This is a genomic window from Streptomyces sp. NBC_01591 (assembly GCF_035918155.1).
In the GTDB taxonomy this organism is placed as follows: domain Bacteria; phylum Actinomycetota; class Actinomycetes; order Streptomycetales; family Streptomycetaceae; genus Streptomyces.
The window spans coordinates 3,272,761-3,503,446 of the sequence record NZ_CP109327.1 but is presented as its reverse complement, the minus strand read 5'-3'; the positions used below and the strand labels follow the sequence as shown (position 1 = coordinate 3,503,446).

At 69.0% G+C, this 230,686-nt stretch carries 198 protein-coding genes, 4 tRNA genes, 3 rRNA genes, 1 other RNA gene, 9 pseudogenes and 1 riboswitch (2 of these 216 running past the window's edge); of the genes and pseudogenes, 130 read left to right on the top strand and 85 right to left on the bottom strand.

The annotated features are described in order from the left end of the window. The 4 genes from manA to OG978_RS16230 all read left to right on the top strand — a co-directional run. Positions 1-203: the 3' end of a mannose-6-phosphate isomerase, class I gene (manA, locus tag OG978_RS16245; RefSeq protein ID WP_326765912.1), read on the top strand. Its footprint begins 1,003 nt before the window's first position; the window shows 203 of its 1,206 coding nt (coding positions 1,004-1,206); its start codon lies off the left edge, out of view; the stop codon is at positions 201-203. Between the two features lie 87 nt (positions 204-290). Further along, a complete protein-coding gene (locus OG978_RS16240) occupies positions 291-1,313 on the top strand; it encodes a cation diffusion facilitator family transporter (protein WP_326765911.1) in 1,023 nt (340 codons plus the stop codon). A gap of 345 nt (positions 1,314-1,658) precedes the next feature. Continuing rightward, entirely contained in the window at positions 1,659-3,116 is a 1,458-nt protein-coding gene (ahcY, locus tag OG978_RS16235) for an adenosylhomocysteinase (protein ID WP_326765910.1), read from the top strand. Positions 3,117-3,281: 165 nt separating this feature from the next. Then, a complete protein-coding gene (locus tag OG978_RS16230) occupies positions 3,282-3,893 on the top strand; it encodes a hypothetical protein (RefSeq protein WP_326765909.1) in 612 nt (203 codons plus the stop codon). Here the strand turns inward: OG978_RS16230 and OG978_RS16225 are convergent. Then, positions 3,890-4,843 carry an RDD family protein gene (locus OG978_RS16225; RefSeq protein WP_326765908.1) on the bottom strand — a complete coding sequence of 318 codons (954 nt, stop codon included), beginning with the start codon at positions 4,841-4,843 and terminating at the stop codon, positions 3,890-3,892. The two genes, OG978_RS16230 and OG978_RS16225, sit on opposite strands and share 4 nt — an antisense overlap. A 120-nt stretch (positions 4,844-4,963) precedes the next feature. Here OG978_RS16225 and OG978_RS16220 point away from each other — a divergent pair, with 120 nt between their 5' ends. The 4 genes from OG978_RS16220 to rrf all read left to right on the top strand — a co-directional run bounded on the left by OG978_RS16220 (position 4,964) and on the right by rrf (position 11,803). Beyond that, a complete protein-coding gene (locus tag OG978_RS16220; protein WP_326765907.1) occupies positions 4,964-5,971 on the top strand; it encodes a stage II sporulation protein M in 1,008 nt (335 codons plus the stop codon). 691 nt (positions 5,972-6,662) lie between these two features. Then, a 16S ribosomal RNA gene (locus OG978_RS16215) occupies positions 6,663-8,188 on the top strand. 295 nt (positions 8,189-8,483) lie between these two features. Further along, a 23S ribosomal RNA gene (locus OG978_RS16210) occupies positions 8,484-11,609 on the top strand. Positions 11,610-11,686: 77 nt separating this feature from the next. Beyond that, positions 11,687-11,803, top strand: a 5S ribosomal RNA gene (gene rrf, locus OG978_RS16205). The 16S, 23S and 5S rRNA genes sit together here, the layout of an rRNA operon. A gap of 111 nt (positions 11,804-11,914) precedes the next feature. Here the strand turns inward: rrf and OG978_RS16200 are convergent. Genes OG978_RS16200 through OG978_RS16180 form a run of 5 tightly spaced genes read right to left on the bottom strand, consistent with a single transcriptional unit; the run spans position 11,915 to position 17,338 of the window. Beyond that, on the bottom strand, positions 11,915-13,225 hold the full coding sequence (locus OG978_RS16200; RefSeq protein ID WP_326770046.1) for a DUF58 domain-containing protein: 1,311 nt from the start codon (positions 13,223-13,225) through the stop codon (positions 11,915-11,917). A gap of 10 nt (positions 13,226-13,235) precedes the next feature. Then, a complete protein-coding gene (locus OG978_RS16195) occupies positions 13,236-14,237 on the bottom strand; it encodes an AAA family ATPase (protein ID WP_326765906.1) in 1,002 nt (333 codons plus the stop codon). Continuing rightward, on the bottom strand, positions 14,234-15,445 hold the full coding sequence (locus OG978_RS16190) for a DUF4350 domain-containing protein (RefSeq protein WP_326765905.1): 1,212 nt from the start codon (positions 15,443-15,445) through the stop codon (positions 14,234-14,236). The genes OG978_RS16195 and OG978_RS16190 overlap by 4 nt, the downstream gene beginning before the upstream one ends. Further along, the gene (locus tag OG978_RS16185) at positions 15,442-16,131 is read right to left on the bottom strand and encodes a DUF4129 domain-containing protein (protein WP_326765904.1); all 690 of its coding nucleotides are present in this window, start codon (positions 16,129-16,131) and stop codon (positions 15,442-15,444) included. Before OG978_RS16185 ends, OG978_RS16190 begins: the two co-directional genes overlap by 4 nt. Positions 16,132-16,135: 4 nt before the next feature. Then, complete coding sequence (locus tag OG978_RS16180; protein ID WP_326765903.1) at positions 16,136-17,338, bottom strand: DUF7544 domain-containing protein; 1,203 nt, start codon at positions 17,336-17,338, stop codon at positions 16,136-16,138. A 140-nt stretch (positions 17,339-17,478) separates the two neighbouring features. On the opposite strand from OG978_RS16180, the gene mtnA reads away from it, so the two are divergent. From mtnA to OG978_RS16145, 7 genes are all read left to right on the top strand, one after another. After that, entirely contained in the window at positions 17,479-18,627 is a 1,149-nt protein-coding gene (mtnA, locus tag OG978_RS16175) for an S-methyl-5-thioribose-1-phosphate isomerase (protein WP_326765902.1), read from the top strand. Between the two features lie 4 nt (positions 18,628-18,631). Continuing rightward, positions 18,632-19,321: a two-component system response regulator MtrA gene (mtrA, locus tag OG978_RS16170; protein ID WP_326765901.1), complete on the top strand. Its 690-nt coding sequence runs from the start codon at positions 18,632-18,634 to the stop codon at positions 19,319-19,321. 1 nt (position 19,322) lies between these two features. Further along, positions 19,323-21,347 (top strand): MtrAB system histidine kinase MtrB, encoded by a 2,025-nt coding sequence (mtrB, locus tag OG978_RS16165; RefSeq protein ID WP_326765900.1) that lies wholly within the window; start codon positions 19,323-19,325, stop codon positions 21,345-21,347. Continuing rightward, the gene (locus OG978_RS16160; protein ID WP_326765899.1) at positions 21,337-23,202 is read left to right on the top strand and encodes an LpqB family beta-propeller domain-containing protein; all 1,866 of its coding nucleotides are present in this window, start codon (positions 21,337-21,339) and stop codon (positions 23,200-23,202) included. Before mtrB ends, OG978_RS16160 begins: the two co-directional genes overlap by 11 nt. Before the next feature lie 70 nt (positions 23,203-23,272). Beyond that, a complete protein-coding gene (locus tag OG978_RS16155; protein WP_326765898.1) occupies positions 23,273-24,001 on the top strand; it encodes a ComF family protein in 729 nt (242 codons plus the stop codon). A 322-nt stretch (positions 24,002-24,323) separates the two neighbouring features. Beyond that, positions 24,324-25,013, top strand: coding sequence for a ribosome hibernation-promoting factor, HPF/YfiA family (hpf, locus tag OG978_RS16150; protein WP_072489204.1), 690 nt, complete (start codon positions 24,324-24,326; stop codon positions 25,011-25,013). Positions 25,014-25,198: 185 nt separating this feature from the next. After that, positions 25,199-25,948: a response regulator transcription factor gene (locus tag OG978_RS16145; RefSeq protein WP_326765897.1), complete on the top strand. Its 750-nt coding sequence runs from the start codon at positions 25,199-25,201 to the stop codon at positions 25,946-25,948. A 40-nt stretch (positions 25,949-25,988) separates the two neighbouring features. Here the strand turns inward: OG978_RS16145 and OG978_RS16140 are convergent, their stop codons facing one another. Both OG978_RS16140 and OG978_RS16135 read right to left on the bottom strand, forming a co-directional pair. Further along, entirely contained in the window at positions 25,989-27,164 is a 1,176-nt protein-coding gene (locus tag OG978_RS16140; RefSeq protein WP_326765896.1) for a winged helix-turn-helix domain-containing protein, read from the bottom strand. 67 nt (positions 27,165-27,231) lie between these two features. Further along, complete coding sequence (locus OG978_RS16135; RefSeq protein ID WP_326765895.1) at positions 27,232-27,804, bottom strand: GNAT family N-acetyltransferase; 573 nt, start codon at positions 27,802-27,804, stop codon at positions 27,232-27,234. Positions 27,805-28,043: 239 nt separating this feature from the next. Here OG978_RS16135 and secA point away from each other — a divergent pair, with 239 nt between their 5' ends. Next, positions 28,044-30,863, top strand: a complete 2,820-nt coding sequence (gene secA, locus OG978_RS16130; protein WP_326765894.1) for a preprotein translocase subunit SecA — start codon at positions 28,044-28,046, stop codon at positions 30,861-30,863. Between the two features lie 645 nt (positions 30,864-31,508). Here secA and OG978_RS16125 read toward each other — a convergent pair. Both OG978_RS16125 and OG978_RS16120 read right to left on the bottom strand, forming a co-directional pair. Then, entirely contained in the window at positions 31,509-32,744 is a 1,236-nt protein-coding gene (locus OG978_RS16125; protein WP_326763311.1) for an IS110 family transposase, read from the bottom strand. A gap of 1,020 nt (positions 32,745-33,764) precedes the next feature. Beyond that, on the bottom strand, positions 33,765-34,193 hold the full coding sequence (locus tag OG978_RS16120; protein ID WP_326765893.1) for an Rv3235 family protein: 429 nt from the start codon (positions 34,191-34,193) through the stop codon (positions 33,765-33,767). Between the two features lie 291 nt (positions 34,194-34,484). Here OG978_RS16120 and OG978_RS16115 point away from each other — a divergent pair, with 291 nt between their 5' ends. Both OG978_RS16115 and OG978_RS16110 read left to right on the top strand, forming a co-directional pair. Further along, positions 34,485-34,991 carry a DUF6912 family protein gene (locus OG978_RS16115; RefSeq protein ID WP_326765892.1) on the top strand — a complete coding sequence of 169 codons (507 nt, stop codon included), beginning with the start codon at positions 34,485-34,487 and terminating at the stop codon, positions 34,989-34,991. 77 nt (positions 34,992-35,068) lie between these two features. Then, on the top strand, positions 35,069-35,740 hold the full coding sequence (locus tag OG978_RS16110) for an HAD family hydrolase (protein ID WP_326765891.1): 672 nt from the start codon (positions 35,069-35,071) through the stop codon (positions 35,738-35,740). Positions 35,741-35,804: 64 nt separating this feature from the next. Here the strand turns inward: OG978_RS16110 and OG978_RS16105 are convergent, their stop codons facing one another. Continuing rightward, entirely contained in the window at positions 35,805-36,374 is a 570-nt protein-coding gene (locus OG978_RS16105) for a DJ-1/PfpI family protein (RefSeq protein ID WP_326765890.1), read from the bottom strand. Positions 36,375-36,763: 389 nt separating this feature from the next. Between OG978_RS16105 and OG978_RS16100 the strand changes: the two genes are divergently transcribed. Further along, entirely contained in the window at positions 36,764-41,776 is a 5,013-nt protein-coding gene (locus OG978_RS16100) for an NAD-glutamate dehydrogenase (RefSeq protein ID WP_326765889.1), read from the top strand. A gap of 65 nt (positions 41,777-41,841) precedes the next feature. Here the strand turns inward: OG978_RS16100 and OG978_RS16095 are convergent, their stop codons facing one another. After that, positions 41,842-42,621, bottom strand: a complete 780-nt coding sequence (locus tag OG978_RS16095; RefSeq protein ID WP_326770045.1) for an ABC transporter ATP-binding protein — start codon at positions 42,619-42,621, stop codon at positions 41,842-41,844. 4 nt (positions 42,622-42,625) lie between these two features. After that, on the bottom strand, positions 42,626-43,567 hold the full coding sequence (locus OG978_RS16090; RefSeq protein ID WP_326765888.1) for an ABC transporter permease: 942 nt from the start codon (positions 43,565-43,567) through the stop codon (positions 42,626-42,628). 141 nt (positions 43,568-43,708) lie between these two features. Here OG978_RS16090 and OG978_RS16085 point away from each other — a divergent pair, with 141 nt between their 5' ends. Continuing rightward, on the top strand, positions 43,709-44,314 hold the full coding sequence (locus OG978_RS16085) for a TetR/AcrR family transcriptional regulator (protein WP_326765887.1): 606 nt from the start codon (positions 43,709-43,711) through the stop codon (positions 44,312-44,314). A 7-nt stretch (positions 44,315-44,321) separates the two neighbouring features. Here the strand turns inward: OG978_RS16085 and OG978_RS16080 are convergent, their stop codons facing one another. After that, positions 44,322-47,858, bottom strand: a complete 3,537-nt coding sequence (locus OG978_RS16080; protein ID WP_326765886.1) for a bifunctional glycosyltransferase/CDP-glycerol:glycerophosphate glycerophosphotransferase — start codon at positions 47,856-47,858, stop codon at positions 44,322-44,324. 227 nt (positions 47,859-48,085) lie between these two features. Here OG978_RS16080 and OG978_RS16075 point away from each other — a divergent pair, with 227 nt between their 5' ends. The 4 genes from OG978_RS16075 (at position 48,086) to OG978_RS16060 (ending at position 55,178) form a co-directional block, all read left to right on the top strand. After that, positions 48,086-51,691 carry a bifunctional glycosyltransferase/CDP-glycerol:glycerophosphate glycerophosphotransferase gene (locus OG978_RS16075; protein ID WP_442817695.1) on the top strand — a complete coding sequence of 1,202 codons (3,606 nt, stop codon included), beginning with the start codon at positions 48,086-48,088 and terminating at the stop codon, positions 51,689-51,691. Positions 51,692-51,914: 223 nt separating this feature from the next. Beyond that, a complete protein-coding gene (locus tag OG978_RS16070) occupies positions 51,915-53,123 on the top strand; it encodes a hypothetical protein (protein ID WP_326765885.1) in 1,209 nt (402 codons plus the stop codon). Positions 53,124-53,218: 95 nt separating this feature from the next. Continuing rightward, complete coding sequence (locus OG978_RS16065) at positions 53,219-54,733, top strand: bifunctional glycosyltransferase/class I SAM-dependent methyltransferase (RefSeq protein WP_326765884.1); 1,515 nt, start codon at positions 53,219-53,221, stop codon at positions 54,731-54,733. A 70-nt stretch (positions 54,734-54,803) separates the two neighbouring features. Then, positions 54,804-55,178: a hypothetical protein gene (locus OG978_RS16060; RefSeq protein WP_256260352.1), complete on the top strand. Its 375-nt coding sequence runs from the start codon at positions 54,804-54,806 to the stop codon at positions 55,176-55,178. A 59-nt stretch (positions 55,179-55,237) separates the two neighbouring features. On the opposite strand, the gene OG978_RS16055 is transcribed toward OG978_RS16060, so the two are convergent. The 4 genes from OG978_RS16055 to OG978_RS16040 form a co-directional block, all read right to left on the bottom strand. After that, the gene (locus OG978_RS16055; protein WP_326765883.1) at positions 55,238-56,143 is read right to left on the bottom strand and encodes a carbohydrate ABC transporter permease; all 906 of its coding nucleotides are present in this window, start codon (positions 56,141-56,143) and stop codon (positions 55,238-55,240) included. Then, positions 56,140-57,558, bottom strand: a complete 1,419-nt coding sequence (locus OG978_RS16050) for a carbohydrate ABC transporter permease (RefSeq protein ID WP_326765882.1) — start codon at positions 57,556-57,558, stop codon at positions 56,140-56,142. Before OG978_RS16050 ends, OG978_RS16055 begins: the two co-directional genes overlap by 4 nt. Positions 57,559-57,562: 4 nt before the next feature. After that, positions 57,563-58,924: an ABC transporter substrate-binding protein gene (locus OG978_RS16045; RefSeq protein ID WP_326765881.1), complete on the bottom strand. Its 1,362-nt coding sequence runs from the start codon at positions 58,922-58,924 to the stop codon at positions 57,563-57,565. 141 nt (positions 58,925-59,065) lie between these two features. After that, on the bottom strand, positions 59,066-62,764 hold the full coding sequence (locus OG978_RS16040) for an FHA domain-containing protein (protein WP_326765880.1): 3,699 nt from the start codon (positions 62,762-62,764) through the stop codon (positions 59,066-59,068). A 502-nt stretch (positions 62,765-63,266) separates the two neighbouring features. Here OG978_RS16040 and OG978_RS16035 point away from each other — a divergent pair. From OG978_RS16035 to OG978_RS16020, 4 genes are all read left to right on the top strand, one after another. Next, positions 63,267-64,958, top strand: coding sequence for a serine/threonine-protein kinase (locus OG978_RS16035; RefSeq protein ID WP_326765879.1), 1,692 nt, complete (start codon positions 63,267-63,269; stop codon positions 64,956-64,958). Between the two features lie 181 nt (positions 64,959-65,139). Beyond that, positions 65,140-66,378: a serine/threonine-protein kinase gene (locus tag OG978_RS16030; RefSeq protein WP_326765878.1), complete on the top strand. Its 1,239-nt coding sequence runs from the start codon at positions 65,140-65,142 to the stop codon at positions 66,376-66,378. A 94-nt stretch (positions 66,379-66,472) separates the two neighbouring features. Further along, the gene (gene prfB / locus OG978_RS16025; protein WP_326765877.1) at positions 66,473-67,579 is read left to right on the top strand and encodes a peptide chain release factor 2; all 1,107 of its coding nucleotides are present in this window, start codon (positions 66,473-66,475) and stop codon (positions 67,577-67,579) included. 409 nt (positions 67,580-67,988) lie between these two features. Beyond that, complete coding sequence (locus tag OG978_RS16020) at positions 67,989-68,960, top strand: hypothetical protein (RefSeq protein WP_326765876.1); 972 nt, start codon at positions 67,989-67,991, stop codon at positions 68,958-68,960. Between the two features lie 112 nt (positions 68,961-69,072). On the opposite strand, the gene OG978_RS16015 is transcribed toward OG978_RS16020, so the two are convergent. After that, positions 69,073-69,273, bottom strand: a complete 201-nt coding sequence (locus OG978_RS16015) for a hypothetical protein (RefSeq protein ID WP_326765875.1) — start codon at positions 69,271-69,273, stop codon at positions 69,073-69,075. Between the two features lie 270 nt (positions 69,274-69,543). On the opposite strand from OG978_RS16015, the gene ftsE reads away from it, so the two are divergent. The 5 genes from ftsE (at position 69,544) to ssrA (ending at position 73,443) form a co-directional block, all read left to right on the top strand. After that, the gene (gene ftsE, locus OG978_RS16010) at positions 69,544-70,233 is read left to right on the top strand and encodes a cell division ATP-binding protein FtsE (RefSeq protein ID WP_124723233.1); all 690 of its coding nucleotides are present in this window, start codon (positions 69,544-69,546) and stop codon (positions 70,231-70,233) included. Positions 70,234-70,256: 23 nt separating this feature from the next. After that, complete coding sequence (ftsX, locus tag OG978_RS16005) at positions 70,257-71,174, top strand: permease-like cell division protein FtsX (RefSeq protein WP_326765874.1); 918 nt, start codon at positions 70,257-70,259, stop codon at positions 71,172-71,174. 67 nt (positions 71,175-71,241) lie between these two features. After that, a complete protein-coding gene (locus OG978_RS16000; protein WP_326765873.1) occupies positions 71,242-72,447 on the top strand; it encodes a S41 family peptidase in 1,206 nt (401 codons plus the stop codon). 18 nt (positions 72,448-72,465) lie between these two features. Continuing rightward, positions 72,466-72,954 (top strand): SsrA-binding protein SmpB, encoded by a 489-nt coding sequence (smpB, locus tag OG978_RS15995; RefSeq protein ID WP_124723236.1) that lies wholly within the window; start codon positions 72,466-72,468, stop codon positions 72,952-72,954. Positions 72,955-73,073: 119 nt separating this feature from the next. Beyond that, positions 73,074-73,443, top strand: a transfer-messenger RNA (tmRNA) gene (ssrA, locus tag OG978_RS15990). Between the two features lie 60 nt (positions 73,444-73,503). Here ssrA and OG978_RS15985 read toward each other — a convergent pair. Beyond that, positions 73,504-74,763: an MFS transporter gene (locus OG978_RS15985; RefSeq protein ID WP_326765872.1), complete on the bottom strand. Its 1,260-nt coding sequence runs from the start codon at positions 74,761-74,763 to the stop codon at positions 73,504-73,506. Positions 74,764-74,845: 82 nt separating this feature from the next. Between OG978_RS15985 and OG978_RS15980 the strand changes: the two genes are divergently transcribed. The 4 genes from OG978_RS15980 (at position 74,846) to OG978_RS15965 (ending at position 78,390) form a co-directional block, all read left to right on the top strand. After that, the gene (locus tag OG978_RS15980) at positions 74,846-75,856 is read left to right on the top strand and encodes a LysR family transcriptional regulator (RefSeq protein ID WP_326765871.1); all 1,011 of its coding nucleotides are present in this window, start codon (positions 74,846-74,848) and stop codon (positions 75,854-75,856) included. A gap of 254 nt (positions 75,857-76,110) precedes the next feature. Further along, positions 76,111-77,247, top strand: coding sequence for a uroporphyrinogen-III synthase (locus OG978_RS15975; RefSeq protein WP_326765870.1), 1,137 nt, complete (start codon positions 76,111-76,113; stop codon positions 77,245-77,247). 114 nt (positions 77,248-77,361) lie between these two features. Then, positions 77,362-77,742 carry a DUF4259 domain-containing protein gene (locus OG978_RS15970; RefSeq protein ID WP_326765869.1) on the top strand — a complete coding sequence of 127 codons (381 nt, stop codon included), beginning with the start codon at positions 77,362-77,364 and terminating at the stop codon, positions 77,740-77,742. 84 nt (positions 77,743-77,826) lie between these two features. Continuing rightward, on the top strand, positions 77,827-78,390 hold the full coding sequence (locus OG978_RS15965; protein ID WP_326765868.1) for a GNAT family N-acetyltransferase: 564 nt from the start codon (positions 77,827-77,829) through the stop codon (positions 78,388-78,390). A gap of 66 nt (positions 78,391-78,456) precedes the next feature. On the opposite strand, the pseudogene OG978_RS15960 reads toward OG978_RS15965, so the two are convergent. Then, positions 78,457-78,738 (bottom strand): annotated as a pseudogene (locus OG978_RS15960) (GNAT family N-acetyltransferase); the annotation flags it as partial. 135 nt (positions 78,739-78,873) lie between these two features. Between OG978_RS15960 and OG978_RS15955 the strand changes: the two are divergent. The 6 genes from OG978_RS15955 to OG978_RS15930 all read left to right on the top strand — a co-directional run bounded on the left by OG978_RS15955 (position 78,874) and on the right by OG978_RS15930 (position 86,976). Continuing rightward, positions 78,874-79,506: a CGNR zinc finger domain-containing protein gene (locus tag OG978_RS15955; protein ID WP_326770043.1), complete on the top strand. Its 633-nt coding sequence runs from the start codon at positions 78,874-78,876 to the stop codon at positions 79,504-79,506. Positions 79,507-79,588: 82 nt separating this feature from the next. After that, a complete protein-coding gene (locus OG978_RS15950) occupies positions 79,589-80,206 on the top strand; it encodes a sigma-70 family RNA polymerase sigma factor (protein WP_326765867.1) in 618 nt (205 codons plus the stop codon). After that, positions 80,203-81,834 carry an anti-sigma factor family protein gene (locus OG978_RS48305; RefSeq protein ID WP_442817694.1) on the top strand — a complete coding sequence of 544 codons (1,632 nt, stop codon included), beginning with the start codon at positions 80,203-80,205 and terminating at the stop codon, positions 81,832-81,834. Before OG978_RS15950 ends, OG978_RS48305 begins: the two co-directional genes overlap by 4 nt. A gap of 104 nt (positions 81,835-81,938) precedes the next feature. Continuing rightward, the gene (locus OG978_RS15940) at positions 81,939-84,362 is read left to right on the top strand and encodes a HelD family protein (RefSeq protein ID WP_326765866.1); all 2,424 of its coding nucleotides are present in this window, start codon (positions 81,939-81,941) and stop codon (positions 84,360-84,362) included. Positions 84,363-84,869: 507 nt separating this feature from the next. Beyond that, the gene (locus OG978_RS15935) at positions 84,870-86,306 is read left to right on the top strand and encodes an NAD-dependent malic enzyme (protein ID WP_326765865.1); all 1,437 of its coding nucleotides are present in this window, start codon (positions 84,870-84,872) and stop codon (positions 86,304-86,306) included. 388 nt (positions 86,307-86,694) lie between these two features. Beyond that, positions 86,695-86,976, top strand: coding sequence for an HU family DNA-binding protein (locus tag OG978_RS15930; protein WP_003968811.1), 282 nt, complete (start codon positions 86,695-86,697; stop codon positions 86,974-86,976). A gap of 238 nt (positions 86,977-87,214) precedes the next feature. Here the strand turns inward: OG978_RS15930 and murA are convergent, their stop codons facing one another. Beyond that, the gene (murA, locus tag OG978_RS15925) at positions 87,215-88,555 is read right to left on the bottom strand and encodes a UDP-N-acetylglucosamine 1-carboxyvinyltransferase (RefSeq protein ID WP_326765864.1); all 1,341 of its coding nucleotides are present in this window, start codon (positions 88,553-88,555) and stop codon (positions 87,215-87,217) included. 276 nt (positions 88,556-88,831) lie between these two features. On the opposite strand from murA, the gene OG978_RS15920 reads away from it, so the two are divergent. The 12 genes and pseudogenes from OG978_RS15920 (at position 88,832) to OG978_RS15865 (ending at position 102,987) form a co-directional block, all read left to right on the top strand. Beyond that, on the top strand, positions 88,832-89,392 hold the full coding sequence (locus tag OG978_RS15920) for a YqgE/AlgH family protein (protein ID WP_326765863.1): 561 nt from the start codon (positions 88,832-88,834) through the stop codon (positions 89,390-89,392). Positions 89,393-89,422: 30 nt separating this feature from the next. Then, positions 89,423-89,716 (top strand): DUF3039 domain-containing protein, encoded by a 294-nt coding sequence (locus tag OG978_RS15915; protein ID WP_072484142.1) that lies wholly within the window; start codon positions 89,423-89,425, stop codon positions 89,714-89,716. 213 nt (positions 89,717-89,929) lie between these two features. Next, a pseudogene (locus OG978_RS15910) lies at positions 89,930-90,268 on the top strand (ABC transporter substrate-binding protein); the annotation flags it as partial. 7 nt (positions 90,269-90,275) lie between these two features. Continuing rightward, positions 90,276-91,014: pseudogene (locus OG978_RS15905) on the top strand (carbohydrate ABC transporter permease); the annotation flags it as partial. A gap of 5 nt (positions 91,015-91,019) precedes the next feature. Continuing rightward, positions 91,020-92,693: a beta-N-acetylhexosaminidase gene (locus tag OG978_RS15900; RefSeq protein WP_326765862.1), complete on the top strand. Its 1,674-nt coding sequence runs from the start codon at positions 91,020-91,022 to the stop codon at positions 92,691-92,693. A 374-nt stretch (positions 92,694-93,067) separates the two neighbouring features. After that, positions 93,068-93,964: an FAD binding domain-containing protein gene (locus OG978_RS15895; protein ID WP_326765861.1), complete on the top strand. Its 897-nt coding sequence runs from the start codon at positions 93,068-93,070 to the stop codon at positions 93,962-93,964. Next, positions 93,961-95,841, top strand: coding sequence for a 2Fe-2S iron-sulfur cluster-binding protein (locus tag OG978_RS15890; RefSeq protein ID WP_326765860.1), 1,881 nt, complete (start codon positions 93,961-93,963; stop codon positions 95,839-95,841). The genes OG978_RS15895 and OG978_RS15890 overlap by 4 nt, the downstream gene beginning before the upstream one ends. Continuing rightward, positions 95,838-98,174: a xanthine dehydrogenase family protein molybdopterin-binding subunit gene (locus tag OG978_RS15885; protein ID WP_326765859.1), complete on the top strand. Its 2,337-nt coding sequence runs from the start codon at positions 95,838-95,840 to the stop codon at positions 98,172-98,174. Before OG978_RS15890 ends, OG978_RS15885 begins: the two co-directional genes overlap by 4 nt. Positions 98,175-98,258: 84 nt before the next feature. Beyond that, positions 98,259-98,843 carry a hypothetical protein gene (locus OG978_RS15880; protein WP_326765858.1) on the top strand — a complete coding sequence of 195 codons (585 nt, stop codon included), beginning with the start codon at positions 98,259-98,261 and terminating at the stop codon, positions 98,841-98,843. Positions 98,844-98,891: 48 nt separating this feature from the next. Further along, a complete protein-coding gene (locus OG978_RS15875) occupies positions 98,892-100,325 on the top strand; it encodes a WXG100 family type VII secretion target (protein ID WP_326765857.1) in 1,434 nt (477 codons plus the stop codon). Positions 100,326-100,354: 29 nt separating this feature from the next. Next, positions 100,355-101,752, top strand: coding sequence for a type VII secretion-associated serine protease mycosin (mycP, locus tag OG978_RS15870; protein WP_326765856.1), 1,398 nt, complete (start codon positions 100,355-100,357; stop codon positions 101,750-101,752). A gap of 197 nt (positions 101,753-101,949) precedes the next feature. Continuing rightward, a complete protein-coding gene (locus tag OG978_RS15865; RefSeq protein WP_326765855.1) occupies positions 101,950-102,987 on the top strand; it encodes a S8 family serine peptidase in 1,038 nt (345 codons plus the stop codon). 4 nt (positions 102,988-102,991) lie between these two features. On the opposite strand, the pseudogene OG978_RS15860 reads toward OG978_RS15865, so the two are convergent. The 7 genes and pseudogenes from OG978_RS15860 to OG978_RS15830 all read right to left on the bottom strand — a co-directional run. Next, positions 102,992-103,981: pseudogene (locus OG978_RS15860) on the bottom strand (serine/threonine-protein kinase); the annotation flags it as partial. Between the two features lie 45 nt (positions 103,982-104,026). Next, positions 104,027-106,222: a protein kinase domain-containing protein gene (locus OG978_RS15855; protein ID WP_326765854.1), complete on the bottom strand. Its 2,196-nt coding sequence runs from the start codon at positions 106,220-106,222 to the stop codon at positions 104,027-104,029. A gap of 2 nt (positions 106,223-106,224) precedes the next feature. Next, positions 106,225-107,121: a serine/threonine protein kinase gene (locus OG978_RS15850; protein WP_326765853.1), complete on the bottom strand. Its 897-nt coding sequence runs from the start codon at positions 107,119-107,121 to the stop codon at positions 106,225-106,227. A gap of 443 nt (positions 107,122-107,564) precedes the next feature. After that, positions 107,565-108,218, bottom strand: a complete 654-nt coding sequence (locus OG978_RS15845) for a hypothetical protein (RefSeq protein WP_326765852.1) — start codon at positions 108,216-108,218, stop codon at positions 107,565-107,567. Then, the gene (locus OG978_RS15840; protein ID WP_326765851.1) at positions 108,215-110,533 is read right to left on the bottom strand and encodes a hypothetical protein; all 2,319 of its coding nucleotides are present in this window, start codon (positions 110,531-110,533) and stop codon (positions 108,215-108,217) included. Before OG978_RS15840 ends, OG978_RS15845 begins: the two co-directional genes overlap by 4 nt. A gap of 19 nt (positions 110,534-110,552) precedes the next feature. Beyond that, positions 110,553-110,987: a hypothetical protein gene (locus tag OG978_RS15835; protein WP_326770042.1), complete on the bottom strand. Its 435-nt coding sequence runs from the start codon at positions 110,985-110,987 to the stop codon at positions 110,553-110,555. A 586-nt stretch (positions 110,988-111,573) separates the two neighbouring features. Next, complete coding sequence (locus tag OG978_RS15830; RefSeq protein ID WP_326765850.1) at positions 111,574-111,981, bottom strand: hypothetical protein; 408 nt, start codon at positions 111,979-111,981, stop codon at positions 111,574-111,576. 123 nt (positions 111,982-112,104) lie between these two features. On the opposite strand from OG978_RS15830, the gene OG978_RS15825 reads away from it, so the two are divergent. From OG978_RS15825 to OG978_RS15810, 4 genes are all read left to right on the top strand, one after another. Next, a complete protein-coding gene (locus OG978_RS15825) occupies positions 112,105-112,881 on the top strand; it encodes a helix-turn-helix domain-containing protein (RefSeq protein WP_326765849.1) in 777 nt (258 codons plus the stop codon). Continuing rightward, positions 112,878-113,126, top strand: coding sequence for a DUF397 domain-containing protein (locus tag OG978_RS15820; RefSeq protein ID WP_326765848.1), 249 nt, complete (start codon positions 112,878-112,880; stop codon positions 113,124-113,126). The genes OG978_RS15825 and OG978_RS15820 overlap by 4 nt, the downstream gene beginning before the upstream one ends. After that, entirely contained in the window at positions 113,123-113,704 is a 582-nt protein-coding gene (locus tag OG978_RS15815) for an AAA family ATPase (RefSeq protein WP_326765847.1), read from the top strand. The genes OG978_RS15820 and OG978_RS15815 overlap by 4 nt, the downstream gene beginning before the upstream one ends. 144 nt (positions 113,705-113,848) lie before the next feature. After that, positions 113,849-114,028: a hypothetical protein gene (locus tag OG978_RS15810; RefSeq protein ID WP_326765846.1), complete on the top strand. Its 180-nt coding sequence runs from the start codon at positions 113,849-113,851 to the stop codon at positions 114,026-114,028. A gap of 8 nt (positions 114,029-114,036) precedes the next feature. Here the strand turns inward: OG978_RS15810 and OG978_RS15805 are convergent, their stop codons facing one another. From OG978_RS15805 to OG978_RS48300, 3 genes are read right to left on the bottom strand one after another with little or no spacing between them, the layout of a single operon-like run. Beyond that, entirely contained in the window at positions 114,037-114,609 is a 573-nt protein-coding gene (locus tag OG978_RS15805; protein WP_326765845.1) for a hypothetical protein, read from the bottom strand. Positions 114,610-114,612: 3 nt separating this feature from the next. After that, positions 114,613-115,026: a hypothetical protein gene (locus OG978_RS15800; RefSeq protein WP_326765844.1), complete on the bottom strand. Its 414-nt coding sequence runs from the start codon at positions 115,024-115,026 to the stop codon at positions 114,613-114,615. Between the two features lie 9 nt (positions 115,027-115,035). Then, positions 115,036-115,839, bottom strand: a complete 804-nt coding sequence (locus tag OG978_RS48300; RefSeq protein WP_442817839.1) for a DUF6571 family protein — start codon at positions 115,837-115,839, stop codon at positions 115,036-115,038. A 684-nt stretch (positions 115,840-116,523) separates the two neighbouring features. On the opposite strand from OG978_RS48300, the gene OG978_RS48295 reads away from it, so the two are divergent. Together OG978_RS48295 and OG978_RS15785 are read left to right on the top strand one after the other, a co-directional pair. Then, positions 116,524-117,045 (top strand): phosphotransferase, encoded by a 522-nt coding sequence (locus OG978_RS48295; protein ID WP_442817838.1) that lies wholly within the window; start codon positions 116,524-116,526, stop codon positions 117,043-117,045. A gap of 98 nt (positions 117,046-117,143) precedes the next feature. After that, positions 117,144-117,659: a DUF1269 domain-containing protein gene (locus tag OG978_RS15785; RefSeq protein ID WP_326765842.1), complete on the top strand. Its 516-nt coding sequence runs from the start codon at positions 117,144-117,146 to the stop codon at positions 117,657-117,659. Between the two features lie 286 nt (positions 117,660-117,945). Here OG978_RS15785 and OG978_RS15780 read toward each other — a convergent pair. Continuing rightward, a tRNA-Cys gene (locus tag OG978_RS15780) sits at positions 117,946-118,020 on the bottom strand. Positions 118,021-118,996: 976 nt separating this feature from the next. Here OG978_RS15780 and OG978_RS15775 point away from each other — a divergent pair. The 4 genes and pseudogenes from OG978_RS15775 (at position 118,997) to OG978_RS15760 (ending at position 124,543) form a co-directional block, all read left to right on the top strand. After that, entirely contained in the window at positions 118,997-120,376 is a 1,380-nt protein-coding gene (locus OG978_RS15775; RefSeq protein WP_326763650.1) for an IS1380 family transposase, read from the top strand. 507 nt (positions 120,377-120,883) lie between these two features. Continuing rightward, positions 120,884-121,319 (top strand): annotated as a pseudogene (locus OG978_RS15770) (hypothetical protein). A 19-nt stretch (positions 121,320-121,338) separates the two neighbouring features. After that, the gene (locus OG978_RS15765; RefSeq protein ID WP_326765841.1) at positions 121,339-123,738 is read left to right on the top strand and encodes a hypothetical protein; all 2,400 of its coding nucleotides are present in this window, start codon (positions 121,339-121,341) and stop codon (positions 123,736-123,738) included. 46 nt (positions 123,739-123,784) lie between these two features. Then, positions 123,785-124,543 carry a hypothetical protein gene (locus OG978_RS15760; RefSeq protein ID WP_326765840.1) on the top strand — a complete coding sequence of 253 codons (759 nt, stop codon included), beginning with the start codon at positions 123,785-123,787 and terminating at the stop codon, positions 124,541-124,543. Positions 124,544-124,653: 110 nt separating this feature from the next. Here OG978_RS15760 and OG978_RS15755 read toward each other — a convergent pair. Continuing rightward, a tRNA-Cys gene (locus OG978_RS15755) sits at positions 124,654-124,725 on the bottom strand. 208 nt (positions 124,726-124,933) lie between these two features. Here OG978_RS15755 and OG978_RS15750 point away from each other — a divergent pair. The 4 genes from OG978_RS15750 to OG978_RS15735 all read left to right on the top strand — a co-directional run bounded on the left by OG978_RS15750 (position 124,934) and on the right by OG978_RS15735 (position 128,986). Further along, positions 124,934-126,427 carry an MFS transporter gene (locus OG978_RS15750; RefSeq protein WP_326765839.1) on the top strand — a complete coding sequence of 498 codons (1,494 nt, stop codon included), beginning with the start codon at positions 124,934-124,936 and terminating at the stop codon, positions 126,425-126,427. 40 nt (positions 126,428-126,467) lie between these two features. Beyond that, complete coding sequence (locus tag OG978_RS15745; protein ID WP_073738190.1) at positions 126,468-126,668, top strand: ribbon-helix-helix protein, CopG family; 201 nt, start codon at positions 126,468-126,470, stop codon at positions 126,666-126,668. Further along, on the top strand, positions 126,665-127,054 hold the full coding sequence (locus tag OG978_RS15740; RefSeq protein ID WP_326765838.1) for a type II toxin-antitoxin system death-on-curing family toxin: 390 nt from the start codon (positions 126,665-126,667) through the stop codon (positions 127,052-127,054). Before OG978_RS15745 ends, OG978_RS15740 begins: the two co-directional genes overlap by 4 nt. A 150-nt stretch (positions 127,055-127,204) precedes the next feature. Next, positions 127,205-128,986 (top strand): DEAD/DEAH box helicase, encoded by a 1,782-nt coding sequence (locus OG978_RS15735; protein WP_326765837.1) that lies wholly within the window; start codon positions 127,205-127,207, stop codon positions 128,984-128,986. A gap of 124 nt (positions 128,987-129,110) precedes the next feature. Here OG978_RS15735 and OG978_RS15730 read toward each other — a convergent pair whose 3' ends face one another. After that, positions 129,111-129,641 (bottom strand): hypothetical protein, encoded by a 531-nt coding sequence (locus OG978_RS15730; RefSeq protein ID WP_326765836.1) that lies wholly within the window; start codon positions 129,639-129,641, stop codon positions 129,111-129,113. A 292-nt stretch (positions 129,642-129,933) separates the two neighbouring features. Here OG978_RS15730 and OG978_RS15725 point away from each other — a divergent pair, with 292 nt between their 5' ends. The 4 genes from OG978_RS15725 to OG978_RS15710 all read left to right on the top strand — a co-directional run bounded on the left by OG978_RS15725 (position 129,934) and on the right by OG978_RS15710 (position 135,653). Next, positions 129,934-131,550 carry a hypothetical protein gene (locus OG978_RS15725; protein WP_326765835.1) on the top strand — a complete coding sequence of 539 codons (1,617 nt, stop codon included), beginning with the start codon at positions 129,934-129,936 and terminating at the stop codon, positions 131,548-131,550. A 161-nt stretch (positions 131,551-131,711) separates the two neighbouring features. After that, a complete protein-coding gene (locus tag OG978_RS15720) occupies positions 131,712-133,682 on the top strand; it encodes a hypothetical protein (protein ID WP_326765834.1) in 1,971 nt (656 codons plus the stop codon). 335 nt (positions 133,683-134,017) lie between these two features. Beyond that, on the top strand, positions 134,018-134,659 hold the full coding sequence (locus tag OG978_RS15715) for an IclR family transcriptional regulator (RefSeq protein WP_124723277.1): 642 nt from the start codon (positions 134,018-134,020) through the stop codon (positions 134,657-134,659). A gap of 205 nt (positions 134,660-134,864) precedes the next feature. Then, entirely contained in the window at positions 134,865-135,653 is a 789-nt protein-coding gene (locus tag OG978_RS15710; RefSeq protein WP_326765833.1) for a YlbL family protein, read from the top strand. On the opposite strand, the gene OG978_RS15705 is transcribed toward OG978_RS15710, so the two are convergent. The 8 genes from OG978_RS15705 to OG978_RS15670 form a co-directional block, all read right to left on the bottom strand. Continuing rightward, positions 135,583-136,935: an MFS transporter gene (locus OG978_RS15705; RefSeq protein ID WP_326765832.1), complete on the bottom strand. Its 1,353-nt coding sequence runs from the start codon at positions 136,933-136,935 to the stop codon at positions 135,583-135,585. The genes OG978_RS15710 and OG978_RS15705 overlap by 71 nt on opposite strands. Further along, positions 136,932-137,129 (bottom strand): hypothetical protein, encoded by a 198-nt coding sequence (locus OG978_RS15700; protein ID WP_326765831.1) that lies wholly within the window; start codon positions 137,127-137,129, stop codon positions 136,932-136,934. The genes OG978_RS15705 and OG978_RS15700 overlap by 4 nt, the downstream gene beginning before the upstream one ends. 46 nt (positions 137,130-137,175) lie before the next feature. Next, positions 137,176-137,784: a winged helix-turn-helix domain-containing protein gene (locus OG978_RS15695; RefSeq protein ID WP_326765830.1), complete on the bottom strand. Its 609-nt coding sequence runs from the start codon at positions 137,782-137,784 to the stop codon at positions 137,176-137,178. An 89-nt stretch (positions 137,785-137,873) separates the two neighbouring features. Then, the gene (locus tag OG978_RS15690) at positions 137,874-138,854 is read right to left on the bottom strand and encodes a glycine betaine ABC transporter substrate-binding protein (RefSeq protein WP_326765829.1); all 981 of its coding nucleotides are present in this window, start codon (positions 138,852-138,854) and stop codon (positions 137,874-137,876) included. Next, the gene (locus OG978_RS15685; RefSeq protein WP_326765828.1) at positions 138,854-139,753 is read right to left on the bottom strand and encodes an ABC transporter permease; all 900 of its coding nucleotides are present in this window, start codon (positions 139,751-139,753) and stop codon (positions 138,854-138,856) included. The genes OG978_RS15690 and OG978_RS15685 overlap by 1 nt, the downstream gene beginning before the upstream one ends. Next, entirely contained in the window at positions 139,750-141,021 is a 1,272-nt protein-coding gene (locus OG978_RS15680; protein WP_326765827.1) for an ABC transporter ATP-binding protein, read from the bottom strand. Before OG978_RS15680 ends, OG978_RS15685 begins: the two co-directional genes overlap by 4 nt. Next, on the bottom strand, positions 141,014-141,661 hold the full coding sequence (locus tag OG978_RS15675; RefSeq protein ID WP_326765826.1) for an ABC transporter permease: 648 nt from the start codon (positions 141,659-141,661) through the stop codon (positions 141,014-141,016). The genes OG978_RS15680 and OG978_RS15675 overlap by 8 nt, the downstream gene beginning before the upstream one ends. Before the next feature lie 15 nt (positions 141,662-141,676). Continuing rightward, on the bottom strand, positions 141,677-142,150 hold the full coding sequence (locus OG978_RS15670; protein WP_189545155.1) for an Lrp/AsnC family transcriptional regulator: 474 nt from the start codon (positions 142,148-142,150) through the stop codon (positions 141,677-141,679). A 134-nt stretch (positions 142,151-142,284) separates the two neighbouring features. Here OG978_RS15670 and hppD point away from each other — a divergent pair, with 134 nt between their 5' ends. Then, positions 142,285-143,430, top strand: coding sequence for a 4-hydroxyphenylpyruvate dioxygenase (gene hppD / locus OG978_RS15665; protein WP_326765825.1), 1,146 nt, complete (start codon positions 142,285-142,287; stop codon positions 143,428-143,430). A 38-nt stretch (positions 143,431-143,468) separates the two neighbouring features. Here hppD and OG978_RS15660 read toward each other — a convergent pair whose 3' ends face one another. Then, on the bottom strand, positions 143,469-145,202 hold the full coding sequence (locus OG978_RS15660; protein WP_326765824.1) for a tetratricopeptide repeat protein: 1,734 nt from the start codon (positions 145,200-145,202) through the stop codon (positions 143,469-143,471). 97 nt (positions 145,203-145,299) lie between these two features. Between OG978_RS15660 and OG978_RS15655 the strand changes: the two genes are divergently transcribed. Next, positions 145,300-146,667 (top strand): FAD-binding oxidoreductase, encoded by a 1,368-nt coding sequence (locus tag OG978_RS15655; protein ID WP_326765823.1) that lies wholly within the window; start codon positions 145,300-145,302, stop codon positions 146,665-146,667. A gap of 37 nt (positions 146,668-146,704) precedes the next feature. Here OG978_RS15655 and OG978_RS15650 read toward each other — a convergent pair whose 3' ends face one another. After that, positions 146,705-147,181, bottom strand: coding sequence for an SsgA family sporulation/cell division regulator (locus tag OG978_RS15650; protein ID WP_326765822.1), 477 nt, complete (start codon positions 147,179-147,181; stop codon positions 146,705-146,707). 212 nt (positions 147,182-147,393) lie between these two features. On the opposite strand from OG978_RS15650, the gene OG978_RS15645 reads away from it, so the two are divergent. Together OG978_RS15645 and OG978_RS15640 are read left to right on the top strand one after the other, a co-directional pair. Next, positions 147,394-149,217 carry an RDD family protein gene (locus OG978_RS15645; protein ID WP_326765821.1) on the top strand — a complete coding sequence of 608 codons (1,824 nt, stop codon included), beginning with the start codon at positions 147,394-147,396 and terminating at the stop codon, positions 149,215-149,217. Positions 149,218-149,329: 112 nt separating this feature from the next. Next, entirely contained in the window at positions 149,330-149,992 is a 663-nt protein-coding gene (locus OG978_RS15640) for an RDD family protein (protein WP_326765820.1), read from the top strand. On the opposite strand, the gene OG978_RS15635 is transcribed toward OG978_RS15640, so the two are convergent. Continuing rightward, positions 149,989-150,354 (bottom strand): hypothetical protein, encoded by a 366-nt coding sequence (locus tag OG978_RS15635; RefSeq protein WP_326765819.1) that lies wholly within the window; start codon positions 150,352-150,354, stop codon positions 149,989-149,991. The genes OG978_RS15640 and OG978_RS15635 overlap by 4 nt on opposite strands. Before the next feature lie 372 nt (positions 150,355-150,726). Between OG978_RS15635 and OG978_RS15630 the strand changes: the two genes are divergently transcribed. Together OG978_RS15630 and OG978_RS15625 are read left to right on the top strand one after the other, a co-directional pair. Beyond that, positions 150,727-153,126, top strand: a complete 2,400-nt coding sequence (locus OG978_RS15630; RefSeq protein WP_326765818.1) for an immune inhibitor A domain-containing protein — start codon at positions 150,727-150,729, stop codon at positions 153,124-153,126. A gap of 124 nt (positions 153,127-153,250) precedes the next feature. Then, the gene (locus tag OG978_RS15625) at positions 153,251-153,586 is read left to right on the top strand and encodes a hypothetical protein (protein ID WP_326765817.1); all 336 of its coding nucleotides are present in this window, start codon (positions 153,251-153,253) and stop codon (positions 153,584-153,586) included. Positions 153,587-153,676: 90 nt separating this feature from the next. Here OG978_RS15625 and OG978_RS15620 read toward each other — a convergent pair whose 3' ends face one another. Together OG978_RS15620 and OG978_RS15615 are read right to left on the bottom strand one after the other, a co-directional pair. Further along, positions 153,677-154,261: an isochorismatase family protein gene (locus tag OG978_RS15620; protein ID WP_326765816.1), complete on the bottom strand. Its 585-nt coding sequence runs from the start codon at positions 154,259-154,261 to the stop codon at positions 153,677-153,679. A gap of 184 nt (positions 154,262-154,445) precedes the next feature. Then, entirely contained in the window at positions 154,446-155,774 is a 1,329-nt protein-coding gene (locus OG978_RS15615; protein ID WP_326765815.1) for a nicotinate phosphoribosyltransferase, read from the bottom strand. A 78-nt stretch (positions 155,775-155,852) separates the two neighbouring features. On the opposite strand from OG978_RS15615, the gene clpS reads away from it, so the two are divergent. The 7 genes from clpS to OG978_RS15580 all read left to right on the top strand — a co-directional run bounded on the left by clpS (position 155,853) and on the right by OG978_RS15580 (position 160,760). Continuing rightward, positions 155,853-156,167: an ATP-dependent Clp protease adapter ClpS gene (gene clpS, locus OG978_RS15610; RefSeq protein WP_124723297.1), complete on the top strand. Its 315-nt coding sequence runs from the start codon at positions 155,853-155,855 to the stop codon at positions 156,165-156,167. Positions 156,168-156,228: 61 nt separating this feature from the next. Further along, positions 156,229-156,813: a DUF2017 domain-containing protein gene (locus tag OG978_RS15605; protein WP_326765814.1), complete on the top strand. Its 585-nt coding sequence runs from the start codon at positions 156,229-156,231 to the stop codon at positions 156,811-156,813. A 347-nt stretch (positions 156,814-157,160) separates the two neighbouring features. Continuing rightward, on the top strand, positions 157,161-158,600 hold the full coding sequence (locus OG978_RS15600) for an amino acid permease (RefSeq protein WP_326765813.1): 1,440 nt from the start codon (positions 157,161-157,163) through the stop codon (positions 158,598-158,600). 95 nt (positions 158,601-158,695) lie between these two features. Further along, a complete protein-coding gene (locus OG978_RS15595) occupies positions 158,696-159,127 on the top strand; it encodes a Mov34/MPN/PAD-1 family protein (RefSeq protein ID WP_093540555.1) in 432 nt (143 codons plus the stop codon). A 165-nt stretch (positions 159,128-159,292) separates the two neighbouring features. Next, entirely contained in the window at positions 159,293-159,418 is a 126-nt protein-coding gene (locus OG978_RS15590; RefSeq protein WP_256088703.1) for a putative leader peptide, read from the top strand. A 113-nt stretch (positions 159,419-159,531) separates the two neighbouring features. Next, positions 159,532-159,810: a MoaD family protein gene (locus OG978_RS15585; RefSeq protein ID WP_326765812.1), complete on the top strand. Its 279-nt coding sequence runs from the start codon at positions 159,532-159,534 to the stop codon at positions 159,808-159,810. After that, on the top strand, positions 159,810-160,760 hold the full coding sequence (locus OG978_RS15580; protein ID WP_326765811.1) for a PLP-dependent cysteine synthase family protein: 951 nt from the start codon (positions 159,810-159,812) through the stop codon (positions 160,758-160,760). The genes OG978_RS15585 and OG978_RS15580 overlap by 1 nt, the downstream gene beginning before the upstream one ends. Before the next feature lie 41 nt (positions 160,761-160,801). Here OG978_RS15580 and OG978_RS15575 read toward each other — a convergent pair whose 3' ends face one another. Then, the gene (locus OG978_RS15575; RefSeq protein ID WP_326765810.1) at positions 160,802-161,317 is read right to left on the bottom strand and encodes a type II toxin-antitoxin system PemK/MazF family toxin; all 516 of its coding nucleotides are present in this window, start codon (positions 161,315-161,317) and stop codon (positions 160,802-160,804) included. A 177-nt stretch (positions 161,318-161,494) separates the two neighbouring features. Between OG978_RS15575 and OG978_RS15570 the strand changes: the two genes are divergently transcribed. After that, positions 161,495-162,247, top strand: coding sequence for an MBL fold metallo-hydrolase (locus OG978_RS15570; protein ID WP_326765809.1), 753 nt, complete (start codon positions 161,495-161,497; stop codon positions 162,245-162,247). A gap of 110 nt (positions 162,248-162,357) precedes the next feature. Here the strand turns inward: OG978_RS15570 and OG978_RS15565 are convergent. Next, a pseudogene (locus OG978_RS15565) lies at positions 162,358-162,531 on the bottom strand (PTS transporter subunit EIIC); the annotation flags it as partial. Continuing rightward, entirely contained in the window at positions 162,521-163,831 is a 1,311-nt protein-coding gene (locus OG978_RS15560; RefSeq protein ID WP_326765808.1) for a PTS transporter subunit EIIC, read from the bottom strand. The pseudogene OG978_RS15565 and the gene OG978_RS15560, both read right to left, overlap by 11 nt. Before the next feature lie 222 nt (positions 163,832-164,053). Here OG978_RS15560 and OG978_RS15555 point away from each other — a divergent pair, with 222 nt between their 5' ends. The 4 genes from OG978_RS15555 to rdgB all read left to right on the top strand — a co-directional run bounded on the left by OG978_RS15555 (position 164,054) and on the right by rdgB (position 166,294). Further along, the gene (locus OG978_RS15555; protein ID WP_014156020.1) at positions 164,054-164,287 is read left to right on the top strand and encodes a glucose PTS transporter subunit EIIB; all 234 of its coding nucleotides are present in this window, start codon (positions 164,054-164,056) and stop codon (positions 164,285-164,287) included. Positions 164,288-164,437: 150 nt separating this feature from the next. Then, entirely contained in the window at positions 164,438-165,175 is a 738-nt protein-coding gene (gene rph / locus OG978_RS15550; protein ID WP_326765807.1) for a ribonuclease PH, read from the top strand. A gap of 102 nt (positions 165,176-165,277) precedes the next feature. Then, positions 165,278-165,670, top strand: a complete 393-nt coding sequence (locus OG978_RS15545; RefSeq protein WP_326765806.1) for a hypothetical protein — start codon at positions 165,278-165,280, stop codon at positions 165,668-165,670. 21 nt (positions 165,671-165,691) lie between these two features. Further along, positions 165,692-166,294, top strand: coding sequence for an RdgB/HAM1 family non-canonical purine NTP pyrophosphatase (rdgB, locus tag OG978_RS15540; protein WP_326765805.1), 603 nt, complete (start codon positions 165,692-165,694; stop codon positions 166,292-166,294). Between the two features lie 64 nt (positions 166,295-166,358). Here the strand turns inward: rdgB and OG978_RS15535 are convergent. The 4 genes from OG978_RS15535 to bcp all read right to left on the bottom strand — a co-directional run bounded on the left by OG978_RS15535 (position 166,359) and on the right by bcp (position 168,590). Further along, positions 166,359-166,442: transfer RNA gene (locus OG978_RS15535), tRNA-Leu, on the bottom strand. Positions 166,443-166,485: 43 nt separating this feature from the next. Further along, positions 166,486-167,337: an HNH endonuclease signature motif containing protein gene (locus OG978_RS15530; protein WP_326765804.1), complete on the bottom strand. Its 852-nt coding sequence runs from the start codon at positions 167,335-167,337 to the stop codon at positions 166,486-166,488. Beyond that, on the bottom strand, positions 167,334-167,960 hold the full coding sequence (locus OG978_RS15525; protein ID WP_326765803.1) for an HNH endonuclease: 627 nt from the start codon (positions 167,958-167,960) through the stop codon (positions 167,334-167,336). The genes OG978_RS15530 and OG978_RS15525 overlap by 4 nt, the downstream gene beginning before the upstream one ends. A 162-nt stretch (positions 167,961-168,122) precedes the next feature. After that, positions 168,123-168,590 (bottom strand): thioredoxin-dependent thiol peroxidase, encoded by a 468-nt coding sequence (gene bcp / locus OG978_RS15520; protein WP_326765802.1) that lies wholly within the window; start codon positions 168,588-168,590, stop codon positions 168,123-168,125. 127 nt (positions 168,591-168,717) lie between these two features. On the opposite strand from bcp, the gene OG978_RS15515 reads away from it, so the two are divergent. The 3 genes from OG978_RS15515 to OG978_RS15505 all read left to right on the top strand — a co-directional run bounded on the left by OG978_RS15515 (position 168,718) and on the right by OG978_RS15505 (position 169,932). After that, the gene (locus tag OG978_RS15515; protein ID WP_326765801.1) at positions 168,718-169,038 is read left to right on the top strand and encodes a DUF3618 domain-containing protein; all 321 of its coding nucleotides are present in this window, start codon (positions 168,718-168,720) and stop codon (positions 169,036-169,038) included. A 61-nt stretch (positions 169,039-169,099) separates the two neighbouring features. Beyond that, a complete protein-coding gene (locus tag OG978_RS15510; RefSeq protein ID WP_030923137.1) occupies positions 169,100-169,438 on the top strand; it encodes a GroES family chaperonin in 339 nt (112 codons plus the stop codon). A gap of 68 nt (positions 169,439-169,506) precedes the next feature. Next, positions 169,507-169,572: riboswitch (guanidine-III (ykkC-III) riboswitch) on the top strand. Positions 169,573-169,611: 39 nt separating this feature from the next. Further along, the gene (locus OG978_RS15505) at positions 169,612-169,932 is read left to right on the top strand and encodes a DMT family transporter (RefSeq protein WP_326765800.1); all 321 of its coding nucleotides are present in this window, start codon (positions 169,612-169,614) and stop codon (positions 169,930-169,932) included. Here OG978_RS15505 and OG978_RS15500 read toward each other — a convergent pair. After that, complete coding sequence (locus tag OG978_RS15500) at positions 169,926-172,286, bottom strand: transglycosylase domain-containing protein (protein WP_326765799.1); 2,361 nt, start codon at positions 172,284-172,286, stop codon at positions 169,926-169,928. The genes OG978_RS15505 and OG978_RS15500 overlap by 7 nt on opposite strands. A 192-nt stretch (positions 172,287-172,478) precedes the next feature. Between OG978_RS15500 and OG978_RS15495 the strand changes: the two genes are divergently transcribed. The 4 genes from OG978_RS15495 to OG978_RS15480 are packed head-to-tail and all read left to right on the top strand — an operon-like array spanning position 172,479 to position 176,027. Continuing rightward, entirely contained in the window at positions 172,479-173,279 is an 801-nt protein-coding gene (locus tag OG978_RS15495; RefSeq protein ID WP_326765798.1) for an ABC transporter permease, read from the top strand. 19 nt (positions 173,280-173,298) lie between these two features. Beyond that, entirely contained in the window at positions 173,299-174,171 is an 873-nt protein-coding gene (locus OG978_RS15490) for an ABC transporter permease (RefSeq protein WP_442817837.1), read from the top strand. A 32-nt stretch (positions 174,172-174,203) separates the two neighbouring features. Further along, positions 174,204-175,250 carry an ABC transporter ATP-binding protein gene (locus OG978_RS15485; RefSeq protein WP_326765797.1) on the top strand — a complete coding sequence of 349 codons (1,047 nt, stop codon included), beginning with the start codon at positions 174,204-174,206 and terminating at the stop codon, positions 175,248-175,250. Between the two features lie 60 nt (positions 175,251-175,310). Further along, positions 175,311-176,027: a DUF1707 SHOCT-like domain-containing protein gene (locus OG978_RS15480; RefSeq protein WP_326765796.1), complete on the top strand. Its 717-nt coding sequence runs from the start codon at positions 175,311-175,313 to the stop codon at positions 176,025-176,027. Between the two features lie 35 nt (positions 176,028-176,062). Here OG978_RS15480 and OG978_RS15475 read toward each other — a convergent pair whose 3' ends face one another. Beyond that, positions 176,063-177,313 (bottom strand): SGNH/GDSL hydrolase family protein, encoded by a 1,251-nt coding sequence (locus OG978_RS15475; protein ID WP_326765795.1) that lies wholly within the window; start codon positions 177,311-177,313, stop codon positions 176,063-176,065. A 98-nt stretch (positions 177,314-177,411) separates the two neighbouring features. On the opposite strand from OG978_RS15475, the gene OG978_RS15470 reads away from it, so the two are divergent. Beyond that, complete coding sequence (locus OG978_RS15470) at positions 177,412-178,842, top strand: DUF445 domain-containing protein (RefSeq protein WP_326765794.1); 1,431 nt, start codon at positions 177,412-177,414, stop codon at positions 178,840-178,842. 81 nt (positions 178,843-178,923) lie between these two features. Here the strand turns inward: OG978_RS15470 and OG978_RS15465 are convergent, their stop codons facing one another. Next, positions 178,924-179,226 (bottom strand): hypothetical protein, encoded by a 303-nt coding sequence (locus OG978_RS15465; RefSeq protein ID WP_259935065.1) that lies wholly within the window; start codon positions 179,224-179,226, stop codon positions 178,924-178,926. Between the two features lie 150 nt (positions 179,227-179,376). On the opposite strand from OG978_RS15465, the gene OG978_RS15460 reads away from it, so the two are divergent. After that, positions 179,377-179,868: a hypothetical protein gene (locus tag OG978_RS15460; protein WP_326765793.1), complete on the top strand. Its 492-nt coding sequence runs from the start codon at positions 179,377-179,379 to the stop codon at positions 179,866-179,868. A 13-nt stretch (positions 179,869-179,881) separates the two neighbouring features. On the opposite strand, the gene OG978_RS15455 is transcribed toward OG978_RS15460, so the two are convergent. The 3 genes from OG978_RS15455 to OG978_RS15445 form a co-directional block, all read right to left on the bottom strand. Next, positions 179,882-180,439 (bottom strand): MepB family protein, encoded by a 558-nt coding sequence (locus tag OG978_RS15455; protein ID WP_326765792.1) that lies wholly within the window; start codon positions 180,437-180,439, stop codon positions 179,882-179,884. 91 nt (positions 180,440-180,530) lie between these two features. Beyond that, a complete protein-coding gene (locus OG978_RS15450; RefSeq protein ID WP_326765791.1) occupies positions 180,531-181,088 on the bottom strand; it encodes an NADPH-dependent FMN reductase in 558 nt (185 codons plus the stop codon). A gap of 106 nt (positions 181,089-181,194) precedes the next feature. After that, positions 181,195-181,542 carry a hypothetical protein gene (locus tag OG978_RS15445; RefSeq protein ID WP_326765790.1) on the bottom strand — a complete coding sequence of 116 codons (348 nt, stop codon included), beginning with the start codon at positions 181,540-181,542 and terminating at the stop codon, positions 181,195-181,197. Between the two features lie 213 nt (positions 181,543-181,755). On the opposite strand from OG978_RS15445, the gene cpt reads away from it, so the two are divergent. Continuing rightward, positions 181,756-182,277 (top strand): chloramphenicol phosphotransferase CPT, encoded by a 522-nt coding sequence (cpt, locus tag OG978_RS15440; RefSeq protein ID WP_326770040.1) that lies wholly within the window; start codon positions 181,756-181,758, stop codon positions 182,275-182,277. Between the two features lie 97 nt (positions 182,278-182,374). Here cpt and OG978_RS15435 read toward each other — a convergent pair whose 3' ends face one another. From OG978_RS15435 to OG978_RS15420, 4 genes are all read right to left on the bottom strand, one after another. Continuing rightward, positions 182,375-182,857 (bottom strand): GNAT family N-acetyltransferase, encoded by a 483-nt coding sequence (locus OG978_RS15435; protein ID WP_326765789.1) that lies wholly within the window; start codon positions 182,855-182,857, stop codon positions 182,375-182,377. A gap of 91 nt (positions 182,858-182,948) precedes the next feature. Continuing rightward, the gene (locus OG978_RS15430) at positions 182,949-183,899 is read right to left on the bottom strand and encodes a hypothetical protein (protein WP_326765788.1); all 951 of its coding nucleotides are present in this window, start codon (positions 183,897-183,899) and stop codon (positions 182,949-182,951) included. Between the two features lie 349 nt (positions 183,900-184,248). Further along, positions 184,249-185,463 carry an MFS transporter gene (locus OG978_RS15425; protein WP_326765787.1) on the bottom strand — a complete coding sequence of 405 codons (1,215 nt, stop codon included), beginning with the start codon at positions 185,461-185,463 and terminating at the stop codon, positions 184,249-184,251. A 90-nt stretch (positions 185,464-185,553) separates the two neighbouring features. Further along, the gene (locus OG978_RS15420) at positions 185,554-185,865 is read right to left on the bottom strand and encodes an ArsR/SmtB family transcription factor (protein ID WP_326765786.1); all 312 of its coding nucleotides are present in this window, start codon (positions 185,863-185,865) and stop codon (positions 185,554-185,556) included. Positions 185,866-186,133: 268 nt separating this feature from the next. On the opposite strand from OG978_RS15420, the gene OG978_RS15415 reads away from it, so the two are divergent. Next, entirely contained in the window at positions 186,134-186,865 is a 732-nt protein-coding gene (locus tag OG978_RS15415) for an LPXTG cell wall anchor domain-containing protein (RefSeq protein WP_326765785.1), read from the top strand. A 277-nt stretch (positions 186,866-187,142) separates the two neighbouring features. Then, positions 187,143-188,162, top strand: coding sequence for a hypothetical protein (locus tag OG978_RS15410; protein WP_326765784.1), 1,020 nt, complete (start codon positions 187,143-187,145; stop codon positions 188,160-188,162). Between the two features lie 3 nt (positions 188,163-188,165). Here OG978_RS15410 and OG978_RS15405 read toward each other — a convergent pair whose 3' ends face one another. The 5 genes from OG978_RS15405 to OG978_RS15385 all read right to left on the bottom strand — a co-directional run bounded on the left by OG978_RS15405 (position 188,166) and on the right by OG978_RS15385 (position 190,859). Next, positions 188,166-188,645, bottom strand: coding sequence for a hypothetical protein (locus tag OG978_RS15405; RefSeq protein ID WP_326765783.1), 480 nt, complete (start codon positions 188,643-188,645; stop codon positions 188,166-188,168). 244 nt (positions 188,646-188,889) lie between these two features. Next, entirely contained in the window at positions 188,890-189,093 is a 204-nt protein-coding gene (locus OG978_RS15400; protein ID WP_326765782.1) for a DUF397 domain-containing protein, read from the bottom strand. 9 nt (positions 189,094-189,102) lie between these two features. Beyond that, positions 189,103-189,948, bottom strand: coding sequence for a helix-turn-helix domain-containing protein (locus tag OG978_RS15395; RefSeq protein ID WP_326765781.1), 846 nt, complete (start codon positions 189,946-189,948; stop codon positions 189,103-189,105). Positions 189,949-189,955: 7 nt separating this feature from the next. Then, entirely contained in the window at positions 189,956-190,480 is a 525-nt protein-coding gene (locus OG978_RS15390) for a DUF6879 family protein (protein ID WP_326765780.1), read from the bottom strand. After that, entirely contained in the window at positions 190,452-190,859 is a 408-nt protein-coding gene (locus OG978_RS15385; protein WP_326765779.1) for a hypothetical protein, read from the bottom strand. Before OG978_RS15385 ends, OG978_RS15390 begins: the two co-directional genes overlap by 29 nt. 599 nt (positions 190,860-191,458) lie before the next feature. Here OG978_RS15385 and OG978_RS15380 point away from each other — a divergent pair. The 4 genes from OG978_RS15380 to OG978_RS15365 all read left to right on the top strand — a co-directional run bounded on the left by OG978_RS15380 (position 191,459) and on the right by OG978_RS15365 (position 193,498). Beyond that, a complete protein-coding gene (locus OG978_RS15380; RefSeq protein WP_326765778.1) occupies positions 191,459-191,698 on the top strand; it encodes a DUF397 domain-containing protein in 240 nt (79 codons plus the stop codon). Between the two features lie 219 nt (positions 191,699-191,917). After that, a complete protein-coding gene (locus OG978_RS15375; RefSeq protein WP_326765777.1) occupies positions 191,918-192,283 on the top strand; it encodes a hypothetical protein in 366 nt (121 codons plus the stop codon). Positions 192,284-192,302: 19 nt separating this feature from the next. Then, the gene (locus OG978_RS15370; protein ID WP_326765776.1) at positions 192,303-193,208 is read left to right on the top strand and encodes a JmjC domain-containing protein; all 906 of its coding nucleotides are present in this window, start codon (positions 192,303-192,305) and stop codon (positions 193,206-193,208) included. 137 nt (positions 193,209-193,345) lie between these two features. After that, entirely contained in the window at positions 193,346-193,498 is a 153-nt protein-coding gene (locus tag OG978_RS15365) for a hypothetical protein (RefSeq protein ID WP_442817693.1), read from the top strand. 31 nt (positions 193,499-193,529) lie between these two features. On the opposite strand, the gene OG978_RS15360 is transcribed toward OG978_RS15365, so the two are convergent. The 3 genes from OG978_RS15360 to OG978_RS15350 are packed head-to-tail and all read right to left on the bottom strand — an operon-like array spanning position 193,530 to position 194,772. Beyond that, entirely contained in the window at positions 193,530-193,715 is a 186-nt protein-coding gene (locus OG978_RS15360; RefSeq protein ID WP_326765775.1) for a DUF397 domain-containing protein, read from the bottom strand. Continuing rightward, the gene (locus OG978_RS15355; RefSeq protein WP_326765774.1) at positions 193,712-193,927 is read right to left on the bottom strand and encodes a DUF397 domain-containing protein; all 216 of its coding nucleotides are present in this window, start codon (positions 193,925-193,927) and stop codon (positions 193,712-193,714) included. Before OG978_RS15355 ends, OG978_RS15360 begins: the two co-directional genes overlap by 4 nt. Then, positions 193,927-194,772 (bottom strand): helix-turn-helix domain-containing protein, encoded by an 846-nt coding sequence (locus tag OG978_RS15350; protein ID WP_326765773.1) that lies wholly within the window; start codon positions 194,770-194,772, stop codon positions 193,927-193,929. The genes OG978_RS15355 and OG978_RS15350 overlap by 1 nt, the downstream gene beginning before the upstream one ends. 215 nt (positions 194,773-194,987) lie before the next feature. On the opposite strand from OG978_RS15350, the gene OG978_RS15345 reads away from it, so the two are divergent. After that, complete coding sequence (locus OG978_RS15345; RefSeq protein ID WP_326765772.1) at positions 194,988-195,617, top strand: ATP-binding protein; 630 nt, start codon at positions 194,988-194,990, stop codon at positions 195,615-195,617. Positions 195,618-195,639: 22 nt separating this feature from the next. Here OG978_RS15345 and OG978_RS15340 read toward each other — a convergent pair whose 3' ends face one another. Beyond that, positions 195,640-196,320, bottom strand: a complete 681-nt coding sequence (locus tag OG978_RS15340) for a hypothetical protein (RefSeq protein ID WP_326765771.1) — start codon at positions 196,318-196,320, stop codon at positions 195,640-195,642. A 347-nt stretch (positions 196,321-196,667) separates the two neighbouring features. Between OG978_RS15340 and OG978_RS15335 the strand changes: the two genes are divergently transcribed. The 4 genes from OG978_RS15335 to OG978_RS48290 all read left to right on the top strand — a co-directional run bounded on the left by OG978_RS15335 (position 196,668) and on the right by OG978_RS48290 (position 201,432). Next, a complete protein-coding gene (locus OG978_RS15335; RefSeq protein ID WP_326765770.1) occupies positions 196,668-197,351 on the top strand; it encodes a hypothetical protein in 684 nt (227 codons plus the stop codon). 85 nt (positions 197,352-197,436) lie between these two features. Further along, on the top strand, positions 197,437-198,861 hold the full coding sequence (locus OG978_RS15330; RefSeq protein WP_326765769.1) for a transcriptional regulator: 1,425 nt from the start codon (positions 197,437-197,439) through the stop codon (positions 198,859-198,861). Positions 198,862-198,866: 5 nt separating this feature from the next. Continuing rightward, positions 198,867-200,690, top strand: a complete 1,824-nt coding sequence (locus OG978_RS15325; protein ID WP_326770039.1) for a DEAD/DEAH box helicase — start codon at positions 198,867-198,869, stop codon at positions 200,688-200,690. Beyond that, positions 200,671-201,432 (top strand): protein NO VEIN domain-containing protein, encoded by a 762-nt coding sequence (locus tag OG978_RS48290; RefSeq protein WP_442817692.1) that lies wholly within the window; start codon positions 200,671-200,673, stop codon positions 201,430-201,432. Before OG978_RS15325 ends, OG978_RS48290 begins: the two co-directional genes overlap by 20 nt. Here the strand turns inward: OG978_RS48290 and OG978_RS15320 are convergent. After that, the gene (locus OG978_RS15320) at positions 201,321-202,418 is read right to left on the bottom strand and encodes a DNA cytosine methyltransferase (protein ID WP_326765768.1); all 1,098 of its coding nucleotides are present in this window, start codon (positions 202,416-202,418) and stop codon (positions 201,321-201,323) included. The genes OG978_RS48290 and OG978_RS15320 overlap by 112 nt on opposite strands. A 564-nt stretch (positions 202,419-202,982) precedes the next feature. Here OG978_RS15320 and OG978_RS15315 point away from each other — a divergent pair. Then, positions 202,983-203,273 carry a hypothetical protein gene (locus OG978_RS15315; RefSeq protein WP_326765767.1) on the top strand — a complete coding sequence of 97 codons (291 nt, stop codon included), beginning with the start codon at positions 202,983-202,985 and terminating at the stop codon, positions 203,271-203,273. Positions 203,274-203,365: 92 nt separating this feature from the next. Then, complete coding sequence (locus OG978_RS15310) at positions 203,366-204,691, top strand: DNA cytosine methyltransferase (RefSeq protein WP_326765766.1); 1,326 nt, start codon at positions 203,366-203,368, stop codon at positions 204,689-204,691. Here OG978_RS15310 and OG978_RS15305 read toward each other — a convergent pair. The 5 genes from OG978_RS15305 to OG978_RS15285 form a co-directional block, all read right to left on the bottom strand. Beyond that, positions 204,626-205,102, bottom strand: coding sequence for a very short patch repair endonuclease (locus tag OG978_RS15305; RefSeq protein ID WP_442817836.1), 477 nt, complete (start codon positions 205,100-205,102; stop codon positions 204,626-204,628). The genes OG978_RS15310 and OG978_RS15305 overlap by 66 nt on opposite strands. Continuing rightward, positions 205,087-206,031: a NaeI family type II restriction endonuclease gene (locus OG978_RS15300; RefSeq protein WP_326765764.1), complete on the bottom strand. Its 945-nt coding sequence runs from the start codon at positions 206,029-206,031 to the stop codon at positions 205,087-205,089. The genes OG978_RS15305 and OG978_RS15300 overlap by 16 nt, the downstream gene beginning before the upstream one ends. 48 nt (positions 206,032-206,079) lie before the next feature. Beyond that, positions 206,080-208,995, bottom strand: a complete 2,916-nt coding sequence (locus tag OG978_RS15295) for a Z1 domain-containing protein (protein ID WP_326765763.1) — start codon at positions 208,993-208,995, stop codon at positions 206,080-206,082. A 52-nt stretch (positions 208,996-209,047) separates the two neighbouring features. Next, positions 209,048-210,577: an ATP-binding protein gene (locus OG978_RS15290; protein ID WP_326765762.1), complete on the bottom strand. Its 1,530-nt coding sequence runs from the start codon at positions 210,575-210,577 to the stop codon at positions 209,048-209,050. 153 nt (positions 210,578-210,730) lie between these two features. Then, positions 210,731-211,225, bottom strand: a complete 495-nt coding sequence (locus tag OG978_RS15285; RefSeq protein WP_326765761.1) for a GNAT family N-acetyltransferase — start codon at positions 211,223-211,225, stop codon at positions 210,731-210,733. A gap of 257 nt (positions 211,226-211,482) precedes the next feature. Between OG978_RS15285 and OG978_RS15280 the strand changes: the two genes are divergently transcribed. Then, positions 211,483-215,061 carry a hypothetical protein gene (locus OG978_RS15280; RefSeq protein WP_326765760.1) on the top strand — a complete coding sequence of 1,193 codons (3,579 nt, stop codon included), beginning with the start codon at positions 211,483-211,485 and terminating at the stop codon, positions 215,059-215,061. Positions 215,062-215,335: 274 nt separating this feature from the next. Continuing rightward, complete coding sequence (locus OG978_RS15275; RefSeq protein ID WP_326765759.1) at positions 215,336-215,482, top strand: hypothetical protein; 147 nt, start codon at positions 215,336-215,338, stop codon at positions 215,480-215,482. 46 nt (positions 215,483-215,528) lie between these two features. Here OG978_RS15275 and OG978_RS15270 read toward each other — a convergent pair whose 3' ends face one another. Then, entirely contained in the window at positions 215,529-216,536 is a 1,008-nt protein-coding gene (locus OG978_RS15270) for an SEC-C domain-containing protein (RefSeq protein WP_326765758.1), read from the bottom strand. On the opposite strand from OG978_RS15270, the gene OG978_RS15265 reads away from it, so the two are divergent. The 6 genes from OG978_RS15265 (at position 216,535) to OG978_RS15240 (ending at position 221,562) form a co-directional block, all read left to right on the top strand. Further along, the gene (locus OG978_RS15265; protein ID WP_326765757.1) at positions 216,535-217,416 is read left to right on the top strand and encodes a class E sortase; all 882 of its coding nucleotides are present in this window, start codon (positions 216,535-216,537) and stop codon (positions 217,414-217,416) included. The genes OG978_RS15270 and OG978_RS15265 overlap by 2 nt on opposite strands. 55 nt (positions 217,417-217,471) lie before the next feature. Then, positions 217,472-217,630 carry a DUF3311 domain-containing protein gene (locus OG978_RS15260; RefSeq protein ID WP_326770038.1) on the top strand — a complete coding sequence of 53 codons (159 nt, stop codon included), beginning with the start codon at positions 217,472-217,474 and terminating at the stop codon, positions 217,628-217,630. Further along, positions 217,627-219,174 carry a sodium:solute symporter family protein gene (locus OG978_RS15255; protein WP_326765756.1) on the top strand — a complete coding sequence of 516 codons (1,548 nt, stop codon included), beginning with the start codon at positions 217,627-217,629 and terminating at the stop codon, positions 219,172-219,174. Before OG978_RS15260 ends, OG978_RS15255 begins: the two co-directional genes overlap by 4 nt. A 163-nt stretch (positions 219,175-219,337) precedes the next feature. Then, positions 219,338-219,670: a DUF6412 domain-containing protein gene (locus OG978_RS15250; RefSeq protein WP_326765755.1), complete on the top strand. Its 333-nt coding sequence runs from the start codon at positions 219,338-219,340 to the stop codon at positions 219,668-219,670. 124 nt (positions 219,671-219,794) lie between these two features. Further along, positions 219,795-220,565, top strand: coding sequence for a YidC/Oxa1 family membrane protein insertase (locus OG978_RS15245; RefSeq protein ID WP_326765754.1), 771 nt, complete (start codon positions 219,795-219,797; stop codon positions 220,563-220,565). A 136-nt stretch (positions 220,566-220,701) separates the two neighbouring features. Beyond that, positions 220,702-221,562, top strand: a complete 861-nt coding sequence (locus OG978_RS15240; RefSeq protein ID WP_326765753.1) for a fumarylacetoacetate hydrolase family protein — start codon at positions 220,702-220,704, stop codon at positions 221,560-221,562. 60 nt (positions 221,563-221,622) lie between these two features. Here OG978_RS15240 and OG978_RS15235 read toward each other — a convergent pair whose 3' ends face one another. After that, positions 221,623-222,102: a heme-degrading domain-containing protein gene (locus OG978_RS15235; protein WP_326765752.1), complete on the bottom strand. Its 480-nt coding sequence runs from the start codon at positions 222,100-222,102 to the stop codon at positions 221,623-221,625. Then, on the bottom strand, positions 222,099-223,277 hold the full coding sequence (locus OG978_RS15230; protein WP_326765751.1) for a Gfo/Idh/MocA family oxidoreductase: 1,179 nt from the start codon (positions 223,275-223,277) through the stop codon (positions 222,099-222,101). The genes OG978_RS15235 and OG978_RS15230 overlap by 4 nt, the downstream gene beginning before the upstream one ends. Positions 223,278-223,333: 56 nt before the next feature. Here OG978_RS15230 and OG978_RS15225 point away from each other — a divergent pair, with 56 nt between their 5' ends. The 7 genes and pseudogenes from OG978_RS15225 to OG978_RS15195 all read left to right on the top strand — a co-directional run. Further along, complete coding sequence (locus tag OG978_RS15225; RefSeq protein ID WP_326765750.1) at positions 223,334-224,461, top strand: ROK family transcriptional regulator; 1,128 nt, start codon at positions 223,334-223,336, stop codon at positions 224,459-224,461. A gap of 219 nt (positions 224,462-224,680) precedes the next feature. Further along, positions 224,681-225,952: a hypothetical protein gene (locus tag OG978_RS15220; protein WP_326765749.1), complete on the top strand. Its 1,272-nt coding sequence runs from the start codon at positions 224,681-224,683 to the stop codon at positions 225,950-225,952. Between the two features lie 91 nt (positions 225,953-226,043). Further along, positions 226,044-226,145, top strand: a pseudogene (locus OG978_RS15215) (GntR family transcriptional regulator); the annotation flags it as partial. Between the two features lie 198 nt (positions 226,146-226,343). Next, positions 226,344-227,132 carry an HAD-IIA family hydrolase gene (locus OG978_RS15210; RefSeq protein ID WP_266690690.1) on the top strand — a complete coding sequence of 263 codons (789 nt, stop codon included), beginning with the start codon at positions 226,344-226,346 and terminating at the stop codon, positions 227,130-227,132. 127 nt (positions 227,133-227,259) lie between these two features. Continuing rightward, positions 227,260-227,829: a hypothetical protein gene (locus OG978_RS15205; RefSeq protein WP_326765748.1), complete on the top strand. Its 570-nt coding sequence runs from the start codon at positions 227,260-227,262 to the stop codon at positions 227,827-227,829. A 1-nt stretch (position 227,830) separates the two neighbouring features. Continuing rightward, positions 227,831-228,511, top strand: coding sequence for a class F sortase (locus OG978_RS15200; protein WP_326765747.1), 681 nt, complete (start codon positions 227,831-227,833; stop codon positions 228,509-228,511). Between the two features lie 50 nt (positions 228,512-228,561). Then, a pseudogene (locus tag OG978_RS15195) lies at positions 228,562-228,996 on the top strand (glycoside hydrolase family 6 protein); the annotation flags it as partial. On the opposite strand, the pseudogene OG978_RS15190 reads toward OG978_RS15195, so the two are convergent. After that, positions 228,961-229,521 (bottom strand): annotated as a pseudogene (locus OG978_RS15190) (galactose oxidase-like domain-containing protein); the annotation flags it as partial. The pseudogenes OG978_RS15195 and OG978_RS15190 overlap by 36 nt on opposite strands. A gap of 192 nt (positions 229,522-229,713) precedes the next feature. Then, positions 229,714-229,787, bottom strand: a tRNA-Lys gene (locus OG978_RS15185). Positions 229,788-229,971: 184 nt separating this feature from the next. On the opposite strand from OG978_RS15185, the gene OG978_RS15180 reads away from it, so the two are divergent. After that, a protein-coding gene (locus OG978_RS15180; RefSeq protein WP_326765746.1) for a peptidoglycan-binding protein crosses the window boundary here: on the top strand, positions 229,972-230,686 show its 5' portion. The gene runs 650 nt beyond the window's last position; the window shows 715 of its 1,365 coding nt (coding positions 1-715); it begins with the start codon at positions 229,972-229,974; the stop codon falls past the right edge of the window.

Below are 230,686 nucleotides of genomic sequence, written 5' to 3'. Positions count from 1 at the left end.
GGCTCTCGCGCTTCGACCTCTCGCCCGGCGCCGCTCCCGTCGACCTGACCAGGGACACCCCGCAGATCCTGCTCTGCACCGGGGGAGCCCCGAAGGCGGGCGAACTCGATCTTGCACCCGGCGCCTCCGTGTTCGTACCCTCCGGAGAAAAGGTCGAAGTGTCCGGTACGGGAACTCTGTTCCGCGCCACAGTGGTGGCCTGACGTACCGTCCACACCAGCGACTGCAACAATGTCCGGCCGTACCGCGGCGCCAGGGCCGCAGCACCGAAGAAGGGACACCAGGCACCCATGAGTGCGTCAGGCGGAACCAAGGCGATCGTGGCGGCACTCGCCGCCAACCTCGCGATCGCAGTGGCCAAATTCGTGGCGTTCCTGTTCAGTGGCTCGTCGTCGATGCTCGCGGAGAGTGTCCACTCGGTCGCCGACTCGGGCAACCAGGGCCTGCTGCTGCTCGGCGGCAAGAAGGCCCAGCGCGAGGCCACCCCCCAGCACCCCTTCGGCTACGGCCGCGAGCGCTACATCTACGCATTCCTCGTCTCCATCGTGCTCTTCTCGGTCGGTGGCATGTTCGCGGTGTACGAGGGCTACGAGAAGATCAAGCACCCGCACGAGATCGAGGCCTGGTACTGGCCGGTCGGCGTGCTCGTCTTCGCGATCATCGCCGAGAGCTTCTCCTTCCGTACGGCCATCAAGGAGTCCAACCAGACCCGCGGATCGCTCTCCTGGAAGGAGTTCGTCCGCCGGGCGAAGGCCCCCGAACTCCCCGTCGTCCTGCTGGAGGACCTCGGCGCGCTGATCGGTCTGGTGCTCGCCCTCGCGGGTGTCGGCCTGGCCCTCGCGACCGGCAACGGCGTCTGGGACGGCATCGGAACCCTCTGCATCGGCGCCCTGCTGATCATCATCGCGATCGTGCTCGCCGCCGAGACGAAGTCCCTCCTGCTCGGCGAGGCCGCCGGCACCGACCAGGTCGAGAAGATCAAGGCCGCGGTCGTCGACGGCGACACGGTCACCAAGGTCATCCACATGCGTACGCTCCACCTCGGCCCGGAGGAACTCCTCGTCGCCGCCAAGATCGCGGTGCAGCACGACAACACGGCCACCGAGGTCGCCAACGCCATCAACGCCGCCGAGAGCCGGATCCGCGAGGCGGTCCCGATCGCCCGGGTCATCTATCTGGAACCGGACATCTACAGCGAGACCGCCGCCGCGGCCGGCACCAACCCTGGCAAGGCCCCGGGCGGAGCCCCCGGCAACACTCCCGAGGGTCCCGGAGGCGGCACCCCGGACACCCCGACGGAATCCGCCCACTGATCACCGCCCACCGCACCACCTGGCACACACCCCCCATCCACCTGCCCATACGCCCTCCGGCACCCCTTCCGGCACTTCTCGATCCACCCTCCCCTCCGCTCCCGGTACATCCTCCGGGCCACTTCCCGGCCCGGGGCGGACTGGGAGCGACTGGGCCGATCGGTGTAGATTCGACGGCAGTGTCAGACGTCGCTGCTGATGGCGGTCGATCGGTCCGTATGCGCGGACCGGCCGAGGGAGAGAGGGCCTCCGACGGACTGCGCTGCGAGCGCCCGGGCATTCGTGTGCCCGCCGCCGCAGAGCCATCCGTGCCCCACCTCGACCCATTACGAGGAGCAGCCCGTTATGACGACGGTCGCCAATCGACAGGACTTCAAGGTCGCCGACCTCTCCCTCGCGACGTTCGGCCGCAAGGAGATCACCCTCGCCGAGCACGAGATGCCCGGCCTGATGTCGATCCGCAAGGAGTACGCCGCCACGCAGCCGCTGGCCGGCGCCCGCATCACCGGTTCGCTGCACATGACCGTGCAGACGGCCGTGCTGATCGAGACCCTGGTCGCCCTCGGCGCCGAGGTCCGCTGGGCCTCCTGCAACATCTTCTCGACCCAGGACCACGCCGCCGCGGCCATCGCCGTCGGCCCGAACGGCACCCCGGAAGCCCCGGCGGGCGTCCCGGTCTTCGCCTGGAAGGGCGAGACGCTGGAGGAGTACTGGTGGTGCACGGAGCAGGCCCTGACCTGGCCGAACACCCCCACCGGCGGCCCGAACATGATCCTCGACGACGGTGGTGACGCCACCCTCCTCGTCCACAAGGGCGTCGAGTTCGAGAAGGCCGGCGCAGCCCCGGACCCGTCGACCGCGGACAGCGAGGAGTACGCCCACATCCTCACCCTGCTGAACCGCACCCTCGGCGAGTCCCCGCAGAAGTGGACCCAGCTGGCGTCCGAGATCCGCGGCGTCACCGAAGAGACCACGACCGGTGTGCACCGGCTGTACGAGATGCACCGCGACGGCACCCTCCTCTTCCCGGCGATCAACGTCAACGACGCCGTCACCAAGTCCAAGTTCGACAACAAGTACGGCTGCCGCCACTCGTTGATCGACGGCATCAACCGCGCCACGGACGTCCTGATCGGCGGCAAGACCGCCGTCGTCTGCGGCTACGGCGACGTGGGCAAGGGCTGCGCGGAGTCCCTGCGCGGCCAGGGCGCCCGGGTGATCGTCACGGAGATCGACCCGATCTGCGCCCTGCAGGCGGCGATGGACGGCTACCAGGTCGCCACCCTCGACGACGTCGTCGGCCAGGCCGACATCTTCGTCACCACGACGGGCAACAAGGACATCATCATGGCCACCGACATGGCCAAGATGAAGCACCAGGCCATCGTCGGGAACATCGGCCACTTCGACAACGAGATCGACATGGCCGGTCTGGCGCAGATCGACGGCATCGTCAAGGACGAGGTCAAGCCGCAGGTCCACACCTGGACGTTCCCCGACGGCAAGGTCCTCATCGTGCTGTCCGAGGGCCGCCTGCTGAACCTGGGCAACGCCACCGGCCACCCCTCGTTCGTCATGTCCAACTCGTTCGCGGACCAGACCCTGGCCCAGATCGAGCTGTTCACCAAGCCCGAGGAGTACCCGACCGATGTCTACGTGCTGCCCAAGCACCTGGACGAGAAGGTCGCCCGTCTCCACCTCGACGCGCTCGGCGTGAGGCTCACGACGCTCCGCCCCGAGCAGGCCGCGTACATCGGTGTCGAGGTCGACGGCCCGTACAAGCCCGACCACTACCGCTACTGATCCGGCCCGTCAGCGACCGCGCACGTCACCACCGGTCAGTGACGACCGGCCGCTGACAGACGGAACAGCTTCAGCAGCAGCTACGAGCGCAGGCCCCCGCACCCCCGTGTCGGGGGCCTGCCCCGTACCGCGCCCCGCTCAGCCCGAGGAACCCCGAAGGACCCCATGCCCCGCGGCCGATATTCGCTCCACGATCTTCACGATCACACCCCCCTCGGCGAAGAACACTTCCAATGCGCACCCGGCCCTTCCGGCTGGCGCTACGTCTCCCGAACCACCGCCCCTTCCGGTGACCACCTCGGATCCGTCGACCTCACCCTCGACGAACTCGGCCGACCCATCCGTCTCGAACTCCATGCCGCGAGCTGGCAGGTCCGCGGCGCCGCCCTCGAAGGCGTCACCTGGGTCCGTACCGATCCGACCGGCACTCACGCCACCGAAGGCAATGTCCGCGCCCACGCCTTCACCGGCACATCCCCCGCATTCCTCATCGCGACCGCACGACTGCTGCGCCTCACCCCCGATTCCCCCGCGACCCGTGTCCGCCTGGTCGCCTTCACGGACCCGGTCCTCGCACCCCGCACCGTCGACCAGTCCTGGGCCCTGGTGAACAGTGAAACGCACGCCACTGACAACGGCCCCCTGACCGTGGACGAATACCAGGTCAGCGCCCTGGACACCGGCGAGCAGCACACCGTCCACATCTCCGGCGACGTGGTCCTCGCGGCCCCGGGCATCGAGCTCGAAGACCTGGAGTCCCCGCCCTCACCGCTCTAGGCAGGCGGCGCGAACCCCGTAGCGGCAGGCGGCACCCGACCGTCCTCCGCCCCCGCAGGCGGCACGGGCGCACCCGCCCTGGCAACCACCGCGGAAGGCACGTCCCCGACAGGCGCCCGAGCGGCAACCCCACTCACCGGAGCCCCATTCACCGGCCGGCCCGCCTGCCCCCCGGAACCACCGTGCGCAGCCCCGTCCTGAGCGGCAACGAACACCCTCCGGGAATCCCGCGCCTGCCGCTCGTTCACCACCGCCGCCAGGTACGCCCCGGCCGGCACCCCCTCCGGCACCGGGACTCCGGTCCGCTCCGCCAACTCCCCGGCCAGCCGCTCCGCCATCGACCAACCCACCTGCGCGTCGAGCTGATGCATACGGGTCAGGTACTGCCGTACGGCCAGCCACAGAGAGTCCGGCACCGCCGACAGATCCAGCCCCGCGAACCGCCCGACCAGCCATGGTGGCGGAGGCGGCACGGCAGCCGCCCGTCCCGCGGGCACCCGCTCCCGCACGACGAGCGTCCCCGCGAACACATCCCCGAGTCGCCGCCCCCGCGCCGACACCAGCGAGGCGATACAGGCGACGACTCCGAGCGTCATCAGAATCTCGACGACCCCCATGGCCCCACGCACCAGCGCATGCCGAAACCGGATCGGCCCCCCGTCGTCCCGGACCACCCGCAGCCCGCACGCCAGCTTCCCCAGCGAACGCCCGTGACTGAGCGTCTCCACCGCGATCGGGCCGCCCACCAGCACCAGCAGGAAGGCCGCCACGGAAACTGCCGCGAGCGCCGCGTCATCCAGCGTCGCCGTCGCGACGGCCAGTCCTATCGACACCAGGACGAACGCCGCCCCCACCACGGCAAGATCGATGGCCAGTGCCAGTGCCCGACTCGGCAGTTTCGCCGGCCGCAGCCCCAGCACGACCGCGTCCCCGGTCACGAGCTCACTCATCGCCGCCCCACCCTTCGCCGATCATCCCTGCCCCTCGGGGCCTCAGTCTGCCAAGCTGACCCGCAGCGCGCCGCCGTAGTACGAACCCGTACGCACCCATGCCTGGAGCAGCAGCCGATCATGGATCTCGATGTCTTCGTGACCGCCCACCGCACCGAGTGGGACCGCCTGGATCATCTCCTGCACCGCGGGCGCCGGCTCACCGGCACAGAAGTCGACGAACTCGTCGAGCTCTACCAGCGCACGGCCACCCACCTCTCGCTCGTCCAGTCCAGCGCCCCGGACCCGATGCTCACGGCGCGCCTCACCCAGCTCGTGGCCCGTGCCCGAGCCACGGTCACCGGCACCCGCCGAGCCTCCTGGCGCGACGCCACACGCTTTCTCACCGCCGGTTTCCCCGCCGCTGTCTACCGGTCCAGGCACTGGTGGATACCCACCGCGGTTCTTTCCACATTGCTGGCGGCAGTCATCGGCTGGTGGATCGGTACGCATCCGGAAGTCCAGTCGGCCATCGCGGCTCCGGACGACCTCCGCCGCCTGACCAGCCCGGGCGGGGAGTACGAGACCTATTACTCCAGCCACCCGGCCGCCTCGTTCGCCGCCCAGGTATGGACGAACAATGCCCAGGCCGCGGCCATGTGCCTGGTCCTGGGAGCGTTCCTCTGCATCCCGGTGATCTGGATCCTGTTCATCAACGTGCTCAACCTCGCGGTCGGCATCGGCCTGATGTCCTCAGCGGGCCGGCTCGACACCTTCCTGGGGCTGATCCTCCCGCACGGCCTGCTCGAACTCACCGCTGTCTTCGTCGCCGCGGGGACGGGCCTGCGCCTAGGCTGGACGGTGATCGACCCGGGCCCGCAGAGTCGGCGTTCGGCCCTCGCACAGCAGGGCCGGGCCGCGATCGGCATGGCCATCGGCCTCGCGCTGGTCCTGTTCGTCTCCGGAGCCATCGAAGGCTTCGTCACCCCCTCTGGTCTTCCGACCTGGGGGCGCATCACCATCGGCATCGCGGCCGAGCTGGCCTTCCTCGCCTACGTCTACATCCTGGGCGGCCGAGCAGCGCGAGCCGGTGATGGCGGCGACGTCGATCCCACGGAACGCAGCGCCGAGCTCCCGGTCGCCGCCTGATGTGCGCACGACCCTGCTGACCTGCTAGTCTCCTCCTCGCCCCAAGGAAGCTATTGACATGGCAGACGCGGGGAGGTAGATTTTAACGGTTGGCTCTGCCTGGACATGTCCAGGCCCAGCGGTTAGTCTCTACTTCGCTCTCACCGGAAATTGAATTTCGGTAGAGCCATTGACTCCCTCACTTTGGATCGCGAAGCCGATTTTTCGGCCGAATGTTTCTGATAAAGTCGAGTCAGCCGAAAGGCAAAGACCACTCCAACGGTCATCAGAATTCAAATTCGAACCGGAAACGGAACGAAAAAGAGTCTGGTAAGGTTGGAACCGCCGGAAAGGGAAACGCGAAAGCGAAGAACTGGAAAGCGAAGCAAAACCCCGCTTCGACCGGGAATCGGACACGAAAGAGTCTGATAGAGTCGGAAACGCAAGACCGAAGGGAAAAGCCCGGAGGAAAGCCCGAGAGGGTGAGTACAAAGGAAGCGTCCGTTCCTTGAGAACTCAACAGCGTGCCAAAAGTCAACGCCAGATATGTTGATACCCCGGCCTGCTTCGGCAGGTTGGAGGTTCCTTTGAAAGTCCTACGGGGTCACTGACCCGGTAGGCAATTTACACAGCGAGGACGCTGTGAACGACCGGTCTTATTCCGTCCGGTCGTTCCGCTCTCGTGTTGTGTTGTCCCGATCACGGGAAAACATTCACGGAGAGTTTGATCCTGGCTCAGGACGAACGCTGGCGGCGTGCTTAACACATGCAAGTCGAACGATGAAGCCCTTCGGGGTGGATTAGTGGCGAACGGGTGAGTAACACGTGGGCAATCTGCCCTTCACTCTGGGACAAGCCCTGGAAACGGGGTCTAATACCGGATAACACTCTGTCCCGCATGGGACGGGGTTGAAAGCTCCGGCGGTGAAGGATGAGCCCGCGGCCTATCAGCTTGTTGGTGGGGTGATGGCCTACCAAGGCGACGACGGGTAGCCGGCCTGAGAGGGCGACCGGCCACACTGGGACTGAGACACGGCCCAGACTCCTACGGGAGGCAGCAGTGGGGAATATTGCACAATGGGCGAAAGCCTGATGCAGCGACGCCGCGTGAGGGATGACGGCCTTCGGGTTGTAAACCTCTTTCAGCAGGGAAGAAGCGAGAGTGACGGTACCTGCAGAAGAAGCGCCGGCTAACTACGTGCCAGCAGCCGCGGTAATACGTAGGGCGCAAGCGTTGTCCGGAATTATTGGGCGTAAAGAGCTCGTAGGCGGCTTGTTGCGTCGGTTGTGAAAGCCCGGGGCTTAACCCCGGGTCTGCAGTCGATACGGGCAGGCTAGAGTGTGGTAGGGGAGATCGGAATTCCTGGTGTAGCGGTGAAATGCGCAGATATCAGGAGGAACACCGGTGGCGAAGGCGGATCTCTGGGCCATTACTGACGCTGAGGAGCGAAAGCGTGGGGAGCGAACAGGATTAGATACCCTGGTAGTCCACGCCGTAAACGTTGGGAACTAGGTGTTGGCGACATTCCACGTCGTCGGTGCCGCAGCTAACGCATTAAGTTCCCCGCCTGGGGAGTACGGCCGCAAGGCTAAAACTCAAAGGAATTGACGGGGGCCCGCACAAGCAGCGGAGCATGTGGCTTAATTCGACGCAACGCGAAGAACCTTACCAAGGCTTGACATACACCGGAAAGCATCAGAGATGGTGCCCCCCTTGTGGTCGGTGTACAGGTGGTGCATGGCTGTCGTCAGCTCGTGTCGTGAGATGTTGGGTTAAGTCCCGCAACGAGCGCAACCCTTGTTCTGTGTTGCCAGCATGCCCTTCGGGGTGATGGGGACTCACAGGAGACTGCCGGGGTCAACTCGGAGGAAGGTGGGGACGACGTCAAGTCATCATGCCCCTTATGTCTTGGGCTGCACACGTGCTACAATGGCCGGTACAATGAGCTGCGATGCCGCGAGGCGGAGCGAATCTCAAAAAGCCGGTCTCAGTTCGGATTGGGGTCTGCAACTCGACCCCATGAAGTCGGAGTTGCTAGTAATCGCAGATCAGCATTGCTGCGGTGAATACGTTCCCGGGCCTTGTACACACCGCCCGTCACGTCACGAAAGTCGGTAACACCCGAAGCCGGTGGCCCAACCCCTTGTGGGAGGGAGCTGTCGAAGGTGGGACTGGCGATTGGGACGAAGTCGTAACAAGGTAGCCGTACCGGAAGGTGCGGCTGGATCACCTCCTTTCTAAGGAGCATCTAGATTCCGCAAGGAATCCAGTGCCACTACGTCGGCAAATGTCCGACGGTGGTTGCTCATGGGTGGAACGTTGACTATTCGGCACGACAGGTTGTTTTTCACTAGTACTGCTTCGGCGTGGAACGTGGGGGACGGCAGGTCGGGTCGGGCACGTTGTTGGGTATCTGAGGGTACGGCCGTATGGTCGCCTTCAGTTGCCGGCCCCAGTGAACCTGTTCTTCGGAGCGGGGTGATGGGTGGCTGGTCGTTGTTTGAGAACTGCACAGTGGACGCGAGCATCTGTGGCCAAGTTTTTAAGGGCGCACGGTGGATGCCTTGGCACCAGGAACCGATGAAGGACGTGGGAGGCCACGATAGGCCCCGGGGAGCTGTCAACCGAGCTTTGATCCGGGGGTGTCCGAATGGGGAAACCCGGCAGTCGTCATGGGCTGTCACCCGCTGCTGAACACATAGGCAGTGTGGAGGGAACGAGGGGAAGTGAAACATCTCAGTACCCTCAGGAAGAGAAAACAACCGTGATTCCGGGAGTAGTGGCGAGCGAAACTGGATGAGGCCAAACCGTATGCGTGTGATACCCGGCAGGGGTTGCGCATGCGGGGTTGTGGGATCTCTCTTTCACGGTCTGCCGGCCGTGAGACGAGTCAGAAACCGTTGATGTAGGCGAAGGACATGCGAAAGGTCCGGCGTAGAGGGTAAGACCCCCGTAGCTGAAACATTGACGGCTCGTTTGAGAGACACCCAAGTAGCACGGGGCCCGAGAAATCCCGTGTGAATCTGGCGGGACCACCCGCTAAGCCTAAATATTCCCTGGTGACCGATAGCGGATAGTACCGTGAGGGAATGGTGAAAAGTACCGCGGGAGCGGAGTGAAATAGTACCTGAAACCGTGTGCCTACAAGCCGTGGGAGCGTCGCTGTATGTGCTTGCACATGCAGTCGTGACTGCGTGCCTTTTGAAGAATGAGCCTGCGAGTTTGCGGTGTGTTGCGAGGTTAACCCGTGTGGGGAAGCCGTAGCGAAAGCGAGTCCGAACAGGGCGTTTCAGTAGCACGCTCAAGACCCGAAGCGGAGTGATCTAGCCATGGGCAGGTTGAAGCGGAGGTAAGACTTCGTGGAGGACCGAACCCACCAGGGTTGAAAACCTGGGGGATGACCTGTGGTTAGGGGTGAAAGGCCAATCAAACTCCGTGATAGCTGGTTCTCCCCGAAATGCATTTAGGTGCAGCGTCGTGTGTTTCTTGCCGGAGGTAGAGCACTGGATAGGCGATGGGCCCTACCGGGTTACTGACCTTAGCCAAACTCCGAATGCCGGTAAGTGAGAGCACGGCAGTGAGACTGTGGGGGATAAGCTCCATGGTCGAGAGGGAAACAGCCCAGAGCATCGACTAAGGCCCCTAAGCGTACGCTAAGTGGGAAAGGATGTGGAGTCGCAGAGACAACCAGGAGGTTGGCTTAGAAGCAGCCACCCTTGAAAGAGTGCGTAATAGCTCACTGGTCAAGTGATTCCGCGCCGACAATGTAGCGGGGCTCAAGCGTACCGCCGAAGTCGTGTCATTCGTACATGTATCCCCAACGGGAGTACGGATGGGTAGGGGAGCGTCGTGTGCCGGGTGAAGCAGCCGCGGAAGCGAGTTGTGGACGGTTCACGAGTGAGAATGCAGGCATGAGTAGCGATACACACGTGAGAAACGTGTGCGCCGATTGACTAAGGGTTCCTGGGTCAAGCTGATCTGCCCAGGGTAAGTCGGGACCTAAGGCGAGGCCGACAGGCGTAGTCGATGGACAACCGGTTGATATTCCGGTACCCGCTTTGAAACGCCCAGTACTGAGCCCATTAATGCTAAGTCCGTGAAGCCGGCCCGATCTCTTCGGAGTTGAGGGTAGTGGTGGAGCCGATGAACCAAGGTGGTAGTAGGTAAGCGATGGGGTGACGCAGGAAGGTAGTCCAGCCCGGGCGGTGGTTGTCCCGGGGTAAGGGTGTAGGACGCACGGTAGGTAAATCCGTCGTGCACATAGTCTGAGACCTGATGCCGAGCCGATTGTGGTGAAGTGGATGATCCTATGCTGTCGAGAAAAGCCTCTAGCGAGTTTCATGGCGGCCCGTACCCTAAACCGACTCAGGTGGTCAGGTAGAGAATACCGAGGCGTTCGGGTGAACTATGGTTAAGGAACTCGGCAAAATGCCCCCGTAACTTCGGGAGAAGGGGGGCCATCACTGGTGAGGAGACTTGCTCTCCGAGCTGGGGGTGGCCGCAGAGACCAGCGAGAAGCGACTGTTTACTAAAAACACAGGTCCGTGCGAAGCCGTAAGGCGATGTATACGGACTGACGCCTGCCCGGTGCTGGAACGTTAAGGGGACCGGTTAGCTGACTTTCGGGTCGGCGAAGCTGAGAACTTAAGCGCCAGTAAACGGCGGTGGTAACTATAACCATCCTAAGGTAGCGAAATTCCTTGTCGGGTAAGTTCCGACCTGCACGAATGGCGTAACGACTTCTCGACTGTCTCAACCATAGGCCCGGTGAAATTGCACTACGAGTAAAGATGCTCGTTTCGCGCAGCAGGACGGAAAGACCCCGGGACCTTTACTACAGTTTGATATTGGTGTTCGGTTCGGCTTGTGTAGGATAGGTGGGAGACTTTGAAGCGGCCACGCCAGTGGTTGTGGAGTCGTCGTTGAAATACCACTCTGGTCGTGCTGGATGTCTAACCTGGGTCCGTGATCCGGATCAGGGACAGTGTCTGATGGGTAGTTTAACTGGGGCGGTTGCCTCCTAAAGAGTAACGGAGGCGCCCAAAGGTTCCCTCAGCCTGGTTGGCAATCAGGTGTTGAGTGTAAGTGCACAAGGGAGCTTGACTGTGAGACCGACGGGTCGAGCAGGGACGAAAGTCGGGACTAGTGATCCGGCAGTGGCTTGTGGAAGCGCTGTCGCTCAACGGATAAAAGGTACCCCGGGGATAACAGGCTGATCTTCCCCAAGAGTCCATATCGACGGGATGGTTTGGCACCTCGATGTCGGCTCGTCGCATCCTGGGGCTGGAGTCGGTCCCAAGGGTTGGGCTGTTCGCCCATTAAAGCGGTACGCGAGCTGGGTTTAGAACGTCGTGAGACAGTTCGGTCCCTATCCGCTGCGCGCGTAGGAATATTGAGAAGGGCTGTCCCTAGTACGAGAGGACCGGGACGGACGAACCTCTGGTGTGCCAGTTGTTCTGCCAAGGGCATGGCTGGTTGGCTACGTTCGGAAAGGATAACCGCTGAAAGCATCTAAGCGGGAAGCCTGCTTCGAGATGAGTATTCCCACCCCCTTCGAGGGGTTAAGGCTCCCAGTAGACGACTGGGTTGATAGGCCAGATGTGGAAGCCCGGTAACGGGTGGAGCTGACTGGTACTAATAGGCCGAGGGCTTGTCCTCAGTTGCTCGCGTCCACTGTGTTAGTTCTGAAATAACGAACGGCCGTGTTTTTCCGGTGTTGGTTAATTTCATAGTGTTTCGGTGGTCATTGCGTTAGGGAAACGCCCGGTTACATTCCGAACCCGGAAGCTAAGCCTTTCAGCGCCGATGGTACTGCAGGGGGGACCCTGTGGGAGAGTAGGACGCCGCCGAACAATCATTGTGGAAAGCCCCGTGCCCTTGTGGCACGGGGCTTTTCTGCGTTCCGAGCCGGCCGGGAAGGCCCTTTCTCGATGTGTGGCTCGGTTCGTGGCGGTGGGAAAGGGTCAGAGCCGCCCCGCCGCCTTGAGGGCGAGGTAGGCATCGGCGAGGGCGGGGGCGAGGTTGTCCGGCGTGGCATCGACAACCATCGCGCCGTGACGCTGAAGCTGGTCTGCGGTGCGAAGCCGCCTTGCTTGGGCCTGTGCGGCCGCTGCAGCCTCGTATATCGCGTCCACTGTGCCTCTTGCATCCGCCATCTGCTCGATATGCGGGTCCGCCACAGAGGCCACCAACACGGTATGGCGCTGCGTCAGACGACGGAGAACAGGGAGTAGACCCTCTTCTACGGGGGCCGGGTCCAGACCGGTGAGAAGCACGATCAGGGAGCGACGAGGAGCTCCTGCGAGTACAGCAGCGATGAGACCTCGGGTATCTGTTTCCACAAGTGTCGGCTCGATGGGCGCCAGGGCGTTCACCATGGCCGACAGGGCCTCTCCCGCGGACCGGCCCTGAACCTGTGCGCGGATACGGCGGTCGTAGGCGAGTAGATCCACACGGTCGCCCGCACGAGTGGCAAGCGCGGTGAGCAGCAGGGCCGCGTCCAGAGCGGCGTCGAGACGGGGCACGTCACCGACGCGCCCCGCCGAGGTACGGCCGGTGTCCAGGACGATGAGGATGTGACGGTCCCGCTCGGGACGCCACGTGCGCACAGCGACGGCGGACTGACGTGCAGTGGCCCGCCAGTCGATGGAGCGGGTGTCGTCACCGGGCACGTACGCACGCAGGCTGTCGAATTCAGTGCCCTCGCCACGGGTGAGAACACTGGTGCGGCCGTCGAGCTCGCGGAGTCTGGCGAGACGGGACGGCAGATGCTTCCGGCTGGTGAAGGGAGGCAGGACCCGTACTGTCCACGGGACCTGGTGACTCCCCTGTCGGGCGGCAAGCCCCAGAGGTCCGAACGAGCGGACGGTGATGCGTTCGGCTCGGCGGTCACCCCGCCGTGTCGGCCTCAGGAAGGTGGTCAGCCGACGGCGTTCGCCCGCCGGGACCGCAAGTGTGTGTCGCGAGGAAGTCTGCTCCGCGCCGGCGGGCCAGCTGCTGGGAGGCCAGGCGTCGCGAAGGTGTGCCCGCAGCCTGCGACGGGAAGGGTTGGTTACGGTGAGTTGCACTTCGGCGATCTCGCCAAGTCGAACGCTTGTATCACCGGATCGGGTGAACTGAAGCGTTCGCACTGGTGCAGCCAGGGCGTAGTCGCAGAGAATTGCCAAAGAGAGCGGTGCGTTGACTGCCAGCATTCCGGTCCAGCTCGGGGCCAAAATGCCTACAGGGAGTGACCCCAGGGCGGCCAGCAAGGCGGTGCGTCCGGTGAGGGCCACGGTCACCGCCTCATCGGGGTACGGGGACGTGGGCGAGGACGGCTGTGATGACGGAGTCGGGGGTGACGCCCTCCATCTCCGCCTCGGGCCGCAGTTGGATGCGATGGCGAAGTGTGGGGAGTGCCAGCGCTTTCACGTCATCCGGAATGACATAGTCACGGCCGGTAAGCCAGGCCCAGGCGCGAGCGGTCGACAACAGAGCGGTGGCACCTCGGGGAGAGACGCCGAGGGCGAGTGAGGGGGATTCACGCGTGGCACGACAGATATCGACGACATAGCCGGCGATCTCGGGAGAGACCTTGGTCCGGGCGACCGCGTTGCGGGCGGCTTCCAGATCGGCTGGGCCGGCGACGGGGCGTATGCCGGCTGACTTGAGGTCACGCGGATTGAAGCCGTCGGAATGACGCGTGAGGACGTTGATCTCATCCTCCCGCGAGGGCAGGGGCACCGTCAGCTTGAGGAGAAACCGGTCCAGTTGGGCCTCGGGGAGTGGGTAGGTGCCCTCGTATTCGACGGGATTCTGCGTGGCGGCCACGAGGAAGGGGTCGGGCAGCGGCCGAGGAGTTCCGTCGACGGTGACCTGGCGCTCCTCCATGGCTTCAAGGAGGGAGGACTGTGTCTTGGGAGGGGTTCTGTTGATCTCGTCGGCGAGAAGCAGATTGGTGAAGACGGGACCGGGCTGGAAGGAGAACTCGGCCGTGCGGGCGTCGTAGACCAGAGAGCCGGTGACGTCACTGGGCATCAGATCGGGGGTGAACTGGACACGCTTGGTGTCGAGTTCGAGTGAGGCGGCGAGAGCCCGGACCAAGAGGGTCTTGGCCACTCCGGGGACGCCTTCGAGGAGGACGTGGCCTCGGCAGAGCAGAGCGACGACGAGTCCGGTGACGGCCGGGTCCTGGCCGACAACGGCCTTGGCGATCTCTGAGCGCAGCGCTTCCAGAGATGCGCGGGCTGTGTCGCCGTTCCCGAGGGGCTCGGTGGTCTCGGCGGGCACTGGGGGCGGGGCGCTCATGACGTGCGTACCTTTCTTTCGAGGGTGTCGAGTTGGTCGGCCAGTTGGATGAGAGCGGCGTCGTCGGATGGGGCAGGTCCGAAGAGCAATGTCTGGAGGCTGTCGTCAGTGCCGCTCAGGCGGGCGGAAACGGCAGGGACAAGTGTTGAGGGGGAGTGGGCGTCGCGTGGGGAGACGCCGATGAGTGGGGCGATGCGGGTGCGGGTGGCGGAACGCAGTGACTCGGCGGCCCGGTCGCGGGCGTTCGCCTTGCGGTAGAGGCGGGCCCGGCCCTCGGTGGATTCAGAGGCGCGGATGGCCACTGGCAGTCGCTCGGTCACCAGGGGACCCAGACGGCGGGCACGCCAGATGGCGGCGAGCACGGCGGCCAGTGCGAGTTGCAACGTGCCCCACAACCAGCCCTGGGGGATCAAGTCGGCGAAGCTGCGGTCGTCAGGGGCGTTGTCGCCTCCGGCGTCCCCGTTCTCGGCGGCAGCGGAGGAATCAGCGAGTGAGGGGAGGTACCAGATCAGATGGGGACGGGAACCGAGAAGTTGCAGGGCCAGGGATGCGTTGCCCTGGTTGGCGAGCCGGTCGTTGTGGAGCAGGTCGGGGGAGCCGAGGAGCACGGTGTCACGCGCGCCCTGTTCGACCAGGAGCACGGTGGGAAGGCCGTCGCTCGGGAAGCAGCCGACGGCGTCGAGTCCGTCCGAGGAGTAGCGGAAGCCTCCCGTTTCGACGTCGCCGGCATTGCGGGCGGCGGGCAGGGAGCAGCCGGGGGCACGAGGGGCTACCGGTCCGGCGGGCTCCGCCCTGACACCCGGGGCCAGCGTGCCCACGGAGGGCGGGCCCGCTGCGACAAGGACGGTGCGACCGGCCGAGTCGTCGGTTGCGGCACGGAGTTCGCTCTGCTGGCGCGGTGCCAGCAGATTGGGGGAGGCGACGAGCAACGTGGTGTCGGGGCCGACCGCGGCGGTGGCGTCGTCGAGCGTGGTGACCACGTGGATGGAGACGCCGCGTTCCTTGAGGAGTTCGGCGACGGCCCGGCTGCCGTAGCGGTCGGCGGAGCGAGGATCGAGGAGGCCGTGCTGGTCACCGGAGCGAACGGTTGCCAGGGCGATTCCGGCGGCGACGAGTACGAGGAGGGCGAGGAGCAGACCGCGGATGCGGACCCAGACCTGGTGAGGGGTGAGGGCCGCCGAGGTGGAGGCGGCGGTGACCTCGGTCATTCGGCTGCTCCCTGGGCCGCGGTTGTCAGGAGAGGCTTGGCGGTTTCGAGATCAAGGTCCAGAGCTCGTACGACCAGGTATGCCTGCTCGTCGGCGGTGCGGCCGCCGTATGTGACATCGTCGAATTCTCTGGCGGCCGCGTGGAGCCGCGTCGCGTGTGCGGGCAGTGGACGGCCCGCTTCGGCGGCGGCCTCGTCGGCGGTGCGCCCGGGGTGGGGGTCGAGCAGGGCGCGCTCTTCCAGGGAGCGGACGATGGCGCGCATCCGTTCCTGGACCGCCTCGTTCCAGCGTTGGGCGGCGGCATGGACATCGGCAGCCTTCCGGTGTTCGGCCGCGCTGCGGGGGCTGTCGTCGAAGAGGGCGTCCGCGGAACGCACGGTGCGGCGCGGAGTGCCCAGCCGCCACCAGAGTGCGGCGACCAGGCCTATGACGATCAGCACGAGCACGACAAGACCGACCGGGCCGCCCGGTGCGGCGCCGGAGGCCGTTTCCAAGAGGTCGCCGATCCAACCCCAGAGCCGGTCGAGGCCCCGCTGGAGGAGGTTGGGATCGTTCTCGTGGTACATCGGTTTGGACAGTTCGTGCTTCGCTGCCTCGCGGCCGGGGACACGTGGAGTGTCCACGGGGATGTCGCCGCTCGCATGGATCAGTAGCCGTACTGCTGTGGTGCCCCCCGCCCCCGACACGGCATCAGCTCCTGGTGTTGTATCCGGGCAGGCCCGCGGCTCGGGCGAGCTCGAGGTCGAGTGCCTCACGGCGGATGCGCTGATCGATGTAGAGCAGTGCCATCACACCGGCGGAGAGCGGGTACGTGATCGTCGAGATGATCACCTCACCGATGCCGGAGACGATCAGGAAGGGCCAGCCGAAGTCTGTGGAGCCGTCCGTGAGGGCGGAGCCGATACCGTCGCCGTCCACGGCCAGCGCGATGATGCCGAACGGAATGGTGATGATCACGGCCACGATGAGCGTCAGCAGCGCGGTCAGCGCCAGGATGCCGAAGGTCCGCCACCAGGCGCCCCTGACGAGTTTCGCGGAACGGCGCATGGAAGTGATGATCGACTGCCGCTCCAGCATCAGGGCCGGCGAGGCGAGGCAGAAGCGGACCATCAGCCAGATGACGACGACGAACGCGGCCATGAATCCGATGAGGACGAGCCCGGCACCCGCGGCGGAGCCGGTGAGCATGCCCGGGAGCAGGCCCGCCGTCATGATGGCGGCGCTGATCAGGGCCAGCAGCAGGGTCAGCCCCAGCAGCTGAGGAAGCCGGGGCCGGGCCTCGGCCCAGGCGTCGGAGAGCGTAACGGGGCGGCCCAGCACCGAGCGGCTGATCACCACGGTCAGCACAGATGTCGTGATCAGCGTCGCGGCCATGGTGATGAGCAGGGACGGCACGCTGTTGAACAGAGCCGACTGAGCCGAGTCGGCGGCCTGCCGCAACGCTTCCGAGCCGGTGGCGTTCGGGTCGAGCTGCGCAGGTTCCGGCAGCAGGAATCGTTCCACAAGGATGATCGCGATCTGGGCGATCACGGACACGGTGAGTGTGATGCCGAGGACCGTGCGCCAGTGGGCGCGCATCGTAGAGACCGCGCCGTCGAGGATCTCGCCGACGCCGAGAGGCCGGAGCGGGATGACACCGGGCTTGGCCGCAAGGGGCGGCTGCCCCCAGCCCGGTCCCTGAGGTCCGCCGCCCCAGCCTGCGGCGGGAGGCGGTGCGCCAGGACCATTGCGGGGAGTGCTCGGTGGGGACCACTGCCCTGCGGGCGGCTGCGTGGGAGACCAGTTCCCTGCCGGGCCGCTGCCGTCGACGGGTTCGGAGGGCCGGGGGACACCGGCCCCCTGACCGTCGGACGGGGCAGATCCGGGCGAGGCCCAGCCCGGAGTGTCGTTCATTCTCGCTCCTTCACGGTCCTGCCCGCTCATCGGGGCGGCAGGTTGGCAGCCATCGTGCCACGCGTTGCTCAGGTATGGGCCGGGCGCTCTGTCTCCTTCGTACCTTCATTTGTGGGCGGCTCACCGGGCAGACTGGGCGGATGGCTGATCAGGACGCGCAATCGCCGGTGGGCATCGAGCCTTCCGCGCTTCCCGTACTTCGCTGGACCGAGCCGCCGGAAGGCCCCGCACTGGTGCTCCTCGACCAGACGCGGCTTCCGGCGGAGGAAGCCGAACTGGTGTGCACCGATGTGCCTGCTCTGGTGCAGGCGATCCGGACGCTGGCGGTGCGCGGCGCCCCCTTGCTGGGTATCGCGGGGGCCTACGGGGTGGCTCTCGCGGCGGCGCGGGGGGACGACGTGGTGGCGGCCGCCGGGCTGCTGGAGCGGGCGCGGCCCACCGCGGTGAATCTCGGGTACGGGGTACGGCGGGCCGCCGGGGCATATCAGGAGGCCGTCGGGAAAGGGGCGGATCCGGGGCGGGCCGCCGCGGCGGCGCTGGCCGAGGCCGGGGCGCTGCATCGGGAGGATGCCGAGGCCAGCGGGCGCATGGCGCGGTACGGCCTTGCCTTGTTGGACGAGCTGCTGGCCGGTGGGGGCGGGCATCGCCTGCTGACGCACTGCAATACGGGGGCGCTCGTCTCCGGTGGTGAGGGAACTGCCTTCGCGGTGGCGCTCGGGGCTCACCGGGAGGGGCGGCTGCGGCGGCTGTGGGTGGACGAGACGCGTCCGCTGCTGCAGGGTGCCCGGCTGACCGCGTACGAGGCGTCGCGCAACGGGATGCCGTACAGCCTGCTCACGGACAATGCCGCGGGTTCGCTGTTCGCCGCGGGGGAGGTGGATGCCGTGCTCATCGGGGCGGACCGCATCGCCGCGGACGGGTCGGTGGCGAACAAGGTGGGGAGCTATCCGCTGGCGGTGCTCGCGAAATACCACCACGTACCGTTCATCGTGGTCGCGCCGACCACGACCGTGGATCTGGACACCGCGGACGGAGCGTCGATCGTCGTCGAGCAGCGGCCGGGCAGCGAGGTGACGGAGCTCACATCGCTGCAGGCCGGGATGGCGGGCGCGGATGCCGGCGGACTGCTCGTGGCACCGGCGGGAACCCCCGCGTACAACCCTGCGTTCGACGTCACGCCGCCGGAGCTGGTCACGGCGATCGTCACGGAGGAGGGCGCAATTTCCCCGGTCACGGGGGTCGGACTGGCAGAGCTGTGTGCCAGATCATCGCAGGTAACGATTAGCTAATGGGATGATGTCGAATATGAAGGGACGCGTCCTTGTCGTCGACGACGACACCGCACTGGCCGAGATGCTCGGGATTGTGCTGCGTGGTGAAGGGTTCGAGCCGTCGTTCGTAGCGGACGGCGACAAGGCACTTGCCGCATTTCGTGAGGCCAAACCGGACCTGGTCCTGCTGGATCTCATGCTGCCCGGTAGGGACGGCATCGAGGTCTGCAGGTTGATCAGGGCCGAGTCGGGTGTGCCGATCGTCATGCTCACTGCCAAGAGCGACACGGTTGATGTGGTGGTGGGTCTGGAGTCCGGGGCCGACGACTACATCGTCAAGCCGTTCAAACCTAAGGAGTTGGTTGCCCGGATCAGGGCACGTCTGCGGAGGTCCGAGGAACCGGCGCCGGAGCAGCTGGCCATCGGGGACCTGGTCATCGATGTGGCCGGTCACTCGGTGAAGCGGGAGGGGCAGTCGATCGCCCTCACCCCGCTGGAATTCGACCTGCTGGTCGCGCTCGCCCGTAAGCCGTGGCAGGTCTTCACCCGTGAGGTGCTGCTCGAGCAGGTGTGGGGATACCGCCACGCCGCCGACACCCGGCTGGTGAATGTGCATGTCCAGCGGCTGCGTTCCAAGGTCGAGAAGGACCCGGAGCGGCCGGAGATCGTGGTGACCGTCCGAGGAGTCGGTTACAAGGCCGGACCGAGCTGAGATGCCCCCGAGTAGCGCTGCTCCGCAGCCCGGGGAGCCGGGAGCCCGTGCGGAGCGGGCTGCCGGTGCAGGACACAAGGCGTTCCGGATCGGGCGCCTTCTGCAGGGCGGCCGGTTGTTTCACGACCGGGCGCTTGGCGGCCCCGTGCCGCGATTGCTGATGCGTTGGGTGCGGCGTCCGCTGCTGCCCGCCGTACGGCTCTGGCGGCGCAACCTCCAGCTGCGGGTCGTCGCGGGCACGCTGCTCATGTCGCTCGGTGTGGTGCTGCTCCTCGGGCTGGTCGTGATCGGGCAGGTGCGCAACGGCCTGCTCGACGCCAAGGGCAAGGCTGCCCAGACACAGGCGGCCGGCGGATTCGCCGCAGCCCAGGAAAAGGCGAACGCCCCGCTCACCCCCGGTGGGCAGGGCGGCGACACGGCGGACGGCGCCACTGCCAACAACTCCTGGCGGACCGAGCTCGTCGACCAGCTCGCCAGCGGCGGCAAGAACGCCTTCAACGTGGTGGCGCTCAGCGCCGACGAGGGAACCCGTGCTCCACGCGGCTCGGGCAGCGTGGAGGCGGTGAGCATCCCGCAGCGCCTCCGGGATGCTGTGAACAAGGAGCCCGGGGCGTTCCAGACATACTCCGAGATCCAGTACGCGAACGGGCAGCAACCGCAGCCCGGACTCGTCGTGGGCAAGCGTCTCTACGACAACGACCACAATCCGTACCAGCTCTATTACCTCTTCCCGCTGACGCAGGAGGAGAAGTCGCTGACGCTGATCAAGGGCACGCTGGCGACCGCGGGACTCTTCGTGGTCGTACTGCTCGGCGCCATCGCCTGGTTCGTGGTGAGGCAGGTCGTCACGCCCGTGCGCATGGCGGCCGGTATCGCCGAGCGGCTTTCGGCCGGCAGGCTCCAGGAACGGATGAAGGTCACCGGCGAGGACGACATCGCCCGGCTCGGTGAGGCCTTCAACAAGATGGCGCAGAACCTGCAGCTGAAGATCCAGCAGCTGGAGGAGCTCTCCCGGATGCAGCGCCGTTTCGTCTCCGACGTCTCCCACGAGCTGAGGACACCGCTGACGACCGTACGGATGGCCGCCGATGTCATCCACGAGGCCCGCAGCGACTTCGATCCTGTGACGGCGCGCTCCGCGGAGCTGCTCGGGGACCAGCTCGACCGGTTCGAGTCGCTGCTCTCCGATCTGCTGGAGATAAGCCGGTTCGACGCGGGGGCCGCGGCGCTGGAGGCGGAGCCGATAGATCTGCGGCAGGTCGTACGGCGGGTGATCGGCGGGGCCGAGCCGCTGGCCGAGCGCAAGGGCACCCGGATCCGGGTGGCCGGCGATGAGCAGCCGGTGATCGCGGAGGCCGACGCGCGGCGCGTCGAGCGCGTCCTGCGCAACCTTGTGGTCAACGCAGTCGAGCACGGTGAGGGTCGCGACGTCGTGGTGCGGATGGGGGTGGCCGGAGGTGCGGTCGCCGTGGCCGTCCGGGACTACGGGGTGGGGCTCAAGCCGGGCGAGGCGACGCGGGTGTTCAACCGTTTCTGGCGGGCGGACCCGGCCCGCGCGCGGACGACCGGTGGCACCGGTCTCGGGCTCTCCATCGCGGTGGAGGACGCCCGGCTGCACGGCGGGTGGCTGCAGGCATGGGGCGAGCCCGGCGGCGGTTCGCAGTTCCGTCTGACGCTGCCGCGCACGGCGGACGAGCCGCTGCGCGGATCGCCGATACCACTGGAGCCCGAGGACTCCCGTAGCAACCGGGAGAATCGTGAGCGGGCCGCGGCCGCGCCGAAGACAGGGAGCGAGTACCGGCTGACGGCTGTGCCGACCCAGCCCGGCGGCAATGACAGGTCCGCACTGCCCGTACCGTCCCGTACTCCGGTTGCTCCACGGACGGCGCCGGCCTCGGTGCATCCGGCGGCCCTTCCGGGGAGCGGCGCACGGGTGGTCGCGCGCCACGCCGAGGACCGGTCGGGCGGCGAATTCGACACTGCGGTGCAGGACCCGGAGCGGGGGGACACGAATCGTGGGCACTGACCGTCGCAGGGACGGCCATGGACGCGTGCTGGGGCTGTTCGCGCTGCTCGGATGCGGTGTGGTGCTGCTGTCCGCGTGCGGCTCGATGCCCGTCACCGGGGATGTCAAGGCTGTCGACGCCTCGCAGCCCGGCGACTCCCAGGTGCAGGTCTACGCCGTCGCGCCACGTGACAACGCCACCCCCAACGAGGTGGTCGACGGCTTCCTGGAGTCCATGACCAGTGACGACCCGCGCTTCAGGACGACCCGTCAGTACCTGACGAAGAAGGCGGCCGAGACGTGGAAGCCGAACGCGTTCACCACCGTGCTCACCAAGGCGCCGAACCGGAACGACCGTCCCGTCCGCGACAGCGACCACAACATCACCGAGGCCACCTACACCCTGACCGGTGAGAAGGTGGCGACGGTCGACGAGCAGAGCGCCTATCAGCCGCTCGCACCCACCGACTACAACCAGACCCTGCACCTGGTGAGGGAGAACGGGCCGGACGGCAAGGAGTGGCGGATCGACCTCGTGCCGGACGGTCTTCTGCTCGGGCAGTCGGACTTCAAGCGTCTCTACCGCTCCGTCAACAAGTACTACTTCGCGGCGGGGCGGTCGGAGGGGCAGTCGACCCTGGTCGCCGACCCCGTCTATCTCCGTAGCCGGACGGATCCCGTCACGGGGATGGACACCGTGACACAGTCCGTCCGCAGCCTCCTTGCGGGGCCGACCAGTTGGCTGCGGCCGGTGGTCACATCCCGGTTTCCTCCCGGTACGGCGCTGAAGAAGGGGGTCACTTCGCTGGCGCCCGACGACCGCAACGTACTGAAGATCCCGCTCGACAAGAAGGCGGACGGCGTCGGGCAGCGTTCCTGTCGCATGATGGCCTCGCAGATCCTCTACACCCTGAGGGATCTGACGTCCGCGCGGGTCGAGCAGGTCGAACTGCAGCGTTCCGACGGCTCCCCGCTGTGTCTGCTCGGGGCGGACCAGGCGGAGGAGTTCGCTCCTGACGGTTCGTCCAGCGGGCCGGACAGTCAGTATTTCGTCGGTGCCAAGGGGCATGTGGAACGCATTCCCGGCAGTACCAAGGGCAGCGGAGCCCCGGAGACGGTGTCCGGCCCGCTCGGTGACGGACCGGTGCGGATGGGGGCGGTCGGTGTGGCCAGGGACGAGCAGTCGGCGGCGGCGGTCTCGCGCGACGGGGCGTCCCTGTACGTGTCGTCCATCGTCTCGGGCGGCGAACTTCCCGCGGCCTCGGTGACCAGTAAGGCCCACGACGCGAAGAACCGTCTGTCGACACCGAGCTGGGACGGCCGGGGCGACCTGTGGGTGGCCGACCGGGATCCCGACAGCCGCAGACTGCTGAGACTGGCCGGTGGTACCGGCGAGCCGCAGGAGGTTGCCGTGCCCGACCTGGACGGCGGGCGGATCGAGGCGTTGCGCATGTCCGCGGACGGAGTGCGGATCGCCCTGCTGGTGACCCAGGACGGCCGCAACACGCTGAAGATCGGCCGGATCGAGCGGCGCGGGCCGGCATCGGAGCAGCAGGTGTCGGTGGTGGAGCTGCGTCAGGCCGCGCCACAGCTGATGGATGTGACCGCCATGTCGTGGTCGGGCCGCAGCCGCCTCGTGGTTGTCGGCAAGGAGCAGGGTGGCGTGCAGCAGGTGCGCTATGTGCAGGCGGACGGTTCGACGTCCGCGTCGGGCGTGCTGCCCGGCGTGAACCAGGTGTCGTCGGTCGCGGCGGCGGACGACGAGCAGCTTCCGCTGATGGCGGCCACGTCCAGCGACGGGATCGTGAAGCTGTCGCCCGGCGACAACTGGCAGACGGTGGTCAAGGAAGGCTCGTCGCTGGTCTACCCGGGCTGAGCGTCGTAGGACCCGTTCCGCGTTTTCCACAGGGGTGGCCCGCTCGCTCCGGGAAGCGCACAGTGGAGTCATGCGGGGGTGGTGGCGGGAGATCTCCGGCCTGGTGCTGCCGGTGTCCTGCGGCGGCTGCGGCACGCCGCGCGTCGAACTGTGCGAGGAATGCCGTGCGGAACTCCATGGCGGGGCACCGCGCAGGGTGAGGCCCGTCCCGGAGCCTGTGGGCCTGCCGGTGGTGTACGCGGCCGCCGCGTACGAGAACGCGGTACGTGCCGCGCTGCTGGCCCACAAGGAGCGGGGCGAGCTGGGGCTGGCCGGAGCGCTCGGCAAGGCGCTGGCAGGGGCCGTACGGGCCGGGACGGGGCAAGTGGGTGCCGCAGGCCCGCTGCTGCTCGTACCCGTGCCGTCGGCGCGGCGGGCGGTGGCGGCGCGAGGCCATGATCCGACGCGCCGGATCGCGCTTGCCGCGACGGGAGAGCTGAGACGCGGTGGCACTCGGGCCCAGGTGGTCGCGGTGCTCCGGCAGCGGCGAGCGGTGGCCGACCAGGCGGGGCTGGGCGCCCGTCAGCGGCAGGTGAATCTGGCGGGGGCGCTGGAGGTCGTGGCCGGGGGCGAGCGGCTGCTTGCGGCCGGACGGGTGGTGCTGGTGGACGACCTTCTGACGACGGGCGCCTCGCTCGCCGAGGCGGCTCGGGCGGTGGGGGCGGCGTGCGGGCACGAGGGTGCCGCCTTCGGCAGCGGGCAGGCGGCCGTCGTCGCAGTATCTCCGTCGGCCTTCGAAATAAACCGGAACTGCCAATGAACTTGCATCGTTGCAGGTAATGAGTGAGGAAAACGCCCCGAACGGAGGTACGTGCGAGTAGCGGGTGCCGACATCCGGCCAGGCAGGCTATGTTCGGTTGTGAGGAATGGTGAATGCCGGACCTCGACGAATGCACCGCCAGGTTTCGGGCAGGCAACGCACCGGTAGTCCAGAAGCTGGGAATTCGGTGGGGTGGAGACCTCGCCGATGGGGGAGGAGGAGGTGGAAGTCACCGAGTCCGCGGCTCCGGTTGTCACCGGGGCCTGGTGCAAAAGGGAGATGCTCCGCCCATGAGCGGAGCGATCCGGGAACGGAGTTCTGCGTGGACATCGTCGTCAAGGGCCGCAAGACCGAGGTGCCCGAGCGGTTCCGCAAGCACGTGGCCGAGAAGCTGAAGCTGGACAAGATCCAGAAGTTCGACGGCAAGGTGATCAGCCTCGACGTCGAGGTGTCCAAGGAGCCGAACCCCCGTCAGGCAGACCGTTCCGACCGGGTGGAGATCACGCTCCGCTCGCGTGGTCCGGTCATCCGGGCGGAAGCGGCCGCAGGCGACCCGTACGCAGCGTTGGACCTGGCCACCGGCAAGCTGGAGGCGCGGCTGCGCAAGCAGCACGACAAGCGCTACAGTCGCCGTGGCAACGGCCGGATTCCCGCTGCCGAGGTCGCCGAGACCGTGCCGGGGGCGGCGTCGTTCAACGGCGAGGGCGACCTGATCGCCAATGAGTCGGCCGAGTCCGTACCCACCACCAGGTTCGGCTCGCTGGAGGTTCAGGGCGAGGGTCCGCTGGTGATGCGCGAGAAGACGCATGTTGCCGCACCGATGTCGCTCGACCAGGCGCTCTACGAGATGGAGCTGGTCGGGCACGACTTCTATCTGTTCGTCGACTCCGAGACCAAGGAACCCAGTGTCGTCTACCGACGGCATGCCTATGACTACGGTGTCATCCACCTGAGGACCGACCCGCTGGCCGCCGACGAGGCGGGCGGCGCAGGCGGTGCGCTCGGCGGCTGACGCCACCCTTCCGCGGTGCCCCTGGAGCGCCTGTGCGCCCCCAGGGGCACCCGCGTGCGGCCATAGGATCACCGCTCTGACGTCCAGGCATGGAATCATGGCGTCCCAAGCCAATCGGTGTTCTGTGGACTGCCGTTGGCGGACAGTGTGTGAACTTCAGGCCGCGGCCTTCAGGGGGAGGAACGATGGCGGACACCTTCGGGCCCGTGCGTGATGCGAATGATGCCGACGACATCGGCGGTGCCGGTGCCGGTGCGGACAGTGGTTTCCGCAGGGAACCGATCAGAGTCCTCGTGGTGGACGACCACGCGCTCTTCCGCAGAGGTCTGGAGATCGTCCTCGCCCAGGAGGAGGACATCCAGGTCATCGGCGAGGCGGGTGACGGGTCGGAGGCGGTCGACAAGGCCGCCGATCTGCTCCCCGACATCGTGCTGATGGACGTCCGGATGCCCAAGCGCGGTGGCATCGAGGCCTGCACGTCGATCAAGGAGGTGGCCCCCAGCGCGAAGATCATCATGCTGACGATCAGCGACGAGGAGGCCGACCTCTACGACGCGATCAAGGCCGGCGCCACCGGCTATCTCCTCAAGGAGATCTCCACGGACGAGGTGGCCACGGCCATTCGCGCGGTTGCCGACGGGCAGTCCCAGATCAGCCCTTCCATGGCGTCCAAACTGCTCACCGAGTTCAAGTCGATGATCCAGCGGACCGACGAGCGCAGGCTGGTGCCCGCACCGAGGCTCACCGACCGGGAACTCGAAGTCCTCAAACTCGTTGCAACGGGCATGAACAATCGCGATATCGCGAAGGAACTGTTCATTTCCGAGAACACCGTGAAGAACCACGTCCGCAACATTCTGGAGAAGCTACAGCTGCACTCCAGGATGGAAGCCGTGGTCTATGCCATGCGGGAGAAGATCCTGGAGATCAGGTGACCCGCGCAAAAGCGCCGGGTGCGGGCGAGGGAAGGCGCGCTCAGGCCAGGGCGCGGGCGATCTCCTGAGCGAGCGGTGCGCGTAGTGCCGGTGCGTCGACCCGCTCCAGCCGGACATCCGTACAGCCGACCCAGGACGCGGCCTCCACCAGCGCCTCGGCCATCGGCACCACGGCCTTCCCGCTCGCCAACGACACCTGCCGGGCGACCAGCGTGCTGCCCTCGCGCGCCGGGTCGACGCGGCCCTGCAGCTTTCCGCCCGCCAGCAGCGGCATCGCGAAGTATCCGTGGACCCGCTTGGGCTTGGGGACGTAGGCCTCCAGGCGGTGGGTGAAACCGAAGATCCGCTCGGTGCGCGCCCGCTCCCAGACCAGCGAGTCGAACGGCGACAGCAGCGTCGTACGATGCCGCCCGCGCGGCTCCGAGGCCAGCGCCGCCGGGTCCGCCCAGGCCGGCTTCGCCCAGCCCTGCACCGTCACCGGCACCAGCCCGGAGTCCGCCGCCACCGCGTCGAACTGCTCACCCCGCAGCCGGTGGTAGTCCGCGATGTCCGCTCGGGTGCCCACCCCCAGGGACTGCCCCGCGAGCGCGACCAACCGTCGCAGGCACTCCGTGTCGTCCAGATCGTCGTGCAGCACGTCATCGGGGAGGGCCCGTTCGGCGAGGTCGTACACCCGCTTCCAGCTGCGCCGCTCGGTGCACACCACCTCGCCGTACATCAGGGCGCGCTCGACGGCGACCTTCGACGCCGACCAGTCCCACCACTCCCCGCCGTTCTTCGCGCCGCCCAGCTCCGTCGCCGTCAGCGGGCCCTCGGCGCGCAGCTGCTTGATCACCGTCTCGTACGCGCCGTCCGGGAGGTCGTGGTGCCAGTGCGGGCGCGAGCGGTAGGCGCGGCGGCGGAAGGCGAAGTGCGGCCACTCCTCGACCGGCAGGATGCAGGCGGCGTGCGACCAGTACTCGAAGGTGCGGCCGCCCGGCCAGTACGCCTCCTCGACGGTGCGCCGGCCGACCGCGCCGAGGCGCGCGTACGGAATCAGCTCGTGCGATCGCGCGAGCACCGAGATCGTGTCGAGCTGTACGGCGCCGAGATGCCGCAACACGCCCGGAACCCCGGCCCGGCGGTCCGGGGCGCCGAGGAAGCCCTGGGCGCGCAGGGCGATCCTGCGTGCCTGGTCGGCGGAGAGTTCAACGGCGGGAGGCGGCACAGACGTCATGCCCCGAACCCTAGAGGCAGGCACTGACAGCCGGCCGGGGTTCCTGTGGAACCCCGGGCCTGCGGGGTCAGGGGGCGGGCAGATAGGAGTGGGTGCCCGGCAGGCCGAGGTCGGACGGGAGCAGCGCGCCGATCCAGGAGTCGCGCCGTACTCCCTTGTTGAGCAGGCCCGACCGCTGTTCGCCCTCCATCCGGAATCCTGCCCTCAGCGCCACGGCACGCGAGGGGACGTTGCCCACCTCGGCGCGCCACTCCAGCCGGTCGCCGCCGAGTGCGGTGAAGGTCCAGCGGGCGGCGGACAGCACGGCCTCCGTCATGTAGCCGCGGCCCCGGTACTCCTCGGCGGTCCAGAACCCCACCTCGTACGTGCCCGGCAGATTGCGGCGGTTGATGCCGAGGGCGCCGGTCAGGGCCCCGCTCTCGCGCAGGACCACCGCGAAGTTGTACATGGAGTCGTCGTGCCAGCCGCCGGGAGACAGCTTTCCCGCGAAGAGTTCCGCGTCGGCGCGGCTGTACGGGGAGGGCACGACGGTCCACCGCTGGATGTCCGGGTCCTGACAGGCGGCGTGAATCGCGTCCGTGTCGCCGTCGGCGAAGGGGCGCAGCAGCAGACGGTCGCTGGTGAGGGTGATCGGCTCCATGTACGGATTCTGGTGACGTGCCGCTCGTGAAGCGAACACTTTTCGGACTTCCCGGCACCTTCGGCGCTCCCCGGCCGTTGACTCGGCAGGGACGGCGGGGCCAACGCGGCGGCAGCCCTCCCGGCGCGGCGGGGTCCTCGCTTACGATGGCCGTTGCGGTGGGGCCCACCTGCCGTGCCCGTGCCAGTGTCCGTAACACGACCCAGTGCCAGGCCCGACCGGCAAGGAGACCAGCCTCAGTGTCCGTCTTCAACAAGCTCATGCGTGCAGGCGAAGGCAAGATCCTGCGCAAACTGCACCGCATCGCGGACCAGGTCAGCTCCATCGAAGAGGACTTCGTCAACCTCTCCGACGCCGAGCTGCGGGCGCTCACCGACGAGTACAAGGAACGGTACGCGGACGGCGAGAGCCTGGACGACCTGCTCCCCGAGGCATTCGCGACCGTCCGTGAGGCCGCCAAGCGGGTCCTCGGACAGCGCCACTACGACGTTCAGATGATGGGCGGCGCAGCCCTCCACCTCGGTTATGTGGCCGAGATGAAGACCGGCGAGGGCAAGACCCTGGTCGGTACCCTGCCGGCGTATCTCAACGCGCTCTCCGGCAAGGGCGTGCACCTGATCACGGTCAACGACTATCTCGCCGAGCGCGACTCCGAACTGATGGGCCGCGTCCACAAGTTCCTCGGCCTGAGCGTCGGCTGCATCGTCGCCAACATGACGCCGGCCCAGCGCCGTGAGCAGTACGCCTGCGACATCACGTACGGCACGAACAACGAGTTCGGTTTCGACTACCTCCGCGACAACATGGCGTGGTCCGCCGACGAGCTCGTCCAGCGCGGTCACAACTTCGCCGTGGTCGACGAGGTCGACTCGATCCTCGTCGACGAGGCCCGTACACCGCTGATCATCTCGGGCCCGGCCGACCAGGCCACCAAGTGGTACGGCGACTTCGCCAAGCTGGTCACGCGGCTTTCCAGGGGCGAGGCGGGCAACCCGCTCAAGGGCGTCGAGGAGACCGGCGACTACGAGGTCGACGAGAAGAAGCGGACCGTCGCCATCCACGAGCCCGGTGTCTCGAAGGTCGAGGACTGGCTCGGTATCGAGAACCTCTACGAGTCGGTGAACACCCCGCTCGTCGGATACCTCAACAACGCCATCAAGGCCAAGGAACTCTTCAAGAAGGACAAGGACTACGTCGTCATCGACGGCGAAGTCATGATCGTCGACGAGCACACCGGCCGTATCCTCGCCGGCCGCCGCTACAACGAGGGCATGCACCAGGCGATCGAGGCGAAGGAAGGGGTGGACATCAAGGACGAGAACCAGACCCTCGCCACGATCACCCTGCAGAACTTCTTCCGCCTCTACGGCAAGCTCTCCGGCATGACCGGTACGGCGATGACCGAGGCCGCCGAGTTCCACCAGATCTACAAGCTCGGTGTGGTGCCGATCCCGACCAACCGGCCGATGGTCCGTGCCGACCAGTCGGACCTGATCTACCGCACCGAGGTCGCGAAGTTCGCCGCGGTCGTCGACGACATCGCCGAGAAGCACGAGAAGGGCCAGCCGATCCTCGTCGGCACCACCTCGGTCGAGAAGTCCGAGTACCTCTCGCAGCAGCTCTCCAAGCGCGGTGTCCAGCACGAGGTCCTCAACGCCAAGCAGCACGACCGTGAGGCGACGATCGTCGCCCAGGCCGGCCGCAAGGGCGCGGTCACGGTCGCGACGAACATGGCCGGACGAGGTACCGACATCAAGCTCGGCGGCAACCCCGACGACCTCGCCGAGGCGGAGCTGCGTCAGCGCGGCCTCGACCCCGTCGAGCACGTCGAGGAGTGGGCGGCCGCGCTGCCCGCCGCGCTGGAGAAGGCCGAGCAGGCCGTGAAGGCGGAGTTCGAAGAGGTCAAGGAGCTCGGCGGGCTGTACGTCCTGGGCACCGAGCGGCACGAGTCGCGGCGTATCGACAACCAGCTGCGCGGTCGTTCCGGCCGTCAGGGCGACCCGGGCGAGTCCCGGTTCTACCTGTCGCTCGGCGACGACCTGATGCGGCTGTTCAAGGCGCAGATGGTCGAGCGCGTCATGTCGATGGCCAACGTGCCGGACGATGTGCCGATCGAGAACAAGATGGTGACGCGGGCGATCGCGTCGGCCCAGTCGCAGGTCGAGCAGCAGAACTTCGAGACGCGCAAGAACGTCCTGAAGTACGACGAGGTGCTCAACCGGCAGCGTGAGGTCATCTACGGCGAGCGTCGCCGGGTCCTGGAGGGCGAGGATCTGCAGGACCAGATCCGCCACTTCATGGACGACACGATCGACGACTACATCCGCCAGGAGACCGCCGAGGGCTTCGCCGAGGAGTGGGACCTGGACCGGCTGTGGGGCGCGTTCAAGCAGCTCTACCCGGTGAAGGTCACGGTCGACGATCTGGAGGAGGCGGCCGGCGACCGGGCCGGGATCACGGCCGAGTTCATCGGCGAGTCCATCAAGGACGACATCCACGAGCAGTACGACGAGCGCGAGAAGCAGCTCGGCTCGGACATCATGCGTGAGCTGGAGCGGCGTGTGGTGTTGTCCGTCCTGGACCGCAAGTGGCGTGAGCACCTCTACGAGATGGACTACCTCCAGGAGGGCATCGGCCTCCGTGCCATGGCGCAGAAGGACCCGCTGGTCGAGTACCAGCGTGAGGGCTTCGACATGTTCAACGCCATGATGGAGGGCATCAAGGAGGAGTCCGTCGGCTACCTGTTCAACCTGGAGGTCCAGGTCGAGCAGCAGGTCGAGGAGGTGCCGGTGCAGGACGAGGCCGAGCGGACCTCGCTCGTCAAGGAGGACGCCGTGCCGGCGGCGCGTCCGGAGATCCGGGCCAAGGGGCTCGATGCTCCGCAGCGTCCGGACCGGCTGCACTTCTCCGCTCCCACGGTGGACGGGGAAGGCGGGGTCGTCGAGGGCGACTTCTCCAACGGTGACAGTGGGGCCGGGGCCGAGTCCGATGGGCTGACCCGGGCGGAGCGGCGCAAGGCCCAGAAGAATGGTGGGGGCGGGCGGCGTCGTAAGAAGTAGCCGGAGGCGCGGGTGCCGGTGACGTCTTCGGACGTCGTTGCGGTGGCCGGGCTGTAGTGGGGTTGTAGCCGGGGTCGGGCGCGTGGTTTGGGCGTCCGGCCCCGGCTTTTTGGTTCTGGCCCCGTGAGGGCGTTGTGGTGTGTGCGGTGGGCTTTTCGGTGGGGGTGGGTGGGTGAGCTGGGTGGGTGGGCCGCTGGGGCGGGGCCTGTCCCCTCCCCGCCCCTCCCCGAAACCGGGGCTCTGCCCCGGACTCCGCTCCTCAATCGCCGGAGGGCTGGAAGGGGGCGGGTGGGGCCGGGGGAGGGGAGAGGCGGGCCGGGGAGGGGCTGTGAGGGGGCAGGAGGGGGCTGGGGGCGAGGAGGGGGTGGCGCGCGGGTTGGGGGATGGGTGAGGGGAGCCGGGAGGGGTTCGGTCGGGGTTGGAGGGCTGTTGAGGGGACGCCAGGAGGGGGGGTGCCCCTATCTGTTTCGTCAACCCTGTCAGGGTCGGTTCGTGGGAGTTGGTGCTGGTTTTTGGGAACGTCCCGCGAAGCGGGACGTTCCCGGCGGATCGGGTGCCTGATGGGCAGCCCGGTGGCCGGCACGGCGGGGGTGGCCGTGCCGGTGCGCGCGTGATGGGGTCAGGAAGGGAGGGGCGGTGGTGCTGTCAGGCCGCGAGGCCGATGTCGCCGGGGGTTCGTGGTTCGTAGAGGGCCCCGGTGCGGATCATTGCGTGGATGACGTTCACACGTTGGCGGGCCAGGCGGAGGATCGCTTGGGTGTGGGTCTTGCCGCGTGCGCGTTGACGGTCGTAGTAGGTGCGGGAGGAGCGGTCGGATTTGCAGCCGATCGCGGCGAACGCGGCCTGGAAGAGGGCGCGTTTGAGGAGTCGGTTGCCGCGGTGGGGTGCGTGCTCGCCACGGATGGAGGTGCCCGAGGACTTGGTGGCGGGGGCGAGTCCGGCGTAGGAGGCGAGGTGTCCTGCGGTGGGGAAGGTGGTGCCGTCGCCGATGGCGACGATCACGGCGGCGGTGGTCCTGACGCCCATGCCGGGCATGGAGGTCAGGAGGTGGAAAAGAGGGAGGGCCTCCAGCAGGGCGGCGATCTCCTGCTCGGCCTGGCGGCGCTGGGTGTGGGCGGCGGCGAGCTGGGCGGCAAGTCCGGGCACGATCAGCGCGCTGGCCTCGGTGCCGGGCACGATGACGGTCTGCTCGGCAAGCGCGTCGAAGATCTCCGCGGTGAGGTGGTGGGCCTTGCGCGAGCCGTGCGCCTTGAGCAGGGCCTCGCAGCGGGCGTGGCCCAGTTTCTTCAGCCTGGCCGGGGAGCCGTGCCGTTCAAGGAGGGCCAGGATGTAGGGGTAGCCCAGCCGGGGGCCGACCACCCGCTCCAGGGTGGGATGGATCTGGGAGAGCAGGCCGCGCAGCCGGTTGGAGGTGCGGTTGACCTCGCCGGCCAGGTCGTTGTCGTAGCCGGTGAGCATGGTCAGCTCGGCCAGCTTCTCGTCGTCGCGGTCCACCGCGCGCAGGGTGTGCGGCATGGTCCGGGCGGTGTCGGCGATGACGAAGGCGTCGCGGGCGTCGGTCTTGGCTTCGCCCGGGTAGAGGTCGGCGGCCCGGCGCATCGAGAGTCCCGGCAGGTAAGCGACCCGGCAGCCGGTCGCGCGGGCCACGGTCAGTGGCAGCGCGCCGATGTTGGCGACCTGGTCCACGATCACCAGGACGGTGCCGAACTTGGCCCTGAGCTTGTCGAACAACTCCCGCAGGCGGGCCTCGGTGTTGGGCAGCTTCTTGTCGTGGACGGTCTTGCCCTGCCCGGTCAGGCCGCGGGCGTGGTGGAACTCCTTGCCCAGGTCCAGGCCGAGGAACAGACCTATGCCGGAGATATCGATGACGGTGTCGGCCATGCGCGATGCCCCTCTTCGGTCGTGCCTTTCGCATCCGTCCCGGCCGTCCCTGCGGCACCACACGCCGGCAACCACGTTACGCAGACATCCCGCCCGTGAAGAGGTCCGGCGTTGCACCGGACCAGGCAGTCGTCAGGCCCCTCATCAGCGGTCAAGCGGTGCCCCGAAGCCCGGCGGCAACACCCCCCAGGTCATCGACTTCGACAGGGGGCACACAGCCATACCGGACCCGGGGGCCAGGCGCCCCATTTCGGGGCCACAGAAAAGGTAACGAGGGCTGAGGATGGCTGAGAGCGGGGCCAGGAGGGTTCGGGCGGGGTGGGGACGCCTGAGGGGCCAAGGAGGGTTCGGGCGGGGTTGGGGACGCCTGAGAGGGGCCAGGAGGGTGGGACAGGTATGAGGGGATGGCTGAGGGGGCCAGGAGGGCTGGGGGACGCCTGAGAGGGGCCAGGAGGGGTGGGACGGGTTGGGGATGGCCGGAGGGGTGCCCGGGAGGCGGTTGGTCGGGGTTGGAGGGTGGTTGGGGGCGCCAGGAGGGCTGGGGCCGGGGCTGAGAGGGGGCAGGAGGGGCTGGGGGTGGGTATGCGGCTTGGGGCTCGCTGGCTCGCTGGCTTCCTTGCTCGCTTGCCACAGGGGCTGGCAGAGGCTGGATCGGAGCCCGTGGTCCCGCCCGGTGCCGTTACTTCGGGCGCCGGGCGGGAGTGGCTGGGTGCGGTAGGCGGGGCTCTGGCCCGGGTCTCGCTCCTCACGTTGGATGGGCTGAGAAAAGGGGAGGGCGGGCTCCTGGCCCGTTGCCCGCTTGGCCTCGCCTCTGGCGCTGGGGTGCTGAAGGTGGTTGTGAGCCCGCCCAGCCCTGGCCCTTGGGGCGGGTCAGTCTCTGGGCCTGGCCCCGGTCCGTTCCGGTCTGGTCTGGTTCTTCGCATTCCTCCGTGGTTCTGTTCCGTTGCTGGCCCACCCCACCCTGTCCAGCCCAGGGGAGGACGGGGTGGGGATGAGGCGTGTTTCGGGAGGCCGCACGGGCTAGCGGGCCGGGGCTGCCTGTAGGTGTTCGTCGCCGAGCTCCACCGCGGCGCAGCGCCAGCGGAGGTCGGTGCCCTGTTCCAGGCGGAAGGCCATTGCCCGTACCTGTTCGCCCGCCGCGATGCTCGCGCATGCCTCCACCACGCCCGGAGCCGGCTGGGCGCCGTGGCACATGCGGATGACGGGTCGGGCGCCGCGGGCCCTGAGTGGGGTGCGCGGGGCCAGTTCGGCCAGCTGGTCGTAGGCCTCGCCGATGGTGTGTCCGAGCATCCAGTGCACCGGGCGCTGGCCGCTGAGGACCGCCAGGAGGCGCTCTGCGAACCAGTGGTGCGGGCGTACGCGCCGGGGAGTCCGGGTGCGCTGAGGTGGTACGGCTTCGGGCCTGCGCTGGTCGCGTCGTCCAGTGGGCCGGGTCCTGTTCGTGCTCATCGATCATCGCCCCCGTGCTTCAGAGGCCCGGTGAATACCGGGCGGTAACTTCTGCTGGGGACCTTCTACGGCGACGGCCGAGGAGGCCGCAAGCGGCAGTGGGGCGCCGGGCACGATCGGGAGGAATCACCTATCCGGGTGATGCGGCCGGTGCCGGGCGGGGTGTGAGGCGGGCGCAGGGAGGGTGAGGAGCGGTTGCCGAGTGGACGGAGCGGCATCGGTGCACGTGACCCCAAAGGGGGACGTCGCACGTATCCTGAGGGCGTTTCCGACTACGAAAGCGGCCCGGCCATGCGCGTGTACGTCCCCCTGACCCTGTCCGGTCTCGCAGCGGCGCACCGGGCGGGCGAAATCGGCCCCGGTCCGCTCACCGCGTACGCGGTGACCCCCGCACTGCGCGAGTGGTACGTCTCGGACGACATCGAGGAGCTGGAGTACGCGGCGCTCAACCGGGCCGCCTCCGCCTCGCTGCGCATGATCGCGCAGAACCCCGACGCGGTCCGCAGGCGCGTCGTCGTGGCCGTCGAAGTACCGGACGGCGCGGCCGTCGCCGACCCGGACCACAGCCTCGACCCGTCCTCGCTCGGTGAGGTGCGGATCGCGTCCCCCGTGGCGCTCGCCAAGGCCGCCGCGGTGCATGTCGACGCGGACGACGCGAAGAAGGACGTCACGGCCGCGGCCGCGGCGCTGGGGGCTGCGGACCTCGGTGACGACGACGCACAGTTCACCGTGGACGGCGCCGAGGACCACGAGCTGCTGTGGTTCGGCATCCAGGAGATCCCGAACCTGATCGGCTGAAGCCGGAAAGGGGGGAGGGGAGAGGGAGCGGGGGCTGCTGTCGAACGGGTGTCGGAGGCGGCGGGTATTTTCTATGCATGGGGACGCATCGGAAGCACCGTACGCATCTGGTCTGGGACTGGAACGGCACACTGCTCGACGACAACGACGCGGTCATCGGCGCGACGAACGCCGCGTTCGGCGAGGTCGGCCTGGAGCCGATCACGCTTGAGCAGTACCGCGAGATGTACTGCATCCCGATCCCCCGCTTCTACGAACGGCTGATGGGCAGGCTGCCCACGGAGGCCGAGTGGGAGCGGATGGACGGAATCTTCCACCAGCGCTACACCGAGCGACGGGCCGCCTGCGGGCTCACCGAAGGCGCCGAGGAGCTGCTCACGCAGTGGCAGCTGGCCGGGCGCAGCCAGTCCCTCCTGAGCATGTACGGGCATGACCAGCTGGTCCCCGTGGTGCGGGGTTACGGCATCGAGCGGCACTTCGTACGGGTCGACGGGCGCACCGGGCCGTCCGGCGGCAGCAAGGCCCAGCACATGGAGCGGCACATCGCCGCGCTGGACGGGATATCCGCCGAGCACACGGTGGTCATCGGCGATGCGGTGGACGACGCTGTGGCCGCGGCCCATGTCGGTGCGAAGGCCGTGCTCTACACCGGTGGGTCGCACAGCAGGGCCAGTCTGGAGGCGGCCGGAGTGCCGGTGGTGGACAGTCTGGCCGAGGCCGCGCACCTCGCCGAGCAGATGGCCGAATAACAGCGATCGAACAGCGGCGATCGAGTAGGAGCGAAGCGGCGGGCGAGCGAGGCGGGCCGGCGGGTCAGGTGGTCACCGGGGCCTTTGTGCGGAGGACCTTCAGGAATTCGCGCATCCACGCCGAGTGGTCCGGCCACGCCCGGGCCGAGACCAGCGTGCCGTCGACCACCGCCTCGTGGTCCTCGAAGGTGGCGCCCGCCGCCTGCATGTCCAGCTCCAGCGCGGGGTAGGCGGTGACATGGCGGCCGGCCAGCGCACCGACCGCCGCCGTCATCAGCGGGCCGTGGCAGATCTGGGCCACCGGCCGGTCCGAGTCGAAGAAGGCCTTGAGGATCTTGCGCAGCTCGGCGTCGTTGCGCAGATACTCGGGCGCCCGGCCGCCCGGGACGACCAGGGCCACGTAGTCCCCGGGGTCGACCTCGGAGAAGGCCAGGTCGGCGGGCCAGGTGTAGCCGGGCTTCTCGGTGTACGTGTCGAAGCCGGGCACGAAGTCGTGGACCACGAAGCGGAGCGTCTTGCGGGCGGGGGCCGCGATATGGACGTCGTAACCCTCTTCACGCAGCCGCTGGTACGGATAGAGGACTTCCAGGGACTCGGCGGCGTCGCCGGTGACGATCAGGATCTTCGGTGCCATGGCGGGGCTCCCACGGTTCGTCGGCCTGTTCCGTCTACCAGAGTGCGGCAATACGGCCCCGCGCGCTGTCCAGAGTGTCAAAGTTCGGGTCCATCTTTTTACACAAACGGCTCGTGACGGGCACGGGGGCGGGCGATATAGCCTGGACCCCGTGATCAGCGCGATACGCCTCGGGGGCAGCGAAGCCCCCGGCCTGCGCCCGGAGTGCCACAGCACCCGGGCCGCCGCTGATTCCCGCAACCCGGATCGACTGCCAAAAATGGCCAATATGGTCCCGGGTATCTCTCATAGCGGCATAGCGTCGACTCAGACCGGAAACCCCGTGTCGTGGCGGTACGTCGTCTTTTTCACCTACGTCACGCAACGGCGCGCGACAGGAGCCAGAGGACATGCAGACCAAGCTGGACGAAGCCAAGGCCGAGCTGCTCGCACGGGCCGCCAAGGTAGCTGACAACAGCCCGGGCGGTGGTGTCGGTGGCCCGGGCGGTACCTCCCGGGTGCATGTTGCGGCCGCCGGGGCCGAGCAGGAGCGTCCCGGACAGGACGTGCTCCTTTCCTACCTCCAGCGCTACTACCTGCACACCGCTCCGGAGGACATCGCGGGCCGCGACCCCGTGGACGTCTTCGGTGCCGCCTCCTCCCACTACCGGCTCGCCGAGATGCGCCCGCAGGGCACGGCGAACGTCCGGGTGCACACCCCGACGGTCGAGGAGAACGGCTGGACGTGCAGCCACACCGTCGTCGAGGTCGTCACCGACGACATGCCGTTCCTGGTCGACTCCGTCACCAATGAGCTGTCCCGGCAGGGGCGCGGCATCCATGTCGTGATCCACCCGCAGGTCGTCGTGCGCCGCGACGTCACCGGCAAGCTCATCGAGGTCCTCGCCGAGGGCAACGGCATCGCCGCGGGCTCCAATGGCCGCAAGAACGACGCTGGCGCCACGGACACGAAGAGCGAGCTGCCGCACGACGCGCTCGTCGAGTCCTGGATCCACGTCGAGATCGACCGCGAGACCGACCGCGCCGACCTCCAGCAGATCTCCGTCGACCTGCTGCGCGTGCTGTCCGACGTACGGGAGACCGTCGAGGACTGGGACAAGATGCGCGACGCCGCGCTGCGCATCGCCGACGACCTGCCCGGCGAGCCGCTCGACGACCTCGCCGACGAAGAGGTGAACGAGGCCAGGGAGCTGCTGCGCTGGCTCGCCGCCGACCACTTCACCTTCCTCGGCTACCGCGAGTACGAGCTGAAGGACACCGACTCGCTGGCCGCCGTCCCCGGCACCGGCCTCGGCATCCTGCGCTCCGACCCGCACCACAGCGTCGACGAGGCGCACCCCGTCAGCCCGTCCTTCGACCGGCTGCCCGCCGACGCCCGGGCCAAGGCCCGTGAGCGCAAGCTCCTCGTCCTCACCAAGGCCAACAGCCGCTCGACCGTCCACCGCCCCAGCTACCTCGACTACGTCGGCGTGAAGAAGTTCGACGCGGACGGCAACGTCATCGGTGAGCGCCGCTTCCTCGGACTGTTCTCCTCCGCCGCCTACACCGAGTCCGTGCGCCGGGTGCCCGTCATCCGCCGCAAGGTCGCCGAGGTGCTGGAGGGCGCGGGCTTCTCGCCCAACAGCCACGACGGCCGCGACCTGCTGCAGATCCTGGAGACGTACCCGCGCGACGAGCTCTTCCAGACGCCCGTCGACCAGCTGCGCTCCGTCGTCACCTCCGTGCTCTACCTCCAGGAGCGCCGCCGGCTGCGGCTCTACCTGCGCCAGGACGAGTACGGGCGCTACTACTCCGCGATCGTCTACCTGCCGCGCGACCGTTACACCACCGGTGTACGACTGCGTCTGATCGACATCCTCAAGGAGGAACTGGGCGGCATCAGCGTCGACTTCACCGCCTGGAACACCGAGTCGATCCTCTCCCGGCTGCACTTCGTCGTCCGCGTCGCACCCGGCACCGAACTGCCCGATCTCACCGACGCCGAGGCCGACCGCATCGAGGCCCGGCTCGTCGAGGCCGCCCGCTCCTGGGCCGACGGCTTCCAGGAAGCACTGGGCGCCGAGTGCGGCGAGGAACGTGCCGCCGAGCTGCTGCGCCAGTACGGCCACTCGTTCCCCGAGGGCTACAAGGCCGACCACACGCCGCGCTCCGCCGTGGCCGACCTGGTCCACCTCGAAGCGCTCAAGCAGGACGAGAAGGACTTCGCCCTCAGCCTGTACGAGCCGGTGGGCGCCGCCCCCGGCGAGCGCCGCTTCAAGATCTACCGGACCGGCGAGCAGGTCTCCCTCTCCGCCGTGCTCCCGGCCCTCCAGCAGCTCGGTGTCGAGGTCGTCGACGAGCGCCCGTACGAGCTGCGCTGCGCGGACCGTACGCACGCCTGGATCTACGACTTCGGGCTCCGGATGCCGCAGGTCAACGGCAGCGGCAACTATCTCGCCGACGACGCCCGGGACCGCTTCCAGGACGCCTTCGCCGCCGTGTGGACCGGTGAGGCCGAGAACGACGGCTTCAACTCGCTGGTGCTGGGCGCCGGTCTGAACTGGCGCCAGGCGATGGTGCTGCGTGCCTACGCGAAGTACCTGCGTCAGGCCCGGTCGCCGTTCAGCCAGGAGTACATGGAGAGCACTCTCCGCAACAACGTCCACACCACCCGGCTGCTGGTCTCGCTCTTCGAGGCCCGGATGTCCCCGGAGCGGCAGAGCGCCGGCACCGAGCTGACCGACGGCCTCCTCGAAGAGCTGGACGGGGCCCTGGACCAGGTCGCCTCGCTCGACGAGGACCGGATCCTGCGGTCCTTCCTCGTCCTCATCAAGGCCACCCTGCGCACCAACTTCTTCCAGCGGGAGGACAGCGGCAAGCCGCACGGCTACGTCTCGATGAAGTTCGACCCGCAGTCCATCCCGGACCTGCCGGCGCCCAGGCCCGCCTTCGAGATCTGGGTCTACTCGCCGCGCGTCGAGGGTGTGCACCTGCGCTTCGGCAAGGTCGCCCGAGGCGGTCTGCGCTGGTCGGACCGGCGAGAGGACTTCCGTACGGAGATCCTCGGCCTGGTCAAGGCGCAGATGGTGAAGAACACCGTCATCGTGCCGGTCGGCGCCAAGGGCGGATTCGTCGCCAAGCAGCTCCCGGACCCGGCCGTCGACCGTGAGGCCTGGATGGCCGAGGGCATCGCCTCGTACCGCACCTTCATCTCGGCGCTGCTCGACATCACCGACAACATGGTGGCCGGCGAGGTCGTGCCGCCCACGGACGTCGTCCGGCACGACGGCGACGACAACTACCTGGTCGTCGCCGCCGACAAGGGCACCGCGAGCTTCTCCGACATCGCCAACGAGGTCGCCGTCACGTACGGCTTCTGGCTCGGCGACGCCTTCGCCTCCGGCGGCTCCGCGGGCTACGACCACAAGGGCATGGGCATCACCGCCCGTGGCGCCTGGGAGTCCGTCAAGCGGCACTTCCGCGAGCTGGGCCACGACACCCAGACCGAGGACTTCACCGTCGTCGGTGTCGGTGACATGTCCGGTGACGTGTTCGGCAACGGCATGCTGCTCTCCGAGCACATCCGGCTCGTCGCCGCCTTCGACCACCGGCACATCTTCCTCGACCCCACCCCGGACGCCGCCACCTCGTACGCCGAGCGCCGCCGGCTGTTCGAGCTGCCGCGCAGCTCCTGGGCCGACTACAACAAGAACCTGCTCTCCGCGGGCGGTGGCATCCACTCGCGCAGCGCCAAGTCCATCCCGATCAACGCGCACGTCCGTGAGGCGCTCGGCATCGAGCCGGGTGTCACCAAGATGACGCCCGCCGAGCTGATGCAGACCATCCTCAAGGCCCCCGTGGACCTGGTGTGGAACGGCGGCATCGGTACGTACATCAAGTCCTCCGCCGAGTCGAACGCGGACGTCGGCGACAAGGCCAACGACGCGATCCGCGTCAACGGCGAGGACCTGCGGGCCAAGGTCGTAGGCGAGGGCGGCAACCTCGGCGCCACCCAGCTCGGCCGGATCGAGTTCGCTCGCGGCGGCGGCCGGATCAACACCGACGCGATCGACAACAGCGCCGGTGTGGACACCTCCGACCACGAGGTGAACATCAAGATCCTGCTCAACGGCCTGGTCCGGGACGGCGACATGACCGTCAAGCAGCGCAACAAGCTGCTCGCCGAGATGACCGACGAGATCGGCCGCCTGGTGCTGCGCAACAACTACGCGCAGAACGTCGCGCTCGCCAATGCCACGGCCCAGTCGCCCTCGCTGCTCCACGCCCACCAGCGCTTCATGCGCCGGCTGGGCCGGGACGGCGACCTCGACCGCGGGCTGGAGTTCCTGCCCGCCGACCGTCAGATCCGTGAGCTGCTCAACGGCGGCAAGGGGCTCAGCCAGCCCGAACTGGCCGTGCTGCTCGCCTACACCAAGATCACGGCGGCCCGGGAGCTGATCAGGACCAGCCTGCCGGACGACGCGCACCTGCAGAAGCTGCTGCACGCCTACTTCCCGCAGCAACTGCGCGAGCAGTTCCCCGAGGCGGTCGACGGGCACGCGCTGCGCCGCGAGATCATCACCACGGTCCTGGTCAACGACACCGTGAACAGCGGTGGTTCGACCTTCCTGCACCGGCTGCGGGAAGAGACCGGTGCCTCGATCGAGGAGATCGTGCGGGCCCAGTTCGCGGCCCGTGAGATCTTCGGCCTCGGCCAGGTGTGGGACGCCGTCGAGGCGCTCGACAACAAGGTCGCCGCCGATGTGCAGACCCGGATCCGGCTGCACTCGCGCCGGCTCGTCGAGCGCGGTTCGCGCTGGCTGCTCGGCAACAGGCCGCAGCCGCTGGAGATCGCCGAGACGATCGACTTCTTCAAGGCGGGCGTCGACCAGGTCTGGGCCGAGCTGCCCAAGATGCTGATGGGCGCCGACCTGGACTGGTACCAGTCGATCCTGGACGAGCTCACCGAGGCGGGCGTCCCGGGCGAGCTGGCCCAGCGGGTCGCCGGCTTCTCCTCCGCCTTCCCGGCGCTGGACATCGTGGCGATCGCGGAGCGCACGGGGAAGGACCCGCTCTCCGTCGCCGAGGTGTACTACGACCTCGCGGACCGGCTGGGCATCACCCAGCTGATGGACCGGATCATCGAGCTGCCGCGGGCCGACCGCTGGCAGTCCATGGCCCGCGCCTCCATCCGCGAGGACCTGTACGCCGCGCACGCCGCGCTCACCGCGGACGTGCTGCCGGTGGGCAACGGGACCTCGACGCCGGAGGAGCGGTTCAAGGCGTGGGAGGAGAAGAACGCGGCGATCCTGACGCGGTCGCGCTCCACGCTCGATGAGATCCAGGGGTCGGACGCGTTCGACCTGGCGAATCTGTCGGTGGCGATGCGGACGATGCGCACCCTGCTCCGTACGCACGCCTAGCCGGTCGGGAGGGGAGGCGGGCGCCGGGTCTTCCGGTGGCCGCCTCCCCTTTCTGTTGCCGCGCCCTACTTCCTGCCGGAGGTGAACTTCTCGTACGCCGCCACGACCTCGTCCGCCGGACCGTCCATCCGTAGCGTTCCCGCCTCCAGCCAGATCGCCCGGTCGCAGGTCTCGGTGATCGACTTGTTGCTGTGGCTGACCAGGAAGACCGTGCCGGCCTCCTTGCGCAGCTCGATGATCCGTTCCTTGCTGCGCCGCTGGAACCTGGCGTCGCCGGTGGACAGCGCCTCGTCGATCAGGAGGACGTCGTGGCTCTTGGCGGCCGCGATGGAGAAGCGCAGCCGGGCGCCCATGCCGGAGGAGTACGTACGCATCGGCAGGGTGATGAAGTCGCCCTTCTCGTTGATGCCGGAGAAGTCGACGATCCCCTGGTAGCGCTCGCGGATCCGGGTGCGCGTCATGCCCATCGCGAGGCCGCCCAGCACCACGTTGCGCTCACCGGTCAGATCGCTCATCAGCGCGGCGTTCACCCCGAGCAGCGAGGGCTGGCCCTGGGTGTGCACCCGGCCCTTCGTCGCGGGCAGCAGACCGGCGATGGCCTTGAGCAGGGTCGACTTCCCCGAGCCGTTGGAGCCGATCAGGCCGATGGCCTCGCCCTTGTACGCGGCGAAGCTCACCCCCTTCACGGCGTGCACCTCGCGCACGCCGGGGGCCTGCCGGCGCGAGACGATCCGGCTGAGCGCCGAGGTGGCGCTGCCCTTTCCGGTACGGGCGCCGTTGACCTTGTACGTGATGTGGACGTCGTCCACGACGACGGTCGGGACCCGCTCGTTGTTGTCAGCCATGTCGTCAGCCACGTCCGTACCGCTCCTCCGCGTGCCAGAAGTACACGAATCCGCCCACCCCGCACACGAGCGCCCAGCCCGCGGCGATTGCCCACACATGCGGCGGGAGGTGGGACGCGCCGAAGCTGTCGATGAGCGCGAACCGCATCAGATCGATGAAGACGGCGGCCGGATTGCACTCCAGCATCACCATCACGAAGTGCGGAACGCGGTCCCCCTTGAGCATCGTGTCCACGCTCCACATGACCCCGGACGCGTACATCCAGGTGCGCAGCACGAACGGCATCAGCTGGGCGATGTCCGGCGTCCGGGCGGCCAGCCGCGCCACCACCATGGAGACACCGGTGTTGAACACGGCCTGCAGGAACAGCGCCGGAATCGCCAGCAGCCAGGACGGCCTGGGGAACTGCCCGAACCCCACCAGGATCAGCACCAGCGCGCCCAGCGAGAACATCAGCTGCTGGAGCTGTTGCAGGGCCAGGGCGATCGGCAGCGAGGCACGCGGGAAGTGCAGCGCCCGGACGAGCCCCAGATTGCCGCTGATCGCACGGGTGCCCGCGGTGATCGAGCTGCTGGTGAAGGTCCAGATGAAGACGCCGGTGACGAGGAAGGGCACGAAGTCCTCGACGTTGCGCTTGGTGTTCATCAGGACGCCGAAGATGAAGTAGTAGACCGTCGCGTTCAGCAGCGGCGTCATGATCTGCCAGATCTGGCCGAGCTTCGCCTGGCTGTACTGGGCGGTCAGCTTGGCGGTGGCGAACGCGGTGATGAAGTGCCGACGCCCCCACAGCTGCCGGACGTACGCCACCAGCGAGGGCCGGGCCCCGCTCATCGTCAGTCCGTGCCGGGCGGCGAGCGCGGCGAGCTCGCCCGGTGCGTACACCGGGAAGGGTGCGGCGGCGGGTGTGTCGGCCGGGGCCGCTGGGGTTGCTGTCTGGCTCACCACGATCGCTTTCGACGGGAGGGCAAGGACGGGGAGGCGGAACAGTGCGACCGACGGAACGGGACCGTATCGTCGCAACGCCGAGGGTAGGACGCATTTACGTCGCAACGCAACCGTTCCGTCGTTACGGACTATGATTCGGCCATGACCACCGACCCGGGAACCCGCCGCCGTGTCCCCGCGGGAGCCGCTGTGCTGCGCGAGGACGTCACCGATGCGATTCGCAGCGCCGTCTTCGAGGAGCTGGCCGCGGTGGGCTTCGCCCGGATGTCGATGGAGGGGATCGCGCGGCGCGCGGGTGTCGGCAAGACCGCCGTGTACCGCCGCTGGAAGTCCAAGCTGGCCCTGGTCCTCGACCTGGTCTCCGCCGTCGCGGTCCAGGGCATGCCGGCTCCGGCCACCGGTTCGCTGTACGGGGACGTCCGGGCCGTGCTCGAACTCGCCTCCTACGCCCTGCGCCACCCCGTCGCCTCGCAGGTCATCCCGGACCTGCTGGTCGAGGCGGCCCGCAGTCCGGAGATCTCCGACACGATCAAGGCCGCCCTGCTGGACCCGCAGCAGGGCATCGCCGCCGTTGTCGTGCGGGACGCGGTGGCCCGCGGTGAGCTGCCCGAGGACAGCGACCCGGACCGGGCGCTGGACCTGATCGTCGGCCCGCTCTACTGGCGGCTCGCCGTCGTCCGGGGCCCGCTGCCCAAGGGCTACCTCGACGACCTGGCGGTCGCCGCGGTCGCCGCACTCAAGAGCTGAGCGGCGACTACCCCTCGGCCAGCAGCCGGTCCGCGACCCGGGCCGCCGCCCCGCCGTCGTCCAGGTCGCAGAAGTCCCGGCGGAAGCTCTCGTACGCGTCCGCGTACCGGGCCGCCGACGCGGCCAGGTTGTCGGCGTCGCGCAGGAGCGCGGCGACCTCGTCCGCCCCGGCGAGCAGCGGGCCCGGCGCCCGGGTCTCGAAGTCCAGGCAGAAACCGCGCACCGTGTCGCGGTAGTGCTCCAGGTCGTAGGTGTGGAAGAGCATCGGGCGGCCCGTGTGCGCGAAGTCGAACATCAGGCCCGCGTAGTCCGTGACCAGCACATCGGCGATCAGTAGCAGCTCCGCGATGTCCGGATGCGCCGACACGTCGCGTACGCCGGGCCGCTCGGCCACGTTCCCGGTCACCCGCGGGTGGCGGCGCACCAGCACGGTGTGGGCCCCACCGATGGACCGGGCCAGCGCGGCCGGGTCGAGCGCCGGGTCCCAGCGGTAGTGGGGCCGCTCGCCGTCGGTGCCGGAGGGATGGGCCAGCTGCTCGCGGTAGGTCGGCGCGTACAGCACGACCCGGCGGCCGTCCGGGATGCCGAGCCTGTGCCGTACCCGCTCCGCGGTCTTGGCGCGGTCGGCCGAGAAGAGCAGATCGTTGGCGGGGGAGCCCGCCTCCAGGACCTCGCCCCCGTAGCCGAGCGCGCGCCGCAGCAGCGGGGTGGAGTGGCGGCTCGGGGAGACCAGGACGGACCACTGGGCCGACCGGTGCGGCAGCGTGGCGAGTTCCTGGTGGTCGGCGTACAGGGTGCCGCCCAGATCCGTGCCGAAGCGGCCGAGCGGGGTGCCGTGCCAGGTCTGCACGACGGTCTGGCCGGGCCGCCGCTCGAACCACTCGGGCAGCTGGTCGGCGGTGACGATGCGGCGGGACCGCGCCAGCGCCCCGTACCAGGCGGCGCTGTGCTCGACGACCGGGACGGCGGTGGGCGGGACGTGTCCGTGGACTCCGTCGGTGACCCAGAGGTGCTCCGACTCCACGCCCCGGCGCAGGAGTTCGGCGTGGACGGCGCGCGGTGAGTCGCCGCCCGTGTAGAGGACCGCGTCCCGCAGCGGCATCGTGCGCCGGGCCGGATAGTGCGTGCCGCGCAGCTCGGCCCGGCGGTACGCACCGCGTTCGGCGAGCGCGAGCACCGGCCCGGCCCGCACCGTCAGCCGGTCGCCGAACCGGCGGTCCAGGGCGAACTCCCGGCCGGGCACGGGGGCCGCGGCGACCGGGCCACTCCGGCGCAGCGGCAGCCGGGCGGCGAGCGCGGTCAGCACCCGGACCGGACGGCCGCCCAGATACGCGTCCCAGCGGCCCTCGTGCAGCCCGGCGGCCACCGAGGGCGCGAGGAACGCGGTGAAGCGACGCCCCCCGTACGCCGTCCCGCGCGCCCCCGCGTCCCTTCCCTCCGGCATCCCCGCGCGCGGCTCGTCATGGGTGACGGGCACCGACACCGTCTCGCGCAGCGCCCGGTGCCGCAGTACGAGGCGGTCCGGGCCCTCGTCCTGCCGTACGCCCGTACCGGCGCCGGCCACCCCCTCCACCCGAAGCGCCCCGTCCGGCGTCCACACGGCGCCGTCCACGAACGGCTGCCCGCTCAGGTCCAGCACCAGCTCGCCCGCCGCGTCGGCCACGACCGGCGGGGCCGACTCCGGGGCCGCCGCGAGCGGCACCCGCACTCCGTCGGCCAGCACCAGCCGCGCCCGCCACCGCCCGCCGGGCTCCGGCTCGACCTCGCGCGGCGCCCGGTGCGGAGCCGGTGGCGCGGCCGCCATCCCGGCGAGGTCGGCGAGCGGGAGCCGTACCGTGAAGCGGCCGTCCGGACGGCATTCGACGGGGTGGCCGAACTCCTGGTCCGCCACCCCGTCGCAGGTCAGCACCAGGGCCTTCGGCCGGGCGCCCCCGTACAGCCTGCCGGTCAGCTCCAGGTCCTCGCCGAAGCGGTGGGTATCGCAACGGGCGGGCAGTTGCGCCAGGGTCAGCCGCAGCCGCCCGCCCCGGTAGTCGAGCACCGCCCGCCGTCCGTCGCCCAGCTCATGGACGAGCGGCTGGACGGCCCCCGACTCCACGGCGCGCACCGCCACCCGGCGGACCGCGCCCTGGGCGGCCACCATCATGCCCACCAGCCAGCCGCCGGGCCGCAGCCGGCGAGGGTCGATGATCATCTCGAAGCCGGAGTGGTCGTAACCGTGCAACTGCTGGCCGGAGGCGACGGTCGCCTCGGGCGCGGGCACGCCGCGTACCGGCATCGTCCGCAGCTGCTGTCCGTGGGTCGCGCGCACCATGCCCATCCTCAGCGAGTGGCGCGGCGTCGCGACCGGCAGATTGCGGATGTACGCGTAACCGCGCAGCCGCAGCTTCCCGTCGTCGCCCCACCGCGCCTCCAACAGCCGTGCCACGGCCGGGAGATCGGTACGGGACAGCCGGGCGGTGTCCGGGATGCCGGGGAAACCGGCCTGCCGCCGCCCCGGTACGCCGCTCACCGTGAACGTTCCCGCGCCGTTGGCCCGTTCGAAGGCCAGCACCTCCAGCAGCTCCGGAAGCCGGCGCTCCTTCACCAGCTGCCACTTGATCCGCAGCTCCACCGGCAGCTCGTGGGCCACGGCCCGGTCCGCGCGGCCCGCTCCGTCCATCCGCTCCATCCGGTCCAGGAACGCCCCGGCGTCCGCCATGAACGCGTCCCGGTACCCGGGCCCGCCCGTGGCGAGCCCCTCCAGGAAGTACACGAAGTCGTCGCGTAGGCACGAGAGGTCGTAGCGGCGCCGCGCACCGCCGTTCGCCACCCCGCCCCGGCCCGCCAGGAACGCGCTGACCTGCTCGCACGCCGAGATCTGGTCCCGTACGCCCTGCACGTCCGTACGCCGCCGGGTGATCGCCCCCTCCCGGACCCGCCAGTAGTGGACATGTTCGTGCAGCACGTCCACCGAGCCGGCGAGGTAGTGCGCGGGGATCATCACCGGGGTGTCCTCGTAGAGCTTGCCCTCCGGGAAGGCGAAGGCGTGCCGGTCCCAGAAGGACCGCCGGAACACCTTGTTCCAGGCGAACCGGTCGGCGAGCAGCCGCGGATCGCGGCTGATGTGGGTGCGGGCCCGGCTGCCGGTCAGCCAGCGGTACTGCGGGGCCTGCTGCCGCCCCTGCTCGTTCAGCCGCCACACATTGCCGGTCGCGAGGTCGGAGCCGGTCGACTCCAGGGAGGCCAGCATCCGCGCGTAGGCGTCGTGGACGACGATGCCGTCGCTGTCGACGAACGCCAGGTACGGCACGTCCGGCGTGGTGTGCCGCACGCCGGTGTTGCGGGCCGCGCTCAGGCCCCCGTTGGGGCGGCGGACGCAGCGGAAGCGGCGGTCGCGGGCGGCGAACGCTTCGGCGATGGCCGTACTGCCGTCCGTCGAACCGTCGTCCACGAGGATCACCTCGATGTCGGTGACCGACTGCTCGGCCACCGAGCGCAGGCAGTCCTCCAGGTAGTCCTCGACGTTGTGGACCGGGACGACGACACTGAGGCGCGGCTTCATGCCCGGTCAACCGGGGTGGGCGCCACGGGTCACCGGCACTGCCCCGAACGGGTGAACAGGGGATTCGGCGACAGCAACAGCGACAGCGACGACGGCGACGCGGAGCAGGGCCGGCCGGCAACCGGGGCGCAGCCGATGTCATCCGTTCGGGAGAGACCGCGACCGGTGACCCCCGGCCCGTCACGGGGTTGAGCCGTACGGACAGCCAGGTCCCCCGATGAACGGACGTGCTCAACATGCCGCCACGGCTCAGTGTCGTCGTCCCGGTCCACAACGTCGAGCTCTATCTGACGGACTGCCTGAAGTCCCTCGCGGAGCAGACCATGGCCGACCTGGAGGTGGTGATGGTCGACGACGGGTCCACCGACGACAGCGCGGCCCTGGCCGCCGGGTTCGCCGAACAGGACGGCAGGTTCCGGCTGGTGAGCCAGGAGAACGGCGGGCTCGGGCACGCCCGTAACACCGGGGTCCGCAACTGCGACCCGGGCGCCCGCCATCTCGCCTTCGTCGACAGCGACGACGTGCTGCCGCCCCGCGCGTACGAACTCCTCGTCGGCGCCCTGGACGAGACGGGCTCGGACCTCGCGTCCGGCAATGTGCTGCGGCTGCTGACCGGCGGCCGGCTCCAGCAGTCGCCGAACTTCCGCAAGCCGATGGCGACCACCCGGCTGCGCACCCACATCTCGCGGGACTGGGACCTGGCCGCCGACCGGACCGCCTGCAACAAGGTCTTCCGCCGGTCCTTCTGGGACGAGCACGCCTTCGCCTTCCCGGTCGGCGCCCTCCACGAGGACATCCCGGTCGTCCTGCCCGCCCACTTCCTGGCCCGCTCCGTCGACGTGCTGAAGGACGCCGTCTACCACTGGCGCGAGCGGGCGGGCTCGACCACCACCCGCCGCGCCGTCGTCCGCGGCGTCCAGGACCGGGTCTCGCACGTACTGGGCGTCTCCGCCTTCCTCGACGAGCACCGCGGCGCCGCCGACAAGCGGCGGTACGAGTCCCATGTGCTCGCCAACGACCTCTGGTACTTCATGGAGGCGCTGCCCGACGGCGACGAGGAGTACCGGCGCGCCTTCGTCACGTACGCCAACGAGTTCACCGACCAGGCGGACCCGGCCGTCCTCGACGCGCTGCCGCTGCGGCTGCGCCTGATGTGGTACCTCGTGCGCGAACGGCGGACCGACGAACTGCTGAACCTGCTCGCCTTCGACAAGGCCGAGCCGGGCGCGTTCGCGGTACGGGGGGTGCGCCGCCGCACCGCCTCCTTCCCCGCCCTCACCCGGCCGGTGCCGCGCTCGGTGCTGCGGGTGGGCGACCGGGACCTGCCGCTCACCGCCCGGCTGCGGGACGCCTACTGGCAGGGCGGCAAGCTGCATCTCAGGGGATACGCGTACATCCGCAACCTGCCGGCCGGTTCCCGGGCCGGCGAGTTCCGGGCCGGCTGGCTGCGGGCCGGACGTCGGCACGTGGTGCCGCTGCGGCTGCGTACGGTCGACGAGCCGGAGGCCACCGCCCGGTCCCGGCAGAGCCTGCACGACTACGACAGGTCGGGCTTCGAGACCGTCGTCGACCCGGCCAGGCTCCGCATCGACGCGGGCGGCAGCCTCGAACGGCTCACCTGGCGCCCGGAGATCGGCATCGCCGGCCACGGCCTGCTGCGCCGCTCCGAGCTCTCGACGGACGAGGCGGCCGCCCCGCCGCCCGTGCACCGCCCCGACGGCGACCACCGCATCGTGCCCGCCTTCGACGGCGGCAAGCTGGTGCTGCACGCCGAGCGGATCGACGCCCGCTTCGAGACGCACCGCGCGGGCGACATGGGCGACGGGTCCGCCGCCGTGGTCATCGACGGGATGATCCGCGACCGGCTCGGCCAGGGGCCGCTGCGCCTCGCGCTCACCCACCGTCCCTCCGGCACCTCCTTCGACTGCCCGGTGACGGTGCACGAGGGCACCGTGCCCTCGGCGGCGGGATGGTGGCGGTTCACCGCGGACGTCCCGCTCGACGCCTTCGCCGCCGCCCGGCCGGGCACGGCACAGGGGGCGGGGCGCGCCCAGATGCCGTACAGCCTGCATCTCGTCGGACCGGACGGGGGTGGGACGCCGGTCGACGTGCCGGGACCGGTACTGCCGGGCCGCTACCCGCTGGCCGGGAACGGCGACGAGCGGCGCGAACTCGGCCTCACCGCCGACTCCCGGGGCAATCTGCTGATCAGCGACCGCACCGTGCAGCCCGCCGTCGACCTGGCGACCTGGACGGAGGACGGACAGCTCCTCCTGGAGGGCACGTTCCCCGGCCTTCCGGAGAGTACTTTCCCCGGCCTTCCGGAGGGCACCTTCCCGGATCGCCCGGAATGGCCCGTCGAGTTGGTGGCCCGGCACAGCGGGCACGGCGAGGAGGCCGTCTTCCCCCTCGCTCTCTCCGGGGCCGCCGGGGCCCGGCGGTTCAGGGCCGCGCTCCGGCCGGACGCCATCGAGGGCCCCGGCGGGAAACTGCCGCTGGGCCAGGGGAACTGGTACCTCTTCCTCCGCGAGAAGGGCGCCCGGGACGAGGCGGACGGTGCCCCGCTGCGGATGCCGGCCGCCGCCCACCGCACCCTGCCCGTCTCCCGCACCCTCGCCGGCCGGACGTACATCGTCGAACGGCGCTTCCACGACCAGCTGCTGATCAACAGCGCGCCGGTGCTCACCGCCGGGGAACGCGGTCCGCGCGCCAAGCGGCTGCTGCGCGACGGGTACCGGGCCCGGCGCACCGCACCGCTGCGCGACACGGTGCTGTACAGCAGCTTCGACGGCCGGCAGTACTCCGACTCGCCGCGTGCGATCCATGAGGAGGTGGCCCGGCGCGGCGCCGAGCTGGAGCATCTGTGGGTGGTGCGCGACCAGCAGGCCCGTATCCCGGCGGGCGCCACGGCCGTCGAGCACGGCTCCGCCGCCTGGCACGAGGCGCTGGCCCGCAGCCGGTACGTCGTCACCAACACCCAGCTCCCCGAGTGGTTCGAGCGGCGCGACGGCCAGTGTGTCGTCCAGACCTGGCACGGCACCCCGCTCAAGCGCATCGGTCTCGACCTCGCGGGTACGGCGCGGGCCGACGCCGCCCACATCGCCACCATCGAGCACCGTGCCCGCCAGTGGAGCTTCCTGGTCTCGCCGAACAGCTTCTCCACCCCCGTCCTGAGGCGCTCGTTCGGCTACCGGGGCGAGGTCCTGGAGTGCGGCTACCCCCGCAACGACCTGTTCCACGCCTCGGACCGGACCAAGGTCGCCGCAGCGGTACGGGAGCGGCTCGCCGTCCCCGAGGGCAAGCGGCTCGTGCTGTACGCGCCGACCTGGCGGGAGGACCAGTCGCTCGGCGGCGGCCGTTACGCCCTCGACCTGCGGCTCGACCTGGCCGCCGCCGAACGCGAACTCGGCGCGGACACCGTCCTGTTGGTGCGCCGCCACTACCTGGTGAGCGACCGCGTCCCGGACAGCAGCAGTGGCTTCGTCCGTGACGTCTCGCGCTACGGGGACGTCGGCGAGCTGATGCTGATCAGCGACGCCCTGGTCACCGACTACTCCTCGCTGATGTTCGACTTCGCCCGGACCGGCCGCCCGATGCTCTTCCACACCTACGACCTGGCGCACTACCGCGACACCCTGCGCGGCTTCTGCTTCGACTTCGAGGCCCGCGCCCCCGGCCCGCTGATCCCCGGTTCCACCGGCCTCGTCGAGGCGCTGCGCGATCCGGAGCGGGCCACCGCGGGACACGCGCAGGCGTACGAGGCATTCCGCCGGGACTTCTGCGACCTGGACGACGGGCACGCGGCGGCGGGCGTGGTCGACCGAATGCTGTAATCCGCACCGCCCGGCCGGTGCCGCTGCCGGCCGGGCGGAGGGCCGGATTCACCACGCGCTCCCTGAACCGTTCGAGTGATTCGGGGGTGCGAATGTTTGCGCGGATGCGCAGTGCATTCAAGTAATGGGCCATATAAGTGTGGTCATAGGTGCGTTGCTCAGCGTCTTCGGGTTGCTACGTTCTGCTTTCATGGGTATCCGAGTGCGATGCGAAACCTGGGACGTGTCACGTGCAAGGGCGGTGGTGCTCATTGCCGCGGCCGCGGGTCTTCTCACCCGAATGCTGATCGCGGCGAATATGCCGGGCCCGGCCGACGTGCGGATCTTTCATGGTTTCGCAAAGGCGATCGTGCGTTACGGGCCCATTCGGATTTACGAACAGCCGCTCCCGGGACTGCCCGTCTACAACCACCCGCCACTGGCCGGCTGGATGCTGCTCGGTCTCAATGAACTTGCCGAACTGGGAATCCCGTTCGGAACGTTGATCAGATCGCCCGCCTCGATCGCCGACTTCTTCTGCGCGCTGCTCGTGTTCGAGATCGTGCGCCGGCGCGGTTCCCTCGGCGCCGCAGCCGCCTGCGGTGTGGGCGTGGCCGTCAGCCCCGTACTGATCGCGACCTCCGGCTATCACGGCAACACCGACGCGGTCGCCATCACCTTCGCCCTGGTCGCCGCCCACCTCCTCGTGGACCGGAAGGCGCCGCTGGCCGCCGGGGTGGCCGCCGCACTCTCGATCAGCGTCAAGTTCATCCCCGTGGTGGTGATCCCGGCGCTGTTCCTCGTCGCGCTGCGGGCGGGCCGGCCGGCGTTCGTCCGCTTCTCCGCGGGGTTCGCCGCCCTGGTCGCCCTCGTCTGGGGACCGGTCCTGATGACCGTGCCGCAGAACCTCAAGGAGAACGTCCTGGAGTACGCGGGCGGTGGCCACCGCCTCTGGGGGCTGGTCCGGTTCGCCGATCTGTTCGGCCTGCCGCAGTCCTTCATCACCTTCATCGAGGGCGACGGCCACTTCCTGTTCGTACTGGCCTGCGCGGCGGCCGGGGTCTGGCTCGCCTGGCTGCGGCCCGCGCAACTGCCGGTCGTCGTCGCCGTCACGATGAGCCTCCTGCTGCTGCTCTCCACCGCGTCCGCGCTGCAGTACCTGACCTGGGCCGCCGCCGGACTGTTCGTCGTCGGGTTCTGGGAGGGCGCCGCGTACAGCTGCCTGCTCGGTCTGACAGCGGTCCTCGGCTACCAGGGACGCTCCGCCGTGCACTGGAGCGAAACGGTGCTGCATCTCGGCGAGGCCGGCTGGGTGGTTCTCGCCGCGGGGCTCGTCAGCGGAGTCCGCAAGATCCTCGCCACACAGCCGGACCCGCCCGCACGGCCCCCCGCCGGGCGGACCCCGGTCACGACGCCCCGCACCTCGCAGCCCACCGGTTCCGCCGTCAACTGACCGCTCCCGCAAGCACCGAGCGCCGACTGTCGAGCGCCGGACACCGAGCGCCAAACACCGAGCATCGAGCACCGAGCACAAGTGGAGAACGCCCCGTGAAGGAAAGCCCGAGCCCCAGGATCGGCATCCTGGTGGTCGCGTACAACGCCGAGACGACGCTGGAGAGGACCCTCGACCGCATTCCGGAGGACTTCCGGTCCAAGGTCGCCGAAATCCTCATTCTCGACGACGCGAGCCATGACGCGACCTTCACCGCGGGCTGCCGCTGGTCGCAGACGGAGGGAATGCCGCGCACCGTGGTGATGCGGCACACCAAGAACCTCGGATACGGCGGAAACCAGAAGGCCGGATACGCGCTGGCCGCCGAACACGGACTCGACATCATCGTGCTGCTGCACGGCGACGGACAGTACGCCCCGGAATTCCTGCCCGACATGGTCGCGCCGATCGAACGCGGCGAATGCGAGGCCGTCTTCGGCTCACGGATGATGAAATCCGGGTCCGCGCTCAAGGGCGGCATGCCGATGTACAAATGGCTCGGCAACCGCATTCTCACCCGCCTGGAGAACACCCTTCTCGGATCGCAGCTCACCGAATTCCACTCCGGCTACCGCGCCTACAGCGTCGCGGCACTCAAGAAGCTGCCGATCCACCGGAACACCGACGCGTTCGACTTCGACACCCAGATCATCGTCCAGCTGCTCAACGAGGGGATGCGGATCAAGGAGATCCCCGTCCCCACGTACTACGGCGACGAGATCTGCTATGTCAACGGCATGAAGTACGCGAAGGACGTCGTCAAGGACGTCCTCGAATACCGGCTCGCCGTCAAGGGATTCGGCACCTGCGGCTGGATCCCCAAGCCCGTCGAGTACGCGTTCAAGGAGGGCGACGGCTCCTCGCACGCCGTCATCCTGGAGAGGATGCGCAGCCTCCCGCCCGGCCGGGTCCTCGACCTCGGCTGCTCCGGCGGCCTGTTCGCACAGCGCCTCGAAGCCCTCGGCCACGAGGTGACGGGCGTGGACTACGTCGAGGTCCCCGGGGTACGCGAGAAGTGCACCCACTTCCACCTCGCCAACCTGGAGGAGGGGCTGCCGGTCGAGATCGGTGTCGACTACGACTACGTGGTCGCCGGCGACGTCATCGAGCACCTCTCCCGCCCCGAGCGGGTACTCGCCGAGGTCGCCGAAGTACTGCGGCCCGGCGGCCATGTGCTGCTCTCCGTACCGAACTTCAGCCACTGGTACTCACGGCTGCGGGTCGCGCTCGGAGTCTTCGGTTACGACCGGCGCGGCATTCTCGACGAAACGCATCTGCGCTTCTTCACCCGGGCCAGCCTGCGCCGCACGGTCAGGGAAGCGGGCTACGACGTCCTCGGCATCGCGTCGACCGGGGCCCCGTTCTGGGCGCTGCTCGGCGGAGGACCGCTCCCCGCGGTGCTGGGCGGAGTGTCGAAACTGCTCACCCGGATCCGGCCGACGCTGTTCGGCTATCAGCACGTCGCACTGCTCACCCCGCATGCGGCCGAGACGATCATCGCTGGAGAGCACGTCGATGTACAGGACATCCTCAACCGACAGTACGCCCCTGCCGACCGGGTCGGCGTCTGAGGCCGCCGTCCCCCGTCCCACCCCCGCCCCGGAATCGCAAGCCCCGGGCGACGCAGTCAGGAGCAAGGCCTTGACCCTCCCCAGTCTGACGCTGCTGCTGTTCGCCGTGTTCTCGTCGGCGGGCGGCCAGATCATGCTCAAGCACGGGATGAAGAGCGCCGCGGCCGCCGCGGGACACGGCGGCGGCTCCGTCGCCCTGCGCGCCGCGACCAGTCCCTGGGTCGTCCTGGGTCTGGTGGTCTTCGCGGTGTCCGCCCTCGCCTGGATGGCGACCCTGGCCAAGGTGCCGCTGTCCATCGCCTACCCGTTCAACGCCCTCGGGTATCTGCTGATCGTGCTGGCCGGGGCGACCGTGCTGCACGAGCGGACCTCGATGTGGACCTGGGGCGGCTCGCTGCTCGTGGTCGTCGGCCTCGTCACGGTGATGGCGGGCCAGCAACGCTGACGACGCCGCCGCCGGACGGGCCCGCGGGCCCGTCCGGCGGCGCCGCCTCGCTCCACCGCCTACTTCACCGCGCCCGCCATCACGCCGGAGACGAACTGACGCTGGAAGGCGAAGAAGACCGCCAGCGGAATCACCATCGACACGAAGGCGCCGGGCGCCAGCACGTCGATGTTGTTGCCGAACTGCCGTACCTGCTGCTGCAGAGCCACCGTGATCGGCGGGGAGTCCGAGTCCGCGAAGATCAGCGCGACCAGCATGTCGTTCCACACCCAGAGGAACTGGAAGATCCCGAGCGAGGCGATCGCCGGACCGCCCAGCGGCATCACGACCCGGGTGAAGAGCCGGATCTCGCCCGCCCCGTCGAGCCGGGCCGCCTCCAGCAGCTCCCTCGGGATCTCCGCGAAGAAGTTCCGCAGCAGGAAGATCGCGAAGGGCAGACCGAAGGCCGTGTGGAAGATGATCACGCCGAAGGTCGTCTCGAAGATCCCGACCGCACCGAAGAGCTTGGAGACCGGGACCAGGGCGACCTGCACCGGGACCACCAACAGCCCCACGACCACCAGGAACCACCAGTCGCGGCCGGGGAACTCCATCCAGGCGAAGGCGTATCCGGCCAGTGAACCGATCACGACGACCAGGACGGTCGCCGGGACGGTGATCATGACCGTGCTGAGGAGGGAGTTGGTGATCGTCGAATTGTCGAGCAGCCGGGAGTAGTTGTCGAAGGTGAGCTGGGACGGGGCCGTGAGGACCTTCCACCAGCCCGTCGACGCGATGTCGTCCGCGCCGCGCAGCGAGGACAGCAGCAGCCCGATCGTCGGCATCAGCCAGAACAGGGCCACCAGGACGAGGAAGATCCGCATCGCACCGCCGCCGGCGCGGGCGGCGAGACGTGCGCCGAGGGACCGCTCGGCCTTCACCGGAACATCTCCGGCTGTCGTGCTCGTGGTCGACGCTGTCGTCATCGGCGCCCCTCCTTCCGGATCCGGCGGATGTTGACGTACATCACCGGGAGTACCAGCAGCAGCAGGAGTACGGCGATGGCGCTGCCGATCCCGAGGTCCGCGTCCGTACCGAACGAGGACCGGTAGAGCTGGAGCGCCAGCACGTTCGCGTCGTCCTGCGAGGAACCCGGCGCGATGATGAAGACCAGGTCGAAGATCTTCAGCACGTTGATCATCAGCGTGACCAGCACCACCACGAGCACGGGCGCGAGCATCGGCACCGTGATCCGGCGGAACACCTGCCACTCGTTCGCGCCGTCCACCCGGGCCGCTTCGAGGAGTTCACGGGGCAGCCCCGCGAGCCCCGCCGCGATCAGCACCATCGCGAACCCGGCCCACATCCAGACGTAGGAACCGATGATCCCGGGGGTGACGAGGGTCGGGCCGAGCCACTCGACCCCGTTGTACGGTTCCTTGAAGTTCGAGACGGGGAGCCGGATTCCGGCGCCGTCCGCCGACGCGGGCAGGGTGAACGTACCGTCCGCGCCCGCCGTCGCCGAGGCGACCACCTTGCCGTCCTTGACCGCCTCGACCTTGAGGCCCTTGAGCCCCAGCTCCTTGGTGTCGATGACGTTGGGCCGGCCGCCACCGCCCTTGGTGAAGTCCAGCCACGCGGTGCCGGCGATCTCGCCGTCCCCTGCCGCGGCGGCCTTCGCGGGCTTCGCGTCCTTCGGCATGTTCGCCGGGATCACACCGACCAGCGGCAGCTGCACCGGCTGCCCGGCCCGTATCGGCGCCTTGGTGACGAACGAGCCGCCGTCGCCCGCCTTGAGCGGGTGGACGGGCAGCGGGTGCGCCTTCGGGTACCCCGCCGACTCGTTGAACGTGTCGTGCACACCCACCCATACGGCGTTGGCGACCCCGCGCTCCGGGGCGGCGTCGTACACCAGCCGGAAGATGATGCCGGCGGCGAGCATGGAGATCGCCATCGGCATGAAGACGACCAGCTTGAACGCCGTGCCCCAGCGGATCCGCTCCGTCAGCACCGCGAAGATCAGCCCGAGGGCCGTGGAGACCGTCGGCGCGAGCACGACCCAGATCGCGTTGTTCTTGACCGCCGTACGGATGGTGTCGTCCGTGAACAGCGCCTTGTAGTTGTCGAGTCCGGCGAAGCCCGTACCCGCCTGGTCGAGGAACGACCGGTAGACGGAGTACACGATCGGATAGACCACGAGCGCGCCCAGCAGCACCAGCGCGGGTGCCAGGAAGAGGGCCGCGATGAACCGGCGGGTGCCGGTCACACTTCGGCGGCTGCGTCCCGGGCCGCCGGACGGCGGATCCGACGGCTTCCTGGGCGCGGGTACCGATGGCCCCGCGGACGATTGCGTGTCGGCGGGGGGCACCGCGTCGGCGCCCCCCGCTGCGGATGTCGTCATCCCGTCAGCTCTTGTACGCCTTGGCCGCGTCGGACTCCAGCTTCGCCTGGGTCCCCGCGATGTCCTTCGGGTTCTTCAGGAAGTCCTGGAGGGTCTTCCACTCGCCCTTGCCGGGCGTCCCGCCGAACGACTGCGGCGCCTGGTCGGACATGTCGAACCGGACGGAGTCACCGGCCGAGATCAGCGCCTTCGCCATCGTGCGCTGCACCTCGTTCGGGTAAGCGGAGGCGTCCAGGGCCTTGTTCGGCGAGATGAACCCGCCCTGCTCGGCCATGATCTGCGCGGCGTCGGTCGAAGCCAGCCAGGTCAGCAGGGCCTGGGCACCCTTGCCGTCCTTCAGCGCCACCGCGGCGTCGCCGCCGGTCACGACGGGGGACTCGGCACCGACCGCCGGGAACGGGAACACCTTGGCGTCGGTCCCGATCTTCGCCTTCGTCTGCGCGATGTTGACGCCCACGAAGTCACCCTCGAAGACCATCGCGGCCTTGGGCTGGTCGCCGCCCGTGAACGTCTGGGTGACCGAGGCCGGGAACTCCGTCTGCAGGGCGCCGTCGGCGCCGCCCGCGATCAGCGACGGCTTGCCGAAGAGCTGCGCGAGCGTGGTCAGCGCGTCCTTGACGGACGGGTCCGTCCACTTGATCTTGTGCTGGGCCAGCTGGTCGTACTTCTCCGGACCGGCCTGGGAGAGGTAGATGTTCTCGAACCAGTCGGTGAGGGTCCAGCCGTCCGCGCCACCGACCGAGACCGGGGTGACACCCGATGCGGAGACCGTCTCGGCGGTCTTGAGGAAGTCCTTCCAGGTCTTCGGCTCGGCCGCGCCCGCGTTCTCGAACGCCTTGGCGTTGTACCAGATCAGGGACTTGTTGGCGGCCTTGAAGTAGACGCCGTACTGGGCGCCGTCCACCGCGCCCAGGTCCTGCCAGACCTTCGAGTAGTTCTTGGCCAGCTGGGCCTTGGCCTCGGGGCCGACCGGCTTCGCCCACTTCTTCTGGGCGGCCTGCTGGATCGCGCCGACCTGCGGGATCATCGCGACGTCCGGCGGCTGTCCTCCCGCGATCTTCGTACCGAGGAAGTTGACGATCGGGTCCTGCGCCGGGACGAAGGTGACCTTCGCGCCCGTGCGGTTCTCGAACTCCTTGAGGACCTTGACGAAGTTGGCCTGCTCGGTACCGGTCCAGACGGCCGCGACCGAGAGCTTCTCGCCGTCCAGCTTGGGCAGTACGACGCTGGAGGGGCTTCCCTTGCCGCTCCCCGAGCTCTTGTCCGGGTTGTCCTTTCCGCCGTCGTCACTGCATCCGGTGAGGGCCAGTGCGCCGACGGCGGTGAACACCGCGGCGGCCCTGCTGATCCGAAGGGTTGTGCGCATTGCTTCCCCGTCTCTCACATCGTTGTGTGCGCACAGTCCTACGCCCCGTGCAGGGGCGCCGCAATACCGCTTCTCGTGTCAACTCCTTGATCGTAATGGGCTCGTGACGTGATGTCAGTGGATGTCCGGACCCGGTCCCTCTCAGGGGTGAACGGGCCCGAACGGGGCTATCGGCTCGGCGTTCACCGACCGGGCCGCCCTCTCCAGCGCACTGGCCAGCAGCGCCAGGTCCGTCGGTCCGTTGCCCAGCTCACGGACGGGGCGCCGGGTCGGCGGATCCCCCATCCGCTCCCATTCCAGCGGCACGACGGTGGGCCGCAGCGTGGCGGTACGCGGGATGCGCCCGGTCACCCGGCCGCCCTGGAACGGCGTCACCCGCCCGTCCGGGTGCCCGAGCCTGCCCCGTCCGGGCGCCGGGTCCTCCGGCGACCGCGGGACCACCGGCGCGTCCAGCACGATGCGCAGCCGCGCCCCGTGGGCCAGGTCCGTGTCCTCCGTACGCTCCGGGCGGGCGGATGCCGCGACCAGGTGGACGCCCAGCCGGCCGCCCTCCCTCGCGACGGCCTCCAGGGCCCGCACCACCGAACCTGCGGCGGGGCGGCCGGGGCTGCCGAGCGCGGGGGCGACCAGCGCGTCGAAGTCGTCGACCAGGACGACGAGCCGGGGCAGCGGGGAAGGACCGGGGTCCGAGGACCGGGCGGCGGGGCGCAGCCGGAGCGTCCCGCTCATCGGGGCGTCCACGTCACCGTGCTGTTCCGTGCTGGTCGGCGGGCGCTGGCCGACCACCCGCCGTGCCACCTCGTGCCGGTGGTGCCACTCGGTGAAGTCGTACTGGCCGAGCAGCTCGGCGCGGCGCTTCAGCTCGCCGCCCAGCGCCTGGGCGAACTCCCGCATCCGCACCGGATCGGAGGCCACCAGATGCATGAACGCGTGCGGGAGTTCGGTACAGGGGCGCAGGCCCTCGCCGCGGTCGCCGCCCGCGCCGTCGACCAGCAGGATGCCCAGCAGGTCGGGCCGGGCGGCCGCGGCGAGCGAGGCGGCGACGGCCCGCAGCAACTCCGTACGTCCGCTGCCGGCCGGTCCCTCGATGAGGAGGTGGGGGCCCTCCTCCGCCAGATCCACGCTGACCGCGCCCCGGGGCCCGGCCCCGAGCACCACCACGGGCCGTCCGACGGCGGCGGGGGCGGTGCCTTCGGCCGGGGAAGGGGCGGCTGCCGGCGCGGGTGTGCCGGTGCCCGTGTCGGCGCCCTCGGCGGCGGTGCGTCCGGCCGTGGCGGCGCTCTCGGCGCCTCGCGCGGCGATCCGGGGCGTGTCGCCGCCGCGCGGCCCGCTGACCCGGTTCGAGCCGCGCCCGGACCCGGCGGAACGGAGACTGTCGGCCCCCTGGACATCACCACTGCGGTCGACGCCGCCCCAGGAAGCGGTCCCGGACCCGGGAACGGTCCGCGAGCTCGGGGTGTCCCCGGGCGAGCTGCCGTAACGCTGCCCGCCGACCCGGGGCGCCGAACCGGCGGGGTACGGCGTGCGGCCCGAGTCCGGGTACGGGGTGCGCCCGGAGTCGTGGACGTCGTCGGGGGCGAGGGCGTGGCCCGGGGTGCCGATGTGGGTGGCGCTCTCGCTGCCGGGGTACGGGGTGCGGCCCGAGCCGGGGGCGTATCCGCCCGTGCCGTCCGGGCCCGGCGCGCCGCCCGTGCGCTGGGCGCCCACGCGGGGACCCGCGCCGCGCGGATACTCCGTACGGCCCGAGCCGCGGGTGTCCGGATCGGCGCCGCCGTCCGTGCCGCCGCCCGCCGGTCCGCCAGTCCAGCGGCCCGAACCGCGCACCGTGGCGCCGGGCTGGTCGTCCGCGGTGGAGGCCCAGCGGGCCATCAGGGAGGCCGGGGTGGCACGGGCCAGGCCCAGCTCGTCCAGCAGGCGGGCGGTCGTCGGGAGCGAGGCCGAGGCCGGCCGGCCGTGGGCCGTGGAAGCACCCTCCGTACGCAACGGGGCCAGCGCCCGGCCGAACCGCTCGGCCCAGTGCGCCGACACCGCGTCCACCGCGGCGACCGTGCCGCGGCCCGCGGCCCGGCCGTCCGCCGTCCGCAGCAGCCGCAGGGCCGTCGCCACGTCGCCGCTGAGCATCGCCACCGCCCCGCACTCGCGGAACGCGATCGAGGCGTGGCAGGCGGCCTCGTACGTCGCCGCGACCGGTGAGGTGGGTGTGGCGGCCGGGGTCTCGGCCAGACAGATCAGATGGATGCCGGCCGCGGCACCGGCGGCGGCCAGCCGGGCGGTGTTCTCGCGCAGCGCCGCCGAGCCCGGGTCGCCGTCGACGATCACCACGGTGTACGGCCCCGCGTACCGCTCCGCGGTCTCGGCGACCGTGGCGCGGTCCAGGCTCGCCCAGCCGGGCCCGAGCGGACCGTCGTCCAGCCGGCGCACCAGCTCCGTCGTGCGGGCGGTGGCCTGTTCGCGGTCGTACGCGAGGAGCAGCCGGCAGTCCTGGCCGTGCATCGGCCGCAGATGGGGCAGCCAGCCGAGCCAGGCCCACTCGCGCCTGCGCTCGTCCGCGCCGCGGGCGCGGTCCGTGCTGATCAGCACGATCTCCAGATCGGCGGGGGAGTGCAGCGCGGCGAGCTGGGCCACCGTCGAACGGGCGAGTCCGGCCAGCCGGGTCCGCGGCCCGGCGAGCCCGAGCGAACCGGCCTCCCGCAGCCCCACCGTCACCGGCACGGCGGGCAGCTCGGCCCGGTCCGTCGTCCCCAGACGCACCACGAGCGCCTCGGGGTGGGTGGTGCCGCGCTCCCACAGCCGGGGGCCGGGGCCGAGCGCGGTCAGCAGCACGGCCGCCGGGTCGGGCCAGACGCTCTGCGCGGCGGGCCCCGACGGTGCCACGGGGGCAGCCGGGAACGGGTCGGCCGCCCCCGTCCCGTCGGGCGTCGCCTCGTGGACGGGCTCGCCCTTGTTGCCCGCGAGTCTGCGTGCCCAGGCGCCTATCCCGCCCCGCCGGGGCGACCCGTCGTCCGGGGCGGGGGCGGGGCGGGCGGCGGAGGACGGTCGCCGTCCGCCGGTCCGCCCGTCGTCGCCGCTCCCGTAGCCGGGATCGGCCCCTTCGTGGGAGACGGGCCCGGAACCGGGGGAGACGGCAGAGGTGTAGCCGTGACCGGAGCCGTGCTCCGTGGCGGAGCGGCCGTCGGTACCGGCCGTGGCCGCCGTGCCGGACACCCGCAGATGGCCCTCGCCGTCCGGTGCCGTCGCCAGCGTCGGCGCGGGTGCGCCGGAGGTCAGCCGGAGCGTGGACTCGCCGAGCCGCAGCAGCGCACCGGGCTTCAGACGGACCGGGCGGTCGCGGACCTCCGTGCCGTCGAGCAGGGTGCCGTTGGTGGAGCCGAGGTCCGCCACGGAGACCAGGCCGTCGGCGGAGACCGTCACCGCGCAGTGCAGCCGGGACACATCGGGGTCGTCGAGCGGGACGTCCGCGTCGGCGGAGCGGCCGATCCGGATCTGCCCGCCGTGCAGCAGATGGACCCCGCCCGCGTCCGGCCCCGCGACCACGTGCAGCCGCGCCGGGACGGCGTCGTCCACCGCCTCGTCCTCGCCCGGGACCTGGAGCGAGAGCACCGCTCCGTCCACCAGCGGTGGCTCGCCCAGCGCGCACCGCTGGGCGTCGAGCCGCTCACGCCCGGCGAACAGCACCACCGCGCCGCTGCCGAGCGAGCCGTCGGGCCCCAGGACGGCCGCGGCCAGGTTGGATGCCACGGTGGCGAGCGCCGTCCCCGACGGGGCGGTGACCAGCACGTCGCACGCGCGCGCCGGGGTCTGGCCGCTGCGCGGCGCGAGGACGGTCAGCCGGATCTGCATCGCCGTCAGCGGTCCCTTCTGCGCGGGGCGCCGGGCAGGGGAAACGCCCTGTGTGATTCCCCCCACCCGACACGGACGCGTCGTCCGGTACAGGTTCGTCACGTGCCGCGGGGCTCCCGACCCCACAGTCCGTGCTGGAGGCATCCTCGCACCTGCCACTGACAACACGCCGGGGGGTCACCGCTAAGTGATCATGAAACGTCGGCTGTGCGCCCATAAGTGCCTGCTTGGAATGGTGTCCGCGGCGACGGAACCCGTTCCGGAAGAGCGTCCGGAACGGTTCATCGCACATGCGTGCGGCAACCATCCGCCCGATCTGAGCGTCTTGTTCCGCAACCGGCCGACGCCTCCTCGGGGCGGCATCCGGCCAACGGCGCACAGGGCGAGGACAGCAACCGGACGGAGCCGCCCACCCCCGCCGGACAGGCCCTAGAGTGGGCCGGAAACTCCCGGGCGGATCCGGGAGTACCGCAATCATCACGATCTGCAGGGAGCGCATGACGTGCGGCCGGTAGGCAGCAAGTACCTCCTGGAGGAGCCGCTGGGACGCGGCGCCACGGGCACCGTCTGGCGTGCCCGCCAGCGGGAGACCGCAGGCGCCGAGGCGGCCGTCGCCGGCGAGCCCGGCGAGACCGTGGCGATCAAGGTCCTGAAGGAGGAGCTCGCCAACGACGCGGACGTCGTGATGCGGTTCCTGCGCGAGCGCTCCGTGCTGCTGCGGCTCACTCACGAGAACATCGTGCGCACCCGCGACCTGGTCGTCGAGGGCGACCTCCTCGCCCTCGTCATGGACCTGGTCGACGGCCCCGACCTGCACCGCTACCTCCGCGAGAACGGCCCGCTCACCCCGGTCGCCGCCGCGCTGCTCACCGCGCAGATCGCGGACGCGCTCGCCGCCAGCCATGCCGACGGCGTCGTCCACCGCGACCTGAAGCCCGCCAACGTCCTGCTCGACGAGCGCGACGGCCAGATGCACCCGATGCTCACCGACTTCGGCATCGCGCGCCTGGCCGACTCCCCGGGGCTCACCCGGACCCACGAGTTCGTCGGCACCCCCGCCTATGTGGCGCCCGAGTCCGCCGAGGGTCGCCCGCAGACCTCCGCCGTCGACATCTACGGCGCGGGCATCCTGCTGTACGAGCTGGTCACCGGCCGTCCGCCGTTCGCCGGCGGCACCGCTCTCGAAGTGCTGCACCGGCACCTCAGCGAGGAGCCCCGCCGCCCCTCCACCGTCCCGGCCCCGCTGTGGACGGTCATAGAGCGCTGCCTGAGCAAGGACCCCGACCGGCGGCCCAGCGCCGAGAACCTGGCCCGTGGCCTGCGCGTCGTCGCGGACGGTATCGGCGTGCACGCCAGTTCCGCCCAGATCGCCGCGGCCGACGGTGTGGGCGCCCTGCTCGCACCCGATCCGGCGCCCGCGGCCGTTCCGGGGACCCCCGGCGCGGCGGACCCGACGCAGGTGCTGCCGAGCAACGCGGGCTCGTACGACCCCAGCGCCGCCACCAGCGTCATGCAGCACGCCCCCGGCCAGGGCCAGGGCGGGCCCGCCGACCCGACCTCGGTCCTGCCGCCCGTGCCGCCCCGCCCGGACGGCCCTCCGCAGCCCGACGGGCCGCACCCCTGGCAGTCCCAGCTCCAGGCGGCCCGCGACCGCAACGACCAGACCCAGGTCCAGTACCTCGACCCGAGCCAGGACCCGCTGCGCCGTCGCCCCCAGCGTCAGCAGCCCCAGCAGCAGCCCCAGCAGCAGCCCCAGCGGCGGCAGCCGCCGCAGCAGTACCAGCAGCCGCAGCAGCAGCCGCAGCAGCAGTACCCCCAGCGCCGGCAGCAGCAGTACCAGCCGCAACCCCAGCACCAGCCCCAGCAGCAGCCCCAGCGCCAGCAGTACGCGCCCCCGCAACAGCCGGCACCCCAGCCGCCGGCCCCGCGTCAGCCCCGCGAGCCGAGGCAGCGCAGCGCCAACCCGATGAGGATCCCCGGCCTCGGCTGCCTCAAGGGCTGTCTGTTCACCCTGGTGCTGCTGTTCGTCGCGGGCTGGCTGATCTGGGAACTGACCCCGTTGCAGGACTGGATCGGCCAGGGCAAGAGCTACTGGGACGCGATCAGCGACACGGTCTCCACCGTCACGGACTGGATCTCGAAACTGGGCGGCGGCAGCGACAGCGGCAGCAGCACTGGCAACACCGGCCCCTGAGCGGCCGCAACACCATCAACTCTGTAGCTATATCGACTTCCACGGGCCAGTTTCCACCGCATATCGCCCGCAGAAGTGAAGGTTGGCACCATCCCGGGCACTCAACCCCCCGGTCGACGCGTAACTTTGTCGACCGGGGGTCATGAGCGACGGTCCATCGCCAGCCGCTGAGGGAGCAGTCTTGGCACGGAATATTGGCAGCCGGTACACCGCACACCAGATCCTGGGGCGCGGCAGCGCCGGCACGGTGTGGCTCGGCGAAGGGCCCGAGGGCCCGGTGGCCATCAAGCTGCTCCGCGAGGACCTCGCGTCCGACCAGGAACTCGTGGGCCGCTTCGTCCAGGAGCGCACCGCCCTGCTCGGGCTCGACCACCCGCACGTCGTCGCCGTCCGCGACCTCGTGGTGGACGGCAACGACCTGGCACTGGTCATGGACCTCGTACGCGGCACCGACCTGCGCACCCGCCTCGACCGCGAACGCCGTCTCGCGCCCGAGGCCGCCGTGGCGATCATCGCGGACGTCGCCGACGGCCTCGCCGCCGCGCACGCCGCCGGAGTGGTCCACCGCGACGTCAAGCCGGAGAACATCCTGCTCGACATGGAGGGCCCGCTCGGCCCCGGCGGCTCGCACCCGGCGCTGCTCACCGACTTCGGTGTGGCCAAGCTGATCGACACCCCCCGCCGCACCAAGGCCACCAAGATCATCGGTACGCCGGACTACCTGGCCCCCGAGATAGTCGAGGGGCTGCCGCCGCGCGCCGCCGTCGACATCTACGCCCTCGCCACGGTCCTGTACGAACTCCTGGCCGGCTTCACGCCCTTCGGCGGCGGACACCCCGGCGCCGTCCTGCGCCGCCATGTCACGGAGACGGTCGTACCGCTCCCCGGCATCCCCGACGAGCTCTGGCAGCTCCTGGTCCAGTGCTTGGCCAAGGCCCCCGCCTCCCGGCTCCGCGCCTCCGAGCTCGCGGCCCGGCTGCGCGAACAGCTCCCGCACCTGGCCGGCATCCCGCCACTCGACGTGGACGAACCGGACACCGAGCCGGAACCCCAGGCGTACGACGAGCAGCAGTACACCCCCGCCCCCGAGGAGCCCCGCCGCCGCGGCGCGGTCCCGCTGGTCCCCGGCTCGTCCGCCGACTCCAACCGCGACACCCACACCAGCATGCGCGTCCCGGCCCCCGACGAACTCTCCGGCGGCCCCCGCGGCACGGCCAGGGCCCCCCGCTCCCCGGGCACGCCCCGCCCCGGCTCGGCCCGCAACAAGGCCGCGGCCGTCCGCAAGCGCCGCCTCACGCTGGGCGCCGTGGCCCTGGTGCTGGTGGTGGCGCTGGGCGTGGGCGGCTGGCTGGCGCTGAGCGGCGACGACGAGGGCGCACCCGCACAGGACACGGGGAACTCGGCGCCGGGAACGCCCTGACCCGAGGGCCCGTGAAGGCGTCCGGCACACGGTTGCGGAGTCGTGATCATGCGGCCCGAGGAACGTCCGTGCCGACAGCCGTTACGCTGGACCCGTGGCAGTCGTCGATATTTCCGAAGAGCTGAAGTCCCTCTCCTCGACCATGGGGTCGATCGAGGCCGTCCTGGACCTGGATGCGCTGAGGGCGGACATCGCCGCGCTCGAGGAGCAGGCGGCCGCGCCTTCCCTCTGGGACGACCCCGAGGCGGCGCAGAAGATCACCAGCAAGCTTTCGCACCTCCAGGCCGAGGTCCGCAAGACCGAGGCCCTCCGCGGCCGGATCGACGATCTCGAAGTCCTCTTCGAGCTCGCCCAGGACGAGGGCGACGCCGATGCCCTGGCGGAGGCCGAGTCCGAGCTGGAGTCCGTGCGGAAGGCGCTCGACGAGATGGAGGTCCGTACCCTCCTCTCCGGCGAGTACGACTCCCGCGAGGCCCTGGTCAACATCCGCGCCGAGGCCGGTGGCGTGGACGCGGCCGACTTCGCCGAGAAGCTCCAGCGCATGTACGTCCGCTGGGCCGAGCGGCACGGCTACAAGACCGAGGTCTACGAGACGTCGTACGCGGAAGAGGCCGGCATCAAGTCGACCACCTTCGCCGTCCAGGTGCCGTACGCCTACGGCACGCTCTCCGTCGAGCAGGGCACCCACCGGCTCGTCCGGATCTCGCCCTTCGACAACCAGGGCCGCCGCCAGACGTCCTTCGCGGGCGTCGAGGTGCTGCCGGTGGTCGAGCAGACCGACCACATCGAGATCGACGAGTCCGAGCTGCGCGTGGACGTGTACCGCTCGTCGGGCCCCGGTGGTCAGGGCGTCAACACCACGGACTCCGCGGTCCGTCTGACCCACCTCCCGACCGGCATCGTCGTCTCCTGCCAGAACGAGCGCTCGCAGATCCAGAACAAGGCATCCGCGATGAACGTCCTCCAGGCGAAGCTCCTCGAGCGCCGCCGCCAGGAGGAGCAGGCCAAGATGGACGCTCTCAAGGGCGACGGCGGCAACTCCTGGGGCAACCAGATGCGGTCGTACGTCCTGCACCCGTACCAGATGGTCAAGGACCTGCGTACGGAGTTCGAGATGGGCAACCCGGAAGCGGTCTTCAACGGCGAGATCGACGGGTTCCTGGAGGCGGGCATCCGCTGGCGCAAGCAGCGGGAGAAGTAGGAGAAGCAAGCGGGCGGGCCCGGCGGCCCGTTCCCGAACTCTTCACGGCGGTGCCGGAACCCCACGGGGTTTCCGGCACCGCCGCTTTCGTCGGGGCGGGTACGGGGCCGTTCCCGAGGGGAAGTTGGGGCCTTGGTTGCGTGGGTGTCGTGGTGAGTGCGTCACAGTCGTGATTCCGAATGAAGGTCAACTGTGCACGAACCAGTTCATATTGCACGGAACGGCCTTGACGTAGTCCTTAACTGTGGACAGGGTGCTAGGGCAGCATGCGTATGTCTGGGACGGGTGTGAACGGGGGCGGGCGGCATGACCACGGCTCTGTGTGGCGCCGTTCGGAGCGAACTCCGGAGAGCCGGGGCCCGCATATGGCTGCTCCACTGACGAGAACAGCTACTGGGGGTAGCAGCACATGACGAAGAAGACGCGAGTCCGCGTCGCGCGGATCGCCGCAGGTGCGGTCATCGCCGCGGGCGCCTCGCTCACCGCCGCCGGTGCGGCTTCGGCGGTCGGTATCGATGTCGACCTCGGCGTTGTGTCCACGAAGGCCGAGGTCGACGAGGGCGGTCTGGGGATCGACGCCGACATCAAGTCTCCCGCGGGCGAGTCCAACGGCGGTGACGTGGGCGGCGGCGTCGACGCCGGCACGGACGCCGGTACGGACGCGGGCACCGATGCCGGTACCGATGCGGGTACGGACGCCGGGACCGATGCCGGTACGGACGCGGGTACGGACGCCGGGACCGATGCGGGCACCGATGCCGGTACCGATGCGGGTACGGACGCCGGGACCGATGCCGGTACGGACGCGGGCACGGACGCCGGGACCGATGCGGGCACCGATGCCGGTACCGATGCCGGTACCGATGCGGGCACGGACGCCGGGACCGACGCCGGTACGGACGCGGGTACGGACGCCGGTACCGATGCGGGCACCGATGCCGGTACCGATGCGGGTACCGACGCCGGCACCGACAACGGTGGCCAGGACAACGGCGGCAACGGCAACGGCGGCCACCAGTCCGGCGGCAACGGCAACAACGGTGGCAACGGCAACGGCGGCAACGGTTCCTCCGGCACCTCCGGTAACGGTGGCACGGACAATGGCGGTACCACCGGTAACGGCGGCACCACCGGCTCCACCACCGGCGGCGACGACGCCAACACCTGCACCGTCGACCTCGACGGCGCGAAGTGCGCGGACAACACCACTCCCGACTCCGCCGGCAACCAGCCGGTCGAGCAGGGCAAGGGCAAGGACGAGCTCGCCGAGACCGGTGCCGCCGAGACCACGTTCCTGCTGGTCGGCGCCGCGACGATGATCGCCGGAGGCATCGGCTTCCGGATCCTGCCGCGCCTGATGAACGGCCGCACGGTCGCCTAAGGGCCACCCGCGGTAACAGATACGCACAGAGGGGCCCGGGACGCCGATCGGCATCCCGGGCCCCTCCGCGTACACGTACCGGCGCCTGCGGGCCGACAGACGGAGCGCTTGGCTACACGGTCTGGTGCGCCAGCAGTGCCAGCGCGCCCAGCAGCACCACCAGCAGGGCCACCAGCATCGCCGGGTTCAGCCCGGCGAACATTCCCTGCCCCTGTTCCTGCTGCAGCCGTGCGCGGCTTGCCCGGCACACGGGGCAGCGGCCCTCGTTGACGGGCGCCGCGCAGTTCGCGCACACCAGTCGGTCATAGGTCATGCGCTTTTCCTCCTCCCGCGCGGCGGAGCCGCATACGCCTTCTCTCCGCACAACGCTCAGGGAAACGCAACTGTTCCCCCTACCACTGTGCCAGCTCGCGCGGATTTCGGCGCGGCCCGCCGGGCATCGCCCGTTCCGTCGCGCTTCGGACCCGCTTCCGGCCGGTACCGTTCCGCCATAAATCGCCCATCCTCGGACGCGCGCCTGCACGCCTCAGTCCGGGTCGCGTATGGTCACGCACACCTACTCCCGGCCGACCGTGGTGCATCCGTGATCCGATTCGACAACGTCTCCAAGACCTACCCGAAGCAGAGCCGTCCCGCTCTACGGGATGTGTCTCTCGATATCGAGAAGGGCGAGTTCGTCTTCCTGGTGGGCTCATCCGGCTCCGGCAAGTCCACCTTCATGCGACTCATTCTCCGCGAGGAGCGCGCCAGTCAGGGCATGGTCCACGTCCTGGGCAAGGACCTCGCGCGCCTGTCCAACTGGAAGGTGCCGCACATGCGCCGCCAGCTCGGCACGGTGTTCCAGGACTTCAGGCTCCTCCCCAACAAGACCGTTGCGGAGAACGTGGCGTTCGCGCAGGAGGTCATCGGCAAGCCGCGCGGTGAGATCCGCAAGGCGGTGCCCCAGGTTCTCGACCTGGTCGGCCTCGGCGGCAAGGAGGACCGGATGCCCGGTGAGCTCTCCGGTGGTGAGCAGCAGCGCGTGGCGATCGCGCGGGCGTTCGTGAACCGCCCCATGCTGCTGATCGCGGACGAGCCGACCGGCAACCTCGACCCGCAGACCTCCGTCGGCATCATGAAGCTGCTGGACCGGATCAACCGGACCGGCACCACCGTGATCATGGCGACCCACGACCAGAACATCGTCGACCAGATGCGCAAGCGCGTCATCGAGCTGGAGCAGGGCCGTCTCGTACGTGACCAGGCCCGCGGCGTCTACGGCTACCAGCACTGAGCATCGAGCACTGAAAGGACGCCATGCGCGCCCAGTTCGTCCTGTCGGAGATCGGCGTCGGCCTCCGTCGCAACCTCACGATGACCTTCGCCGTCGTCGTCTCCGTCGCCCTCTCGCTCGCCCTGTTCGGCGGCGCGCTGCTCATGCGCGAGCAGGTCAGCACGATGAAGGACTACTGGTACGACAAGGTCAACGTCTCGATCTTCCTCTGCAGCAAGAGTGATGTGACCTCGACTCCCAAGTGCGCCAAGGGTGCTGTCACCAAGGAGCAGAGGGAGCAGATCGAGGACGACCTCAAGAAGATGGACGCCGTCCAGACGGTCACGCACGAGACGGCCGACGAGGCGTTCGATCACTATCAGGACCAGTTCGGCGACTCGCCCATGGCGGGCAATATCACGCCGGACCAGATGCAGGAGTCGTTCCGGGTCAAGCTCCACGACCCGAAGAAGTACAAGGTCGTCGCCACCGCCTTCGCCGGCCGTGACGGGGTGCAGTCCGTCCAGGACCAGAGAAGCATCCTGGACAACCTCTTCCAGCTGATGAACGGCATGAACGTGGCCGCCCTCTTCGTGATGGCGCTGATGCTGGTCATCGCGCTGATGCTGATCGTCAACACCGTCCGGGTGTCGGCGTTCAGCCGACGGCGCGAGACGGGCATCATGCGGCTCGTCGGGGCCTCCGGCTTCTACATCCAGATGCCGTTCATCATGGAGGCCGCGTTCGCCGGTCTCATCGGCGGTGTCCTGGCCTGCGTGATGCTGCTGGCGGGCCGGTACTTCCTGATCGACGGCGGTCTGGAACTCCAGAGCAAGCTGAATCTGATCGACTTCATCGGCTGGGACGCGGTCTTCACCAAGTTGCCCCTGGTCCTGGCAATCGGCCTGCTGATGCCCGCCGTTGCCGCGCTCTTCGCGCTCCGCAAGTACCTCAAGGTGTGACATGCGCCCCCTGGGCGCGCGGCCAACCGGCCGTGCGCCCAGGGGGCGTTGTCCTAGACTCGGCGACATGTCGGGCCCCACGCAGTGTTTCGGGCCCCGCGGCGTGCGCCGCGGGGCGGCCCTGACGTTGGTTTTCGCGAGCGTGCTGGCCACCGGGGTGGTCACCGGCTCGCTGCCGCGCGGCAACGCGAACTCCGAGGCCTTCGCGACCCGTTCCGTCGCCTCCACCGTCGACCACGAAGAGGTGGCCGACGCCGCCGCCCGCGCCGTGGCCGACGGCAAGTCCGGCAAGGAGGCGGCCCAGGAGGTCGTCAGCCGTAGCGGCGACCGCTGGGGCGCGGTGTACGACGAGCGGCAGTACGAGGAGTTCGAGCAGGCCCTGGACGGCTCGTACACCGGTGTCGGGCTCGCCGCGAAGCGCTCCGCCGACGGGCAGGTCGAGGTGGCCCGGGTGCAGCCCGGTGGTCCCGCAGACCGGGCCGGCATCGAGCCCGGCGACCTGCTCCGTACGATCGACGGCCACCGGGTCGACAAGCGCCCCGTCGCCGAGGTCGTCGCCCTGCTGCGCGGGGACCGTACGGAGGCCGCGGCGGGCACCACGGTCGTCCTGGAGGTCGGGCGCGGCGCCGACCTGCGGACCGAGACGCTGCGCCGGGCCAGGCTCACCACCGAGCCCGTGACCGTGCGACGAATCGGACCACCCCGTTCCGCCTCCTCGGGTTCCTCCGCCTCCTCCGGGGCCGTCATGATCGAGGTCGACTCGTTCACCAGGGGCTCGGGCGCCAAGGTCCGTGACGCGGTCCGGGGCGCGCCGTCGGACGCCGGGGTGCTCCTCGACCTCCGCGGCAATTCCGGCGGACTGGTCACCGAGGCCGTCACCGCCGCCTCCGCCTTCCTGGACGGCGGCCTGGTCGCCACGTACGACGTGCACGGCGAGCAGCGCGCCCTCTATGCCCAGCCGGGCGGCGACACCGACCGGCCCCTCGTCGTCCTGGTCGACGGCGGCACGATGAGCGCCGCCGAGCTCCTCACCGGCGCGCTCCAGGACCGGGGCCGCGCCGTCACCGTCGGCTCGCGGACCTTCGGCAAGGGTTCGGTCCAGATGCCCAGCAAGCTCCCGGGCGGCTCGGTGGCCGAGCTGACCGTCGGCCACTACCGCACCCCGGCGGGCCGGGGCGTCGACGGCCGGGGCATCACCCCGGACCTCGCGGTCGGCTCCGGGGCCGAGCAGCGGGCCGAAACAGTATTGAGTGGCCTCGGGGGTGGGTCGTAGTGCGAAAATGGCCGCACTATGGCTAAGGAAAAGGACACAGGGCGCAAGCTCATCGCGCAGAACAAGAAGGCGCGGCACGACTACCACATCCTGGACACCTACGAGTGCGGTCTCGTGCTCATGGGCACCGAGGTCAAGTCGCTGCGGCTGGGCCGGGCCTCCCTGGTGGACGGCTTCGTCCAGATCGACCGGGGCGAGGCCTGGCTGCACAACATCCATGTGCCCGAGTACGTGCAGGGGACCTGGACCAACCACTCGGCCAAGCGGAAGCGCAAGCTGCTGATGCACCGGGCCGAGATCGACAAGCTGGAGTCGAAGTCGGGCGAGACCGGCCACACGATCGTGCCGCTCGCGCTGTACTTCAAGGACGGCCGGGTCAAGGTCGAGATCGCGCTCGCCAAGGGCAAGAAGGAGTACGACAAGCGCCAGACCCTCCGCGAGAAGCAGGACACGAGGGAGACCAACCGCGCGATCTCGGCGGCGCGCAGGCGTCAGCGGAGCGCGTAGGACCGGGCTCCGCCGGGTCTCGCCGGGCGTCGGCAGGAATAGGCTGGCATCGTCGCGCGTTGGTCACGTACGATGGCACTGCACCCCACAGCGGGTGCGCGCATTTGAAAAAACAACATGGGGATGATCGGTTTCGACAGCGGATGTCGAAGCAGGGGAAGCGTGTCGAGGAAGCGGCAATGATCTCGTAAACCATATGTCGCAACCAATAATCGCCAACACCAAGCGCGATTCCTTCGCCCTCGCTGCCTAAGTAGCGACTTGCGAAGTGTCAGCCCGGGGGTGATCCCGACCCGGATCCTGGCATCATCAAGGGATCTAAACTTCTAGACCCGGTCACGGGGCCTGGAAGGAAATCAAACAGTGGCTGAGCCCGTCGGAGACTTGTTCGCGTGATCTCCGGGGCTGAGAAAAGCGCAGCGAACTGCACACGGAGAAGCCCTGATTCTGCACCGTTGGACGCGGGTTCGATTCCCGCCATCTCCACAATTCCCATGTGAACGAGGACCCCGTTGCCCATCGGCAACGGGGTCCTCGTTCTTGTGCCGGTCATCGGTTCCGGGGGACCCGGACCCCGGCCGCCGCGACGGTCAGTGCCAGTGCCGCCGCGCAGACCGGTACGACGTAGCCCGTCACCTGTCCCGCGTGCTCCACCATCCAGCCGCCGGTCGCCGAACCTGCGGCGATGCCGCCGAGGAGTGCGGTCACGGCCAGCGTCATGCCCTCGTTCAACTGGGCTTCCGGGGTGAGGCGTTGCACCAGCGTCATCCCGGTGACCATGGTCGGCGCCGTCGCCGCGCCGGCCAGCAGCAGTGCGCCGGCGAGGGCGGGCAGGGAAGGGGTCGAGGCGGCGGCGAGCAGGGGGAGGGACATCAGCGCCGTCATCCCCGTCAGGCAGATCAGCAGCCGGCGCCGGATGTCCGCGGCCGGGCGCAGCGAGCCGTAGAGCAGTCCCGCCGCACACGATCCGGCCGCCTGGAGTGCCAGGATCGCGCCCCCGGCGTGGGCGATCGTGACGACCTCCATCGCGCCGAAGACCGCGCCGGTGGCGAGGAAGGCGGCGAGCAGCGCAGGCATGCCCCGGGTGCGGAGCGGGGAGCCCGCGTGGGTGCGGGGCGCCACCGGTGGTTCGGTGGCGCGCTGGGCGGCGAAGATCAGCACGCCGGTCATCAGCAGGATCGCCCCGACGAGTGTTCCGGCCTCCGGGAAGAGCGCCGCGCACAGCAGCGCGGCGAGGGCCGGGCCGAGCATGAAACAGAGCTCGTCCGCGGCCTGTTCGAAGGAGTTCGCGGTGTGCAGGGCGGCCGGGTCGCCCCGGTGCAGATGGGCCCAGCGGGCCCGGGACATGCCGCCGGTGTTGGGGGTGGTGGCGGTCGCGGCGTAGGAGGCGAAGAGGGTCCAGGCCGGGGCGTCGTAGTGCACGCAGAGCAGCAGGGCCAGCGAGCCGAGCGCGGCGATCGCGGTGGCGGGCACCGCGACCCTGGCCTGTCCGTACCGGTCGACGAGCCGGGCCGTCCAGGGGGCGACCACGGCCGTGGCGGCGAGGCCGGTCGCGGTGACGCCTCCGGCCAGGGCGTACGAGCCGCGCGAACCGGCGATCATGATGACCGCGCTGACGCTGAACATTCCCATGGGCAGCCGGGCGAGGAGATTGCCGGCGGTGAAGGCGCGGGCGCCCGGGGTGGCGAGCAGCCTGCGGTACGGATTGGTGGACGCCCGCCGGGCGGGGGCGGTGCGCGGGGCGATGACCAGCAGGTCACCGGAGACGGCGAGCATGGGGCCGGTGGCGGGGGTTCTCTCGTACGGCATGGATCAAGCCTCGGGGCGCGCGGTCCCCGGGGTCCAACACCTTCTCCGTACCGATTGACGCACCTGTGTTGTAAATTCTGGTGTGGCCTCCTCCGCTGCCGATCCGGGCACCCAGACACGTACCGCCCACTCCCACACCGACCCGCGGCTGCTCCGCGCTTTCGTCGCGGTGGCCGAGGAGCTGCACTTCACCCGCGCCGCCGCCCGGCTCTACATCGCCCAGCAGGCACTGAGCCGCGACATCCGGCGGCTGGAGCGTGAGCTGGGCGCGGATCTGTTCGTACGGACCACCCGGCAGGTCGCCCTCACCGCCGACGGCGAGCGGCTCCTGCCGCACGCCCGACGGGTGCTGGACGCGCACGCCGATCTCGCCGCGGCCTTTGCCGACCCCGCCGCCCGGCCGCTCTTCGTCGACCTCAACACCGACGGCATGGCGGCCTCCCGGGTGCTCGCCCGAGCCCGGGAACTGGCCCCGGCGTGCGAGCTCATGGCGCGCTTCGAGAGCGGCCTGACCTGGGCGGCGGACGAGATCCTCGCCGGGCGGCTCGATGTCTCCTTCGGCCGCGCCGCCGGACTCGACCCCGCGGTACGGGCACGGCTGGGCGTGCAGCCGGTGCGGTACGAGCCGATGGCGGTGCTGCTCCCCGACGACCACCCGCTCGCCGCGCGCGAGGCCGTCGCACTCGACGACCTGGCCGGTGAGACCGTCTACGCGGGCGCCGGGAACCCGCGCACGGAGGAGTGGACGGACCTCGCCCGGCTGCTCTTCGCCGAGTGGGGCATCGAACTGGCGCCGCCCGCCCCGCTCGCGATAGGCGTGGCCGAGTTCCAGCGGGTCATGGCCAAGTCCCGGCACCCTGTTCTCGCCGTGGTCGACTTCCCCCCGATCCCGGGCACCGTGGTGCGTCCGCTGGTCCGGCCCGTGCCGCTCTCGCCGCTCCTGCTGGTCTGGCGCAAGGGGCTGCGCCACCCCGGTCTCGACGCCCTGCGCGAGGCCGCGGATCGACTGGGTGCCGAGGAGGGCTGGCTGGTGCGTCCCGGCGGCAGCTGGCTTCCCGGGCCCGACGCGTCCCTGATGCTGAAGCCCACCTGACCGTGCCGGTCGTCGACCGGGGGACCGTCGTCAACCGCGTGTATACCTTCGCCGGGCCGGATCCCGCCGAGCCCGTGCCCGGCCGTGTGCCTGGGAAGCGGCTGCTCAGCGGTGCCGGGGCAGGATCGTGACCGCTCGGTGTCATGCGACGTAACGGGCGGGAAATACGGGTGAACCAGCCCTGTCACGCATCATTGGCAGGCTCGCCCCTCGGCATCATCGGGCAGCAGCGGGACGAGAGCCGGGAAGACCACATGCACGAGGACGAACAGCACGGGCCCCTCGCGGGCTTCACCGTCGGGGTCACCGCCGCACGGCGCGCCGAGGAGTTCGGCGCGCTGCTGGAACGACGGGGCGCCACGGTCCTGCACGCGCCCGCCCTGCGGATCGTGCCGCTCGCCGACGACGGCGAACTCCTCGCCGCCAGCCGGGAAATCATCGAATCCGTCCCCGATGTGGTCGTCGCCACCACCGCGGTCGGCTTCCGTGGCTGGATCGAGGCGGCCGGGGGCTGGAACCTCGGCGAGCACCTGCTGGAGGCCCTGCGCGGCGCCGAACTGCTGGCCCGCGGCCCCAAGGCCAAGGGCGCCGTCCGGGCCGCCGGGCTGACCGAGGCGTGGTCACCCGCCTCCGAGTCCATGGCCGAGGTGCTGGACCGGCTCCTGGACGAGGGCGTGGCGGGCCGCCGTATCGCCCTCCAGCTGCACGGCGAACCCCTCCCCGGCTTCATCGAGTCGCTGCGCGCCGCGGGCGCCGAGGTCCTCGCCGTACCCGTCTACCGCTGGACGGACCCCGAGGACATCGCCCCGCTCGACCGGCTGCTCGACATCACCCTGGCCCGCGGCCTGGACGCCCTCACCTTCACCAGCGCACCGGCCGCCGCCTCGCTGCTCGGCCGGGCCGAGAAACACGGGCTGCTCCCGGAGCTCCTGAGCGCGCTGCGCGACGACGTCCTCGTGGCCTGCGTCGGACCGGTCACCGCTCTGCCGCTGCAGGCCCGCGGCATCGAAACCGTCCAGCCGGAACGTTTCCGGATCGCCCCGCTCGTCCAGTTGCTGTGCCAGGAACTCCCGGCCAGGGCCCCCGCGTTGCCGGTCGCCGGGCACCGGGTCGAGATCCGGGGTCACACCGTGATCGTCGACGGCGAACCGCGCATGGTGCCGCCCGCCGGAATGGCGTTGCTGCATACCTTGGCCCGCCGGCCGGGCTGGGTGGTGGCCCGCGCCGACCTGCTGCGCGCACTGCCCGGCGGCGGCACCGACGAGCACGCGGTGGAGACGGCCATGGCGCGGCTGCGTACGGCGCTGGGGGCACCCGGCCTCATCCAGACGGTCGTCAAACGCGGCTACCGGCTGGCGCTGGACCCGGCGGGGGACGGCGAGGACTGCTAGGGCCTGTTGCCGGGCTCGTTGGCGGCCCTGGTGCCGGTCCCTGTCGCAGGTCCCGTTGTCAGTGCCCCTTGGTAGAACGGGGACAGGCAGGAAAGACCAGTGGAAGGGGGCCCCGTGGGTACCTGGGGCAGCGGGAATTTCGACAGTGACACGGCTGCGGATCACCTGTCGGGCATCACCGGACGACTCGTCTCGGAGATCGAGGAGGCGATGGCCGGCGACCCGGTCGGCCTGGAGCCCGACGACTACTGGGGCGTCGCCGTGCCGTGCAATGTCGAGCTGTTGTGCCTGATCGCGGAGCAGGACCACGTCGGCGTGAGTGTGCCGGAGCCGGCGGTGGTCGAGGGCTGGAAGAAGACGTTCCTGGACGTGTGGGAGCGGACCATCGACGGTCTGGAGCCCAAGCAGGGGTACAAGGAGGACAGACGCGCGGAGCTGATCCGCACCTTCGACCGGCTGGCGGCCCTGGCGGAGCAGGAGCACGCGGAGCAGTGAGACGGCACGGGGAGGGGTGAGACGGGCGCGGGCAGGCGTTGGGCCAGGCGTGGAGCCGGGATCGCACCGGGATAGCGTGCGGGGATGACCCATGACATCCACCGGCTCGACACGGAGGTACGACTCCGTCCCGTCACCCCGGCCGACGCCGCCTCCCTCGCCGTCTCGCTGACCCGCAGCCGCGCGTACATGCAGCCCTGGGAGCCCGTGCGGCCCGACTTCTTCTACACCGAGCAGGGGCAGCGGGAGCGGCTGGCCGGGGTGCTCGCGGACCGCGACGCGGGGCGGGTGATGTCGTGGGTGCTCGCCGATGAGGAGGACCGGGCAATCGGCGCGTTCAACCTGAACGGCATCGTGCTCGGGCCGTTCCGCAGCGGGACGCTCGGTTACTGGGTCGATGTCGAGTACGCGGGCCGCGGTCTCGCCACGGCCGCCGTGGAGCGGATCTGCGAGGTGGCCAGGGACGGGCTGCGCCTGCACCGGGTCGAGGCGGGGACGGTGGTGGACAACGTCGCCTCGCAGCGGGTGCTCGCCAAGTGCGGCTTCGAGCAGTTCGGGATGGCCCCGCGCTACCTCCACATCAACGGTGAGTGGCGCGACCACCGCCTGTTCCAGCGGATCCTGCACGACGGCCCGCCGACGGGCTGAGCGACCGGCCGGGGGCGGATGGCTGCGGGGCCGGGGGAGGACGGCTGCCGGGGCACCCGTGGACGGCTACCGGGCATCTCCGGCACGCAGCCGCACATGCAGGTGCCCGTCGCGTGGCCACGGCGGCCGCGCCGGGAGCACCTCCGCGAAGCCGTATCCGCTCTTCTCCGCGACCCGGCACGATGCCTCGTTGTCCACCTGGTGCAGCAGCTCCAGCCGCATCAGCCCGTCCCCGGCGAACGCTTCGAACGCCCAGTCGCCGAGCGCCCGGAGTGCCAGCGGCGCGACCCCGCGGCCGCGGGCGGGCGCCGCCGTCCAGTAGCCCACCTCCGCGCTGCCGGAGTCCGGTCCGGACACCGTACGGCCCGTGCACCGCTGTGGCCCCGCGTGCGACGACCCGTGGGGCAGCAGGGGTTCCGGGCGGGCCCCGCGAGGGGCACCCTGGGGGAGACCCCACCGGTGACCCGAGGCGGTGACATGCGCATGGCGGCCGGCAAGAGTTCGTGCGACTGGCGGTTCGACTCCGGTCGGCCCTGCCTCGACCTGGTGGCGACGGGGATCGGCACCAGCGGCGCGTGTGAACTGCTCGACTGCGCCGAGCGGCTCGCCGACTGGCTGGTCGCCGCCGGACTCGTACCGAGCGGCACCCACCTCGACGCCGTGGACGAGACCTGGGTGGTGCGTTTCCGGCAGTTGCGGACCGGGGTCGACCGGCTGCTGACGGCCGAGCTCGGCGGCCGCGGCGCCGGGAGCGCCCTGGAACGGGTCAACGCGCTCGCCGCCGAGGCACCACCAGGCCTGCGGGCCGTGCGCGGCAGGGGCGGCAAGCTGGTGCGGACGCTGAGCGCCGACCCGGAGTGCGGGGCACTGCTGGCTGTCGTCGCCCGCGACGCCGTGGAACTCCTCACCGACCCCGTGGCACGGGCCGGACTGCGCTGCTGCGAGGCCGACAACTGCCGCCGCCTCTACCTGGACACCTCGCGCGGGCGCCGACGCCGCTGGTGCTCCGGCGAGGTCTGCGGGAACCGCGAGCGGGTGGCCCGGCACCGGCGCCGGGCGGCGGCCGTGGTGGTACCGGACGCGGCTGCTGCGGTGCCGGACGCGACCGTGCCGTAAAGAATCCTGAGGCCGGTTTGAACAGATCGCGGCCGACCCCGTATTCGATGACCGAGGAGCTCCACAGGGTCTCGACCAGGAGGTGCGGGTGCGCAAGGATGCGGCCGTGGCCGATGATCGTCCGCACAGGGCTCGACATCGCAGCGAGCCGCCCCCGTCCACGCCCACGTCTCCGTACACGTCGCCCGCCGCCGCCCCGGACGAGGAGCTGATGCGGGCGCTCTACCGCGAACATGCCGGGCCCCTGTTCGCGTACGTGCTCCGCCTGGTCGCCGGCGACCGGCAGCGCGCCGAGGACGTGGTGCAGGAAACGCTCATCCGCGCCTGGAAAAACGCCGGGCGGCTTGGTGGCGCCACCGGATCGGTCCGCCCCTGGCTGGTGACGGTCGCCCGGCGCATCGTCATCGACGGCCACCGCAGCCGGCAGGCCCGGCCGCCCGAGGTCGATGCCTCGCCGCTGGAGGCCGTTCCCGCGGAGGACGAGATGGACAAGGCGCTGTGGCTGATGACGCTCTCCGACGCGCTCGACGATCTGACCCCTGCGCACCGGGAGGCCCTGGTCGAGACCTACTTCAAGGGCCGCACGGTCGGCGAGGCGGCCGAAGTGCTGGGCATCCCGAGCGGGACGGTACGGTCCCGGGTCTTCTACGCGCTGCGTTCGATGAAGCTGGCACTGGAGGAGAGGGGGATCACGGCATGAACGACGACCACGAGTGGGAGCCCTTCGGACTCAGGCCGACCGACCCCACCCGCCTCAGCGGCCCCCGCAGCCCGGGTGGCTCACACAGCTTCTCTGGCGCCTCCGGCCCCTCTGGCGCCTCCGGCCCCTCTGGCGCCTCCGGCCCCTCTGGCGCCTCCGGCCCCTCCGGCCCCTCTGGCGCCTCTGGCGCCTCTGGCGCCTCTGGCGCCTCTGGCGCCTCTGGCGCCTCTGGCGCCTCTGGCGCCTCTGGCGCCTCTGGCGCCTCTGGCGCCTCTGGCGCCTCTGGCGCCTCTGGCGCCTCTGGCGCCTCTGGCGCCTCTGGCGCCTCTGGCGCCTCTGGCGCCTCTGGCGCCTCTGGCGCCTCTGGCGCCTCTGGCGCCTCTGGCGCCTCTGGCGCCTCTGGCGCCTCTGGCGCCTCTGGCGCCTCTGGCGCCTCTGGCGCCTCTGGCGCCTCTGGCGCCTCTGGCGCCTCTGGCGCCTCTGGCGCCTCTGGCGCCTCTGGCGCCTCTGGCGCCTCTGGCGCCTCTGGCGCCTCTGGCGCCTCTGGCGCCTCTGGCGCCTCTGGCGCCTCTGGCGCCTCTGGCGCCTCTGGCGCCTCTGGCGCCTCTGGCGCCTCTGGCGCCTCTGGCGCCTCTGGCGCCTCTGGCGCCTCTGGCGCCTCTGGCGCCTCTGGCGCCTCTGGCGCCTCTGGCGCCTCTGGCGCCTCTGGCGCCTCTGGCGCCTCTGGCGCCTCTGGCGCCTCTGGCGCCTCTGGCGCCTCTGGCGCCTCTGGCGCCTCTGGCGCCTCTGGCGCCTCTGGCGCCTCTGGCGCCTCTGGCGCCTCTGGCGCCTCCGGCCCCTCCGGCGCCTCCGGCCCCTCCGGCGCCTCCGGCCCCTCCGGCCTCTCCGGGCACGACGCCGCCGGTGCGTACCTCCTCGGGGTCCTCGACGATGCCGAGGCGTCCGCCTTCGAGGCGCACCTGGCCGACTGTGAACCGTGCGCCGCCCGGCTCGACGAGTTCGCCGGCCTGGAACCCGTGCTCGCGCTGCTCTCCGAGTCCTCGGCCGCCGCGGTACCCGGCGTCCGCGCCGTCCGGTACGTACCGGGGCAGCCCGGACCTCGCGTGCTGGAGCGGCTGGTCGACGAGGTGGCGGCCGGTCGGGCCCGGCGCAGGCGCCGCTCCATGTATCTGGTGGCGGCGGCAGCGGCGCTGATCATCGGCGGCCCGGTGGCCGCGGTCATGGCGAGCGGCGACGGCGGCCCGTCGACGCCGGTGGCCGGCCCGTATCCCACCGGCCCCGCCGAGGACGCCTTCTCGGAGAAGGTTCGGGCCACCGACCCCGCCACCGGGGTCGACGCCACGATCGGCATGGCGGAGAAGCCCTGGGGCACCAGCACCGTGCTGGAGCTCAGGAACGTCACGGGTCCGCGGAAATGCCGCCTGATCGCGGTGTCGAAGACCGGTGAGGAGGAGGTCGTCACCTCCTGGTCCGTGCCGGAGCGGGGGTACGGCATCGAGGACTCCCCGTACCCGGGAGCGGAATACCCGCTCCTTGTCCATGGCGGCGCGGCCATGGACCGGGGCGACATCGACCATTTCGAGGTGCGCACGTTCGACGGCAGGCGGCTGGTGGAGGTCGATGCCTGACCGAGATCCCTGGCGGACCATTTCGATATGCGTGGCAGGTGCGCGGCGGGTCCCCCTTCGCATAAGGTTGACGGCTGCCCAATGCACGTCAGAAGGGGGCCTCGGTGGCCGCGCAGGATGCCGCTGTCGATTCGTTGCGGGACCGGGAAATCGGTGTCGAGCAGGAACATCTCGACCGTGTTTATCACCGCCTCGAAGAGAAGATCCACGAGGCGGAATTTCTCATGAACGACGCCGTCAAACGCGGCCAGGTCGGTACCCCGGGAGCGCTCGCCGAGCGTGACGCCCAGGTGTTCCGGGCCGGAATCCACCTCAACCGGCTGAACAGCGAGTTCGAGGACTTCCTCTTCGGAAGGATCGATCTGCTGCTCGGCAAGGACGGCGAACGCGGCCCGGACGGCGCGTACACCTCCGTCGAACCGGCCGACGACGCGGTCCGCGACGACCAGTCGGCCGATATCGCGGAGACGCTGCACATCGGCCGGATCGGGGTCCTCGACTCCGACTACGCGCCGCTGGTCATCGACTGGCGCGCACCGGCCGCCGCACCGTTCTACCGGTCGACGCCGAAGGAACCCGGCAGGGTCGTACGCCGCCGGGTCATCCGCTCCAAGGGCCGCAAGGTCCTCGGGGTCGAGGACGACCTGATGCGCCCCGAGCTGACCGCGTGCCTGGGCGGCGACAAGCTGCCCGTCATCGGTGACGGCGCCCTGATGGCGGCGCTCGGCCAGGCCCGCAGCCACACCATGCGGGACATCGTCTCCTCCATCCAGGCCGAACAGGACCTGGTGATCAGGGCCCCCGCCGCCTCGGTCACCGAGGTCTCCGGCGGCCCCGGCACCGGCAAGACAGCCGTCGCCCTGCACCGTGCCGCGTACCTCCTCTACCAGGACCGGCGGCGTTACGCGGGCGGCATCCTCGTCGTATCGCCGACCCCGCTCCTGGTCGCGTACACCGAAGGCGTGCTGCCCTCGCTGGGCGAGGAGGGGCAGGTCGCGATCCGCGCCGTCGGCTCGCTCTCCGACGAGGCGGCCGGCGTCGAGGGCGCCACCACCTACGACGAGCCCGGCGTCGCCCGGATCAAGGGCTCCTCGCGGATGCTCCAGGTGCTGCGCAAGGCGTCCCGCGGCGCGCTGGAGCAGCCCGGCACCCGCCGCAGGGCGGCGGACCGGGACGGCCAGCTGTCCTTCGGCGACGGTGCAGATGGTGCAGATGGTGCAGATGGTGCAGACGGGGCCGACGGAGTCGATGGAGCCCTGGTCACCCCCACCCGGCTGCGGGTCGTCGCGTTCGGCGCCCGCGTCGAGCTGAACGCCGACGAGCTGCACCGCATCCGGCAGTCCGTCCTCGGCGGCACCGCCCCGGTCAACCTGCTGCGCCCGCGCGCCCGCAGACTGCTCCTGGACGCCCTGTGGAACAAGTCCTCGGGCCGGGGCCGCTACACCGACCCCGAACTCGCCGCCGAACTGCGCTCCTCCTTCGACGAGGACGTCTCCACCGAGACGGTCTTCCTCGACTTCCTGAACGCCTGGTGGCCCGAGCTCACCCCGCGCGGAGTGCTCGCCGCGATGGCCGACGAGAAGCGGCTCGGCCGCTGGGCCCGCCGGGTCCTCAACCAGGGCGAGGTGCGCCGCTTCGCCCGCTCCCTGAAGCGGCTCGACCGCGAGGGGAACGGGCCGCTGTCCGTGCACGACGTGGCCATCCTCGACGAGCTGCAGACGCTGCTGGGCACACCGCACCGGCCGAAGAAGAAGCGCGAACTCGACCCGCTGGACCAGCTCTCCGGTCTGGAGGAGCTGATGCCGCAGCGCGAGGAGACCCAGCGCGAGCGCGCCGAGCGGCTGGCGGCGGAGCGTACCGAGTACGCGCATGTCATCGTCGACGAGGCGCAGGACCTCACGCCCATGCAGTGGCGGATGGTCGGCCGCCGCGGCAGACACGCCACCTGGACGATCGTCGGGGACCCGGCGCAGTCCTCCTGGTCCGATCCGGACGAGGCCGCCCGCGCGCGCGACGAGGCACTCGGCAGCCGGCCGCGCCGCCGCTTCACCCTCACGGTCAACTACCGCAACCCGGCGGAGATCGCCGAGCTGGCCTCGAAGATCCTGGCGCTGGCGATGCCCGGAATGGAGTCGCCGTCCGCGGTCCGCTCCACGGGTGTGAAGCCGCGCTTCGAGACCGTACGGGACGGCGATCTGGCCGCCTCGGTGCGCGAGGAGGCGCGGCGGTTGCTCGCCGAGGTCGACGGCACGGTGGGTGTGGTCGTCGCGATGAACCGCCGGGCGCAGGCCCGCGCCTGGCTGGCCGAGCTCGGCGAGCGGGTGGTGGCGCTGGGCAGCCTGGAGGCGAAGGGCCTGGAGTACGACGCCACGGTGGTCGTCTCGCCCGCGGAGATCGCGGACGAGTCCCCGGCCGGCCTGCGGGTGCTGTACGTGGCGTTGACGCGTGCGACGCAGCAGCTCACGGTGGTCTCGGGGGAGCGGGACCTGCCCGACGAGGCCGGTGTCCCGGACCTGCTGAGGGACTGAGCCGGGGCCGGACAGGGGCGGCGAGGACCCCGGGCGAAACTGTTTTCCGGGTCAACTTGTGCTGCGGGGAATCACTTCTTCGGGGTCTTTGTTAGCCTGGTGTCGGCACCGGCTCGATCCAAGCCCCCGGGCCCAACCTTCGTCGCTACGAGCGACCACTTGCCGCGAGGCGAGCATGGCGGGTCGGTGCCGCTTGACCAAGAAGACAGACCCGCGTCACCTTCCGGTGGCGCGGGTCTGTTCTTGTTTCCGGAGGCTGTTCCGGTGCGCGGGGCCTGGTCCCGCGCACCGGGCGTCCCCACCCGCGTAGGTGGCCGATACCGAATCCAGCCGGGCCCGGTTGGGGGTTCCGCTGAAGCGGTCATATCTCGTATGGTGGAAATTGCTTTCCGAAGAGTGGCAGTCATTACCGGCTACCGGCCAGTAGGTGCGACGATCGGGAAGCGTGTCCGAGGCGAGCGCCCCGGTCGCGCGGCAATGAAGCTAAGGAAAGCGAAGGACTCGGCCATGGCAACGGCGCCCAGCGTCTCGTACTCGATGACGGTCAGGCTGGAGGTGCCCGCGAGCGGCACAGCGGTCTCCCAGCTCACCACGGCCGTGGAGTCCTCCGGCGGATCGGTCACCGGCCTCGACGTGACCGCCTCCGGTCACGAGAAGCTGCGGATCGACGTCACCATCGCGGCCACCTCCACCTCGCACGCGGACGAGATCGTCGAGGGCCTGCGCGGCATCGAGGGCGTCGTCCTGGGCAAGGTCTCCGACCGTACGTTCCTGATGCACCTCGGCGGCAAGATCGAGATGGCGTCCAAGCACCCCATCCGTAACCGTGACGACCTCTCGATGATCTACACCCCGGGAGTGGCCCGGGTCTGCATGGCGATCGCCGAGAACCCCGAGGACGCCCGCCGCCTCACCATCAAGCGCAACTCCGTCGCAGTTGTGACGGACGGCTCCGCCGTGCTCGGTCTCGGCAACATCGGTCCGATGGCCGCCCTCCCGGTGATGGAGGGCAAGGCGGCCCTCTTCAAGCGGTTCGCCGGCATCGACGCCTGGCCGATCTGCCTGGACACCCAGGACACCGACGCCATCGTCGAGATTGTCAAGGCGATCGCCCCCGGCTTCGCGGGCATCAACCTGGAGGACATCTCCGCCCCCCGCTGCTTCGAGATCGAGGCACGGCTGCGCGAGGCCCTGGACATCCCGGTCTTCCACGACGACCAGCACGGCACCGCGATCGTCGTGCTGGCAGCGCTGACCAACGCGCTGCGCGTGGTGGGCAAGGGAATTGGGGACGTACGCGTCGTCATGTCCGGCGCCGGAGCGGCCGGTACGGCCATCCTGAAGCTCCTCATCGCCGCGGGCGTCAAGCACGCCGTCGTCGCCGACATCCACGGCGTGGTGCACGCCGGCCGCGAGGACCTGGTCTCCGCCGACGCCGATTCGCCGCTGCGCTGGATCGCCGACAACACCAACCCGGAGTCCATGACCGGCACCCTCAAGCAGGCCGTCGTGGACGCCGACGTCTTCATCGGCGTCTCCGCCCCGAACGTGCTGGACGGCGCCGACGTCGCGGCCATGGCCGAGGGTGCGATCGTGTTCGCGCTCGCGAACCCGGACCCCGAGGTGGACCCGGCAATCGCTCGCCAGACGGCGGCAGTTGTCGCCACCGGGCGCTCCGACTTCCCGAACCAGATCAACAACGTGCTGGTCTTCCCGGGTGTCTTCCGCGGTCTGCTGGACGCTCAGTCCCGCACCGTCAACACGGAGATGATGCTCGCCGCGGCGGGTGCCCTCGCCGATGTGGTCGCCGAGGACGAGCTGAACGCGAACTACATCATCCCGTCGGTCTTCAACGACCGGGTCGCGGGCGCGGTCGCCGGCGCCGTCCGGGACGCCGCGAAGGCGGCCGGCGGCGCCGTGGCGGGTTCGGGCGACCTCGGCTGACCCCGCTCCGCCGACAGGACCCGGCACGGCTCCTGTCGGCGCCGTCCACGCCCGCGGCGCCCCACGTCGGTCCGGCCTACGGCGCGTCGCGGGTCGCGGCGCCCCAAACGCCCCTTTAGGGTGGGCGGGCGGCGCGTCCTGCCAAGCCCCGCATCCACTGCGGAACGCTTTCGGAGAGTCGACGGAACGTCACCACGACGAGGCACTGGCGCTTTTCGTGTGACTCCGGAGGGTGCCGGATTGGCGTTACCGCCGCAGGTGGGGGCAGGATGCGTAATCGGGCGCGAGGGTCTGACGACAGACCCGGGTCCGGGGACTGTCCGAGGGCCCTGGCAGCATCGGCTTCGATCTCACGCCTCACAGGCAAGAAGAACACGGGAGTAACAACATGAACCGCAGTGAGCTGGTGGCCGCCCTGGCCGACCGCGCCGAGGTGACTCGCAAGGACGCCGACGCCGTGCTGGCCGCGCTCGCCGAGACCGTCGGTGAGATCGTCGCCAAGGGCGACGAGAAGGTCACCATCCCCGGCTTCCTGACCTTCGAGCGCACCCACCGTGCCGCTCGCACCGCTCGTAACCCGCAGACCGGCGACCCGATCAACATCCCGGCCGGCTACAGCGTGAAGGTCTCCGCGGGCTCCAAGCTCAAGGAAGCCGCCAAGGGCAAGTAAGCCCCACAGGCGCGACGAAGGGCGGTCACCCCACCAGGGTGACCGCCCTTCGGTGTACCGGCCCGAGAGGCCCCGTTCTGGGCTTCTGCGGCCCGCCCTGCGCCCCGGCCGGGCCTGCCCGAGCCCCGGAAATGCCCCGGAAATGCCCCGGGAACGCCTCGGGAACGCTCAGGAAACGACGAACGGGGGCCCGGGGCAGCGCCCCGAACCCCCGTCAGCAGCCGCCCGGCGCCCGGTCTCAGACCAGCGCCCCGCCCGGCAGCTCCACCTTCGCGCCCAGCTTCTCCAGCTTCTCCATGAAGTTCTCGTAGCCGCGGTTGATCAGGTCGATGCCGTGCACCCGCGACGTGCCCTGCGCCGCCAGCGCGGCGATCAGGTACGAGAAACCGCCGCGCAGGTCCGGGATGACCAGGTCCGCGCCCTGCAGCCTCGTCGGCCCGGACACGACCGCCGAATGCAGGAAGTTGCGCTGGCCGAAGCGGCAGTCGGAGCCGCCCAGGCACTCGCGGTAGAGCTGGATGTGCGCGCCCATCTGGTTGAGCGCGGAGGTGAATCCGAGCCGCGACTCGTACACCGTCTCGTGGACGATGGACAGGCCCGTGGCCTGCGTCAGGGCCACCACCAGCGGCTGCTGCCAGTCGGTCTGGAAGCCGGGGTGCACGTCCGTCTCCAGGGCGATGGCGTTCAGCGCGCCGCCCGGGTGCCAGAAGCGGATGCCCTCGTCGTCGATCTCGAAGGCGCCGCCGACCCGGCGGAAGGTGTTGAGGAACGTCATCATCGAGCGCTGCTGTGCGCCCCGTACGTAGATGTTGCCCTCGGTGGCCAGCGCCGCGGACGCCCAGGAGGCCGCCTCCAGGCGGTCCGGGATCGCCCGGTGCGTATAACCGTCCAGCCGGTCGACACCGGTGATCCGGATCGTCCGGTCGGTGTCCATCGAGATGATCGCGCCCATCTTCTGCAGTACGCAGATGAGGTCCTCGATCTCCGGCTCCACGGCCGCGTTGGACAGCTCGGTGACGCCCTCGGCGAGCACGGCCGTCAGCAGCACCTGCTCGGTGGAGCCCACCGACGGGTACGGCAGCCGGATCTTCGTGCCGCGCAGCCGCTGCGGGGCCTCCAGGTACTGCCCGTCCGCCCGCTTCTCGATGGTCGCGCCGAACTGCCGCAGCACGTCGAAGTGGAAGTCGATCGGCCGGCCGCCGATGTCGCAGCCGCCGAGCCCCGGGATGAACGCGTGGCCGAGCCGGTGCAGCAGCGGGCCGCAGAAGAGGATCGGGATGCGCGACGAACCCGCGTGGGCATCGATGTCGGCGACGTTCGCGCTCTCCACATGGGTCGGGTCCAGGATCAGCTCGCCCGGTTCGTCACCGGGGCGGACCGTCACACCGTGCAGCTGCAGCAGCCCCCGGACCACCCGCACGTCGCGGATGTCGGGCACATTGCGCAGCCGACTGGGCCCGCTGCCGAGCAGCGCGGCGACCATCGCCTTCGGCACCAGGTTCTTGGCGCCTCTGACGCGGATCTCGCCCTCGAGCGGGGTTCCGCCGTGGACAAGCAGGACATCGTCTGTGCCGGTCATGAATCTCGCGTTCCGGAGTGGTCGGGCAGGGGGCCAAACGAAAGAGTAATGGCCCACTACCCCCATTCCGTAAGAGAACGGGGGGTGTACGAACGTCATGAATCCGCCACAACACGCTCTGCTCCCCAGGTCTTGCGGAGGGTTACCGTCCGCATGGTCCTCCGGAGGGCGCGCTCCCCGTGCACCTGTGCGCCCTGAGCTGCGCTCCGTCCCACCCGGCGACCGGGCGGCCCACTTGGTCCCCGCGGGGGGCGAAGATGCGGGATCATTTCTGCCATGACCGAGGTGTCCTCGCTCACAGGGCGACTGCTCGTGGCCACACCCGCGCTCGCGGACCCGAATTTCGACCGCGCGGTGGTGCTGCTCCTCGACCACGACGAGGAGGGCTCACTCGGCGTGGTCCTGAACCGCCCGACCCCGGTCGGCGTCGGTGACATCCTCACGCCCTGGGCCGGCCTGACCGGTGAGCCGGACGTCGTCTTCCAGGGCGGCCCGGTCTCGCTCGACTCGGCGCTCGGCGTGGCCGTCATCCCGGGCGACGAGGGGCCGCTCGGCTGGCGCCGGGTGTACGGGGCGATCGGTCTGGTGGACCTGGAGGCGCCGCCGGAGCTGCTGGCCGCGGCGCTCGGCTCGCTGCGGATCTTCGCCGGGTACGCGGGCTGGGGCCCGGGGCAGCTGGAGACCGAACTGACCGAGGGCGCCTGGTACGTGGTCGAGTCCGAACCCGGGGACGTCTCCTCCCCGCGCCCGGAGCACCTCTGGCGCGCGGTCCTGCGCCGTCAGCGCAGCGAACTGGCGATGATCGCCACGTATCCGGACGACCCTTCGCTGAACTGAAGCTCCGGGCTGTCGGTACCCTTGGCGGTTATGAGCACTCTTGAGCCCGAGCGCGGGGCAGGTACCGGAACCCTCGTGGAGCCGACGCCGCAGGTGTCGAACGGCGACGGCGACCACGAGCGCTACGCCCATTACGTCCAGAAGGACAAGATCATGGCGAGTGCCCTGGAGGGCACCCCCGTGGTCGCACTGTGCGGGAAGGTCTGGGTACCGGGGCGCGACCCCAAGAAGTATCCGGTCTGTCCCATGTGCAAGGAGATCTACGAGTCCATGGGCGCCGGTGGCGACAAGGACAAGGGCAAGGGCGGCAAGGACAAGAAGTAGTCCGGAGCCCGTCCGGCGACATTGCTTCGGGCCCCCGGGGCGCGCGTAGGCGCGCGCCCCGGGGGCCCTTTGCGTTGCGCGGACTGCTTCACCGGGTCACAGAGTGGTAGAGACCACTTGTCGGCGTCTGTGTGCGCACCTACTCTCCTGCCAGTTGTGCAGAACGGAACGCACGTTGCGTATGTTGCAACGCCTATCGGTAGGGGTTCCCGGATGAAGCTGTCTGTCCGAATTGCCGCCCCGGCCGCGGCGCTTGTGCTGGCGGGTCTCACCGCCGCCGCCTGCGCGCTGCAGACCTCCGGCACCGGAGCCAAGGGGGACGAGAAGACCGGCACGCTGCGTGTCTGGCTGTTCCAGGAAGTCGGCAACAAGCCCAAGGAGCAGGTCGTCGACGCGGCGGTCGCCGACTTCAGGAAGGCCCACGAGGGCGCGAAGGTCGAGATCGAGTACATACCGGTCGACACCCGGGCGCAGCGCATCAAGGCGGCCTTCAACGACCCCGAGAGCGCCCCGGACCTCATCGAGTACGGCAACACCGACACCGCCGGATGGTGCTCTCGCGCTCAAACCGGCCGGCGAGATCCAGTCCACCGACCCCCGCCCCTGGACGCTGTCGCCGTCCCTGGACTCGTTCCGCCGGGTCTTCGAACAGAACGACTTCGGGCGGTACTTCCTCAACAGCCTGCTCGTCGCCGGAACGGTCGTCATCGTCTCCGCGCTGATCGCCTTCCTGGCGGCGACGGCCGTGACCCGGTTCAAGTTCCGCTTCCGCACCACGCTGCTGATCATGTTCCTGGTCGCGCAGATGGTGCCGGTCGAGGCGCTGACCATCCCGCTGTTCTTCCCTGATGAGGGACTTCGGCCAGCTGAACACGCTCGGCTCGCTGATCCTGCCGCACCTCGCCTTCTCGCTGCCGTTCGCGATCTGGATGCTGCGCGGCTTCGTCAAGGCCGTGCCGGAGGCGCTGGAGGAGGCCGCCTGCATCGACGGCGCGAGCCGCACCCGCTTCCCTGTGGCAGATCCTCTTCCCGCTGGTCTTCCCCGGTCTGGTGGTGACCAGCGTCTTCTCGTTCATCTCGACCTGGAACGACTTCCTGTTCGCGAAGTCGTTCCTCATCAGCGACACCTCCCAGTCGACGCTTCCGATGTGGCGCTGCTGGTCTTCTTCAAACCCGATGAGAACGACTGGGGAGGGATCATGGCAGCCTCGACGGTGATGACCATTCCCGTGCTGGTCTTCTTCGTACTCGTACAGCGCCGCCTGGTCTCGGGACTCGGCGGAGCGGTAAAGGACTGAACGCCATGGACACGGACAAAGACATGGCCCCGGCGCCCGCGCCCGCGCCCGCGCACATTGTCCCGGCACCCGTGCGCGCCGGTGGTGAAGGACGGGACGGCTTCCTGTTCGACCCGTCCACCACCATCACGGCGGCCCCCGGCACGGAGAACACCGAATGCTGGCTGCGCGCCACGCTCGGCGCCGCCTTCGGCCTGCCGCTCGCCCCGGGCGGCGAACACGCCACGAACACCGTCCGGCTGGGCATCGACCCGGCACTGGAACCGGAGGGCTACCGGCTGAGCACCGGAACCGGCGAGAGCGTCGAGATCACCGGGGGCAGCCCCGCCGGGGTCTTCTGGGGCGCGCAGACCCTCCGTCAGCTCCTGGGCCCCGAAGCCTTCCGCCGGGCACCCGTCAGCCCCGGCACACGGCGCGCGATCCCCTTCACGGACATCGAGGACAGCCCCCGCTTCCCCTGGCGCGGCATGATGCTCGACGTGGCACGGCACTTCCTGCCCAAGGACGACGTCCTGCGCTATCTCGACCTCCTCGCCGCGCACAAGCTGAACGTCTTCCACTTCCACCTCACCGACGACCAGGGCTGGCGCATCGAGATCAAGCGCTTCCCGCGGCTCACCGAGGTCGGCTCCTGGCGGTCCCGTACGAAGCACGGCCACCGGGCGTCCGAGCTGTGGGACGAGACCCCGCACGGCGGTTACTACACGCAGGACGACATCCGCGAGATCGTCGCGTACGCCGCCGAGCGGCATATCCGCGTCGTCCCCGAGATCGACATCCCGGGCCACTCGCAGGCCGCCATCGCCGCGTACCCCGAACTGGGCAACACCGACGTCATCGACACCACCACCCTCTCCGTCTGGGACACCTGGGGCATCAACGCGAACGTACTCGCCCCCACTGACAACACCCTGCGCTTCTTCGAAGGCGTCCTCGAAGAGGTGCTCGACCTCTTCCCCGCCGCCACCTCGCCGTTCATCCATATCGGCGGCGACGAATGCCGCAAGGACCAGTGGAAGGAGTCGCCGGTCGCCCAGGCCCGGATCGGCGAACTCGGCCTGGCCAACGAGGACGAGCTGCAGTCCTGGGTCATCCGGCACTTCGACACCTGGCTCACCGCGCGCGGGCGCCGGCTGATCGGCTGGGACGAGATCCTGGAGGGCGGCCTCGCGGCGGGCGCCGCCGTGTCGTCCTGGCGGGGGTACGCCGGAGGCATCGCCGCCGCCGAGGCCGGCCACGACGTCGTCATGTGTCCGGAGCAGCACGTGTACCTGGATCACCGTCAGGACGGCGGCCCGGACGAGCCGATGCCCATCGGCTTCGTCCGCACCCTGGAGGACGTCTACCGCTTCGAGCCCGTACCGGCGGGCCTCTCCGAGGAGGCTGCCCGTCACATCCTGGGCACCCAGGCCAATGTCTGGACCGAGGTGATGCAGAACCGGGCCCGCGTCGACTACCAGGTCTTCCCGCGCCTCGCGGCGTTCGCGGAGGTCGCCTGGTCGCCGCTGCCCACCTCCGCCGAGCGGGACTTCGCCGACTTCGAACGCCGAATGACCACGCACTACGCCCGACTTGACGCCCTCGGCGTCGACTACCGGCCGCCGGGCGGCCCGTTGCCCCGGCAGCAGCGCCCCGGCGTACTGGGACGACCCATCGACGGAGTGCCCCCGAACGTGTGATCCCGGCCGCACCCGGTCTCCGGTCGGTGCGCTCCGAGGGGGCGTGCCGGCCGGCAGTTTTTTGTCCGGAACTCGCCCTGCCGGAACGGAAGGCCGGATCGGGCGTCGGATCGGAACGCCGGAACCGGGACACCGCAACGAGGTACCAGAACAGAGCAATCACCAACAAGACCTACCGAAAAGTTGCAATTCGCACTCTGCGCCGAAGCGGGGTGAAACGGGAACATTCCCCTGATCGGGGATGGATGCGCCCTTCGCGGACCCTCGCGTCGGTCCGATCCGAAGATGTGCCAGAGTTGCCACGTCCAGGCTTTGAGCACGTACCGTACGGCGAAACAGCCGGACAGCCGGGACACCGGGAAGGGGCAGCTGGGTTGACCACGCACGCACCGCAGGCGACGCAGTCCGTGACGCTGCCGGCCTCGCTAGACGAGGCCGTGGCGGCGCTCAGCGCCATGCCCGCCGCCGTTCCCGTGGCAGGCGGTACAGACCTGATGTCGGCCGTCAACAAGGGGCTGCTGCGGCCCTCGGGCCTGGTCGGCCTCGGCCGGATCAGCGAGTTGCGCGGCTGGCACTACCAGGACGGCCACGCCCTGCTCGGCGCCGGCCTCACCCACGCACGCATGGGGCGGCCCGACTTCGCCGCCCTCATCCCCGCTCTGGCCGCGTCGGCACGCGCCGCGGGCCCGCCCCAGATCCGTAACGCCGGCACGCTCGGCGGCAACATCGCCACCGCGGCCCCGACCGGCGACACCCTGCCGGTGCTCGCCGCGCTGGAGGCCGAGCTGGTCATCGCGGGCCCGGACGGCGCCCGCCGCGAGATCCCGGTCTCGCACCTGCTGGCCGGCCGCGACATGCTCGAACCCGCCGAACTCATCGGCTTCGTCCGGGTACCGCTGCTGCACGCCCCCCAGGTCTTCCTGAAGGCCACCGGCCGCACCGGTCCCGGCCGCGCCACCGCATCCGTCGCGATCGTCCTCGACCCGGCCCGGCGCGGGGTGCGCTGCGCGGTCGGCGCCATCGCGCCGATGCCGCTGCGTCCGCTGGAGGCCGAACGCTGGATCGCCTCGCTGATCGACTGGGACGGTGAACGGGGTCTGGCCCCCGACGCGCTGGCCGCCTTCGGCGAGTACGTCGCCGCGGCCTGCATCCCGGACCAGGCACCGCCCGCCGACGGGGGAGAGGCACCACCGCTGCCCCCCGCCGTACTGCATCTGCGGCGGACCGTCGCCGCGCTGGCCCGACGCGCGCTGGGGAGGGCACTGTCGTGAGCAACGAGGACCACAACGATCAGCACGGGCAGCAGGAGCACCTGCAGCACGGGGGCTGGCAGCCGACGCCGCAGGGCGGCGAGTACGACGCCGAGGCGACCGCCTTCGTCCACTTGCCGCCGGAGGACCTGGCGAACATCCCGCTGGCCGCCCCCGGCCAGGGCTACGTACCGCCGATGATCCTGCCGCTGACACCCGCGGCCGGGCTCGACCCGTCGGCCACGGGCAGCTGGGTCGTGCAGACGCAGAGCCAGCAGGAGCGCGGTACGGGCGCGGAGCAGCCCCCCGAGGCGGTGCACTGGCCCGACCCGAACCAGCAGCAGGCGACGTACGACTACGAGTACCCGCAGGCTCCTGACGCCCCTCAGGTCCCGCAGCAGGCCCCGCACGACCCGTTCTCGCAGGAGCAGTACCGGGAGACGCCGGCGGCCACGGGCCAGTGGAACTTCACCGAGTCCACGGAGTTCGGCGTCCACACCGCTCAGGCCGACCAGACCGCTCAGGTCGACCACGCCGGGCATGGCGGCCACACCGGCCAGTGGACGATTCCGGTCGCCGACGGCGATCTCCCGGAGGAGTCCGGCGAGTTCGCGGCCTCGGCCCTGGCGGCCCAGTGGTACGGGGACCGGACCCCGCCGGCCACGCTGCCGGGCGGCGCGCCCGCGCCGTGGGCGACGCAGCAGCCGGCCCCGGAGCCCGAGCCCGGTCCCGAGCCCGAGGCCCAGACCGAGATAGAGCTTGCGGCGGAGCCGGCCCCCCTGGCGGACATCGAGCCGGAGCACGCGCCGGGAGCCGAGCTCGAGCAGGCGCCCGATGAGGCATCGTCCGCGGCGTACGAGGAGGCCCTGCGGGCCCCCGAGGCAGTACCGGCCCCCGAGGCGGCCCCGTCGACGGAGCCCGCCGAGGTCGCCCCCGTACCCGAGACGGCCCCTGACGCCGTAGCTCCTGACGCCGTAGCTCCCGACTCCGCCCTGGGCGACGCTCTCTCCGAGCACCCCGCGGAGACCGCGCCGGAGCAGCACCCGGCCGGGCAGTCGCCGGAGACGGTCCACGACGAATCGCACGCGCAGGGCGTCGCTCCCGACATCGTTTCCGATGCCACGTCGGCCACGTCGGCCACGTCGGCACCGCCGGCCGACACGGCACCGGCGTCCGAGCCCGACACGGCCTCCGCCCCGCCCCTGGAATCCCAGCCGGTCGAAGCCGATTCCCCGCACTCCCAACCGCTCGAATCCGGCTCCCAGCCGCTCGAGTCCGGCCCGCTGGGCATCCCCGACGAGCACCCCGCCGCCTCCTACGTCCTGCACGTGAACGGCGCCGACCGCCCCGTCACCGACGCCTGGATCGGCGAGTCGCTCCTGTACGTGCTCCGCGAGCGCCTCGGCCTCGCCGGCGCCAAGGACGGCTGCTCGCAGGGCGAGTGCGGCGCGTGCAACGTCCAGGTGGACGGCCGGCTGGTCGCCTCCTGCCTGGTCCCCGCGGCGACCGCGGCCGGCAGCGAGGTCCGTACGGTCGAGGGCCTCGCCGTGGACGGCGAGCCGTCCGACGTCCAGCGCGCCCTGGCCAAGTGCGGTGCCGTCCAGTGCGGCTTCTGCATCCCCGGTATGGCCATGACCGTCCACGACCTGCTGGAGGGCAACCACGCCCCCAGCGAACTGGAGACGCGCCGGGCGCTCTGCGGAAACCTCTGCCGCTGTTCCGGCTACCGCGGTGTCCTGGACGCCGTCAACGAGGTCGTCGCAGGCCGCGAGGCGACCATCGACCCCGCCTCGTCGGACTCCCCGTCCCCGGAGTCCGACGAGGCCCGCATCCCGCACCAGGCGGCCCCCGGCGCCGGTAGCGTCCAGTCGCACCCGCAGGACGGAGGCATGGCGTGAGCAACGACGCAGCCACCGCTGCCAACGCGACCAGCACACGGATCACCACCCCGGCGACCGAGGGCCCCGACACCGAGCCGCCCGCGCTCGGCCTCGGCGTCTCGCTGCTGCCCGCCGACGCGCGCGCCAAGACCGAGGGCACCTTCCCGTACGCCGCCGACCTCTGGGCCGAGGGCCTGCTCTGGGCGGCCGTCCTCCGCTCCCCGCACCCGCACGCCCGCATCCTGTCCATCGATACTTCGGCCGCCGGCGAGATGCCGGGGGTACGGGCCGTCATCACGCACGAGGACATCCCGGGGGAGGCCGCGTACGGCCGCAGGGTCGTCGACCGCCCGGTCTTCGCGTCCGACCTGGTCCGCCACCACGGCGAGCCGATCGCCGCGGTCGCCGCCGACCACCCCGACACGGCCAGGCTCGCCGCCGCGGCCATCGCCGTCGAGTACGAGATCCTCGAACCGGTCACCGACCCGGAGAAGGCCTTCGCCGCTGAACCGCTGCACCCCGACGGCAATCTGATCCGCCACATCCCGCTGCGCTACGGAGACCCGGACGTCACCGGCGAGGTCGTCGTCGAGGGCCTGTACCGCATCGGCCGTCAGGACCCGGCCCCGATCGGCGCCGAGGCCGGGCTCGCCGTGCCCCGCCCCGACGGCGGCGTGGAGATCTACACCGCCTCCACCGACCCGCACACCGACCGCGATCTCGCCGCCGCCTGCTTCGGCCTCGAACCGGACCGGGTGAAGGTCGTCGTCACGGGTGTCCCCGGCGCGACCGGCGACCGCGAGGACCCCGGATTCCAGCTTCCGCTCGGCCTGCTCGCACTGCGCACCGGCTGCCCGGTCAAACTGGCCGCCACCCGCGAGGAGTCCTTCCTCGGCCACTCCCACCGCCACCCGACGCTGCTGCGCTACCGCCACCACGCGGACGCCGACGGGCGGCTGGTGAAGGTCGAGGCGCAGATCCTGCTCGACGCGGGCGCGTACGCCGACTCCTCGTCCGAGTCGCTGGCCGCCGCTGTCGCGTTCGCCTGCGGCCCGTACGTCGTCCCGCACGCGTTCATCGAGGGCTGGGCCGTCCGTACGAACAACCCGCCGTCCGGCCACGTCCGGGGCGAAGGCGCGATGCAGGTCTGCGCCGCGTACGAGGGCCAGATGGACAAGCTGGCCGCCAAGCTCGGCATCGACCCGGCCGAACTGCGCCTGCGCAACGCCCTGTCCACCGGCGACATCCTGCCCACCGGTCAGACGGTGACCTGCCCCGCACCCGTCTCCGAACTTCTCACCTCCGTACGGGACTTCCCCCTCCCCGCCCTCCCCAAGGACGCCCCGGAGGACGACTGGCTGCTCCCCGGCGGGCCCGAGGGCGCGGGCGAACCCGGTGCGGTGCGCCGGGGGGTCGGCTACGCGCTCGGCATGGTCCACATGCTCGGCGCCGAGGGCGCCGACGAGGTCTCCACGGCCACGGTCAGGGTCCACGACGGCATCGCCACGGTCATCTGCGCGGCGGTCGAGACGGGCCAGGGTTTCTCGACCCTCGCCCGCCAGGTCGTCCAGGAGACCCTGGGCATCGAAGAGGTCCACGTGGCGTCCGTCGACACCGACCAGCCCCCGGCGGGCCCGGCGACGCACGGCCGCCACACCTGGGTCTCGGCCGGGGCGGTGGAACGCGCCGCCAAGATGGTCCGCACCCAGCTCCTCCAGCCCCTGGCCCACAAGTTCGGCATGTCCACGGAGCTGCTGCAGATCGCCGACGGCAAGATCACTTCGTACGACGGTGTGCTGTCCACGACGGTCACGGAAGCGATGGACGGCAAGGAACTCTGGGCCACCGCCCAGTGCCGCCCCCACCCGACCGAACCCCTCGACGAGAACGGCCAGGGCGACGCCTTCGTCGGCCTCGCCTTCTGCGCGATCCGCGCGGTGGTGGACGTCGATATCGAGCTCGGCTCCGTCCGGGTCGTCGAGATGGCGATCGCCCAGGACGTCGGCCGGATCCTCAACCCGTCCCAGCTGGCGACCCGTATCGAGGCCGGCATCACCCAGGGCATCGGCGCCGCCCTCACCGAGAACCTCCGCAGCGCCCGCGGCCTGATCCGCCACCCCGACCTCACGGGCTACGCGCTCCCGACCGCCCTGGACGCACCCGAAATTCGCATCGTCAAACTCATCGAAGAACGCGACGTGGTGGCCCCCTTCGGCGCCAAGCCCGCCTCGGCGGTCCCCGTGGTGACGTCCCCGGCAGCCGTGGCCGCAGCCGTACGCGCAGCCACCGGCCGCCCGATAAACCGCCTCCCCATCAGACCCCAGGCGGCGGTGGCGGCCCCCAACTCCTGAGCCCGGCACGGATGGCGTGATCCGTTGCATCTCCGGGTTGCAGATGCAACCCGGAGATGCACAGTGTCACCGCCGCTGGCTAAGGTGAACCTCGAAGCGGTGAACGGCTGTTGCCGAACGGGGGAGGGCACTGTGGGGAAGAACGATCCGGGGGCGGAATCACCGGCGTACTCATGGGGCGTCATCGGTGCGATAGGAGCAGCCGGGGCGATCTCCCCGGGCGTCGCGAGCGAACTGTTCACCGAACTCTCGTCGTTCACCAAGTTCCGCGACCGCATCGACGGCCTCCTCCGCGACCTGAAGGCCTCTCCGGCAGACGCGAAGAAGCTGGGCGAAGTCGCCATCGGTGAGACTCAGTTCGGCGATCCTGCGTGGGCAGAGGCGTCCGGTTTGTATAGCTCGTACCAGAACGTCATTACGGAGCTGGAAACCCTCTCGAAGCTGCTGTCGGATTCCATAGAGGGTTTGGGTATCGCGGTCCTGGCGGCGCACACAGGCTACGAGAACCTGGACGATGACATCCGTGACCGCATGCTCGCCATCAAGCGAGGCGCGGAGGAGCACTACGAGGGTGAGTACAACCCGGTTCCGAACGAGGGTAAGCAGGGCGGTGGGCAGCCCACGACGACTCCCCAGCCTTCGCCGACGAAGGAGACCGGATCTGCATGACGGCGATGAAGATCACTTGGCGATCGCTGGTATGAACGGGGGAGCGGGATGAGTACGACATCGTTCGAGGGCATGTCCCACGCGCAGCTGGTTGCGTGGCTGGATCAGGCCAACAGCGAGGCCGTCAAGGCTGTGGCCGATCGCTTGGAGAGCGCCGCGAAGGAGATCGACAAGGTCGGTGAGGAACTGAAGATCCGTCCACAGATGGTGGAATGGAAGGGACAGGGGGCAGAGTCGTTCCGCACCTGGAGCGCGGACCTGGCCAATGCGACGCTGCGTCTCGGTCTGTACAGCAGGGGGGCGTCGACGCAGCTGAGCCACGCGGCTGACGCGATCGCGCTGGCCAAGGCGGCGACACCGCGCCCCCAGGGGGATCCGGAGGCGAACATGAAGGCTGCCCTCCAGACCCCCAACGACCCGGATGCCACAGCTCTGGTGCGGAAGCTGACAGAGGAACGGGACGTGGCGGCTGCGGAGATGAGGAAGCTCTCCCAGACGTACTCCCAGTCGGTCGAAGGCTTCGGCAAGCTGGAAAAGCCTGAGTTTCCGCCACCGCCGCGGGTGATCGCGCCGGACACGTTGGCCGAGAAGAGCGACACCAACGAACACATGTCCGGCGGGGGATCGGCCGGGGGAGCTGTCGGTGCCCATGCTGGAAGCTCCTCGACGTCTGTGGGCGGTCACGGAGCGGTGGGCAGCGTGACAGCGCCGTCGTCCACGCACGCGAGCGTGACGGCACCGGTCGCCGGCGTGGTGCGGCCTCCGGTGGATATGGAGATCGACAGTGTTGCGACGCTGCCGCCGACGGCTCCGTCAAATCCTGTGGTGGGTCCGTCCGTAACTCCGGGGCCGGGCAAGCCCGATGGATTCCTCAATACGCCTGCCGTTCTGCCGCCCGTCATCGGGGGAGGGCCGCCTCAGACGACGAGCGGCGGCGGGAGGACGACCGGGGTCACTCGTCCACCGATGTCTGTGGGCAACGGGAGTACGGGTGTGAGCCCGGTCGGTCGCCCGGCCCGAGACGATGGGATTGTCGGTGGCCGTCCGGTCGCGCAGACGTCCGGGCGGCCTGCGGGGGGCCTTCCTCGTGGCACCGTGATCGGTGGCGAGGGTACGCACGCCGGCCGTGGAGCGATGGGGCACGGCGCGGGCATGGGCGGATTCGGGAGCGGTGGCCAGAGCGGAATGGTGGGTGGCCGCCGACTTGCAGGGGAGACCGGGGGCATGGTGGGAGGTCGTCCACAGCAGCCAGGACGGACATCTGTACGCCCGTTCACTCCTGGAGGCACCGGTCTGGTGCGGGGCGTGGCAGCGGGCGACGGCAGTCGTGCTGCCGGTCAGATGGGGCGCGGCGGAGCGGCAACCCCTCAGCGCGCCGGGGAACCGCGCCGTGACGACCGTGAACGGCTGGACTATCTCGTCGAGGACGAAGAGACGTGGCAGCAGGGCAGCCGACGGGTTGTCCCACCAGTGATCGACTGAGTAGCAGGAAAACAGACAGAGGGAATGGGATGCGTACCAGCAGTGCAGCGGTCATCCGTCGTGGAACCGTCGTATCCGCGGTAGCGGCGTCGCTACTGGTGGGCGCCAGCCCTGTGTCCGCGGATTCTGTACGTGCGAGGCAGTGGCACCTGGACGTGATGCAGGCCGACCAGATGCGGGCGTCGAGTACGGGAGAAAACGTTACCGTTGCCGTTATTGATTCAGGTGTCGATGCGTCAACCCCTGATCTCCGAGGGCGTGTACTCAAAGGGAAAGACCTGGCGGCAGACTCTCCAGGTGATGAGCACACCGATTACGGCAATCACGGGACCGGGATGGCTGGTCTCATCGCCGGGACGGGCGATTCCGGCGGTGGGGGCGGTGCCTTTGGGCTAGCGCCGTCGAGTAAAATTCTCCCCATTCGCGTGAGGGATAACTTCGGAAAAGTCAATGGGGCGACAGGGGATGAAAATTTCAACGACGATGTGTCTGTAGGGATTCGTTTTGCGGCTGACAACGGTGCCAAAGTAATTAATATCTCTCTCGGTAAAAATGTGGGATCGCAACGTCTCACGGATGCCGTGAAGTACGCCCTGGGCAAGGGGTCGCTCGTTTTCGCAGCCGCAGGGAACAGCGCTGATGAGGGAAACGCGATCGAGTACCCGGCCGGAACACCTGGTGTCGTCGGTGTTGGGGCGATCGGGAAGGACCTCAAGAGGGCCAAGTCCTCTCAATATGGTCCGCAGGTCGACCTGGCCGCCCCGGGTGTGGACATGGTCCACACCTGCAGTGGGGGTACTCAGCTGTGCAAGAGCAGCGGTACCAGCGATGCCACCGCCATCGTCTCCGCATCCGCTGCCCTGATCTGGTCCAAGCACCCCGATTGGACGAACAATCAGGTTCTGCGCGTCATGCTCAACACGGCCGGTGGCCCGATCAGTGGCGACGAGCGCACGGACTACATCGGCTACGGGATCGTCCGTCCCCGCATCGCCCTGAAGACCCCGGGTGACCCCGGCCCCGCGGACGAGTACCCGCTCCCCGACCTTGCCGCAGCGGCGTCCCCGGCTCCCGCCGCCGAGCCGTCCAAGGAAGGCAGCAGTTCCGAGGAGAGCGGCAAGCCGGATGCCGCGGCTCCGGCCGACGACGACGGGGTCAATACTGGGCTCTGGATCGGTGTGGGCGTCGGTGCGGCGGTGCTCGCCGGTGTCGCTGTTGCCTTCGCGGCCATCCGCTCCCGCCGTCGAACGGCAGCCGCCTCGGCCCCGCCGCCGTACGCGCACCAGCAGCCCCACTCTCCACCCCCGTACCAGCAGCCCCAGTCCCCGCAGCCTGCGCACCCGTCCTATGCTCCGCCGCCGGGTGCCCAGGATCCCCGCTCGCCGCACCCCGGCCCTCCGAGCCGGGGTGGCGGGCCCACCCGATGAGGATGCTGCGTGATCGGTGCGAGGGTGTCAGGGGCCGCCGACGGTCGTGGCGCCGGACGGGTCTCCCTGCCGGGCTGGCACTCTTGCTGGTCGGCGCCTCGGCCACCACAGGGTCTGCTGCCACCGTCCTGTCCCGGCAGTGGCACCTCGGCGCAATGCAGGCGGAAACGATGTGGCGTACGAGCACCGGCGAAGGCGTGATCGTCGCCGTCATCGATACCGGGGTGCGCGAGGTGCCCGAGCTGGCCGGGCGACTCCTCGAAGGCAAGGATTTCACCGACGGGGTTGCCGGGGAGCACGACGAAGCAGGCACCACGGCCGCCGCTGTGATAGCCGGAACCGGGAAGGGGGCGGGCGGCAGGGAAAGTGCGTACGGGCTCGCTCCCGGCGCGAAGATCCTTCCCCTGAAAGTATCGGACGGAACCGAAACCCCGGATTCCGGCGAGCGGTCGATAGCGGTCAATAGTGACTTGGTGCCCGCTATCCGGTATGCGGCGGACTCGGAAGCGAAAATAATCAGCATCTCGGTAACTGCCATTCTGAGTGGTGGTGGGGCAGTGAATGAAGCCGTGATTTACGCTCTGTCCAAGGGGAAATTGATCTTCGCTGCTGTAGGTGACTCCGAATTTCCGAAACGGCCGGTGAAGAACCCGGCAGCGATTCCAGGCGTCACCGGAGTCGCTGCTCTGAGAAAGGACGCGACAGCCCTCAAATCGTCCGCAGTCGGTCCCGAGGTGACACTCAGTGCTCCCGGTGAGGACGTGCTCAGCGCATGCGCTGAGCACGAGGGTCTCTGTACAACCAGCGGTACGGCCGTGGCTACAGCCGTCACCGCGGCGTCCGCCGCGCTGATCTGGGCCAAGCACCCGGATTGGACCAACTACCAGGTTCTGCGCGTCTTGCTGAACACGGCCGGCGCTCCCAAGAGCGGTGCCGTGCGGAACGACTACGTCGGCTACGGGGCGGTCCGCCCCCGGATCGCGCTGAAGACTCCGGGTGACTCGGGACCAGCTGACACCTACCCGCTCCCTGATCTCGTCGAGACGCCTGATGCGCAGCCCGGCGTGGGCAGTGGTGCCGGAGCAACCACACCGGCAGCATTCGCTGAGACCGACCACCGCGGCACTGCCTTCCTGGTCTCCCTCGGCGTGTGTGCGGCTGGCCTGATCTGCCTTGCCGTCGCGGTTCCGCTGCTCATCGCCGACCGGCGACGTACCGGGCTCAGCCGTCCTTGAACTGCCATGCCGCCGTACCACCGCCCACGGTGAGCGCTGCCCCTCCGAAAGCGAGCGCGGCCAGGAACCGGCGTCGGGCCCGGCCCGGACGCGAGGTTGGACCGGCTGCCGCAGGGACGAGGCGGTGTACCTCCGCATGGTGCCGGTCGATCACCGCGCCGAGACGACCCTGTCGCCAGAAATCCCCCGTGCCGCGCGCGGGTGCGAAAGCGGCTGCGATCTGGCCGGGGTTCGGGCGCAGACCGACCTCCTTGGCGAGGCAGGGGGCGATGAGTGCGCGAAGCGTCTCGGGCACCTGTTGCAACTGTGGTTGTCCATGCACCACTTCGTACTGGACCGCAGCGATGTGACCTCCTCCGAAAGCGCGTTGCCCGGTCGCGGCGTACACCAGCACGGCACCCAGGGAGAAGACGTCGGCGGCTGGGCCCACCCGCCGGCCCAGTACCTGTTCGGGCGCACCGTACCCGAGAGTGACGGGAATCTCTCCCGTAGTCGTCAGGGTGAGCCCGTGCTCCGGCCGGGCGATGCCGAAGTCGATGACCCGGGGGCCGTCCGACGTCATCACGATATTCGCCGGTTTCACGTCACGGTGTACGAGCCCCGCGGCGTGGATGTCCCCCAGAGCGCGGGCGAGGTCGGCGGCCAGGGTGCGCACCATCATGTCGTCGAGCGGACCGTGAAGGCTGACAGCCTCGTCCAGGGTGGGACCGACCAAGAACTCGCTGGCGATCCAGGGACGCCCGTCCTCGGTCTGCGCATCCAGCACCCTGGCCACACCGGTGCTGGTGACGGACCGGGCGGTCCATGCCTCGCGTACGAAGCGCTGTGTCAGGTTCTGGTCGTATGACATCTCGGTGCGGAGAACCTTCACAGCGGCGCAACCGCCGAGGCTGTCCTGCCCGAGATAGATCTTGCCCATCCCACCCTCGCCGAGGACACCGAGAAGGCGATAGGGGCCGATCCGAAGGGGATCTCCGATGCTGAGCGGTTTCATGGGGTTCCTCGGGGGCCGGGTGTATCAAGCGATGGGTCGACTTCTCTATTTCATGCGCAGGGCCGTGACTCTCTCCTCGCCGACCCCGATGATCATGCGGTTATGAGGATCAGTCGCGAGACGTCGCAAAGATGCCGCCTGAGTCCGTACGTGCGCATGGGTACGCAGGTCGATCGCTCCGAGTCCCGCCTTGCCCGTGTAGTAGAGGTAGGACGAGTTGAGTACGGGCGGTGCGGCAAGGAGAGGTGCGTTCTCCTCGGGTGCGGGGGTCTCCCACAGCAGTTCGCCGCGCCGGGTGTCGACGGCGACGATTGCTCCTGTGCGCTCTGCCGCGTACACGACTCCCTTCCGAATGGCGGGGGCTCCGTAGTGAGTGGCCAGCGGCGAGGCATCTCCGAAGTCGCGGAAGTTGCCGAACTCCCAGATGACTGTGCCGTCGGATACACGTATGGCCTGGACGAGACCCGCTCCGATGTATATGTGCCGGCCGTCATCCGCGAGTTCCGCGCCGGTGGTGACCGGTGCGGTGGTTTCGTCCATCCAGTCGGATACTGCGCTCGACCAGAGATGCTTACCGGAGCGGTTGTCGTATGCGTGGAGCTTGAGCTGATCGAACTCACCGCCCAGGACCAGCACGTCTCCGACGGTCTTGGCGAACCACACGCCGATCTCGAACGAGGGATTCTCCGTCTCATCGAACGGCGCCTGCCAGCGAACTTTCCCCGATGTGGTGTCCACCGCGAGGAGATGCCAGTCCTCGGTGTGCGGCTCTGCGTTGCGTCCGGCAGCGAGGTAGACCGTCTCGTTCGATGCGTGCAGAAGAGCGGCGACTGTGGTGGAGGAGCCCAGGGCCTTCACGTCGGGCAGTGTGACGATCGTGCGGTCCGCCCCGCCGGATTTGCCGAGCGAGAGGAGCGACAAACGATCCTTGCTGTCCAGGACGAGACAGTAGATGCGGGATCCGTCTGAAATAGCCTGGTTGCGGGGCGACAGCGACATTGAGTGCCAGCTGTCCTTGCCCGTTGCGGGGTCGAGGCCCACCAGACGGTTGATGTCCATGACTACGGGGGTATCGCCGACGAAGAACGGGGTCCCGTAGTCCTGGGCCCTGGCGGTGTAGTTCGTCCACAGGGGGCGGAGCAGATCCTGTTTCCCCGGTCCCGCCTGTCCGTGCGACGCGACAGCGTCCGGTTTGTCTGCGCCAAGGAGGTGCACTCCAGCCCAGACACCCGCCCCCACGGCTGTCGCCGACAGACTTGCGACGCCGAGGAGCCGACGACGGGACATGCCTGCACGGCGTGGTAGGGACGGATCGGGCAGGGGGTTTGCATGCTCCGGTGGCGCAGGCAGGCGGTGGGAGCTGTACTGCCAGACCTCCGCCGAGAGGCGGGCGATCTCCGTAAGCACCTCGGCGGGTAGATGGTCCGCGAACTCGCCATGACCGTCATGCAGTTCCGTGACCAACTGCTGGGTAGTCGGGCGCAGGGCCGCGTCCTTGGAGAGGCACCGGGCCAGCAGTGGGGCAAGCGAGTGCGGTACGCCGGTGAGGTCCGGGTCCGCGTACCGCACCCGGTAGATCAGGTCCGCGGCTTGCCCGCCGCCAAAAGGACCGTGGCCCGTGGCAGCGAAAACGAGGACGCCTGCGAGGGCGAACACATCACCGGCGGACGTCTGCTCCTGCCCGCTCGCCTGCTCCGGCGACATGTACGCGGGTGTGCCGGCGGCGGTTCCCGTGCGGGTGAGCCGGTCGTCACCGAGGGCGCGGGCGATACCGAAGTCGATGACCTTCGGGCCGTAGGCGCTGAGCATGACGTTGGACGGCTTCAGGTCACGATGCACCACCTCCGAGCTGTGCAGCTGACCGAGCGCGCCGCACAGAGCCGCTCCCACCGCACGCACCGCCGCTTCCGGAAGCGGACCGCAACGGGAAACCGCCTCGTCCAAGGGCGGGCCGAGGACGTACTCCGTGGCCAACCAGGGTGTTCCGGCGAGCGGGTCCGCATCGAACACCCGGGCGCCGTGCAGACCTCCGATGACGCGGGCGGCGTCCACTTCGAGATGGAAGCGGGTACGGAAGGTGGCGTCTGCGGCGATGTGCGCGTGAACGGTCTTGAGCGCCACCGTGCGACCGCCTGGCGAGCGTGCCAGATAGACCGTGCCCATACCGCCGCTGCCGAGCCGGGCTGCCAGCCGGTAGGGACCGATGAGGTGTGGATCGTCGTGGAGGAGGGGCTTGAGCACGGTCAGCCCCCGAGGGGCAGGGGGAGGTCTGCGGCGAGGATCTCCGCAGACTGGCGAGCGAGGGCCGCGATCACACGACCAGGGAGGGGGAACTCTCTCGATCCTGGATCGATGACGGTGGGGGAAGGAGCTGCGCCGGACGTGGAAGGGGCCAGCGCCTGTAGGACATCGATGGCGCGCGGCCGGGCGGCCGGGTCTCGGGCCAGGCAGGCAGGCACGAGTGAGCGGAGCAGGAAGGGGAGCTCCTCGCGGTCGGGAACCGTGTGCCCGGTGGCCGCGTACGCGAGGACCGCGCCCAGTGCGTAGACATCACCGGGAGGACGCGGGCGCCCGCCACTGGCCTGTTCGGGCGACAGGCTGCCGGCCTCGAGCCCGGGGAGTCCGGACCGGGCCTTGCCGTCCGGCGCGGCGGTCCGGGCGGCGCCGGAACAGGTGACCCGGGGGCCGTCGCCGGCGAGCAGCACGGCCGCGGGGGAGAGCCCTGCGTGGGTCGCCCCTCGGGAATGGGCGGCGACGAGCGTCTCCGCCAGGCAGGAACCGAGTGCGCGCAGCGTCTCGTCCGGCAAGGGGCCACCATGGACGGCCAGGACGGTCGGCAGAGGCAGCACAGGCTCGTAGGCACGTGCGCACCACGGAGTCGGACCGGGCGTCGAGCAGTCGGTGACCGCGGGGGTCCATGGGCCGAGTGGGGTCCGGGCGGCCTGCGCCTCGACGAGGAACCGCTCGGGGTCGGCGTCGGCGAGCGGGAGGCTCAGCAGGACCGTGCAATTACCGTCCGCACTGCGCGCGATGTAGCGCCGCTCGGGTACGGGCATCGCGTCCGGTCCGGCCGGATCCAGCCGGGTCACGACGAAGTACGGACCGATCTGTCGGGCGGAGGTGTGACGCGGCGTCTGCATGAATGAAGATCCCCCGAGCGATGTCCTGTCCAGGGGAGCCTACTCAAGCGGCTTGCGCGGGGGGACGGAGGGCGCAGTGGCCCCGGTGGGCGATGACATCCGGCAGTATCCCGTCGGCCTCGCGGAGGGGTCGATGCCCGTCCGCGAGGCCCCCGCAGGGCTGGCTTCTCCGAACGGCCCCAGCAGGCGGCTGCGGAGTAGCGTGACTCTGTGACTCTGTGACTCTGTGACTCTGTGACGCGGCCGGTCGGCCTGGTACGGGTGAGGGGGCGTGCCGTGTGCGACGTAGCTTCGCCGGAGCACATGGCCTCGCCAAGTCGACGCCCCTCGGTGACGATTCGCCGTGGTGCCCGTCTGCCATGCCCTGTCCCGGGAAGACCGTGCCCTCTGCCGTTTCCGCACCGGCCGGAGCCGGGAAGCGGCCCAGTCTTACGCCCCAGCACTCACGCGGCGGCAGGCAGTTCGGAGGGGATGACAGGAGATGTCGTGCACCCCATCTCCTCCGTCACCGATTGGGCGAACGTCCTCAGCAGCTCCCACCGGAGCTCAGCCCCCAGATCCGCTCCCGTCACCTGGAACTGGAGCGGCAGACCGGTCGACTGCGACGCAGCTGCTCCTGGCACTGCACATGCCGCGACCAACTGCATCCGGGCCGGGCCGGGTTCCGGTGCCACGTACACCAGCCCGTTCACCTGACGCCACGTTCGGCCGGCCTTCGGATCGTCCATCGACTCGAGTGACAGCACGGACCACTTCACCGACACGTCCACGGTGCCACTCGGCTGATCCCCCTCGAACGCGTCCAGGCGGCAGCCGGTGTAGGAGGTGTGCATCAGATCGGACTCCTGCCACTTCTCGGCCTCCTTCACGAGGGCAGCCGCCAGTGCATCCGCCTGCGGTGTCCCGCTCACCTCGACATCGTTTCCGCCCGTCGCCTTCACGGCCGCCTCCACGTTCTCGGCGCCGAGCAACGACTTGCACCGGCCGAGTTCCGGGGATTCCGCCCGGTCCTGACCCTTGGAGCATCCCGACAGGAGAATGCCGACGACAACCGGAACCGCGAAAGTCCACAGCCGACTTGAGTTGCGCAACGTCATGACTTGACCCTCCCCTGATCGCCGGCCGCGGTTTTGCCGTTACCGTAGGACGTTTCGATATCCACAGCAAGCTGCTGCTTCTCGTAATCCGACATGCCGACCTCGTCCGCATAGTTGAGCAGCGGAGTCACGGCGCCGCGTTCTCCTTCGTTCTTGAATCTGTCGATTCCGGTCAAGGCCTCGTCGTCGTTGCTGTACTCCTTGTCCTTGAGATATTCCAGTGTGTCACCCGCGTATCCGGTGTCAATGGCCGAGCTGACGGTATCCATGACGAGGGGGACCGCTGTGGCGGCGACAACGCCTGCGGCGGGGCCCAGGACCACCGCGGTGCCGACACCGACGACAGCCCCTACGCCGGAACTGACTCCGAACTTCCTCCACTCGGCATTCTTTTCCATTTCGAGATTCTTGGCTTCTTCGTCGCCCTTGAACTGTTGATGGATTCCTTCGATGCGGGACTCGTCGATGATTCCGTGTACCTTCGCGCCATGCGAGCCGAAGATCAGTGCGGCCTCCTGGTGCTCGGCGCCGAATGCCTTCAGCCCACTCGCCTCGTACATCTGTTGTGCTGATGACAGCGACTTCCAGCCCTCATCGTCGGCTGCCACCACCCCCATGAACCGGCGGCTCGCAGCCTCGCCGAAGTCGGTCCGCTGGGAACCGTCGCTGCTGTTTGCGAACAGTGAGTCGCGCCCAAGTTCATCGCCGGCCGATCCGAAGTTGTACGTGGAGTAGTTCAGGTCGTCAATATAGGCGGCGCCCATACGGCCGAGACTGTCCTTCAGCGATTCGTGCCGATCCAGCAGATCCGAGTCCGTGCCGTAGGAGTCGATCACTTCCTTCATGATGGCGGCGGTGGTCTCGTCCCTCTTCAGGGTCGGCGTGGGGTCGTCCCAGGCGTGACCGGTCGTCGCTGACTCCAACGCCTTGCCCAGCGCGTCCGGAAGGAACTTCGTCGTCTTGGCGGCCTCGTCGGGATCATGGCCAGGCACGTCGTAGAACGGCTCGTATTCCTCGTTCTGGAAGAAGTCGAGGTAACTCGTGATGTTGTTGTCGTCCTTGTCCTTGCCCAGCCCGGCGGTGGCACCGGAGTTGTCCGTGCCGTCCATGTTGTACGCGGTCGGGTCGGCGGAGAAGAATTCCTTCGCTGCCTGGGGGCTGTGCCCAAGGGATTCCAGCATGCTGACGACGGGGTCGTAACCGGCGCCGTTGATGCCTGATGGGTTGAAAGGACTTTTGTCCAACCCGTTTGACTTCGAGCCGTAGAAGAGATCGGGCTCTTTCTGATGCACCTGCATCACATGCTCGGCGATGGGATTGAGAAACTTTGCGTCGTAGTTCCCGTAACGCATGATCCCGCCGAGCAGTTGATAGCCGAAAGGTGCATTGTTGTCATACTTGGCGAGCGGTATTCTCTCGGTTCCGAGCTTCCGGAGTTCTGGCCCCCAATCGGCCGAGAAATCTTTGTCGTGCGAGGCCTTCGCGAGGTTGAACCCCAAATTCTTCTGTAGCGCCTGAACGTCTGCGAGACGCTCTTTGTCCACTTTCCCGTACTCTTGGGTGTCGGTGGAGAGCTGACCGAAGAATGCGAGCGACTTCTCCGGGCCGAGGGTTTCATAGAATGTCTTGGAGAACTCGACGGAGTTCTTGTTGTCCCTCAGGATCTCGTTCATCGCCACAAGCTCGGCGTGCGTGATTTCGCGCCCCTTGGCGGCGTAGGCGGCAGCCCGGTGGGCCTCCTCCTGGTCCATGTTCTGGTACTTGGGAGCGCTGAAGTCCTTGCTGTCGGAGATATTGGCTGCGAGCGTGTTGCGGAAAGAAACGTCGGTGTCGTTACAGTTGTCGACAATGGCGTCGATCTTCTTCTGCCACGCCTCGATGTTCTCCCGTTCCTGGCGCAGGTAGGTCGCGAAGTCCGGATCATGCCGCGCGGCGTTGTTCTCGGAGATCGGATTTCGGGCGGTCACCTTGCCCTTGGCGTCGACATGTATGCCGGCGGCAGGCCCTTCCTGGTCCCGGATGTTCGTCAGGTCGTCCTTGGCCTTCTTGAAGGCGGTGTACGCCTCCGCCAGGATCTGTTTGACCCCCTTGGCCTCGGCCGCCGCATCCTTGAACTCGTTGGCGGTCTTGCCGATGAACGCCTTGGTGACCCCGGCGTTCACGCCCTCCCACTCGGCCTTGTCCGCCTTGGCCTTCATGCCGTTCGTGGCGTCCACGGCGAGTGTGTCCAGCCGGCCGGCCATATCGGACCAGTCATCGGCCGCCGTCTTGAGCTTTCCGATGGGCGCATCGATGACGTCTTCGTAATTCAGCACGCCGAAAATCCCCCGCAGATCACTTCAGAAGTTCATCGAGCTTGGAGACGGCGAGCATCTCGCCCTCGATCTGCTGATCGTCCTTTGCGGTTGCGGACGCCGAATAGTTCAGATGGTTCGATATCTGACCGCAGGCATCGAGCAGGGTCTTCATGTGGGTGTTCCATCGGTCGTGCACCTTCAGTAGGGAGGAACCGCTTTCGAAGTTTCCGTTGGTGAGTGCGATTGCCGCGTCGAACGTGGATGAGCGGGCCATGTCACCGTCCTTCGAGAGCCTGGTACGCACCTCGTACGCCTCGTGGCCGATGGCCCCGATGTGATTCTGATTGACCGCCAGGTCCGTCTGCGAGGCCGTGGACCCGGAACCTCCTTCGGCTGGGAGGCTATTGAGTCGCATATCGACCCGTTGTGTCGCCTCCGCCCGAATTGTCGCCCACTCTGCGTCGAACGTCACGAATTCCCCCGTATCGAAGTCGCATTCCGCGAAGCGCGGCGCCTCGCGCGCATCGGCGTCCACGTTACCGTTCGGCTTGCAAAGACATGCCCCTCGATCCGGAGCGACCAAGTTGCGCGCCTTGATGCGGGTGTTGCCGGGTGATCTTTTTTCGGGCCCTGTCGAAAGTTTCATAATTGCGCAACAGTGGTCTCATGGCGGCCTTTGTGCCGCACGTCGCGCAGAGGCAAGATGGAGATCCTGAGCCGCAGGAGTGTCGGCGGAGGGTTTTTCGGCACGGACCTCACGGTCGTGGTGCCCGGGAGGCGTGTCGGGTCGCCTCCATGCGTTCGTATTGACGGTGGCGGCCGTGATGTGGTGTCCCCGGCCGGGCTGTGCTGGTGGTTGAGGCCGCCCGCAAGACCGGGCTGGATCAGGCGATATCGGCGGCGCCGACTCCGTGACGGCGTCAGCGGACGGTGCGCGATCCGGGCAGGTTTCTGCTGGACCGGCCACGCGGGCCCAAGCCCGCGAGCAGGTCCGGAACGTGGTCAGGAACGCGGCCCTGGACGACGCAGGGCAGATGATCGTGGATACCGCCGCCCACTCACCCCTCCTCCGGAGCAAACTGCGCCATCACCAGCCCGTACAGCAACTCCACGTCCACGAACTCCCCTTCCTGCGGCGCCCCGCACCGCCAGCTGAGCGGGTACGTGTTGCCGTCCGGTGCGGGGATTCCCACGTACTGGTCCCGGGCGGCCGGCCCGAAGCACCTGGCGCCCGGCGGCCAGTCGTACTCCTTGCTCGACCCGGGCGGGATCAGGAAGTACGTCCACCGGGCGCCTGCGATCTCCCGTACGACCGGCCCCGGTTCGCCCTCGGTAAGCGTTCCGAGGTGGTGCAGCACCGCCTCGCCCCGTACGCCCCGCAGCCGGATGGCGTCGAAGTGGATGCCGGTCAGGTGGATTTGGTGTCCGGCGGCGGGTACCCATTCGGGGAGTTCCTTGCTCGTCATGACCCCAAGCATCCAGACGGCTGCGTAGCGTGACCAGGAGGACGCGGTCCACATCGACGCGATGTGGGGAGGGTGGTGGTGGCTGTGGGGACAAGTAATGCGCCGTCGCAGGTGCGGAGGCTCGTGGGTGAACTGATCCGTATCCATCGGGTGCGGGCCGGGCTCACGCAGAAGGACGCGGCGGACAAGCTGTTGATCTCGGAGTCGCTGATGGGGGCGGTCGAGCGGGCGGAGCGTATTCCGTCGCTGGAGCTGCTGGCCGACGCGGACCGGGTCTTCGTCGCGGGCGGTGCGCTGAAGGCGTGCATCGAGCTGATCGACGAGGAGAAGTATCCGGCGAAGTTCCTGGACTGGGCGCGGCTGGAACGGCAGGCGCGGGTCATCAGCGCGTACGAGACGATGCTGATTCCGGGGCTGCTTCAGACAGAGGCGTACGCGTACGCCCTGTACCGGGCACGCAAACCCGCGTACACCGAGGACGAGATCGTCCGGCACGTCGAGGCGCGGCTGGAGCGGCAGGCCGTGCTGATGCGTACGCCTCCGCCGTACGTCGGGTTCGTCATCGAGGAGTCGATCCTGGACCGGACGCTCGGCGGCGCGGTGGTGCTGAAGGAGCAGTTGCTGCATCTGCTGGAGTGCATGCGGCGGATGAACCACCTGACGGTGCAGGTGATGCCTTCGGATCAGCACACGCACGCGGGAGTGAACGGGCCGATGCAGTTGATGTGCACGGCGGAAGGCCGCAATCTGGTGTTCGCGGAGAGCCAGGGCGGCGATAGGTTGATCTCCAGGCCGGAGCAGGTGGGCGATACGTTCGACCTCTTCGGCATCCTGCGGGCCCAGGCGCTCAACCCCTGGAAGTCGGCGGAGATCATCGAAACGAAGGCGAGGCAACTGTGACCAACGGGCCCGAGCTCTTCTGGTTCAAGTCCAGCTACAGCAACAACGAGGGCGGCGCCTGCGTCGAGGTCGCCTACGACTGGCGCAAGTCCAGCTACAGCGGCAACGAGGGCGAGGCCTGTGTCGAGGTGGCCACCTGCCCCCACACCGTCCATGTCCGCGACTCCAAGGTCGTCGACGGGCCAGCCTTCGCCGTCGCCCCTGCCGCCTGGACCGCCTTCCTGACGGGCGCCGTCGCGGGATGACCGCGAGCGTGTTGCGAGCTGCTGATCCCGGCCCCGCCGTCGTCCTCATCACCGGTGTGATGGCCTCCGGGAAGTCCACCGTTGCCCAGGCCCTCGCCGAGCGGCTGCCGCGGGCGGTTCATGTGCGGGGGGATGTCTTCCGGCGGATGGTGGTGTCGGGGCGGGCCGAGATGGTGCCGGGGGCGTACGAGGAGGCTGCTGCGCAGCTCCGGCTCCGGTACCGGTTGTCCGCGATGACGGCCGATGCGTACGCGGGTGAGGGATGGACCGCGGTGGTGCAGGACGTGGTGCTGGGGGAGGAGTTGGCCGGGTACGTCGATCTCGTGCGGACCCAGCCGTTGTACGTCGTCGTGCTCGCGCCCGAGCCGCGGGCCGTTGCCGAGCGGGAGGCGGGGCGGGGCAAGAGTGGTTACGGGGCCGGGTGGACGGTCGAGGCGCTGGACCGGGTGCTGCGGGAGGAGACGCCGCGGATCGGGCTCTGGCTGGACACGACCGGGCAGACCGTGGAGCAGACGGTCGACACGGTCCTCGCGGAGCTCGAACGGGCACAGGTGGCGGGAGCGGCGGAGCCGGACTGAGGTCCTGCTTGATGCGGCGACTGCGCTGACGGCCGGTGATTCGCCAGGGGTTCGGTGTTCCGGACGTACATGAGACCTGGACCATGCGGCTGCCGCTGGACAGGTCTGGGCATCGGCACGGCCTGCCACGCCGTGGCTGTCTGCTTGCCCCGCACCAGCCAGCACGCCTGGCACCTGGCATACGCCCGCCCCGGCGGCCTCTCCTTCGACACGGCCTGGCGCCACACCCGAGTGCGCCTCCACCCCGACGAAGCACTCTTCCGCCAGGCCGGCCACCGCGCCGACGTCCAGCGGGGGCCCGTGGACGACGACTGCCCCCGCTGACGTCGGTCCTACGCCTCGCAGTCGTACTGCTTGGCCAGATTGGCAGCGGCTTCCCGCACCACGGCCGCGCTGTTGCGGAGCGCCGTGTCTCGGTCGACGAGGCCCTTCTCCTCCGCCTGCGAGGGGGTGATGAGCGTGACGGTGATGTACGGGGCCGTCGAGCCCATGCGGGCGGCGCAGCCGGCGGGCAGCGTGGCTCTGGCCTCCTCGGGGAGCACCCAGCCCGTGAATCCGGGGCCGAGGGGGACGGAGTCCTTCCTGGGCCCGGAGTCGTTCCGGGTGTCCTCGATGATCAGGTTGAAGATCCCGCGGGGGTAGTTGCTGTCCGGGTTGGCGCGCAGCACGTGGCACGCTTTGAACACCGCGTAGTCGCCCTTGCCTTTCCTCTCCGACTCCTCCGCGCTGACCTCGCCCCCCTTGCCGTCGTCGATCAGTTCCGCCGTCTCACGGCTGAGCGCTCCGTGGCAGAGACTCTGCGGCAGCGGCGGCTTCTCCTCGCCGTCAGGCCAGAGGCTCGCCGTCACGACGGCCACCCCGGCGACGCCGAGCACGACGGTCAGCGGCAGCCACTTCTTGTCCATCGGTTACTGTCCCATCCACTTGTCGGCGTCCCCCATGCCGCTCTGGTACCACTGCTCGGCGATCGCCTGGAGGTGATCCTCGTACTCGCCAGGGCTCGCGTCCAACTCCTTCTCCGTGAGCCCGCGATGCGTCGCCATCCCGCGCAACATCCCGTACATCTGCTTCTGACCGTAGTCGTAATGCTTGATCATGTTGTTGCGGGTCTCGGCGTCGACCTTGGCGTTCTCGTCGCTCACGTACGCGTTCAGTCCCCAGTCCACCGCGCGCTGGACCCCGTCGCCGACGATGGGGATGGGAGTCAGTAGCCCACCGTAGATGTGGTAGTTGACCATCCTGTTCCAGTTGTTGGCGTCCTTCTCCGCCTGGCCCAGGTCGTAGATGACGTCGCCGCGCACGCCGTCGAGGTGACCGAGCACCGAGGCGGACTACTTGACCCAAGCCCGCAGCTCCGGGTCCTCCTTGCGGAAGGAGTCAGCCTGGAAGCGGTCGAGCCCCTCGCCGGTTACCACGCTCTGGGAGGTGTGGATGATCTTGTAGGCGTTGGGGTCCTCGGCTGTGGCGCGGATGATCCGGGTGAGGTCGCCCCGGTCGATCTCGAGCTGGTTGAAGTCGGTGGGCCCGTCCATCTTCTTGCCGAGGATCTGGTGCACGTCGGAGCCGTAGTCGGCAATCATGTCGGCCATGGGCAGGCGCATGGAGACGGGGACGGCGCTCTGGTCCTTGTTGAGCGCCTCCGTGTACTCGCCCATCACCCGCTCGAAGATCGCGGTCTCGGCGCCGTCGTGGTGAGCGGGCACCGGGTGCATTGGTGAACCGGGCATGCGGCCGGTGGCCGCGGACTCGAGCGCGAGGCCGAGCTCGGCGCGGGCCGAGGTGTACTGGGTCTCTGTCGGCATCTTGCTCTCGACGTCGCCGCCCGGCCAGTCCCGGTCCTCCAGGAAGTACTTCAGATTGTCGGTGGTGTTCGGGTCGAAGTAGTGGGTGGCGGCGGACGGGTTGCGGCTCATGGCGTTTAGCAGACCCTTCATCGGGTCCTCCTGCGTGCCCTGCCAGTTCTTCATGACGCCGTCGTACGCGTCCTTGTCGTTGGTCTCCCACTCCCGGATGGAGTCGCCGACCTCGGTCAGGAATGCCTCGCCGTAGACCGGGTCGCCCTGGTCCTTCTTCCAGGGCGAGGAACCCTCCTTGTTGGGGTCGTACACGGCGTCGTCTCCGGCGTCGGCGGCCATCAGGTGAGTGAGGACGTTCCAGCCCGCAGCCCCGCCCTTGAGCGCCCCGGGGTGCCGGTCGGGCAGGCCGTTGCCGTCGCGGGCCGTGGCGATGAGCCGGTCGGTCCAGGCGGAGGTGACGCCGCCGGGCGAGCCGATCGGGGAGTCGGGGCCGGTGGCGGTGGCGAGGCTGCCGGACAGCGCCTTGTAGAGGCGGGCGTCGGTGCCCGAGACCTGGCCGTCGCGGCCGCCGCCCTCCAGGCTGCCCGCGAGCAGCAGCACCGCCTCCTGGCCGTCGCGGCCGTTGTAGCTGACGTTCTGCATGAGCTCGGCGGAGAACGCCGGCGAGTCCTTCCCGCCCTCGACGAGCGTGAGGAGCCGTTCGCGCTCGTTGTCGTCGAGGTGCTCCCACCGGGCGTAGAGCTTGGCGGCCTCGCGGCCGTTCTCTGTCTGCTGCTTCTCCTCGGCGCGCATCTTCTTGGCGTCGGCGACACCGCCGAGGTCGGTGCTGCCGAAGTCGTTGGGGTGGTTCCGGATCAGCGCCCGCAGACCCCAGGCGCAGAGTTCGTCGGCCTCGTTGGCGCGCTTCAGGATGCCTTCGAGCTTGCTGCGCAGCGCGTCGAACTGCGCTTCGGTCGCGATGGGTTCGGTGCTGTCCTTGGACCGGTGGTCGGGGTGGACGCGGTGGCTGAGGACTCCGTCGGGATCGGTGGTGATGCCCGATGGCGGGTTGTTGTAGGTCGACGAGCGCCCCGCGTTGTCCGTCGTCGGGGACGTACTGAACGTGGACGCCGACCCCTTCGCCGATGCGGACTGGTACCTCAGGCTGGGGAAGGATGCCGCGCCGAAGGACGGCGCGCAGTACCGGGGCACCCGCATCATGGATCGTTTCGCGCTCGCCGTGTGGGCAAGGTCTGGACCGTTGTGGTGCAGGACGTGGTGCTGGGGGAGGAGTTGGCCGGCTACGTCGGTCTCGTGCGGACCCGGCCGTTGTACGTCGTCGTGCTCGCGCCCGAGCCGCGGGCCGTTGCCGAGCGGGAGGCGGGGCGGGGCAAGAGTGGTTACGGGGCCGGGTGGACGGTCGAGGCGCTGGACCGGGTGCTGCGGGAGGAGACGCCGCGGATCGGGCTCTGGCTGGACACGACCGGGCAGACCGTGGAGCAGACGGTCGACGCGGTCCTCGCGGAGCTCGGCCGGGCGCGGGTGGTGGGAGCGGCGGAAAGCTGAGGAGGCTGGCGGGCCGATACATTCGAGCCTAATGTCTTATTTACCAATAGTTCCTCTATGGTTGGTGCGGTAAAGCACCACGAGGAGGAGTCAGCCGCATGAGTAATCTGTTCGTCATCGCCTACGACGATCTCGCCACCGCCGACCAGGTCCGGGACAAGCTGCTGTCCATGAACCGTGAGCACCTCGTCGAGCTGGAGGACGTCGTTGTCGTCGAACGGCGTGAGAAGGACGGCAAGATCAAGCTGCATCAGGCCGTCAACCACGTGGGTACCGGAGCCGCGGGCGGCGCGCTGTGGGGGAGCGTCATCGGGCTGCTCTTCCTCGTGCCGTTCCTCGGTGCCGCGGTGGGCGCCGCGGCCGGCGCCGCCGGAGGGTCCGCCGTCGACACCGGTGTCAACGACGACTTCATGAAGGAGCTGAGCGCCAATCTCCGGCCCGGCGCCGCCGCCGTCTTCGTGCTCGTCAGGACGTCCGCCCGCGACAAGGTCGTCCCCGAGATCGTTAAGTTCGGCGGCCAGCTCGTCCAGACCTCGCTCAGCAAGGAGGACGAGGCACACCTGCGGGAAATGGTGAAGGAAGCGCTCAAGGCAGAGACGACGATCGCCTCCTGATCTCCGGACCGTACGAGAGAAGGCGACTGCCCGCGCCGTGCGCAGGGTGGTCGCCTTTCGTATGTGGGGACCCGGTGCAGATCAGGGTTCCCCGCGGAAGTACCCCGTCCTTGTCGAACTCGGTGAATCCGAGCCGGTACCCGAAGACGTCGTCGATCGCCGCGAAGCGCTGAAGCAATTCATCAACGGTTTCGCACCGTCCGCGCTCAAGGCCCAGGGGTGTTCCTGAAAAACGCAGACGCCCGCCCGGCGCGACAGATGACGCGTGCTGGGCGGGCGTATTGCGTGGAGGCCGTGACCGGATTCGAACCGGTGTAACTCGAGTTGCAGTCGAGCCCCTGAACCACTCGGGCACACGGCCGTGTGTTCCTCGTCGTGGTTCGACCGTAGGGCCGGGTGTCCGCGCTGCTCAAGGGTGCGGGCGGGCCGCAACGCGACTGCCATGCCGCGTTCACGATCGGGGGCTGTCGCCGCCCGCGCGGCACGTCGCGGTCCTACGACCAACGTACAAGCGGCGGACCGTCTCGCGACAGGGGTCAAATTAGATCTTGCCCCTTACTCTTGGGCTCGTGGGCGCCCTGGAGCCACGAGGCGCCGGTACCCGGTACCGACGCATCCGTCGTCGTGCGCATCCACCTCACCGGCCACGATCGCGGCGGTACCCCCGGCTACTCCTCGTCGCAGTCGCCCAGTACGCCGGAGAGGTGCTGCTCGATGGGGTTGCCCAGCTCGTCTCCGGTGCGGAACAGTCCGTGCACGGCGCCCATTGTGTAGATGGCCTCCTCTGTGTCCCCTCCGGGCATCCTCACGCAGGGGTTGTCGATGGCCCCTGGCGGATCCGCCTCCCGGAACAGGGATGGCGGGTCGGCGCCCTTCACGGCGAACAGCTCGAACTTTCACACCGCCCCCTGGGTGCGGCAAACCACTTCCCCCATGTACCAGCATGCCCCTTGAAGGAATGCGTCGCGTCGTGCTGTGAGGGTCTCCGCGTCGCTGTCGTGCTGGCTGCGGATGGGGTCTTCCAACGCGTCCAGGGACTACGGGGAGATGTCCCATGTCCCGGGGGTGTTGGTGTCCTCGGCCTATTGCTCGAAGCTCTGGGCGCGTTCGGTCAGCCACGCCGGCAGGTCGAGGTGGGTCTGCGGGTCGACGCCGTGGTCTGTGTGATCAGCCATCCCGTCCACTGTGGAGAGCCTCTCTGGCAGCAGGAGCTAACCTCGCGCTTTCATGAGCGTGCTCGTCCATGCCTTGATCAAATAAGCAGAGAGTGCTTCTGACCTGCAACGATGGGACTTGTCTAGGGTCCTGTTGGCTGCACGGAAAGAAGCACTCTCCAGGTGAGTAAGCGTATCGGGTTGTACCCACGTGTCCGCGTCGAGGGCGGCGGCAGAGGGGCGGTCTCGCAGGCCGGGGCGGTGCTGCTGGTCGAGACGGTCCGCACGTTGGGCCTGGACGATGCGATATCGGCGGCGCTGGCGCCCTGGCGCAAGCCGCGGACGATGCATGATCCGGGCAAGGTCCTGCTGGATATCGCACTCGCGACGGCTCTGGGCGGGGACTGCCTCGCTGATGTCGCCATGCTGCGGGCCGAGGCCGACGTGTTCGGTCCAGTGGCATCGGACCCCACGGTCTCCCGGCTCATCGACGCGCTCGCCGCGGCCGGGCCGAAGGCGCTCACCGCGATCCGCGCGGCACGAGCCGAAGTGCGCACGCGAGTATGGGAGTTGGCCGGTGAAGACAATCCGGCCGCCGGTGGCAGCGTGATCGTGGACATCGACGGCGTGCTGGTGCTTGCGCACTCCGAGAAGCAGGACGCCACCGCGACCTGGAAGAAGACCTTCGGTCACCATCCGCTCGTTGCGTTCGTCGACCACGGCCAGGCCGGTTCCGGGGAACCGGTGGCCGCGCTGCTGCGGCCTGGCAACGCAGGCTCCAACACCGCGAGCGATCACATCGAAACCACCCGCCTCGCCCTGGCCCAACTGCCCAAACACCTGCGGCGGGGACGGCAGACGCTGGTCCGCACCGACTCCGCCGGCGGCACCCACGCCTTCCTCGACTGGCTCTCCCGCCGCGGCCGGTGGCTGTCCTACTCGGTCGGAATGACCATCACCGACGCCATCCACCAGGCTGTGCTGAAGATCCCGAAACGGGCCTGGACACCAGCCTACGACTCCGACGGCACCGAACGGCCCGGCGCCTGGGTCGCAGAGATCACCGACATGCCCGACCTGAGCACCTGGCCCAAGGGCATGCGGCTGATCGTCCGCAAGGAACGGCCACACCCCGGCGCCCAGTTGCGCTTCACCGACGTTGACGGGCTGCGACTGACCTGCTTCGCGACCAACACAAAGGGCGGCCAGCTCGCCGACCTCGAACTGCGTCACCGCAGGCGGGCCCGCTGCGAGGACCGCATCCGAAACGCCCGCGATACCGGCCTGCGCAACCTGCCCCTGCACGACACAGCCCAGAACCGGATCTGGCTGGAGATCGTCTCCATCGCGCTCGACCTCCTCGCCTGGATGCCGATGCTCGCCCTGACAGGCGAAACCCGCCGTTGGGAGCCGAAGCGCCTCCGCCTCCGCTTGTTTTCCGCCGCCGCCCAGCTCGTGAACACCGGCCGCCGCCGCTGGCTCCGCCTGGCCGCCCGATGGCCCTGGACATCCGTGATCACCAGCGCCATGGACCGGCTCCAGGCCCTACCGAACCCCGGCTGACCAGTAAATTCACCCGTCCCAACAACCTGCACGACCACCCCGGGAGTGGAACCCGGCGCCCACCCGACGCGACAACCGGGCCACCAACATGCCCTCGCACATCCGCAACAGCAAAACGGCCCGACGGAAGAACCGACGGACCGTCATGCAAGATCGAGGCTAACTGCCCGCCCTGTCAGCCCAGTTGGCACGCCGCTCCTCAACAACCTGAAACCAGCCCACGCTTTGCCTGCCGGGCCATTCCGGTTGCAACTCACCTACGACTTGGGATAGTCGGGGCGCACATCGGCGTGCGGAGTGGCCTTCATTTCGAGGGTGTCGGTGGTCCTGGTGGGGCGCGGCGAGGAGCCAACGAACGGTAGATATGGGTGCCCTTGGTTTCCATTTATTCGGTTTCGCGAGAAAAGTGAGCACCTCCCGGGGCGCATCGGCTGAAGCTGAGCGGCTAGCGCGAGTGTCGGTGAAAATGGCTTCGACGGCATCCAGGAATAGGTAACGGGGGAATTCGTGACGTTCGACGCAGAGTGGGCGGCGCTTCGTGCAGAATCGACGCAACAAGGTCGATATGCGGCTCAACGGGGTCGCGGGCGGCACTGGTGGCCAAGCCGGTCCCGCCAACGCTGATCTGGCGGTCAATCAAGACCACTTGGGTGCCATTGGGCATGATGCGTACGGTTTGCGCACCCGGCTTTCCAAGGATGGTGACCGCGCTCGGCCCGCGACCTTCGAAGCGGCGATCGCGCTCACCAATGGCAACTTCTCCAGCGGGACAGGTCTGTTGAAGGTCCACGATCGGTGGAACACGCACCTGAAGACGCTTCTTGATGCCTGCGCGCAGATTTCGAACCACCTTGACTACAGCAAGTCCGCTCATGCGAAGGACGATGTGCAGATCGGTGGCGATCTGATTTCTGTTTCAAAGCTCAACGAGTACCTGAAGTAGGGCGTGGGGGAACAGGGACATGCTGAAGTTCGAGGACATCGTCGATGCGCCCGTGGGCAAGCTGAAGACGGCGGCTGACGACTGGTCGAAGATGGTCACCGATCTTGACCGGCTGGCCGACGACGCTCAGGAAGGCATGAAGGTCAAGGCGGACAAGGCCGAATGGGAGGGCGCCAACGCGGGTGTCACCAGGGGGTTCATCACCAAGACGGCCAATGAGTTCAAGGACGCCGCGGCCGAAGCCAAGGGTGTCAAGCAGATCCTCGAAGACGCCCACACGGCCATCAAGAAGGCCAAGGACGACCTGATCAGCATCCGCGACGACGAGGGGCCGGCAGCTGGTATCCATGTCGACGCCAAGGGCAAGGTCACTGCGCGGCACCCGGTGGCGGAGACCCCGGCGGCCGGGCACGATCCCGACTACCCCACAATGCTCCAGCAGGAGCGGAGGAACATCGAGTCGTGGCAGAAGAAGATCGACCTCATCGTCGACAACTGCAATGACACCGACGTGTCCTTCAAGAACTCCCTCGAAGTAAATGTCACCAACCGCAAGGACTTCACCGCCCCCAAGTACACGAAGATGGACCAGGAAGAGGCCGCCCGGGCCGCCCGCCTGGCCGCCAAGGGCCGCGATCTCACGCACAAGGAGCTCCAGGCCCTCAACGAGCTACTGAAGGACAACAGTGAGTCGGCGGAGTTCTCGGAGAACTTCTACAAGAAGCTCAGACCGGAGGGGGCGCTCGCGTTCTTCGGGCAGCTCTCGACGGACACGTACGAGGAAGGAAAGCTCGACAAGGAGCGGCTCAAGGACGTCCAGGACCTCCAGAAGAATCTCGGCCTCAACCTGGCAATGGCCTCCCAGGACAAGGAGTTCACCGCCGAGTGGGGACCCAGTCTGCGCAAGCTCGGCACGGAGCGCATCCCCGTCATGGCGTACGAGCCCAGTGCCGGGAGGATCGACCCCAGCGGAGGGCCGTTCGGCTATCAGCTGCTCGGCGGCATCATGCGGTACGGGAACTACGACGCGAAGTTCCTCAACCCGATCGCCGAGCACGTGGCCCAGTTGCACCAGAAGGATCCGCTCAGGTTCAACGCGAACAACGTGGTGAACAGCCTGGCCAAGGACCCGTTCAATCCGTCCGGTCTCAACGGCGCCGGCTACGACCCGACCATCTCCATGCTGGAGGCGTTGGGGCACAGCCCGGACGCGGCCAAGCGCTTCTTCACGGATGACCCGACCGCCTACAACGAGGACGGGACGGACGACAAGGGGTCGGCGGCGGACCTCGGCATAGATAAGAATGACAATTCAGTCGCGAACTATCTCGACTTCTTCGGAGATGAGAAGTGGAAGTCCTTCTCGGACGTTGACATGGGGGACCTCAGAGAGAAGGAGGAGTCGTCCGAGTACATGCCGGACGCGCTCGGGCACGCATTGGAGGCGGCGACCCTCGGATATCCGTATGACAGTCCCAACGCCGGTGTCGTGCGGGACGCGGACAATGCAGAGGTCATGCGGAAGGTCATGGAGAAGTACAGCGAGGACGCGAAACTGGCCAAGCAGCAGGAGGCGTTGACCGACAGCTTGGGGACCATGGGTGCCGGTTATATTGACGACATCAACTGGTCACTGGACCAGAACAAGAAAAACAGCCTCTTTGTGCCCGGCGAGAACCCGGACGGTCATTTGAAATTCTCCGCCACGAACGATGAGGATGGGCGTCGCATTGCGAGGAAATTCCTGAGTGTCCTGGGTCACTACCCGGACGCGTACGCGTCGGTGAGCGCTGCTGAGCAGGTGTACACGAGTAGTGCGCTTGAGGCGCAGGTGAGTGCGGACGGCGATATCGATGCGGGTGGCGTCCGAAGGGCGGTGAAGATCGGATCCGAAGTCCAGGGCATCCTGGACCAGTCACGTGCGGATCAGATCGAGGCAACGAACCTCAAGACCCATGAGGACTACGAGAAGGCGGCGGAAAAGCGGTCCGGCTGGGTGGAGTTCGGCGGCACCGCCGCGCTCGGCGCCGGAGTGGCGACAGCCGCGTTCTTCCTTCCTGCCGCGCCGGTCGTCGGCGCCGGCGCACTTCTGATTCCCCTCTTCACCGACACGGCGACCGGAGCCGTCGAGCAGGTCATCGGAGATGTAGTGGGAGGCATGGGAGAGAAAGCGATCGATGAGAACAAAGAGAAGTTGGAAGATCTCACGGCCACGGAAAAGGAAGCCGTGTACACGGCCGGCGAGATTTATGCGGAGACTCCGGTCGAGGAGTTCACCTCGCGACACAAGGAGAGGATCGAGAGGCTGGACGCCAGGACGGGCGGTTCATTGGCCGAGGATCTGGATGACTCAAGGCTCATTGGTTACGAGGCCGGGAACCTTCGTGCGCGGGTCCAGGGTGTCGAGCCGGAGGCATGATCTGTGCGCATGGTGCGAGTCGAGTGGCTGACGGTGGTAGGGCGGCTTGAACCAGGCGGCACTGCGTGAAGAGTCGCGAGTGTTGGCGGTAATGGACGATTGCGAAGCGGCGGATGGGGTGGACCGGATGCGGGACGGGCGAAATGAGTGTGTGCGGGTGCGGCGATCGCTGATGGCTGCTGGGCTGGTTCTGGCTTTGGGGGCCGGGGGGGTGGCGTGTGCTTCAGGCGAGGAGGAGCACGCGGATTTCGTCGGGGCCGGTGAGGTATGTGGTGGTCTGTTTGCTGGTCCGTTGGCGGAGATGGTTGAGAAGGTGACGGAGGAAAAGGTCTTCTTCTGGCGGGATGCGAAGGGCATGGAGAGAACGGTCGCGGCGCTCAAGGAGGGTTATGAGTCCGGCCGTCCATGGGCTTCGGGAGGCGATGTCTGCGAGTTGGTTCCTAAGGGCGGCAGGCTGGGTGACGATGGAGAAATCGGATACTCCATGTACGCCCCGCAGGACGTGGAGGATTACGGACCCCCGGCCGGTGGTGAGTTGTACACCATGGGTGTGCAGTCTTCGGTAAGGCGAGGTGGTGCAAATCTTTACTTCGAGTGCGTGAGTCCCCAGTTGAAGGGTTCGGAAAAGACGCCGCTGCGGATTCAAGGCGGCTTCGGGCGCGGGAAGAGCGACGCACCCGATACACGCGAGTACCGCAATATGAATATGAAGATCCTGCATGCCGTTACGCTCAAGCTGGTGAAGGAACTCGAATGTGAGAACAACGGCGGTCTGCCGAAGACCCCCGTGCTCACACCGAAATAGTGAGCCCGGCCATGGCGACAGGATCTGGGCCGTGGTACCGAGGTGACGCGCCTGAACGTACGGAACGGCCGCCCCTTGCGCCATGGGAGCGGCCGTTCGGTGTTCCTCGGAGGCCGTGACCGGATTCGAACCGGTGTAACTCGAGTTGCAGTCGAGCCCCTGAACCACTCGGGCACACGGCCGTGTGTTCCTCGTTGTGGTTCGACCGTAGGGGCGGGTGCGCGGGGCGCTCAAGGGTGTGGGGCGGGCTGCAATGCGACTGCCATGCAGCGTTCACGATCGGGGGCAGCGGCGTCCGTGCGGTGCGTCGCGGTCCTACGACCAACGGATGAGCGGGGGACCGCCTCGCGACAGGGCCCAAGTGAGATTTTGCCCCTTACGCTTGGGCTCATGAGTGCCTTGGAACCGCGTGACGGCGTCGACGTCCCGCCCCTAGCCGCGGACACAGCGGATGCCGCCGTTGCCACCGAGTCCGAGTCCGAGTCCGGATCCGGAGAAGGGGTGCTCGGGCGGACCTACCGGGCCCTCAGCGTCGGCATCGTCTCCGTCGTGTTCCTGATCGCCTTCGAGGCGACCGCTGTGGGGACCGCGATGCCGGTTGCCGCGCGTGAGCTGCACGGTATTTCGCTGTACGCGTTCGCGTTCTCCGCGTACTTCACGACCAGCCTCTTCGCCATGGTGCTCTCCGGGCAGTGGGCGGACCGGCGCGGTCCGCTGGGGCCGCTCGCCGCCGGGATCAGTGCGTTCGGGGCGGGGCTGCTGCTCTGCGGGACCGCCGGGACCATGTGGATCTTCGTCGCGGGGCGGGCCGTTCAGGGGCTCGGCGGCGGGCTGGTGATCGTGGCGTTGTACGTGGTGATCAGCCGGGCCTATCCGAAGCGTCTGCAGCCGTCGATCCTGGCCGCGTTCGCCGCGAGCTGGGTGATCCCCTCGATCGTCGGGCCGCTCGCCTCCGGGAGCGTGACCGAGCACCTGGGGTGGCGCTGGGTCTTCGTCGGCATCCCCGTCCTCGTGGTGTTCCCGCTGGCGCTCGCGCTGCCCGCGATCCGGCGGCGGGCGTCCGGGCCGGCCGATCCCTCGGCGCCCGTCGAACCGTACGACCGGCGGCGCATCCTGCTCGCGCTCGGGATCTCGCTGGGCGCGGCGCTGCTCCAGTACGCCGGGCAGGAGCTGAACTGGTTCGCGCTGCTGCTGGCGGCCGTGGGTGTCGCTCTGCTCGTGCCCGCCGTGCGCGGGCTGCTGCCCCCGGGGACCGCGCGGGCGGCGCGCGGGCTGCCCTCGGTGGTGCTGCTGCGCGGCGTGGCGGCCGGGTCGTTCATCGCCGCCGAGTCGTTCGTGCCGCTGATGCTGGTGACCCAGCGCGGACTCAGCCCGACGATGGCAGGGTTCTCGCTCGCGGCCGGGGGCGCGACCTGGGCGCTCGGTTCGTACGTACAGTCCCGGCCGCGCCTGGAGCCGTACCGGGAGCGCCTGATGGTGGGTGGCATGGTGCTGGTCGCCGCGGCGATCGCGGCCGCGCCGTCCGTGCTGATCGACTCGGTGCCGGTCTGGACGGTGGCCGTGGCCTGGGCTTTCGGGTGCTTCGGCATGGGCGTGGTGATCGCGTCGACGAGCGTGCTGCTGCTGAAGCTGTCGGCGCCGGAGGAGGCGGGGGCCAACTCGGCCGCCCTCCAGATCTCCGACGGGCTCTCGAACGTGCTGCTGCTCGCCGCGGGCGGAGCGGCCTTCGCGGCGCTCGGCGGCGGCACGGTGGGGGCCGTGCACGACGCGGCGGAGGCGGGGGCCACCGGGTCTCATCCGGGGGCGTTCGCGGTGGTCTTCCTGCCGATGGCGGGGGTGGCGCTGGTGGGGGCATGGGTGGCGGCCAGGGTGCGGACCCGATAGTTGGTACCAGTCTGGCCCCACTGGGTGGTACCGTTTTGGTATGGCCATGAACCTGCGTCTTCGTGATGATCAGACCGAAGCCCTCAAGCAGCGTGCGGAGCAGGAAGGGACCAGCATGCACGCCATACTGCTCCAGGCCGTGGACGACTACCTGGCCAGGACTGCTCAGCAGGCCATCGTCCGCAAGACGGCCAAGGAGCAGGCGGCCAAGTGGGGCGAGCTCATGGAGCGGCTCAAGTGACCTGTGTCTACCTGACCTCCGAGGACATCCTCGTCATCGCCGAACATGCCTGCTCGGACATGCACATCGTCGTGCGCGATGCCGGGCTCCTCGAATCGGCGGCGCACCGTCCGTCCGCAGCAATGTTCGGCGAGGAGGCGTACCCGGACGTGATCGACAAGGCTGCCGCGCTCCTGCAGTCCTTGGCGATCAATCACCCGTTCTTCGACGGCAACAAGCGCACGGCCTGGCTGTCGTGCGTGACCTTTCTGGCGATGAACGGGGTGGATCTGCATCCGGACATCGATGCCGCGGAACGCCTGGTCATCGCGGTGGCCACCGGCGAAATGGACGAGGTGAAGACCATCTCCCAGGGGTTGCGCGAACTGGTCGTCGAGGGCGTGTGACAGCCATCGCAATTCCGTGTGGGGCGGCGTAGTTCGAGGCGGTTCACGCGCCACCCCCCGGTAAGGTGGCCCGGTTGTCGTATCGCGTGCGGGTCCGTCCCGGCCGTGCGGACAGCGCCCCACGTACCCGAGAGACCCGAACCGGAGACCGTGACTACTACCGCCTCCCACCACCTCTCACCCGCCTTTCCCGGCCGCGCCCCCTGGGGCACGGCCGGCAAGCTGCGAGCCTGGCAGCAGGGCGCCATGGAGAAGTACATCCAGGAGCAGCCGCGCGACTTCCTCGCGGTCGCCACCCCCGGCGCGGGGAAGACCACCTTCGCGCTGACCCTCGCGTCATGGCTGCTGCACCACCACGTCGTGCAGCAGATCACCGTCGTCGCGCCGACCGAGCACCTGAAGAAGCAGTGGGCCGAGGCAGCGGCCCGGATAGGGATCAAGCTCGACCCCGAATACAGCGCGGGTCCGCTGAGCAAGGAGTACGACGGCGTCGCGGTCACCTACGCGGGCGTCGGCGTCCGGCCGATGCTGCACCGCAACCGCTGCGAGCAGCGCAAGACCCTCGTCATCCTCGACGAGATCCACCACGCCGGTGACTCGAAGACCTGGGGCGAGGCGTGCCAGGAGGCGTTCGACCCGGCCACCCGGCGGCTCGCGCTCACCGGTACGCCGTTCCGGTCCGACACCAACCCGATCCCCTTCGTCGTGTACGAGGAGGGCAACGACGGTATCCGGCGCTCCTCGGCCGACTACACCTACGGCTACGGCAACGCGCTCGCCGACGGCGTCGTCCGGCCCGTGATCTTCCTCAGCTACAGCGGCAACATGCGCTGGCGCACCAAGGCCGGTGACGAGATCGCCGCCCGGCTCGGCGAGCCGATGACCAAGGACGCCATCGGGCAGGCCTGGCGCACCGCGCTGTCGCCCACCGGCGAGTGGATCCCCAATGTGCTGAGCGCCGCCGACAAGCGGCTGACCGAGGTGCGCAAGGGCATCCCGGACGCGGGCGGACTGGTCATCGCCACCGACCAGGAGTCGGCGCGCGAGTACGCCAAGATCCTCAAGCGGGTCACCGGCGAGAAGGCCACCGTGGTCCTCTCCGACGAGAAGGCCGCTTCGAAGAAGATCGACAAGTTCAGCGAGGACGAATCCCGCTGGATGGTCGCGGTCCGCATGGTGTCGGAAGGCGTCGACGTGCCGCGCCTCGCCGTGGGTGTGTACGCCACCACCATCTCCACGCCGCTGTTCTTCGCGCAGGCCGTCGGGCGTTTCGTGCGCTCGCGCAGGCGCGGCGAGACCGCTTCCGTCTTCGTACCGACCATTCCGATGCTTCTCGACTTCGCCAACGAGATGGAGGTCGAGCGGGATCACGTCCTCGACAAGCCCAAGAAGGGCAGCGACGAGGAGAACCCGTTCGCGGAGGAGGACAAGCTCCTCGCCGATGCCGAGCGGCTGGAGGACGAGGAGACCGAGGAGCAGCTCCCCTTCGAGGCCCTCGAATCCGACGCGGTCTTCGACCGGGTGCTGTACGACGGTGCCGAATTCGGCATGCAGGCGCACCCCGGCAGCGAGGAGGAGCAGGACTACCTGGGGATTCCCGGGCTGCTGGAACCCGACCAGGTGCAGCTGCTGCTCCAGAAGCGGCAGTCCCGGCAGATCGCGCACAGCCGTCAGAAGCCGGCCGCGGCGGCCGACCTGCTGGAGAAGCCGGCCGACGCGCGGCCGGTGGTCACGCACAAGCAGCTGCTCGGGCTGCGCAAGCAGCTCAACACGATGGTGTCGGCGTATACGCACCAGAGCGGCAAGCCGCACGGAGTGATCCACACCGAGCTGCGGCGGGTGTGCGGCGGACCGCCGAGCGCGGAGGCCACGGCCGGGCAGATCCAGCAGCGGATCCAGAAGGTCCAGGAGTGGGCCACCCGGATGAAGTGAGCCGGGCCCGGGCAGGGGCGGGGCGTGCTGGTGCCGGCCCGGGGCGGGGACAGCGGTCCTCGCCCCGGGCCGGCGTCGTTCGTGCGGATCTCGTGCGGATGAGGGGGCGCTGCCGGACGGACGGCTACCAGACGAACGGCGCGGACTGGTTGGTCGTGGCCACGCACGGAACCGTGGCCGATGTCGGGGACGAGGCCACGATCTGCAGTGACCAGTTGGTGGCGCTCGGGGGAGCGGGCAGCACCACGGAATTCGTGCTGTCACCCGCCGCCAGGGTGCCGGAGGTGAGCTTCAGCGGGCCCAGGGTGATCGGGCTGCCGCCGCTCATGCCGGGGTTGGTCTTCCCGGAGAACTGCACCTGACTGGTGACGCCGCCCGAGGTCTTGGTGAGTTTGAGCGTCGTCGTGATGCTGTTCGGGTCGGCGCTGGTACCGGCCGGCATGGTGATCGCGGTGGACGTGATCTTGATGGTCTTGGACGTGCCCGAGTCGGCGGCGGTCAGGGTGGCGAGCCCGCTGCCCCAGGCCCCGCAGTCGTACGTGGCCGTCGCGGTGAGCGGACTCACCGCATGGGCTGCCGGAGCCAGGGCGAGCGCGCCGGCCACGGAACAGGCCGCGGCCAGTACCAGTGGGATGTGTCTTCGATTCGACGACATGACGGGGGGTACTCCTTCCGGTTCTGAATTCCGCAGATTCACCGAAGAGCTGAAGAGCTGAAGAGTGGATCTGCGTGCCGGGCCCGGCATGTCGGGTGCAGTGAAACTGTGATCTTCAGAGAAGTCAAGAGATGTCAACAGGCACACCTGAAATTCTCGCGGAAATGCTTTTCAGGCATTTCGGATAAGGATCAGTCAATTCTCTCTTGACTTCTCCGCACGTGACCTCCTCAATGTGCGCAACCAATGGGCCATGGAGGGGTGTCTGGTGATACGACGACGAAGACCCGGCGTGACCGGTCTGCTCGCTGCCTGCTTCGTGATGTCGCTGAGCTGCGCCGGGGCCACCGCCCAGGCCGCGCCACCGGCCGGAGGGCAGGCGGCCGGTACGGTCACCCCGACCGTCCACTGCACCCTGCCCGCGGGCCAGGGCGAGGCGACCGGGCCGCAGCAGATGACCGTCGAGCTGTCGCCCGCGGTCGTCGCCCCGGGCGGGAAGGTGCACGCCAAGGTCACGCTCGGTCCGTCCCCCGCCACCAGCGGCCTCGCCCTGGACGATGTGCCGACCATCCCCAGCCTCGACCTCGTGATGTCCGGCGCGGCGACCGGCACCGTCACGGTGCGGGGTGCCGAGTTCACCATGGACATCCCGGCCGGCACGCCCATCGAACTCCCGCCGTACGAGGGCGACTTCCTCGTCCCCGCGGACGCCTCCGGGGACATCTCGTTCGCCCCGGTCCGTACGCTGACGCAGACCAAGGTGCTCGGTTCGGTCTTCGAGACGCCGTGCGACGTCGTCGACGGCGGCGGCAGCATCGGCACCGTCACGGTGGAGGGCACCGGTTCCGAGCCCGCCACCCTGAGCGCGCCCGCCGACCCCGTACGCCCCAACACCGCAGTGACACTGGGTGGTTCGGGCTGGACGCCGGGCGGTACGCCGGTGCCCTCGCTCTGTGCGGTGGGCGGTGGCGGCTGCGATCCGCTGAAGTTCAGCGGCAACACGCTCGCCATCGGCGGCGACGGGACGCTGAACGGCACGGCCACCCTCGCGGAGGCCGGTGCGGTGCCGGACGGTGCGTACGAGGTGAAGGTCAACGACGGTACGAAGGAGGCCACGGCCCCCCTCACCGTCAGGGCCGTCGCGGCCGGCGACCGCGAGATCTCGCTGTCGGCGAGCAGTGGTCCGGTCGGCAGTGTGATCACGGTCAGCGGCAAGAACTACAACCCGGACCGCTGGATCAATGTCCTCGGCCTCGACGCGAAGGGCACCGGGCTCGACGACAGCGCGGTCTACGTCAAGAGCGGCCCGGACGGCACCTTCGCCGTCGAGTTCACCGTGGTCTCCGACGCCGTAGTCGCCGTCCAGGCCGACGAGGGCAACGACCCGGCGACCGTACGCACCGCCCCGTTCACCGTCTCCACAGGTGGGGGCGGGGGCGGCGGCAGCGCCGACCAGAAGCTGAACACCTCGGTCAGGGCCGGGACGCTGTCCATGGTCCAGGACGGTGACACCGTCGACTTCGGTACGACGGTCCTGGGCACCGGCAGCGGTGTGCAGCGCTCCCGGCTCAACCGGGTCGAGGTGGAGGACGCCCGCGGCGTCGACAGCGGCTGGTCCCTGACCGCCACCCTCACCGGTTTCACCGGTACCGACGGCGGCACCATCCCGGCCGACGCCGTCCGGTGGACGCCCAGGTGCACGGCGCAGAGCGGCAGCGTGGGGGTGCCGGTGGCCGGATCGCCCGCCGCGCTCGGGAGCGGGGCGGCGAGCCTCTGCCGGATGGATCCGGACGGCTCCCGCCCGTTCACCGGCGGCCGGTTCGACGCCGACGCCGATCTCACCCTCACGGTTCCCGGATTCACCCGGCCCGGAGATTACAGCGCCACCCTGACACTCACTCTGCTCTGAGATCCGAGAGCAGGCAGGGGAGAGACCCGGAGACGCCCGCCTGCTCCGTATCGCAATGGAGCAGGCGGGCGTCGCCATTTCGAATTCGGAGATTCCCGTAGTCACGGAGGAGCCGCATGTCCGTACGGCCGAGATCGAGAAGAACCGAAAGACCGGGTGCGGTGTTACGCCGTGCCGTGGCCCTCACCGCCGGGGCCGTGCTCGCCTGGACCGGTGGCACCGTCGCACTCGCGGCCGTCGCCGAGGCCGGCACCGTCACCCCGACCGTCCACTGCACCCTGCCCGCCGGACAGGGTGAGGCGACCGGGCCGCAGCAGATGAGCGTCGACCTCTCGCCGTCGATCGTCGACCCGGGCGGCAAGGTGCACGCCAAGGTCACGCTCGGCCCGTCCCCCGCCACCAGCGGCCTCAGCCTGAACGACGTACCCACCACGCCCAGCATCGACTTCGCCATGTCCGGCGGCGCCACCGGCACGGTCACCGTCACCGGCCCCCAGGTCAACCTCGACATCCCGTCCGGCAAGCCGATCGAAATCCCGCCGTACGAAGGGGACTTCATCATCCCCGCCGACGCGAGCGGCCCGATCTCCTTCACCCCGGTGCGCAATCTGACGCGTACGAAGGTGCTCGGCTCCACCTATGAGACCCCGTGCGACGTGGTGAGCGGCGGCGGCTCCATCGGCACGGTGACCGCCGAGGGCACCGCGGGCCATCCGGCCACCCTGACCGCCCCCACCACCGCCGTCCGGCCGTCCACCGGCGTCGCCCTGTCCGGCAGCCTGTGGACCGTCGGCGCCACTCCCGTACCGTCGCTGTGCGCGGCGGACGGCGGTGGCTGCGACACCGGCAAGTTCGCCTCCAGCACCCTCGCGATCAGCGGTTCGGGGGAGCTGAGCGGCAGCGCGGTGCTCGCCGCCGCGGGCGCCGTGCCCGACGGCTCGTACCTGGTGAAGGTCGGCGACGGTACGAAGGAGGCGACCGCGCCCCTGACCGTCAAGGCGTATCAGCCCGCCGGGCCACGGGCCATCGCGCTCTCCCGCGCCGGTGCGCCGGTCGGCAGCGTCATCCAGGTCACCGGCAGCAACTACTTCCAGGACCGGTGGATCAACACCATCGGCCTGGACGCGAGCGGGACGACGCTCGACGACACCGCCGTCTATGTGAAGAGCACCCCCGACGGCACGTTCAGCGCCGATTTCACCGTCTCCGACCCGGCCATCGCCTCGATCCAGGTCGACGAGGGCAACGATCCGGCCACCGTGCTGACCACACCGTTCACCGTGACCGACGCCTCCGCGACGCTCACCGCGGGCGCGGCGAAGGTGAAACCCGGCGGAACGATCGCCCTCTCCGGCGGCGACTGGCCGACCGGCACCACGCCCACCGCCGCGCTCTGCGGAGCCGACGGCGGCTCCTGCGACAGCGCCCGGATCAGCGGCTCCACCCTCCGGATCGGCGCCGACGGGACGCTCGCCGGTACGGTCACCGTCGCCGGATCCACTCCGCGTGCCGAGTACGCGCTCCAGGTCACCGCCGGGGGAGCGCAGGTCCTCACCCCGCTGACCGTCGCCCCGTCGTTCATCGTGCTCACCCCTTCGGCTGGCCCGAAGGGCACCGCCGTCACCGTCATCGGGCAGGGCTTCGCGAAGGTCGCGACCGTGTCCATCGTCGGGCTGCGGGCCGACGGATCGCAGACGTCCGACCCGGCGAGGACGAAGGTGGTCGGGCTGGACGGGGCGTTCTCGCAGACCTTCAGGGTCGACGCCGCCGACACCGTGGCCATCCGGGTCAAGGAGGTCCTCGTCAACCCGCGTACGGAGACGGCGGCGTTCACCGTCCAGGACGGGACCGTCCCCGCCGGACCGTCCTTCGCGCTCTCGCCGCCCGAGGGACCCGTCGGCACGGCGGTCCAGGTGACCGGCCGCGGATTCGCCCCCGTCGCCACGGTCTCGGTGACCGGCCGCACCGCGGACGGGAAGCGGACCGCCGACCCGTACGTCACCCGGGTCATCGGGCTCGACGGCACCTTCGCCCTCGACTTCACCGTCCGCGACCCGGCGACGAAGTCGATCCGGGCCTGCGAGGTGCTCGCGAACGGAAAAATTGTGCAACAGTCGTTCACCGTGAGTTAACGGCTGTTCACTTCCGGTGCGCGAAGTGCCGTGAAGGCGTCGGCCGACCTGGACGCGCGTAGACCTCCGGGTTTCGGCCGACGCCGCGCTGACCGGCACTTATGCTGCTTCAAGACAACCTTGCCTCCGGCGACGCCCGGATTCTGGACGAGGTCTTCCGCTGAGCGGACTCGCTCGCTACTGTCCCAAAAAATGAACGCCCCGTGGCAGAGCCGCTCCGGGGCGCAGCCGGTGCCTGGTTAGGCCGGCGGCCTCTCCGTGTGTCGCCGCTGGGACCGGCGGCGCACATTCCGTGGGAACCAGCCGCTGCCGCTCATCACAGAGGAGAGGGCGTCGTGACCGCGGAAACCTCCCAGACGCTCGACCGGGGCCTGAGGGTCCTCAAACTGCTTGCCGACACCGACCACGGCCTGACCGTCACCGAGTTGTCCAACAAACTCGGTGTCAACCGGACCGTCGTCTACCGTCTGCTCGCCACCCTGGAGCAACATGCCCTGGTACGGCGTGACTTGGGCGGCCGGGCCAGGGTGGGCCTGGGCGTGCTGCGGCTGGGCCGCCAGGTGCATCCCCTCGTACGCGAAGCGGCACTGCCCGCGCTGCGGTCGCTCGCCGAGGACATCGGGGCCACCGCCCACCTCACGCTGGTCGACGGCAGCGACGCGCTGGCCGTCGCGGTCGTCGAGCCGACCTGGACCGACTACCACGTGGCCTACCGGGCCGGTTTCCGCCATCCGCTGGACCGGGGCGCCGCGGGCCGGGCGATCCTCGCCGCCCGCCAGAAACCGGTCGGCGAGACCGCCTTCACCCTCACCCACGGCGAGCTGGAGGCCGGGGCGAGCGGGGCCGCGGCGGCGCTGGTGGGGGTGACCGGGGTCGAGGGCAGCGTGGGCGTGGTGATGCTCGCGGACTCCGTACCCGAGCGCGTCGGCCCCCGCGTGGTGGACGCGGCCCGCGAGGTGGCGGACGCGCTCCGGTAGCGCGGGCTTGGCGGGGCCTTGCCAGGGGCCTGGCGCGCCGGGAGCCCCTGTCGCCCCGGCCCCCGCCGCACGGGTTCCGCCCTCGAACGCCGGGCGGGCTGAAAAGATGCCCTCAATCGCCGGGCGGGCTGGATGCACCACCGGGCGGGCCGGGTGTGGCCCCGGGGCGGGGCACTCAGTAACCGGGGCCGGTTAGATTGGGCGGGTGCTCACTCGTCTCTCGCGCCCCCGCACCCTCGCCCTGTGCGCCCTGCCCGTCCTCGCCCTGTTCGGCGTGGCCGCCTTCGCGCCGCTGCCGTTCACCCTGGCGCAGCCCGGCTCGACCGCGAACGTGCTCGGGGAGGATCACGGCACGCCCGTGATCAGCATCAAGGGCGCGCCGACCCGCCCTACCGAGGGCGAGCTGCGGATGACGACGATCGTCGCGACCGGGCCCACCGCCGATGTCGGCATCGGTGATGTGATCGACAGCTGGTTCCGTACGGACCGGGCGGTCCTGCCCCGCGACTCCGTCTACCCGACCGGTGGCTCCGAGAAGGAGATCGAGAAGCACAACCTCGACGACATGCGGAAGTCGCAGGACTCCGCGGTCGACGCCGCCCTGAACTACCTCGGGAAGAAGCCCGGCTCGGTCGACGTGACCCTGAATCTCGCCGATGTGGGCGGACCCAGCGCCGGTCTGTTCTTCGCGCTCGGCATCGTCGACAAGCTCGACGGCGACGGCTCCGGCGGCGACCTCACCGGTGGCCGCACCATCGCGGGCACCGGCACGATCGAGGCGAACGGCGAGGTCGGCGCGGTCGGTGGGGTGTCGCTGAAGACCCAGGCCGCGCGCCGCGACGGGGCCACCGTCTTCCTCGTGCCGAAGGCGGAGTGCAGGGAGGCGGGCGCGGAGCTCCCCGAGGGGCTGCGGCTGATCCCGGTCACGACCCTGAAGAGCGCGGTGTCCTCGCTCCGGGCGCTGGAGCAGGGGCACAAGGTCCCGAGCTGCTGATCTCCGCGGCCGGTGAGGGTACGGGCGCGCGGCCCGCCTCCCCCACCGCCCCGTCCATCGTGCGCCACGCTGGGAACACCAGCGGGCTCAGCGTCGCCAGCAGGTACACCCCGCCCATCGCCAGCAGCGCCCCCTTCACGCCCGCGCTCTCCACCAGCAGGCCGGCCGCGAGACCACCCACCGGCATGGCCAGTTCGCAGCCCGCCGTGCTGACCCCGGAGACCCGGCTGCGCAGCTCGTCGGGGACCGTTCCGTAGATCACCGTCGTCAGGATCGGGTTCAGCACCCCGCCGGCGAGACCGCTCAACGCCATGGTCACGGCGAGCGGCAAGGTCGTCCCGGTCAGTGCCGCGACCACGTACCTGGGCGCACCGCACAGCACCACGCACACCGTGAACACGGCCCGCCGCGAGAAGCGGTGCCCGACCGCCCCGTACAGCAGCGCCCCGGTCAGCCCGCCCGCGCCGAACAGTGCGGTGAGCAGCCCGATGTCCCCGGCCCCGCCCAGTTCGGCGGCGGCGTGCACCGGCAGCAGGACGGCGTACCAGCCCTGGTCGGTGCCGTTCATGAACAGGACCATCACCACGACCGCCAGCAGCAGCCGGTTGCCCAGCAAGTAGGCGAAGCCCTCGCGCAGTTCGGTGCGGTACGCCCGCAGCGAGACCGGCGCCGCGGCCTTGCGGGGCTCGGCCGCGCGCACCCCTCGTACGCCCGCCGCGATCAGCAGCGCGGACGTCAGGAACGTCGCCGCGTCCAGCAGCAGCACGGTCTCCGCGCCGACGAGCGCGATCAGTACGCCGGCCAGCGCCGCCCCGACCATCCGGGCGCCGCGCGAGACGGCGTCGAAGAGGCTCGCGGCGCGGGCGAGGGTGGTGCCCGCGTGCTCGGCGAGATCCGGCACCAGGACGTAGCGCGCGGTGTTGCCCGGGGTGTGCGCGAGCCCGCCGACCGCCATCAGCGCGCACAGCATCCAGAAGGCGAGGGCGTCCGTGTAGTGCAGCAGTGGAATGGCGGCGACGGCGAGGCCGCACACCAGGTCGGAGGCGACGGAGACCCGGCGCCGTCCGATCCGGTCGATGACGGGACCGCCGATCAGGGCGGAGACGACGATCGGCAGGGTCGCGCAGAAGGCGACGACACCGGCCCGGCCGGCGCTCCCCGTGGTCTCCAGGACGAACCACGGCACCCCGATCAGGGTGAGTGAAGTACCGGCCGTGGATATGGAGTTGGCGGACAGTACGGCGACGAGCGGGATACGGCTGCGGCCCCCCTGGCCGTTCACGCCGTACGGGTTGCGACGGAGATGCGGCCGGGGTGGCGGGGCAGGATGCGCAGCCCCAGCTCGACCAGACCCCATCCCAGTCGGGTGCGCAGCCCGGCGCGCGGCGTGGTCGGCGCGAGGTGGAACTCCGTTGCGTGCTGCCGTAGTTCGGTGGAACGCAGACTGTGCAGAAGCAGATGCGTGTCGGAGTGCATGACGGTGTCCTTCCGTTCAGGAGGGGCTCGTTGCCCGCGGGGCTGGTTACTCCGGGGGACGCGGGAAGAGGTGCACATGGCTGCGGACGTTGGCCGATCCCTCGGTGCCTTCCGGGACCCGGCCCCGGTAGCTCTCGATGAGGTCGTGGATCTTCCGGATCAGCTCCTCGGAGAGATCCGGCGTGAGGCGCACCTTGAAGTCGCTGACGTCCCAGCCGTGGCGCCACTCCTCGGGCCATTCGCGCATGGTGCCGATCCAGGTGTTCAGCTCCTGGGCGTGCGTGGTGGCCATCTCGTGGAGTACGACGTCCACCGCACCGCGCACCTCGGGGTCCGGGTGGCTCAGGAATCTGCCGCTGTCGAAGACGGTGCCCCGGTGCGCGGCCCGCCACCAGCGCTCGCGGCCCTTGCCGCGTTCCGGGTCGTCCTCGACGAAGCCGTACGCCGCCAGTTGCCTGAGGTGGTAGCTGGTGGCGCCGCTGGACTCGCCGAGCCGGTCCGCGAGGCGGGAGGCGGTGGCAGGGCCGTACTCCCGCAGGGCGGCCAGCAGGCGCAGCCGCAGGGGGTGGGCCAGCCCGCGCAGGGTGCGGGCATCGACCGTGTGGATGTTCTCGGTTTCGGCGGGGGTCTCGGCGCCGTCCTCTGTTGCGGGCATGCGTAGACCATAGAGTTGCAAAACTCTCTTTGCAACAGGTTCTTTGCAACAAAACCTTTGCGAGGAGACTTCTCGGCCCACTCCTGGGCTCACCCCTGCTTGATGAACCCCTCCTGGATCAGCCAGTCCTTCGCCACCTCGTGCGGGTCCTGCCCGTCCACGTCCACCTTGGCGTTGAGCACCTGGGCGACCTCGGTGGTCAGCTTCTTGCTGACCGGGTCGAGCAGCCCGGCGATCTGCGGATACTTCTCGAAGGTCTTGGTGTGGATGACCGGCGCCGCGTTGTAGTTGGGGAAGAAGTGCTTGTCGTCCACGAGCACTTCGAGGTTCATCGCCTTGATCCGGCCGTCCGTGGTGAACACCTCGCCCAGCAGGCAGGAGTCGGACTTCGACACCTGGGTGTAGATGATTCCGGCGTCCATCTTCTTGATGCTGGCGGCCGGGAGCGACATCCCGTACGCCTTCTCCATGCCCGGCAGCCCGTCGTCGCGCGAGGCGAACTCGTTCTCCACGCAGATCGTCACCGCCGACGGGTCCTTCTTCGCCAGCGCCGCGACGTCGGAGAGCGTCTTCAGGTGGTACTTCGCGTTGTTCTTCCGGCTGATGGCGAGCGCGTAGGTGTTGTTGAGCGTGGACGGCGTCAGCCAGGTCACGCCTGTTCTGCGGTCCTCGCCGCGGACCGCCGCCCACTGCTCGAGCGGGTCGGGGATCGGCTTCGCGTGGCCCAGGTAGGTGATCCAGCCGGTGCCCGTGTACTCGTACATCGCGTCCGCGTCACCCTTGACGATCGCCTCGCGCGCACTGATCGAGCCGGGCAGGTTCGTCCGGTCCAGGACCTCCGCGCCGGCGGCCTTGAAGACCAGGCCGATCATCTGGCCCAGGATGATGTTCTCGCTGAAGTTCTTCGAGGTGACGGTCAGCGAGGCACCGTCCAGCGGCTGCCCCCGGCCGACCGAGCCCGGCACCACGTCGTCCACCATCGGCGAGCCGCTCTTCAGCCCGCACCCGGAGAGCAGCAGCGCCAGCGCCACCGCCCCCACCAGGCCGGCACGCACCTTCCGCGGACCCATCACCCCACCTCCAGTCCGCGCGGCGTCAGCGCCACCTCGACCAGTGAGGCCAGCCAGTCCACCAGCAGCGCCAGCACCACCGTCAGTACGGAACCGAGCACCAGCACCGGCATCCGCTGGGTCTGGATGCCCGACGTGATCAGGTCCCCGAGGCCGCCGCCACCGACGAAGGTGGCCAGGGTCGCCGTGCCGACATTGAGCACCAGCGCCGTGCGCACACCGGCCAGGATCAGCGGGACGGCGAGCGGCAGTTCGACCTTGGTGAGCGTCCCCGTCGACGACATGCCGATGCCGCGCGAGGCCTCGATCAGGTTCGGTTCGATCGCCTTGAGACCGGCCACCGTATTGGAGAAGACCGGCAGCACTGCGTAGATCACCATGCCGATGATCGCCGTCGAGGGCCCGATGCCCAGCCAGATCACCAGCAGCGCCAGCAGACCGATCGCCGGTGTCGCCTGCCCGATGTTGGCGACCGCCGTGACCACCGGGGCGCCCTTGCGCAGCCTGCGCCGGGTCAGCGCGATCCCCAGCGGAATGGCGATGATCAGCACCCAGAACGTCGAGATCGCGGTCAGCCGCACATGCTGCCACCAGCGCAGCTGCACATTGCCGCCGGTCAGCGAGTTCCGCGCGATCGAGTCGAGATGGACATTGGTGATCCACAGATACGTGATGGCCAGCACGATCACGAGCGCGAGAGGCATCAGCACCAGCTTGCGCCAGGTGAACCGGCGCGGCGGACCGGCCGGTGGCGGGGCCGGCTCCTCCTCCTCGTCCCGGAAGGCATGGCCCTTGACGTCGTGCTCGCCGGGCGGGCGGTCCTTGTCGGAGGAGGGCGTGGGGGGCCCGGAGCGTGCCCGGGGGGAGGATTCGTGGTTCAACGGTGAGTGGGGAGTCATGAGCCCGGACCGCCCTCCAGTTCCGCCTCGGTCTGGTGGCTGCGCATCTCCTCCAGGTCGTGCTGGTGCTCGATGGCGGCGAGCCGGTCGGCCTCCAGCAGTTCATGGACGGAGTTCATCAGGGTCTGCATGTCGACGACCCCGATGAACTCACCGCGCCGTCCGGTCACCGCGACCCGCCCGCCGCTGTCGGTCAGCACCGCCTCCAGCGCGTCGTGCAGCGTCGCGTCGCGCGTCACCGTGTCGTGGACCAACTGCCCGGCACGCGCCAGCGAGCCCCGGGCCCGCATCAGGTCGCCGCGCCGCAGCCACTTGTACGGGCGGTTCCTGCGGTCAAGCATCAACAGCTCGTTGTGCAGGCTGCTGCGCAGCTTGTTGAAGATCGACTGGAGCGGGTCGTCGACCGTCACCGTCGGGAACGCGACCATCTCCACATCCCGTACGCGGGTGAGGTTGAGCCGTTTCAGCGCCGCACCGGCCCCGACGAAGCCCGAGACGAAGTCGTCCGTCGGGTTGGTGAGGATCGCCTCCGGGGTGTCGAACTGCGCGATGTGCGAACGCTCCCGCAGCACGGCGATCCGGTCACCCAGCTTGATCGCCTCGTCGAAGTCGTGGGTGACGAAGACGATCGTCTTGTGCAGTTCGTGCTGGAGCCGGATCAGCTCGTCCTGGAGGTGGTCGCGGGTGATCGGGTCGACCGCGCCGAACGGTTCGTCCATCAGCAGCACCGGCGGATCGGCCGCCAGCGCCCGCGCCACGCCCACCCGCTGCTGCTGACCGCCGGAGAGCGCGCGGGGATAGCGCCCGTGGAACTCCCGGGGATCGAGCCCCACCAGATCGAGCATCTCCTCGACCCGGTCCTTCACCTTCGACTTCGACCAGCCGACCATCTTCGGTACGAGGGCGATGTTCTCGGCGACCGTCATGTGCGGGAAGAGCCCGGACGACTGGATCGCGTATCCGATCTTGCGGCGCAGCTTCACCGGGTCGATGTCGGTGACGTCCTCGTCGTTGATCCTGATCCGCCCGGACGACGGCTCGATCAGCCGGTTGATCATCTTCAGGGTGGTGGACTTCCCGCAGCCGGACGGGCCGACGAAGATCACTGTCTCGCCGGCCTTGATGTCCATCGAGACGCTGTCCACCGCCGGGCTCGGATTGCCCGGATAGTGCTTGGTCAGGTCCTCCAGGTGGATCGTGGCACCGGACGTGGTCTTCTTCGTTCCGGCGCTGTCGGCGTCCGTGCTCCCGGTGGCGGTCTCAGACACGAATCCCCCTTGGAATGGTGAGCCGCCCGAGCAGTACGTACGCGGCGTCGAAGAGCAGGGCGAGGATGACGATGCCGAGCGTGCCCGCGAGCACCTGATTGAGCGCGTTGGCGCTGCCCAGCGAGGCGATGCCGCGGAAGATCTCGTTGCCCAGGCCGGGGCCCGAGGCGTACGCGGCGATGGCGGCGATGCCCATCAGCATCTGTGTGGAGACCCGGATGCCGGTGAGGATCGGCGGCCAGGCGAGCGGCAGTTCCACCCGGCACAGCCGGGCCAGCCGTGACATCCCGATGCCCTTCGCCGCGTCGACCAGCGCCGGATCGACGCCGCGCAGCCCCACGATGGAGTTGCGGACTACGGGCAGCAGCCCGTACAGCGTCAGGGTGATCACCGTGGGGGCGACGCCGAGGCCGACGAGCGGGATGAGCAGACCGATCGCGGCGAGGGAGGGGATGGTGAGGATCGTCGCGGTCGAGGTGATGGCCAGTGACCCCGCCCATCCGCTGCGGTAGGTGACGACCCCGATCAGGATGCCCAGCAGGGTGGCGATGACCATGCACTGGAACACGGCGCTGACGTGCTGGTACGCGTCGGTGAGCAGCTGTTGGTGCCGGTTGCCCAGGTACTCCCAGAAGCTCACGCGTCACTCCTCGGCTCAGTCGTTGTCCTCCGCGGCCTGCTCGACGAGCGGGATGATCCGCAGCGGGACCGGGTTCTCCATGACGATGGCCGTGGAGGCCCGGACGATGCCATCAAAACCGACAACCCGGTCGATCACCCGTTGGAGATCGGCGTTGGAACGCGCGACGAGGCGGCAGAGCATGTCGCCGTGCCCGGTGGTGGTATGCAGCTCCAGCACTTCCGGTACGCCGGCCAAGTGGGCCCGTACGTCGGCTCCTTGACCCTGCTTGATCTCCAGCGTGGCGAACGCGGTGACGGGGTAGCCGAGCGCCGCCGGATCGACCGCCGGGCCGAATCCGCGGATGACTCCATTCGACTGAAGGCGGTCGAGGCGAGCCTGCACCGTGCCGCGGGCCACGCCGAGCCTGCGCGATGCCTCCAGTACGCCGATGCGTGGCTCACGGGCCAGCAGCACGATGAGCCGCCCGTCCAGATGATCGATCGCCATGGTCTTCTCCGGAGGGGTCGACGTGGTGGTCATCATGTACAGATAGCCCGCTCATCATCCCCATCCGCTGTACAGATTGCCCAGAAAATTTGCTAACTATTGCGCACCTTGCGAAGCGGCGAGAGCCTTCGGACATGACTGAGACTCTGCACACCACCCCCGAAACAGCCCGGCAGGCCGACCCCTTCCCGGTCAAGGGAATGGACGCGGTCGTCTTCGCCGTCGGCAACGCCAAGCAGGCCGCGCACTACTACTCGACGGCGTTCGGCATGAAGCTGGTCGCCTACTCCGGACCGGAGAACGGCAGCCGCGAGACGGCGAGTTACGTACTGACCAACGGATCGGCCCGTTTCGTCTTCACCTCCGTCATCAAGGCCGCCACCGACCACGGCCGCTTCCTCGCCGCCCATGTGGCCGAGCACGGCGACGGCGTCGTCGACCTGGCCATCGAGGTCCCGGACGCCCGCGCGGCCTATGCGTACGCGGTCGAGCACGGCGCCCTCGGCCTCACCGAGCCGCACGAGGTCAAGGACGAGCACGGCACCGTCGTGCTCGCCGCGATCGCCACGTACGGCAAGACCCGCCACACCCTTGTCGAGCGCTCCGGCTACGACGGCCCCTACCTCCCCGGCTACGCCGCGGCCGACCCGATCGTCGAGCCCCCGGCCAAGCGGACCTTCCAGGCCGTCGACCACTGCGTCGGCAACGTGGAACTCGGCCGGATGAACGAGTGGGTCGGCTTCTACAACAAGGTCATGGGCTTCACCAACATGAAGGAGTTCGTGGGCGACGACATCGCCACCGAGTACTCCGCGCTCATGTCGAAGGTCGTCGCCGACGGCACCCTCAAGGTCAAGTTCCCGATCAACGAACCGGCGATCGCCAAGAAGAAGTCCCAGATCGACGAGTACCTGGAGTTCTACGGCGGCGCCGGTGTCCAGCACATCGCGCTCGCCACGAACGACATCGTCGCCTCGGTACGGGCGATGCGGGCGGCGGGCGTCCAGTTCCTGGACACGCCCGACTCGTACTACGACACCCTCGGCGAGTGGGCGGGCGAGACCCGCGTACCCGTGGAGATCCTGCGCGAGCTGAAGATCCTCGTCGACCGCGACGAGGACGGCTACCTGCTGCAGATCTTCACCAAGCCGGTCCAGGACCGTCCGACCGTCTTCTTCGAGATGATCGAGCGCCATGGCTCGATGGGCTTCGGCAAGGGCAACTTCAAGGCCCTGTTCGAGGCGATCGAGCGCGAGCAGGAGAAGCGCGGCAACCTCTGACCTCTCGGGTCGGCGCGCGCGACAGGCCCCGGGCTCCGTCAGCGGCTGCCCGGGGCCTGCTGTGTTGCCGCCGGCTTCTGCGGTTCCGGTTTTCTCGGCTCCGGCTTCTGTGATTCCGGCTTCTGCGGGGCGGGCTTCGGCTGCGCCTTCGGCGCGTCGGGCCGGGCCGTTGGGGCCGGGGGAGCCGCGGGTGCCGCTTGCTGAGGTGCGGGAGCCCGGACGGCGGTCGTCGGCTCGGGCCCGGGCTCCGGGGCCGGCTGCATGTCCTGGGGGCCGCCCGGCAGGGGAGTGACCAGATCGTCCAGGGCCTCCTGGGCGGCCGGTCCGGCCAGGGGCGAGAACCGGGGGTTGGAGCGCAGGGCCTCCTCCAGATTGCGGCGCGCCGGACCGTGATCCCGCAACGCCTTCTGGATCACGCCCAGGTGGTACGCGTACGAGGCGTTCTGCCCGCCCGTGTCGACCGCACGGGCCGCGTACTCCAGCGCGGCGGACGGGTCGCCGGAGCGGTGCAGGGCCCAGCCCAGCGCGTCCGCCACCGCCGCGCTGCGGTGCGACCGCGCCCACTCGTCGTCCAGCAGCCCGACCGCCGCCGCCGGGTCCCCGTGATCGGCCTCGAAACGGCCGCGCAGGAGCGCGTTGTCCACGCCCTGGCCGTCGTCCTGGGCGAGCGCCTCGCGGAGCCGTGCGTACTGCTTGGCGGCCTCCCCGTCCAGCCCCAGCGACTCGTACAACTCACCCAGCTCCAGCATGTATTCGGGCCGGGGGAGATGTGCCAGCGCCGCCCGGTAGTCGCGCCGCGCCTCGTCCGTGCGGCCGAGCGCCGCCAGCGCCCTGGCCCGGCCCGCGAGCGACGGATGGTGGGCGCGGTCGGTCCGCAGGGCCGCGCCGTACTGCGCGACCGCCTCCGCAGGCTCGCCCCGCTCCCAGGCCAGTTCGCCCAGCAGGTACAGGCATTCCGCCTTCTGCGCGGGTGTGGTCGCCCGGTCCGCCGCGTCCCGCGCGTTGGCCAGCGCGTCCTCGCGCCAGCCGTGGTCCAGGTACATCCGTGCCGTCTGCATGAGCGCCGGGACCCCCGCACGCAGCGCCGTGAACCTCTCCACCGCCGTGCTCGCGGACTTGTAGTCCCCGAGACCGCTGTACGCGTCGATCAGCGCCGGATACACGGCCCACTCCTTCGGCTGCCGCGCCCGTACCGTCTCGCCCCACTTCTTCGCCGTGACGAAATCGTGCCGGGCATCGGCGAGCGCCGCGAGTCCCACCCAGGCCGCCGTGTTCCCGTTCTCACCCGGCTGGACGTTCAGCGAGCGATTCAGCGCCTGCTCGGCCCGGCCGTAGTACGCCGCGTCCGCGGAACGCCGCCCCCACTCCACGTAGGCCGCACCGAGCACCGCCCAGGACCGCGCGTCGGACGGATGCGTGCCCACCCACCGCTGCCGGTCCCCGATCAGCGCCGTCAGATCGGAGAGCGAGGCCGGGGCGCCGGCGGCCGTCGCCGTCAGCGCACGCGAGACCGGGCCGGGCACGGACGGCCGCGAGGCCTTCTTCCCGTCGTCCGGAACGGCCACCACCGCACCCGTCACCAGCACCGCGGCCGCCACCGTGCCCAGAGCCACCCTGCGCAGCGTCGTACGCAGCGAGACGGGCGGGGGCTCGGCCAGTGACGCCGGGTCGGCGAGCGCGGAGAGCGCGGAGGCGCCGGAGAGGTCGGAGACGTCAAGGGGCGGGCGGCTCGGATCGGGGGACTGCGGAGGCTGCTGCGGCATGACATCCATGCCGATCACTCTGCGTCAGTAATAAGAGCACACCGCGCCTTGCGAAGGCCGCCGCAGACGGGTTCACACCAATGGGCCCGGGTGTCACGCTTGGATCATGAACGGTCTTCTCGAACAACTGCGTGCGGGGCTGCCCGCCGAGGCCATCGTCACGGATCCCGACGTCACCGCTTCGTACGCCCACGACATGGCGAGCTTCTGCGACGCGGGCACGCCCGCGGTCGTCGTGCTCCCGCGCACGGTCGAGCAGGTCCAGCACGTGATGCGCACGGCCACGGCCCTGCGCGTCCCGGTCGTCCCGCAGGGAGCCCGTACCGGTCTGTCGGGCGCGGCCAACGCCTCCGACGACTGCATCGTGCTGTCCCTGGTGAAGATGGACCGGATCCTGGAGATCAGCCCGGTCGACCGGATCGCCGTCGTCGAGCCCGGCGTTATCAACGCGGTGCTGTCCCGGGCGGTCGACGAGCACGGTCTCTATTACCCGCCGGACCCCTCCAGCTGGGAGATGTGCACCATCGGCGGCAACATCGGCACCGCGTCCGGCGGACTGTGCTGCGTGAAGTACGGGGTCACCGCCGAATACGTACTCGGCCTGGAGGTCGTCCTCGCCGACGGGCGGCTGCTCACCACCGGCCGCCGCACCGCGAAGGGCGTCGCCGGATACGACCTCACCCGGCTCTTCGTCGGCTCGGAGGGCAGCCTCGGCATCGTCGTCAAGGCAGTGCTCGCGCTGAAGCCCCGGCCGCCGCAGCAGCTGGTCCTGGCCGCGGAGTTCCCGAGCGCGGCGACCGCCTGCGACGCGATCTGCCGGATCATGGAGCGTGGTCACACTCCGTCACTCCTCGAACTGATGGACCGCACAACGGTCCAGGCCGTCAACAAGATGGCCAACATGGGCCTCCCCGACACCACCGAGGCGCTCCTGCTCGCCGCCTTCGACACCCCGGACCCGTCGGCCGATCTGGCCGCCGTCGCCGAGCTGTGCACCGCCGCGGGCGCCACCGACGTGGTCCCCGCGGAGGACGCCGCCGAGTCCGAAATGCTGCTCCAGGCCCGGCGGATGTCGCTCACCGCGCTGGAGACCGTCAAGTCGGCCACGATGATCGACGACGTCTGCGTACCCCGCTCGAAGCTCGGTGCCATGCTGGAGGGCACCGCGGCCGTCGCCGAGAAGTACGGCCTCACCATCGGCGTCTGCGTCCACGCGGGCGACGGCAACACCCACCCCGTCGTCTGCTTCGACCACACCGACGCCGACGAGTCCCGGCGGGCCCGAGAATCGTTCGACGAGATCATGGCGCTCGGCCTGGAGCTCGGCGGCACGATCACCGGCGAGCACGGCGTCGGCCTCCTGAAGAAGGAGTGGCTCGCGCGCGAGCTCGGCGAGGTGAGCGTCGAACTGCACCGGGGCATCAAGCAGGCGTTCGACCCGCTGGGGCTGCTCAACCCCGGCAAGGTGTTCTGACGCGGGTGCTCCGGCGGTCGGGCGGAACCGTGCCCGCTCACGCCTCGCCGTCCTGCGACTCGTCCGACGGCCACGGGTCGCGCATCCACAGGTCGTCGGCCGGCAGCGGCGCGAGCAGCTCGGCGAGGCCCTCGTCGATCCCGAGCCGCTCGGCCTCCGTGCCGGGCGGGACCACCCGCAGCGTCCGCTCCACCCAGGCGGCCACCGCGGCGGACGGCACTTCCAGGAGCGCGTTTCCGTCGGGCGAGGTCAGAGCGACGAAGATGACGTTGCGCCGGTCGACCTTGGTCGGCCAGATCCGTACGTCCCCGTGACCGCACGGCCGGAACACCCCCTCGACCAGCAGATCGCGGGCGAACGTCCAGTGGACCGGGAAGTCGGAGCCGATGTGAAAGGCCACGTGCACGGCGTACGGGTCCTCGGTGCGGTACGTCAGACGGGCGGAGATGGGGATGCTGTGCTCGGGCGACAGGACCAGCTTGAGTTCCAGCTCGCGTTCCACGACGGTGTGCATGAGTGCGTCCTTCCGGTGCCTGTGGGCCGGTCCCATGACCGGTCCGCACAAGGAGAGAGCGCCCTCCCCGCCAGCTATTACGCGACTTCCGGAAAAAACTTCTGGGCGACGGGAAAGTGGCCCAAACGCCCGGAGTGGCCCAGGGGTGCGCGGGCGTCTGGTAGATGTGGACCCGTTGTATTCAGGCCTCGAAGAGATACGGGACCACGGTGATGAGCGCCCCAACCCCGGCACCCGGTGACGAAAGCCCCCGCGAGGGGTACTACCCCGACCCGTCCATTCCCGGATATGTCCGGTACTGGAACGGTGCTTCGTGGGTGCCAGGCACGAGCCGCCCCGCCCCTCAGCAGGGCGAGTCGATGCCTGCGGCGCCTTCCGGAGCAGATCCCTCCGCACCGGCTGCCGAGCCGCAGCCGCTACCGCAGTCGCAGCCACAGTCGTCGGTCCCGGCGCCGGTGGACGAGACCGGCCCGGTCTTCCTGGACGAGGAGCCGCACGCGGGCAACCGCCCCGAACCGGCCACCGCCTGGCAGGCCGACGCCTCCCGGCAGACCGGATTCGGCGAACGCGACCGACGGGTCTCCTGGGGCGGCACCGGCCGGCCCGGCGAGCAGGGCGATCCGGGCCGGCCGTCGGGCCCGGAGTCCGGGGCTGGTTCGGAGCCCGGCCACGATCCGCGTACGCCCGCAGGCCCCGTCCCGGCGGACCGCGCCCCCGCGGACCCGCGACGGCCCGCCGCCGCTCCTGTCCCCTCCTCCTCTGCGGACGCGGCGGGCGGTGCGCTGCCGGTCGCGCGTGATGCCGGTGGCCAGGCCCCCGAGAACACCGTCGCGATCCGGGTCGGCCGACAGGGCCGCCCCGGCGGCAGCGGTACGGGCAGCGGTGGCGGAACGGATGCCGGCGCGGGCGACGCCGGGCGCCCGCCTGCCGACGGGACGGTCACGATCCGGGCCGTGGGCCAGGGCGGCCGCCCGCCCGCCCACCGGACGACGGAACCGGCGGCCACGGAGGGGACGATGGCGATCCGCGCGATCGCCCCCGGCACGGGCGCACCGGCCCCAGCCCCCACCCCCGCACAGGCCCCGGACCCGACCCCGGCACAGAACCCCGCCCCGGCCCCGGCACAGAACCCCGCCCCGGCCCCGGCGCAGAACCGGACCCCCGCCCCAGCCCCCGTACAGAACCCCGCTCCCTGGGCGCAGCTTCCTGCCCAGCAGCCCCAGCCCCAGCAGCCCCAGCCGCAGCTTCCAGCTCAGCAGCATCAGCAGCCCCAGCCCCAGCTTCCAGCTCAGCAGCAGCCCCAGCCCCAGCAGCCCCAGCCGCAGCTTCCTGCTCAGCAGCAGCACCAGCCTCAGCAGCCCCAGCCGCAGCTTCCTGCTCAGCAGCAGCACCAGCCGCAGCTTCCGGCCCAGCAGCACCAGCCTCAGCCGCAGCTCCAGCCCCAGCAGCCCCGCCCCCAGTTCGGTGCGCAGGGTGCCCAGCCGGATCAGCCCGTCGTGCCCTGGAAGCCCCCGGTCGACGACCCCTTCCAACGGCTCGCGCAGGCTCAGGCGGCGGCCAGGCCCGCCGGGCTCGGCAAGCGGTTCGCCGCCCGGCTGATCGACAGCGTCGTGCTGCTGGCGCTCGTCGGTGCGATCGGCTTCCCGCTCGTCTCGCAGGCACTGGACCACATCGACGAGAAGATCAGCGCGGCGAAGCTGTCCGGTGAGACGGTCACCGTCTGGCTGGTGGACTCCACCACGGCCGGTTTGTTCGGTGCGGTGCTCGGCGCGTTCCTCGTGCTCGGCGTCCTGTTGGAGGCGTTGCCGACGGCCAAGTGGGGGCGCACGCTCGGCAAGAAGATCTGCGGGCTCGAAGTGCGGGACATCGAGTCCCACGACGCCCCGGCCTTCGGCGCCGCGCTGCGCCGGTGGCTGGTCTACGGCGTGCTGGGCGTCCTCGTGATCGGGGTGGTCAATGTGCTGTGGTGCCTGATCGACCGGCCGTGGCGCCAGTGCTGGCACGACAAGGCGGCACACACCTTCGTAGCGGACTGACCACACCCTTCCGGCTGACGGCCCATCGGGTGAGGGGTCGTCGGAGGCCGCCTGTTCCCCCGAACGCACCTGAGCCGTTGCGGGCGCCTCCGGGCCGGGGTGCACTGCCCCCATGAGCAACGATCAGCCGACGTCCGGCCAGCCGCCCGAGGACGACCCGTTCCTCAAGAAGCCGCACGAGCCGCCGCCGTCATCGGGTTCGCCGTACGACAGCGCTCCGCCGCCCCCGCCGCCGTACGATCCGGGCCCCTATGGGGGCGGTGGACCGTACGGTGGCGCGGATCCGCTGGCCGGCATGCCGCCGCTCGCGGAGCCGGGCAAGCGCATCCTGGCCCGGCTGATCGACTTCCTGATCATCTCGATCCCGCTCTATCTGATCTCGCTGCCGTGGGGCGGCGTGGTCGAGGTGTCGGACAACAACGGCAACGGCGACGACTTCGGCGATGTCTTCAGCCAGACGTACAGCGGGCACCAGATGATCTGGTCGCTGATCGGCCTGGTCGTGTACGTCGCCTACGACACGTACTTCACGCACAAGGACGGCCGGACCATCGGCAAGCGGCTGCTGAAGCTGCGCGTCGCGATGCTCAACGACGGGCGGGTGCCGGACACCGGTGCGTCGTTCCTGCGAGCCGTGGTGCTGTGGCTGCCGGCGCTGCTGTGCTGCCCGTGCCTGTGGTGGCTGATCAACATCGTGCTCATGTTCACGGACAAGCCGTACCGGCAGGGCCTGCAGGACAAGGCGGCGAAGACGGTGGTCGTCCAGACCAACTAGGGACGCAGGGAGTGCTGGCCCACACGCTGGTCCGTCGGAGTCGCGGAACGCTGTGCGGCCTCATGGGGCGCGGGGATCGGGGCCTGGACCCCGTCGCGGGCGAGGCCCTCGGCCTCGACGGCCGCGGAGACCGCGTCCTGGTTCACGCGGACCGCGGAGCGGGCCTTCGCCGGCTTCGCGGTTTTCGCGCGTGACGGGTGGGGTACGGTCACGGCCACCAGCAGACCGAGCGCGAGCGCCGCGGTTCCGATGACGGCGATTCCGACGCCCGAACCCGTACGGGAAAGCAGCAGCATCGCGAGGGTCGAGAAGACGACGGTGACCGAACCGTAGGAGAGCTGTGCGGCAGTGGGACGCGGCATGGCGGTATCCGTCCTCGGGGCATCGGATGGGGCAGTCTCTCAACACGGTCGCACTGTCAAGCGACTCTACGACGGTGGATGCCCGAGAGGGGCCACTGGTAAGCGTGGCCTAACCCACGGTACCGGTGCACAGGGGGCGCACGGATTCATTCCCCGCTCCAACCGTGGTCCATGACGCGCCGGTTACCCGCTTGATGAACGTCCGGATAACGGAAGCGTTCTCCTACATAGTGCAGTTGGCCTGTTCAAGTCAAGATCTGTCTTTTCTCGCGTAACTCCGGTCGAATGTCGTCACTTGTGACGCGTATTCGCGCGCGCGGCCCCACATCACCCCCTGGCCGCAGCGGCGAGTGCCGGGGAGGACTGCATCAAGTGACCACAAACAGACGGGCGCTTCGCGCTGCAGCGGTTGTCGTGGCCATGGCCGCCACTGCCGCCACGGCGTCGGCTTTTGCCACGGCCCAGGCAGACGACAAGACGTCGGGCGCCAAGAGCACCACCGTCGACCGCCGTGACCCGGGGTCGGCCAAGGGCAACGAGCACGACCTGAAGGGCCCGTTCAGCGAGCAGCAGGACGCTCAGCGCCAGGCCGCCCTGGAGCAGGTCATATCGGGCGACAAGAAGATCTCGAAGCGTGACGGCTCCAAGGTCGTCAAGCTCGACGACAAGAAGTACGTCGAGCTCGGCCGCGAGAAGACGGACAAGATCTTCACGATCCTGGTGGAGTTCGGCGATCAGGTCGACAACACCACCATGTTCGACCCGGACGGCGACGGCCCGAAGCCGGCCGTCCCGAAGTACGGGGGCACGCCCGGCCCGCTGCACAACAAGATAGCCAAGCCGGACCCCAAGAAGGACAACAGCACCGCCTGGCAGGCCGATTACAACCAGGCGCACTTCCAGGACCTCTACTTCGGTGAGGGCGCCGGCAAGGACTCGCTCAAGACGTACTACGAGAAGACGTCCTCGGGGCGCTACTCGGTCGACGGCGAGGTCTCCGACTGGGTCAAGGTGCCGTACAACGAGGCCCGTTACGGCTCCAACTACTGCGGTGCGACCAACTGCGCCAACGCCTGGGACATGATCCGGGACGGCGTGAACGCCTGGGCCGCCGACCAGAAGGCCCAGGGCCGTACGCCGGAGCAGATCAAGACGGATCTCGCCAAGTACGACCAGTGGGACCGTTACGACTTCGACGGTGACGGCAACTTCAACGAGCCCGACGGCTACATCGACCACTTCCAGATCGTCCACGCCGGTGAGGACGAGTCCGCGGGCGGCGGCGCCGAGGGCAAGAACGCCATCTGGGCCCACCGCTGGTACGCCTACGGCACCGACGCCGGTGCGACCGGCCCGGCCGACAACAAGGCCGGCGGCGCCCAGATCGGTGACACCGGCATCTGGGTCGGCGACTACACCGCGCAGCCCGAGAACGGCGGCCTGGGTGTCTTCGCCCACGAGTACGGCCACGACCTGGGCCTGCCGGACCTGTACGACACCACCAACACCGCCGAGAACTCGGTCGGTTTCTGGTCCCTGATGTCGGCCGGTTCCTGGCTCGGCACCGGCAAGGACTCGATCGGTGACCTGCCCGGCGACATGACCGCCTGGGACAAGCTCCAGCTGGGCTGGCTCGACTACGCCGAGGCCAAGGCCTCGACGAAGTCCACCCACAAGCTGGGTGTGTCCGAGTACAACACCAAGAACAAGCAGGCGCTCGTCGTCACGCTGCCCGAGAAGCCCGTCACCACTGCTGTCACGAAGCCGGCGGAGGGCTCCAAGCAGTGGTGGAGCGACATGGGCGACAACCTCAGCAACACCCTGTCCCGTTCGGTGGACCTGACCGGCAAGTCCAAGGCCTCCCTGGACCTTTCGGGCTGGTGGGACATCGAGAAGGACTACGACTACCTCTACACCGAGGTGTCGGAGAACGGCGGCACCAGCTGGACCGCGATCGACGGCACGGCCGACGGCAAGGCGATCCCGCGCGACGCCAGTGACAAGCCGGCCCTGACCGACGTCTCCGGCAAGTACCAGAAGCTCTCCTACTCGCTGGACGCCTACGCGGGCAAGAAGATCGACATCCGCTTCCGTTACGCCACCGACGGCGGCGCGGGCGGCATCGGCTTCGCGGCCGACACCATCTCGGTCAACGCCGACGGCGCCGCGCTCTTCACGGACAACGCCGAGGGCGACGACAACGGCTGGACCGCCAAGGGCTTCTCCCGCGTCGGCGAGTCGTTCACCAAGGACTACCCGCAGTACTACATCGCGGAGAACCGCCAGTACGTCAGCTACGACAAGACCCTCGAGGTCGGCCCGTACAACTTCGGCTTCTCCAAGACCCGTCCGGACTGGGTCGAGCACTACCCGTACCAGACCGGTCTGCTCGTCTGGCTCTGGGACAAGTCCCAGAAGGACAACAACGTGTCGCAGCACCCGGGCCAGGGTCTGATCCTGCCGGTCGACGCGCACGCCAAGCCCCTGAAGTGGGCCAACGGCACGATCATGCGCAACAAGATCCAGCCGTTCGACGCTCCCTTCAGCTGGTACGCGACCGACGCCTTCACGCTGCACGACGCGGACGCACCGGTCCGGGTCAAGTCGCAGCGCGGTATCCCGGTCTTCGACGACCACAAGGGCACCTACTGGTACAAGGAGAACCCGACCGGAAGTGTTCAGGTTCCTGACACGAACACCCGGATCCAGATCGTCAGGGAGCCCCGCAGTGGCTCGACGATCACCGTCAAGGTCGGTCCCTCGCAGAAGTAGTCCCGTATAACCGCAGGTCAGAGCATGATCGGCCGTCGCCCTCTAGCGGGCGGCGGCCGATCGTGTTTAGGTGCGTCTTGTTCAGATACTTATTGACACGACGTCTCACGGGGGAGCGCGGAGCATGGCAGGCGGAGGATTCTGCAAGTTGCCGAACGGCAGTGTGGTGGTGGCGATCACCCTGCCCAGTCCGGCGGACGGAGCGGGTTCCGGCACCCCGGTCCGGGTCCTGGTGCACGCGGACAACCGGGCCCGCGCCCTGACCCGGCTGCGCAACGCGGGCCTGCGCGCGGTCTACCTCCGCGGCAACGCCGAGCCGCCCACGCCCGACGAGATCACCGCCGTGCTGCACCACCCCGACGGGCTGCTCTGGCGCGCGAGACCGGAGCGGGCCCAGGAGCTCTGGCACCCGATCCGGGCCCTGCTCCGCCCGGCCATACCCGTCCGGCGGCCGGCCTGAGGCGCGGGGCCCCGCGCGGATCGCGAGGCCCCGCGAACCGCGGGCCCGCCCCGCGCCACACCACCGGGCTGACCGCGGGCCCGTCCCGCGCTACACCACCGGCTTGCCGGACAGCTTCACACCCGCCCTGCGGAGCTCCTCCAGGGCCCGCTCCGTGGTCGTCTCGGCGACCCCGGCGGTCAGGTCGAGCAGCACATGCGTCGTGAAGCCCGCCCGGACCGCGTCCAGCGCCGTCGCCCGCACACAGTGGTCGGTCGCGATGCCGACGACGTCGACCTCGGTGATCCGGCGGTCCCGCAGCCAGTCGGCCAGCCCCACACCGTTCTCGTCGAGGCCCTCGAAGCCGCTGTACGCCGCGGCGTAGGCGCCCTTGTCGAACACCGCGTCGATCGCACCCGAGGCGACCGCGGGGGCGAAGTTCGGGTGGAAGCCGACGCCCTCCGTGCCGGCCACGCAGTGCGCGGGCCAGGAGTGCTCGAAGTCCGGCCGGTCGGAGAAGTGGTTGCCCGGGTCGATGTGGTGGTCACGGGTGGCCACCACATGGCGGTACCCGGCCTGGGCCTCCCCGATCAGATCGGTGACGGCGGCGGCGACATCGGCACCTCCCGCCACGGCGAGGCTGCCGCCCTCGCAGAAGTCGTTCTGAACGTCGACGACGATCAAGGCGCGGTGCATGACGGGTGTCCTTCGGGTGGGGGACGGTCGGCGGTCGGGGGCATATGGGGGTGTATTCGAGCCTAGAGACTCCGGACCCGGATAGGGAGGGGACGGAACGGAGCCTTTCGGCGTCCGGGGACGCAGGGGCGACCGGGCGCGCCCGCCCACCGCACCGCACGCCCACCGCACCGCACGGTCCTCGTCACACGTACTCCGTGGGAATCACCGGCTCCCCGCGCGACAGCTGCACCGCCGACATCGGCAGCCCCGCCCGTGCCGCGATGTGCCGATCGCGCGCCGTGTCCAACGGCTCGCGGGCGATCACCTCGCCGCCCTTGACCAGCTCGACCAGCAGCTGCCGGTCGGCCAGCTCCGCGGGCACGGCACCGGTGCCGATCACCTCTGCCTCGGCCACCCCGTGCTCGTCCAGTCGGCGCGCGGCCCACTTGCGACCGCCGACCGACGACTTCGCGCCGAGCGACTTCTTGGCGACCGGACGCATCGGCTCCGCGGGATCGGCGGACCCGGCGCGGGCGACGAGCTTGTAGACCATCGAGCAGGTCGGCTGTCCGCTGCCGGTCACCAGCTGCGTGCCCACCCCGTACGCGTCGACCGGCGCCGCGGCCAGCGAGGCGATGGCGTACTCGTCCAGATCCGACGTCACCACGATCTTCGTCTCCGTGGCGCCCAGCTCGTCCAGCTGCTGCCGCACCCGGTGCGCGACCAGCAGCAGGTCGCCGGAGTCGATCCGTACCGCGCCGAGCTCGGTCCCGGCGACCTCGACCGCCGTACGGACCGCCTCGGTGACGTCGTACGTGTCGACCAGCAGCGTCGTGCCCCGGCCCAGCGAGTCGACCTGGGCCCGGAAGGCGTCGCGCTCGGTGTCGTGGAGCAGCGTGAAGGCGTGGGCGCTCGTCCCGACGGTCGGGATGTTGTAGCGGAAGCCCGCCGCCAGGTCGGACGTGGTGCTGAAGCCGCCGATGTACGCGGCACGCGCCGACGCCACCGCCGACAGTTCATGGGTGCGGCGTGCACCCATCTCGATCAGGCCACGCCCGCCGGCCGCGGCGGACATCCTCGACGCCGCGGCGGCGATCGCCGAGTCGTGGTTGAGGATCGACAGGATCACCGTCTCCAGCAGAACGCACTCGGCGAAGGAGCCCTCGACCCGCAGAATCGGCGAGCCGGGGAAGTACACCTCGCCCTCCGGGTAGCCCCAGATGTCACCACTGAAGCGGTAGTCGGCCAGCCAGGCGAGCGTGGGCCCGTCCACGACGTTCTGTTCGCGCAGGAAGGTGAGCATCTCGTCGTCGAAGTGGAAGTTCTCCACCGCGTCCAGCACCCGTCCGATGCCCGCGACGACGCCGTAGCGCCGCCCCTCGGGGAGCCGGCGTGTGAACGCCTCGAAGACCGAGCGCCGGTCGGCCGTGCCGGCCTTCAGCGCGGCCTGCACCATCGTGAGCTCGTACTGGTCGGTGAAGAGCGCGGTCGACGGCACACCGACCCGTCGCCCAAGGTCCGCAGAGTTCATGGTCCGGATGCTACCCCTATTTCGTCAGAGTGACGAGATCTCGGGTCGTTTGTGCGATGCACCCTCCCGAGTGGCAGCATGGGGTGGGTGAGCGTCGCCCCTACAGAGATCACGCGTCCCGAATCGGCCGAGGAGAGTCTTGTCGTCCCCGAGCCCGACGTCCCCTGGGTGACGCTGGTCCACAACGACCCGGTCAATCTCATGAGCTACGTGACCTATGTCTTCCAGGCCTACTTCGGCTACTCCAAGGACAAGGCGCACAAGCTGATGCTGGACGTCCACCAGAAGGGGCGCGCGGTCGTCTCCAGCGGCAGCCGCGAGGAGATGGAACGCGACGTCCAGGCCATGCACGGCTACGGACTGTGGGCCACGCTCACGCAGGACCGCAACTAGACCGGCCGTCCTGCGCCCCGCCCGACCCCTGCCCCGCCCGACCCACCATCGGAGAAAACCCATGGCCGGCCACTTCGAGGCCACCCCCGGCGGCGGCGCGGCCGTCGCGCTCGACGAGGTGGAGATCGCGATCCTGCGCTCCCTCGCCGTCCAGCTGCTGGAGCTGATCGGTCCCGGCGACGAACCCGCCGAGGGTGCGGACCCGCTCGCCGCCCTCTTCGCGGAGGGGCCCAGCGAACCGCCCACCGATCCCGCCCTGGCCCGCCTCTTCCCCGAGGCGTACGGCGACGAGGACGGCGAACTGCGGGCCGCCTCCGCCGAGTTCCGCCGCTTCACCGAGAACGATCTGCGCGCCCGCAAGCGCGACGACGCCCTCGCCGTCGTGCGCACCCTGGACGCGCTCACGGTCGCCGGGGACGGCACCGCCGTACTCGAACTCACCGGCGACGAATGCCGCAACTGGCTCGGCGCCCTCAACGACCTCCGGCTCACCATCGGCACCCGCCTGGAGGTCTCCGACGAGGACGAGGGCGAGGCCGGCTCGCTCTACCGGCTCCCCGACAGCGACCCGCGCAAGCCGATGGTCATGGCCTATCTCTGGCTCGGCGCGCTCCAGGAAACGCTCGTGGAGACGCTGATGCCGTAGCGGCACCCCCGGGTTCCCGGGGTTCTGCGCGTTGCGCCTGCCGTCGGACGGTCGAGTGTTCGCTCAACGGACGCTCAAATCCGAATAACGATCCCGTCACCTGAATGGTCTTTTTTGCAGCGGCAGGAAACTCTTGTCCGCTTTTTCCTGTGGTGTTCACCACATAATGTCCGGTGGGCCGCCCGGGTGCGCATGATAAATCTTCACGACCACTCGGGGACGCCACCCCTGTTCCCGAGGGCGCTACGAGCCGGCAACCACCGGCGGCACTCCATCCATATCCGGGGGGATCAGGACCTGATCCGCAGCCTCAACGGCGCGGATCGGCGTGGAGAAAGGCGCAGCACATGACATCGGCGCAGGTCAACAAAGGGCAGAGCGGCCGGCAGGCCGTAGAAGTCGCGGATGCCGGCACGACGGGCGAGGGATACCAGCGGGCCCTCGGTGCCCGTCAGATCCAAATGATCGCCATCGGCGGAGCCATCGGCACCGGTCTCTTCCTCGGTGCGGGAAAGGCGATCGCCAAAGCCGGACCCAGCCTCATCCTGGCCTATGCCGTCGCGGGCCTGGTGATCTTCTTCATCATGCGGGCCCTGGGCGAACTTCTCATGTACCGCCCGGTCTCGGGCTCCTTCTCCGAGTACGCCCGCGAATTCATCGGCCCCTTCGCCGGATTCGTCACCGGCTGGACCTACTGGCTCTTCTGGGTCGTCACCGGAATCACCGAAGTCACCGCCGCAGCCCAGTACATGACGTTCTGGTTCGACATTCCACAATGGGTGTCCGCGCTGATCTTCACGATCATTCTGTACGGCGTGAACCTGATCTCCGTGAAACTCTTCGGTGAACTCGAATTCTGGTTCTCGATGGTCAAGGTCACCGCCATCGTCGGCATGATCCTCATCTGCGCCGGAATCCTCACCCTCGGCTTCTCCGACGCCGGGGACACCGCGTCCGTCACCCACCTCTGGTCCGACGGCGGATTCTTCCCGCACGGCATCAAGGGCACCCTGATGACCCTGCAGATCGTGATGTTCGCCTTCCTCGCCGTCGAACTCGTCGGCGTCACCGCGGGCGAGTCCAAGGACCCGAAGACCGTCCTGCCCAAGGCCATCAACACCGTGCCGTGGCGCATCGCCGTCTTCTACGTCGGCGCACTCATCATGATCCTCTCCGTGGTCCCGTGGACCGAGTTCCAGCCCGACGTCTCGCCGTTCGTCGCCGCCTTCGAGAAGATGGGTCTCGGCCTCGGCGCCGGCATCGTCAACTTCGTCGTGCTGACCGCGGCACTCTCCTCCTGCAACTCCGGCATGTACTCCACCGGCCGCATGCTGCGCGACCTCGCGCTCAACGGACAGGGCCCGAAGCTCTTCACCCGGCTCACCCGGAGCGGCACCCCGCTCGTCGGCACCACCTTCTCCGCCGCCCTGATGCTCGTCGGCGTCTGGATCAACTACCAGTGGCCCGGTGACGCCTTCACCTACGTCGTCTCGTTCGCCACCATCTCCGGCATGTGGGCCTGGATCATGATTCTGATCAGCCAGATCCGCTACCGGCGCCTCGCCGACCTCGGAGTGCTCCCGCAGTCCGGTTTCCGGGCCCCCGGTGCCCCGTACACCAGCGTCTTCGCGCTGGGCTTCATCGGCATGGTCATCGTGATGATGGGCATCGACAAGGACACCAGGATCTCGCTGTACTGCGCCCCGCTCTGGGCCGCGCTCCTCGGCATCTCGTACATGGTCCTCAAGGCCCGCAACCCCGAGAACAAGGCCTTCGCGAAGAGCTGAGCCACCCGGCACCGGCCGCCCCAACGACCGCGTCCACCATGCGGGCCCTGTCGTACCACACTTCGGTACGGCAAGGGCCCGCCTATCCTGGCGAAATGCTGACCATCACCCAGGCGCTCTACGACCAGATCGTCGCGCACTCCCGCGCCGACCACCCCGACGAGGCATGCGGCGTGGTCGCGGGCCCGGCCGGAACCGGTCGCGCCGAACGGTTCATCCCGATGCTCAACGCCGCCCGCTCGCCCACCTTCTACGAGTTCGACTCGGCCGACCTCCTCAAGCTCTACCGCGAGATGGACGACCGTGACGAGGAGCCGGTGATCGTCTACCACTCCCACACCGCGACCGAGGCCTACCCCTCCCGCACCGACGTCACCTACGCCAACGAGCCCGGCGCCCACTACGTCCTCGTCTCCACGGCGGACACCGATGACGCGGGCCCCTTCCAGTTCCGCTCGTACCGCATCGTGGACGGCGAGATCACCGAGGAGGACGTCGAGGTCGTCGAGGCGTACGAACCCGCCTGACCCCCGTCGGACCCCGACCCCCGTCGTACCGCCGGACACCGGCAGGCCACCCACCGGCCGGACGGGACCGGATTCATCACGGTCCCGTCCACCTGTCGAACACCCAGCATCCACCAAGTGAGATCACACTCGGGATTACGGACCGGGAATCGATACGATGAGCGCATGGTTCCCCATGACGTGAGCGACAAGACGCCGGGCATGCTGCTCGTCGCGCGCCTGCACGTCGACCTGTGCAGGCTCTCCAGCGCGATCTGTACGTGCCGCCTGCCCGCCGGCCGCAAGGCCTGAGCCGGGCCCGCGGCCCGAGACCACACGCAGCACCGCACGTACGCACCAACCCCCGCGCGGGGCAGAGCCGCGCGCCCCACGCCACCTCTCCGCTTCCGACAGGAGCCCACGCCATGGCCATCGAGGTCCGCATCCCGACCATCCTCCGCACCTACACCGACGGCGCCAAGGCCGTCGAGGGCAACGGAGCGACCATCGCCGACCTCCTCACGGACCTGGAGAGCCGCCACACCGGCATCCGCGAGCGCATCGTCGACGGCGACGAGCTCCGCCGCTTCGTGAACGTCTACCTCAACGACGAGGACGTCCGCTTCCTCGACGGCATCTCCACCAAGCTGAGCGACGGCGACAACGTCACCATCCTCCCGGCCGTCGCCGGCGGCATGAACTGATGCGGTACGACAGCCCGCTCGCCGCGGTGGGCAACACCCCGCTCGTCCGCCTGCCGCGGCTGTCACCCTCGGACGACGTCCGCATCTGGGCCAAGCTGGAGGACCGCAACCCCACCGGCTCGATCAAGGACCGCCCCGCGCTCCACATGGTCGAACAGGCGGAGAAGGGCGGCCGGTTGACCCCCGGCTGCACCATCCTGGAGCCCACCAGCGGCAACACCGGCATCTCGCTCGCCATGGCGGCCAAGCTCAAGGGCTACCGCATCGTCTGCGTCATGCCCGAGAACACCTCCCAGGAACGGCGCGACCTGCTCGCCATGTGGGGCGCCGAGATCATCTCCTCCCCGGCGGCGGGCGGCTCCAACACGGCAGTACGCGTCGCCAAGGAACTGGCCGCCGAGCACCCCGACTGGGTCATGCTCTACCAGTACGGAAACCCGGACAACGCGGGCGCCCACTACGCCACCACCGGCCCGGAGATCCTCACCGACCTCCCGTCCGTCACCCACTTCGTGGCCGGCCTCGGCACCACGGGCACGCTCATGGGCGTCGGCCGCTACCTGCGCGAACACAAGCCGGACATCCAGATCGTCGCCGCCGAGCCGCGCTACGACGACCTGGTCTACGGGCTCCGCAACCTCGACGAGGGATTCGTCCCCGAGCTCTACGACGCCTCGGTCCTCACCGCCCGCTTCTCCGTCGGCTCGGCGGACGCGGTCACCCGCACCCGCGAACTCCTCCAGCAGGAGGGCATCTTCGCGGGCGTCTCCACCGGCGCCGCGCTCCACGCGGCGATCGGAGTGGGAAACAAGGCCGTCAAGGCGGGACAGCCGGCCGACATCGTCTTCGTCGTCGCGGACGGCGGCTGGAAGTACCTGTCGACGGGCGTCTACACCGCCCCGACCACGGAAGCGGCCATCGAGACACTGCACGGCCAGCTCTGGGCGTAGGTCCTGAAGGGGGTGCGCCCCGACACAGGGCGCACCCCGGCTCACCCGAGCCCCCGCACCCGCTCCCACACCCCCGCGTCCACGACGCCCACCCGCCGCCGGAACCCCCGTACGGCGACCTCCCGCAACTCGTCCGTCTCCAGGAAGCTCACCCGGCCCCGCACATCCCCCACCGTCCCCGCGGGCAACGCGATCACCCCGGGCCGGTCCTCGTGATGCTTGCTGGTGATCTTCGCGACGAGCACCGAGCCGCCCCGTACCGACAGCACCAGGCACGGCCGGTCCTTCGCCCCCGGCCCGTCCTCGAACGGCACCGCGGCCCACCAGATCTCACCCGGCCGCGGCCCCCGCTCCGGCCCCGGCCCACGCCCGGGCCCCGCCGGCGGACGGGTCCGCCCACCCGGCCGACCACCGGAGCGCGCCCCCGCCGTCCCCGCCGACGTGCCGGAACGCCCACGAGGCCGACGACCGCCCCGCCCCCGCCCATCGGCGACCGCCGCGACGAGCGCGAGCAGCACGACAAGAACGAGCGCGATCCACCACCAGGACATGTCCATGTCCCGACCGTACCGGCGTCCCCACCGCTTCCATCGAACCGGTGACAGAGCAGGTGAGTTCCCCCACAACGGACGGCCGTGGAGGAGCGACCGGCTGTTTCGCGCCTTACGCTCGACGAACCGCTCAACAGACCGCACGAACCCTCCCCGTTCCCACGTCTCGGAGGTTCACGCTCCATGAAGCTCACCGTCGTCGGCTGCTCCGGCTCGTTCCCGTCCGCGGGATCAGCGTGTTCGAGCTACCTCGTAGAGGCCGACGGCTTCAGGCTGCTCCTCGACATGGGCAACGGCGCCCTCGGCGAGCTGCAGCGCCATGTCGGTCTCTACGACCTCGACGCCATCTTCCTCAGTCATCTCCATGCCGATCACTGCATCGACATGTGCGCGTACTTCGTCGTCCGCTACTACCGGCACGACGGGGGCCGTCCCGCCCCCATCCCGGTCTACGGACCCGAAGGCACCGAACAGCGGCTGACCACCGCCCACGCCGACACCCCGTCCGAGCACGCGATGAGCGAGGTCTTCGACTTCCGCACGCTGAAGCCGGGATCGTTCGAGATCGGCCCCTTCTCGGTCCGTACGGAGAAGGTCTGCCACCCCGTCGAAACCTTCGCGATCCGCATCGAGCACGGCGGCCGCTCGCTGGCGTACTCCGGCGACACGGGCACCTGCGACGCCCTGGACGAACTCGCCGAGGGCGTCGACCTGTTCCTGTGTGAAGCCTCGTTCATCGATGGCAAGGAGGACATCCCGGACCTCCACCTCAACGGCCGCGAAGCGGGCGAGACCGCTGCCCGCGCCCGCGTGGGGCGCCTCGTCCTGACCCACATCCCGCCGTGGACCGACGCCGACCGCAACCTGGCCGATGCCCGCGTGGTCTTCGACGGACCGGCGGAAGTGGCGGTGCCGGGCGCGGTGTACGAGGTCTGAGGCCGGCCCTCGCCCGCCGCGTCACGGACACGACGAAGCCCTCACCTCCCGCCGTGGGAGGTGAGGGCTTCGCCGTGCGGCGGGCGAGGGCTACTTCGCCTCGGCCTCAAGTCGACGGCGCCCGCGGAGAAGCCGAAGCCGTCCTTCATGCCGAGACCCCAGGTGAGGGCCATGGAGACACCGGTGAGCACCGCGTGGACCGCGTACAGCACCGGGGCGATGAACATGAACGTGAACTCGATGGGCTCGGTGACACCGGTCACGAAGGACGTGCTACTTCGTGAGGTTCCTCTCGATCTCCTCCTCCAGCTCGTCGGGCTCGCGGCCCGGCGTCTGGAGGTTGAACCTGGTGATCGCGATCCGGAAGATCACGTAGTACACGGCGGCGAAGACCAGGCCGATCGGAATGATCAGCCACGGTTTGGTCGCCAGGCTCCAGTTGATGACGTAGTCGATCAGGCCCGCCGAGAAGCTGAAGCCGTCCTTCACCCCGAGCGCCCACGTCACCGCCATCGAGACACCGGTGAGCACCGCGTGGATCGCGTACAGCAGCGGCGCGACGAAGAGGAACGAGTACTCGATCGGCTCGGTGATGCCCGTCACGAACGACGTCAGGCCGACCGAGAGCATCATGCCGCCGACCGCCTTGCGGCGATGCGGCTTGGCGCAGTGGTAGATCGCCAGCGCCGCCGCGGGGAGGGCGAACATCATGATCGGGAAGAAGCCCGAGGTGAACTGGCCGGCCGTCGGGTCGCCCGCCAGGAACCGGTTGATGTCACCGTGCACGACCGTGCCGTCCGGCTTGGTGAAGTCGCCGAACTGGAACCAGACGAACGTGTTCAGGAACTGGTGGAGGCCGATGACCAGCAACGCACGGTTGGCGAGACCGAAGATGCCGGAGCCCACCCAGTCCAGGTCCACCAGCCACTTCGAGAAGCTGGTCAGACCGTCACCGATCGGCTGCCACAGCCAGGCACACAGGCCCGCGAAGAGGAGGCCGATGAACGCCATGATGATCGGGACGAGCCGGCGGCCGTTGAAGAAGCCCAGCCAGTCCACCAGCTTGACCCGGTGGTACCGCTGCCAGAACCAGGCTGACAGCAGGCCCATCACGATGCCGCCGAACACACCGGGGTTCTGGTACTCGGCGGCCGTGACCTTGGCATTGCCGGTCACACAGGTGCCGAACCAGGTGCCGCCCGAGGTGAACGTCGAACCCGGGGCGCAGTCCACCGGGAAGGCGTGCAGCACCGCGTAGTAGACGAGGAAGCCGGCCACTGCGGCGAGCGCGGTCGAGCCGTCCGACTTCTTCGCCATGCCGATCGCGACACCGATGCAGAACAGCAGCGGAAGGCCGAGCCCCGAGTCGAGCAGCGCACCGCCCGCGGCCGCGAACACCCTGGCGATGTTGTTCCAGCCCAGGCCCTCGTCGCCGAATACGTCCGGCTGGCCCAACCGGTTGAGAATGCCGGCCGCCGGCAGGACGGCGATCGGGAGCTGGAGGCTGCGGCCCATCTTCTGGAGGCCCTGGAAGAGGCCGTTCCACCACGTCTTCTGTGGCACTGCGGCGCTGCTCGAACTCATCGGCATCCTCCCGGAACAGGGCGCGTTCGGCGGTCCTTGCAGACTGGTGTAGACCAGTTGAGGTACGGCGCGTAACCCGCCTGGAAGACAGGGCACCGGTGATCGTCATCATTGGGGACGGCCCAGCTACCCGCTCGCGAAGCTGGGCCAAACGTGCGTTACGGTGACGAAACGGACCCAGGGTGGGCCGTCGCACGCATGTGAACAACCAGGGAGAAGGCCATGGCCAGCAAGGCTGAGAAGATCGTCGCCGGGCTCGGCGGTATCGAGAACATCGACGAGATCGAAGGCTGCATCACCCGCCTCCGCACCGAGGTCCACGACCCGAGCAAGGTCGACGAAGCCGCGCTCAAGGCCGCCGGAGCCCACGGCGTCGTCAAGATGGGCACCGCGATCCAGGTCGTCATCGGCACCGACGCCGACCCCATCGCCGCCGACATCGAAGACATGATGTGACCGGCCACCGAACCCTTCGCTGAGCCGACCGCTCGGCCCCGTACAGGCCCCGCCCACCCGGACGGGGCCTGTAACGCACCCGGACGGCGGTCGACCGGGGCCGCCCGCACCCGAACGGACGCCACCCCAGCACCCGATAAAGTCGACGCCATGTCTCGTATCGACGGCCGCACCCCCGAACAGCTCCGCCCCGTCACCATCGAACGCGGATGGAGCAAGCACGCCGAAGGCTCCGTACTCATCTCCTTCGGCGACACCAAGGTCTTCTGCACCGCCTCCGTCACCGAAGGCGTCCCCCGCTGGCGCAAGGGCAGCGGCGAAGGCTGGGTCACCGCCGAATACTCCATGCTGCCCCGCTCCACCAACACCCGCGGCGACCGCGAATCCGTACGCGGCAAGATCGGCGGCCGCACCCACGAGATCAGCCGCCTCATCGGCCGCTCCCTGCGCGCCGTCATCGACTACAAGGCCCTCGGCGAGAACACCATCGTCCTCGACTGCGACGTCCTCCAGGCCGACGGCGGCACCCGCACCGCCGCCATCACCGGCGCCTACGTCGCCCTCGCCGACGCCGTCACCTGGGCCCAGCACAAGAAGATCGTCAAGCACGGCCGCAAGCCGCTGACCGACACCGTCTCCGCGATCAGCGTCGGCATCGTCGACGGCACCCCCCTCCTCGACCTCTGCTACGAGGAGGACGTCCGCGCCGAGACCGACATGAACGTCGTCTGCACCGGCGACGGCCGCTTCGTCGAGGTCCAGGGCACCGCCGAGGCCACCCCCTTCGACCGCAAGGAACTGGGCGCCCTCCTCGACCTCGCCACGGCCGGCTGCGCAGACCTCACCGTCTTCCAGAACGACGCCCTCGCCCGCACCCTGGGCGAGTAAAGAAGCAACCAAATACGCACCACGGAGCGTCGTTACGAACACGGGCGCACGGGTCGAACCGTGCGCCCGTCCGCGTATCCGCATCCGGGGAGGAACCGCACCATGGCCAAGGCCACCCGCCACCGCCGCATCACCGTCGCGCTGACCCTGACCGCCCTCACCGTCACCGCCGCAGCAGGCTGCGGCGCCGTCGACAAGGCACTGGACTGCGTCCGCACCGCCGACGCCATCGCCACCAGCGTCGACAACCTCCAGCAGGCCGTCTCCAACGCCACCAGCGACCCCACGCAGGCCTCCGAAGCCCTCGACGAGATCGAGAAGTCACTCGGCGAGCTCGGCGACAAGACCGACAACGCCGACCTCGGCAAGGCCGTCGACGACCTCCAGGCAGGCGTCGGCAACGTCCGCGACTCCATCGACAAGGGCGACGCCACCCCCGACATCACCCCCGTCACCGACGCCGCCGCGGAGATCGGCAAGGTCTGCACCCCCTGACCACCCCCGATACTGGGTGACATGACCCGCCTCATCCTCGCCACCCGCAACGCCGGGAAGATCACCGAACTCCACGCGATCCTCGCCGACGCCGGCCTCACCCATGAGCTCGTCGGCGCGGACGCGTACCCGCACGTCCCCGACGTCAAGGAAACCGGCGTCACCTTCGCCGAGAACGCCCTCCTCAAGGCCCACGCCCTGGCCAAGGCCACCGGCCACCCGGCCATCGCCGACGACTCCGGCCTCTGCGTGGACGTGCTCGGCGGCGCCCCCGGCATCTTCTCCGCCCGCTGGGCCGGCACCCACGGCGACGACAAGGCCAACCTGGACCTGCTCCTGGCCCAGCTCTCCGACATCGACGAGGCCCACCGCGCCGCCCACTTCGCCTGCGCGGCCGCCCTCGCCCTCCCCGACGGCACGGAACGCGTGGTCGAGGGCCGCCTGCTGGGCACCCTGCGCCACACCCCGTCCGGCACGAACGGCTTCGGCTACGACCCGATCCTCCAGCCCGAGGGCGACACCCGCACCTGCGCGGAACTGACCCCGGCGGAGAAGAACGCGATCAGCCACCGGGGCAAGGCGTTCCGGGCGTTGGTGCCGGTGGTGCGGGAGTTGGTGGGGTGACGGCCCCCCTGTGAAAGCAACAGGTCCGGCCTGCTGCGGCAGCGGGCCGGACCTGTCATCGGTGTGCGCGAGGAGGGACTCGAACCCTCACGCCGCTAGGGCACTGGTACCTAAAACCAGCCTGTCTCACCAATTCCAGCACTCGCGCGTCCCCGGCAGTCTACAAGGTGAGGTTGCGCAGACCCGAAGACTTATATGGCCGCCGATTTGGTTCGGCGCCGGTTCCGGCACCATGTTTCAGTGAGAGCATGGCAGTTGGGGCAGAGGTAACGAAGGTTGTCAGCCCGGTTGTCGAGCCGGTCGCCGTTGATGTGGTCGATCTCCAGGACGAGGCGGTTCCCTCGCCACGTCTCACCGGTTCCGCATCTTGCGCATCTGCGGGGAGCCTCGATGTCGTCGAGTGCTCTTCGCAGGAGGGCCGTGCTCGTTCGGGATGCTCCGGATTCCAGGCGCCGGAGGATCTGGGCTGAGGTCTTGCGGTATGGGGAGCGCGTGCCACGGCAATGGCTCTGCCCGGAGAAGTGGGCAGTCGACAGACCGTATGCCTTGATGTCCCGTTTCAGTCGGGCACGAGCGCCGCCGTTGTCGACCTGCCCCAGGGCCCTCAGGACGCCGGCCAGACTGTGGGACGCGGTGACGGCAGCCGCCAGTTCGTGGCGCGGGGTGGAAGGCGTCCCGTACCTTCGTCCGCTGGTGAAGTGGGAGGTGTCGATGCCGAGACGGTCAATTTTTCTGCGCAGGTAGCCGTAGGGGCTGTCGCTTGGGGGTAGGCCCATGTACTCGAACATTTCCCGGATGCTGTGCGAGTGGGCGGCTGCTTCGGTGAGAAGTTCCTTCGGGTACGCGCGGCGCCCTCGGCTCGGTAGAGCCTCCTCGCCGAAGTGGGACGTGTCGATGCCGTAGTGCTTGAGCCGGTCGCGTATGTAACGGAGCGATCTGCTACCCAGCGGTGCATCGAGTCGGTGCAGGACGTCGACGAGGCTGCTCGCCGTAGCTGCAGTTCGTTCGAGCAGGTCGCGAGGGTATTTGTTCTGGTCGCTCATGCTGTCCTCCCGCGTTTGCGACCACGATAAGTGTCGGTCGCCGCATGGCAGTTGGGGCAGAGGAGCCGGATATTCTCCGGGCGGTTGTCCCACCAGTCGCCGTTGATGTGGTCCACTTCGAGCCGGAGTGGTTGGCCCAGCCACTCTCCTTCGTTGCCGCAGGCGGCGCAGGAATCCTCGACCCCATTGCGGATCAGTTCGCGACGCAGCCGTTCGCCCGGAATCCTGCCGTCCGACGGGGAGCCGAGAACCAGTGGGTTCCCCAGCGCCCCTTTGGGCCTGCGCGGAGGCGTACGCAGGAAATGTGACGTATCGATGCGAAGCTTGGCTACGCGGCGGCTGATGTACGCCTGATTGCCGCCGACGGGGCTTACGCCCAACCTGCGTACTACCTCGGCAATGCTCTTGGAACAGGCGACGAGCTCACGCAGTATCTCTTCGGTGTGGCGCACCCTTGTGTCAGCGAAGTGCGAGATATCCACCCCCGCCTCGGCCATCTTGCTCCGCAGATAGCTCCGGCTCCCCGGCGTCGGTATTCCCCCGCACCAGCGGACCGCATCGTTCGCGTTCGTGGTCTCCCGCGCCGCTTCTTCGAGTAACTCGCGGGTGTATCGAGCCGCCACGTTCTCCTCCGCATCCGGCCGCACGTTCGTGGCCTCGTACGGATCAACGAGTCGTTTATCGGAGAGTCACGTCCGATATCCGACAAGATGCGGAATGCCCTGCACCGCTTCGGTCGACGCTGAAGCGGTGCAGGGTATTCCGAGGGCCGGGCGGCGGTGGGCTCAGATGCCGAGGTCCTTGATGATCTTGGCGACGTGGCCGGTGGCCTTGACGTTGTAGAGGGCGCGTTCGACCTTGCCCTCCTCGTCCACGACGATCGTGGAGCGGATGACGCCCGTCACCGTTTTGCCGTAGAGCTTCTTCTCGCCGAAGGCGCCGTACGCCTCAAGGGTCTCCTTGGACGGGTCGCCGACCAGGGTGACCTTGAGGCTTTCCTGCTCGCGGAACTTGGCGAGCTTCTCGGGCTTGTCGGGGGAGACGCCGATGACGTCGTACCCGGCACCGGCGAGCAGCTCCAGGTTGTCGGTGAAGTCGCAGGCCTGCTTGGTGCAGCCGGGGGTGAGGGCGGCCGGGTAGAAGTAGACGATGACCTTGCGGCCCTTGTGGTCGGCGAGCGAGATCTCGTTGCCGTCGGCGTCGGGGAGGGTGAAGGCGGGGGCGGTGTCGCCGGGCTGGAGTCGCTCGCTCATGGTTCTCCTCAGTGGCACGTGGGGTGTACGGGACCGAGCGTAATAGGGGTGCCGCCGGGTGCGCGGGCGGTCGAGCTGACAGACTGGCGATGAAGGTTTACCGGACGACGACCACGGAGGCGGCGCAGTGTCGGATGCCAGGACCCCTGCGCAGATCGAGGCGGACATCATCAGCAGGCGTGAGCAGCTTGCGGTGGTGCTCGACGAGATCGGGGTGAGGGTGCACCCGAATACGATCATGGGTGACGTGAAGGCCAAGGCTGCCGAGGCCGTGGACCGGACGGCAGGGCGGGCGTTCGTCGCGGTGAACCGGGCGGTGTCGGACGTGAGGGCACAGTTCGTGTCCGAGGACGGGGCCCCGCGTCTGGAGCGGGTGATTCCGGCGGCGCTGCTCGCGGTGGGTGTCGTGGGTCTGGTCGTGGCGTCGAAGCGGCGCCGGAGGGGTTGATGGTGCGGTCCGTGCACCCCGGAGGGGTGTGCAGAGGCGGTGGGCAGGTAGGTTGCGGGGCGTGAGCGAGAACACCGACGACAAGCTGCCCATCCGCATGCTGCACGACCGTGTGCTGGTCCGGTCCGATACGCCCGAGGGCGAGCGGCGTTCCGGTGGCGGCATTCTGATTCCGGCGACGGCCGCGGTCGGCCGCCGACTGGCCTGGGCCGTGGTGGTCGCGGTGGGTCAGAACGTGCGGACGGTGGAGCCGGGTGACCGGGTGCTGTACGACCCGGAGGACCGTGCGGAGGTCGAGGTGCGCGGTGTGGCGTATGTGCTGATGCGCGAGCGCGATCTGCATGCGGTGGCGGCGGACCGGTTCGAGGGGTCGGTGGATTCGACCGGGCTGTATCTGTAGTCCCCCCGGCCCCCCCGGGGGCGTGGGTGCTTGGCCTGGTGACCGGTGTCACCAGGCCTTTTGCATGTTCTTTGCTACGGTTGGGTGACCCCCGACGAGACGCGCCGTACCGGGCTTCGAAAAGACGACGCACCCGTGTTGTTCGAGTGTTCTGTCTCGTCGGAGGTGCCGTCATGGCCTGGGTTCTGCTCGTTGTCGCCGGTCTGCTGGAAGTGGCCTGGTCGATCGGGATGAAGTACACCGAGGGGTTCACCCGGCTGTGGCCGAGCGTGTTCACGGGCCTCGGGATCGTGGCGAGCATGGTGTTGCTGTCCCATGCGGCCAAGACGCTGCCGATCGGTACGGCGTACGGCGTGTGGGTCGGTATCGGTGCGGCCGGTGCGGCGGTGCTGGGCATGGTGGTGCTGAACGAGCCGGTGACCGCCGCCCGGATCTTCTTCGTCTGTCTGCTGCTGGTCGCCGTCGTGGGGCTGAAGGCGACCTCGGGTCACTGACGCGGGGCCGGGGTGCCCCGAGGGGCGGGGAGGAAGCCGTTGCTGTCGCCATTCCCGTCCCCGCCGCCGTTGCTCCTGCCCCCGCCGCCGTTCTGTGCGCCGCCGTTGTCCGTCGTGCCGTCGGTCGGGCTGCCGGTGTCCGTGCCGCCGGTGGCCGGTTCGCTGCTGCCGGGGGTCGTCGGGCTGCTGGGCGGGGTGCTTCCGGGGGTGCTGGGCGGGGTGCTGGAGGTTGTTTCGGAGGGCGTTCCGGTGTCCTCGGGGGTGGTCTGCTCGTCGGTGGGCGGGGCGGGTTCCTCGGCGCCGCTTTCGAGTTCTAGGTCGAAGTCCTCGGCCGTGGTGCCGCGCAGGGCGGCCTCGGTGTACTGGGCCCAGGTCTGGGCGGGTGCGCCGCCGCCGTTGATGCGGGCGAGCCCGAGTGCTCCGTACAGCGGTTTCTGTACGCCGGTTTCGGGGTCCTGGCCCATGACGGCGATGACGGTGGTGAGGTCGGGGGTGTAGCCGGCGAACCAGGCCGCCTTGTCCTCCTCGGCGGTGCCGGTCTTGCCCGCGGCGGGGCGTCCGGCGGCCTGGGCGGCGGTGCCGGTGCCGCCCTCGACGACGCTCCGGAGGATCGCGGTCGTGGTGTCGGCGGCCTCGCGACTGACCGCCTGCTCGGTGTTCCCGCTGTCGGGGAGCTGCAGGTCCTCGCCGTCCTTGCTGATCCGGTCGACGAGGACGTACGCGCCGTGCCGGCCGTGGTTGGCGAGGGTGGCGTACGCCTCGGTCATGTCGAGGACGCTGGCGGTGGAGACGCCGAGTGCGATGGACGGGTACGCGGTGAGGTCGGGGGTGTTCTCCGGGAGGCCGAGGTCGATGGCGGTCTGCTTGACCTTGCCCGGTCCGACGTCCTCGGCCATCTGGGCGTAGACGGCGTTGACGGACTTGTCGGTGGCGGCGGAGACGGTGATGGGCCCGTAGCTGATGTCGTCCTCGTTGGCGGGGGCGTATCCGGTGGGTCCGTCGGGGCCCTGGACCATGCGCTTGTTGGTGCCGTCGTAGATGGTGTTGGGGGTGATGCGCCGGCCGTCCTGGGTGGTGGAGTCGTTGGCGACGGCGGAGGTGAAGACGAAGGGCTTGAAGGTGGAGCCGACCTGGTAGTCGCGGCGGGTCGCGTTGTTCACGTACTGCTTGGTGTAGTCGACGCCGCCGTACATGGCGACGACGCGGCCGGTGCCGGGGTCGATGGAGGCGCCGCCGACGCGGACGTTGCGGTCGGCCTCGCGGTCGGGGCTGGTCTGGGACATGACGTTGTCGTCGACGGCCTCGACGAGGGCGTCCTGTTTCTTCTTCTCCAGGGTGGTGGTGATCCGGTAGCCGCCGGTGGCGAGGGTGTCCTCGTCGATGACGTCGTTGCCGGTGAGGTAGTCCTCGACGGCCTGGACGATGTAGCCGCGCTGTCCGGAGAGTCCGGTGGACGGCTTGACCTTGCCGGGTACGGGGAACTTCATGGTGGCGCGTTCGGCCGCGCCGAGCCACTTCTCCTTGACCATGCCGTCGAGTACGTAGTTCCAGCGCCCGAGGGCGGCGGCCTTGTTCTGGGGGTGGACGACGACGTCGTACGCGCTGGGGGCGTTGAGCAGGGAGGCGAGGTAGGCGCCCTCGGCGGTGGTGATCTCGCCGATGTCCTTGGAGTAGTAGGCCTGGGCGGCGGCCTGGATGCCGTAGGCGTTGCGGCCGAAGTAGCTGGTGTTGAGGTAGCCCTCGAAGATCTGGTCCTTGGACTCCTCGCGGTTGAGTTTGACCGCGATGAAGAACTCCTTGGCCTTGCGGACGATGGTCTGTTCCTGGCCCAGGTAGTAGTTCTTGACGTACTGCTGGGTGATTGTCGAGCCGCCCTGTTTGCCCTTGCCGGTGAGGGTGTTCCAGGCGGCGCGGGCCATGGCCTTGAGGTCGACGGCCCGTTCGGAGTAGAAGTCGCGGTCCTCCGCGGCGAGGACGGCGTGCTGGACGGTGAGCGGTACCTGGGCCAGCTTGACGTTCTCCCGGTTGACCTCGCCGGAGCGGGCGATGACGCTGCCGTCCTTGTAGAGGTAGACGTTGGACTGCGCGGTGGCGCTGGCGTTGGCGGGCGGGATGTCGACGAGTTCGTACCCGGCGATGAAGCCGCCGATCAGGAGCAGGGCGAGGAGGAGGACGGCGCCGAGGGTCATCCGCCAGGTGGGGACGGCGCGGCGCCACCCGGTGCGCTTGGGACGCTTGGGTTTCTTCGCCTTGCCGTCCTCGCCGCCCGCTCCGGCGCTGCCGTCGGCAGCCGGGTCCCTGGGGGCCCAGCCCCGGGGTTCGTTTCCGCTCGGCTGCTGTGGCTCGTCGCTCATGTCCGTGCAGACTCCTCGGCCGCGGTCAGTTCCCCCATAGTGCCCTTTTCTGCGGAATAAGCACCGGATCGACCCCGGGATCGACCCCCGAATCGCCCTGAAAAGCGGTCGCGGCGGCCGTCTCCGTTGGACTAAGGTCTTGCGCTTTGGTGTCCAAAGCCGTTGGGCACCCGGCGACAGGGGGTGTGTGCGGTGCGGCTTTACGCGGTGGTGGCGGCGGGACAGTTCCGGCGCTACGCCACCTACCGGACCGCCACGGCGGCCGGAGTCTTCACCAACACCGTCTTCGGGTTCATCCTCGCGTACACCTATGTGGCGCTGTGGGACGAGCGGCCGCAGCTCGGTGGTTACGACATGTCCCAGGCGCTCAGCTACGTCTGGCTGGGGCAGGCGCTGCTGATGACCTGTTCGATGATGGGCGGCGGTTTCGAGGACGAGCTGATCGAGCGGATCCGCACCGGCGATGTCGCGGTCGATCTCTACCGGCCCGCGGATCTCCAACTGTGGTGGCTCGCGGGCGATCTGGGCCGTGCCGCGTTCCATCTGCTGGGTCGCGGCATCGTGCCGATGCTGGTGGGTTCGCTCGCCTTCGAGCTGGCGCTGCCTTCCTCGGCGGGGATCTGGCTGGCTTTTCTCGTCTCGGTGGCGCTCGGCGTCGTGGTCAGTTTCGCGATCCGCTATCTGGTGGCGCTCTCCGCGTTCTGGCTGCTGGACGGGGCGGGGATGGCGCAGATGGCCTGGCTGGCCGGGATGTTCTTCTCCGGGATGCTGCTTCCGCTGACGCTGTTCCCCGGGGTGCTGGGGGAGGTCGCGCGGGTGCTGCCGTGGTCGTCGCTGCTCCAGGTGCCGGTCGATGTGTTTCTCGGCAAGTACCCGGGGTGGGAGCTGTTGAGGGCGTACGCCTTCCAGGCCGGCTGGGCGCTGGCGCTGCTGCTGGTGGGGCGGATGGTGCAGTCGGTGGCGACGAGGAGGGTGGTGGTTCAGGGTGGCTGATACGACCGGTGCGGTGGAGGTGGCCGGGACGGCGGGCGGGCCCCGGCCCGAGGACTGGCCCGAGGCGGTGTTCGCCCAGCGGCCGAGGTTCGTCGAGGGGGTCAGGGCGTACGGGCTGATCGCGATGATGTGGCTGCGCTCGACGATGGCGTACCGTGCTTCGTTCGCCATGACGGCGTTCGGGAACTTCGCGGCGACCGCCTTCGACTTCGTCGCGATCACGCTGATGTTCTCGCACGTGGACCGGCTGGGCGGCTACACACTGCCCGAGATCGCCCTGCTGTACGGGGTGTCGGGCACCGCGTTCGGTCTCGCCGACCTGTTGCTGGGCTCGATGGACCGGCTGGGGCGGCGGGTGCGCGACGGCACGCTGGACACCCTGCTGGTACGGCCGGTCCCGGTGCTCGCGCAGGTGGCGGCGGACCGGTTCGCGCTGCGCAGGCTGGGACGGGTGCTCCAGGGGGTGCTGGTGCTGGGGTACGCGCTGGTGGTGCTGGACATCGCGTGGACGCCGCTGAAGGTGGCGATGGTGCCGCTGATGCTGCTGAGCGGGGCGGCGATCTTCGGGGCGTTGTTCGTGGCCGGGGCGGCGTTCCAGTTCATCGCGCAGGACGCCGCCCAGGTGCAGAACGCCTTCACGTACGGCGGGAACACACTGCTGCAGTACCCGCCGTCGATCTTCGCGAAGGACCTGGTGCGCGGGGTGACGTTCGTGGTGCCGCTGGCCTTCGCGAACTGGTTGCCCGCGCTGTACGTGCTGGGCCGGGAGTACCCGTTGGATCTGCCGGACTGGGTGGCGTTCCTGTCCCCGGTGGTGGCGGTCCTGTTCTGGCTGCCGGCCGGTCTGGCCTGGCGCTCGGGCCTGCGCGCCTACCGCAGCACAGGAAGCTGATCCACAACATCGAACGAGGCAGGGCATCGGGCATGGACGCAGAAACACGTACGGGTTCCGACACCGACGTCGGAACCGACACCGATATCAACACCGACACAGGCACCTCCACCGGATTCATCGAGCTCGACAACGTGGAAAAGGTCTTCGACGTGCGTCGCAAGACCGGTTTCATGCGCAGCGAACGCCGTCAGGTACGGGCGGTCGACTCGATCAGCTTCCGTGTCGCGCGCGGCGAGATGGTCGGCTACATCGGCCCGAACGGTGCGGGGAAGTCGACCACGATCAAGATGCTGACCGGCATCCTCACCCCGAGCGGCGGCCGGCTGCGGGTGGCGGGCATCGACCCTTCGAGGGAGCGTACGAGGCTGGCGCACCGGATCGGTGTGGTGTTCGGCCAGCGCACCACGCTCTGGTGGGACCTGCCGCTGCGCGACTCGTACCGTCTGATGCACCGGATGTACCGGATTCCCGACGCGCGCTACCGGGAGAACCTGGCCCGCTGTGTCGAACTCCTCGATCTGGGCGAGCTGTTGGACGTTCCCGTGCGGCAGTTGTCGTTGGGGCAGCGGATGCGTGGTGACATCGCGGCGGCGCTGTTGCACGATCCCGAGGTGCTGTACCTGGACGAGCCGACGATCGGTCTGGATGTCGTCTCCAAGTCGAAGGTCCGTGGGTTCCTGCGGGACCTGAACGCCGAGCGTGGCACGACGGTGCTGCTCACGACCCATGATCTGACGGACATCGAGCAGCTCTGCAAGCGGGTGATGGTGATCGACCACGGCCGCCTGATGTACGACGGCGCCCTCGCGGGTCTGCATGAGGTGGGCGAGAGCGAGCGGACGCTGGTGGTCGACCTGGAGCGTCAACTGCCGCCCATCCGGCTGGAGTCGGCGCCCTCGGTCCGTACGGTGAAGGTGGAGGGGCCGCGGCAGTGGCTGGCCTTCCCGGCGTCGGAGTCGGCCGCTCCGCTGGTCGCCCGGATCGCCGCGGACTACCCGTTGGTCGACCTTTCGGTGCGGGAGCCGGACATCGAGGCCGTGATCGCGAAGATGTATGAGTCCGCCACCGGCATGTAGGGCTGTGGGGTGGCGCAGGCGTTCAATAGGCTGCGCGGTATGACAAGTGACCTTCCGGAAATGCGTGCTTCCGATGCCGAGCGCGAGCGTGTCGCCGAGACTCTGCGCGAGGCGGTTGCCGAGGGTCGGCTGGAGATGGAGGAGTTCGAGCAGCGGCTCGACGCGGCCTACAAGGCGCGTACGCATGGGGAGTTGGAGCCGCTGGTCCGGGATCTTCCGGCGCCGGGCGCGGCGGTGGCCCCGGTGGGTGCGGCTCCGGCGCGGACCGGATCGGAGAGGCGGTGGGCGGACCGGATCGGCAAGCCCGCCACGTCGGGCGGCGCGTTCGCGTTCTGGGGTGGGTTCGGTCGCCGGGGGAACTGGACGGTGGGCCGGAAGTTCACCGCGTTCGCGATGTGGGGCGGCGGTGAGATCGATCTGCGTGAGGCGAACTTCGAGGACCGCGAGGTGGTCATCCGCTGTTTCACGATCATGGGCGGTATGCAGGTGACGGTTCCGCCGGAGCTGAATGTCGAGGTCAAGGGGATCGGCATCATGGGCGGCTTCGGGGAGCGCTCGAAGGATGAAGGGGTCCCGTCGCCGGACGCCCCGCGGGTGCGGATCACCGGGTTCGCGCTGATGGGGGGTGTCGGTGTGGAGCACAAGCGGAGCAAGGCGGAGAAGCAGCGGCTGAGGGACGCGGAGCTGGAGCGGCTGCGGGAGCTGGACCGGGAGCGCGGGCGCGGCCGGGGCCGGCTGGAGAAGGGCCGGGGCCCGTCGGACCGGTCCGAGGACTGAGGCAGCGCCCCGGGGCGTGAGGAGCGCGCCGGGGGTCAGAGCTGGTCGGACCTGGGCCGGTCGTGCACCAGCGTGGTCAGGTCCACCAGTGAGCCCAGTTGCCGGTAGCCCGCGTCGTTCAGATGGAGATGGTCGCCGCCGTCGTAGGCCGGCCGGAGCCGGGTCGGGCGGTAGGGGTCGCGGGCCGCCGCGTCGAAGTCGATGACGTGGTCGAAGATCCCGCCTGCCCGGATCAGCGCGTTGACCCGTTCCCGTACGTCGTTGCGCGCGGGTGTCCAGGTGCGGTACCCCTCGTACGGCATCAGGGTCGCCCCGACGACCCGGAGTCCGCGTGCGTGGGCGCGCTGCGTCATGGACCGCAGGCCGTCCGCGATGCGCTGCGGGTCGGTCTCCTGCGGGGTCTGCTGCACATCGTTGATGCCGAGTGCGATGACGACGGTCTTCACTCCGGCGACGTCCAGTACGTCGCGTTCGAAGCGGGCGCTCGCCCGTACGCCGCTTCCGTCGCGCAGGATGCGGTTGCCCGCGATGCCCGCGTTGGCCACCCCGTACCGGCCGCGCAGCCGGTCGGCGAGCACGTCGGGCCAGCGGCTGTTCGTGTCGAGGGTGGAGCCGGTGCCCGCGGTGAGCGAGTCGCCGATCACGGCTATCGTTCCGGCGGCGACCTGGGTGTGCACGTCGACCGCGGTGAGGTAGCGCCAGCCGTCGGTCCGCCGGGTGCCCCACGCGGTGTTCACGTACGACGTCTGGTGGCTGCGCTCGTGGACGGTGACGGGCCCCTGGGCGGTGGGGGTGCGCAGGGTGATCACGAGATCGGTGTCGGCGGCGACCGGGACGACGACGGGGTCGCTGACGATCTGCCCGCCGGCCGCGACGGTCACGGTGCGCGCGCCTCCGAAGGTCACCGGGCGGGTGTTCACGGTGACGCGGTCCATGACCAGCGGGCGGGTGCCGAAGACGTTGGAGAGGGTGATGCGGGCCGCGTCGCCGCCGATACTGGTGTGCACGACGTTACGGATGGTGCGTCGGTTCAGGGCGCTGCCGTTGTAGGAGTCGACCACCCCGGCGACGGGTGCCGCCGTCCAGGTCGCGGCCCAGAGGCCGGTGGAGTGGGCGGGGGCGGCGGGCGTACGGGCCACGGACCGCGGGTCGGGTGCGGCGATCTGCTTCGGCCGGGTGCCGGAGCCGGAGAACAGCAGGGAGCCGGCGAACGCCACGGCGGCGGCGAGCGCGGCGGTGCCCGCCACGAGGGCGATGAGCAGGGCGTACCCCTGGCGCCTGGGCATGGGCGGTGTGTCTCCTCATGATCAATCGGACTGGTCCCATGATGGGGCAGGGCGTCGGGAACTCGACGTGCGGCCCGGGAGTAGGTCAGGTAGGGACAATGCGTACGGGACACCGGGGGCGAGGCGTACGCGGACGGGTGGAGCGGATGGAACGGATCGACCGGACCGGAGCCGGGGAACAGGGCGCGCGGCAGCGGGAGCGTGCCGGGGAGCAGGTGGCGGGTGCGGCCCGTTCCGTACCGGGTGGCCGTCCTGCGCCTCTCGCCTCGTTCGCGTACACCGCGGCCGACGAGGAGAAGCGGCGCGGTGTGCGCCGGATGAAGACCACGGCAACGGGCCTCCTTCTGCTGGTCGCGCTCGTGTACGTACTCGCCACCTGGGCGAAGAACGCGGGTGTGGGCGGCTGGCCGGGCTTCGTCGCCGCGGCCGCCGAGGCGGGGATGGTGGGTGCGCTGGCCGACTGGTTCGCCGTCACGGCGCTGTTCAAACGTCCGCTCGGCCTGCCGATCCCGCACACCGCCATTATCCCCACCAAGAAGGACCAGCTCGGAGCGTCCCTGGGTTCCTTCGTCGGCGAGAATTTTCTCTCCGGCGATGTCGTACGGGGCCGGATCCACGCGCTCGGTGTCGGCCGCCGCGTCGGTGCCTGGCTGGCCGAGCCGGAGCACGCGGACCGGGTCACCGCCGAGCTGTCGACCGCGTTGCGCGGTGCGCTGAAGGTGCTGCGGGATTCCGATGTGCAGGCCGTGGTGGGTGAGGCGATCACCCGGCGGGCCAATGCGGCGGAGATCGCTCCCGGGCTCGGCAAGATGCTGGAGAAGATCGTCGCCGATGGCGGCCACCGCAGGGTGGTGGACCTGATCTGTGTACGTGCCCACGACTGGCTGGTGCTGCACGGCGATTCGGTGATGGACGCGGTGCAGGGCGGGGCTCCGGGCTGGACGCCGCGGTTCGTCGACAAGCGGGTGGGGGAGCGGGTCTACAAGGAGCTGCTGCGGTTCGTCACGGAGATGCGGGACATGCCGGGGCACCCGGCGCGCGCTTCGATCGACACGTTCCTGACGGACTTCGCGGCCGACCTCCAGACGGACTCGGACACCCGGGCCCGGGTGGAGCGGCTGAAGTCGGAGATCCTGGGACGCGGCGAGGTCCAGGAGGTCATCGCTTCGGCCTGGTCGTCCGTACGCACGATGATCATCGCGGCGGCGGAGGACGAGCAGAGCGAGCTGCGGCTGCGGGCGCGGGCCTCACTGATGGCGCTGGGGGCGCGGCTGGCGACGGACGGCCGGCTGCAGGCGAAGCTGGACGGCTGGCTGGAGGACGCGGCGGTCTATGTCGTCACGACCTACCGCGCGGAGATCACCTCGCTGATCAGCGACACGGTCGCGAGCTGGGACGCGGACCAGACGTCGAAGAAGATCGAGGCGCACATCGGCCGCGACCTGCAGTTCATCCGGATCAACGGCACGGTGGTGGGTGCGCTGGCGGGCCTGCTGATCTATACGGTGTCGTGGGCGCTGGGCGCGTAGCGGAGCTCGCACAAGTTCGCACAACAGCAGGGGTGGGGGCTCTTCGGAGCCCCACCCCTCTTCCGTGCTTCCGTATGCGCTTCAGGCGGCCCGGCGGGTGACCGCCCATGACGCGGCGGCCATGCTGCCCGCCACGGCGAAGACGGCCGGCCAGGCGCCGACCTTCTTGGCCAGCGGGTGCGAACCGGCGAACGCGGCGACGTACGCCGTGGTCAGCCCGACGGCCGCGCGCGGCCCGGCCTGCCGGTTCCACTCGTACGCGGCGACAGTGCCCGCGGCGGCGAGGGCGACCCCGCCCAGCGGCCGCTTCCTGGTCCACCGCGCGACGGCGTACCCGCCGACCAGCCCGCTCGCCGCCACCGCCGCTGCCGGAACCTTCGCCATCGCAGCCACCTTCGCCTTCTCGTCTGTGTGATCCGGGCCCAGGAGGGTTCTGGCCCGGTTCTTCGAGGCTAACGCGGTGCCCGGATTTCCGGTCGCCGAGGGGGTGCAAGCGTTTATGCGCGCATCGCTGCGACGACCGTGGTCGCGGCGGTGGTTCTCGGGGCGTTCCTGGTGGGCTGCTCCGCCGGGACCTCGCAGGGGCCGGGCGGTGACGTTCCCTATGTGGCGCCGTCCGTGAACGCCGCGGCCGCGTCCAAGGCCGCCGACGAAGCCGCCGCGGCGCAGAGCGCCGAGGACGAGGCCAGTGCGGAGGCGGAGGCGCGCAACAGGCCGGAGGCCGTACGCGACGCCTTCGCGGGGCTCCAGGCCACGCTGAACGACAACTGCACCCCGGGCTCGTCGAATTGCGCCTACTTCCTGGGTCGGGTCCACGACGAACTGGCCCGCCTGGACAAGGCCATGAAGGCGGACGCCCAGGGCCCCGGCCACTTCAAGGAGCCGATCGCCTGGATCGCCACCCTGCGCGGGACGCTGAACGGCGACACCTCCACGGACAACCTGGAGAAGCACCGCTCCGAACTGATCGGCACCCGCGACCGCATCAACACCTGGATGCAGGGCCACCCGGAGGACTACCGCTGACCGGCCGCCACGGTCACGGGCGGTAGAGCGCCCGGCACCGGTCCGGGTCGGCGACCCCGCCCTCCGGGACCGGCAGGAAGTACTCCACCTGCCACTCCTGCGTGCGGCCGGCCTGCCGATTGGGCGTCGTCACCCACGGCGGATAGACGCGGAACGCGCGCTTCCCGCCGGACCCGTCACGCGACACGATGTCCCGCTCGCAGAGCACGTCCCGCGGAAACACGAACTGCCCGGAGCCGCCGGCGTCACGGGTGCTGATGACGAAGAGGTCGACCGGGTCCCCGGCGTCGTAGGGCCGGATCGGCCCACCACCCGCGGACCGCTTCCACACCGTCACGAACTGTCCGGCCTTCGTCGGGGTGGTCCGGGCCACCCGGAACCTGACGGCGGAGCCGCCCACGGTGAATGCGTGTGCCCCGTACTCGGCGCTCTCCGCCTCGGGCACCGGCCGCGTGCACACGAGCCCGCTCGGGTCGTAGACCAGCGTCTTCGCCGCGAGGAGGTCGGCATGCAGGGGCTCGCCGTCCGGCCAGGGCCGGGACGGGGGCGGGGGCTCAGAAAGTGTTGCCATTTCGCCCATTCTGTCAGCGGCTGTCCCGTTGTCACCCGGCCGGGGGCGGGCGATGAGTTTCCCCGGCGCCGGTAACCTCCAACTGTGACCTCTACTCGTCCCGCTCGGCCTCCGCGGCCCGCTCCGTCAGCAGCGCGAGCACCTGCGCCAGCTGCTCACGGGCGCCCGGATCGGTGATGACCCCGTCCGGGCCGACCGCGTTCCGGTCCACGGTGATCCGTACGCAGGCCGGCTCCACGATGTCCGCACCGGTGTAGCCCAGCACCGTACGGAGGGTGGCCTCGGCGCCCTGGCCGCGGCCGGGAGCCGCGGCGTTCACCCAGGCGGTCGGCTTGTCGCAGATCTCGGTACCGCCGACCGTCCAGTCCAGCAGGTTCTTGAACGCCCCCGGCAGGGTCCCCGCGTACTCCGGCGTACAGACGAGTACGGCATCCGCCTCGTCGATCGCCGCACGCAGCTCCGCCACCGGACCCGGCAGCGGATCGGCATCGTCATCGGGGTTGAAGTGCGGGAGCGACGCGAGGCCGCCGTAGAGAACGGTCCGTACCCCCGCGGGCGCCACGTCGCGCGCGGTGCGCAGCACGGTCTCGTTGGAGGAACCGCTGCGCAGGCTTCCGGACAGCAGGAGGATCACAGATGGCGTCGGCATACCCGGTCAACCTGCGACGACCGGCCCCCATTCCCGCATACGACGCCACCCCGGCACGAGCGCGGGGCGGCTCGTACCGGGGTGGTGGTCGCGGGGTGCGGCAGGATCAGCTGAAGACGACCGAGCGGAGCTTCAGCCGCTCGGAGGCGTGGCCGCCGTGGGGCCGAAGGGTGAAGTAGGCGCCCTCGCAGTCGGGCCCGCTGAAGACCGTCGCGCTGGAGTCGGTGTAGTTCCACGGAGTGTGGGCGGGGTTCGTCGAGAGGGGGTCGGCCACCTCGGGCAGGGTGATGCACATCTGGCTCGGCGGGTCGGAGAGGAGGCCGAGCCGCGGTGAGCCGTCGAGACCGGTGTAGGTGTACGCGAAGTCTCCGGTGGCCGCACTGGCCGAGGTCGGCACGGCGACGATGAGCGCGAGCGCGCCGAGGGCGGCAGCAACGGTGGAACGAAGACGCATGAGGGGAACTCCTTGTGCGGGGGGTCGGAAACGACAGCAAGTCTGTGCCGCTGAGCTGCGGTTACTGCCGAATATGGGGTTCCGTCACCCGGACGGGAGCTGCTGAATCGGTTCTTCCGACGGCCATGCGGGTCATGAGCCGGTCCCACCGTGTTGACCACATCACCGCACCGGTCCGCCGTCAGGTTTTAGTGTGGCCGAGTGAAGACGCAGATGATCGTGCTCAACGGTGGTTCCAGCTCGGGGAAGTCCGGGATCGCCCGGTGCCTTCAGGCAGTGTTGCCGGACCCGTGGCTGACCTTCGGTGTCGACACACTGGTCGAGGCGATGCCCGCGTCCATGCGTGCGTCGGACGCAGGCATCGAGTTCGCTCCGGACGGCGAGGTGGTCGTCGGCCCCGAGTTCCGTACGTTGGAGACGGCATGGATCGAGGGGGTCGTCACGATGGCCCGCGCGGGAGCCGGGGTCATCGTCGACGAGGTGTTCCTCGGCGGCGCGGCCTCCCAACAGCGGTGGCAGAAGGCGCTCGGTGAGATCCGGGTGCTGTGGGTCGGCGTCCGGTGCGAGAGCGTCGTCGCCGCAGCCCGTGAGATCGCGCGGGGCGACCGCGTCCCCGGCATGGCGGCCGCACAGGCGGACATGGTCCACCAGGGCGTGACCTACGACGTCGAGGTGGACACGACGCGGAGCGAGTCCATGGAGTGCGCGCGCATCATCGCAGCCCACATCGGCTGACCGGGCGCGCCCCCACTGATCGTTTCCGGCCACAGCACCACGCATCGCCGTGCTGTACGTCGCCGCACCACGCATCGCCGCACCACGCATAGCCGTACTATGCGTTGTCGCCGAGCGCCAGCTCACCGACGACCTGATCCCCGCTCGTCTCCCCGGTCAGCCGGAACCCGAGCTTGAAGTAGAACTGCTCGGGCCCGTGTTCACCGGGGACCCAGGACACGGTCGCACGCGTCTGCCCCCGCCGCCGGATCTCCTCGCACACCGCCTCCACGGCGAAACGGCCGTATCCCCGCCCCTGCTGATCGGCCGCGATGTTCAGCCGCCAGAGCCCGGAGCGCAGCCTGTCGTCGTTCGGGTCGTCCGGGTAGAACCGGACATCGAAGAAGGCCATGACGAAGCCGACGAGCTGCTCGCCGTCGAAGATCAGCCGGGGCCAGGCGATGTCGGGGGCCGCGTAGGCCTGAGCCAGCGACCAGGCGACGGGCTTCACGAGCCCGTCCTGGTCGGGGCGTACTTTCAGTTGGCAGGCGGCCTCGACGTTGTCCGGCGTGACCTTTTGGAGTCGCAGTGATGAAGACATGCGGGCAACCTACAGACCCGCCACCACCAGGATGCCCGGTGCCGCCGAGGTGGCGGTACCGGGCATCCAGCGAACTCCCTTTGGAGCGAGGTCAGTTCGCGGGGGCCTGGTAGAGGCCCCGGCCGGCGCGGTGGGCCCGGGAGGTGGCGACGAGCCTGTCGAGGGTGCTGCGGACGGTGTTGATGCCGTTGGGGGTGAGCTCACGCCCCAGGGCCTTCGTGACGTCACGGGCGCGGACGGGGGTGTCGCCGGACGCGGCGAGCACCTTCATGGCGAGCTCGGTGAGGCTTCCGCTGTCGTCGACGGCCGGTGCGGCGGCCGCGGCGGTCTCGGTCTTCTTCGGCGCCTTGGCCTTCGCGGGCCTGGCGGCCTTGGTCGCCTTGGCCGCCTTCGCCGGTGCGGCGGACTTGCTGTCCTTGACCGCCTTGGTCGCCCTGGCCGTCTTGGCAGCCTTGGCGGGTGCGGCGGACTCCGTGTCCTTGGCGCCCTCGCTGTCCTTGGCGTCCTTGATGTCCTTGATGTCCTTGACGTCCTCGGCAGGCTTGGCGACGACGGCCTTCTTGGCCTGGCCGCGCTGGGCCCTCGGCTTGGCGGCAGCCTGCTTGCGGCCCTTGGGCGCGGCGGGCGCCTTACGGGCGGCACGGCGCGCGGGGGCGGCTGCCGCCTGCTCCTGCGGAGCCTCCGCCTGCACGACGGAGTCGACGGAATCCTGTGCCTGCTGCGGAATCTTGGGAGCGGGAACGCTCGCCGCCTCGGCCTTGGCGTCGTCGGCCTTGACCTCTTCGGCCTCACCCGGCTCCGCCACCTTCGGCTCCGCCGCCGCGCTCGCGTTCGCGCTCACGGAGGGAGCAGGGGCGAGAGCGGGAGCACCCGACAGGGCGCGCAGCGCGGTCAGCGCGGTACGCATCGACTCCAGGCGTTCGGTGACAGTCGCGAGTTCCTTCTCCAGACTCTGCTGGTGCTGCTCCAGGAGAGGAAGTTCCGCCTCCAGCAAGGTAGTTGTGGCATCGATAGTGACCAATGTGTTGGTCTCGGAGGTCATGTTGTCGTCCTTCTGTCCCGGCCGACCGTTGGTGACCGATGTATCGCAGGGTAAGGGGTGTTGTGTTGTGGCCGGAAATCGCCCGTACGTTATGGCGTTCCGCGAAGCATCGTCAGCACTGGCCGTCAGTCTCCTGAACGACGGAGCGGCGTGCCCCGGAGTTGGCACGGGAGACACTCGTTTGGCCGTACCCGTGGCCGTACTCGCACCCGTACCCGGGGCATCGGCGAGCCCCATGAATTGTCATCGGTGCCGCCTGTGATCCACCGGACCCGTAGAAGTGAGGAGGCGGTCCGGTGCGCACCGCACCGGACCGCCTCCTCGCCTCCCCTCGCCTCCACGAGTCGCGTCAGACCCCCACCTCCCCGAGCGCCTGCGCGCCAGGGGCGGACGACACGGCCTGCCGCTCACCGCCCCGATCTGCCCCGAGACCCAGCCGCAGCCCCATCACGATCAGAGCAGCAACTGCGAATCCGCTGCCGACCCAGGCGAGTTGACGGGCTCCGTACTCCGCCAGGACCCAGCCGCCGACCGCGGTGCCGATGGTGATGCCGAGATTGGAGAACGAGATGAAGAGGCTGTTCCCGAACTCGGGCGCGTCAATGGCGTCCCGCCCCAGCCAGCTCTGGCTCACGATGAGCCCGCCCGAATGCACGGCACCCCACACCAGGACCGCCAGAACCATCGGTGCGAACAGCGGGCCGACGGCGTACAGCAGGACGTAGACCAGCAGACACAGCGCCGGGTAGGCGACGACGGTGCGGACGAGGTTGCGTCGCAGCAGGCTGCCGAAGGCGAAGTTCCCGAGGATCATCACGATGCCGAACGCCATCAGCATGGCGCTGACCCACGTACCGTCCATGTGCGTGACCTGACCCAGGTACTCGGCGAAGTAGCCGTAGACCGAGAACATCGCCGCGAAGACGAGGACGACGGACGCGATGGTCAGCCACATCCGGGTGCGCTTGAGAATGCTCAACTGTGCACCGTAGGAGGCCCGTTGGCCGACCGGCATCGACGGAACGAACCGCAGGATGCCCAGGAACGCGACCAGGTTGACGAGCGCACCGAACCAGAAGGCCGAAGCCAGCGACAGGTGCTCGGCGAGATACGAGGTCAACGGCACACCGAACGCGAAGCCGACGGTGACCCCCGCGAACACGGTCGTCGTGGCCCGGGTCGCGTCCTTCGCGGGTACCAGCCGTGCGGCGGTGGCGAGCGCGACCGCGAAGAACACGGGATGGAAGAGGGCGGGAATGACGCGGAAGGCGAGCATCACCTCGTACTGCGTGGTGAGCGCGTAGACGGCGTTGGAGACGGCGAACACCGCGATCGCGGCGGCGAGCACCTTCTTGCGGTCGATGCCGGAGGCGAGCAGCGTTGTGAACGGCCCGGACACCGCGATGACCAGGGCAAACACTCCGACGAGCCAGCCGGCGGTGGACGGCGTGACACCGAGTTCGGCCGAGACCTGGGGGAGCACGCCGACCATGCCCATCTCGGTGGTGATGATCCCGAACACGCCCAGGGCGAGTACCAGGACGGTGAGAGAGGTCTTTCGCATCGGAACGATCGATACCTTTCATCAAATCTGGAAAAGTAGATACATTGGGTCAGGGGTAGGAGCTGCGTGCGGGATTCGGAATCAAGTGATCTACAACTCGTCGCGGACGTACGCGGCGAACTCGGCGATCACCGGCTCGTTGCGCCGGTAATACGTCCACTTGCCGATGCGTTCGGAGGTGAGCAGCCCCGCGTCCCTCAGGGTCTGCAGATAGCCGGACACCACCGACTGCGCCAGCCCGGAGCGTTTCTGGATGTCGCCGACGCACACGCCGATATGGAACCCGAGCCCCTGCTGCCGGTAGGAGTCCTCGTCGAAATGCTTCTCCGGCTCCCGCAGCCACTGCATGAACTGCAGGCGCGCGGGATTGGCGAGCGCCTTGTGTACGGCCAGCGGGTCCATCGCTCCACCTCTCCGTGGTCTCTCTACGGTACGAATCTAGCTTTCGCGATATGTAGTGCCAAGTCAAATCGCGCAAGCGACGACTGCGGCGCGCGGCCGGCGGTGGGTGGCGGGCGCCTCCCCCTCGTCCTCAATCGTTATGCGGAACCAATGGCACGAATGATGTGATAGGCGGCATAGATGTATCGATGTTCCTTGACGGACTCATACCGGTCGCAGGAGGCTGAGGCGCCCCCCACGGAAGCCCTTCTCACCGTTGGATTTGCCCATGCGCTCACTTGCTTCCGCAGGCACGCTCACAGCCGCCGTCGCCGCGGCGATGCTGCTCGCCCCTGCCGCCCATGCCACCGCTCCCGGCGACAACGGCACCGTGAAGATTCACGATGCCAAGACCGGTGAAGAGCTCCGTAAGAACGAGCCGCACGTATGCACCTTCTACCTCGACGCCTTCGGGTTCGACGGCAGCCAGAACGTCGACTGGCGCATCGAGGCGTGGGCCCCGACCGCCCACGTCAAGGGTGAAACCGTGAAGTCCGGTTCGCTGACGCTCGACGCCGAGGGCCATGGCCGTACGCCGGACCAGTCCCTGCCCGACGGTCACTACAAGCTGTTCTGGAACTTCGACGGCGAACACGGCCGGGCCAAGCACAAGGTCTTCTGGACCGACTGCGGCGAGGAGAAGCCCGGCGGCGGCAAGCCGTCGCCCTCCGCCCCCGAGTCGACCCCTGCTACGCCGTCCTCCTCGCCCTCTTCCCCGTCCGGCCCGGCGCAGCCGACCGAGGCGCCCACCTCGTCCGCCCCCGCGGGCACCGTCTCCACTCCACAGGCTTCGGCTTCCTCGCCCGCCGCGTCGTCATCGCCGTCCGCGCACGGTGACGGCAACCTCGCCGAGACCGGCACGGGCGCGCCGGTCGGCCTGCTGTCCGCAGCCGCCGCCGCGCTCGTCGCGGCAGGCGCCTACCTGGCGCTCCGCCGCCGCAAGGCACAGCAGCAGCACTGACACGCCCTGTTGCACCACACCGCTGCCCCCACACTCCGCGCCGGAGTGTGGGGGCAGCGGCATGTGCGCCCCGGCCCGGGGCGCGTCGAGGTGCCGCGCACCGCCGACGTCCGGGCGGTGGCGTGAAGTCCCGTAGGCGTGGCGGCAGATGAAGAACATGCGGTACGGTGACGAAATCGTCACGCTCTGTGTGTTCACGCGCACATAGGGCGGCCCCCGGCGGTGCGCCAACACCAACCCGAGGGCCTACACCACCAGTGGAACAGGACCACCGGAAATGTTGCGTCATGCTATCGCGCCGTCCGCGCGCTATACGAAGGCATCACACGATGTCGTCCGCCACCCGCGTCTGAACAGTGACGCGAAGATCCTGCTCCTGTACGTCCAGGGCCTCCCCGCCAACACCACCTTCAAGCCCTTGAGCGAACTGGCCCAGAAGCTGGGCATCAAGGGCCGCGCGTACCAGAAGGCGAAGCAGCAACTGGTCGAGAACGGGTACGTACACGAGTGGCGCAGCCAGAGCGACGGCGGCCGCTGGCTCACCGAGCAACTGGTCGCGAACACCGCCCTGACGGGTGAGCAGGCATCCCACGTACGAGGAACCCCACCAGCCACCCCGCACGCCACCCCACACGCCGCTCCGCCCATCGCTGCGCCACCGAGTACGCACTCTCCGACGGTCGGTGTACCGACTGCCCGGACGGCCGGTGGCTATGAACCGGTAGAAGACAACAGCGATAAAACCACTCCCCACCCGCCCTCCGAACACTCCGAAGCCTCCGAACCTTCCGAACCGGAGCGCCCGGCCTCAACAGCGGACCCCGCCCAGCTGGCCCGCGCCGAACGCGTCCTGCTCTCCCTGCGCCACTCCCGCCGCGAACTGCACCTGGGCGTACGCGAGGCCGCCAAGCTGGCCGTCGAAGCAGTCAAGTGGCTGGAGCGCGGCCTGAGCGAGTCCGACCTACGCCAGGCCCTGCTCGCCGAACGCCCGAAGGACGGCGTGCGCTCGGCAGTCGGCTTCCTCCGCTACCGCCTCGTCCAAAAACTCCCCGAACCCCGGACGACCCCAGAGTTCTTCGAACCCGCACGCCCCCGCGAGCTGATCGAATGCCAGGTCCCGGGCAAGAAGCACACCTTCCGCCCCCTGCTGGACGAGACGGAATGCACCCCGTGCCGCCTGATCGCAGTGAACACCATGTACTCCGAAGCCCCCTCACCGGAGCCCGATCCCCTGCCCTGGCGAGAACGCTTCGCAAGGATCAACACAACACCGACGGCCGCTCCTGGCGTGGGCTGACGGCTACCGCGCCCTCTCCAGGACGTATGTGTTGCGGTTGTCGGGGTCGCTGAAGAAGAAGTACAGAGCCAGCCCTTCCTCGCGTCGCTCCAGCTCCAGGGTCCAGGTGTACGAGTCCGGAGCGGGCTCCCTGGAGTCGTCGCCGAGGACCGTCTCGTCCGCCGCACCCGCCGGCTCGCGCCATGCCGACGACGTGCGCCGAGTCACGCTCAAAGACACGTGCTGACCGTCGCTCCAGCCCATGGGCCGGTCGGTCAGCTCCCACGTCCCGGTGCCGGACATCCGCCATTGCTCGTCGAAGTCGAAGTCCCGCCCATCGAGTTGCCTCACAACAGCCGTACCGTCCGCCCGCATGGTGACCTCCGTGCCATCGATGCACTGCCAGGTCCCGACGATCTCCGCAGCCGAGACCCCGGTGACGGCCGGCACATCCGCGTACTGCCCGGGCACACACCCGAACAACGGCAGCAGAACAAGCAACAAGGCGCCCAGCCCGCCCGATACGCCACGACGACTACTGCCTACCCCTCCCGTGCCGAACCCTGCGCTCATGCCCGCCCCCACCCATCTGCCGCCGCGTTTGCGGGCGGACGGCGATCATCCTCGTACCGAGGGAGTGGGGAGTGTGTCGCGGGGTGCTCAAGTTGGAGAACTGACGTCTGCTCCACTGCCCGTTCGCTTGCTGCGGTGAGCTCGGTTCGCAGAGATCAATACGACACCGGCGGCTCTACTGGTTGAGGGCTAAGGAGAAGCCGTGACTCTTGCTGAATTCCACGAAGACGGACCAGGATCCCGGTGGAATGTGCAGAATTGCCCGCTCCCGGTTCTTGCTGTCCCGGACCATGACCGCGGCGGGTTGGTTGTCGGAAACCTCGACGCAGTTGTCATGGCTGGTGTACGTACTGGTGCGCCAATTCGGTGCTTCGGGCATGCGCGCCCCTTAATATCGGTCGAAGTGTTGGATCGCGGTGAGGATCAGCTCCCTCGCCGCCCTTCCGTAAACGGCTGACTGCTTCAATGAGGCAAAGGCCTTGGCATAGAGCTCAACCTCCCGAGGCTGGGTCACCGAGAACTCGGCAGAATAGGTCTCGACGAGAACGAGTTTGTTGTCGAACATCGAGAACGAATTGCCAGGCCAGATGCTCAGAGGTGAAGACCGCGGCACCAGGCCCAGACTCAGCCGCGGAAGGCCCATCACTGCGAGAAGCCGGTCGAGTTGCCCCTTCATTACCTCAGGGCCACCGAAATTTGAGTAGAGAGCTTGCTCGGCGAGCAGTACGTTGAAGATCCGGTTGCCTTGGGTGAGATATCGCTGTCGCTCCAGCCTCTTGGCCGTGGCAGCCTCGGAATCATCTGGGATTCCGTAGAACTCTACGACCTGTTTGAACGTTTCCGCAGCGTACTCCGCTGTCTGAAGCGTCCCCCAAATGAGAGTGGGGTGCCAGATGCGAAATAGTTTGGTTCTGGCGTAGACCGGCAGAGCTTTGCTCTGGCGCTTCTCAGCTCCGGGGGAGAGTTGTCGGCGCCATTCCAGCCACAGCTCGTCGATATGTCGGACAGTGGCGATCAAGTCGGGGGCCTGGTCCTGAGTGTTGGTCTTTTCGCACCAGATGCGAATGTCGTCTTCACTGGCGGCCTGTCGGCCGAGCTCGATGCGGGAGACCTTGGATTCCTGCCACCCAGTGGCATGGGCGAATGCCCGGCCGCTTGCGAACCCTGCATCCTTGCGGGTCGAGCGAAGCCGGGCACCCAGCGCCTCGCGTGCTTCCTGTGCGTTGGTGCTCACCGATGAGTCAGGGCTTGTACTCGGTGTGCGGGGTGGCTACGGACCAGAGCAGATCCCGCAGTCGAACACATTCGCCCACGATGTCGCGATCCTCGATGATCTCCGATCCCAGAACTCGACCCTCCGGGTCGAAGTGACCGACTGCGAGCAGGCGGTCGTCGTACAGCCACCAGTCATTGCCCGCTACGGGGTACGAGACGCCTTCCGGTACCAGGTGCCGAGGTAGCCAGCGGATGTCTTCGCCGGCCTCGATGTTGAGGTGGGTCAGCGAATTCTCCCATTCGACGTATCGGGAGTGCGGTTCCGTGACCACCCGGACCCGGCGCACGGTCTTGCCCTCGACAGTCACCCGCTGCATGAGCGTCTTCCACGGGGCGAGCCACGAGTAGTCGTCGGAATCGCCCCTCTGCCATCGTGCATAGGGCGTGTCTTCGATCGGCGATCCGTAGTCGTCCCTCAGTTCCAGATGGAATGCGTCGCGCTCGAAGCTTTTGAACAGCTCGTCACGCTGGGCGCTGGTGATCAGGTCCACTGTTCTCCTTCAGCAGTGCAGTGATCGAGGACGTGGGGACCTCGATGCAGTCCTCGTAGTCAGGCAACCGCATCTGGCCCAAGGCCTCGGCATCTCGCATCTTCGGCCCCTGCACGATGCATGTGCCTTGCTCTGTGATGAGCATGATCGGCGGCTCGAAGGTCTTGATCTCGCCGGACGGCAGGCCGTCTTTGGTCAGGTGCTCGAACAGTTCGGTCGGCACCTCGACCGCGGTATGACCTTCCGGCAAGTCGAGCTTCATCAGCAAGTCTTGGGCGTAGATCTTCCAACCTTGAACGACGTAGCTGTTCTGGTCGCTGGCGTACAGGGTGGGGCTGTCTCCGGGGGTGGAGTTCTTACCGAGGAACCGTAACTTCATGGTTGCTCTCCAGTCCGCTGCCTTGCGCAGGTTTGCGTGACAAGCCGATCGTCGACCAGGCATTTGGGCCCGTCAATCGAGATGCTGCAAACTCTCGCAATCTTCTTGGGAGTTGGTTCCGCCCCGGTCTACGTTCGTCTTCGCATCGTCGTGAGGAACCGACCGCTGACCAGGAGCCATCGATGCAGACCCCTCGCAAGGACCAATTGACGAACGTCGGAGGTACACGCGACCTCGGATTGGGCCACTGGTCCCATCCACTGCTGGGCTGCCTCGTCATCGACCACGCTCACGGCGATCAGATCGGCATACTTCGTGGGCTCGCCCCCGATGTAGCGGAGGCCGACATCGGACCGTCCCGCTCGATTCCGAATACCCCACCCGTGGCGTGGCTCGCCCCGGAGAGGGGCGGAGTGGAGTGGACTACCGATCCCGCTTTCATCGAGGCAGCGGGTCCCGCGGCGAACAGCGCGATCTTACGCACATGAAGGGCCCCACGCGTCTGCAGGCCGGGTGCGGCAGGTGGACGGATGGGGCTCAGCGCACCACGGCGCGGAGAACGACTCTTCGCACACTCCATGCATCGAGAGGACCATTCCATGGCGACGAACCTCTACAGCCTTCCCACAGAGGGCGCCCTGTTCGAGAACTTCTGTGGCGGCAACCTGGGCGGCGAGCACGAATCGTGTGTCGAGGTCGGTGCAATCCCCGGATCGACCTCCGCTTTCACCCTCCGCGACAACAAGCCCGAGGGAGCTGGCATCGAACTGCGATTCACCAAGGCAGAGCTCGACGACTTCGCGGTCGGCTGGGCCAAGAAGCAGGGGCTCGCGCTCTGATTCGGCAGTTTCCCGCGTCGCACCAGTCGGGCTGCTCTGCTTCGGCAGGGCGGCCCGGCACATTCTGGAAGGGCAGAAATGAGCTGGTCAGGACACTGGCACGGGTACGGGCCATGGATCGGGACCGGGGCCGCGTACGCGCAGGAAGGAAACCGTCGGCCCCCGCACCCCAACGGTCCACCGCAGCAGGCCTCGCCGGAGGACAAGGCTGCGTACAGGGTGTTTGAGCGATACCGCGAGGCTGCTGCGGACTTCCAGGCGGGCAGCTTGCCGCCCTTGATGACGGGCCACTGGTTGCTCAAGCGGACCCAGAGCGCGGCCGATCGCACGTGGACCGACGTCGGTATCGCGTTGGCGTGGCTGACGAAGCACTACCAGGAGAACCCTCCGTTTGAGCGCGAGGACGGCAGGCAGGCGTATTGCGGCCTGGAGGAGAAGTTGGAGTATGCCTGTGACGTGCTGCCTCGTGGTGTCGATGTGAGTTGGGTGCACTACACCAAGTCGAAGAGCCTGTTCTCGCTTTCCGCTGTGTGTTGCCCGAACCGCTTCCACCCGGACGTTCCCTGCCCCCTCCCACCTTCGTAGCGCGAGAGGAGACTCCGTCATGTCGCTACGCCTCCTGCTGCCCGAGAACGGTGTCGTCGATCTCTTGACGACTTGGCCCGATGAACCCCGTGTGTACGAGCGTGGGTCGACGGAACTGGATGCCACGGTCACCGCTGAATTCCTCGACGAGTACGTGGAAACCGGCTGCGTACCCGCGAGCGAGATCGCAGTCGTCAAGGCTCCCAATCCGTCGCTGAATCGCGATGCATTCATGCGCAACGGGCGTACTGATGCCGCCAAGCTGCGGCAGCTCCACGACCGGGGCTTCACCATCCGCTTGGGGAACCTTCAGCGAGTCGTGCCGTTCTTGGCACGTGCCTCCCGCCGCATCCAGGAGGAGACGGCGGGCTACTCGAACTACGTCCATGCCTTCCTCACCCCTCCTGGCAACCAGGGATTACGCCACCACTGGGACCAACAGATGGCCGTGATCGTGCAGGTGGCCGGGGTGAAGCGGTGGCAGTTGTGGCGACCTCCGGTGGTTGCCCCCATGCGGGAGTTCAACGAGAGCTGGCGGGTGTGGCGTGATGACTACATCTCGAGATGGGAGGCAGCCGGACCTGACCTGGAGTTTGATCTGAAGGCCGGCCAGTCCCTCATCCTGCCGCGGGGCTGGGTCCATAACCCGAGCGTGGCCGAGTTCGACAAGCGCAGCCTTCACCTGACCTTCGCGATCAGGGAGCGGACCCGGTTGTGGTTGGCCGAGCAGTTGCTCGCCGGAGCCATCAGACAGGAGGAGTTCCGGCACATCGTCCTGCCCGGTGCGATGCACGGCATGGAACTGAATCGGGAACTCGGGCGGGCGCGTTCGGACTTGATGAGATACGTAGCAGGGCTCGACCTTGCCGAGGTCGCGTCGGCAGTGCGCCAGTCAGCCATGACGGAGCTGGAATACACGACGTGAGTGCGTGGACACCGCCCGGACGGCCGGAGCAAGCGCCCGGGGTTCCGCCCGTGGTACCACGGCGCCTGCTCGGCCGCCTTGTTCGCTAGGCTCGATGAGTTGACCGCGGCAGCTTCTGGTGCTTCGACGGCCGCCTCGTGGTCACCGAGGACTGGCCCGCCGAACTGTGGCTGGACGACGCCGACACCACGTACCAGCGGGTGTGGCAGGCCCTGAGCGAATCCGCCGTCTTCGGAGCCGACGCACTACCTGCGATCGCCCAGGCCCGCCGGAGCATCGACGTTCGCTGACGGCGGGCGCTGCGCTCGCTCGGACGCTGGCCTACGAGGCGCGGAGTGAAGCGACGAACCGCTCCCACGCGCTGCGGCGCACGGATATGTGGGGACCACGGGGCTGCTTGGAGTCCCGTACGCCGACCGTCGAGCGCAGGTCCGCGACCTCGACGCACTCGGTGCCGCTGCCACCACTGTGAGTACTCTTCCGCCACTGGAGGGGAGGCGGATTCATCGCACGTCCAACTGCTGATGCCGTACGGCGGTGAGGAACCCGCTCCACGACGCGTTGCTGAACGTCAGCATCGGACCGTCAGGGGCCTTCGAATCGCGGACCGCGGTGGCCTGGGGGAGGCGGGCGGCCTCAACGCACTCAGTCGTGTTCGCTCCGCTGTATGACGACTTGAACCAGGGGAGAGACTCGGGGGAGTGAGGTACCGGAAGCATTACATCTCCTTGCGGACGCGCTCGATCAAGGCCGACGACGCGGCCATGTCCAACGCTTGTGCACGCAGGTAGTCGAACGCAAGTCTGTATCGGTCGAGTTCTTCGTCCTTCTCCATGAAGAGTGGGCCGACATGCAGGTCGACGTACACAACATCCAGGCTCGCTTCGGCCCCGCCCAGGATCACGAAACTGCCCAGGGCTGCGCCGTGAGCGCCCTTGGAGAAGGGGAGGACCTGCAGGGTGATGTGCTGCGAGATGTTGGCTTCGAGCAGGTGGCCCAGCTGATCGCGCATGCTCTCGGGGGATCCGACCACGCGCCGGATCACCGACTCGTCGAGGATCGCCCACAGGTGGGGCGGTTTCGGCCGGTTCAGGATCTCCTGGCGCTTCATGCGGATGTCCACCAGACGCTGGATTTCCTCGGGTGCCAGCCGCATCTCGCTGGCGCCTTGAATCGCCATGCTGTAGTTCCGTGTCTGCAGTAGGCCGGGTACGTAAGTGCTGGAGAAGTGGTCCTCGCGCACGGCGTCGTCTTCGAGCGTCAGCAGGAGATTCATGTCTGCGGGGATGGAGTCGGTGTACGGCCCCCACCAGCCCTGCTGCTTCGCGTCCTTCGCCAGAGCGACCACGGCATTCCGCTCCGCGTCGGTTGCGTTGTACTGCTGGCAGAGTGCGTCGGCGATGGGCCACTTAACGGGCCCTTCCTGCGTCTCATAACGACTGACAGTGGCCTTCGAGATGCCGACGAGCCGGCCGGCCTCCTCCAGGGTCATGCCCTTCCGCGCGCGCAACTTGCGCATCATCGCGCCGAGCTGCCGACGCCGTGTTGTGGTCCTGACGGACATAGAGGGTGGCCTTCCGTTCCGTGTGCGCTGAGGCTCTCCGGCGCCAATCAGGCTATGTCTGCCGCTAGTTCACGCCAGCTGGATTCACCCGATCGATTCTCGTGAGAAGTTTCATGAAGAGACTTCTTGCTGCCATACTCGCAAGCCTGACCACTCAGCGCAGTCGTTTGGATACGACGGGTGCAGGGGCTGATGTGGCGCCGGAAGGAGAGTGCATGTCCGGGCACGACAACAGTTCGCAACTTCGCAGCGTTCTGCCGTTCGAGGCCGAGCCGGCAGCGGTCCGGGACCTTCGGAGAGTCGTCAGAAAGCAGCTCATGGAGTGGAGCTTGTCGGCCCTGGCCGAAGAAGCCGAACTTGTGGTGAGTGAGCTGGCTGCCAACGTGATCAAGCACGTGGGAAGGGGTGTCGCTGCGACCCTGGTGATGGAGGCGGTAGGGGGCCGACTACGGATCGAACTTCATGACAAGAGTTACCGCGTGCCGGTGCTCACCCCGGTCGCCTGCGACGATGAGTGTGGCCGGGGTCTGCACCTGCTGGCCGGCATGGCTGCGGACTGGGGAACGCTGTTGACAGCGACGGGCAAGTCCGTCTGGTGCGAGCTGTCCGCCGACCTGGAGGCGTGCTGCCGCCGGGTGCGGCGTGCTGAAGCTGCCTTGACGGAATACCGGCGCGATGTCGGTGCACCGCCGCTGCTGCGGAGCCGCACTGAACAGATCCTTGAGGAATCTGCCACCGCCCTCATCGCTGACCTCCTGCACTGGGTCGCTGCCCGAGGCGGCGATCCGGACGGCCTGCTGGACCGGGCGCAGATGCACTTCGAGGCGGAGGTGGAAGCTGCCTGACTGTGGGTAGCTGGTGCAAGAGTCAGGAGGATTCCCGGATCGCGGCCATCAGCAGGAACTCGACGTCCTCGTGCCGGCCGGCGTTGTTGAAGGCGGCCGTGATGTTCAAGACGGCTTGCCTGTCGGCGCGTTCGGCGGCGTTGATCAGTATGGTCTCGGCTGCGTCCCTCAAGCCAGCTGAGCGACATGAGGTGACGGCTCTGACGATCTCGTCGGCCGAATACGACGCGCCTGCCCGCCAGAGCAAGAGATCCGCATCGCGGCTCTGGCCGTCAGCCAGGTAGCGGGCCACCTGTCCGGTCTCGCTCCAGGCGAGCTCGGCGGCTTCTGCAGGGTGCCGGTCCCCCTCCGCTCGGGGGACCGGCACCCTCATCCGCTCCTGCAGCACTGAAAGTCCGCGCCGACGAGACCTGTGGCGGAGGCGTAGTGCCCGCCCCGGTGGCAGCTTCCGAACAGCTTGGGAAGCCGGCTGCTCCGCGTCGGCCAGGTCGTCAGCAGGCGGGTACCCGATGCTGCAGCAGTCGCAGTGCCTCTTCTGGGCGTGGCCACGGAGGTTTAGCAAGGCATCCAGCGCGTGCGGGAGTGGTCCTGGTGCGGCGTCCTTCTCTACGACCCCGTAGAAATCCCGGAGGAGAGTCTCTTCGGGGATACGGCCACCGTTGAGGTGGTTCGAGAGCGTCGTGGGTGCCTGGTGCGCATCCACGGCGATTTCCGCCTGGGACCCTTGGGCTGCACTCCCGGACCTCGCGCATCGCCGTTACAAGGGCGCGGTGAGCCGCGCTGATGCCACTCGGCAGCTCTTTCCACTTCTTCGGCTTGGGCGTCACGCGCGGCTTCCGTTCGTCCGATGGTTCGGCGGTGAACAACCAATTGTGTAGGGAACGGCGAGATTTCGGGCTGCGCGGATGTTTTCCATCCCCCCTCGAAACCTCGCAGAGCCTGGCGTGATGGGGCGTCATGCGAGAAGACTGGCAATGCCCGCAAGGGATGCCAGCGGTCTCCTCGTGGCTCTCGCTCGGGCGGCCATATGCCTACATAAGGGGAATGTGAATGACTCTGCCGTCGTGGCAGGACGGAAAGTTCGGCACCATGAAGCGCGCCGCACTGTGGCTGGTTACGGTGGTCGGGGAGGGCAACGTCTTCACCAAGGAGGACGTCAAGAACGCCTTCCCCGGGATCAGTCAGGCCGATCGCCGGGTACGTGACCTGCGCGACTACGGGTGGAAGATCGACACCCACCGGGAAGACGCGCTGCTGGGACAGCACGAACAGCGGTTCGTGGCCCAGGGCCAGCCCGTTTGGGAGCCGGGCAAGGCGACCAAGGCCAGCTCGTCCATCACGGAGACTCAGCGGCGCAAGGTCCTGACCAGCGACGGCAACCGCTGCCGGTCATGCGGAATCACTCCCGGGCAGGTCTACGCCGGCTCGTTCGAATCGGCGCAGATCGACATCGCCCGGCGGAAGGTGAAGCAGCCTGACGGCAGCAGCGCGGTCCAGTTCGTGGCGGAGTGCAACCGCTGTCGTGTGGGTGGCCGCGGCCTGGAGGCAGACTTGGGCGCCGTGATCGAAGGTGTCTCGAAGCTGGGGGGGCTGCAGCGGCAGATGCTCACGGACTGGGTCGCCGCTGACGAGCGTGAATTCGGCGCCGTGGAGCGCCTCTGGGCCGACTTCCGTACGCTGCCGGCGGAGTCCAGGGACAAGGTCCGTGAAGCTCTGGGACTGCCCCCCGCCTGAGCGGCTTCCCCCTGACCGTGGTGGGGTCGTCCCCAGCGGCGACCCCACCGATCTGCATCTTTCGCCAGCCAGAGGAGAACGCACTGTGAGCAAGAACGTCGGAGAGTTCGGGCTGCCTCCGCACGCAGCCAGGAACAAGGATGTCGTAGAGCAGCGTCTCAAAGACGTAGCTGCCGGCACGGGACTTCAGGAAACCCTGACGATCGAGTGGCGCACGAAGCCGCAGGTTGTGCAGGTCATCGACATGCCCGTGGAGTCGCTCTATTACAACCCGGGAACCCACCGGATCCGGGCGCAGCGCAGTTTCGATCCTCAGCAGGACCGCCGGTTGGATGACGACCCGTGGAGCGATGAGAGCCAGGACTACCTTCAGTACCTGCTTCAGGCGGAGCCTTCTGACCCGTCGAAGAGAGACAAGGATTTCGACGAGCTGAAGCAGAGCCTCGAGGACTTCCGGCAGAACGAGCCTGGGTTGATTACCCGCGAGGGAATCCTGGTCAATGGCAACACCCGCGCGGCAGCGCTGCGGGAGCTTGGTGTGCCCGACATCCGGGTCGCCGTGCTCCCCGACTCCTGCACCTGGGCGGACATCAACAAGGTTGAGCTCTCACTTCAGCTGCGTCACGACACTCGCCGACCGTACTCGTACATCAACAGGCTGCTCACCATCGATGAGCAGGTCGAAGCAGGCCGACCGCTGAAGGAGGTCGCGCGCGACTTCCGCATCAGGGAGTCGACGGCAGAGCAGGACCTCTGGGTGCTCGCCTGCCTCCGGGATCTGAGGGACAGGTCTACGACTGAAGATGCCCAGCTTCGGCTGCTGGACTTTGAAGATGCCCAGGAAAAGCTGCGCGAGGTGCATCGCGCCTATGGCAAGGAAGCCAAGGCCGATCCGAAGAAGGCAGAGCTGCTCAAAGAAAACCGCCTGGCTGCGATTGTGATGGACTTCTCCAAGACTGATGTCCGGCTCATTGAAGCTGACTTCCGGACGAGGTACTTGGAGCACCGGCTGCCAGAGGAGCTGAAATCAGCGCCCGTCGAAACGGCCGCGCGAGTCATCCCCGGAATCAACCGGGCGGTGAAGGCCGAGGCGCCGCAGGTGGCCACGGCCCGCGCGTTCACCGACTCGGTCCTGCGGGCGAAGGCCATGGTCCGTGCAGGAGCCAAGGTTTCCCTGGCTCAGTCAGAGAAGGCCGCCTCACTGTTCAAGGAGGCGCACAAGGCGGTGGAGGATGCTCTTGAGCCGGCGGGCAAGGACGCTCGCGTACGCAAGCGGAAGCAGGCGGCACCCGACCGCCTCAACGATGCCTGCCAGGACATCGAGCAGTGCATCACGGACATGGTGCTGGCGAGCGGGTCCCGGAGCCTGGACGAGGAAGCTCTCGATGAGGCCGTTCTCAAGCTGAAGGCCACTCTGAGGAAGCTGGCCCTGGCCACCGCGCAGAGCATTGAAGTGCCTGGTGAAGGTGTCGAGTGGCTGCGTGAAGCTGTGCGACAGGAGCAGCAGTGACTGCGATTGCCGAGGAATCGTCCCTGCAGATTGGCTTCGACGTATCGCGGACTAAGGCCATTCTGCGCACCACTGAGCTGTGCCGCAGTGACCTGAACCGGCTGGCAGCTCGCTTTCCCGGGGGCGGTCTGCGCGGTCGGCTCACTCTGGAGCTGTCTCTGGACGACTTCCTGGTGGGCATCGATGCTCTCGCTGACTGGCCGCATCCAGAGTCGGTTGTCTGGACGGACGAGCTCGGTGAGCTGGTTGGCGAAGTACTTGACGATGCTGACCAGGCTGAACAGAGGCTCCAGACCCCCAGCCAGGCCCCGGCATGGGACGACAGTGTCGTGGAATCGATGCTGGGCTCCGCTTGGCATGCCGACCTGACGAAATTCCAGCGGCGTGACATCACCCGGCTGCTGTCGCTGCAGCACGGTGCCAACTTCAGCGTTCCCGGAGCGGGCAAGACCCGTGTGGGACTGGCTGTATACGCCGCCATGCGGGAGCGTAGCGAGGTCCGCCGTCTGTTGGTCGTGAGTCCTAAGTCCGCCTACGAAGCCTGGCTTTCTGAGAGTGAGCTTTGCTTCAAGCAGCCTCCGCTCACTGCGATCATGGGGAAAAGCCCTGACCCTAGAGCCGAGATCCTGATTGTTAACTACGAGCGCCTCGACAAGTCGCTCGCAGCTCTGGCCTCTTGGCTGCGCGGCGCACCTTCGATGATCATTCTTGACGAAGCGCATCGCATGAAGCTGGGGGCCCGGGGCACATACGGCAGTGCATGCATGGCACTTGGGCCGCTCAGCCGCCGCCGGCTCATTCTGACTGGCACACCGGCTCCGAATGGGGCGCGGGATCTAGAGAACCTGCTGTCCTTTGTCTGGCCGGGCCATGGGCGGCGGGTGGTTACGCAGGCCGTCGCGGGAGGCGACCTTGCGCACGCCAGCTCGGTGCTCCGACCGCTCTTCACACGGACGACGAAGAACGAGCTGGGCCTGCCTCCGTTCGAGACGCGCATCCGGCGCTTGAAGATGCCAGACCTCCATCGTGAGGTGTATGACGCGCTGGTCGGACGCTTCACGGCCAGGGCCGAAGCATCCCGGGCCGACTTTGACGCCCTGGGCAAAGCGATGCTGCGCCTGCTCATGGCGGCCACCAGCCCTGCGCTGCTTGTCGAGGGTGAGAGCCGGTACGAACCGCTCACCTATCAAGTACCGCCGCTGGAAGTCCCCCAGGATGAGTCGCTGTACGCGCTGATGCGGAACTTGCCGCGGCACGAGCTTTCCCCGAAGTACAAGGAAGCGCTGAACATCGTTGCTACCAACGCCGCGTTGGGGCGGAAGACCCTGGTCTGGACGACATTCGTGCGCAGCATCACCACGATGGAGCGCCTGTTCGCGGGGTACGAGCCTGCGGTAGTGCATGGCGGCACGCCTGATCGTGAGGAGCAGATCAGGCGGTTCCGCGAGGATCCCGACTGTCACGTTCTTCTCTCCAACCCGGCCACTCTTGGCGAGGGCATCAGCCTGCACCACGTCTGCCATGACGCTGTCTATGTGGACCGTGACTTCATGGCTGGACGGTTCCTGCAGAGTCTGGACCGGATTCACCGACTCGGTCTCGCTCCGGATACCGAGACGAGAGTCACCGTGCTCGCGGTGGAAGGCACCATCGATGAGGTGGTGGCTATGAGGCTCGAAGAAAAGCTCGAATTCATGGGGCGGATCTTGGATGATCCCTCTGTTCAGCAACTGGCCGATCTTGAAGACGAACCATCTGGAGCCGCAGGCATGGACATGGCTGATGTCCGGGAGTTGCTGAGGCACGTCGATGCCGTCGCTGCCCAGTGAGGCGACGCGCCGAGCGGCGCTTCGCTGGCTGGCAGAGTTACGCGTAGCTGGGGTGTCCCGAGTCCGTACGCTCTTTGCTAGCCATCCCGCCTACGCCGATCTCACGCCGGCGCAATACGCCGAGGGTCTCGCCTGGCTCAGGCGGACGGGAATGGTTACGGCGACGGGACGCCCTGTCGTGGAGATAGACGACAGCGAGTTGAGGGCCTCGGCCGAGGCACCCCGGGTCCAGTGGAGCCGCGCCGTTGAGGAAGCCAGAAGAGCTGTGGGAGCGGCTGGCGAACAGGCGCTCCTTCGGCTGCTGAGGAGAGGTGGCGTGCCGCAGGTCCGGCACGTGGCCGCAGAATCGGACGCCTATGGATACGACATATCTGCAGGTTCTCCTGCGGAGCGCGCGCATCTGGAGGTCAAGTCGACGACGAATCCCACCCGCCTTGTGATTCATCTGACGCGGCATGAGTACGAAGTCATGGCTACTGATACCGATTGGTATCTGGTCGCTGTTCTCGTCGGCAGAGACGGGAGCGCGGTGAACGTGGCCACAGTAATCCGCTCATGGCTCCACTCAGCTGTCCCAGCGGACCGGGACCAGGCCGGGCGCTGGGAGTCGGCCCGGCTTGAGGTTCCGGCCTACGCCATTACTCCAGGGCTTGCCACGGAGACACGGCGGCTTGTGGCGGACGGGCTGCTTCCGAGGCAACCAGTCTGGGCGTTCGGGTCTTCGACGCCGATGACCGTTTGAGACAGAGCGCTGGCGATGCTGCGGCCTACAGCTGCGGCCACCGGTGGTGGGAACGCGTTTCCCACCTGTCGGTAGGCCGCGGTCTTGCGTCCAGTGATTTTCCAGTCCGGAGGGAAGCCTTGGAGCAGCGCCATCTGGGCCACCGTGAGCTTGACGGGGAGGGGAGTGCCAGGAAGGGGCGGGGCGTCTGCGACGCTGGAGCCGTTGACACCCAGCTCTGCCCATGCTTTCCGGGCACGGGACGGGCCGAGGTCGGCTCCTCCGTGCTTGCGGGATCCGCCGCAGAGCGTTGGCGCGATGCGGGTGGCGGCGCCCGCCCATTCATAAGCGAGCTCCCAACCTTGTGAGGCCATGGACTGGTAGAGCACGCTGCCCACTGACGGGGCGGTGTCCGGGCACGCAGTCGGTGTCGGCCAGGCGAACTGCGTAAAAGAAGCGGGCCGCATAGCGACAAGAACCGCCCGTGGGCGCAGCTGCGGAACTCCGAAGTCGCAGGCGCGAAGAAGCTGCCAGTTGGTGGCGTACCCGAGCTCCTTGAGCTGCCGAAGCACGCTTGCGCGGTAGCCGTCGAACTTTGCCTGCAGGATTCCTTTGACGTTCTCAATCAGAACAGCCCTCGGCTTCAGCCATGCGGCGAGCGCCAGCACATCCGGAAAAAGATCTCGTTCATCAGCCGCCCCCAGCTGCTGGCCTGCCAGTGAGAACGGCGGGCACGGCACCCCGGCCGCGAGGAGCGCTACTTCCTGTTCGTTGCCACCTGGCCAGAGCCTGGCAGCGGACAGGCCGCGGACGTTGTCGTGGAGGACGTTCCAGTGCGGGCGATTCGTATGAAGCGTTCGTACTGCGTCGCCGTCCAGCTCAACGAGGGCGGTGTGCTGGAATCCGGCACGCTCTAGCCCCAAGGCCTGCCCCCCGGCGCCGGCGCAGATCTCGATGCATGTGAGGCCTGGGGGCTGCCGGTGGTGACTGTCGCTCGGCGGAATCATCTGGGTGTCCTCTCGCTGCCTTGCCGAAGGCTGTTGTCGTCAAGCGCAGCTTGCCGTCATTTGCCGCTGGCAAGTGACGGCAGCTAACGGGATCACTCAAATCGCTCACCACTCGCACGCGCATTCGAAAGAAGGTGGATGGATCAGGCCGTCGCGGGAGCAGGACCGGCGTAACGCAACGCTTGGCACGCGGGTGCGTGTGGCCTTGTGGCTGCGGGATGAAATTGGTATCGGGGGCGCCTTCTCGAAGGCTGCGCCGCGAGTGGCCATCACCGGGGCTGAGCGGGTGGATCGCCGCATGCGGGATCTACGTCCGGCGGGCTGGGTAATCAAGACGAACCTGGACAGGCCGAGTCTGCAGCCGGACCAGCTGTATCTGGAGGAGCTCGGGGCGCCGGTCTGGGAGCGGGAGCATCGTGCGGCTGGACTCCGCCAGATCAGTGCGAAGACGCGTCGCTATGTGTGTACGAGCGTGACAGGCACACGTGCCGACGGTGTGGGGTTGGCGCAGCCGAGGCGTGCCCAGGAGAGCCTGACTCGCACGCCCGGCTCACGCTTGGCCATGTGAACCCGCACGCGTCGGGGAGCGGTGCTCACGCAGAGAATCTGATCACTGAGTGTGCGCGGTGCAACGAGCTGGTCAGGAGTCTGACCAGCGTCCAGATCGACTCCGCGCAGGTTTGGGGGCGGGTGAAGGCGCTTCCTCGCTGGAGCAAGCAAGAGCTGTTCGAGTGGATGGAGGCAGACGGCAGGCTTCTGAAGCCAATCGATCAGGCGTGGAGCATGTACCGGCAGTTTCCGGCCGCGATGCGAGACGAGATGCGGCAGAGTCTGCGGGACCTGCTGGAGAGCTGACTGCGCCGGGTGGGATGGGACGAGCGTCGTAAACGTTGTCGGTGGTAGATGCGACACTTGCGTGTCTGTATCAGCCACGCCAGGAGGAGCCGATGACGCTCAGCGACAATACGCCGACCTGGAGCGAGGATCATGTGTTGACCTCGATCGAGATTTGCGCGGGTGCCGGGGGGCAAGCCATCGGTCTCCACGCGGCCGGATTTAAGCACCTTGCGCTCGTTGAAATCGACGAGCATGCCGCGACTACCCTGACGGATAACATTAAGTCTCTCGACGGGTGGAGCTGGGAGCGGGAGCACTGTGACGTCATTAATAATGACGTAAATGAATTCCGTCCGCTGCCTAGCAAGAAATTCCCCGAAGCGGGACTGAAAAAGCCATCCAAGTTTCTTGGTGGCCCTCTCTTGCGTCGCGAGCTTGACTTGCTTGCGGGGGGTGTTCCGTGCCCGCCTTTTTCGCATGCCGGTAAGCAATTGGGGAAGGATGACGAGCGAGATCTCTTTCCTCGGATGCTAGAGCTCGTTGATGAGCTTCGCCCTAAGGCAGTGATGATTGAAAATGTTCGAGGGATTAAGGACGCGAAGTTCGAGGAATATCGCACCTATATCGAAGCGAGGCTTCAGGGTGGTCGGGCTAAGCGGCCCGAGACGGGGCTGGAGGAAGACTTCGAGGGCCTCGACTACAAGGTGTGCAAGTGGGAGGTCCTAGAGGCCAGTGACTTTGGCGTGCCTCAGTTGCGTCCACGAGCTGTTCTTGTGGCTATCCGCAAGGATGTACTCGGTGATCTCGAATTTGTGTGGCCCACTGCAACAGGCGCTCCGAAGAGTGTTTTCGAGGCACTCAGCGACTCTATGGAGGCCAGGTACCAGCCGTACCTGGAAATGGGGGGAGATATCGCGGACGAGGCGCGGAAGTGTCTCGATGATTGGAAAGACAGGGCATCTAAGGCTGCTGCGAACAAGAAGGATGGCGGCATCGCGCCTACACTCGTTGGTGGCTCAAAGAAGCACGGCGGGGCTGACCTGGGGCCGAGTCGCGCAAAGGCATCCTGGAAGCAGCTGGGTGTTTCTGGAATGGGTGTTGCTAACGACTATGAGGAGAGCAAGAAAAAGGGTAGTCGAGGGCGTGACCTATTCCGCCCGGATGGCCCTATGCTGACGGTCGAGCAAGCGGCAATTATTCAAGGGTTTCCGCAAGATTGGAAATTCAGCGGAGGTAAAACCGCCCAGTACCGGCAGGTGGGAAATGCATTTCCCCCGCCTGTCGCTGAGGCAGTGGGGAAGGCGATCGCTGCCGTGCTGCGCGCTGCCCACAAACGCGAAAAGCAGCGCAAGACTGAGACGCAGGATCTGCTACCGGGCCAGAGCGTTCCGTCGCTCGCGGACAGCACTGACGATCGTGAGCGCGCAGGTGTCTGAGTCCTGATGCTCCCAGAAGCGCAGTACCAGCCAGCCGGCCTCAGCGAGGCGCTGGTCAGTGTCACGGTCACGGGCCACGTTCCGTGCCACCTTGTCTGACCAGTACCCAGGGTTGGTTTTGGGCGGGACGTAGTGCTCGGGACAGCCATGCCAGTAGCAGCCGTCAATGAACACCGCGACCTTGGCCGGGCGGAACACCATGTCCGCCGTCCGGCGAAGGTCCGGCAGAGGCTTTGCCGCGACTCGGTAGCGGAGGCCGCTGGCGTGGACGAGCCGGCGGATCAGCCGTTCCGGTTTTGTGTCGCGGCTCCGAATGGCCTGCATGTTCTTCCGCCGTGCGGCTGAGGACGCCCAGGATCCTTCAGGCGGAGTCCAGGCTTCGGGGTCGGACACTGCTAGCCAGCCTTCGATATATCTGGTGCTTGCAAACAGTCTGGCACGTGGCTGGCCACGGGCTTGCTGGCTGAGTCATCTCGAAGCGCAATCCACTCACCGGAGCCGAGAGCGATCCCTCGCGCTGCGGCTTGTTCGCGGGACTCAACCCAGTCACCGCACAGAAGTGTCAGACCTTCCTTGACTGCCTCATCCCGAGCCTGTCGGGCTCGGCGCATAGGGTCGTCCCTGCCCGCTCCGACAGTGAGGATGACGTTCCGGGGAATGATGCGGCCCTCCAAGAAACGGAACATCATCAGCAGTCGCTTCACCTGACCGGGCTTCTTCGCCAGGACCTGCGTGGCCTGGCCCTCGGTCAGGTACCGCAGAGGGTTGATGGGCAGATCTTCCCAGTCGTAAAGCGGGACGCTCCAGTGGGTGCGAGCGTCAACAGCCAGTCCGCGTTTGCCGTCCTTATTGCCCTTGCCCCGGTACAGCCAGGACCGATGTGTCCGGACCAGCCAGGACCTATGGCGGTTCTTCTTCAGCTGAATCTGGGTGCAGATGCATAGTTGGCAGTGTGCTTCTGTCGGGATAGCCCAGTTGTCCCCGACCGTCGCTTTGATGTCTACCGGGGCGCCCGCGATGAGCGTGTCGAGGGGTTTGGCTTTCGGCAGATTGAAGATCCGCAGAACCTCGTACTCCAGCTTCGCGCCAACCGAGGCCCTCTCGCCCGGATGTACGTCGGACGACAGCAGATCGAACCGGCTGGTTCTGCCTCCATCAAGGACATAGTCGATCGAGTTACGGATCGCCTCGGTGTAGAGCAGCCCGACGGGCTGGTCACGGAACCAGCTAAGGACGGCCTGGAGTTCGATGTCATCCTCCGGCCCGCGAAGGACGTGCTCTGGGGCCGTATCCGTATTCGTGCAGATTTCCCCAGGCTTCTGAAGAACAAGCCGTCCCACCCGAAAGCTCCCGATCTCTGGTCCGAGTTCCTGTCGCGCAGATCGTCATTAACCGGCTGTGACGACCGCCTGCCCATCGCGTGATGAATCGATGGTGCGGAAGCGAACGAAGGGTATCTGCTTGGCTGTCTGGCTGACAGCCGGGATAAACGCTGCAGCCATCACGACCTTGGCCGGATCGATATGGCCCTTGGCCACGGCGCCGGCGGGTGTGTCAAGCGTGGGGTCGACCACTGGATAGAGCAGCAAGACACCCCGCCGCTGCTGGTGGAACCGGGTGGCAAAGGGGTCTTCCTCGCTCAGCGGATGCAGGCCGGCGATGCGTTCGGCGGACTGGCGGTGTGCCATGCCAGAGATACGGTTGAAGACGCCGCGGGCGTTGCGCTTGCGCTGGACGAGAGTGAGCGGAGGGGAGCCCGCGATCCGTGCTTCCACGCTTGTGCGGCCGGAAGTCTGCGGGAGCACAAGGACCCAGTCGTCGGTCGCGCACCCGGTGTCGCTGGGGTCCTTGAGATACGCGAGGTGAGGAGCAAAGAGGTCTGGGCGACCCCAGGTGAGTCTGCTCATGATGTCCAGCAGCTGACTGTGGGGGAGAACAGTGGTCTTCGCTGGGTAGCGCGTGTAGCCGCCTCGGTCATCTTCGGAGAGGGTGACGAAGACAGCCGGGTCTGTGTCCAGCGACTCAAGCGCCGGCAGCCACACCTCCGAGTTGTGCCGCAGATCTGCCCCGTCCGTCGGGTACGCCGTCGGCTCCACCCACTGGCCCGGTGACCGGATCTCGACCAGTTCCGCGTTGAACATCTTGTTGCGGCCGCTCGGCTTGATCCACGGGAGGTGCTGGGAGACCAGGGGCGGGATCTGGGCGGGGGTCACCTGTGGTTGGCCGTCGATCAGTTCCGCGTATCGCGAGAGCTGGGAGCGGAAGGTCTCCTCGTCGCGGCAGATCGCCTCGAAGGCCTCGTACAGGTCGACCGTCCGGGTCTTCGTCAGCGGTTCCTCGCGGCCTATGTAGAGGCGGACCAGGTCGCGGTAGCCGGGGCGGAAGCCGAACCAGCGGCCCATCTGCATCAGGGTGTCGGCCTGGCGGGTGGTGCGGCGGTAGTAGGTGACGGTGAGGCCCTCGACCGTGAAGCCGCGGGAGAGCTTCGTGCCACCGACCAGGATCTTCCAGACGTTCGGGGTCCGGTCGAAGTCCAGGTCGATCTGGGAGAAGTAGCGGTCCGTGTCGCCGTTGACGACCACGACCGGGTTGCCGCCCGCGTTGATCAGCTGGCGGGCGCGGGAGACATACGGGCGCAGGTCGGCGTAGGCGGACGGGGTCGGGAGGCCGTCGTCCGCGTGGCGGGCGAAGTCGTCGGCGAGCAGCTTCTCCAGGCGGGCGTGGCCCTCGTGGGAGGTGTAACCCGCGCGGTGCCACTGGGTGTTGATGCGCAGCGCCAGGTCCGCGTGGTCGTCCATCTTCACCGATTCGTGCACCAGCATCGTGTGGTGGCGGAACGGGCCCGCGGGCACTCCGCGGTCGGCGCGGTACAGCTTCAGCGCGCCGGTGAGGACGAACGCGTCCATCGCCTCCTGGAGGCGGTCGCCCGTGTCGTCGTAGATGCCGCGTACGTGGGTTTCCTCGGCCGCTCCCTCGCCGTCCAGGTCGTGGAAGTCCTGCACGCCCATGTAACCGACGGGGCGCGGCAGGGAGATGAGGAAGTCGCGCGGGAAGATGTCCTCGCCGTCGCTCGGGTCGATGAAGACGTTCGCGAACGGGGTGGCGGTGTAGCCGACGTACTGTGCGCGCGGGAGCAGGCCGAGAAGCTCGGAGATCAGACCGTTGATCGCCGTGCGCTGTGTCTGGCCCGATTCCCATTTCTTCGGGTCGGACGTGTTCACGGAGGCCTGGTCGGACTCGTCGTCGATGATCAGGGTGGGGATCTCGCGGAGGATCGGGCCGATCTTCCTGAGGTCCTTCACCAGGTTCGTCAGGACGGACTTGTTCTTCTTGACGACCATGACGCGGGCGGCCGCGCGGTGCAGGTTGTCGGGGACGTACAGCGGCAGGTGCTTTTCGCGCTTCTCGATCTCCAGGGCCCCGATGCCCTGCCGGAGGCTGCGGTAGTCGTCGTCCCGGGTGGTGAGGCGCTCGATGTTGAACGGGCGGTGACCGTGGCTGACGAACTTCGCCGGCCAGTCCTCGTCGTCCTGGTAGTCGATGCCGACCAGGGCGTCCGGGTCCGACGGGTCGGCGCCGCGCAGGATGTTCTCCTGACCGATCAGCTCCATGTCCAGACGCCGCTGGGTCTGGCCCCGCAGGAGGTTCAGGGTGCCGCCGAGGACGATGACCAGGCGGTAGCCCGCGTCGATGGCCTTCGCCGCGACGCCGGTGAAGTTGGCGGTCTTACCGGACTGGACGTAGCCCACGACCAGGCCCCGGGCACCGTACGCCTGGGTGCGGGTGGGGTCGGAGAGGCGTTCCACCACGGCGTGACTGGCCTCGTCGAGGCTGGAGACCGCGGCGTCCGACCAGCCCTTGCGGCGCAGGAGTTGCTCGTAGGAGTTCCAGTAGAAGGAGCGGGCGGCCGCGGTGTCACGCGAGTACCAGGACGTGAACTCCTCGCTGATGACGGTGGGGCCCGGCTCCTTGAAGACCGGGACCGCCCCGTCGAGCGCCTTGCGCAGATCGGCGCCGAAGCCGAGGCGGTTGTACGTGTCCGTGCGGCGGGCGTCCGTGCGGGGCGGGGCAGTGGACCAGTCGGCCTGTTCCGCCAGGTCCCAGGAGGTCAGGGTGCGGTGCCAGAGCGCGGTGAGCTCGTCGCCGGGACCGGCGGCGACGATCCGGTCCCGGAAGTGGCTCAGCTCCGTGTCGGCGGGCTCGTCGGCCTCGGAGAGGACGAAGGCCAGCTTGGTGAAGTGCTTGGGACCGCGCCGCATCGCGCCCAGGACGTCGCCGTGCAGGTTGAACAGGTGGTCGGCCATGGCAGGGGGGTGGCTTCCTCGGGAGGGCGGGTGAAGGACGGCGGATCGGTGGTCAGCGCGAGAGTTCGCAGCGCGCCGCCGTCACCAGGACGCTGTTCCACAGCGCGACGTTGTCGGTGTGGACGGCCCGGACCCGCTCCTTCTGGAAGATCTCGTTGACCATGAGATAGAGCATGCTCTTCATCACCGGCGCGTCGTTCAGGCCGCCGCGACGGCCACCGTTGAAGACCTGCCGGTACTCCTTGTTGAGCTTCACCTCCCGTTCCTCCCGGTCGAGTTCGAAGAACACGTCCGAGGGCAGTGTGTCCCAGCGGAAGGCGATCGGGTCCTCGCCGTCGAGCTCCGGCAGTTCGTCGCGCAGCGTGCGCCTGAGCTTCGGATCGATGCCCTTGCCGGCCGGGAGGACGGCCTTGCGCTGCGGTTCGGTGGCGCGCCGGGCGGCTTCCCGGTACGTGGTCTCCGCTTCCTGGAGGTACGTACCGAAGGTGTGTCCGGCCCCGTCCGTGGCCTGTTCCAGGCCGCGCGCGAAGGCCGGGGTGACGGTCACGCCGTCCTTCTTCACCGTGAGGCTGAAGACGTCGTTCGGCTCGTTCGGCAGATCGACGGCGATCCGGGCGAGGGCGTGGTGGCCCTCCGCGCTGCGGGTGCTGTTCCAGCCGCCTGCCTGGACCAGGCGGTCGTTGCGGTAGATGTAGAAACCCTGGCGCTCGGCGAGCGGACCGATGCCGCGGAAGCTGACCAGGGGCGACTTCGGCGGCCAGATGTGTGCGGTCAGCGCCACCTCGCCGACGCCCTCGACCGGTGCGGTGTACGTACGGGGGTAGCCGGCCCGGCCGGGCACGCGGTAGCCGAAGGGGTCGATGGGCTCGACACCGCGGTGGTCCAGCTCCTCCTTGGTCCGTACGTCCTCGACGACGATGTCGATGTTGAAGTCGTCGCGGGCGAGGAAGCGGTGCAGGTGGAGCCCGAGGTGGGTCTCCAGCTTCTCGATCGCGTCGTTGAGGAAGCGGTCGGCCTGGCCGGTGGTGACGGTGTCGAAGGCGCGGACCCGGTCCCAGCGGACGATCGTGCCGTGCCACTGGATCAGACCGTCGTAACGGTCGACCAGGTCCTGGCAGTAGCCCGGGTCGACGATGTCGCACGTGAAGTCGGCCTGGGCCCGCGCGGTCAGCCAGCGGCGGCCGGTCGACGGGCTCCGCTTGGTCCGGCTGATGACGGTGAGGGAGTCGGCGTGGGAGAGCGAGGCGGCCTTGAGGCCCGCGCCGAAGTGGCCGAGCGCCGTGTCGGAGTACCCCTCGCGGCCGCCGACCGTCATGGCCGTGTCCAGGGCCTCGTCGTTCATGCCGCATCCGTCGTCGATGACGAGGAGGCTGACGAGACGGTCCTCGTCCCGGAGGAAGCTCACCACGACGTTGCGGGCGCCCGCGTCGATCGAGTTGTCGACGAGGTCCGCGATGGCCGCCTCGAAGCCGTAGCCCTGATGCGTCAGCGATTCGACGTAGCGGGCAGCGGGCGGGAGCCGCTTGCTGCCGGACGTCGGGATCTCGAACTGCCAGTCGGACGAGGGCTGGTAGGGCGGCATGAACACTTCCTCGCGCACACAGGGCTGAGACCTGCGTGGGGAGGTGTGGCCCTGGGATGGGTAGTTGGAATGTGATGATATTGCAAAGGTAGGACAGAGGGGAATCCGGTTGACAAAAGCGCTGCCCGTGGTCGGTTGGACCGTCGCTCCGCGTCAGACCTGACGCACTGTACTGCGTACGTAACCGAGCCCCGGCTGCCCGCTCAGTTGGACCTCCTCTCCCGTGGGGACGAAGCCCGCGCGGGTCAGGACCGTGCGGGAGGCCGTGTTGTCGAGGGCGGCTGCCGCGCGGAGTGTGGTCAGGCCGTAGTCGGTGGCTGCCAGGGTGCAGAGGTGGAGGACGGTGGCCGTGGCCAGGCCCCGGCGGGTGGCCTTCTCGGCCACGCGGAAGCCCAGCTCGGCGGAGCCGTCCGCGACGTCGACCAGGTTGAAGCGGCCCAGTACCTCGCCGTCCGGGTCGACCAGTAGGTGGAAGTGGCAGAGCCCGGCGGCCTGTTCGGAGAGCAGGGCGTCGAGGCGGGCGGCGAAGTCGGTGAAGTAGGCGTCGCCCCGGTCCGGTACGGATGCGGCGAAGTACGTGCGGTTCTCCTGCTCGAAGGTGAGCAGGGCGGGTGCGTGGTCGGGGCGGAGGCGCTGGAGTTCGGGCATGGCAGAACCATATGGATTCCGGGGCGTTGGGTGGATTTCTTTTGTTGGCGAGGCTCCGGGAGGGGTGGTGGCTGCGTCGCTTTCGGAGGTGTGCGCCTCCGTGTTCCCGTTCGTGCAGTGAGGGTGCCCGTTGGGGCAAGTCCGGTGTTTGGTAATGGAGTTGCTCTTCCTTAGGCCCTTCCGGGCTTCGTATGTTTCTCCTTGGTGTGTTGGGCCGACACGGCGGAGTACGCGGTAGCGACGGGCCGGGAGGGCGGATGAAGGCGGTTCCGGAGAAGGGTCCCGCCTCTGACCGTCCCGGCGGTGCTTCCCCTCGCACGGATGGCCCGCGTACGGATGGCCCGCGTACGGATGTCTCCCGTACGACGACCGCACCCGAGCGCCCACCGGGCGACCGCGCCGTTCCCGACCGCCGCAGCGTGCAACGCCTGCAGCGCGCGGCGGGCAATGCGGCCGTGTCGCGTTTGGTCGCGCAGCGCTATACCGCCCCGGTGAAGCCGTCTCCGGCGCAGGCGCCCGGTTTCCGCAAGGTCAAGTCGGACGTGGCGGCGAAGAAGGTCCGCCTGGCTCACCACGCGCCTGCTGCCACGGAGTCGAAGTCGGCGCAGGATGCGGCCGTCGCGCCTCCGGATGACAAGGAGGCGCAGGGCAAGGCGGCGAACGCGGAGAAGATGAACGCGGCGAAGCCGGGTGAGTTCAACAAGCAGGCGTTCATCGACGCGGTGAACAAGGCGATCGACGCGCAGGCGCCGAAGAATCTCGACGACGCCGACAAGTTCTCCAAGTCCGGTAAGGCGGACAAGGTCAAGGCGGAGGTCGACGGGAAGGTCTCGGACGGCAAGGATTCCTCGGCCAAGGACATCGACACGGCGACGAAGGCCCCGCCGGACACGTCGGCGGCCAAGGACAAGCCCGTCACGCCGATGTCCCCGGACCAGGCGCCCGCCAATCCGGGCGCCCCGTCCGCGGCGGACGCGGTTCCGGACAAGCAGCCGGCTGCGGTCACGGACTTCTCGCAGGGCCCGGCCGCCAATGACCAGGCGATGGCGGACGCGGAGGTCACCGAGGACCAGCTGGCCAAGGGCAACGAACCGGAATTCGATCAGGCTCTCTCGGTGAAGAAAACCGCCGAGACCGATTCCGCGAAGGCTCCCGCGAAGGGCAAGGCGGCAGAGGCCCAGCAGTTGAACGCGGCGAAGGCGGGGGCTGCGGCCTCCGGCGCCCAGGCCATGAACGCGCTGACCGCGACCCGTACGTCTGCGGGGAAGCAGGTCGACGGGGGCAAGGGCGAGACGAAGTCGAAGGATGAGAAGAAGCGCGCCGAGGTAACGGCGAAGCTCCAGAAGGTCTACGACGGCACGAAGAAGGACGTCGAGGAGACCCTGTCCGGCCTGGACAAGAAGGTCGACGACAAGTTCACCTCGGGCGAGAAGGCGGCCCGGGACGCGTTCACCGCCGACCACAAGCGCCGAATGAAGGCGTACAAGGACAAGCGGTATTCGGGCTGGACGGGCAAGGCGCGCTGGGTCAAGGACAAGTTCGCGGGCCTGCCCGAGGAGGCCAACAACCTTTACCAGGAGGCCCGCAAGCTCTACGTGGCGAAGATGCAGACCGTCATCTCGTCCGTGGCCGACATCATCGGCGCCGAGCTCGGCAGGGCGAAGGCCCGCATTGCGAAGGGCCGCACCGAACTCAAGGCCGAGGTCGGCAAGCTCCCCGCAGACCTGCGTCAGTTCGGTGAGGATGCGGCGAAGGACTTCGCGGGGAAGTTCGACGACCTGGAAGCCACGGTCAACGAGAAGTCCGAGCAGCTCGTCCAGGATCTCGCCCAGAAGTACACCGCCGCCCTGAACAAGGTCGACGAGGAGATCAAGAAGCTCCAGGAAGCCAACAAGGGGCTGATCGACAAGGCGAAGGACGCGATCGTCGGCGTCATCAAGACGATCAACGAGCTGAAGAACCTCCTGCTCGGGATCCTCGCCAAGGCCGCCTCCGCGATCATGAAGATCATCAAGGACCCCATCGGGTTCCTCGGCAACCTCGTCAAGGCGGTCGGCGCCGGCCTCAACCTCTTCATCACCAACATCGCCACCCACCTCAAGACCGGCGTCGTGTCCTGGCTGCTGGGCACCGCGGTCAAGGCGGGTCTCGAACTCCCGCAGAAGTTCGACCTCAAGGGCGTCATCCAGCTCATCGCCTCCCTCCTCGGCCTGACCTGGGACAACATCCGCGCCCGCATCACCCGCAAGGGCATCCCCGACCAGGCGATGACGGCCGTCGAGTCCTCCGTGCCCGTCGCCCAGACCCTCGCCCGCGAGGGCCCCGCCGGCGCGGTGAAGGAAATCACCGAGGAGGCCGGCGACCTCAAGGCCACCATCCTGGAGAAACTCACCAGTTACCTGATACCGACCGTCATCATCGCCGGGATCACCTGGATCATCTCCCTCCTCAACCCCGCCTCCGCGTTCGTCCGCGCGGTCAAGGGAATCATCGACATCGTCACGTTCATCGTGAACCAGGGCGCCCAGATCGTTGAGTTCGTCAACGCCGTCCTGGACGCGGTGATCGCCATCGCCAACGGCGGTTCGGCAGGCGTCCCGAAGATGGTCGAAGCCGCCCTCGCCGCCAGCGTCCCCCTCCTGATCGGCTTCCTCGCCTCACTCCTCGGCATCGGCTCCCTCGCCAACAAGGTCAAATCCGTCTTCCACGCCGTCGCCAAACCCGTCAACCGCGCCATCGACAAAATCGTGAGCTTCATCGTCAAAAAGGGCAAAGCCCTCTGGAACAAGCTCAAAGGGAAAGACGGAAAAGACGGGAAGGGTGACGACAAGAAGCCCGGACAGGACAAGAACAATGACAAGGGGAATGAGCGGCAGGCCATCGCCGAGTCGTCGAAGCTTCTTGCCAAGAACCCTGCCAAGGCGGATGCCCTCGACAGGATTTCCGTGATCGCCAGGCGGAACAAGGTCCCGTCGCTCCGCCTGGTCAGCGAGAGCAGGACGGACCACTGCGAGAAGGTGCACGTTCAGACGATGACCACCCCGAGCTACCAGCTCGGGCCGGCGCCGCCGTATGTGGCGCACTCTCTCGGTCAGCTCATCAACGTGTTCCAGAACATGTCCGACGACGATCTGTGGCGCTACTCCTTGGAGCAGAATCGTTTCCATCCTGCCGAGAACGCGAATGATTCCGCTGTGCGCGCAGAGCATGCGCGGAGAAGGCTGCGCTCCAAGCACAACCTGGACCGGCCTTTCCTCGATGCCGTGCTCAGCGTTCACGACGGCTTGCAACCGCGGTTCAACACGCTGCGCGGAGAAGAGGGGCTCGGCGGCCACACCTATCAGAAGCACATCAAGGGCAAGGGCTATCTCGCAGGGTTCACCATCTCCAACGGCCGTACGGTCACCGGAGCCAAGGCCGCGCTCGCCGTACGTCTGATAGAGGGGTATCCCGGAGAAGGAGTTCCGCCCCGCTCCAGCTATTTCGAAAGTCTCTCGGAGGCGGATGGGGCGATTTCGGGGTGGCTGCACGGGAATTGGCGCAGCTCGATCAGATACATGGTCGCCAAGGGCGGGAACCCCGCGCCGAACTTCCCGTCCGGAGTCGGGTTCGCCCTGGTGCTCAACAGTGCGGTGCCGGGCGCGGGAAACAAGCTCCCGCGATGGCTCGGCGGCACCTATCGGGGCCCTCTGTACCCGGGTGACCAGCGTGCCGAGCGTCCGGGTCTGCCGCCTCTCACCGTCGCTGAGGGATCTTCGCGAGTTCTGGTGGTAATACGTAGCGATACGGGCATCCCGCAAGGCTGGTACATCCACACGTCTTACCCGAATAAGTGACAATTGACCGGGCAGGTGTTTTCTGGTGCCACCGAGAAAGCGTCGCAACAAGCAAGTGGAGGAGTACAGGTCTCCGGGCGATCCATACACCGGAAACTCGCCCGGAATCGAATGCTTCATCTCGTGGCTACGGGTCTACTGCCTGGACACCTCCACAGACGAGGCACGCGCCTCCTGGCGTGCGATGGTCAGCCGGAGTCCGGATCAGGCGGCCGATGAGCTCCGGTGCATCACGGCCGTGGCGGACAACCCACCGGCCGATCTGGTTCCGGTCATGAAGCAGTACGGATCCGTCTATCTCTACCGCAAGAAGAAACACGTCCGTGTGCCGTTCAGCGACGCGGAGTATGTCGAATGGCTGCGAGGCATGGTGCACGATTTCCGCGAAATCGCGGAGGGAGCGGGCCTGGGGCCGCGTTGAGCAACACGCGTGCTCGACGCGGCCCCAGGCGCCCCGTGCTGATGCTTCACTCGCCGCCGTGGCACTCCCGGTACGCCCGCCCCGAGCCGCACCAGCAGGCCGCGCTGCGGGCCGGGGGCCAGGGGATTGCGCGGCCGCGGGCGGCGAGGGTGGTGGCGTACTGGGGGAGGAGGTCCGGGTCGGCCGGGGACGCGGCCTCCGAGGCGGCGAAGGCCTCGTACGACGGGACCGTGCCGGTCACGATGCCGAGGTTCGGGGTGCCGGCCTGGTGGAGGTCGCGGAGGGCGGCCTCCAGGCGGGCCAGGTGGTCGGGGTGGGAGGGGTACTCGCCGCGCAGGTCCGGGTAGGCGGTGAGGAGTTCGGCGAGTTCGGCGGCCGGCCAGTGCAGCACCGCGACCGGGAACGGCCGGGACAGCGCGGTGCGGTACGTGCCCAACTCGGCGCGGAGGCGGGTGATCTCGGCCTGGAGCTCGCCCGGGTCCGAGGAGCCCAGCGACCACACGCGCTTCGGGTCGTGGAGCTCGTCCAGCGGGACGGCGGCGGTGTGGAGGGTGTCGGCCAGCTCGTCCCAGGCGTCGTGGTCGACGCCCATCAGTCTGCGCACCCGGTGGCGGCCGAACAGCAGCGACTGGGTGGCGTACGGGACCTCCTCGCCCGGCGCCAGGAGCAGCGTCAGCGCGGTCGAGAAGTAGTCGTGGGCCGCTTCGAGCTCGTCGTGGGCTTCGAGGGTCTCGGCCGCGATCTCCCAGGGCCCCGGGTCGAGCGGGCCCGCGGCACGGATGCCTTCGATGATCGCGCGGGCCTCCGCCTCGTGGCCGTACTCCCACAGGTTGGCCGCGTTGAGGGCCTTGACCAGGTGCGGGTGGTCGAGTTCGAGGTCGGGGGAGCCGAGGAGTTCGTCGTAGAGGGTGGTGGCGCGGGCGCGGTCGCCGGCGAGTTCCAGATGGGCCGCGGCCTGGAGGAGCAGCGGCTCACGGTCCTCGGGGTACCGCGCCGCGGCGCGCAGCAGGCGCTCGGCTTCGGTGGTGTGGTCGGCAGGCGTGTCGGGGCGCATGAACCACACCGTACTGCTGTACGGCTCCGGGGCGGAGGGTTGGTTCCAGGCCTGGAGAGTTACCGGCCATGGGCCTATCGTGCGGGCCGTGCGGGAGCGGATACCGGTTGTGGTGCAGCGGAACTCGCGAGGGCGGAGGGTCGCCGCGCGCGGGCTCTGGACGGGTGCCGAGTTGGTGGTGACCCTCGGCGTCGTCCTGTTGTTGCTCGTTGTTCATCAGCTGTGGTGGACCAACCGGCAGGCCCGCGCCGGAGCCGAGCATCAGGTGCGGGCTCTTCAGCGGGAGTGGGGGGAGGAGCGCGGGGGAGTGGCCGACGGTGATCCCGGGGGTGGCCACGATGAGTCGGGCGAGCCAGGTGGGTCGGGTGAGTCCGGTGGTTCCGGTGGTCCGTCGGGCGGGGGCCGTGCCGTGCACTCCGCGCCCCGCTGGGACCAGGCGTACGCCGTCATCCGCATCCCCCGGCTCGGGCTCGTCGCGCCCGTCGCGCAGGGCGTCGGCAAGAGCGGCGTACTCGACAAGGGGTACGTCGGGCACTACCCGCGCACCGCGCAGCCCGGCCAGGCCGGGAACTTCGCGCTCGCCGGGCACCGCAACACGCACGGCGAGCCCTTCAGGTACATCAACCGGCTGCGGCGCGGGGACCGGATCGCGGTCGAGACCCGGGACGCCGTGTACACGTACACCGTCGACCGGACGCTCGCGCGGACGAGTGCGCGCGACAGCGGTGTCATCGCCGCCGTCCCGCGCAGCAACGTGAAGCCGTACGCCGGGTACACCACGGCCGGTTCCTATGTGACGCTCACTACCTGCACGCCCGAATTCACCTCTCGGTACCGGCTTGTCGTATGGGGAAAACTCATGGATGTCCGGTCGCGGTAGCGGCGTCGCACTAAGGTTCCCTGACGTGCTCAGACGACGTCCGCAGTTGTTGTGGTTGCTGGTCCCCTACGTGCTCTACCTGGGGGTGCTGCCGCTCGTGAACCGGGTCGACCCGGTGATTCTCGGGCTGCCGTTCCTCTTCGTGTGGCTGCTCGGGGCGACCCTGCTGACCCCCGTCGCCGTATGGCTGACCCGGCGGGGGGACCGCCGGTGAACGCCGCCGTCGCGACCTCCGTCTTCGGGGTCTTCATGGTCGCCACCGTCGCCCTCGGGCTGCTCGCCACGCGCGGGCGGCGGAAGGGGAACGGGGAGAGTGGCGGGCTCGCCGAGTGGTCTGTGGGCGGGCGCAGCCTCGGGACCGTCTTCATCTGGGTACTGATGGCCGGCGAGGGCTACACCAGCTTCAGCTACCTCGGCGCCGCGGGATGGGGCTACAACTACGGGGCGCCGGTGCTCTACGTGGTGGCGTACATGTCCTGCGGATACGCCATCGGCTACGTCGTCGGACCGATGCTCTGGGCGTACGCGCGCAAGCACGGGCTCGTCGGGATCACCGACATGGTGGCGCACCGCTTCGGACGGCCCTGGCTCGGTGCGCTCGTCGCCGTCCTCGCGACCGTCTTCCTGCTGCCGTACATCCAGCTCCAGATCACCGGCATGGGCGTGGTCGTCTCGACCATCTCCTACGGTGCCATCAGCCTGAATTGGGCCTATTTCATCGCCTTCGCCGTCACCACCGGGTTCGTCGTGGTGAGCGGGCTGCGCGGCAGCGCGTGGGTGTCCGTGCTCAAGGACGTCCTCGTGATCGCCACGCTCGGCTTCCTCGCCATCTACGTACCGATGCACTACTTCGACGGGTACGGACCCTTCCTCGACCGGATCGTCACCGAGAAGAGCGAGTGGCTGACCTTCCCCGGGCACGGGGACAGCGGGCTCGGACAGGCCTGGTTCATCACCACTTCGTTCCTCAACTCGCTCACCGTGGTGATCTTCCCGACGACCGTCGCGGGCTACCTCGGCGCGAAGAACGCCGACGTGCTGCGCCGCAACGCGATGCTGCTGCCCGCCTACAACGTGCTGCTCTTCGTGCCGATGCTGCTCGGCATGGCGGCCCTCTTCGTCGTGCCGGGGCTCGTCGGCGCCGAGTCCAACCTGGCGCTCTTCAAGCTGGTCGTGGACTCGCTGCCGGCCTGGGCGGTCGGCGTCATCGGTGTGGCGGCGGCGCTGTCCTCGATCGTGCCGATGGCCGTCTTCATGCTGGTCATCGGCACGATGTGGGGGCGCAGTGTGCTCTCGCTCGTACCGCGTTGGGAGCGGCGGCAGAAGGGCGCCGCGCAGGTGGTCGTCGTGGTCGCGGGGAGCCTCGCGCTGCTGCTCACGTACACCGCTCCGAACACCCTGGTGCGGCTCTCCCTCATTTCGTACGAGGGAATGGCGCAGCTGCTCCCCATGGTGCTGCTGGGGCTGATGTGGCGGCGGCTGACCCTGCTCGGGGCGATGAGCGGTCTGGTCGTCGGCGTGGGTGTGGTGTGCGGGTTCGTGTTCACGGAGAACGATCCGGTGTGGGGGGTGAACGCGGGCATCGTGGCGCTCGGCGCCAACCTCGTCGTCGCGCTCGCCGTGACGTACGCGGGGCCGCGCGAGCGCGACGAGCGGCCGGACGACGAGGTGCTCGCGCGGGACGAGCTCCGGAGCCCGGAACGGGAGGCGGAACGGGAGGTGGAACGCGACAGCGCTCCCGTGGGAACGGGTCACTGACCGACGCCGGGCGGACGGGGCTGCCGGACCCATCGTGTATCCGGTCCCATCGCTCGTGTGTCCGGTCCCATCGCGTATTCGGTCCCATCGTGTATAACGGCTGGAGAGCATCAGGCGCGCGTGTGTGCGAACGGCACGGGTCAGGGGAAGAGGGGAGGGGCCGATGAACGGTGACGTGAGCCGGTTGCGCAATGGCCTCGCCCGGCTGCTCCGCCCCGCCGGGCTGCTGCTCTTCCTCATCACCGAAGTCCTCCTCGCCGAGGGCGGCAGCCTCTCCGCCGCGGTCGCGCTCGCCGCGACCGCCGCCGCCGGCTCCGCGCTCGCCGTGGCCTCGGTCATCAGCGCCCGCTGCGCCGCCCCGGTGCCCCGCACCCGGGTCCGCACCGCCATCCGCGACCGGGAGAAACGCACCGCGTTCCTTCCGCAGAGAGACCCGGACGCCAAGGGGCGCAGGCGCCCCCGAGCCCCCGGCCGCGCCCTTCCGACGGCCGCGTAGGGGCTCGCAGCAGTAGCAAGCAGCAGCAGCCACCCCAGCGGGTGCCCCATGGGCGCCCCGCGCGGCCCGTCATGCCGAGTCCGTACTTCCTCCCGGCACGACGAGACCCTCGGAGGGCTCACCCATGTCCGTCTTCATGTCCGCATTCGCCGACCTGGTCGGCGCGCTGGCCGATGCACTGCACCCGCTCTTCCAGACCGCGTCCACCGCCGCCGCCATCGTGCTGTTCACCGCGCTCGTACGGCTCGCCGTGCACCCCCTGTCGCGGGCCGCGGCGCGGGGGCAGAAGGCCCGCACCAGGCTCCAGCCGCAGATCGCCGAGCTGCGCAAGAAGCACGGCAAGAACCCCGAGCGCATGCAGAAGGCGCTCATGGAACTGCACAGGGAGGAGAAGGTCTCGCCGCTCTCCGGCTGCCTGCCCAGCCTGCTGCAGATGCCCGCCTTCTTCCTGCTCTACCACCTCTTCTCCAGCCAGAAGATCGGCGGCGAACCCAACGCGCTGCTCGGCCACCAGCTCTTCGACGCCCCGCTCGGTGAGCGCTGGCACGACGCGCTCGCGCACGGCGGGCTGTTCGGCGCGCAGGGACTGGTCTACCTCGGCCTGTTCGCGATCGTCGCCGCCGTGGCCACGTTCAACTTCCGGCGTACGAAGCGGCAGATGGCCGCCAACCCCGTCACCCCGGCCACCGGCCCCGACGGACAGCCGGTGCCCGGCATGGGCGCGATGACGAAGCTGATGCCGCTGATGTCCTTCGCCACCCTCTTCACCGTGGCCGTCGTCCCGCTCGCCGCCGCGCTGTACGTCGTCACGAGCACCACCTGGACCGCGATCGAGCGGGCCGTCCTGTACCGCGACATGCCGGCCGCCGGAGCCGCCATGGCCACCGCGGCGTAATCGGGGCAGCTGGTGCGCCGGTCCAGAGTGTGAACAGGGTCTTGCAGAGTGATCGGACGTCTTGGACGATCGGACAAGCCTGCGATGGCCGCCACCCATCCGACGGGCCCGATCTCGACCAGAGGGAGACAGACCGTTGAAGCTGCTTCGTGTGGGTACGGCAGGCGCGGAACGACCGGCGCTGCTGGACGGGAACGGAACCCTGCGCGACCTGTCGGGAATCGTCACCGACATCGACAGCGCCCTGCTCGCCGACGAGTCGGCGCTCGCCCGGGTACGGGCCGCCGCGGCCGCGCCCGGCGAGCTGCCCGAGCTCGACGCCGAGGGGCTGCGGGTCGGGCCGCCGCTCGCCCGGATCGGCAAGATCGTGTGCATCGGGCTGAACTACCACGACCACGCCACCGAGACCGGTGCGGCGATACCCACCGAGCCGATCCTGTTCTTCAAGGCGCCGGACACCGTCGTCGGGCCCGAAGACACGGTGCTGGTGCCGCGTGGCAGCGTCAAGACCGACTGGGAGGTGGAGCTCGCGGTCGTCATCGGGCGCACCGCCCGCTACCTGGAATCCGCCGAGGAGGGGCTCGCGCACGTCGCCGGATACGCGACCGCGCACGATGTCTCCGAGCGCGAATTCCAGATCGAGCGCGGCGGCACCTGGGACAAGGGCAAGAACTGCGAGACGTTCAACCCGCTGGGGCCGTGGCTGGTGACGGCGGACGAGATCGCCGACCCGCAGGCGCTGCCGCTGAAGCTCTGGGTCAACGGCGAGCTGAAGCAGGACGGCACGACGGCCGACCAGATCTTCCCGGTGGGCGAGGTGGTCCGGTATCTGAGCCACTTCATGACGCTGTACCCGGGCGATGTGATCAACACCGGCACGCCGGCCGGGGTCGCCCTCGGTCAGCCGGAGCCCAAGCCGTATCTGCGGGCCGGGGATGTCGTGGAGCTGGAGATCGCCGGGCTGGGGCGGCAGCGGCAGGAGCTCAAGGACGCGTAGCGGTTGGGGCGGGGCGGTCGCCGGGTGTGTCCGGGGGCCGCCCCGCCCGCGCGTCTTTCGTTACGTGTCGAGCGTCGTCGCGAACTGCTCCAGCGCCTCGACCACCATGGCGTGGTCCTCTGCCTGGGGCAGGCCCGAGACCGTGACCGAGCCGATGACGCCCGCGCCCTCGACCGCGATGGGGAACGAGCCGCCGTGCGCGGCATAGACGCTCGGGTTCAGGCGCGAGGAGTCGTCGAAGGTCGTCCCCTTCGCCCGGAACCGCGTTCCGACGAGGTACGAACTCTCGCCGTACCGTTCCACGACCTTGCGCTTGCGGTCGATCCAGGCGTCGTTGTCCGCGCTCGAACCCGGCAGCGCGGCATGGAACATCTGCTGTGCGCCGCGGCGGATGTCGATCGCGACCGGGGCGTGCCGTTTCCGGGCCATCGAGACGAGCAGGTCGCCGAGCGCGTACGCGTCGTCGTAGCTGAAATGTGGCAGTGTAAGTCGGCGCTCCTGGGCGATGAGCTCGGAGATGGTCGGAGCGTTGGGGCTCATACGGGCTGCTCCTCTGTATCGGCGGAAGCGGAATTGGTGGCGGACGGGGTTGTGGCGGGCGGCAGTTTCACGGTGACGCCCTCGCGGGCCGAACGGCGGGCCGCTTCCAGGACATCCAGCGCCGCCGCGGCCTGAAGGGCGTTCACCGGATTTTCACCCTTTCCGCGCAGCGCGTCGGCGACCGCCGCGTAGTACGCGGGATAGTCGCCCGGCAGCGTGCGGACCGGGGTGCCGCCGCCCGTCAGCGGGGACTCGCCCGAGCCGATCCGGCCCCACAGCTCCTCCGGCTCCTCGCCCCACGGCCGGTCCGCCGCCGGACGCAGGCCCGCGCGCAGGTCGGCCTCCTGCGGATCGAGGCCGTACTTCACATAGCCGGCGGTCCGGCCGAGCACCCGGAAGCGCGGGCCGAGCTGGGCCGTCGTGGCACTGACGTACAGATGCGAGCGGACCCCGTTCACATGGGTGATCGCGATGAACGTGTCGTCGTCGGCGGCGGCGCCGGGGCGGCGCACATCGGACTCCGCGTACACCAGCGCCGCCGGCCCGAACAGGGTGAGCGCCTGGTCGACGACATGGCTGCCCAGGTCGTACAGCAGCCCGCCGATCTCCTGCGGGTCGCCCGACTCCCGCCAGCCGCCCTTCGGCTGCGGGCGCCACCGCTCGAAGCGGGACTCGAAGCGCTGTACGTCGCCCAGCTCGCCGTCCGCGACCAGGCGGGCGAGAGTGCGGAAGTCGTTGTCCCAGCGGCGGTTCTGGAAGACCGAGAGCAGCAGCCCGCGCTCCTCGGCCAGGACCGCGAGCCCGCGCGCCTCGGCCGCCGTACCGGCGACCGGCTTGTCCACGACGACCGGCAGGCCGGCCTCCAGCGCGGCGGTCGCGATCGGGACATGGGTCCTGTTCGGCGAGGCGATCACGATCAGATCGAGCGCGTCGGGGCCGTCCGCACGCTCCCACAGCTCCTGCGGCGACGCGGCGAACCGTACGCCGGGGAACTCGGCGCGTGCCTGGGCCCGCCGCTCCTCGTTCGAGGTGACGACCGTGTCGAGGACGAGACCGTCGGTCGCGGCGATCAGCGGGGCGTGGAAGACGGAACCCGCCAGGCCGTAGCCGACGAGTCCGACGCGCAGGGGGGTCTCGGACAGCCCGGATGTCTCGTGAGTCGCGTTGCCAGTCATGCCTGCCACTTAAGCAACGCTGTTGCCATAGTGCAAGCGACAGGGACAATGGTGCGGTGAACAGGAGCAATAGCGGCGCCAACCTGCCGACGCTGCGCAGCCACAACGCCGCGCTGGTGCTGGATCTGCTGCGGGTGGCGGGCGAGCGCGGCATCAGCAGGCTCGAACTGGCCGAGCGCACGGGGCTCACGCCGCAGGCCGTCAGCAAGATCACCGCCCGGCTGCGGGCCGAGGGCCTGGCGGCCGAGGCGGGCCACCGGGCCTCCACCGGGGGCAAACCGCGCACCGTGCTGCGGCTGGTGCCGGACGCCGGGTACGCGGTCGGCCTGCACCTGGACCGTGACGAACTGTCGGTGGTGCTCGTCGACCTGTCCGGCGCGGTCGCCGCGAGCCGCACTGCCCCGCTGGACCTCGGCGCCCCGGCGGACGAGGTGCTCGCGGCGGCGACGGACGCGGTGGCGGACGCGGTGGCGGCGGTACGGGGCGGGGGCGCGGGGCGGGAAGACCGGCAGGTGCTCGGAGTCGGCGTCGCGGTACCTGGCCCGCTCGACCACCCGGGCGGGGTGCTGCACCGCGTCACCGGGTTCCCGCAGTGGGACGGCTATCCGTTGCGGGACGCGCTCGCCGTACGGACCGGGCTGCCCGTCGTCGTCGACAAGGACACCAACGCCGCCGCCCTCGGGCTCGCCCTGCGGGCGGCGGGCGGGGGCGACTTCGCGTATCTGCACCTCGGGACCGGGCTCGGCGCCGGGCTGGTCCTCGGCGGGGTGCTGCATCGCGGGGCCCGTAGCGCGGCCGGTGAGTTCGGGCACCAGACCGTCCAGCTGGACGGGCCGGTCTGCGGCTGCGGGGGGCGAGGCTGCATCGAGGCGCTGTGTCTCGCCGCGGTCGCCCGGGGGGATGTCGCGGAGGCCGCCCGGGTACTGGGGACCGGCGCCGCCAATCTCGTCGGGCTGCTCGACATCGACCGGGTGGTGCTCGGCGGCCGCACGGTGGCCGCCGATCCCGACGCCTACGTACGGGGCGTCGGCGCCGTGATCGACGAGCGCGCCCGGCGGGGCGGTATCGACGCGCCGGTGCCGGTCGCCGCCGCGGGGGGAGGGGACCGGCCGGTCGCGGAGGGGGCCGCTCAGCTGGTCCTGGCCCCCTTGTTCGGGCGGTCCGGCGGCGCGGACGGGGTGTGAGCGTAGGCGCCGGTGGCGGATGGGGCCGGGCCGGACGGGGGCTGGGGGCCGGGCGGGGGCTCGGCCGGACGGGCGGATTCCGGCGGCCGACCGGGCGGCCCGTCGGCATGTCGGGGCGGCCGCCTCGCGCGTGCGTGGCAGGGTCGCGGCCCAGAACCGGTGAACTCCGGCGCACGGGGTGAGCCGACCGTCTCGCGAGCAGCGAAGGTGATCCCCCCGATGCCTCCCACCCCGCCCCCGCCCGGCACGCCTTCCGGGTCCGCCTCACCGGCCGGCTCCCCGCCGGTCCGAGGGCTCGGTTCGATGCCCGGCCGCGTCGGCGTCCCCGTTCCCACCGCGATGTCCATGACCGCGTCGGGCCTGGCGTCCTTCCCCACCGCCGGCCCCACGTCCGTCCCGGTGACCGCGGCCGCGTCCATCCCGGTGTTCACCGCCCCCGCGCGTCCTCCCTCGCCCCCGCCCCCGACGCCCCCCGGGCGGACCCGGCACGGACTGGCGCTCGGGCTGGCCGCGGCGAGCGTCGTCCTCGGCGGTACGGCCGTCGCACCCGCCTCCGCCGCGTCCTCGGCCACCCCGGTCTCGTCGCCCGGCTCCACCACCGCCGACCAGCAGCCCGCCTGCGGTGATCCGGCGGCGAAGGAGTTCCCCATCAGCACCCGCATCCACGGCGGCCCGGACACGTACGCGTCCGGCGGCGGCTACGGAACCTGGTTCCTGGACCTGACCAACACCACCACCGAGTCGTGCCGGGCCATCCACCCCGTGCTCGTCCTCACCGACGAGGACCGCAAGCTGACCTCCGACCAGATCCAGCTGGAGTTCTCCGAGCAGGCCCGCCCCGGTACGGAGCACCGCGTCACCTGGGAGACCACCGACCGGGACGAGCACATCGGCGTCTTCGGCGGCGCGGACGGCGACTCCTTCGGCGGCTTCACCGTCCCGGCGGGCCGCACCGTCACCATCCAGGTCCGGATGGCGTTCACCTCCGACACCAGCCCCGGCCGGATCACCGCCAACGCCGCCGTCGTCCAGCGTCAGCACGCGGCGAGCGGCACGACCGGCAAGCCGGGCAAGGACGACGGGGCGTGGGTCGGCGAGTCCGAGGACTACCCCTTCACTGTCGTCGACGACAGCGACGGTGGTGAGACCGCCGAGATCGGTGAGACCGGTGAGACCGGTGAGACGGCCGAGACCGGTGAGACCGGTGAGACTGGTGAGACCGGTGAGACGGCCGGGACCGGTGAGACCGGCGAGACTGGTGAGACCGATGAGACGGCCGGGACCGGAGACACCCCGCGCGAGACCCTGCCGGACGGACCCCGGCCCAGCACCGACGCCCCCCGGGAGGACCCGGCGCAGAGCGGCCGCCCGGAGCTGGCCGCGACCGGCTCGGACATCATCCCGTCGGCCGGCCTCACCGCCACCGGGCTCCTGATCGGCGGCGGGGCGATGGTGGTCAAGGCCCGGCGGCTGCGCCGCGCGCACCCCTGAGCAGCCCCGGACCACCTCCGGACCACCCCGAACCGCCCCCTCCGCGCCCGGACGTTCACAGATGTTCATGTCCGTCTGCCACCATCGGGCCGTGGACTACCCGCACGACCAGGTACCTGGCGCACCTATCCGTTCCGGCATCCCGGAGCACGGCCGCATTCCCAAGTACTACGCCGTCAAGGCCCATGTCTCGTACAACCCGCCGGACTCACGGCAGGGGTATGGACCTCCGGTCGATCATCGCGAAAAGGTAATGGGTCCAGTCCCACGCTCAATTCCTCGCCGACAGTCGGGGCAGGTCGAACGAACGGCCTAAAATCGGGGGCGTCGGCGCTGCACAACGCGGTGCCGCCGGCGTCCCCGCACACGGCGTACGGCAGGAGTCCCACACATGGCAGAGCGCAAGCCGATCTCATCCTGGCTCACCGACATGGACGGAGTCCTGATCCACGAGGGGACGCCGATCCCCGGGGCGGATGCCTTCATCAAGCGGTTGCGTGACTCCGGGCTGCCCTTCCTGGTCCTCACCAACAACTCCATCTACACCGCCCGCGACCTGCACGCCCGGCTGAACCGCATGGGCCTGGACGTGCCCGTGGAGAACATCTGGACCTCCGCCCTGGCCACCGCCCAGTTCCTGGACGACCAGCGGCCCGGCGGCACGGCGTACGTCATCGGTGAGGCCGGCCTCACCACCGCCCTGCACGACATCGGCTACGTCCTCACCGACCACGAACCCGACTACGTGGTCCTCGGCGAGACCCGCACGTACAGCTTCGAGGCGCTCACCAAGGCGATCCGGCTGATCAACGGCGGCGCCCGCTTCATCTGCACCAACCCCGACGAGACCGGCCCGTCCGCCGAGGGCCCGCTGCCCGCCACCGGGTCCGTCGCCGCCCTCATCACCAAGGCCACCGGCAAGGCCCCGTACTTCGCGGGCAAGCCCAACCCGCTGATGATGCGCACCGGGCTCAACGCGATCGGCGCCCACTCCGAGTCCAGCGCCATGATCGGCGACCGGATGGACACCGATGTGCTGGCCGGCCTGGAGGCGGGGATGCAGACCTTCCTCGTCCTCACCGGTCTCACCACGGTCGCCGACATCGACAAGTACCCCTTCCGGCCGTCCACGGTCGTCGACTCGATCGCCGACCTGGTCGATCTCATCGACGCGGGCTGAGCCCGGCGGGGCACGGCCCCGGGGGGAGCGGGGGAGGGTTCCGGGCGGTGCTCGCGGACCCGTCCCCCGCGCTCCTGCGGATGCGAAAACCCTCCGGAGGGGTGAACCTGCACTGAGGAGGTTCACGATGCGTTCCATAACCCTCACGTTCTGTGCCGCCGCGGTCGTCGCGGCGACCCTGGTGCCGGCCTCCGCCGCACTGGCCGACTCCGACTCCGGGCCCGCCCAGGAGAAAGGCCGCGAATCCAGCGCCTCCCTGACGGCGACCCCGTCCTCCGTCGCACCGGGCGGCGAGGTGGATCTGCGGCTGGAGGGCTGCGAGGGCCGCGAGGCCACCGGCGAATCCGATGTCTTCGTCTCGGAGGCGCGCTTCTCGCCCGCCGCGGGCGGGGGCCTCTTCGCCGAGGCCCGGATCAGCTCGGACGCCACCCCGGGCGACTACGACATCCGGGTCGCCTGCAAGGACGACAAAGACGCCGAGGCCGCCGGCACGGTCACCGTCGTCGACCGCGGCCGGGCCACCCCCCTCGCCCCGGTTCCCGCGGGAGGCGGCGGCACCGCCCTGCTCGCCGACCGGGAGGCCCGGCAGGAAGGCCCCGGCACCGTGCACGCGGTGATCGGACTGGCCCTGGCAGCCGTCGCGGCCGTCGCCGTCGCGTTCCGCAGCGCGCGCCGTCGCCGTCCGGCCTCGGACTGACATGTCCGCCCCGGACAGCCCGGCGGGTCACGGCAGGCTGCTCGCCGGAGTGGTCTGGGCCGTCCTGCTGCTGGGCCTGTGGCTCTGGGGCCGCGGCATCACCGACGGCTCCGGCGCCAGTTCCGCCCCGACCACCGGCGATGTCGCCGCGGTGGGGCGCCCCCTCGGCGTACCGCTGCCCCCGCCGCACGACCCGATCGAGGGCGCGGTGCCGGAGCGGGTCGAGGTCCCGTCGATCGGCGTCGAGGCTCCCGTGGTCGCCCGCGGCCTGGACAAGGACGGGGCGATCGAACCGCCCCCGTTCGACACGCCCCAGACCGTCGGCTGGTACGGCGGCGGCACCGAGCCCGGTGCCAAGGGCCCCGCCCTCCTCGTCGGACATGTCGACACCGAGACCAGACCGGCCGTCTTCTACGGACTGAGCGCGGCCCGCCCCGGCGCCAAGGTCGAGATCACCCGCGCCGACGGAACCGTCGCCGAATTCACCATTGACGACGTCCAGGTCTTCACCCGGGCGCGCTTCGACGCCGACAAGGCGTACGGCCCGCGCAAGGACGGCCGGGCGGAGCTCCGCCTGATCACCTGCGGCGGCACCTTCGACCGGGCGACGCACTCGTACGACGCGAATGTCGTCGTCTCCGCCTACCTGACCGGTGAGAAGTCCGCGGGTGACAGCGCCTGAGATGTCAGGATGGTACGGATGCGGCAGCGCACCGACGCCCGCACCGGGGGGAGGCGCTGCTGGTCCTCTACAACATCCCGCACCGCGACTGCGGACAGTTCTCCAGAGGCGGCGCCGCCGACGGCAACGCGTACCGGACCTGGCTGGAGGACGTCGCCCGGGGCATCGGCGACCGGCGCGCCACGGTGGTCCTTGAGCCCGACGCGCTGCTGCACATGGTCGACGGGTGCACACCGCAGGAGTTCCACGAGGAGCGGTACGACCTGTTGCGGGGCGCGGTCGAGCGGCTCAAGAGGCAGCCCGGCGCCCGCGTCTACGTGGACGCGGGCAACGTCGGCCGGCGCAGCCCCGACGCGCTCTTCGGGCCGCTGCGCCGCGCGGGCATCGGGGCGGCCGACGGATTCGCCGTCAATGTCTCCAACTTCGAGACCACGCGGGCCAGTACGGATTTCGGCAGGCGGCTCTCGGCGAAGGCCGGCGGACAGCATGTACCAACCCGACGGCACCAACGCCCGGTTGTCCGGCACCGTGACCGTGATCCCGCCCGCCGTCCGATTCAGCCCCAGCGCCACCGACCACTGATCGGTGTCCGTGACATGGGTGACCGCACTGGGCCGGATCAGCTTCGCCGAGGTGATCACCGACCCCCGCGCCGTCGTGAAACCGCCCGTACCGCAGCGCCGGATGCTCTTCGGTCCCGCCGTCGGCGCCGGGCGTGAACTCCGGTACAGACAGGGCGGGGTGTAGATCTCGATGCGCTGCTCGAAGAAGCCCGGCCGGGTGCTCGCGCGGTCCGCGTGGAGCGGGTCCGAGCCGAAGACCATGACGCGGCCGTCCGGCAGGAGCACCGACCCCGAGTGGTAGTTGCGGCCCACCGCCGGGTCGGCGACCCGGCGGTACCTGTCCGTCCCCGGGTCGTACAGCCGCGCCTGGAGCACATTCGATCCGCCGCGCCCGCGGTAGTCGTTGGAGCCGCCCGTGACCAGCACCGAGTCCGCGCCGCTGAGTGACCGGATGGTGACTCTGTGGCAGCTGTGGGGCGACTGTGCGCCGCCTGTGCGGGGAGTGATTGAAGGTGGCGCCGTGGGTGGCGTCTCGGGGCGGAGGCCCGGCGCGAGGCTTCGGTGCGGGAGGCTTCGGTGTGAGAGGTTCACGAATGAGCAAAGCCCCCTCACGCGTGGTGAGGGGGCTTTGACTCTGCGTGCGCCGCCAGGGACTCGAACCCCGGACCCGCTGATTAAGAGTCAGCTGCTCTAACCAACTGAGCTAGCGGCGCCTGCTGACCCGGAGAACTCTACCCGAAGGCGGGGGGTGCTCCTGACCATTTACCGTCCGTCGCGGCCTGTCGGATGGTCGTTTTTTCTCTTCTGTCCGTCAAAATGCGATATGTCAGGAGAGTTGAGACACTGGCGCCCGTGCAGATGCGCCCAAAGATCTTGACGAGTGCGGAGGGGAATCGCATGACTGTGCCGGCTTTCGAGGAGTACGTGCCCGCCATCGACTGCACCTGTGCGGGGTGCGCCGCACAACGGCGGACCGCCGCCAGTGCACTGCCCATGCGGTACGGAGGCCACCCGGCCGCCCATGGCGCACGCCGCGCCCTGGTGCTGGCCACCGCGGCCGGAGTGGTGCTGAGCACCGGCGTCGCCGAGGCGGCGAGCGCGACGAGCACCACGGGTACTACGGGTGCGACGGACGACCGGGCGGCGGAGGCGGCCGGAGCCGTCCGGACCGACCAGGGCGGGGACAGCCCGCAGGGCGGGCCCGGACCGCTGCGGGGCGGCGGCGCCTCGGGCCCGCCCTCGTCCACGACCACCACGCCCAAGCTGCGCAAGAGCAGCCGGGCCGACATCATCAACCGCGCGAAGAAGTGGGTGTCGGCCGACGTTCCGTACAGCATGGTCAAGTACTGGTCCGACGGCTACCGCCAGGACTGCTCCGGCTTCGTGTCGATGGCCTGGAACCTGCCCGGCAACGAGTGGACAGGCAGCCTCGCCGCGTTCGGGAAGCGGATCGCGCGGGAGGAGCTGCAGCCCGGCGACATCCTGCTCTTCCACAACCCGGCCGACCCCTCGAAGGGCTCGCACGTCACGATCTTCGGCGGCTGGACCGACTACACGCACACCCACTACACGGCGTACGAGCAGACGAAGCCGCACACCCGCAAGAAGACGA

Bases quoted from the DNA above. Each gene is read 5' to 3' on its own strand.
- mtrB (WP_326765900.1), top strand. From the start codon at position 19,323: ATGCCCCCGAGTAGCGCTGCTCCGCAGCCCGGGGAGCCGGGAGCCCGT.
- OG978_RS15545 (WP_326765806.1), top strand. From the start codon at position 165,278: ATGGCCAAGGCCACCCGCCACCGCCGCATCACCGTCGCGCTGACCCTG.
- OG978_RS15750 (WP_326765839.1), top strand. From the start codon at position 124,934: ATGAGTGCCTTGGAACCGCGTGACGGCGTCGACGTCCCGCCCCTAGCC.
- OG978_RS15585 (WP_326765812.1), top strand. From the start codon at position 159,532: ATGGCCATCGAGGTCCGCATCCCGACCATCCTCCGCACCTACACCGAC.
- OG978_RS15400 (WP_326765782.1), bottom strand. From the start codon at position 189,093: ATGCCCGAAGCACCGAATTGGCGCACCAGTACGTACACCAGCCATGAC.
- OG978_RS16230 (WP_326765909.1), top strand. From the start codon at position 3,282: ATGCCCCGCGGCCGATATTCGCTCCACGATCTTCACGATCACACCCCC.
- rph (WP_326765807.1), top strand. From the start codon at position 164,438: ATGTCTCGTATCGACGGCCGCACCCCCGAACAGCTCCGCCCCGTCACC.
- OG978_RS15425 (WP_326765787.1), bottom strand. From the start codon at position 185,463: ATGCGAAAGACCTCTCTCACCGTCCTGGTACTCGCCCTGGGCGTGTTC.
- OG978_RS15470 (WP_326765794.1), top strand. From the start codon at position 177,412: ATGCGTACGGGACACCGGGGGCGAGGCGTACGCGGACGGGTGGAGCGG.
- OG978_RS15355 (WP_326765774.1), bottom strand. From the start codon at position 193,927: ATGCTTCCGGTACCTCACTCCCCCGAGTCTCTCCCCTGGTTCAAGTCG.
- clpS (WP_124723297.1), top strand. From the start codon at position 155,853: ATGGGGTGGGTGAGCGTCGCCCCTACAGAGATCACGCGTCCCGAATCG.
- OG978_RS15290 (WP_326765762.1), bottom strand. From the start codon at position 210,577: ATGCCGCCCTACCAGCCCTCGTCCGACTGGCAGTTCGAGATCCCGACG.
- cpt (WP_326770040.1), top strand. From the start codon at position 181,756: ATGATCGTGCTCAACGGTGGTTCCAGCTCGGGGAAGTCCGGGATCGCC.
- OG978_RS15595 (WP_093540555.1), top strand. From the start codon at position 158,696: ATGCTGACCATCACCCAGGCGCTCTACGACCAGATCGTCGCGCACTCC.
- OG978_RS15415 (WP_326765785.1), top strand. From the start codon at position 186,134: ATGCGCTCACTTGCTTCCGCAGGCACGCTCACAGCCGCCGTCGCCGCG.
- ahcY (WP_326765910.1), top strand. From the start codon at position 1,659: ATGACGACGGTCGCCAATCGACAGGACTTCAAGGTCGCCGACCTCTCC.
- OG978_RS16100 (WP_326765889.1), top strand. From the start codon at position 36,764: ATGCAGACCAAGCTGGACGAAGCCAAGGCCGAGCTGCTCGCACGGGCC.
- OG978_RS15580 (WP_326765811.1), top strand. From the start codon at position 159,810: ATGCGGTACGACAGCCCGCTCGCCGCGGTGGGCAACACCCCGCTCGTC.
- OG978_RS15985 (WP_326765872.1), bottom strand. From the start codon at position 74,763: ATGCCGTACGAGAGAACCCCCGCCACCGGCCCCATGCTCGCCGTCTCC.
- OG978_RS16015 (WP_326765875.1), bottom strand. From the start codon at position 69,273: ATGACCTATGACCGACTGGTGTGCGCGAACTGCGCGGCGCCCGTCAAC.
- OG978_RS15605 (WP_326765814.1), top strand. From the start codon at position 156,229: ATGGCCGGCCACTTCGAGGCCACCCCCGGCGGCGGCGCGGCCGTCGCG.
- OG978_RS15270 (WP_326765758.1), bottom strand. From the start codon at position 216,536: ATGCGCCCCGACACGCCTGCCGACCACACCACCGAAGCCGAGCGCCTG.
- OG978_RS15685 (WP_326765828.1), bottom strand. From the start codon at position 139,753: ATGACTCCCCACTCACCGTTGAACCACGAATCCTCCCCCCGGGCACGC.
- mtrA (WP_326765901.1), top strand. From the start codon at position 18,632: ATGATGTCGAATATGAAGGGACGCGTCCTTGTCGTCGACGACGACACC.
- OG978_RS15280 (WP_326765760.1), top strand. From the start codon at position 211,483: ATGAAGGCGGTTCCGGAGAAGGGTCCCGCCTCTGACCGTCCCGGCGGT.
- OG978_RS16145 (WP_326765897.1), top strand. From the start codon at position 25,199: ATGGCGGACACCTTCGGGCCCGTGCGTGATGCGAATGATGCCGACGAC.
- OG978_RS16115 (WP_326765892.1), top strand. From the start codon at position 34,485: ATGCGCGTGTACGTCCCCCTGACCCTGTCCGGTCTCGCAGCGGCGCAC.
- OG978_RS15430 (WP_326765788.1), bottom strand. From the start codon at position 183,899: ATGACCTCCGAGACCAACACATTGGTCACTATCGATGCCACAACTACC.
- OG978_RS15245 (WP_326765754.1), top strand. From the start codon at position 219,795: ATGTCCGTCTTCATGTCCGCATTCGCCGACCTGGTCGGCGCGCTGGCC.
- OG978_RS15915 (WP_072484142.1), top strand. From the start codon at position 89,423: ATGAGCACTCTTGAGCCCGAGCGCGGGGCAGGTACCGGAACCCTCGTG.
- bcp (WP_326765802.1), bottom strand. From the start codon at position 168,590: ATGAGCGAGCGACTCCAGCCCGGCGACACCGCCCCCGCCTTCACCCTC.
- OG978_RS15230 (WP_326765751.1), bottom strand. From the start codon at position 223,277: ATGACTGGCAACGCGACTCACGAGACATCCGGGCTGTCCGAGACCCCC.
- OG978_RS15235 (WP_326765752.1), bottom strand. From the start codon at position 222,102: ATGAGCCCCAACGCTCCGACCATCTCCGAGCTCATCGCCCAGGAGCGC.
- OG978_RS15975 (WP_326765870.1), top strand. From the start codon at position 76,111: ATGCACGAGGACGAACAGCACGGGCCCCTCGCGGGCTTCACCGTCGGG.
- OG978_RS15650 (WP_326765822.1), bottom strand. From the start codon at position 147,181: ATGCACACCGTCGTGGAACGCGAGCTGGAACTCAAGCTGGTCCTGTCG.
- hppD (WP_326765825.1), top strand. From the start codon at position 142,285: ATGACTGAGACTCTGCACACCACCCCCGAAACAGCCCGGCAGGCCGAC.
- OG978_RS15805 (WP_326765845.1), bottom strand. From the start codon at position 114,609: ATGGACAAGAAGTGGCTGCCGCTGACCGTCGTGCTCGGCGTCGCCGGG.
- OG978_RS15655 (WP_326765823.1), top strand. From the start codon at position 145,300: ATGAACGGTCTTCTCGAACAACTGCGTGCGGGGCTGCCCGCCGAGGCC.
- OG978_RS15920 (WP_326765863.1), top strand. From the start codon at position 88,832: ATGACCGAGGTGTCCTCGCTCACAGGGCGACTGCTCGTGGCCACACCC.
- OG978_RS15935 (WP_326765865.1), top strand. From the start codon at position 84,870: ATGGCAACGGCGCCCAGCGTCTCGTACTCGATGACGGTCAGGCTGGAG.
- OG978_RS15205 (WP_326765748.1), top strand. From the start codon at position 227,260: ATGCGTTCCATAACCCTCACGTTCTGTGCCGCCGCGGTCGTCGCGGCG.
- OG978_RS16085 (WP_326765887.1), top strand. From the start codon at position 43,709: ATGACCACCGACCCGGGAACCCGCCGCCGTGTCCCCGCGGGAGCCGCT.
- mycP (WP_326765856.1), top strand. From the start codon at position 100,355: ATGCGTACCAGCAGTGCAGCGGTCATCCGTCGTGGAACCGTCGTATCC.
- smpB (WP_124723236.1), top strand. From the start codon at position 72,466: ATGGCTAAGGAAAAGGACACAGGGCGCAAGCTCATCGCGCAGAACAAG.
- OG978_RS48305 (WP_442817694.1), top strand. From the start codon at position 80,203: ATGAACGACGACCACGAGTGGGAGCCCTTCGGACTCAGGCCGACCGAC.
- OG978_RS15435 (WP_326765789.1), bottom strand. From the start codon at position 182,857: ATGTCTTCATCACTGCGACTCCAAAAGGTCACGCCGGACAACGTCGAG.
- OG978_RS15555 (WP_014156020.1), top strand. From the start codon at position 164,054: ATGGCCAGCAAGGCTGAGAAGATCGTCGCCGGGCTCGGCGGTATCGAG.
- OG978_RS15575 (WP_326765810.1), bottom strand. From the start codon at position 161,317: ATGGACATGTCCTGGTGGTGGATCGCGCTCGTTCTTGTCGTGCTGCTC.
- OG978_RS15370 (WP_326765776.1), top strand. From the start codon at position 192,303: ATGTCGCTACGCCTCCTGCTGCCCGAGAACGGTGTCGTCGATCTCTTG.
- OG978_RS15285 (WP_326765761.1), bottom strand. From the start codon at position 211,225: ATGCCCGAACTCCAGCGCCTCCGCCCCGACCACGCACCCGCCCTGCTC.
- OG978_RS48290 (WP_442817692.1), top strand. From the start codon at position 200,671: ATGCCGTCGCTGCCCAGTGAGGCGACGCGCCGAGCGGCGCTTCGCTGG.
- OG978_RS15700 (WP_326765831.1), bottom strand. From the start codon at position 137,129: ATGCACTCCGACACGCATCTGCTTCTGCACAGTCTGCGTTCCACCGAA.
- OG978_RS15450 (WP_326765791.1), bottom strand. From the start codon at position 181,088: ATGCCGACGCCATCTGTGATCCTCCTGCTGTCCGGAAGCCTGCGCAGC.
- OG978_RS15645 (WP_326765821.1), top strand. From the start codon at position 147,394: ATGAGCGCCCCAACCCCGGCACCCGGTGACGAAAGCCCCCGCGAGGGG.
- OG978_RS16180 (WP_326765903.1), bottom strand. From the start codon at position 17,338: ATGAACGACACTCCGGGCTGGGCCTCGCCCGGATCTGCCCCGTCCGAC.
- OG978_RS16240 (WP_326765911.1), top strand. From the start codon at position 291: ATGAGTGCGTCAGGCGGAACCAAGGCGATCGTGGCGGCACTCGCCGCC.
- OG978_RS15335 (WP_326765770.1), top strand. From the start codon at position 196,668: ATGACTCTGCCGTCGTGGCAGGACGGAAAGTTCGGCACCATGAAGCGC.
- OG978_RS15670 (WP_189545155.1), bottom strand. From the start codon at position 142,150: ATGGCGATCGATCATCTGGACGGGCGGCTCATCGTGCTGCTGGCCCGT.
- OG978_RS15250 (WP_326765755.1), top strand. From the start codon at position 219,338: ATGAACGGTGACGTGAGCCGGTTGCGCAATGGCCTCGCCCGGCTGCTC.
- OG978_RS15505 (WP_326765800.1), top strand. From the start codon at position 169,612: ATGGCCTGGGTTCTGCTCGTTGTCGCCGGTCTGCTGGAAGTGGCCTGG.
- OG978_RS15385 (WP_326765779.1), bottom strand. From the start codon at position 190,859: ATGAAGTTACGGTTCCTCGGTAAGAACTCCACCCCCGGAGACAGCCCC.
- rdgB (WP_326765805.1), top strand. From the start codon at position 165,692: ATGACCCGCCTCATCCTCGCCACCCGCAACGCCGGGAAGATCACCGAA.
- OG978_RS15930 (WP_003968811.1), top strand. From the start codon at position 86,695: ATGAACCGCAGTGAGCTGGTGGCCGCCCTGGCCGACCGCGCCGAGGTG.
- OG978_RS15570 (WP_326765809.1), top strand. From the start codon at position 161,495: ATGAAGCTCACCGTCGTCGGCTGCTCCGGCTCGTTCCCGTCCGCGGGA.
- OG978_RS15295 (WP_326765763.1), bottom strand. From the start codon at position 208,995: ATGGCCGACCACCTGTTCAACCTGCACGGCGACGTCCTGGGCGCGATG.
- OG978_RS15560 (WP_326765808.1), bottom strand. From the start codon at position 163,831: ATGAGTTCGAGCAGCGCCGCAGTGCCACAGAAGACGTGGTGGAACGGC.
- ftsX (WP_326765874.1), top strand. From the start codon at position 70,257: ATGCGCGCCCAGTTCGTCCTGTCGGAGATCGGCGTCGGCCTCCGTCGC.
- OG978_RS16045 (WP_326765881.1), bottom strand. From the start codon at position 58,924: ATGCGCACAACCCTTCGGATCAGCAGGGCCGCCGCGGTGTTCACCGCC.
- OG978_RS15445 (WP_326765790.1), bottom strand. From the start codon at position 181,542: ATGCGTCTTCGTTCCACCGTTGCTGCCGCCCTCGGCGCGCTCGCGCTC.
- OG978_RS15475 (WP_326765795.1), bottom strand. From the start codon at position 177,313: ATGCCCAGGCGCCAGGGGTACGCCCTGCTCATCGCCCTCGTGGCGGGC.
- OG978_RS16120 (WP_326765893.1), bottom strand. From the start codon at position 34,193: ATGAGCACGAACAGGACCCGGCCCACTGGACGACGCGACCAGCGCAGG.
- OG978_RS15590 (WP_256088703.1), top strand. From the start codon at position 159,293: ATGGTTCCCCATGACGTGAGCGACAAGACGCCGGGCATGCTGCTCGTC.
- OG978_RS16155 (WP_326765898.1), top strand. From the start codon at position 23,273: ATGCGGGGGTGGTGGCGGGAGATCTCCGGCCTGGTGCTGCCGGTGTCC.
- OG978_RS15600 (WP_326765813.1), top strand. From the start codon at position 157,161: ATGACATCGGCGCAGGTCAACAAAGGGCAGAGCGGCCGGCAGGCCGTA.
- OG978_RS15455 (WP_326765792.1), bottom strand. From the start codon at position 180,439: ATGGCAACACTTTCTGAGCCCCCGCCCCCGTCCCGGCCCTGGCCGGAC.
- OG978_RS15845 (WP_326765852.1), bottom strand. From the start codon at position 108,218: ATGACGTTGCGCAACTCAAGTCGGCTGTGGACTTTCGCGGTTCCGGTT.
- OG978_RS15765 (WP_326765841.1), top strand. From the start codon at position 121,339: ATGCTGAAGTTCGAGGACATCGTCGATGCGCCCGTGGGCAAGCTGAAG.
- OG978_RS15410 (WP_326765784.1), top strand. From the start codon at position 187,143: ATGTTGCGTCATGCTATCGCGCCGTCCGCGCGCTATACGAAGGCATCA.
- OG978_RS15500 (WP_326765799.1), bottom strand. From the start codon at position 172,286: ATGAGCGACGAGCCACAGCAGCCGAGCGGAAACGAACCCCGGGGCTGG.
- OG978_RS15955 (WP_326770043.1), top strand. From the start codon at position 78,874: ATGGCGGCCGGCAAGAGTTCGTGCGACTGGCGGTTCGACTCCGGTCGG.
- OG978_RS16220 (WP_326765907.1), top strand. From the start codon at position 4,964: ATGGATCTCGATGTCTTCGTGACCGCCCACCGCACCGAGTGGGACCGC.
- OG978_RS15275 (WP_326765759.1), top strand. From the start codon at position 215,336: ATGAAGCAGTACGGATCCGTCTATCTCTACCGCAAGAAGAAACACGTC.
- OG978_RS16225 (WP_326765908.1), bottom strand. From the start codon at position 4,843: ATGAGTGAGCTCGTGACCGGGGACGCGGTCGTGCTGGGGCTGCGGCCG.
- OG978_RS15345 (WP_326765772.1), top strand. From the start codon at position 194,988: ATGTCCGGGCACGACAACAGTTCGCAACTTCGCAGCGTTCTGCCGTTC.
- OG978_RS16140 (WP_326765896.1), bottom strand. From the start codon at position 27,164: ATGACGTCTGTGCCGCCTCCCGCCGTTGAACTCTCCGCCGACCAGGCA.
- OG978_RS15640 (WP_326765820.1), top strand. From the start codon at position 149,330: ATGAGCAACGATCAGCCGACGTCCGGCCAGCCGCCCGAGGACGACCCG.
- OG978_RS15625 (WP_326765817.1), top strand. From the start codon at position 153,251: ATGGCAGGCGGAGGATTCTGCAAGTTGCCGAACGGCAGTGTGGTGGTG.
- OG978_RS16080 (WP_326765886.1), bottom strand. From the start codon at position 47,858: ATGAAGCCGCGCCTCAGTGTCGTCGTCCCGGTCCACAACGTCGAGGAC.
- OG978_RS16055 (WP_326765883.1), bottom strand. From the start codon at position 56,143: ATGACGACAGCGTCGACCACGAGCACGACAGCCGGAGATGTTCCGGTG.
- OG978_RS15350 (WP_326765773.1), bottom strand. From the start codon at position 194,772: ATGTCCGTCAGGACCACAACACGGCGTCGGCAGCTCGGCGCGATGATG.
- OG978_RS16135 (WP_326765895.1), bottom strand. From the start codon at position 27,804: ATGGAGCCGATCACCCTCACCAGCGACCGTCTGCTGCTGCGCCCCTTC.
- OG978_RS16190 (WP_326765905.1), bottom strand. From the start codon at position 15,445: ATGACCGAGGTCACCGCCGCCTCCACCTCGGCGGCCCTCACCCCTCAC.
- mtnA (WP_326765902.1), top strand. From the start codon at position 17,479: ATGGCTGATCAGGACGCGCAATCGCCGGTGGGCATCGAGCCTTCCGCG.
- OG978_RS15875 (WP_326765857.1), top strand. From the start codon at position 98,892: ATGAGTACGACATCGTTCGAGGGCATGTCCCACGCGCAGCTGGTTGCG.
- OG978_RS16000 (WP_326765873.1), top strand. From the start codon at position 71,242: ATGTCGGGCCCCACGCAGTGTTTCGGGCCCCGCGGCGTGCGCCGCGGG.
- OG978_RS15320 (WP_326765768.1), bottom strand. From the start codon at position 202,418: ATGATTCCGCCGAGCGACAGTCACCACCGGCAGCCCCCAGGCCTCACA.
- murA (WP_326765864.1), bottom strand. From the start codon at position 88,555: ATGACCGGCACAGACGATGTCCTGCTTGTCCACGGCGGAACCCCGCTC.
- OG978_RS15360 (WP_326765775.1), bottom strand. From the start codon at position 193,715: ATGAATCCGCCTCCCCTCCAGTGGCGGAAGAGTACTCACAGTGGTGGC.
- OG978_RS15615 (WP_326765815.1), bottom strand. From the start codon at position 155,774: ATGAACTCTGCGGACCTTGGGCGACGGGTCGGTGTGCCGTCGACCGCG.
- OG978_RS15480 (WP_326765796.1), top strand. From the start codon at position 175,311: ATGCGTGCTTCCGATGCCGAGCGCGAGCGTGTCGCCGAGACTCTGCGC.
- OG978_RS15310 (WP_326765766.1), top strand. From the start codon at position 203,366: ATGACGCTCAGCGACAATACGCCGACCTGGAGCGAGGATCATGTGTTG.
- OG978_RS15530 (WP_326765804.1), bottom strand. From the start codon at position 167,337: ATGAGCGACCAGAACAAATACCCTCGCGACCTGCTCGAACGAACTGCA.
- OG978_RS48300 (WP_442817839.1), bottom strand. From the start codon at position 115,839: ATGGCCGCCGACGCCGGAGACGACGCCGTGTACGACCCCAACAAGGAG.
- OG978_RS16195 (WP_326765906.1), bottom strand. From the start codon at position 14,237: ATGAGCGCCCCGCCCCCAGTGCCCGCCGAGACCACCGAGCCCCTCGGG.
- OG978_RS15850 (WP_326765853.1), bottom strand. From the start codon at position 107,121: ATGCAGACGCCGCGTCACACCTCCGCCCGACAGATCGGTCCGTACTTC.
- OG978_RS15380 (WP_326765778.1), top strand. From the start codon at position 191,459: ATGGCGACGAACCTCTACAGCCTTCCCACAGAGGGCGCCCTGTTCGAG.
- OG978_RS16040 (WP_326765880.1), bottom strand. From the start codon at position 62,764: ATGCAGATCCGGCTGACCGTCCTCGCGCCGCGCAGCGGCCAGACCCCG.
- OG978_RS15965 (WP_326765868.1), top strand. From the start codon at position 77,827: ATGACCCATGACATCCACCGGCTCGACACGGAGGTACGACTCCGTCCC.
- OG978_RS16020 (WP_326765876.1), top strand. From the start codon at position 67,989: ATGACGAAGAAGACGCGAGTCCGCGTCGCGCGGATCGCCGCAGGTGCG.
- OG978_RS15635 (WP_326765819.1), bottom strand. From the start codon at position 150,354: ATGCCGCGTCCCACTGCCGCACAGCTCTCCTACGGTTCGGTCACCGTC.
- OG978_RS15265 (WP_326765757.1), top strand. From the start codon at position 216,535: ATGAACCACACCGTACTGCTGTACGGCTCCGGGGCGGAGGGTTGGTTC.
- OG978_RS15420 (WP_326765786.1), bottom strand. From the start codon at position 185,865: ATGGACCCGCTGGCCGTACACAAGGCGCTCGCCAATCCCGCGCGCCTG.
- OG978_RS15785 (WP_326765842.1), top strand. From the start codon at position 117,144: ATGAGTAATCTGTTCGTCATCGCCTACGACGATCTCGCCACCGCCGAC.
- OG978_RS15465 (WP_259935065.1), bottom strand. From the start codon at position 179,226: ATGGCGAAGGTTCCGGCAGCGGCGGTGGCGGCGAGCGGGCTGGTCGGC.
- OG978_RS15660 (WP_326765824.1), bottom strand. From the start codon at position 145,202: ATGGATGTCATGCCGCAGCAGCCTCCGCAGTCCCCCGATCCGAGCCGC.
- OG978_RS16105 (WP_326765890.1), bottom strand. From the start codon at position 36,374: ATGGCACCGAAGATCCTGATCGTCACCGGCGACGCCGCCGAGTCCCTG.
- OG978_RS15620 (WP_326765816.1), bottom strand. From the start codon at position 154,261: ATGCACCGCGCCTTGATCGTCGTCGACGTTCAGAACGACTTCTGCGAG.
- OG978_RS15690 (WP_326765829.1), bottom strand. From the start codon at position 138,854: ATGGGTCCGCGGAAGGTGCGTGCCGGCCTGGTGGGGGCGGTGGCGCTG.
- OG978_RS15745 (WP_073738190.1), top strand. From the start codon at position 126,468: ATGGCCATGAACCTGCGTCTTCGTGATGATCAGACCGAAGCCCTCAAG.
- OG978_RS16110 (WP_326765891.1), top strand. From the start codon at position 35,069: ATGGGGACGCATCGGAAGCACCGTACGCATCTGGTCTGGGACTGGAAC.
- OG978_RS15815 (WP_326765847.1), top strand. From the start codon at position 113,123: ATGACCGCGAGCGTGTTGCGAGCTGCTGATCCCGGCCCCGCCGTCGTC.
- OG978_RS15485 (WP_326765797.1), top strand. From the start codon at position 174,204: ATGGACGCAGAAACACGTACGGGTTCCGACACCGACGTCGGAACCGAC.
- OG978_RS15730 (WP_326765836.1), bottom strand. From the start codon at position 129,641: ATGTCGTCGAATCGAAGACACATCCCACTGGTACTGGCCGCGGCCTGT.
- OG978_RS15200 (WP_326765747.1), top strand. From the start codon at position 227,831: ATGTCCGCCCCGGACAGCCCGGCGGGTCACGGCAGGCTGCTCGCCGGA.
- OG978_RS15695 (WP_326765830.1), bottom strand. From the start codon at position 137,784: ATGCCCGCAACAGAGGACGGCGCCGAGACCCCCGCCGAAACCGAGAAC.
- OG978_RS15220 (WP_326765749.1), top strand. From the start codon at position 224,681: ATGCCTCCCACCCCGCCCCCGCCCGGCACGCCTTCCGGGTCCGCCTCA.
- OG978_RS16125 (WP_326763311.1), bottom strand. From the start codon at position 32,744: ATGGCCGACACCGTCATCGATATCTCCGGCATAGGTCTGTTCCTCGGC.
- OG978_RS15210 (WP_266690690.1), top strand. From the start codon at position 226,344: ATGGCAGAGCGCAAGCCGATCTCATCCTGGCTCACCGACATGGACGGA.
- OG978_RS16095 (WP_326770045.1), bottom strand. From the start codon at position 42,621: ATGGCTGACAACAACGAGCGGGTCCCGACCGTCGTCGTGGACGACGTC.
- OG978_RS15900 (WP_326765862.1), top strand. From the start codon at position 91,020: ATGGACACGGACAAAGACATGGCCCCGGCGCCCGCGCCCGCGCCCGCG.
- OG978_RS15830 (WP_326765850.1), bottom strand. From the start codon at position 111,981: ATGACGAGCAAGGAACTCCCCGAATGGGTACCCGCCGCCGGACACCAA.
- OG978_RS16050 (WP_326765882.1), bottom strand. From the start codon at position 57,558: ATGACGACATCCGCAGCGGGGGGCGCCGACGCGGTGCCCCCCGCCGAC.